This window comes from Rhodobacteraceae bacterium S2214 (genome assembly GCA_025141675.1).
Taxonomy (GTDB): Bacteria; Pseudomonadota; Alphaproteobacteria; order Rhodobacterales; family Rhodobacteraceae; genus Yoonia.
Map to the genome: position 1 here is coordinate 1,750,531 of CP081161.1, position 230,686 is coordinate 1,981,216.

Consider the following 230,686-nt stretch of genomic DNA (forward strand, 5'->3'; position numbering starts at 1 on the left):
CCGGTTTTGCCAATTATGCTGCGTTCTTTAACGAACCGCTATACTGGCGCACCTTTGCGCGGACGGCGATTATGTCGATCCTTGCGACGGTACTGACGCTGATCCTTGGTTTTCCGATTGCTTATTACATCGCAAAGCTGACCCGTGGCCGCACCAAAACCACGCTCTTTCTGATGTGCATGATCCCGTTCTGGGTGTCCGAGCTTGTCCGCACATTTGGCTGGATGATCCTGCTGCGCGAGACGGGTGTTTTCTCGAATCTGCTGCAATCGCTGGGCATCGTCGATGGACCGGTCGAAATGTTGTATAATGACGCGGCGATCATGGTGGGGCTGGTCTATACGTCGATCCTGTTCATGGTTGTGCCGCTTGTGACGACGCTTGATAGCCTCGACGACAGCTTGATCGAGGCGGGCTATGATCTGGGCGGTACAAGTACGTCGATCATGCGCGAGATCGTGATCCCGCACGCGATGCCGGGGATCGTGTCGGGTTGTATCGTTGTTTTCATGCTCTCGCTTGGCAATTACCTGACGCCGATCCTGTTGGGCGGAAAGGACAGCCTGTGGTTCACCGGCATGATCTACACGCAATTTATCACGCGGTTTAACTGGGAACTGGGGTCTGCATTTGGGTTCTTGTTGCTGGGCCTGTCATCGCTTGTGGTGTTCGCTGGGCTGAAACTGTCGCGGCAATCGCTGACTGATACGATGGGGCGCGCATGATCCCGACAGTCCCCCAACCCGCCTTTGCGAAATGGTGCTACCGCGCCTATGTCACCGCGTTCTTTATCTATCTGGCGCTGCCGCTAACGGTGGTCTGCGTCTTTGCCTTTAACAACAGCGTGTTTCCGTCGTTGCCATGGGAGGGTTTCACCCTTGCTTGGTTCTTCGGGACCGAGGCGCCGTTTATCGGCGTGTTCCATGAACGGGCGATTGTGCGTTCGATCGGCACATCGGCTTTCGTGGCGACGTGGGTGTCTGGGCTTGCGGTGTTCGTGGGCACCTGCAACGCATTCCTGTTTGTGCGCCATGATTTCCGTGGCAAAGCGTTTCTGTATGTGCTGATGCTGTTGCCGCTGATCATTCCGGGTGTGATCCTTGGCATTTCTATCCTTGTTTTTTCCAGTTCGATCGCGAATGCGCTTGAAGACGCGACAGGGCTGTGGTTCGACGGACTGCGTCCGGGTCTGCTCCTTGTGATCTTGGGTCAATTTTCGTTCATCACGACCTTTGCGACGCTCGTGATTTCGGCTCGTCTGCAGAAATTCGACCCCAGTTTGGAAGAGGCGGCACTGAACCTTGGTGCCAGCAAATGGGGCGCGATCCGACAGATTACGCTGCCGTTCCTATTGCCTGCGATTGTGGCCTCAGCGGTCGTGTCCGTATTGATGAGTTTCGAGAATTTCAACACAACATTGATGCTGGTGGGATCGGATTCACCGCTTACCATCGCTATGTTCGACAAGCTGAAACAGGGATCAACGCCGGTACTGAACGCGGTGTCGTTGCTGTTGATAATGGTGTCCGCTTTGCTTGGGGTGTTGTCGTTGTTGTTTCAGGGGCGCAAGGCGTAGGGCCGTTGTGAAAGAGTAGCACGGTTACGCGTGGGAGGCGAACCCTGCTAGTCCAACAATGAGCCCCAGTTCATTTTGGTGTACCCTTCGCGAAAAGCGAATGTTTCTAGATGGCTGTCGATTGCCCTGCGTGATCGTTCAAGACCTTCTTCGTTAGCTGCTGTCAAAACGACATCAAGCCGCTCGCGTGTTGCTGTCAGCGTTGCTGAACCAAACGGGAACTGTGCAGTGCCGGACGTTTCATCGAACTGTACTTCAATTTTGTGGGCGAAGTGTTTGCACAATTGTTGAAGGTATCGGCTTGCGTGTTCGGTCGGGAATTGTCCGCGGTCTGACATTTCGACTTGCATGTGATTTTATCCTGAGTATTTGTGTCGGAAATAATGCCTGACTGATTCACTCAATAATGTCTAGCCGCCGCCCGACGTTCTCTTACCTGAAAGGTTCACCATGAAAACGATGATCGTCGCGGCGGGTTTCGCCGCTATGCCTGTGCTGGCTCTGGCCCAAACCACCGAGATTGAAACCGCAGTTGGGGCGGTTACAGTTCCGGTGGCGCCCGAAACCGTAGTGACATTTGATCTTACTGCATTGGACACGCTGACAGCACTTAGTGTTGATGTAGCTGCCGTTCCGGTCATCGCGCCGCCGTCCTATCTTGCGGACGCGTTCGACGGTACGCCGACGGTGGGCACGTTGTTTGAACCTGATTTCGAAGCCTTGGCTGTCATGGCACCGGATTTTATCATCGCTGGTGGGCGGTCGCAGTCGCAGGTTGAACCCTTGTCCGCTATTGCACCGACCATCGACATGACCATCTCTGGCGACAATCTTTTGGCGGATGCGCAGGCGCGTGTCACGGCCTACGGCACGATGTTTGCGCAGCAAGACACGGCGACCGCGCTGCTGGACGACCTTGATGCCGCCATTGAGAACGCGCGCAACGTGACGGATGGGCAAGGCAATGCATTGATCGTCCTGACCAACGGCGGGAAGGTGTCCGCTTATGGCGACGATTCTCGATTTGGTTGGCTACATACCGCATTGGGATTGCCAGAAGCGTTCCCAGAGCTGAACGCCGAAACCCATGGCGAAGCGATTTCTTTTGAATTCATTGCGGAAGTAAACCCTGATTGGATTTTCGTTGTCGACCGTGGCGCGGCCATTGGCCAAGAGGGGGAGGCGGCAGCTGTGACGCTGGATAACCCGTTGGTTGCAGGTACGACGGCAGGTCAGAATGATCAGATTGTGTACCTCGATTCTGCGCGTCTGTACCTCGTGGGTGGTGGATACCAGTCCATGACGGGCACGATTGACGAAGTTGTCGCCGCGTTTTCCGCTGAGCCAAGCTAAGGCAGACCCGTGCAATACAGGCTCTATGCGGCCCTAACGCTCGCCCTTCTCGTGGGGGCGAGTTGTTTGATTGGGGTTGCTGATATCTTTGCGGGCGATCTTGATCGGCAAATGGTGATGCTGGTCAGTCGTTTGCCACGCACGTTCGCCGCACTTCTGGCTGGGGCCGGATTGGCGCTGGCGGGTGTGGTGGTACAGATGTCGGTGCAGAACAGGTTGGTAGAGCCCAGTTTGGTTGGCACACCAGAATCCGCAATGCTTGGCCTTCTTATCGTAACGCTGATCGCACCCGGTGCCGCGCTGATGATAAAAATGTCGGTCGCGGCTGCTACTGCATTAGTCGGCACGTTGGGATTTCTTTGGCTGGCCCGCCATGTGCCACGCCGTGATCCCGTGTTGTTGCCATTGGTCGGACTGATCTACGGCGGCATCATCGGTGCTGCGGTGTTGTGGTTGGCCTGGACGACAGACCTTGTGCAGTACATCGGTGTTTGGCAAAGCGGCGAGTTTTCGGGCGTGCTGCAGGGCAGGTATGAACTGCTTTGGATTGTCGCAGCGATAGCCGCGCTGGTCTGGTTCGCGGCGGATCGCATTACCATGCTCGGCCTTGGTGAAGACGCGGCGCGCAGCCTTGGGTTAGACTATCGCCAAACCTTATTGGCGGGGCTGATCCTTGTGTCGATCATCGTGGCCGTCGTCGTGGTCAGTGTCGGGTCTATCCCGTTTGTCGGATTGGTTGTGCCCAATATCGTGTCGCGCTGGCGGGGCGATAATCTGCGCCGGAACTTGCCGCTCGTGGCATGGTTGGGCGGTTGCATGGTGCTGGGTTGTGACATCATTGGTCGCGTGATCCGCTTCCCCTATGAGATTCCCGCTGGAACGGTTTTCGCTGTGATCGGCGCGGGCATTTTCCTGTGGCTGCTGCACGCGGCCCCGAGGCAATTCCATGGTTGAGCGGCGTCTGTTCTTCTTGATCGGCCTGCTGGTTGTGGCTTGCGGCCTGTTTCTATTCTGGAATTTGCGTTCGCCAATGGGGTTCATCCTGTCGTTGCGATTTACCAAAGTGGCTGCACTCTGCGTGGTTGGTGCCGCGATTGGCACAGCCACGGTATTGTTCCAAACCATCGCGTCCAATCGCATGCTCACCCCCGGCATTGTCGGTTTTGACGCGCTGTTTGTATTCATCCAACCGGCATTGGTCCTGACATTGGGCGGTGTCGGCTTCGCTGCCCTGCCACCCTTGGCGCAGTTCGGGATGGAAACGGCTATCCTTGTGATCGCGGCCGTTGCGCTGTTCAGCGTACTCTTGCGCAATGGCGCAGAGGACATACTGCGCCTCGTGTTGACGGGCGTCATCCTTGGCGTGTTGCTGCGTGGGTTGGCGGGATTGGCGCAACGCATGCTAGATCCATCCGAATTCACTATCGTTCAGCAAGCCACCTTCGCTACTTTTGGGGCGGTTGACGAAACCCAATTGGCGGTTGCTGCGGTGATCCTTGGGGCATCCCTATTTGGCGCGCTAAACATCGCACGCTATCTGGATGTGGTCGCGCTTGGGCGAAACGTGGCGTTGCCGCTAGGCGTTGATTATGACCGTGTCGTGTTCATGGCATTGAGCCTTGTGGCGTTGCTGGTGGCCACTTCAACCGCGCTTGTCGGGCCGATTACATTCTTGGGCTTGCTTGCGTCCAGTCTGGCCCATGCGGTCCTTCCGTCATGGCGTCACACGCAGCTTTTGCCCGCCGCCGCAGTGATTGGGGCGACCATCCTCGTCAGCGGACAATTCGTCTTTGAACGCCTGCTCGGGTTGCAATCCACATTGACAGTTGTGGTTGAATTTGTGGGCGGCGTTCTTTTCCTTTTCCTCGTTTTGCGCAGGTCTAAACCATGATCCACGTTGATAATTTAACGGTCACAATGAACGGAACCGACATCTTGAAGGATGTGTCGCTGAAGTTCGGGCAGGGTGGGATTACCGCCCTCATCGGTCCCAATGGTGCGGGGAAATCGACCTTGCTGACCGCGATTGCCGGACTGATTAAGACGACGCAGGGGCAGGTTAAGGTAGAAGGGTGCGACATGATCAACGCCCGGCCAGCCGAACGGGCCAGTCGCGTGGCGTTGCTTGCGCAGAACGAACAGGTCACCGCAAGGCTTAGTGTGCGTGAACTAGTGAGCTTCGGACGTTGGCCCCATCACCAAGGACGCCCCAAAGAAGAAGATCACCGCAAGATAGCCGACGCGATCGCGGCATTTGATTTGGGTGCCTTGGCAGACCGTCGATTGGATTCCCTGTCTGGCGGTCAACGCCAACGGGCTTTTATTGCAATGGCATGGGCGCAAGAAACGCCGTGGTTGCTGTTGGATGAACCATTATCCGCGCTTGATCCACGTCATGTGCGCGACATTATGGATCGCCTGCATGCGCTGACCAGACCCGGCCAAACCCAACGTAGCGTCATCATTGTGCTGCACGACCTTGGGGTCGCAGCACGCTATGCGGACAGGATTGTCGCCTTGAAAGACGGACGATTGGTTGTCACTGGCCCGCGCATCCTGACCATGACTGGTCCGATGTTGAGCGATCTATTCGAAACCGGTCTGGCAATGAAACAAGTCTCTGGTCATGACGTGGTGGTGCCAAGTTAAAGGCGAGGCGAGTTTAAAGGGTCTTTTGCAACTGATCATGCTTGCCACACTGCCGAAGCTCTGGCAGGCTTTGCATAGGCAGATAGCGATCTGCGGATCGGTCGTTCCTAGCGCCACAAAAATAATTATTGTAAATCCTAAGTTTTATTTCTACCGTCAGCCCACGCCCAATTGGGTATCGATACTTAGGGGCTGAAATAATAATATAAATCAAAGATTTACCCCATAAAGACGCGCGATTCCGAACAAGACGCGTCATACGACCGGATTTGCAGCCGGTTCCCAAACCAACAAAACTGCCTGCATAAAACTAACACGAACGGAGAGGTTACTATGAAAAAAACAACTGCCCTTTTGACGGTTGCGGCGCTGATGTCGTCCGCCGCTGTGGTCAATGCTGAAACACTTCGCTGGGCCCGTGCGGGCGACGCGCTGACGCTTGATCCGCATTCCCAAAACGAAGGCCCCAGCCACACAATGCGTCACCAGATGTATGAGCCGCTGATCATCCGCGACACTGCCGGGAACTTTGTTCCGACACTGGCGACTGACTGGGCACCAAGTGCTGACAACCCGAATGTGTGGGTGTTCAACCTGCGCGAAGGTGTGAAATTCCACGATGGTGCTGACTTCACAGCAGAAGACGTGGTCTTCAGCTTTGAGCGTGCAAAGCAGCCTAATTCTGACATGAAAGAACTGATTGGTTCGATCACCGCTGTTCGCGCTGTCAGCGATTATGTGGTTGAGATCGAAACAGACGGTCCAAACCCGATCCTGCCATCCAACCTGACCAACCTGTTCATGATGGACAAGGATTGGACAGAGGCAAATAACACAGTCAATGTTCAAGACTTTGAAGGCGGCGAGATCACTTTTGCTACGACAAACGTCAACGGCACCGGTGCGTATACACTTGTCAGCCGTGAGCCAGACGTGAAAACCGTGATGGCCCGCAACGAAGCCTATTGGGGTCGCGACGAATTCCCGCTGGAAGTCAGCGAAATTGTCTACACACCAATTCAGAACGCTGCGACTCGCGTAGCGGCTTTGTTGTCTGGTGAAATCGATTTCTTGCAGGATATGCCGGTTCAGGATTTGGCGCGCGTAGGCGATGCTGACGGTCTTGTTGTGAAGCAAGCCCCACAAAACCGCGTTATCTTCTTTGGTATGAACCAAGGCGCTGACGATATCGAAGCTGATGATGTTGATGGTGCTAACCCATTGGCTGACGTTCGCGTTCGTAAAGCGATGTCCATGGCGATCAACCGCGATGCGATTCAACAAGTTGTAATGCGTGGTCAGTCCGAACCAGCTGGCATGATTGCCCCGCCATTCGTGAACGGCTGGACTGCTGAAATGGACGGCGAAAGCGTCACTGACGTTGAAGGCGCCAAGGCGCTGATGGCTGAAGCTGGCTACGAAGATGGGTTCTCTATCCGTTTGGATTGCCCGAATGACCGTTACATCAACGATGAAGCGATCTGTCAGGCGGCTGTTGGCATGCTGGGTCAGATCGGTGTCACCGTGAACCTTGATGCAATCCCGAAGGCGCAGCACTTCCCGAAAATCACTGATGGTGCGACGGATTTCTACATGCTGGGTTGGGGTGTTCCAACTTATGATTCCGAGTACATCTTCAACTTCCTCGTGCACGGTCGTGAAGACGACATCGGGACATGGAACGGCACTGGCTACGACAACGATGAGCTGGACGAAACCATCAAGTCGCTTGCATCCAACACCGATCTTGACGCGCGTAACGCGGACATCGCCGGCATCTGGCGTGTGATTCAAGACGAGCAGCTTTACATCCCGATCCACCACCAGGTGCTGAACTGGGGTATGGCTGAAAACGTTGGCATCGAGGTCGATCCAGAGGATCAGCCACGCGTCAAATACTTCACCATGCAGTAAATTCGCATGACGGCGCGCCCGCTTTATGTGGGCGCGCCTTTTCGACTGGACAGGTGGGGCAGGCTGCCCCCGTCCAGTTTCCAATCCTTTCAAAACTTGTCCAGCGGCCCGTCGGGCTGCGCTGGCAAAGCAAGGCCTTCGCGATGCTGCCGTTTATCCTTAAACGCATATTCCAGTCCCTTTTGGTGTTGATCATCACCGGGGCAATTGCGTTTTCAATGTTCACCTTTGTGGGCGATCCCATTGACAACATGCTGGGTCAAGAACGCACGATGGAAGACATCGAACGTCTGCGCGCGCAGCTTGGTCTGGATCGACCGATCCCTGTGCAATACGTTAAATTCTTGGGTGAAGCCGTGCAGGGCAATTTTGGCGTCAGCTACCGGCAAGGCCGCGAAGTGTCTGAAATTATTATGGAACGCGCCCCCGCAACGCTGGAGTTGGCCGCACTTTCCGCCATTTTCGCCATCGTCGTAGGGATTGCACTGGGTGTGTTTACCGCGATCCGCCGCGACGGGTTTGTTGCGAACTTTATCATGTCCGCCTCGTTGATCGGGGTGTCCTTGCCGACGTTCCTGATCGGGATTTTGTTGATCTATCTGTTCTCTGTCGAACTGGGATGGTTGCCTAGCTTTGGCCGCGGCGAAGTCGTGCAGGTTGGCTGGTGGACCACGGGTTTCTTGACAGAATCCGGTTTGAAAGCCTTAATACTGCCGTCGATCACGCTGGGCCTTTACCAAATGACACTGATCATGCGGCTTGTCCGGTCTGAGATGCTTGAGGTCCTGCGCCAAGATTACATCCGGTTTGCCCGCGCCCGTGGGCTCAGCGAACGGGTCATCAATTTCCGCCATGCTTTGAAGAACACGATGGTACCGGTGATTACGGTGATCGGTCTTCAGCTTGGCGCGATTATCGCTTTTGCGATCATTACTGAAACCGTGTTTCAGTGGCCCGGTTTGGGCCTGTTGTTCATCAACGCAATTCAGTTTGTCGATATTCCGGTGATGGCCGCGTATCTGATGATGATTTCGGTGATGTTTGTCGTCATCAACCTTCTGGTGGATATCTTATATGCCTTCATTGATCCTCGTCTTAGGGTGGCCGCGAAATGACTGATCACCCGAATTCCACAACCGAGGTCGTGCCGTCACGCATGCGCCGCGCGCTTGATAGCGACTTGTTTTACGCTTTCAAACGGTCCCCTGTTGCGATGGTGTCTGCGGTGGTTGCCACTTTGCTGATCCTGTCGGCGGTGTTTGCGCCTCTGATCGCGCCGACCAACCCGTTTGATCCATCGTCATTGAACCTGATGAACGGGTTTACGCCACCCACGGCGCCGAATGCCTTCACCGGCGAGACGTTCTTGTTAGGCACCGACGATCAGGGCCGCGATGTATTTTCGACTATCCTGTACGGGATGCGGATTTCTCTTTTCGTGGGCTTTGCTGCTGTCTTGTTTGCCGTCGTGCTTGGCATCTTCTTGGGGCTGCTTGCTGGTTACTTTGGCGGCTGGGCTGACAGTTTCATCATGCGGGCAGCCGACGTGCAGCTGACGTTCCCGTCGATCTTGGTGGCGATGCTGATCTTCGGGATCGCTAAGGGGATTACACCCGTTGAAAACCGCGACCAGATGGCGATTTGGGTCCTGATCCTTGCGATTGGCTTGTCCGATTGGGTGCAGTTTGCCCGCGTTGTGCGCGGGGCCACGCTGGTCGAGAAAGGCAAAGACTACGTATCAGCTGCGCGGCTGATCGGTCGAAAGCCTTTTATCATCATGTTACGCCACATCCTGCCGAATATTTTGTCGCCCGTGTTGGTGATCGCCACGATTTCACTCGCGCTTGCAATCATCGCAGAAGCCACGCTGAGCTTCCTTGGCGTCGGCGCACCTGCCACACAGCCTTCTTTGGGCACGCTGATACGCGTCGGCCAAGGTTTCTTGTTCTCAGGCGAATGGTGGATCTTGTTCTTCCCGGCCTGCACTTTGCTTGCGCTGGCCCTTAGCGTGAACATGCTGGGCGACTGGCTGCGTGACGCTTTGAACCCGAGGTTAAAATGACCGAACCTGTCCTATCCATCCGTGACCTGACCGTCGAAATCCCGACCCGGCACGGCCTGTTCAAGCCTGTGCGCAACGTGACCTACGACATCCGGCCCGGTGAAATCCGTGGCGTGGTTGGCGAAAGCGGGGCGGGCAAATCGATGACCGGCAATGCCGTGATTGGCCTGCTAGATGACCCTGCGCGGATCGCGTCTGGCGAGATTTGGCTTAAGGGGCGTCGTATCGACAACCTGAGCGTCGAAGAACAACGCGCCATTCGGGGTCGTGAGATCGGGATGATCTTTCAGGATCCGCTGACGTCATTGAACCCGCTGTTTACCATTGGTGAACAACTGGTTGAGACGATCCAGTTACATCTCAAGGTATCCGCCAAAGAAGCCAAAGAACGTGCTTTGGCCTTGCTTGATCGTGTGTCGATCCCCGATCCCAAGACCCGTTTTGACCAGTACCCGCACCAGTTTTCCGGCGGTATGCGGCAACGTGTGGTGATTGCGCTGGCGCTTTGTTCAGAGCCGTCTGTGATCGTGGCTGACGAACCCACGACCGCGTTGGACGTGTCGATCCAAGCCCAGGTTCTTGATCTGATCAAGGAACTGGCCCGCGAGACCCAAGTTGGCGTGATCCTTGTGACCCACGACATGGGCGTGATCGCGGATACCACCGAACAAGTCACGGTGATGTACAACGGACAAGTGGTAGAGAACGGGTCAACCGATCAAGTTCTCAGCGCGCCGAAGCATGAATATACCAAGTCGCTGATTTCTGCTGTGCCGCGTCCGCAGGTCAAACTGCACCGTTTTCCGCAGGTCAGTTATGGTGGCCGTGAGACGACGTTCAAGATCGAAGACCTCGCGCGGAACTGGACCAAATCAGAACCGTCGAAATCCGGCAAGCTGCTTGAGGTCGAGGGGATCACGAAGAAATTCTTGGAAAAATCAGCGATCCTGCCGTCGTGGCGAACCTATTTTACGGCTGTGGACGAGGTATCGTTTGATATCAAAGACGGCGAGGTCTTCGGGCTTGTCGGCGAAAGCGGGTCTGGTAAATCCACCGTTGCGCGGATGATCGGCACGCTGCTTGATGTGGACGGAGGCCGTATCAAGTTCGACGGTGATGATGTGACGGCGATGACGCCTGCCGAAATTGCAGGGTATCGCCGCCAAATCCAGATGATCTTCCAAGACCCATTTTCCAGTCTTAATCCACGGATGAAGGTCGAAAGCATCGTGGCTGAACCGCTGGTGCATCACAAAATCCTGCCGCCTGACCAGATCAGCGGGCGGGTGCAGGAATTGCTGGATCGTGTTGGGCTGACCCGTGCGGCGGCGGCGAAATATCCGCACGAATTTTCGGGCGGGCAACGCCAACGGATTTCCATCGCGCGGGCCTTGGCCACGCAGCCACGGTTCCTGATCTGCGACGAACCAACCAGCGCGTTGGACGTGTCTATTCAGGCGCAAATTCTGAACATTCTGAAAGATTTGCAGGAACACCTTGGCCTGACCATGCTGTTTATCAGTCACGATCTACCGGTTGTCCGCCAAATGTGCGACCGCGTTGGCGTAATGAAACAAGGCCAATTGGTCGAAGTGCAAGATACTGAGACGCTGTTCGCCAACCCGCAGCAGGACTACACTAAGAAGCTACTAGAGCTGATGCCACGGCTCGCGCAGTTGTCGGGGTAGGCGATGATCGGGGGGGGGAGTATCGAACCGGCCAAGCTGGGGCAAATGATCCGGAAATGCCGGCAGCAACGCAAGCTGACGCTGAAGGAATTGTGCGACAAGGCAGGCATATCTGTGGGGTATCTGTCGCAGGTTGAACGCGGCAATGCGACGCCGTCGCTGGGCACGCTCGCGCAGATTTCACATGCGTTGGATCTGGGGCTTGATTACTTTGTCGCCCGCCCGAAACCGGGCGATGCTGTGTCTTATGCGGATAAGCGCCCGAAGTTTTCGATTTCGGATTCGGGCGTGACGTATGAGGCGTTAAGCTCCGAGTTTCCCGGTCACGAACTGTCTGCATATATCATGAACTGCCCACCCGGTTTTGTGTCTGAGACGTTCCAGCACGAGGGTGAGGAGTTCATTTATATCCTCAGCGGCTCTATCGAGAAAACACTGGACGGAGAGGCCTTTACCCTGCGCGAGGGTGACAGCCTGCATTACAACGGCATGACCCCGCACGCATGGAAAACGCTCGGCGACACGCCAGCCCGCATGATGTGGACGGGAACATTGGTCGTGCTGCAAGGACCGACAAAAAACTGGCTGCCCGGCCAAGATGGCTAGGGCGGTTATCGCAACTGGAGGGTCGTATGACTGACATCACGGACAACAGATTGGCACGGTTGCGCCAGCGAATGGCCGACACGAACACCGATTTGATCGCTATCGGTCCCAGCAGTCATATGCAGTGGTTATTGGGGCTGAACCCGCATGGCGATGAACGGCCTGTGATGGCTTTGGTGACGGCTGATAACGCTGGTGTCCTGATGCCGAAGCTGAACGCCGACGCCGCGCGCACCCAATGCGACAGCGTCCCGTTTTACGAATGGAGCGATACGGATGGCCCGCTGGATGCGCTGACCGCCTTACTAACTGAACTTGACGTTAAACGTCCGGGCCTCAGCGTTGTCCTTGATGAAATGATGCGGGCGGATTTCGCGTTCTTGCTACTGGATCAGCTTGACGCCCCAACCCGTAGGTTTACCCAAGACACGGTCGGTCTGTTGCGGGCGCAAAAGGATGCCGATGAGCACAAGCTGCTGCGCGACTGCGCCCGCCTGAACGACAGCGCATTTGAACTGGCCTTTGCGTCGCTGCGCACGGGTATGTCTGAAAACGACGTCAAAACGATCATCGTCGATCACTACCGCGCCCATGGGGCAGAGCCGGCGTTCTGTATCGTGGCTTTTGGCCCAAACAGCGCCTTCCCGCATCACCACACGGGTGCGGATGTGTTGCAGCCCGAGATGGCTGTGCTGATTGATGCGGGTTGCCGATTGAACGGTTATCCGTCCGATATGACGCGGTGTGCGTGGTACGGGGATACGCCTGAGCCTGAGTTCACACAGGTCGCGGGTATTGTGGAAGATGCGGTGCAGGCGGCGTTGTCTGCGGCCAAACCCGGTGTTGCGTGCAGCGCAATTGATGGGGCCGCGCGGGGTCTGATTGAAACTGCAGGCTATGGTTCTGCGTTTTCACATCGGACGGGGCACGGGTTAGGCGTTGATGTGCATGAACCGCCCTATATGACGGCGAGCAATGATCAGGCCCTGAACGCTGGAAACGTCTTTTCGATTGAACCGGGTATTTATTTGACGGACGCTTTCGGCATCAGGCTAGAGGACATCGTTCATCTTGGACCTGATGGGCCAGAAGTTCTGTCCGGTTTGTCCCGGAAGGTGTTACAGATCGCACCCCGCTAGGGGATCGTGACGTCACCGCGCTGGACGAAACCTATGATTTGCCCAAAAGGTCGATCACGCCGGTTTGTGCCATTGCGGAAGACAGTTCTTCACTGAAAACATCCCATATCTTGTTCAATCCCGCTTCGCCGGCTGCAGCGATTGCGAATTGCAGGGGCCGCCCGAAGAAAGTGAAATCGGCACCGGCGTTCATGGCTTTCAGAACGTCTTCACCAGAGCGTAAGCCACTGTCGTAAAACAAGGGGAATTCATTGCCGACTGCCGTGCGGATATGCGGCAGCCGATCTATTGGAGCAGGGGCGCTTTCTAGCTGACGTGATCCGTGGCTGGACACCTGAATGCCGTCAACGCCTGCGTTTTTTAGGGCAACGGCATCTTCGACATTCACAACGCCTTTGACGACCAAGTTTCCAGACCACATGTCGCGCAATCGCGAAAGGGTGTCCCAGTCGGCCTTCGCACGACTTTCGGTCCGGTCGAAAGCATAGCCGTCCATTTCAAAGTTCGCCATTTGCGGTTTCCCTGCGGCCAGTTGGCTGAATGACCAACGTGGGTGCAGCGCAAAATCGATGAATTGGCGTGGGCCGATCGAGAACGGCATCTTGAAACCGTGGCGCAATTCGCGTGGGCGACGCCCGACTTCGGGCACATCGACGGTTAAGACCAATGTTTCGTAGCCTGCAGCGCGCGCCCGTTCGACAAGCTTGAAGGTGCCTTGCCCGTCACCGCTAAAATACAGTTGGAACCACGCGTGCCCGTCGGCCGTTTCGATGATCTTTTCCAGTGGGGTTGATGCGACCGTCGATACCCCATGGGGCACCTGATAGCGCGCGGCGAGCCGTGCGAGCATCATATCCGCGCCCGGTCCGCTGAGATTACACATGCCCATTGGCGCGATGCCAAATGGGCGTTGCGCGGATTTCCCGAAAATGGATGTGCCGAGATTGCGCTGACTGACGTCCCGCAAAATGCGGGGTTCTAGCGTGATCGCATCCAAGGCAGCACGATTGCGCTTTGCCCCCACTTCCGCCCCGGCGGCCCCGTCGATATAGTCGAACACCATCCAAGGGAGCTTGCGTTTGGCCAGCCGCCGCGCATCGTTTGCAGAATGAATATGCGCGGCGGCGCTGAACATTAGGACGCCACTGCCTTCATAAAGCGGTCTTTGATGACGACAGGGTCCATGGTGATCACGGGCAGCTTGATATTGCCGCTGTCACATTTGCACACGATGATCGTCATCTCGTCGCTGTCGATTGCGTCTTGCAGCACTGGACCAAGGTCTTTGTCCTGCACTTCGACGACATTGTCGCAACCACATGCCCGCGCAACATCAGTCAAGTTCGTCTTTTGGCCTGCGTAGGTTGGCTGGTCGCCTGTTGATCCGTAAGACCCGTTGTCGATGATCAACAGCGTGTAGTTGCCCGTGGCGTTGTTCGCGATTGTGGGCAATGTGCCTAGGTTCGTCAGTACCGACCCGTCGCCATCAATAGAGATAACAGGTTTCGGTTGCGACAAGGCCAGACCAAAGCCGATAGAGGACGACAGGCCCATTGTGCCCAACATGTAAAAGTTGTTCGGCTGGTCGTCGATCATATGCAGTTCTTGGCTTGGCAGCCCGATGTTACAGACCACGAGGTGATCACGGATGATGGGCGCGATTTCTTTTAAGATTTCAGAACGGATCATTGGTCCCCGTAGCCTCCCCAGAAGTTGGCGTCGGTCAGGATCGCCACAGGTTTGTTGCACATGAAGGTATACTTCAGGATGTTGTCGAATTCTTCGACGTCCTTTTGCCAATGGAAGTGGTAAGTTGGGATGTTCATCTGCGCCAGCAACGCCTTTGTGTGCACCGCCATTTCCACCTGACACGCGACTGGTTCGCGCAATTCACCACGGTAGGAGATGATCATCGGCAAAGGCATCCGGTAGTATTGGATCAGCGTGGCCAGCGTGTTGATCGTCACACCAATCGCGGTGTTCTGCATAATGATCGCAGGACGTTTGCCCGCCATATGCGCACCGGCACACAGGCCCATGCCTTCGTCTTCTTTGTTGGATGGGATGTGGAAGATATCGTCGCGCTTTTCGACTTCATCAATCACACCAGCCAATTGTTTGCATGGCACGGTCGTGACAAATGACACGTCGTTCGCAACAAGATCGTCGCAGATCTTCTTGTCGATGTTCATGAGGTTGGAACCTTTCAGGCTTGAGTAGAAAAGAGATGTTTTTGTCAGAGCGGGTCAGATCAGTCCCATGGGCTGAGAACGATCTTAGGTGCTGCAACGCGACCCGCACGCAGATCCCGAAACGCTTGCGCACCGTCGGACAAAGGTCGGTGGTCCGTCCAGTCCAGTGGACCAAGACGTCCGTCGTAGATCGCGGCGGCTGTGTCCCTGAAATCTTGCGCTGTGTAGGTATACGTCCCGATAAACGTGATTTCCTGAAGCGTGGCCCGCCTGACGTCGAACCCCGGTGCATCATCGCCCAATCCAACATGAGCGATAACACCGCCGGGTTCCACAAAACTAGATGCGGTCGCGCGTGTGCCACCATAACCAACAGCGTCGACGACTAATGGGGCCGGACCGGATGCCTCTGCTACGGCAGTTTGGCCGCAATGATCGTTAAGGTAGGCGCGACGCGGATCATTTGGTTCGATGATCGTGACGTCCGGCATGTCCATCGCTTGCAACGCAAGTGCCGCAGCAAGCCCGATAGCGCCGCCGCCAATGACGATAGCGCGCCGATCCATCGATGGATGCAAGGCTTCGATCCCTAAACGTGCGGCGTGCCAACTGACCGCCAAGGGTTCAGCAAGTGCCGCTTTGGACAAGGCGATGTTGTCGGGCACTTCGACCAGATTTCGCATGGGCATGGCTATGAATTGTGCAAATGCGCCTTCGCGTGGCGGCATCGAAATGATTTCGCGTTTTGGACACAGGTTTTCGCGACCCGATTTGCAGGCGGGGCAAACCAGACAAGACACTAGCGGATTGACCGTCACGCGCATGCCGTCGTGATCACCACCCATAATCGTGCCTGCAGCTTCGTGGCCAAGGATCAGCGGGGCAGGGCGACGCGCGTCATGGCCAAGATAGGCGTGCATGTCGGACCCGCAGATGCCGACCGCCTCAACACGGATCAGCTGTTCGTCGGTTCCGGCGACTGCATCAGGGACGTCGCGAAAATTAAGGGTCTCAACCCCGTCATAAACCAAAGCTTTCATTTTGCGGTAAACCCTCCATCAACCATCAAGACTTGTCCTGTCACGTAAGACGATGCGTCCGAACACAAAAACAGGATCGGCCCATCGATGTCTTCAACACCGCCGTTGCGCCCCATGCAGGTCTGGGCCGCATTGCGCGCAGCGCGGTCTGGGTCGTCGAACACCGCTGCCGTCAATTCGGTCGGAAAGAACCCGGGACCAATCGCGTTGGCTGTAATGTTAAAGGGGGACCAGCTTTCCGCCATGGCGCGTGTAAGTTGCCCGATGGCTCCTTTGGTTGCGCCATATGCGATCCCGCCGGGGAACGCGCGGGTTGTCTGAAGGGACGCGAAGTTGACGATCCGCCCCCAGCGTTTTTCTTTCATCGCGGGCACCAGCGTCTGGCTGAGGAAGAATGGCGCGTTCAGATTAATCGCAATGGTTTTGTCCCAGCCGTCCGGCGTGACATCATCAGCCGCTTCACGGGTGTTCAGCCCCGCAGCATGAACAACAATGTCGGGCGACCCAAAGGGGGTTGCAATCGCAGCGGCCACATCCGCGATACCGTCCCGATCCGCAACATCCGCAATGACCGCCGCTGCCGGTGGCCCAATTTCATGGCAAAGATCGTCGAGCGCGTCGCCGCGGCGGGCGACGCCAACGACACGCGCGCCAGCCTCTGCCAAGACCAGTGCGGCGCGCCGCCCCAGACCGGAACTGGCCCCAGTCACACATGCGACTTTTCCGCTGAGGTCAAAGAGCGAATTGGGATCAATCATCGGCGCTCAAATCGAAGTTTTCGGTGGGGAAATACTTTGCCAGTCGTACGTCAGCGGCGCGGGCGTGGCCTTCCATACCTTCGAGCCGAGAAATCCGTGCTGTGGCGATGGCGACATCTTTGGATGCCTCTTGCGTGGCGCGCTGCCATGTGACGATTTTCATGTACTTATGCACCGAAAGCCCACCTGTATATCCGGCCGCACCGGACGTCGGTAAAACGTGGTTTGTGCCAGATGCCTTGTCACCGTACGAGACGGTGGTTTCTTCACCCAAGAACAGCGATCCGTAGCAGGTCAGATTATCAAGCCACCAGTCGAGATCTGATGCTTGGACCGTCAGGTGTTCGGGGGCGTATTCATCGCTGCACGCGGCCATATCGACGCGGTCTTTGCAGACGATAACTTCTGCATAGTCGCGCCAAGCGGCGAATGCATTTTCACGGTTCAATTCGGGTAGGTCTGCGATCAAATCAGGCACAATCGCCATGACTTTTTCCGCAAGAGCGCGGTCGTCGGTGACGAGCCATACGGGGCTATTGTAGCCGTGTTCCGCCTGCGACACCAAATCCGTGGCGACAATATGGGCGTCTGCATCTTTGTCGGCCAAGATCAGACTGTCAGTTGGGCCCGCGATCATATCGATCCCCACGCGCCCGAAAAGAATGCGTTTGGCTTCGGCAACGAACTGATTGCCCGGACCCACGATAATATTGGCTTTCGGCAGATCAAAAAGTCCGTAGGTCATGGCAGCCACGCCCTGTACACCACCCATCGCTAGGATTTTGTCAGCGCCGCAGATATGCGCCGCGTACACAATCGCAGGGGCCACGCCGACATCAGGGCGGGGAGGAGAGCATGCGGTGATATGCTTGCAACCGGCGACTTTTGCCGTGGTGACTGTCATGATTGCAGAGGCGATATGGCTGTAACGACCGCCCGGCACATAGCAGCCCGCGGCATCAACGGGGATCGCTTTTTGACCGGCGACATAACCCGGTGAAATTTCCATTTCGACGTCTGCGACTGTGCCTTTCTGAAGTTCGGCAAAGCGTTTGACGTTATCATGTGCAAATCGAATGTCTGCTTTCAGTTTCTCAGGAACCAACGCACATGCAGCATCGATGGCTTCTTGGCTCAACATGATGTCGCCGTCGTAGCGATCAAACTTTGTGGCGTATTCAAGCGCCTTCGCATCACCGCCGTTTTCGATATCGGACAGGATGCCAACGACAGTGTCATGCACATCTGACGCGCCGGAGGCAGACGTTAGCGACGCTTTTTTGAGGTATTCACGGGTCATGAGTTAGCGATCCTATTTGTGAATTTTGGGAAGAATGGTGTGAAGGCCGCAAGGGCGTGAGAAATGACGAAGCAAAGGGAGCAGACGATCGTGACGCCCCCAAAAGGATGGGGGACGGTGCGTGACGATGTTTGCGATCTACTATCCATGTTGCGATGTAAGCGCTTTCATCTGATTCATGCAAGCGCTTACATTGTCGTTGCATCCATGTTCAGTTTTTCGCAAACCATGTTATAGACCCGCTGAAATCAGGAAACGAACCGCCATGTCCACATCCCATTCCATTCCAACGCTTGATGATGTCGCGCGTGCGGCTGGCGTTTCGACGGCAACGGTGTCGCGGTGTTTGAATGCTGGGGATAAGGTTTCAAAGCCGACCCGTGATAAGGTCATGAAAGCCGTCGAGGCTTTGGGCTATACGCCCAATTTCAATGCGCGAGCGATGGCAGCGCGGCGCACCCATACGATTGGTGCTATCATCCCGACGATGGAAAACGCCATCTTTGCACGGGGGCTTCAGGCGTTTCAGGAAACGCTGCATGACCATGGTTACAATCTGCTTGTGTCGAGCAGCGCGTACCGACCGGAACTCGAGGCTGAACAAATCCGTGCGCTCGTTGCACGTGGTGCGGAAGGTCTGTTGCTGATCGGGTATGAACGCGAAAAGGCAGTTTACGACTACTTGGACCGGCGTGGTATCCCAACAATGCTTGCTTGGGCTTACAGATCAGACTTGTCGCGTTCGTCGGTCGGATTTGATAATCGCGCATCGATGCGGATGTTAGCGGACCGTGTGATTTCGATGGGTCATAAGCGTATTGCCGTGATTTCGGGGATCGCTGATGGCAACGATCGCGCCGCAGAGCGATTGACCGGTATTCGGGATAGTTGGGTGGCCAACGGATTTGATCTGGATGATTTGCCGATTGTTCAAACGCCGTACGACACTGACAACGGTGCCAACGCTTTTGAAGCCCTGATGAAGTCTGAAACGCCGCCGAGCGTTGTGATGTGTGGAAACGATGTACTTGCAGCAGGGGCGATGTTGCGGGCGCGGCAGTTGGGGTATTCCGTACCCGACGACGTTTCTATCACCGGATTTGACGACATCGAACTTGCCCAACATTTGTCCCCGACACTAACGACCGTGCATGTCCCGCATCGTGAAATGGGCGGGACAGCTGCGCGCGAACTGGTCAAACTGATCGACGGCAATGCCAACACTGTCCGACGTCAGCTGAACGTTTCCATTGTGATGCGGGAATCGCTGGCGGCCGTCTAGGTTCAGGGATGGAACAAGCGTCCAACAGCAAACGCCAACGCAGCCGCCGTGCCACCGATGAGGAATGTTTCAAGCCCTGACCGCCACCACGGTGCCAATGCCCATTGTGATTTGATTGCGCCGATCCCAAAGAAGGTGAAGGCAGACGCAATAATGGACCATACGAAAGGATCAGTGAGGCCAACCAGATAAGGAAGAAGCGGCAGCAACCCGGCCAATACAAACGCACCAAAAATGATGACTGCGGCCCGTAACGGGGCAGGGTCCGTCGGTGGCAGGCCGTATTCATCCGTCAACATCATGGCGATCCATTGATCCTTGTCGCGGCTTATCATGTCGACGGCTTGCGCCTTAACTTCGCCATGTAACCCTTTACGCCCGAGAATTTGGTCCAATTCGTCGCGTTCGCCTTGTGGGTTCAGCATGATGTGGCGCTCTTCAACTTTGCGCAGCCTTTCGCGATCATCAGCGACGGCCTTCGTGCCCGCGTAGTTGCCTGCCGCCATCGAAAAACCGTCTGCGACGACGTTCGCCATGCCAAGTGCAACAATGATCCCACCTGGTAGCCCCGCACCTTGCACGCCCGCAACAATTGCAAAAGTCGTGACAGTTCCGTCAATGCCGCCAAAAATTGCATCCCTAAGCCCGCCGCCGCCATTGCGGGCGTTTAAGCGGGCGGCAATTTCGGAATGCGAATGTCCATGCTCTAGCGTCATCGTGGTTCCTTTCCGTCATGTGCGCAGCCGTCACAGGCGAACCGCACTTGATGTCACTATGACATGATCTGACGAGGCGACGTTGATGCATGTCAACGCACGCCGACGATGACTGAGCCATACTGCTTGTATCAAATGAACATGGGGGAGATTGCGATGACGGAACAAACGCACAAAAATTCGAAGGATTTCAGCGGCGTTGCGACCGGCGGTATGTTTGGGGCAATGGACTGGATGGGGACAGGCGCGTTTTGGCACGCGATGCAAATGCATGCAGATTTCGTTTCATTTATCTCGGACCGTTTGGCCGAAGATCTGAAGACGCAAAATGCGTTGTTACGCTGCAAGACGATCGAAGACGCGCGCGATATTCAGGTCGCGTTCGTCCAGAAGGCCTATCAAGACTACACAGCGGAAGCGGGGCGATTGGCAAGCGCGGGTCTGTGTGGTCCTGTCCTAAGCGGGACAAAACATACGCCAGTCTAGTATCAACATGGAATAGGCCGGAAACCCTAGCAGGTTGGCCTGTTCCTTTTACGCTTATGCTTAAAGCAACTTATCGCTGCACCGTTTTCAAGTAGGCGAGAAGCGCCAACATGTCTGACGGCAGGGTCTCGGTTACGCCGTCATTGTTGACCGTGATCGGTTGGCCCATAGCGCCGTCGCCAAAGATGGGCATCGCGGCGGTGGGATCCGTGTGACGATCAAGACCTTGGATGACGCTCAGCACATAGTTCCGAGGAAAAACGCCATCGTTCGATGCCGCAAGGAATTGCAAACTTGGTGGTGGCGCACCTAGGCCAAGCGATGCCGGTCCTGCGCCTTCACCGTTCGCCCCGTGACAGATCGCGCATTGATTATCGAATAACTGCTTTCCACGGGCGCTATCCGCCGAAATGCTGTTCTGATCCGCAACACAAGCGGTAAGCGATAGCGCTGCAATCGTTGTGGTAACTGCTTTCATCATGGTCATGTCATTCGCCTTGTATTGTTCCTTGAAAACAGTCCGTTTGGCGCTGCTTTCTCCTATGATCGTAGGGTTGATGCGATGATGCAGCTTTGATTTACCTCAAGGTTCTGCTCAGACCGCAAGCATCTGCAGCGTATTGGAATTCTACGATTCACGACATGCGAGTGGATTTGCGGCATCTACAATTTTCATAGTAATGCCCGTGTGTTGCGATAGCACCTTCATGTGTTGAATTAAGGATAGAAAGATAGGCTTTAGCAGGCCGATCAAAAAATCGATAATTGCCAAGTGCCATTTCTTTGGTCATTTTGTCCGCAATGGAAACGCTTAGCTTCAGTCATGACTTCTTTCTGGTCATCATGTCCTGCCTCGTTGCAACTGCAGCGGCGTTCACGGGATTATCGTTGACGCGCAATCTGTCGCAGAAATCTTTGATCCAAAAGAAAGTGTCTGTGGCCTTAGCCGCTATCGCATTAGGCGGCGGCATTTGGTCGATGCATTTTGTCGCGATGTTGGGTCTGCAGTTACCTGTGTTGTTCTATTACGACGCAGCGATCACGCTGATTTCGGCATTGACCGCAATCCTGATCGTGGGTGCTGCATTAATCTTACTGCATTTCACCGACCGCACGCCTTTAGTGATTGGCTCAGCAGGCGCCGTCGTCGGCGTGGGCATTCTGGTCATGCATTACATCGGGATGGCGGGATTAGAATTGTGCCGCGCGATCTATACGCCCCTTGGAATCGCAGAATCGTCAATTGTCGCGATTGTTTTGTGCATCTTGGCGTTTCGGGTGGCTTACGGGCATCGGACGAACCGCAATATCTTTCTTGGAACGCTGTGTTTTGCTGTCGCGGTTGGGTCGGTACACTTTCTGGCAATGGCAGGGACCGAATTTGTAGCCGTTCCGCAAGTTGCTGAATTTGGCCCAAGCATGAGCAACGAAGTTTTGGCCCTTGGCGTCATCGTGTCCAGTTTTGTGATTTTTGGCGGCTTCTTGTGGGTCAGTACAACTTACCTCGTCGCCAGTCCTTTCGCCGAAGCCATCGATCTCGTCGATGATGCGGATATTCAGACACCTGTCGGACTACAAATTCCATGCGAACGGGACGGGGGCAAAATCTTTGTGGCACCTAGTGATGTCGTCTTTGTCCGCGCAGACGGGCATTACACGCAGATCTACACCGAACAGGATCGCCTGTTTTGCGTTTGGCCGATTACTGAGGCCACGAAGCGCCTGTTGCCCGCGGGCTTTATCCAGACACATCGCAGCTATTTGGTGAACCCGTCCAAGGTCGCCCGCTTCGAACGGTCCAAAGACAAGGGGCGGTGTCTGTTTGATACGGACACGATCCCGCCAGCGCCGGTGAGCCGATCCAAATTGAAAGCCACGCAAGACGCGCTGCTGGCGTAGGCCCGCGCCATTCGTGCGGAAATCGGCGCATTTCGTGCAATAAACCTGTTTTTCATGGGTTTTCACAAGCCAGCGTATACGGCCGCATGCTCACCTCACTGCAAGAAGAACATTTGCTTTTAGGGAGGAGAGCCGATGATTCCAGCGGCATTCGAATATTATCGACCCAAGGATATGGCCGGGGTATTGGCAATTCTTGAGGAACACGGGGACGATGCGCGCGTCATGGCAGGCGGACACAGCCTGATCCCGATGATGAAGTTGCGCATGGCTGACGTGCCACATCTGATCGACCTGCAAGACGTGGGCGGGTTGTCGGAAGTCACCATCACCGACGACAGCATCCGCATCGGTGCGATGATCACACAGACGGATATCATCAATCACGATGGCCTTAAGACGGCAGCACCGATCCTACAGGAAGCGGCGTTACAGATTGCCGATCCTCAGGTCCGCAACATGGGGACTGTTGGCGGCAACGTCGCGAACGGTGATCCGGGCAACGATATGCCGGGTCTGATGCAGTGCCTTGATGCCAGCTTTACCTTGATCGGCGCGGACGGTGAACGCGACGTACCTGCACGCGAATTTTACGAAGCGGCCTACATGACCGCACGCGATGACGAAGAAGTTCTGACAGCAGTGACGATCCCAATGCCGAAAGGTGGCTACGCCTACGAAAAGCAAAAACGCAAAATCGGTGATTATGCGACAGCCGCTGCCGCAGTGCAGATCGTCAAAGACGGCGACACTTGTACCGCTGCAAGTGTGGCGATGACGAACCTGAGTGATACGCCGATCTTCTCTGAGGCGGCAGGGGCAGCACTGGTTGGCACGACGGTGGACGATGCAGCGATCAAGGCCGCAATGGCCGCGATGTTGGACGACATTGATCCGACCGAAGACAACCGCGGTCCAATCGCATTCAAGAAACACGTGGCGGGCGTCATTTTGCGCCGTGCCATCGAACGCGCTTGGTCGCGGGCGTAAGGGGGCAGAACATGTCAGACAAAATGCACATCAAACTGAACGTGAATGGGAAGGCAGAGGAATTCCTCGCCGAACCACGCGAATTGTTGATCTACACGCTGCGCGAGCGGCTGAACATCACGGGGCCGCATATCGGCTGTGAGACGTCCCACTGCGGGGCTTGCACTGTCACGATCAACGGCAAGTCGGTGAAATCCTGCACGATGTTCGTCGCGCAGGCGGACGGCGCAGAGGTCACAACAATCGAAGGCATCGGTGGACCGGATGACCTGCATCCATTGCAGACCGCATTCAAAGAACACCACGGGCTACAGTGCGGTTACTGCACCCCGGGCATGATTACCCGTGCAACCAAGCTGTTAGAGGACATTCCTAATCCTACGGAAGAAGAAATCCGCTTTGGCATGGCTGGCAATCTTTGCCGCTGCACAGGCTACCAAAACATCGTGAAATCCATCCAAGCCGCCGCCGCTGAGATGAATGCAGCCAAGGAGGCCGCAGAATGAAAGACGAAGTCACACGCGACGAACGGGTCGCTAATCTGAAAGGCATGGGCTGTTCGCGCAAGCGCGTTGAAGACGCCCGTTTCACACAAGGAAAAGGCAACTACGTCGATGACGTGAAATTAGACGGAATGCTGTTTGGCGACTTTGTCCGGTCACCTTATGCTCACGCACGCATCAAGGGGGTCAACGCAGAAGAGGCGCTGAAAGTCCCAGGTGTTCTGGCTGTTTTGACAGCTGCTGATCTGGAACCGCTTGGTCTGCATTGGATGCCGACGCTTGCCGGTGACAAGCAAATGGTTCTGGCGGACGGCAAGGTGCTGTACCAAGGCCAAGAAGTCGCGTTTGTCGTGGCCGAAGATCGCTATGCCGCCGCTGACGGGATCGAACTTGTGGAAGTTGACTACGAAGAACTACCGGTTCTTGTGAACCCGTTCGAGGCGCTGAAATCTGACGTCGTTCTGCGTGAAGATCTGGTGGCCGAGGACGGGTCAATTCCTGACGGTGCACATGGTCCGCGCAAACACCACAACCATATTTTCACATGGGATGCGGGCGACAAAGAACCGACCGAACAAGTGATTTCCGAAGCCGACATCGTCGCCGAAGAATCCATGTATTACCACCGCACGCATCCATGCCCGTTGGAAACCTGCGGCTGTGTGGCATCGATGGACAAAGTGAACGGCAAGCTGACGCTGTGGGGCACGTTCCAAGCGCCGCACGCAATCCGGACGATTGTGTCGCTGATTTCAGGGATCGAGGAACACAACATCCGCGTGATTTCGCCTGATATCGGCGGGGGCTTTGGCAACAAGGTTGGCGCTTACCCGGGCTATGTGTGTTCGGTCGTGGCCTCCATCGTGACGGGCAAACCTGTCAAATGGATCGAAGACCGCATGGACAATCTAATGACCACCGCGTTTGCGCGTGATTATCACATGACAGGCAAGATTTCGGCCACCAAGGAAGGCAAGATCACAGGGCTGCATTGTCACGTAACGGCGGACCATGGCGGCTTTGACGCCTGCGCCGACCCGACGAAATTCCCTGCAGGTTTCATGAACATCTGTACGGGATCTTATGACATCCCGACCGCCTATCTAGAGGTAGACGGCGTCTACACAAACAAGGCACCGGGTGGGGTGAGCTACCGCTGCTCTTTCCGGGTCACCGAAGCTGTGTATTTCATCGAGCGGATGATCGAGGTTCTGGCCATCAAGTTGAACATGGATGCAGCTGAACTGCGCCGGATCAATTTTATTAAAAAGGAACAGTTCCCGTATACGGCCGCCCTTGGTTGGGAATACGATTCCGGCGATTACCACACGGCGTGGGATAAGGCGCTGAAGGCTGTTGATTACGAAGGTCTGCGGGCCGAACAGGCGCAGCGTGTCGAAGATTTCAAAGCGGGTAAGACCCGCAAACTGATGGGAATCGGTCTGTCGTTCTTCACTGAAATCGTCGGCGCAGGTCCGGTCAAGAACTGTGATATTCTCGGCCTTGGCATGTTTGATAGCTGCGAAATTCGCATCCATCCAACGGGATCCGCGATTGCACGGCTTGGGACGATTTCACAGGGGCAAGGACACGCAACAACGTTTGCGCAAATCCTTGCGTCCGAGATTGGTTTGCCAGCGGACAGCATCACGATTGAGGAAGGCGACACCGACACGGCACCTTACGGGCTTGGAACCTACGGGTCTCGGTCCACTCCTGTTGCGGGTGCTGCGACGGCTATGGCTGGTCGGAAAATCCGGGCGAAGGCCCAGATGATCGCGGCTTATCTGCTCGAAGTGCACGACAATGACGTGGAATTCGATGTGGATCGTTTCGTGGTTAAGGGTGCGCCTGAAAAGTTCAAGACGATGAAGGAAATCGCCTTTGCCGCCTACAATCAAGCGATCCCGGGGATTGAACCGGGGCTTGAGGCGGTCAGCTACTACGATCCACCGAACATGACCTATCCATTCGGCGCTTATGTCTGTGTGATGGACATCGATGTGGACACAGGTGTCCCTGAAATCCGCCGTTTCTATGCGCTTGATGACTGCGGCACGCGGATCAACCCGATGATTATCGAAGGGCAGGTTCATGGCGGATTGACAGAAGCACTTGCCGTCGCGTTGGGGCAGGAAATTGCTTACGACGATATGGGCAACTGTAAGACGGGTACGTTGATGGACTTCTTCCTGCCAACGGCCTGGGAGGTCCCCAATTACGAAACCGACTATACCGTGACCCCAAGCCCGCATCACCCGATTGGGGCCAAAGGCGTAGGTGAAAGCCCCCATGTGGGTGGTGTGCCGTGTTTCTCGAATGCTGTGCAGGATGCGTTCCGCCCGTTTGGCAACACGCACACGAACATGCCGCATGATCATTGGCGGATTTGGCAGACAGCCAACAAGCTTGGCTTGCACGACTAGGAAAGGGGGCGGGGTCGGCATCGCGTCGACCCTGCGCACGCTCATATGACTTGGACAGATTTACAAAACGCTCTTGGGCGACAGGGTTATGTTGCCTCTGATGACCTCGCCGTTGCGTTGCAATTGGCGTTGGCGTTGGGCAGGCCGTTGTTGTTGGAAGGTGCAGCTGGCGTCGGCAAAACCGAAGTTGCACGGACGTTAGCGGCTGTCAAAGACACGCAGCTTCTGCGGTTGCAATGCTACGAAGGTCTGGATGCTGCGCAGGCGATTTACGAATGGAACTACCAGCGGCAGTTGCTGACAATCCGCGCTGCTGCAGAGGATGGCGAGACAGGTAAAGCCGTTGAGGATCGAATATTCTCACGGGACTTTCTGTTGGAACGACCGTTGTTGGCGGCGATCACGCAGGATGTGCCACCTGTATTGCTCATTGATGAAATCGACCGGGCTGATGAAGAGTTCGAAGCCTATTTGCTAGAAATTCTGTCCGACTATCAGGTCTCAATCCCTGAATTGGGAACGATAACAGCAACTTCCAAGCCGATGGTGATCTTAACGTCCAACGGCACGCGCGATCTGTCGGACGCGTTGCGTCGTCGCTGTTTGTATACGTATGTTGACTACCCTGACCGCGAAACGGAGCTTGCGATCCTGAAGGCGCGCTGCCCCGATGTTGAGGACCAACTCGCACGCCAAGTGATCGGGTTTGTGCAAAAGCTGCGTGAAGAAGAATTGGACAAGACACCGGGCGTGGCGGAAATGCTCGACTTTGCTGCGGCCTTGATGGGGCTTGGCATTGCGGATTTGACGGATAATCCGGTGGTATTGCAATCGACGTTGACGACCTTGTTGAAGACGCAAAACGACCAAGCCCAGATCACGAAAGAAGTTGCAGGGCGTATCGCGGGACGCGCCGCATGACCCGTGTGACGCGCTTTGCTGGACGTGATCCGGGACCCGCGGCCCGGGTGTCGGGCTTTATTGCGCATTTGCGTGAAAACGGGCTGCGGTTGGGCGTGGCCGAAGCGGATTTGTCGCTGGCGGCGCTCACGCATGTGAATGCAGCGGCTCCGGAAGAAACGCGTCGCGCATTGCGGGCTGTTTGCACGGGTTGCAAGGATGAAGCGACACGCTTTGACGCGTTGTTTGACGCCTATTGGATGGACGCGGGGCGGGTGAAGCAGAAAGTTATCAAAACACCGACCGCGACAGCCAGTGACGATGTGCATTCATCGCGCGACGGGCAGGGCGAAGATGCAAGTACCAGCGGGACGGTCACTGCGCCGGATGACGGACAGGGTGATGCGAACAGCGACGGGACGGGAAAGCTGATCGCGACGGAACTGCGGAACATGTCCCGTAAGGACCTGCGTGATCTCGTGCGCCCAGAGGATATTGCAGAGGCCGAAGCAGTGGCGCGGCGGTTGGGTGCCGCACTTCGCGATAGACGGTCGCGTCGCAGGATCGCGGCCCGCAAAGGCGACCGCCTGCATTTCCGCAAAACCATCCGGCACAGTCTTGCGACGGGCGGCGAACCTGTGCGCCTGCTGCGCAAGAAACGCCCCGACCGGACCCGCAAGATCGTCGCGCTTTGCGATGTATCCGGATCAATGACGGTCTATGCGCAGGTCTTTCTCGCGTTTTTGTCGGGGTTGATGCGGGCGGATACGGCGGCTGATGCGTACCTGTTTCACACCCGTCTTGTGCGGATAACCGAAGCGTTGCGCGACAAAGACGCGATGCGCGCGATTGGACGGATGTCGTTGATGGCCGATGGCTTTGGTGGAGGATCAAAGATCGGACCGTCGCTGGGTCTTTTCGCGGATACCTATGCCAAAAGGTTCGTTGATGGCCGATCTGTCGTGCTGATCTTGTCGGATGGTTATGACACCTCTGCGCCTGAAATTATGGATGCAGCCTTGGCGAAAATCAAAAAGCGTGGATGCAGGGTTATCTGGCTCAACCCGTTGAAGGCATGGCGTGATTACGCGCCGGTGGCCGAAGGGATGGCAGCCGCGCTGCACCATCTGGACCTGTTCGCGCCTGCAAATACCTTGGCCGATCTCGCGGCACTGGAACAGGAGTTGACGAGAATATGACACCTGCCGAAATCCAATCTGTGGACCTTGCCGATGTCGCCCAAAAACTGCGGGCGAATGACGAACCTTTTGCGTTTGCGACGATCGTGCGGACGGCTGGCGCGACCGCTGCAAAGCCGGGCGCGAAGGCGTTGTTGGGTGCCGATGGGACAATCTTGCATGGTTGGCTGGGCGGCGGCTGTACGCGCGGCGCGGTGAAACGCGCCGCGGTGGATGCCCTGCAATCAGGCAAACCGCAGCTTGTGTCTGTAGCCCCCGAAGACCTGCTTGAAGAACGTGGTGTGGCGGCAGGTGACGAAGTCGACGGGACCAAGTTTGCGCGAAACGGCTGCCCGTCACGCGGCACTGTCGACATCTTTATTGAGCCGTGCCTGCCGATGCCGCAATTGGTTGTGCTGGGTGGTTCACCCGTGGCCGAGGCGTTGATCCGGATCGCGCCGCAGTTTCATTGGACACCAGCGGCCGAGATCGCGGATGGGTCGGGCACAGCGCGGCAGAAGGTCGTGGTCATTGCCACGCAGGGCCAAGGTGACATGAATGCGCTGACCGAAGCATTGCAGGCAGATGCGCAGCACGTGGCTTTTGTCGGCAGCAAACGCAAATTTGCGACATTGGCGGACAAGCTTGAGGCCGCAGGGTTCGACCGGTCAACGATTGACGCGGTCAAAGCCCCCGCCGGTCTGGATATCGGGGCCGTGACCCCTGAAGAAATCGCGCTGTCGATTTTGGCGGAGCTGGTCAGTGTACGGCGTAGGTCCGTCAAAGTTGATGCTGTTTAGCGGCAAACCGGAGGTTTTGAAATGAAGAGACTTTGGAAAAAGCTGATCCGTCTCCGTGCACGCGTGGCCCCGACACCAGAGCAGGTCGAACAGCTTGCTCAAATCAAATTCCCTTGTTGTTAGAATAGGATATAAACATGGAACTCGCCGATGAGATCGTCATCAACGCCCCAAAAGACCGCGTATATGCCGCGCTGAATGACCCAGAGATTCTGCAGCAATGCATTCCGGGCTGCGAAGAACTGATCATGCATTCCGACAATGAACTCGAAGCCAAAGTTGTGCTGAAAGTCGGCCCCGTAAAGGCGAAGTTCAGCGGCGATGTTGTGCTAGACACAACTGGCGCGCCTGATGCGTTTTCATTGACGGGCAAAGGCAACGGTGGTGCTGCGGGCCACGCAAAGGGCGGCGCGGATGTGACGCTGACGGCGGATGGTGATACCACAATTCTACGCTACGAAGCAAAGGCTGAAATCGGTGGAAAGCTTGCCCAATTAGGGAGCCGTCTGATCCAAAGCACTGCCAAGAAACTGGCCGCAAAGTTCTTTAAATCCTTTGCTGATGTGATGGATCAAGAACCCGTTGCCTAAAGCAATTTCATATATCGAACACCCCAGCGATGTGATCGCCCATGCCGCACACTTAACGGCACAGGGCAGGGCGTTTGCCCTAATCACATCGGTGGGGATCGAAGGTGGGGCGGCACGCGACGAAGGATCATTAGCACTTGTCGGCGAGACGGGCGCAATGGTTGGTTATCTGTCGAACGGCTGTATCGACAAAGATATCCAGTTCCAGGCGATAGAGGCGCTGCGTACGTCCGAAAAGAAACTGGTCCGGTATGGTAAGGGGTCGCAGTTTGCGGACCTGTCCCTGCCGTGCGGTGGCGCTTTGGATATCTTGATTGATCCGACGCCAGACATTGCCGCGCTTAGTGCGGCGCATCGCGATCTTGAAAACCGTCGCCCGACAATTTTGCGATCTACCTTGCCAGTCGTTGGGGCACCGACGCTGTCGTTTCGGTATGCACCGCAGTTTCGATTGGTGCTCGCTGGACGCGGCGCGGTTTTCCGCGCGATGGCTGAACTTGGTGTGGCTTCCGGTTTTCAGGTCCGGCTTATGTCTCCTGACGAAGAGGATCTGGATGACTTGGCGACAATCACTGGCGCAGGCGGGGTTCATTTGAAATCGACACAAGCTGCGGTGCGGACTGACTGGCTGGACCCATACGCGGCCTTTCTAACGCTGTTCCACGACCACGATTGGGAACCTGCGCTGTTGCAGGCCGCGTTGACGTCATCGGCCTGCTTCATTGGTAGCCTTGGCAGCAGAAGAACACATGAGGCGCGCATCGAACGACTTATTGCGATGGGCGTGACTGCTGCTGATGCGCACCGCGTTCAGGGGCCAATCGGGCTTGTGCCGTCACTACGCGAAGCGCCGTTGATTGCTGTTTCAGCGTTGGCGCAAATCGTGGCGCACAGGCCAGTCGCTATAGAGCGGTGTTTGCCATGCAACGACGACGCTAGTTTCGGATCTAGCCCTGACAGGGCCCCGCAAGTGGTCGCGCGGGCCGACAGTGTCGACGCTTAACAAAACAATGTGCTAAAAATAGGTAAGGGCACGATCCACGCCGGTACCTGCGTCAATCGTGCCCTTCCTCGTGGATCAAGAGGGTGTCGTCCCCGCTCTTGTTCCTATCAAACGTCGATCCCCCGTCCCTTGGTTATGACGTCTGCGTGTGAGTTGTTGTTCATTTCTTCCGGTCCCCGCTGCTTTTGACAGGGTAACGTAGGAGATACTATCAAACAGGTCCCTAGAAACCTTTGTGTCTGCGTCGATTCTAGGCCCTTGTTGATTTGATCGCTTTGGGGCGAATTCTCCGAAACTACTTATTGGCTCATGTCCTTAACATCGCAGATGGGCGGCGAATTTAAACACCGCGAATAGATAGTTTGCAGCGCGAAGGGATAGCTGGTTAACTTTAGGGTCAGCTGATTTGCGGTTTTTTATGCCTGAAGCCAAGGTTCCTTTACCGTCCCATGATCCGAAGGCTGCAATGAGGGGGGGGGGCAGTGAAATCGCCTGCGATGCGGAAACATTAAATGCTGCGAAGCAGTGCGATCGCATTCGAAACTGCGGTAATTTTAGGCGCAGGCGCTTTATCTGCATGATGGATTTGTGCACATTTTTTAGCCGATAAGTTTAACGTTGGTGAAATTTTCAGCAAACTACCGCGTATTGTCACCCGTTCACGCAGGATCATCTTCATTTTCGCGGAACCAATGGTGAAGGTCTCGATGTCCGAAAGGGCATTCAGTGCCACGCGAAGGTGCATCCTGGCAGATAACGACCTTCGCATGGCTGCAACAAAAGAGCTGCGGTCCCTGACTATCACTCTGATCCACCATTGCCTAGCGATGGAAGGCTCGAGCGTAGCGAAACAACTTGGGGGTTTATCCTTTGACTATTCGAAATACTCTGCTCACATCTATTTCCGTGCTGGGCCTTGCTGGTGCAGCTGCTGCTGAATGTGCAGATCCCATCAAGGTTGGCGTTCTGCACTCTTTGTCCGGCTCCATGGCGATTTCCGAGACAACACTGAAAGACGCGATGTTGATGCTGATCGACCAGCAAAACGCTGCAGGCGGTCTGTTGGGCTGTGAACTGGAAGCGGTTGTTGTTGATCCTGCATCCGATTGGCCGCTGTTTGCTGAAAAAGCACGCGAGCTGCTGACAGTGAACGAAGTTGACGTGATCTTCGGCAACTGGACATCTGTTTCCCGTAAATCGGTTCTTCCAGTCATCGAAGAACTGAACGGCCTGCTGTTCTACCCAGTTCAGTACGAAGGCGAAGAGTCTTCCAAAAACGTATTCTACACAGGCGCTGCGCCAAACCAGCAGGCGATCCCAGCGACCGACTATTTCCTCGAAGAGCTTGGTGTTGAGAAATTCGCGCTGTTGGGCACTGACTATGTGTATCCGCGTACAACAAACAACATCCTTGAATCTTACCTGATGGACAAAGGCATCGCTGCTGAGGATATCTTCGTAAACTACACACCTTTTGGTCAGTCTGACTGGGCCACGATCGTTGCTGACGTTGTCGCACTTGGCGAAGACGGTAAGCAGGTTGGCGTGATTTCCACCATCAACGGCGACGCGAACATCGGCTTCTACAAAGAACTGGCCGCTGCTGGTATCTCTGCAGACGATATCCCAGTTGTTGCGTTCTCTGTGGGTGAAGAAGAGCTATCCGGTTTGGACACATCTAACCTTGTTGGTCACTTGGCTGCATGGAACTACTTCCAGTCTGCAGAAAGCGACGCGAACGAAGAATTCATCGCGGCATGGAAAGCTTTTGCTGGCGAAGAGCGCGTAACAAACGACCCAATGGAAGCCCACTACATCGGTTTCAACATGTGGGTGAACGCGGTTGAAGCGGCAGAAACAACTGACGTGGATGCGGTTCGCACAGCCATGTACGGTCAAGAATTCCCGAACCTGACTGGCGGTACAGCGGTGATGTTGCCAAACCACCACCTCGCAAAACCAGTTCTGATTGGTGAAATCCAAGCAGACGGTCAGTTCGACATCATCTCCCAGACTACTGAAGTACCGGGCGATGCATGGACAGATTTCTTGCCAGCATCCGCTGTTCTGAAATCCGATTGGAAAGATCTGGAATGCGGCATGTACAACACTGAAACAGAGACCTGTGTTCAGCTGACATCCAACTACTAAGTTGACCAATGCAGGCGGGGACATCCCGCCTGCATTTTTCGTAATACCCCCCTGAATTTCCGAAAGTTGATCATGCGCAGTTTTCTGACCGCAGTCTTGATGTTCGTCTCTTTTGCTAGCGTCGCTACCGCGCAAGACCTTCAATCCATCCTCCAAACCCACGCCGAAGAAGTCGCCAAACCATCCCGTAATTCGGTGAGTGTCGTTTTGGATGATCTGGCCGCCAGCGGTCTGCCGCAGGTAACCGTGTTCCTTGAAAAGTGGGCTGAAAAGGAAGTTTGGCAGGGCCAAGATGGTCTGTTCTATTTCGGTGCTGAAGACGATGATGTTCTGACTTGGGCGTCCGTGGATACCGATGACACCGGTACCGCGCCCGCCGATAATTACAGCCAGATTAAACCAAACGGTGGCGTGCGTCGCTTGATCGGGACAGCACTTGTCCAGTTCCAACTGAGCGATCCTGATCTCGACCGCCGGACTGCAGCCGTCGCCTCCATCGCCCGCAGACCTGATGCCAGCCAATTGGCCCCGTTACTTGCGTCGATAGAAGGTGAAGCGGACGCGGTTTTGAAAGCACGCAAAGTCCAAGTCGCTAATTTCATGCAGGCCCGGTTTGCTGATGATACCGATGCGCGTATCGCCGCAATTGAAAGCCTGTCGAAAGACACAACAGTCGAAGCGCGTGCAGTCCTAAACCAGATTCTAAGCAGCAAGATGGGCGTTGCTGTCGAGGCACCCGACGTCAATGTTGCGACGATCATCGACCCGTTTGATGCACCCGAAGAGTCGTACGCCATTTTGGTCGAAGCGGGGTTGGCACCAGCTAAGCAAACGCCTGCAGAAATTCGCCAAACACTAGAGGCGAACATCACCGACGGCCGCGTGGGCGGTGTCCCACTAGCGCAATTGTCGGACCCCGCGTTGCGCGAAAGAGCTTATGCCGCGTTGTCGACGGCGGGTCTTGCCCCAACATTGATCACAGATCTGACCCGCGACGTCGCGCTGAATTCACATGTGTTTTACGAGGCCTATGACGAAGATGACGCTGCGATTACCGATGCTGCTCAGGCAGCGTTAGCTTCTGTAGAAACTCGCGTTGGCACTGCTCAAGTGGCCGACCTGACGTTGGACGCGCTGTCGTTGGCCTCGATCTTCTTTCTGGCCGCTATTGGCCTTGCGATTACGTTTGGCGTGATGGGCGTCATCAACATGGCCCACGGTGAATTCATCATGATGGGGGCCTATACAGGTTACGTCGTACAGTTGTTCATTCCGAATTACACGGTGTCGATCATCGTGGCGCTTCCTGTGGCTTTTGCTGTGACCTTCGCTGCAGGCGTGGCGATGGAACGGCTGGTGATCCGCTGGCTTTATGACCGTCCGTTGGAAACACTGCTGGCGACTTTCGGTATTTCAGTAGCGCTGCAACAGCTTGCTAAGAACATCTTCGGTACACAGGCGCGTCCGCTGACGTCGCCTGACTGGCTTGCTGGTGCTTGGGTCGTCAATGACGTGATCCAGATCAGCTACATTCGTATCGCGATCTTCGTGCTCGCGCTGATCTTCCTCGGGCTGATCCTGTATATCCTGAAACGCACGCGATTGGGCCTTGAAGTTCGTGCCGTGACGCAAAACCCCGGCATGGCAGCGTCGATGGGGATCAATCCCGCCAAGATCAACATGCTGACCTTTGGCTTGGGATCAGGCATCGCGGGTATCGCAGGTGTCGCCATCGGGCTTTATGCCAAGGTGACGTCAGAGATGGGTTCAGATTACATCGTGCAAAGCTTCATGACCGTGGTTGTCGGCGGTGTCGGCAATGTCTGGGGCACGCTGGCAGGGGCTGCGATGATCGGCTTTGGTCAGAAAGGCATTGAATGGTTCAACCCGTCCAACACGCTGGCCGCGCAAACCTACATGATCCTGTTTGTAATCCTTTTCATTCAATTTAGGCCGAAGGGTATCGTCGCCCTCAAAGGTCGGGCGGCAGGAGATTGATCATGGAAAAGTCTTTTATCGCACGCAACCCATCTGTCCTTTGGTTCCTTCTGGCGCTTGCGCTTTTCACGCTTGGCGTGACCGTCATGTCCGAAGCATTTGGGGCGTCGATCGTCTCGACATCGTTCCTGAAAACGCTCGGCAAAACGCTGTGCCTGTGTCTTGTCGCCATCGCGATGGACGTGGTTTGGGGATACTGCGGCATCCTAAGCCTTGGGCATTTCGCGTTTTTCGGCATTGGCGGTTACGCAATCGGCATGTGGCTGATGTATGAACGAACGCGCGATATCGTCGTGACATCGTTGGAGACAGGCGTGATTCCACCAACGCCGGATGAAATCACCGAAGCCGTCGGCACGCAAATCTTTGGTGTCGTGGGTAGTTCCGAATTCCCTGCGATCTGGGCGTTCTCGCATTCGCTGACGCTGCAATTGCTGGCGGTGGTTTTAGTGCCGGGTTTGTTGGCGCTGGTCTTTGGCTGGCTGGCCTTCCGCAGTCGCGTGACGGGCGTCTATCTGTCGATCCTGACGCAGGCGATGACATTAGCACTGTCGCTGTATTTCTTCCAGAACGACACGGGATTGCGCGGCAACAACGGGCTATCCGGTCTGCAGAACATTCCAGGATTGACCGAGGTATCGCAAGCGACGCTATCGCTGTGGTTCTTTTGGGCATCTGCGCTGGCGCTGGCATTGGGGTATGTTTTCTTTGCGTGGATCACATCAGGCAAGATCGGATCGGTCATTCACGCGATCCGCGACAATGAATCACGTGTGCGGTTCTTGGGCTATCACGTCGAAAGCTACAAACTGTTTGTCTTTACTGTCACCGCGATGGTCGCGGGCATTGCGGGGGCGCTGTACTACCCGCAGGCTGGCATCATTAACCCCGCAGAAATCGCACCAATTGCGTCGATTTATTTGGCGGTTTGGGTCGCGATCGGGGGCAGGGGGCGTCTGTACGGTGCGGTCATTGGGGCTGCGGTCGTGTCGCTGATGTCATCGTGGTTCACGGGGGGCAGCGCGCCGAACGTTAACCTTGGTTTCTACGAGATCAAATGGACCGACTGGTGGCTTGTCCTGCTGGGTGTGACTTTCGTCGCTGTCACATTGTTCTTCCCCAAAGGCATCGGCGGATTGTTTGATCTGCTGCCGTCCAAGAAAGGAGAAGCGCAATGAATACGCTTCTTGAGGTATCCGGTGTCAGCGTCAGTTTTGACGGGTTCAAGGCGATCAACAACTTGTCGATCCAGATTGCGGAACCAGAACTGCGTGCGGTGATTGGGCCAAATGGCGCGGGTAAAACGACGTTCATGGACATCGTGACGGGAAAGACCAAGCCCGACGAAGGACACGTCCTGTGGGGCGAAAAGTCTGTGTCGTTGGTCGGGATGAATGAAAGCGAAATCGCTGGCGAAGGTATTGGGCGTAAGTTCCAGAAGCCAACGGTATTCGAGGCGCAAACCGTGCGGCAGAACATTACGATGGCTCTGAAAAACCCGCGTGGACCGTTTGAGGTTTTATTCAAGCGCGGTGAAGATGCACGCGCGGAACGTGTGTTGGAAATCAGTGACGAGATTGGTTTGACCGACGCGCTGGACCGAACATCAGGCGACCTAAGCCATGGGCAAAAACAATGGCTCGAAATCGGCATGCTGCTCGCACAAGATCCACGCCTGCTGCTCGTTGACGAACCCGCCGCGGGCATGACACCGGCCGAACGCGAACATACAACGGATCTGTTGGTGCGGGCTGCAAAAACGCGTGCAGTTGTTGTTGTCGAGCACGACATGGAATTCGTGCGCCGCCTGAATTGCAAAGTCACGGTGCTGCATCAGGGATCGGTGCTTGCTGAAGGGTCATTGGACCACGTGACACAAAACCAAGACGTTATCGACGTCTATTTGGGACGCTAAGAATGTTAGAAATCAAAGGGCTGACCCTCAAATACGGGCAAAGCCAAATTCTGAATGGCATTGATCTGACCGCAAAAGTTGGCGAAGTGACCACCGTGATGGGTACCAATGGCGTCGGTAAAACGAGCCTTTTGCGTGCGATTGCAGGGCGGCATCCCTACGCGGACGGGACGATCACATTGGACGGTCAAGCGTTGGATCATCCTAGCGCTTATGACGCGGCACGCGCCGGTATCGCTTATGTCCCACAAGGTCGAGAGGTCTTTCCGATGATGACCGTTGGCGAGAATTTGCAGACGGGATTTGCGTGCTTGCCAAGCAGCGAGCACCAAGTGCCGGACCGTATTTACGAACTATTCCCAGTGCTGAGAGATATGATCGACAGACGCGGCGGTGATCTGTCTGGAGGTCAGCAGCAACAACTTGCGATTGCGCGTGCTTTGATTTCGAAACCACGCGTTTTGCTGTTGGACGAGCCGACCGAAGGCATTCAACCGAATATCATCCAGCAGATCGGGAATGTCATTAAGATCCTGTGCGAAGAAGGCGATATGGCGATCATTCTGGTCGAACAGTTCTTCGATTTTGCGCACGATCTCGGCGCGGAATTTCTCGTGCTGCAACGGGGCGAGGTGATCTTTAACAAACGCAAAGCGGCGTTGACCCGCGAAGAGCTGTATCAACAAGTTCTCGTTTAATACGAGAAGCCGCCAATCTGTGCCAGTAGGTCTGCGACGGCGGTCCCACCTTCATTCTTGCGGAGCGATGTGAAGACGAACGGCTTGCCCGATCGCATGCGTGTGGCATCCCGTTCCATCACATCGAGCGATGCACCGACGTGCGGCGCCAAATCGGTTTTGTTGATGACCAAAATGTCGGATTTGGTGATCGCGGGCCCACCTTTGCGCGGAATTTCTTCGCCGGCTGCGACATCAATAACGTAGACTGTCACGTCAGCCAGTTCTGGGCTGAAGGTCGCGGATAAGTTGTCACCACCGCTTTCAATGAGGACGATTTCAACGTTGTCATGACGTTTGCGCATTTCCGCGACTGCTGCCAGATTGATCGAAGCATCTTCGCGGATCGCGGTATGTGGGCAGCCGCCTGTTTCCACACCAATCACGCGGTCTTGCGGCAGGATTTGCATCCGCATCAGGGCTTCCGCGTCTTCCTGCGTATAGATATCGTTCGTGATGACACCGATCGACAACTGCGGGTGAAGCAGCTTGGCAAGTGTTGCCGTAAGAGTCGTTTTGCCAGCGCCAACCGGGCCGCCAATGCCGATCCGTAAAGGTCCGTTTCGAGACATATGTGAATTCCTTCTATGTGCGAAAAACACGTGAATATTGGGTTTCATGTCGCATTGTGGTGATATCGGACATGAACGTCGCGGCGTGCAAATCGTCTAACGTTGCGGTTTGTACGTCTTGGGCGACAGATAGGCAAAGCGGTTTCAGTTGTGTTTGCACACGTTGCCCGTCTGTCTGGCCTAAAGGAACAAGTCGCATTGCGGCAGCGGTCAAATTGCCCACAAATGCCTGCAGATACATCGCGGTCGTCAGTTGCGTGTCAAGCCCTAGCGCATGGGCTGTGCGCCCGACGGCAACCGGATATGTCAGCCCAGACAGCGGCACGTCAAACACGTCACGCACTGTGTCGCAAAACGCGGACCCTTGCAGGTCGGTTTCCATCAACCGTTCTTTTGATGCTGCAAAAGCGCGGGCGCTCGCGTCGACCGTACTCACGTGTGACGCGTCTGCGTGAAAAGCCGTGACAAGTAACACAGCATCGGCTCGCGCGCCGCCAAAGGTTAACAGTGCCGTCAGCCAATTATTCAAATCAGAAGTTGATGTAATCGTGCCTGTTTCAATGGCCGTTTCAAGCCCGTTTGAATAGGCAAACGCCCCAACTGGAAAGGATGGCGACAGCAGTTGCGACAACGTCAGGACGTCAGTGGTCATGCGCCGTATGCCCGTGTTCGTGGCTATGTGTGCGGCCATGTCCGTAGGCGCCGCCTTCGGGGGTGAAGGGTTCGACAACTTCAGTCACAACCGCCCCCAAATGTTCCAACATATGGCCAATGACTTTATCGCGCTGGATGAGCAGGCGGTCCGGTTCGATTTGGCAAGGGGTATGGCGATTGCCAACGTGCCACGCGAGCTGAACTAGATTATCGCCCGTGATCGCAAGCAGCGGTTCTGCGGCGGCCTTGATCGCGATGAATTTCCCGTCTTGAACACGCAAGCCATCGCCGTGGTTCAGCGATGTCGTTTGGGCCAAATCAATCAGGACAGATGCGCCAGTCTGTGTCTTGATGACTTTGCGCCGCAGAAAACGGTCGTCGTAGGTCAACACGCATTGATCAATGCTATCGGTCCAATCGCCAGCCGCGCTGACGTCGTTGCAGGTATAATCAGCCATCAGAACAAGAAATACCTTTGCGCCATTGGCAGTTCTGCCGCAGGTTCGCAGGTCAGCAATTCGCCGTCGGCGCGGACTTCGTAGGTTTCTGGGTTTACTTCGACCACGGGCAGGGCGTCGTTCAGGATCAGGTCCTTTTTTCCGATGCCGCGCGTGTTTTGCACCGCGACCGTCTGCTTAGAAAGGCCGAGCTTGTTGCCGATGTCGTTTGCTTGCGCCGCCTCGGACACGAAGACAACAGCCGAATTTTCGACCGACCGCCCATAAGCCCCGAACATGTGCCGTGAATAGACCGGTTGCGGCGTTGGGATCGACGCGTTTGGATCGCCCATCTGTGCAGACACGATGGAACCACCCATCAAAACCATCTCTGGTTTGACCCCAAAGAACGCCGGGTCCCACATCACCAGATCGGCGCGTTTGCCTTCGGCGATGCTGCCGATTTCGCGGGAAAGGCCGTGGGCAATGGCTGGGTTGATCGTGTATTTTGCGATGTAACGACGGACGCGATAATTGTCGTTGTCGCCCTCTTCTTCGGGCAGAGCGCCGCGTTGTTTCTTCATCTTATCAGCGGTTTGCCATGTGCGAATGATGACTTCTCCAACGCGGCCCATGGCTTGGGAATCCGATGCGATGATCGAAAACGCCCCCATATCGTGCAGGATGTCTTCTGCGGCAATGGTTTCTTTGCGGATGCGGCTTTCGGCGAAGGCTACGTCCTCGGGGATGGATTTGTCGAGGTGGTGGCAGACCATCAACATGTCGAGATGTTCTTCCAACGTGTTTACGGTGTAGGGCCGTGTCGGGTTAGTTGATGCTGGTAACACGTTGGCGTCGCCACAGATTTTGATGATGTCTGGGGCGTGACCGCCGCCTGCGCCTTCGGTGTGGAACGCGTGGATCGTCCGACCTTTCAAAGCTGCTACCGTGTCTTCCACAAAGCCGGATTCATTCAGCGTATCGGTGTGGATCATCACCTGTACGTCCATGTCATCCGCCACGGTCAGGCAACAGTCGATGGCGGCAGGGGTGGTGCCCCAATCTTCGTGCAGTTTCAGAGCACATGCGCCCGCGTTCACCATTTCTTCGAGGGCGGCAGGTTGGCTCGCGTTGCCTTTACCCGCAAAGGCGAGGTTCATCGGAAACGCATCCGCCGCCTGCATCATCCGTCCAATATGCCAAGGGCCGGGGGTGCATGTCGTGGCCAGCGTGCCATGCGCAGGGCCAGTGCCGCCGCCAAGCATTGTGGTCAGGCCCGAATGCAATGCGTCCTCGATCTGTTGCGGGCAGATGTAATGGATGTGGCTGTCGAAACCGCCAGCGGTCAGGATGCGGCCTTCGCCTGCAATTGCCTCTGTCCCAGGACCCACGATGATATCCACACCGGGTTGCGTGTCAGGGTTGCCTGCTTTGCCGATCTTGTAAATCCGACCATCACGCAGACCGACGTCCGCTTTGTAGATACCGGAATGGTCAACGATCAGCGCGTTGGTGATGACCGTATCAACGGCCCCATCGGCACGCGTGACTTGGGACTGGCCCATACCGTCGCGGATGACTTTACCGCCGCCGAATTTGACCTCTTCGCCGTAGAGGGCGGCATTGCCACCAGTTCCACCAGAGGTCGCGGCGCCTGCGCGTTCCGCAGTCAAATCGCGTTCGACTTCGATAATAAGATCCGTATCCGCTAGGCGTAGACGGTCGCCCGTTGTCGGGCCAAACATGGCGGCGTAATCGGCGCGTGAAATATGAGAAGGCATGGCTTACCCTTTCTTCAGGCCGCGTTTGCCAAGACGTTTGGCATTCGCGCGGGTTTTATTGCGGATTGGTTTGATCGCGGCTGCGGCGATTTCATCCAGCGTGCCGCCGTTCATTGCGACGCGTGTCGCATCGGTATTCGCCTTCGTCATTGCATAGACTTTTTCTGAAATCATCCTGCCGTCTTCTGCTGGAGTAACAGACCAGATGCCCCACATGCCCAGCATTCGCATCGCAATCACGGATTGGGCTTCGGCCATCATCATGCCAACTTCGATGGCGCTACCCATCAGTTTAGCAGGGTTTGGGGGGGATAGGTGATCGGCCATATTTACAAGTCCCCCATAACTTTTTGATTAAAACCAAAGATGCGGCGGGCACCCGATATCGCGACCAGATTGACTTCGCGGCGTTGGCCGGGTTCGAACCGCACGGCTGTGCCTGCGGCGATGTTCAGGCGCATGCCATGCGCTGCTTGGCGGTCGAAATCCAAAGCGCCGTTGGCCTCCGCAAAGTGGTAGTGGCTGCCCACCTGAATAGGCCGGTCGCCTGTGTTGGCGACCATCATCGTCGCTTCGTTCGCGCCTGCGTTCAGGGTCAGCGTGCCGTCTGCGGGAAACATTTCTCCGGGGATCATGGCTGTTCTCCTAGCGGATCGGGTTGTGGACGGTGACCAGTTTGGTCCCGTCGGGAAAGGTGGCTTCGACCTGCACGTCGTGGATCATTTCAGGGATGCCTTCCATGCATTGATCGCGGGTGATCACGTGCGCGCCGGCCTGCATCATATCGGCTACCGACCGACCATCACGCGCACCTTCAACTACCGCATCTGTGATCAGCGCAATCGCTTCGGGGTAGTTCAGTTTTACACCACGCGACAGGCGCTTACGGGCCACTTCCGCGGCCATCGCGATCAGCAGTTTGTCTTTTTCACGAGGGGTCAGTTTCATCGGCTAAAGCCTCCAGTTCTTGGGGACGGCGTCGTCGGTTAATCGGGTCATGATCGGTAAAAGCTGTTGGCGTAAGACAAAGCTGTCAGCGGCCAGCATGCGCACAACCAAGGTTGTTTCATTCAACATGCTGGCACCAGCCGTGTCGGATAACGCTGCGCGGATTGGATCGAGATGGTTTTCGGCAGCGGGGTGGCAAAACACGATGTTCGCCATTGCGCGGGCACCATTTGCCACGGCAGATTGCGCCAACGTCGCGGACATATCGCCAGACAGGGACACGCCATCCAAGTAGATCGGCACATCATCAAGGGTGATCCGTACGCGGTCGTTGAACAATCCACTTGTGACCGTTTCGCCAGAGGCTTCGCGGCCGAAGACCAGAGGTTCGACCATCAAGAATGTCGCGTCAGGCGCAAGCGTCACGTTAAGGCGGCGCTGTAATCGTGATCCGTCAAACAGGATCGTTTCTTGCGGCAACCAGTGCAGACGCGCGCCTTTTTCGACAGCGAGCGTTGTGTGCAATTGGCCAACGGTCTGGTCTGCGGCTTTGTAAATACGTTCAGCGGCTTGGGTCGTCAGCGCAAGGGTGGTGCCGTTCCCAGCGGTGGCATCAATGGTGTACTGATCGCCGCCCGCAATGCCGCCCGCTGTGTTCAGGATAACAGCCTCGACGCTATCATGCGGGGCGCGCGGGAAAATGACGCGAAAAGACCCTTGTTCGCGCAGATCAGCCAAACGTGTCGGGCTGTTTGCGTCCTTTGCCACGCGAATGGCAAGCGTGCCCCGCGCACGTTGTAGCGCAGGCGGCTTTGGCATCGGCACGCATTGGTTCATCGGGGCGGGTTCTCCTGTCGCTTGATGTTCATCGACCTGTTTTGGCAAAGGGGCAAGGTAAGGGTGGTCAAGTGCCTTCGTCTTGGGCGGCGCTGATCGGTGTGCATAAAAATTACGCGAGATTGTTCATAATGTGTGCGATATGAAAACTGTGAAATTGTGAACGATTAAGCGGCTTTTCTGGCTGCTTTGATGTGGCTGCCCCTTCAATTGCGCATCGACGTGATGGTATTGTGAAAGTCCAATTAGGAGAGGCAACATCAATGGGAAATCTGATTGCGCCCTTGCCTGATGGTCCTTTTCGGTTTGTTGCCCTCGATGTTGAAACCGCCTGTCGCGATAGCGCGAGCATTTGCCAAATCGGGATCGCCTGTGTGGACGGGCAGGGCAGTATTGCGACGTGGACAACTTACGTGAACCCAGAGCAGCGTTTCGAAAGCTTTAACATCGACTTACACGGGATTGGGCCTGATACGGTAAAAGACGCGCCGACTTTTCCTGAAGTCTGGGTGGATTTGCATCCATTTCTGTATCCCTATCATCTTGTTCAGCATAGCAATTTTGACAAATCCGCCATTGCAGCGGCTTGCCGTGTCTACCGGCTGCCGCCACCTGACTTAAGTTGGAGTGATAGCGTCAAAATCGCGCGCAGCGCATGGCCGGAATTTAAGGGGAATGGCGGGCATGGTTTGGGGCATTTGAAAACAGCCTTGGGTCTATCGTTTCAGCACCACGATGCAGGCGAAGATGCACGTGCAGCTGCCGAGGTTGTCCTGAAGGCAGAGGCGCAGCTAGGCCAAACCTTTGCCCAAATTGCGCAGACCAATCAAAAGGCGCAATTGTCGTGGCTGACGCAGCCGGAAAAATCACAAAATTGATCTGTCGCACTGGTGACTAGCGCCTGGGCTTGCTACATCTGGCATACTAGTAATTCATTTCGCCGTGCCTTCGCGGTTTCTTTCAATTCGAAAGCCAATGCGTTTGTCCGCCTCATCGTCTGCAGATCACATTCCGACTTACCGCGACGCGTTTGCAATGGCATGGCCGCTAGGGCTGAAGGCGTTGATGCTGCACGGGATTGTCGTGATCGACGCGTTTCTCGTGTCGCCGCTGGGGGAAGAAGCGCTGGCTGCGATGGGGCTTGCGAGCGCGATTGCAGGCCTTTTGATGGGTGTGATCTTTGCGTTTTCGAACGCGACGCAGATCAGGATTGCGCAAGCATTCGGGGCCGCTGGACCCGTTTCGCTGAAAACAAGTTTCTACTGCGGTTTGTTCATCAACATCGGGATGAGCTTGATTGGCCTGTCTTTGGTGATCTTGTTCGGGGATGACCTTATCGCCCGTTTCGCACACACGCCCGACATTGCCGTGGAGGCCGTGCGCTATTTGCACATCTTCCTGTTCGTCGTGCTTTTCGAAGCCGTGGGTCAATGCCTTGCTGGTCATTTCAACGGCTGCGGTAAAACCAAAGTCCCGTTTTATAGCTATCTGATCGCCGTTCCGATGAATATTGGACTGAGCTATGTTCTGATACATGGCCTTTACGGATTTCCCGAAATGGGCGTCGCAGGGGCGGCTGTCGGCAGTGCTGCATCCTCATTTGCACGCGTCGCTTACCTGGTTATCCGCGGGGTCACGGACGACTGGGATGTCTTTGCGGCAAAGGGCTGGTCGCGTGACAGTTTCTGGATCGCGTTGCGCAGGCACTGGGTCTTCGCGTTGCCTATCGCTGGAACGTTCGTCAGCATGTCTGTTGCGACGCAGGTTTGTGCGCTGATCTACGCGAAAATGACGGTCATCGAATTTGCGGCAATGACGCTGATTTTGCCGTGGGTGCACACCGCCGGGACTTTTGGCATGGCGTGGGCGCAGGCGACGGGCATCATCATGGCGCAACTTTTGGGGCGCAAACTGGCGCCCGAACGGCTTGATGTGTTTTTGCGCAGAGCATGGCGGGGCGCGTTTGTTTCGGCTGGCTTTGTATCGCTGTCGTATCTCATCGTGATCCTGAACGTAGACTGGATATACAGCGACCTTCAGGCGGAAACGACGCGTGCACTGATGATGTTTTTGCCAGTCTTGCTGATCCTGCCGTTCCCGAAAGGATCAAACGCAATCTGCGGCCAAACATTGCGTGCGGCAGGTGACACGGTGCGGGTGATGAACATCTTCAACATCGGTCAATGGTTGTTCAAAGTGCCATTAACGTTGTTGTTTGTGGTCTACCTTGACCTGTCGGTCGGGTGGGTATTTGCCTTGGTCCTGCTGGACGAAATCGTCAAATTCCCGATGTTTCACTTGCGGATATTCAGAGGCAACTGGAAAACTGCACAAGTTTTGGATGCTTAATCAATTGTCGAAATAGTCGGCGTTCGCTTCGGAAATTGCTTCGATTGTTGCATCTAGACGGGACAGATGCAGCATGCCTGCGGCGACCGCGCCTTCAGCGTCGTGGGTACTGATGCAATCTCTGATCGTTTGGTGATCTTCCAACAGCAGGGCCATACGATCTTCCTTTGACAGGCTCAGCATACACAGCCGGTCAACACTGGCCTTTTCCTGTTTGATGATCTCAAACGCGAAGTCGACTTTGGCGATCTCACACAGTGTTTGGTGGAATTCGTAGTCCAATTTGCCGAATTGTTCATAGTCGCGCGCATCGGTTGCTACCTTCTGCATCAGCAGATTTGCGTCCAGACGCGCGGCCCCCATCGCATCGCATTCAGCGGCTGCACGGCGCAGGACTTCGGATTCAATCGCCGCACGGACAAATCTGGATTTTGTGATTTCGCGGGATGAAAAGCGTTTCACCTCTGTCGCGCGCTGCGGGCGGATCAGAAGCAGGTCAAGATTCTCGAGCCGACTAAAGGCGTCGCGTACAGGCTGTCGCGAAACACCGAACCGTGCGGCAATCTCTGCTTCCGATATTTTGTCGCCAGGCAAAAGGTTTAGCGACGAAATTTCATCGTACAAATGATCGAAAACGACGTCGACGCTTGTACGGCGGTCCCTGTTGGGGGCTATGTTTGTCATGTGCAAGGTCTCCGAAGTTGCGGGTACATAATCTGCCGTGACGGAAATGACCAGTTCGACAGAATTGTTATCAGCGTGGCGCGGTCTTTATCGGTCGCCTGTGTGTCGGGGCACCTTACCTATGTCAGACGGTGGACCCTTTTGAACGCCTGCACCGTAAGGCTGGCAGGGGTCAGTTTCTAATGGCGTCGTCATCGTCCGATCAATCATGGTTATCCTCCCAGATACTTTTATCTAGACGCATTCTCGTCCATAAATCAATACTAGTATTCTAGTTTTGGAACTAGTATACCAGATACACCGAGGGCGAATCTATATCGCTCCGGGAGGAATTTTATAGGATCGCGCTGCGGCGCTAGGGGGGGTCCATGTCTGGCGTAAAGTTAGAGAGCATTGTCAAAGCCTATGGGGCCTTACAGGTCGTACACGGCATTGATCTTGAGGTTCAGGAAAAAGAATTCGTCGTTTTGGTGGGGCCATCGGGCTGCGGCAAATCAACGACGTTGCGCATGATCGCAGGTCTCGAGGAAATTTCCGGTGGTGAGTTGACGATTGACGGCAAGCTCGTGAACCGGATCGCCCCAAAGGACCGCGATGTGGCGATGGTTTTCCAGAACTATGCTTTGTATCCACATCTGAATGTCGCTGAGAATATCGCGTTTGGCCTGCGTATCCGTAAGGAAAGCAAGGAATCCATTGCGTCTTCGATTGATGAAGTCGCGGGTATTTTGGGGTTGAAAGACTATCTCGAACGGCGTCCGGCTGACTTGTCAGGTGGTCAACGTCAGCGGGTTGCAATGGGTCGTGCCATTGTACGGAACCCGAAGGTCTTTTTGTTCGATGAACCGTTGTCCAACCTCGACGCCAAGTTGCGTACGCAAATGCGCGCTGAAATTAAGCGCCTTCACAAGCGTTTGGGTGTCACCAGCATCTACGTGACCCACGACCAGGTCGAGGCGATGACCTTGGCTGACCGTATTGTGGTTATGAATGACGGCCGGATTGAACAAGTCGGGACACCGATGGAGCTGTTCCTGAACCCTGCGAACGCCTTTGTGGCCGGTTTCCTTGGCGCACCGCCAATGAACCAGTTGAAAGCAACAATTTCTGGCGGTGATACGGCACCGATCGCGGAATTTGGCGGCCAACAGTTTACGTTGCCACCTTTGCCGGGGCTGCAGAATGCGGTGGGTCGTAAGGTCATCGTGGGTATTCGTCCTGAATATGCGACGCCACAGGCCGGTCCGTCTGAAGGCAGCATTTCCTGTGATCTGGAACTGGTTGAAACGCTTGGCTCGGAAGCGTTGCTGCACACGACTGTCGGCGGCGAGCCGTTCGTGATCCGCACCGAAACCTTAGGGAAGATGGCGGAGCTGGAATCCGTGAACGCGTTCACGGCGGATCCAGAGTTGATCAAAGTATTCGACGCTGAAACAGGGGTGGCCTTGTCCGGTCAGTTGCGTGTCGCATGAGTGACGCCGACACACATACCCCCGTCCAACCTGCGGTCCTGACCCGCCGACCGCTCAGCGAGCGTGTGATTGATCACCTCAAGCGTGAATGGCAGATTTATCTGATGCTTGCGCCGACCGTGATCTGGCTTTTGCTGTTCCTGTACAAGCCGATGTATGGCCTTCAGATCGCGTTTAAAGACTATTCGATTTTCCGTGGTGTTGCGGCGAGCCCTTGGATCGGTTTCGAACATTTCGAGACGTTGTTCAGTAGTGAGCAGTTCTTGCGCGCTTTGAAGAACACCATCTACATTTCGATGATGAGCCTACTGATTGGCTTTCCTGTGCCGATCTTCTTGGCGTTGATGTTTAACGAAGTTCTTAATCAGACCTTCAAAAAGACATCACAAACAATCGTTTACCTGCCGCACTTCATCTCTTCTGTGATTATCGCAGGTATTGTGATTACGGCCTTTTCGCCATCGGCAGGTATCGTGAATACGATCCTTAGTTGGTTCGATATTGATCCGATTTACTTCCTGACCAAACCTGAATGGTTCCGACCGATCTTTATCGGGACGACGATCTGGCAAGAGGCTGGTTTCCAATCGATCGTCTTTATCGCTGCGATCTCTGGCGTGTCGCCCACGCTGTACGAAAGTGCTGTGGTGGATGGTGCGAGCCGCTGGCAGATGATGTGGAAGATCACCATTCCGTCCATCATGCCGACGATCATCATCATGTTGATCATCCGGATCGGGAACATGCTCGAGGTTAGCTTCGAGATGATTATCCTGCTCTATCAGCCTGCGACCTACGAGACTGCGGATGTTGTGAACACATACATCTACCGTCAGGGCCTACAGGGCGGTCAGTATGACTTTGCCGCCGCTGCGGGTCTGTTCAACGCCGTGATCGCCTTCGCATTGGTGATGACTGCCAACACCATCTCTAAGCGCTATTCGCGCACATCACTTTGGTAGGGGGCCGGGCACATGGCTAATATGAACCTATATTCCCGCAATGACCGGATCTTTGTGATCGTGAACATGGTGTTGCTGGCGATTTTCACCATCTCGACGCTGTATCCGTTTATCTACATCGCTTCGTTGTCGTTCAGTTCCGGTTTCGAGGCACGAGCAGGCAACGTTGTCCTGACACCCGTTGAGGCGACGATTGAGGCATACAAGTACATCCTCGCAGAGCCGATGTTTTGGATCAGCTACAAGAACACGTTCATCTACACCATCGGTGGGACGATCATGTCGCTGATGTTCTTGATCCCGGGCGCCTACGCCCTGTCACGGCCCCAGCTTTATGGTCGGCGGTTCTGGAACCTGCTCGTCGCATTTACGATGTGGTTTAACGCTGGTCTGATCCCGTTCTTCTTGAACATGCGTGATTTGGGGCTGCTGGACAGCTATTTCGGGATCATCATCGGTTTTGCTGTGAACGGCTTTAATCTGATCTTGCTACGGAACTTCTTTGAAGGCGTGCCGAGTTCGTTTGAAGAAGCTGCAAGGATGGACGGGGCGAATGACTTTCAGGTGCTGCGTAAGGTCTACATGCCCCTGGCAAAACCTGCGATTGCGACTGTGGCCTTGTTCTGCATCGTATCCCGCTGGAACGGCTTTTTCTGGGCCATGGTTCTTTTGCAGGACGATCAGAAAATCCCGCTACAGGTATTCCTGCGCCACACCATCGTGACGCTATCCGACGATCAGGAATTCACCGCCACTTTGGTTGACGCCAGCTATTCGGTCGAAACGGTATCAGCAGCGATCATCGTCTGCTCCATCATACCGGTCCTGATTATCTATCCATTCATCCAGAAGTACTTTGAAAAAGGTATCCTGCTGGGTGGTGTCAAAGAATAAGACGAAGAACGCATAAGGGAGGAAACTATGCAAAGACTGACACTTACGGCGGCATTGCTTGCCGGCACAACACTGAGCGGGGCGGCATTTGCTGACGGTCACTTGCGGATTGTGGAGGAACCGCTTGAACTGACCATCCAGATGAACCACGCACGTTACCCACGTTACGACAGCGACTGGCCTGTCGAAAAAGTAGCAAGCGAACTGACAGGGATTAGCCTTGTTGACGACACTGTGGGTGCGAACACACGGACGTCTGAAAACAACGGTAAAACCGAGGCGCTGAACCTGATGCTCGCATCCGGTGCGATCCCTGACATTGTAGGATCCAGCCGTCTGAAAGACTTCGTCAACCAGTACGGTCCAGAAGGCGCATTCCTGCCGCTGAACGATTTGATCGACGAACATGCGCCAAACCTGAAGGCGTTCTTCGCAGAGCGTCCTGAAATCGCATCCGCGATCTCTGCCGCTGATGGCAACATGTACTACATTCCATATCTGCCGGACGGCAAATACGGTCGTGCATATTTTATGCGGACAGATTGGTTGGACGCACTTGGCCTAGAAGCACCGGAAACGGTTGAAGAAGTCGAAGCTGTCCTGCGCGCCTTCAAGAACGACGATCCAAACGGCAACGGTCTGGCTGACGAAGTGCCTTACTTCGCGCGTCAGTGGCCAGAGCTGATCCGCCTCGTGACGCTGTGGGATGGACGGTCATCCGGTTCTGACACATACCACGATTTCTACGTCAACGACGGCATGATCGAGCACCCATATGCTGGTGAAGGCTACCGTGATGGTATTGCTGGTCTGGCCGGCTGGTACGCTGACGGACTGATCGACGCTGAAATCTTCACACGTGGGTCTTCTTCGCGTGAGTATCTGTTGTCTGAAAACCTTGGTGGCATGACGCACGATTGGTTCGCATCTACATCCGGCTACAACACATCGTTGCAGGAAAAAGTGCCCGGCTTTGAATTCAAGGCAATTGCACCACCTGCGTCCGTGTCTGGCGTGCGTATGGAAGAGCACCGTCGTATCCCGATCAAGCCAGATGGCTGGGCAATCGGTGGCACGAACGATCATCCTGTTGAAACCATCAAGTACTTTGATTTCTGGTTCACCGAAGAAGGCCGTCGTTTGGCTAACTTCGGGGTCGAAGGCGAACAGTACACCATGGTTGACGGTGAACCGACCTTCACTGAAGAATTCCTGACAAACGGCGAGCCGGTGAACAACCAGCTTTACCAAGTCGGGTCCCAGCTTCAGGCGCGTGGTTACTTCCAAGACTACAACTACGAAAAGCAGTGGTCGAACGAGTTCGCGCTCGAAGGTATCGCGCTGTACGACGAAGGTGACTACCTCGTAGACCAGTTCCTTGGTGTTGCATTCAACGCTGAAGAGCAGCGCGTCTATGACCGTCGTTGGCCGTCCATCCGTGACTACATGCTCGAGCGTCAGCAAGGTTGGATCCTTGGCAACGGCGACGTCATGGAAGACTGGGATGCTTACCAGCAGACACTGGAGGACATGGGTCTTCAGGAAGTTCTGGACGTCATGAACTCTGCTTACGCCCGCCAGTACGGCTAAGCCTTTTCAAAGCTAATCGGTGCGGCCCCGCGATGGCCGCACCATCTTATTCGCCTCTGACTTTGAGAGTACAAAAATGTCCGCCTCTGCTGCAAAACTGGACGAACCCAAAACGGGTCGTCTGACCATTCAATACGGCCCACAAGGTGGCGTCGCTGTCGCTGAGAACCCGCCGCGGTTCTCATGGCTGCCAGAGATCGAAGACGAAGCTACTTATGTGCTGCGCGTCTCGAAGGATACGAAGTACCCCGCGAAACATACCCATACATTTCCGCATATTGCGTTGAATTTCTTTACCCCTGACGTGGTTTTGCCTGCGGGCGATTACGTCTGGTCCTACGCAGTTTGTGACCCCGAAACGGGGAAGGCCAAATCGACATGGAGTTCGGACCGTGCCTTTTCCGTCGCCGAGGGATTGCCAGAGACGCCGCTCGCCTCCCGCGCAGTGCGTTACAATGATGCGCCGCGTTCTCATCCACGCATGTGGCTGACTGGTGATCGCTTGGCACAATTCCGCAAGGATGTTGCCGAAGATCCGGACCATTGCACATGGTCGCACTTTTATCAGGAATCTGTCCTGCCGTGGATGGACCGTGACATCATGCCTGAACCTGCGGGTTACCCGAACCACCAGCGTGTGGCACGTGTTTGGCGCCAGACCTACATCGACTGTCAGGAACTGCTTTACGCGATCCGGCATCTGGCTGTTGGTGGGCAGGTCACCGAAGACGCAGCCATGTTGGCCCGCGCCAAAGAATGGTTGCTGTCAGCCGCCGCATGGAACCCAGCAGGGACCACATCGCGCAGTTACACAGATGAATGGGCGTTCCGCGTGAATGTGGCGCTCGCGTGGGGCTATGACTGGCTTTACGACGAGATGGACGAAGATGAGCGTGAAACAGTGCGCGTGGCTTTGCTGGCACGGACCCGCGAGACTGCCGATCACCTCATCAAGCACGCTAACATTCAATTGTTCCCGTTCGATAGTCACGCCGTACGCGCGGTGTCTGCGGTGCTGATCCCGGCCTCTATAGCGTTGTTGGATCATTGCGAAGAAGCCGAAGGATGGTTGAACTATTCCGTCGAATTCCTGTTCACCGTCTATTCGCCTTGGGGCGACACCGATGGTGGTTGGGCGGAAGGGCCGCATTATTGGATGACCGGTATGGCGTATCTGATTGACGCGGCAAACCTGCTAAAAGGCTACTCCGGTATCAACCTTTATGACCGTCCGTTTTTCCAAAAGACGGGTGATTTTCCGCTCTATACAAAGTCACCAGACACACGCCGCGCGACATTTGGCGACGACAGTACCATGGGCGATCTGCCTGCGGTCAAGATCGGTTTTAACCTGCGTCAATATGCAGGTGTGACGGGCAACGGCGCGTATCAGTGGTACTACGACGAAATTAAGCGCACGAACCCCGGCACGGAAAAGATGTTCTACAACTGGGGTTGGTGGGACTTTAATTTTGACGAATTGGTCTATCAGACCGATTTCCCGATCATCGAAGCGGTGCCGCCCGCCGATGACGACCAGTTGCGCCATTTCGAAGGTATCGGTTGGGTAGCTATTCAGCGCCGGATGCAAAATCCTGATGAGCATATCCAGTTCGTGATGAAGTCATCGCCCTACGGCTCCATTAGCCACAGCCATGGCGACCAGAACGCGTTCTGTCTTGCTGGCTACGGCGAAGACCTTGCGATCCAGTCTGGCTATTACGTCGCATTCAATTCGACGATGCACCAGAACTGGCGGCGTCAAACGCATTCCAAGAACGCGATCCTGATCAACGGTAAGGGCCAGTACGCCGGCAAGGACAAAGTCCAGGCGATGCGGTCGAAGGGCCAGATTACGACGTGTGAGACAAATGACGATCACATCTACATTCAGGGTGATGCAACAGAGGCCTATCAGTCGCTGTCACCCGAAGTGACTTCGGTCAAACGCGACGTCTATTTCGTCAACGACAGCTATTTCGTGATGGTGGATAGCATTGATGCGTCAGAACCGGTCGAAATCGACTGGCTACTGCATGCGAATGCGCCAATGCATCTGGGCGATACCACATTCCGCTACACTGGCGAAAAGGCGGGTTTCTACGGTCAGTTCTTGTGGTCTGAGGCGGGCACACCTGAAATCACCCAAGAAACGGGTTTCCCGAATGTCGACCCGTCCGAAATCGAAGGCTTGCCGGTCAGCACATGTCTGCACGCCAAGTTCCCGAAAGCCATTCGTCACCGCATCGCGACCCTGCTTGTTCCATATTCCCTGAATGACCCCAAACGGGTGTTCAGCTTCTTGGATGACCAAGGCTACGACTGCGATCTTTATTTCACAGATGCCGACGACCGCAGTTTCAAAGTGGTCGTTCCAAAAACTTTCGATGTCGGCAGATAAGCCGGCGCGACGTAATAAGAAGGAAAATTACGCATGAAACTTCAAGGGAAAACAGTCATCGTCACAGGCGGTGGCCGCGATATCGGTCTGGCTTGCGTGAAAATGCTCGCAAAAGCAGGCGCGAATGTTGCGATCAACTACTTTTCATCCAGCAAAGGAGCGGATGAGGCTGTTGCCGAAATCACTGCTGCGGGCGGTAAAGCGTTTGCGCTGCAAGGCGATCTGTCTTCAGAGGCGGGCGTGAACGCGCTGGTCGAAAAGACCGTTGCAGAATTCGGCGGCGTAGACGTTCTGGTGAATAACACAGGCGGTCTGATCGCGCGCAAAACGATCCTTGATATGGAGGTTGCCCATTGGGATGCGGTCATGGACCTCAACCTGAAAAGCATCTTCTTGATGATCAAGGCGTGCTTGCCGCACATGTCCGAGAACAGCACCATTGTGAACCTTGCCAGCCAAGCTGGTCGTGATGGCGGTGGTCCGGGTTCCGTGGCTTACGCATCTTCGAAAGGTGCGGTGATGACGATGACGCGTGGTCTGGCCAAAGAACTGGGTCCAAAAACACGCGTCAACGCAATCTGCCCCGGCATGATCGACACCGACTTCCACAACATCCACACGCCGGACGCAGCACGTCGCGGTCTGGAAGCATCCGCACCTGTGCGTCGTCAGGGTGTGCCGGATGATATCGCGAACTTGGTTCTGTTCCTCGCGTGTGACGACAGCGCGTTCATGACGGGCACCAACATCGACATCAACGGTGGCATGTTGTTCAGCTAATGGCGACGCCAGCAAATGTGATCATCCGCCCTGAAGTCCAATCGGACTTTGGGGCGGTTGCGTTTTTGCATACCGAAGCATTTGGGGCCGATGAACCGATCGTCAATCTTGTATCGGCCTTGCGTTCGCTGAAAGGGGCGCTGCCAACGCTTTCGATAGTCGCAGAAACCGAAGGCCGTATTGTCGGACATGTCTTGTTGTCGCACACATGGTTGGACGCGGATGCGCAAATGGTCGATGTCTATACGTTGTCGCCGCTGGGCATTTTGCCTGAACACCAAGGCCATGGAATTGGAAAAGCACTTGTCGCTGCTGGTATTCAAGCAGCGCGGGGCGCAGGGGCAGGGATGGTCTTTTTGGAAGGTAACCCCAAATATTATAGCGGCTCTGGATTTGTCGCGGCCGGTGATTTGGGCTTTCGGCGGCCGTCGCTACGCATTCCTGAAAAAGCGTTTCAAGTCTATTTGATTGAAGACACAGCCAAGCATCGCGGCACCGTCATCATGCGCGATGCGTTCTGGCAGTTGGACTGTGTGGGGTTACGTAAGTAGCCGCAGAGCTTATAGAAAATCATCGCGTCGTGGCGTGAAGCAATCGACCAGACGGCCCGGTTCAAGGCAGACGCAGCCATGCACAGCATTTGACGGTATGACAAAACTGTCGCCGGGACCTACTTCGGTTTCAGCGCCGTCTACAGAAAACCGAAACCGACCGCTTTCAACAAACGTCGATTGAACATGCGGATGGTTGTGCAACGCTCCCTCGGCACCTTTTGCACCAAAGCCGAAGGCGACAACCATCAAATCAGGATGATCCGCCAGCACTTGCCGTGTCACATTTTCGCCTGCTTCGATTACCGGAAAATCAGTCATTTGGCGCTTCCTTGCTTTGGTCGATTCAACGTATTTTCAGTTTGAAATACTAGAATACTACGCGGAAGAACGGAAGCGTTTGTGATCAAGAACCTACAAGAAATTGCTGCCGGTGTGGTTGGATCACATGTTGAGGAACAGAAGGCAAACATTCAGCTTATCGCCGTCGCTGCAAGGTCGCAGCCTTTCGTTAGCCGAATGCCAGCAGCCCTACGCCCACCCAGAAAACGATGCTGAAGCATAACATAAACCTCCACAGTAAAGCAGATTGAGGGTGCAAATCGTCTGATCGTTGCACTGCAACTGTGTGGTTATTCACGCAACGCCAGTTCGGATTGTGCGGTTCGGTCGTGTGCGCATCTAGTGGTGATCGATTGCGGGATAGGTCCATAGCTGCTCTCCTTGCCAGCAGACCATACCTCAAAAAAGTTAACGAATTCCTATCTTTGGGCGTGCAGCGTTGCGGCCATAATCCCGCGTAGTTCTGCCAACCCTCGCATCCGACCGATCAACGGGTAACCCGGCATGCTGTCCTTTGTCAGGTCGTCCAGAATGTCTTGGCCATGATCGGGACGCATCGGAATTTCATGATCGGCTCGACCTGCCTCTCGACGTTTGGCTTCCTCCGCCACAAGCGCTTGGATCACCGCGACCATATCTGTGTCGCCTTCGAGGTGGGCGGCTTCGTGGAAACTTGTACGCTTGCCGTCACTGGGCTTTTCGCGCGTCGTATTGCGTAGGTGGACAAAATGGATGCGATGTCCAAGCGCGCGGATAAAAGCCGGGCCGTCAAAATTCGGATCAACACCCAGCGATCCTGTGCAGAACGTGATCCCGTTGGCGGCAACATCAACGTCCTGGATTAGTTTGGCGTAGTCCGCTTGTGTCGACATGATCCGCGGTAGGCCAAGCAGAGGGAAGGGCGGATCGTCAGGATGACAGCACAGACGAATACCAAGGTCTTGGGCGACGGGGGCCACTTCGGCAAGAAAGTCGATCATGTTGCTGTAAAGCTTGGCCGCATCAATTTGTGCATAGGTCGCAAGGTTGTCGCGAACTTGTTGTAAGGTCCATGTGTCGTTGGCACCGGGCAGACCAGCAATGATGTTGTGTTGCAGCTGTAACGCCCCATCGGCACCAAGTTCGGAAAACCGTTGGGCCGCCTGCGAAAGGATTTCCGCGCTATAGTCGTCCGCCGCTGTCGCGCGTTTCAAGATATGAAGGTCGAAGGCGACGAAATCGATCAGGTTGAACGACATAGCATTGCCACCATGATCCATCCGGCGACGCAGATCGGTCCGTGTCCAGTCAAGGATCGGCATAAAATTGTAACACACGACCGATATGCCGCAGGCCGCGATGTTACGCAGGCTTTCGATGTAGTTGGCAATATGGCTGGTGTAGTCGGGACCCTTTGTCTTGATCGTTTCGGAAACAGGCAGGCTTTCCACGACATCCCAAGCTAGCCCCGATGCAGTCCCGTCGGGGAATGTGCTGATCTGGGCTTGTCGTGTTTTGATTTCATCCTGCGGCCACACCTTGCCGGGCGCGATGTGGTGCAGGGCCGAAACGACCCCCTGCACACCGCATTGCCGCATATCAGCAGTTGTGATCGTGTCGTGTGGTCCGAACCAGCGCCAAGTTTGTTTCATGTCTTACGAGTCTTTCGAGGGGTGCCAACCCGCATAAAGCGGGTGGTCTTCGGTCAAAGGGAGGGTGACAACAGTTCCGGTCCGCGCGGCGTGGTAAATCGCAGCAACCAGTTCAATCGATTGGCGGCCGTCGGCTAGGGTGACCGCTTCGGCTGGCTGTTGTTTGAGGTCAGCTGCGATGGCTGAAAGAAAACCTGTAAATCCTTGCGGCACATCACCCACGCTATTGATGACGTCATCAACGGCAGATTGAAGTTCTGGATCGCGTGCGGTGAAGGTCCACGTATCGGTTGCAGGCGCGTAAGGGGCTGTGCCACTGGTGATCGTGACTCCCGAGAAGGTCAACTTGAGCCGTGTGGTATCATCAGCCGCCCCAAGGGTGATTGACGACGTGACTAAAGCGCCATTCACCATTTGCATTGAGATCGATGCACAATCCTCTGTTTCTATTGGGTTTGCGCGCGTCGCGGTAAATGCAGAAAGGCTTTGAACTGGCCCAATCAGTGCTGTGATTAGATCGTGGTTATGGATCGCATGGCCTAAAACTGCGCCGCCGTTTTCGCCTGCCCATGTCCCACGCCAATCGATTGCATAATAATCGGCACGGCGGCACCAATGGGTCTCAATGGATGCGGCATAAGGCGTGCCCAGAAGACCAGCATCACGCAACGATTGGACCTGCGACATCGCGCGTCCGTAGCGATACTGAAAGACCGGATAAACGTTCTTATTCAAAGCATTGGATGTGGATGTTAAACTATCTGCATCCGCAAGGGATGACACCAACGGCTTTTCGCAAATCGCATGTTTACCAGCCTTCAGGACCTGCATTGTGACCGGAAAATGCAGGTGTGGCGGCAAACAGACATCCACGAGATCGATACGGGGATCAGCGAGTACTAAGTCGAGTTTATCGGTGATCGTTATCGGATCTTCGCCCACCACTTCTGATGCGCGCGCGCGATCAAGATCGCAAAGTGTTTTGACCTCGAATAGGTCCGGCAAGGCGCGATAGCCGTCAAGGTGCTCGCGACCGATCCCTGCGCCAAGAATTGCGACCGTGATCATTTAGCCTCCTCGGCCAGCATCTGCGCTTTGATCGCAAGTTCCATCGCTTTGAAGGTATGCGCTTGCGGAACCGCCGTGTCTGTACGGTTCCGGATATCATCGGACAGGCGCGCGAAATAGGGACGCCCCGCAACGCTGCAATCAATCTTTTCACAGCGGTCGCCGTTGACCAAATACAGGTGATCGCCTGTTTCATCGCGGGCGACGTCCACGTATTTGCGCAGCTCGATATACCCTTCGGTGCCAAGAATGGTCAGCCGCCCGTCGCCCCATGTCGGCAAAGCATCGGGTGTATACCAGTCGACCCTAATGAACCCATGCGCGTCGCCTGCTTGAAGGACGATTTCGCCATAGTCTTCAAGTTCGGGATGGTCAGGGTTCGCATAATTGGCGGTATAGGCGCGCTTAATTTCTGCGTTGGCTTGGCCCGTCAGAAACAGAAACTGATCGATCTGGTGCGAACCGATATCGCACAGGATGCCGCCGTACCGGTCTCGTTGCCAAAACCAGTCAGGTCGCGTTGCTGCATTCAGGCGATGTGGTCCCAGACCGGTCGTCTGGATTACTTTGCCGATAGCTCCGGCAGCGACCAGTTCAGCGGCGCGGGTCATGGAGGCGACTTCAAAACGTTCGGAAAAATTCACCGACCAAATCCGACCGGTCGCTTTTTGGGCTGTCTTGATCGCGTCGAGTTGGTCCAACGTTGTGCATCCCGGTTTGTCGGTCATAACGTCTTTGCCCGCCCGCATGGCACGCACAGCAAATGCGGCCCGATCAGCAGGCACGCAAGAGATCAGGATCAAATCAATTGACGGATCAGCTAACAGCGTCTCTACATCCGTTACCCGCGGCACGTCCGGAAATCGTTTGATAAAACCGTCTAGCGGGGGCGGGGACCCTGCGGTCCACCATCCGACGAATTCTGCACCGACCTCGATCATGCTTTCTGACATGCCAAAAATATGACGATGATCGATTCCAATTGCGGCAAAATTCAATGGTTTCGTCATCTACGGACCTTTCTGAACGCGAACCGACCGCTTTTCGTGTGACGACTGGACGATCGCATCGATCAAATAGTGGACCTGAAGGCTGGCGCGACCGCTGGCTATCGGGGCAGTGCCGTCACGAACGGCCTGTGCAAAAACAGAGATAATCGCCTGATGCCATGCGAAGGTGAAGGCCATCGGGTCAGCGCCACCGCCCGTGTCGGCCTTTTCGCCAGTGACCTCCGTCGTCCCGTCGCGCCATTGCACGGTCACTTGTCCGCCTGTCAGCGTCGCGGACGCATGTGCGCAGTGCAGGGTGATAGACTCGGGCTGCCCTGGAAAACTGGCCGTGCTGGCAACGAGCGATCCGACGGCGCCAGACGCCAGATCAAGGCCCGCTGTCACATAATCCTCAGCTTCCATGTCATGTGATGCGGTAGTTCTGATGGTCGCTTGGACGTTTTCAATTGGGCCGATCAAAGAAAGGGCAAGGTCCAAGGTGTGGATCGCTTGAGACATCAATACGCCACCACCGTCACGGGCGTACGTTCCGCGTCCGGGTTCATCGTAATAGGATTGATCCCGCCACCACGGCACGGATATTTCCACGACGGCGATGTCGCCCATCGCGCCGTCACGCAGGCGTTTTGCCAGATCAGCCGTGCTTTCCCGTACTCTGTGCTGAAAAACGATGCCAAGCGGAACGGATGCGTCTTCGCAGATTTGTACGATGGTTGTGGCTGTTTCGGTATCAACGGCCACGGGTTTTTCCATCAAGATCGGCTTACCGGCATTTGCGCATGCGGTAACCAGATCAAGACGGGCATTGGGCGGTGTGCAGATAATGACGAAATCGACGTCCGGGTCCGAAGCGATGTCAGGCACTGTGTCGTAGACCTTGAGCGGGCCTTCCAGAACCGGTGTCATTTCCCGCGCAAAAGCGACCGCTTTTTCAGTGTTGCGTGCGTAGATACCGTGCAAGGTCACATCCGGAGCAGCCGCAATGGCGCGTACGTGCGTTTCGGCAACCATCCCCAAACCGATCAGCACTGCGTTCATCATTGCGTCTTGCTCCATTCGTTCGCCTGTTACGAAACGTAACGGAAGCGGGCGGCCATTGTAAAGCGCCGGTATACCGGTATACCACATAGCATGTCTGATGATGATCCTTCCGCTCCGCCTGCCTTGACGGCGCTGACACCCGCGTGTGTTGATCCCGCTTTGGCGGCGGGTCCGCAGGTATTCGCGATTCTCAAAGATGCGATCCTGTCGATGCGGCTGGTCCCCGGTCAGGCCTTGTCGGAACCCGAAATCGGAACTCAGCTGGGTGCCAGCAGAACGCCTGTCCGCGAAGCGCTTGCGCAACTGCGCGCCTTGCATTTGGTAAAAACGCGGCCAAGCCGCGGTAGCTTTGTCACCAAGCTAAACGCAGCAAAGCTGCAAGAGGCACAATTTCTAAGAGAGGCGCTTGAGGTTGCCAATGTCACCCGCATCGTTGAATTTGGTATGTCTGCTGATGTGCGGGCGGCGATTGCTGAAAACCTTGCAGGGCAGGCGGCGGCGATTGTGGATGGCGACTATCTTGGGTTTCACCATCTCGACGATGCTTTTCACGGGTTGATTGCAGACGGCACGGGTTTCCCGCGTGCAGCGCAGGTTTTGCATGATGAGAAGGCGCAGCTAGATCGTTTGCGGGTGATTTCTTTGAATGATCCTGAACGGTTAAGCACCCTCCATGCAGAGCATACTGGATTATTTGATGCGATGATTGCGCAAGACAAAGCACTGGCGACAGAAATTGCACGAAATCACACAAGGGCAGTTCTGGCGTTGTTGCAGGATGTCGCAGAACAGAACGCAGCGTTTTTCGATCCATCTTGAGCAAGCACGGCAAGGCCAACGCTGCATGGCTTTTCTTTCAAAGCGGTATGGGCTAACCCGAACCCGAACTCGGCCCGGAAGGGCTGCGATTGGGATATGTCACATGAGTGTAGACAAAGTCAGAGACGCCGCGCGTTTGTCCGTCGCCCCGATGATGGATTGGACGGACAAGCATTGCCGTTATTTGCACCGGTTGATGTCAAAGCAGACCCTTCTTTATACCGAAATGGTGACGGCACCTGCGATTGTTCATGGTGATCGTGATCGGCTGCTAGGCTTTCATGCTGCTGAACATCCAGTGGCGCTGCAGCTTGGTGGGTCTGATCCTGCGCAATTGGCGCAGGCGACCGCTATTGCCGCGGAATACGGCTATGACGAAGTTAATTTGAACTGCGGTTGCCCGTCTGACAGGGTGCAATCCGGTTCATTTGGCGCGATCCTGATGGAAAGTCCTGACGTCGTTGCAGCCTGTGTGAAAGCAATGCAGGACGCGTCCGATTTGCCGGTGACCGTCAAGTGCCGGATCGGAGTGGACGATAAAGATCCGGCGACGGTTTTGCCTGACTTTTTGGCGCGGGTCAGTGCTGCTGGTGTCGATCGTTTTACAATTCACGCGCGCAAGGCATGGCTGCAAGGGTTGTCCCCGAAAGAAAACCGCGATGTGCCGCCACTTGATTACGAATTGGTACATGAAATGAAAGGGTTGTTCCCGCATCTTCATCTGTCCATCAATGGTGGAATTACCAATTTGGACGCAGCACTTGGCTTTCTGGATGCGGGGCTGGACGGCGTGATGATTGGGCGGTCCGCGTATCATACGCCGTCTGACGTGCTGTTAGACGCAGATCGTCTTATTTACGGTGCAGACGCCGCGAAGTCCGCCGAAGACGTCGTGCTCGAAATGGTGCCGTATATCACGGATCACATCGCGCAGGGTGGTCGCCTGAACCAAGTCACACGTCATATGCTTGGCATGTTCCAAGCCCGCCCTGGCGCACGTATGTGGCGGCGCTATCTGTCCGAGAACGCGCACCGCGACGGGGCTGATGCGCAGGTCCTGCTTGATGCTTTGTCCTTTATTACGAAAGAAGCCGCATAATGCCTGAACTCTCACTTTTGTTGCCGATGGTCGGTTTGATTTTGATCATTGGTGCCTTTGCCGGTGTTTTGGCGGGCCTGTTGGGGGTTGGGGGCGGCATCGTGTTGGTCCCTGCGTTTTTCTACGCATTTAGTGCCCTTGGTTACGACAGCCCGCAGCTGATGCAATTGTGTTTAGGAACATCGCTTGCGACCATCATCGTGACGTCGGTCCGGTCTGGGTTGGCGCATCACAAAAAAGGTGCCGTGGACCTGCAAATCCTAAAGGGCTGGCTGCCCGGTATCGTGATCGGCGCGGTCATCGGGGTGAGCATCGCGACATCACTGCGGTCTGGTGCCTTGCAAGCCATCTTCGGTGTGCTCGCGATTATTGTCGGGGCCTATATGGCCTTTGGACGCGCATCATGGCGTTTAGGTCCGGAGATGCCTGTGGGGCCAGCTCGTGCAGTGCTTTCGCCGCTGCTGGGGTTTTTGTCGGTGCTTATGGGGATCGGTGGCGGGTCGTTTGGCGTCCCCGTGATGTCACTCTATGGCGTCGCTATTCACCGCGCCGTGGCCACGGCCGCAGGATTTGGTGTGATCATCGCCGTGCCGTCCGTGATCGGGTTTTTGCTCGCGGATATGTCGGATGTTCCAACGCCGCCGTTGACGATCGGGGCAGTTAATCTTGTGGCTTTCGCGCTTGTGATTGCGATGACGTTGATCACTGCGCCTTGGGGGGCTGCATTGGCGCATAAGATGGATCCTAAACCACTCAAGAAAGTCTTTGGCGTGTTTTTGATCCTCGTGGCGCTGAACATGTTGCGTAAAGCACTGATTGGCTAAACGGTCCGGGTTTTGCGAAATTTTGGCCCTGCGGTTATTTCCGTTGGGCCAAATATGCCGTGTAGGACTTTTCAGGTTCATCCACAAAAAGGCTCGGTAGAATACGCATGTGCGTGATCTGATCAACGCGGAGATCATCGAAGCCCTTGGTCGTTTCGCACCAGACAACGCAGGTCCAAAGCCGCCCCCAATAATCCAGTTGGAGCGGCCTGACGGTTCTATGGTGCCCACCTATAGATAGCAGCAGTTTTTGGCGGGTCCGAATGGCCTGCCTGATTTGCGGCAAATGCTGGAACCCTTTCGCGGCATCCGCAAAAGGGTAGATCGCAAAACTATAGGGGGCAGGGCTGCGTGACCGATCCTCTGGCATGACCGCGTCCAGTTTTTGGGTCAATGTGTTCGCTGCCGTGGCAAGCTCTGCATCATTCCCGCCGCCGACAGCCATCAATCCCATATGCAACGCCTCTAATTCGGTCATGGTCAGGTTCAGCGGGGGCAGTGTGATGGCAGCCGTCACATGATAGCCCACGCCACGTTCACCTTCGATTGGCACACCGGACGCGGCGAGCGTTTCCATGTCGCGATAAATCGTCCGCAGACTGACATCGACGGCGGCAGCAAGATCGCCAGCACGGTGAAGCGCTCCATCTCTGAGGATTTGAACAAGTGCCATCAGGCGGTCGGCGCGTCGCATCTTTGATTCCTTATCAACCTGTCCATTTTGACAAAAAGCTGACAACTGACAAGTATTTGTCACAAATAACATCATGCCCTTGCAAAAAAGGGGTTTTATCTTGTATTTTCCCACTTCCATCGCGGCACTTTGCCCCCTATCTGTCAATCAATGACAGATTTATGCGGGTCGAACGGCCTGCTCTAAGGAGAACATCATGCTTAATAACATCGGTATCCCCGGCATCCTTCTGATCGCCGTTGTTGTCTTGGTCCTGTTTGGCCGTGGCAAAGTATCCAGCCTGATGGGCGAAGTGGGCAAAGGCATCACTGCGTTCAAAAAGGGCGTGAACGACGCGGACAAAGAAGTCACAGACGAAATGGCAAACGCCAAAGACGTGACACCTGCTGAAGAGCAAGACAAAGTCTAAGTCGCCCATATCTGATCCCTATAAGGTAATCGCACATGTTTGGCCTCGGCTGGAGTGAAATGATGGTGGTGGGCATTGTTGCCCTCATCGTGATCGGTCCTAAGGACCTGCCGCAACTGTTCCGCACAATGGGAGAGTTTACAGGCAAGGCCAAAGGCATGGCGCGCGAGTTCTCGAAAGCGATGAATGATGCGGCCAATGATGCCGGTGTGAACGATATCTCTAAGGGGCTGAAAGCCGCTGCAAACCCCAAGGCATTTGGTGTCGACAAACTGAAAGAAGCGTCAGGCATCACTGCGGCGACCGCAGCCTTGTCGCCTGAACGGGCGGCGGCCAAAGAAAAGATGGACGCAGGTATGGCGCAGGCCGCAGAGGCCCGCAAAGAACGCGAGGCTGCGAAAGCAGCCGAAGCTGAAACGGCCGCACCTGAGGTCGGCCAAACCAAAGCACCGACCGCGCCAAAAGAGGGCGAAGCATGAGCACCCAAGACGAGATGGACGGCAGCGCCGCGCCGTTAATCGAACACCTGACCGAGCTGCGGCAGCGTCTTATCTATTCGGTTGGCGCGTTTTTGGTCGCCATGGTGTTGTGCTTTTCGTTTGGCAGCATGTTGCTCGACTTTTTGCTTGGGCCGATTGAGAAAACGATGCGGTCCTTGGGCAACGAAAATCCTGTGATGCAATACACTGCGCCGCAGGAATACTTTTTCACGTTGATCCGCATTTCGGTTGTGGGCGGTCTAACGCTATCGTTCCCTGTGATCGCGTATCAGCTGTGGCGTTTTGTGGCGCCCGGTCTCTACAAGAACGAAAAGAACGCGTTCTTGCCATTTATCATCTCAAGTCCCGTACTTTTTTTGATCGGCGCGGCCTTCGCCCATTATGTGGTCGTACCGCTTGCCATGGCGTTTTTCCTCGGGTTTGCTGACCTTCCATCGTTCGTTTCTGCGATCATGGCAGATGCTGTTGCGCCTCCTGCGAACGGCGCGTTGTTACTGCCTGGCTCTGGCGGGACAAGCGCAATGCCAGCCTTCGCAGCACCGCCAAGCGACGGTGGCGTTGACATTGTCTTCAACGGCAAAGTCAACGAAACTCTTGATATCACGCTGAAAATGATCGTGGCCTTTGGGGTTTGTTTCCAGCTTCCGGTTCTTTTGACCCTAATGGGTACGGCTGGTCTTGCGTCATCGCGCGGCCTGCGCAACGTCCGCAAATACGCGATTGTTGGTATTCTTGTAGTTGCGGCGTTGGTCACGCCACCGGACGTCACCACCCAGCTGATCTTGTTTGTGGTGGTCTTCGGGCTGTACGAAATCTCGATCCATTTGGTGGCAGGCGTCGAACGACGCAAAGACAAAGCGGCGCGTGCTGAAGGCATTATCGGCGAAGATGAAAGCTTGTTCGACGACATCGAGGATGACGAAGAAGATGCAGATTTAGCCGACGCTGCGGACGAGCCAAAGCCATGAACGACGACGTGATGTTGCGGATCGCGGAGGCGCTTGAACGGCTCGCCCCCGCGCCGCTGCCTGCACCCGATCTGAGCGCCGCAAGCGCCTATGTTTGGCAAACCGACCCGGACCAATTGGTGCCCGTAGAAAAGGTCAACCGCGTTGATTTGGATCTTTTGATCGGGGTGGACCGGTCACGGGACACGCTGCTGGCCAACACGATCCAGTTTGCCAAAGGTATGCCTGCCAACAACGCGTTGCTTTGGGGCGCACGGGGCATGGGAAAATCCAGCCTTGTCAAAGCAATCCATGGAGCGGTGATCAAAGATTACCCCGACCTCCGGATTGTTGAGGTCCAGCGCGAGGACATGGAAAGCATCGGTCGCTGTCTTGATATGCTGCGCGATCGGCCGCAACGCTTCTTGATGTTCTGCGATGATCTATCGTTCAGCCATGACGACGCGCACTACAAATCGTTGAAGGCGGTCCTTGATGGTGGCATCGCGGGCAGGCCGGACAATGTTGTGCTCTATGCGACGTCCAACAGACGTCACTTAATGCCGCGCGATATGATTGAAAACGAACGCTCAACTGCGATCACGCCGGGGGAAGCCGTGGAAGAGAAAGTGTCTCTTTCCGACCGTTTTGGTCTGTGGCTCGGGTTTCATCCTTGCGACCAAGATCAATATCTGTCGATGATCCGTGGATACTGCGACGCACATGGTGTGACAATTGACGACGATACATTGCGCGCAGAGGCTATTGAATGGCAGGCGACACGCGGATCACGGTCGGGCCGTGTGGCTTGGCAGTATTTCCTTGATCTCGCAGGTAGAAAGGGCGTCACGCTGGGTTAACAGCGCAACGCCCTATTTCTTTTGGTCTTAAATATCCTCGCCGGAGGCATCCCGTCCGATCAACGGGCACCTCGGCGGGATACTGACGAAAACTCAGAAAAAGTCGGCCGGATCAACGGATTGCAATCCGCGCCGTACTTCGAAGTGCAGGAAGCTTGGATCGCCTGCTGCGACTTTGGCGATGGCTTGACCGCGCGAAACACTATCGCCTTTTTCAACGGTCAGATCTGCGAGATTGGTGTAGACGGTCAGCAGATTGCCCGCGTGTTTGATCACAACAATCGCAACGCCGGACGTGTCCGTGGTCACAGCGGCAACAGACCCTGCATCGGCTGCCTTCACGCTTGTCCCTGCTGGCACACCGATGTCGATCCCTTCGTTACGACCTGCGGCATAGGCGCGGATGATTGTGCCTGCGACCGGACGAACAAGCTGAGCATTGCTGCTTGCCGCTGGTGCGGGGGCAGGTGCCGCCGCCGGTGCAGGCGCGGGCGTTGCCGTCGGTGTGCCTAGGTTCGGTGCTTCCGGCGCGGGTGCAGCAACGGATGGGGCTTCATCTGGCAGCGGCGCAGACGCGCTTGGCGGTACGGGTGTTTGGCTACCCGTGCCCGGTGTAGTGACTGGCGCATCTGCCACGGATTGTGGACGGCTTGGCGTGCTACTTTGCGGGATCAACAGGAATTGCCCTTCGCGGATCGCCAAGTCGGGCCCAAGCGAATTCCATTCAGCGATGCTTGCGACGGGAATGTTGAACTGCCGTGCAATGGTAAATGCGGTGTCCCCGCGACCGACTTGGTAGCGGACAGGTTCTGCTCCGGATTGGCGGGCCGGGGCAGCTTGCGGTGTCGCCTGTGTTGCTGGCGCAGCTGCATCGGCACGGTCAAGTGCGGTCGTCGCAACCGCTGCAACATCAAGCGGTTGGATCGGGCCGGTCGTTGCTGCACCTGTTGCAGGTGACGGTTCGGTGACACGGGAAGGTAGTGCAATAACTTCGTCGCGGCGCAGCGTGGCATCTGCATCAATGCCGTTGAACGTTGCCAAAGTTACTGCATTCAGACCCAAGCGCCCCGCAATCGTACGGATTGTGTCATCTTGTTTGGCCAAAACGACTTGGTAATTGGGGTAAGAAATAACGCCGCGATCATCGGGGGCAGGGCGTGGCGCAATATTCGCAACCGCTTCAGAGGTGTCGAACCCGTCACCCAAGTCCCGTAGGTCAAAGTCGAACCCTTCAAATGGGTTTTCCGCGCAGCCAGCCAATGCGGCAAGGGCTGCGGTGGTCATCAGGATGCGTCGCACCCCATTGCGCCTGTTGGCGGTCATATCTCTGCTCCTCATGCGGGCGCCCCGTTTGCCGGGGTTCTGCCCTGTCTCGCCTTTTGCGTTAATCTTGGCCGAGCCCTTCGAGCAGGGGCACAAAACGAACGGTACGTAATTCTTCATAGTCCAATCCGTCTTCGGTCTTTGTGACACGGATTAGGCTTTGCACGGTATCGGACTGGCCGACCGGCAACACCATGATACCCCCAATCCGCAATTGCGCCAAGAGGGTGCTGGGTGGGTCTTCTGCAGCTGCGGTCAGCAATATGCGATCAAAGGGGGCCTGTTCGGGTAACCCGTGGCTGCCGTCTGCGACGATTGCGGTAATATTGCTGATGTCTTGAGCGTCAAATTGGGACTTTGCTTCGGTCACAAGTCGTTTGAAACGGTCAATTGTGTAAACACGACGGGCCAATTTCGCGAGGATTGCGGCCTGATAGCCGGACCCTGTCCCGATTTCCAAAACTTTATGGCGAGGTTGCACGTTTAGCGCTTGGGTCATCAAGCCGACGATAGACGGCTGGCTAATCGTTTGGCCGCAGGCAATGGGCAGCGGCATATCTTCGTACGCCCGTTCTTTGAACAAGCCCTTCAGAAAGGCGGCGCGGTCGACCTGTTCCATGACGGTCAATACACGTGCGTCGGTCACGCCCTTGGATCGTAACGCGAAAAGAAACTGCATTTTGATGTCAGGGTCGATCATCAATCCAACTGACCCTTTAGCTGATCCAGAACGTCGTAGGCTGTCAGATCAACCCGCATCGGCGTGATCGAAATGTAGCCTTCGAGATTGGCGCGCACATCAGTGCCCTCAGCCGTCATTTCGCGCTGGCTACCACCTTTGATCCACGCGTAGCGGCGGCCGGACGGTGACGTTTGGGGTTCGACTGAAAAGCGGGCATTGGGGCGATAGCCTTGGGCGACGACTTTGTGGCCCTTTACTTCAGCGGCGGGCACTGGTGGGAAATTCAGGTTATATAGCAGGCGGTAGTCGGCATTGTCCCAGACGCCCTGAGCGATCAGTTTCTTGATCAGGGGGGCGCCGTGTTGTGCTGCGGCTTCGAATGGATCATCGAGATGGGCGTTATCTGGACCGTAATATTGCGACAGCGCAATTGCGTTGTAGCCTTGCAAAGCCGCTTCCATGCAGGCGCCAATGGTGCCGGAGTACAGCGTGTTTTCACCCGCGTTATTGCCGCGATTGACGCCAGACAAGATCAAGTCCGGTTTTGCCGATTTCATAATTTCATACAGGCCAACCAGCACGCAGTCCGCAGGCGCACCTTCGACCGCGAAGCGGCGCGGCGCGATTTCTGTGATCATGGTCGGGCGGGTGTAATTGATGCAATGGCCGACGCCGGACTGTTCCAGCGCGGGGGCAACGACCCAGACCTCGCCGTTGGGACCAGCAACTTCTGTTGCAATGGCTTCCAAGACTCTCAGTCCCGGGGCGTTAATGCCATCGTCATTTGTGATTAAAATACGCATCTGCGCCCCTTTGTTGTTTTGTTCGTAAGCGAGGTTTTCGCAGTGGACAAGAAGGGGATAGCGTCATTTTTGCAATGTTGCGGCTGAGACTCAGACGGTGGGTGTTATTTTGGGATGGATTGGGTGCCGTCGATTTTCAGATTGGCGAAATCTTGTGGGGCGTCCGAGGTCAGGTATGCGGCTTCGGCAGCTTGCCAGTCTCGCCAAAGTGGGGCCGCATCGGCACCGTCGCGCGCTAGGCCGCGTTGCAGGCAGATGTCAGACGGGGTGTCGACAAAGATGGCGAATGACAGAAATTTTCGGAAAGCGATCCGTGCGCTGCTCACACCTTCAAGGATGACGAAAGGTTGTATCGGGACGCTATGCCATTCCGCCAGACGGTTCGTTGACCAATCGAAGCGTTGGTATCGGGCGGCGGTATTAGCATGAAGCGGTTGCAGCACTTGCTGGATCAGCCTGTCGTGCCAATTCAGCGGGTCGTCCCAGCTCGCAAACTCATCGGTATGGATCACTTGCGCATCAAGACGCGTTGCCAAGCGTTCGGATAAAGTTGTTTTGCCCGCGCCACCGCAGCCATCAATCGCGATGATTGCGGTTGTCATGTTGTCTGGTGCCGAATGTGCTTTGACGCTACCAACAATGTCGGTCAGCGTCGGGTTTGTCATGACAGGATTTCACCCAAGAGACGTTTTGCTTCGCTTGCCGGGCTGGCCAACGTGGATCTGTCTTCGCCCGGGTGGAACCGCGCCCGTGTCGCTGTTGGCATGGCTGCGGGCGATAAAATTTTGACGACCGGGCCGGTTTTGGCACTTTCAGCCTGCCAACTGCGCGCCAACGCGACCTGTGCGCCCTTCGTTGCACCATAAGCGCCAAAGAACGCATTGCCAGCTTTGGGATCGTCAAAGAACAGCGCACGTCCTTCAGTCCCAAGCAATGGGCTGATGTACCCGATCAGGCGGGCCGTTGCGGTGATGTTGGTCAAAACCGATTTATCGAAATCTTTGGGGCCGATATGGCCAGCAGGCGCAAGAGGGGCGGCATGAACGGCTGTGTGTACCCAAAGGTCCAGTTTACCCCAGCGGTCATAGATCGAGCGGCACAACTGCTGCATCGCGGCCTCAACAGTGATGTCCATTGGGGCCAGTGTCGATACCCCCCCCGCTGCTTGGATACGGTCATCCAATTCTTCCAGCGCACCAGTTGTCTTACCAACGGCCACAACATGATGGGTAGCAGCCAATTCTTCGGCAAGCGCTGCGCCAAGCCCACGAGAGGCCCCAGTGATCAATGCAATCTTTGTCATAACGCACCATGTGACGCGTCAACCTCAAACGGTCAAGGGGCCGACAAGGTTAGCGGCAGTGTTTCCCGCAAAACAAGTTGAACTTTGGATATATCGACAAGGATATCCGCGGCTAACGCGGTTGAATGGTTGTGCGTGGGAAACCGGTAGTTTCGCACTTCCTTCGGTTTCTCGCCGGTGAGATGAAACCGCTGCACTTCATCTACGAATTTTGCAGCACCAGCTGTGTTACCACCTTCAAAAGCGATGGTTTGGCCGCCGTCCATAATGATGGACCAGCGATAGCTGACTTGGTGACTATCGTTGCTTTCCATGCGTCCCATCACACCTCCTGAATTCTGGATGCTTTGTGGATCGCATGGAAAAGTTTAGGAAACGTTTCGCTGGCCTATTCGGCGGCCTGCTTCGCTTTAAAGCCTTGTTCGATCATGTCAGAGGGGGCGATCGGGTATTCGCCGGAAAAACATGCGTCGCAATAGGCAGGCGACGCTGCATTGCGGCCATCTTTTTCGCCAACTGCGCGGTACAGCCCATCCAGCGAGATGAATTTCAAACTATCAACGCCCAGATGCACCCGCATTTCTTCTTCGGACATAGTCGCGGCCAGCAGTTTTTCGCGTTCTGGCGTATCGACGCCGTAGAAGCACGGCCAAGCTGTAGGCGGGGACGCGATGCGGAAGTGGACTTCGGCAGCACCAGCATCCAGCACCATTTCCTTGATCTTGCGGCTGGTCGTGCCGCGTACAACACTGTCATCAACCAAGATCACGCGTTTGCCTTTGATCAGCGCCTTATTGACATTGAGCTTCAACAGAACACCCATGTTGCGGATCTGTTCAGTCGGCTCGATAAACGTCCGACCCATGTAGTTGTTACGGATAATCCCCATGGCAAACGGGATACCGGATTCCAAGGAATAGCCAATCGCAGCCGGGGTCCCGGAATCCGGAACCGGGCAAACCAGATCGGCTACAACGGGGTTTTCCTTGGCTAGTTCACGACCAATGTTTTCGCGTGTCTCATATACGGACCGACCGCCAAGTTGGCTATCAGGACGGCTGAAATACACATGTTCAAAGATACAGAAGCGCGATTTCGCGCGGCGGAACGGGAAATGGCTTTCGACGCCTTTGTCCGAAATCACGACCATTTCGCCAGCTTCGATTTCACGAATGAATTCCGCGCCAATGATATCAAGCGCACAGGTCTCGGAAGACAGAACCCAACCATCGCCGACCTTGCCCAGAACCAACGGACGCACGCCTAACGGATCGCGGCAGCCGATCAGTTTTGTGCGGGTCATCGCGACGACGGAAAAGGCGCCTTCGACTTTGCGTAGCGCTTCTTCCATCCGGTCGGGAATGGTTTTGCCCATGGAGCGGGCCATCAGGTGGATGATGCATTCGGAATCAGATGACGACTGGAAAATTGATCCGCGTTCCGTCAACTCTTTGCGCAAGGACATCGCATTGGTGATGTTCCCGTTATGGGCAATCGCAGCCCCACCCATCGAAAATTCGCCAAAGAACGGCTGAACGTCACGAATTTCTGTACGCTGACCTTTGTTGCCTGCGGTGGAGTAACGCACGTGACCGATCCCAATCGGACCGGGCAGGCGTTCGATCATCTCGGCAGAAGTAAAGTTATCGCGGACCAGACCCATACGGCGGGCTTGGTGAAAACCTGTTTCAGGGTGGTGGGTGACGATGCCGCCCGCTTCTTGACCGCGGTGCTGCAAGGCGTGAAGACCAAGCGCTACAAAGTTGGCGGCGTTGCTGACACCGACGACGCCAAAGACGCCGCATTCCTCCTTGAGCTTATCATCGTCAAAAGGGTGGGCAGGGGGCATCTGATGGGACAAGGTGAGCTTTCCATATCCAGTGGCTGCGTTTAGGGGCGTCTTAATCATTTGGGACGACAGAGTCACGCCCATAGATCGGGCATCCCACGAATGAAAAGGTGCGCCGCAGCGCACCTTTGTTTGTCTTACTCGGTTGTCAGCGTCTCGGCGGGCTCTGTTGCGCCGCAATCGCCGACCAACTGCTCGTATTGGGTGGTGATCCAGCCAAGTGCTGCTTCAGGATCACGTTCGCCGATCGTGCCGGTGAACTGCGAGAAGATCACAGCAGAACGGCTGTTTTCGATCATTTCGATTTTCTGCGTAGAAAGAACTGTTTGGTACACGAAGAACGCAACAGCCACGAGCAAGATGCCGCGCGCCACGCCAAAGACAAAACCAAGACCTTGATCCAAACCACCAAGGGCGGATCGTTGGATGATGCTAGAGAACAGCGGTGTGAAGATCGACACGACGACGAGGGCCACAGCGAATACGGCTGCGAAAGAAGCAATGATCGACAATTCACAGCTATCGCCGATAAAGTCGCCAACGACCGGAATTTGACGGATCAGCGGTTGCACCTGATCGGCAAAGATAAAGGCCAAAATCGTGGCCCCAATCCATCCCGCGATGGCCATTGCTTCGCGGACAAAGCCACGGCTGTAGGCCAGTAGGGCGGAAAGCACGATGATGATCGCGACGACGCCGTCGATGATTGTAAAGTCCATGTCGTTCCTCTTGCCCGACGCCTAGGATCTTGCGCCGAATACCTCTTCAACAAAACCAGCCAAATCTTGCGGTTGCCGCAAAGTTAGACCGGACGCCGCGACCTGTTTGGTCTGTTGCGGTGTGATTGCGGAGGTAAAACCAAGTTTTGCCGCTTCTTTCAATCTATTTTCCGTCTGAACGACAGGACGTAACGCACCGGACAGACTGATTTCGCCAAAAACCACCGATTCTTTTGGCAATGCAGCGTCTTCTCGCGCCGAAACGAGCGCGGCTGCCACGGCGAGGTCCGCGGCTGGCTCTGAAATGCGCAAACCCCCTGCTACGTTAAGATAAACGTCCAATCCGGTGAAGGGGACTCCACAGCGTGATTCGAGCACCGCGAGGATCATTGCAAGCCGTCCACTGTCCCATCCGACGACAGATCGGCGGGGTTGGCTGTGTGGCGAAGGGGCCACAAGGGCTTGGATCTCGCAAAGCATCGGACGGGTGCCTTCAATGCCGCCAAACACAACTGATCCGGGTGCAGGGGTGCGTTCTGACAGGAAAAGGGCCGAGGGATTCTTAACCTCCGCAAGCCCTTTGCCGGTCATTTCAAACACGCCAATCTCATCAGCAGGGCCAAAGCGGTTCTTCACGGATCGCAAAATCCGGAACTGGTGGCCGCGCTCGCCTTCGAAATACAGCACTGTATCGACCATATGCTCAACGACACGCGGGCCGGCAATTGCACCTTCTTTAGTGACGTGTCCGACCATCACGATGGCAACGTCATGGGTCTTTGCAAATGTCGTCAGTTCGTGGGCACAGGTGCGGACCTGCGACACGGATCCGGGGGCACTGTCCACGTGGTCGGCCCACATGGTCTGGATCGAATCGATAATCGCGAAATCGGGCTTTTCGGCCTCAAGGGTGGTGAGAATGTCGCGCAGGTTTGTCTCGGAGGCGAGCGCCACGGGACTTTCATGCAGCCCCAAACGACGGGCGCGCATCTGGACTTGGGCCGCGGATTCTTCGCCTGAGATGTAAACGACCTTTAGCCCGTTGCGGGCAAAGCGGGCGGCGGCCTGCAATAGCAACGTTGATTTCCCGATGCCGGGATCGCCGCCGACCAAAAGGGCGGACGCCTTCACCAAGCCGCCGCCAAGCACACGGTCCAATTCGCCGACGCCTGACATGGTGCGGGGCGGGGCTTCGCCGACAGTTGCAAGATCGGTTAGCGGGATCGGTTTACCGCGTCGCGCCGCTAAGGATTTTTTGCCGGGTCCGGCCGCAAGCGGCTTTTCCTCGACAATCGAATTCCAGGCCTGACAGGCGTCGCATTGGCCCGACCATTTCGTGCTGGAGGCGCCACATTCATTGCAGGTGTAATTTAACGATTTAGCCATGTTTCCGTTTTGTCCCATTTTGACATGGGCCGCAATGCAAATGCGCAAACGCGAATTTGCCGAAAAATCGGGGTCAATCTGTAGGGGCGGATTTTGTGGAGAACATCGAGATAAGCAACGACACGACGATGCAGGCCGTGAATAGATAGAGGCCCCATGCGGTTTCCACTTTGCCGATGCCAACGCCTTTCGCAAGCACAATGTACAACGCAATCAAGAAGATATCGGCCATCGCCAATTTGCCCATATAGCTCAGCACTGGCAGCGTTTTCGCCTTGAGCAGATCAAAATGAACTAACGCGAGGCCTATTGTCTTCAGGTACGGCGCGAAAAGCGCGAAGACCGTGACGACCAATGCCAGAAATACATCTGACTTCCAAAGGCTCTGCAGACCGGAAATGACGGAAATTTCGGATAGTCCAAACAACGGTAGCAGGCCTGCGCGCATCAATGGCGCAAACCACGCGATGGGAAACAAAACCAATAGGCTTAGGTTTGTAATCTTCAGGGCCGTCTGCATGTACGCACTCACCTTTTATGTCGCTTGATCATAGATGGTGATGCGTTCCGCCTTTGTGCAAGGGTGGGTTATTCAGCGGCTGGCTTTTGTGCTAAAATCAGCACGTTGCTGTCAACGTCCTTGGTCAGATCCGGCATGGTGAGGTCTTCCATGAATTCATCACCGTCGTCATGTTCCAGCGAATATCCCAAAGCAGGCAGGGCCTTTTGCAGCTTTTCGTCAAGCTGGGCCAATTGCGACGCAACGATGCTTTCTTCAAGTTCAACCTGTTGCGCCCATTTGCGGATTTCGGTGCAGGCATGCAGCGCTTCAACGATACGTTCCTGCTGTTTTTCCGCTTCTTCCTGTCGCTGAACCAAGAACGCCTTGGCACGCGCAACTTTTTCATCTGAATAAACATCTGCCAGATGGCGCGATTGCTGGCTCATTTGGGCGGCAACTTCCATCACTGATGGCTCCAGTTGCTCCATATCCGGGTGGTCGCGCAGGTAGGCCAACCGTTCGCGGATGGCATCAAATTCAGATGACAGTGTAAAAACGCCAGACCGGTCGGCCGTATGCACTTCGTGATAGGCTTTGGCCACATCGTGCATCGAAATCTGGAATTTGCGGTGGCTATTTTCAAGCGCCATGATCCGCGTGTTGGTCGGTAGATAAAAAGCCATTGACCCGACAAGCACGGTCAGAATGATTTGTAGGTACATGCCTGCTTCGGGGATTGTGGTTTCGCCAAATGTCAAAGGCATCGTCAGCCAAGTCGACTGCTCAAACGCACACATGATGGTGTAAAAGGCCAACGCCAATGCGATAGCAGCAACCAGAAACAATGAAAGCGCGTGGCACATGCGCGCCAAATTGCGCAGAAACAAAAACAAGGTGCATTCCCCCAAATGCTTAGAATGTTCTTAAGATAGGCGAAGACTCGCCAACTGCCAAAGGGGAATTGGGGACAGGAAGCGACTGTTACTCTTTCAGGTGCGTTCAGGGCGCAAAATGATCCGATATTGTTTCCGAATTGCGATTAATTTGCGCTCTTGGTTCGGGCGTGTCGTGTTTTGTCTTTGATGGCATGTCAGTGCGGATCGCCCACATTCTAAGGGGAAATGGTTAACAAGCGGTAAGATCGCGCCGTTGCGAAATGCGAAACAATGACGTTCACGTCAGGGTTGTTGCGCAAAGTGTCACAATTGCCTTCTTTTTGACAGATTGACCGGAGCAGTCGCTGATTCCGAACGAATCGCAGTTACCAGCGCGCCTTGATCGGCCCTTCTGTCGACCCAGCAATGAACTGTTTCAGGTGGGGATCATCAGCATCACCCATCGCCGTTTTCGGTCCAGTCCAGCGGATGACCCCGTCGTGCAGCATCGCGACGTGATCCGCGATCGTATCAACCGACGTCATGTCGTGGGTGATCGTGACGGCAGTGACACCAAGGTCCGTCACAACATTGCGGATCAGATCATTGATCACGCCTGCCATAATCGGGTCGAGCCCCGTTGTCGGTTCGTCGAAGAAAATCACTTCCGGATCAGCCGCAATCGCACGGGCCAGCCCCACACGTTTTTGCATGCCGCCCGACAGTTCAGACGGGTAGCGGTCAGCGATATCTGCGGTCAGCCCGACCTGCGCAAGTTTTGCAATCGCAATATCACGGGCCTGCGCCTTACGTGGACCGCGCAGCAGGCGGAACGCCACGTTTTGCCAAACGGGCAGGCTGTCGAACAACGCGCCACCTTGGAACAACATGCCGAACCGATCCAGAAAGCCAGCTTGGGTTTTCGGCGTCATCGCAGCACCGTCAATCGTGATCTGACCCGCATCCGGCGTCAGGAGCCCAAGAATGCATTTGATAAGCACAGACTTACCAGACCCAGACCCGCCGATGATGACCATACTTTCGCCGCGCCCGACCGACAGGTCCACGCCGCGCAGTACGTGATTGCCTTCAAAGGTCTTATGAACGCCGGAAAGGGTAATCATGTGCTGAAAAACGCTTCTGTGAGGAAGAAGTTGGCAGCAAGTATCAAAACTGACGCTGCAACCACCGCGCCTTTTGTTGCGCGCCCCACGCCCATCGCACCGCGGTCGGATGTCATCCCGTAGTAGCAGCCAACAAGAGCTGCGATGAAACCGAAGACCGCGCCTTTGACCAATGAAGACGCGATGTCCAAAGCTTCGAGAAAATCGACTGTGTTTTGAATGTAGCTGGCCGCATTAAAACCCAACCGTTGTGTGGCGACCAGATAGCCGCCGAAAATCCCGATGGTATCCCCGACTGCAACCAGAAGCGGCATCATCAACGTTGCAGCTAACACGCGGGGCAGGGTCAGGTACTTGATCGGGTGCGTGGACAGTGTGACCAATGCGTCGATCTGTTCAGTCACTTTCATCGTGGCGATTTCAGCGGCAATGGACGACGTGACGCGTGCTGCGATCATGAGGCCAACCAACACAGGCCCCAGTTCCCGGACCATGCCGATGGCCACGATCTGGGGAACAACAGCCTCTGCCGAGAAACGCGCACCGCCAGAATAGATTTGCAATGCCAATGCGCCGCCGGTGAAAAACGCGGTCAAGCCGACAACAGGCAGTGAAAAGTAACCGATCTGGATAAGCGCCTGTCCAAAGGCGCCCCCATAAAACGGCGGCCGTACAAGGTGGCTGATCGTTTGACCGGTGAAAATCGTAAACCGACCAAGGGCCGCAAGTGCGCCCAGCATTGCCGCACCTATCGCGGCCAGAAACATCATCCTGTGACGGATTGGCGGCTGTAGCGGTTACCAAGCGATGTCAGGATTTCATAACCAATCGTGCCTGCACGGTCGGCCAATTGATCTACCGATTGTTTTGGCCCAAGAATTGTCAGCGCCTCTGGATCAAAGCCAAGATCGGTGACGTCTACAGTCAGCAAATCCATCGACACGCGCCCGATCAGCGGGCAGGGGTGGTCGTCGTACCAAAGCGTGGCGCGGTCTGACATCGCGCGGATCAATCCGTCTGCGTAGCCAGCGGATACAGTCGCGATGCGCGACGGACGCGCGGCCTGCCACGAATTGCCGTAGCCTGCGACTTCGCCCGCGTCCAAGGCGCGGACCTGAATAACGGGCAGATCAAGTCGCGCGACCGCGCGGGCATCCTTAAACGGCGCGCCGCCGTACAGGCCGATCCCCGGACGGCAAATGTCGAAGTGGTAATCCGCACCCAAAAGCATCCCGCCCGTCGCAGAAAGCGACCGCGGCGTTGTGATTCCGTCGGTCATTTTATGGAAGATATCCAATTGATACGGGTTCATCGGGTGATCGGGATCATCGGCGCAGGCTAGATGGCTCATCACCATGGACGGACGTTGTGCCAGCACAACTTCGGCAACAGCGGCCCATTCGTCCCATTCCATCCCGAGACGGTTCATGCCGGTGTCAAGTTGGATACCAAACCCGTGGCCGGGCAGATGTTCCAGATGACGCGACACCTGATCCACAGAATTCAACATTGGCGTCAGGTTTAGATCACGGATCAAAGCGGTATCGCCGTCCATGTGGCCAGAGAATACGCTGATTTCAACGTCCGGTCCCAATGCCTGACGGACAGCTGCACCTTCTTCAGCAATAGCCACAAAAAAGCGACGCGCACCCACATCGGCCAAAGCTTTTGCAACGCGTGCCGCACCTAATCCATAGCCGTCTGCCTTAACGACAGCCCCCGTTTCCACGGTGGTTTTTGCGTCAAGGGCACGCCAGTTGGCGGCCACGGCGGAAAGGTCGATTGATAAGTGTCCAGTGCTCATGCGACCCCTTTTGTCACTCCGGGGGCGGAGGTCAAGAAAAAGCTGTCAGTTCGCGGTATCATCGGCGATTTCAGGTAGAAAATCATAGGTGCGAAGTTCAGCTTGGGTCAGCAAATAGATTTCGTCGGGCGGCGTCACGAGGGCGTGCTGCATCACCAGCGGATCGATTCCCATTTTGTCGAGGTATGTCATGACGTCGCCCTGACCGCGCTGAATGTCCTCAACTGCGAGAAAAGCGGGCAGAGCGATGTTTTCGCCAAAGAAATGTTGGTGAACGCCCACCCACGCACCTTCGGGAATATCGCGGGTAGTGCCTGCTGCCAGAATATAAGGGCATGCGGACAGACAGACATCGGCGTCGGACATGGCGGTCTCGGATTCCATGTCGCGGATCGTTTGGCCTATGACCAACGCATCGGTGACCGATCCGCCGGGACTGTTCAGGAAGACCACTTCTGGTGCGCCTTCACGGTCGATAAAATCACCAAACCGCGCCGCATCGCCCGGCTGAATTTGTCCGGTCATCGTCACCACATCGCGGCCTTCCCACTGTACGCTGTCGAACAATAACCGCGATGGCATGTCGCCGGTATTGGGCAATGGGCGCGAATTGGGGGATGCTTCGCGGGCAGGGACCTGCGCAGGATTGAACCTGCGCGTTTGATCACCGGGGCGCAGCGGTTCGGTTAATTGCGGGGCGTCCGACGGCGACATCGCCTGCGGCAGCACCCGTACTAAATCGGAGCCAAACAGCATCACCGCAAAGCCAAGCTGGATGAAAAGGACCAGCTTCAGCAGCGTTCCCGGGCCGCGTTTCGTCGATTTGGTCATTCCGCTGGCTTTGTCATTGGGACGGGCTGCGGGGCAGGGATAGGATGTGGTTCTGCGTTAGGTTCAGGGGCTTTGACGCTGGTGTGACCTTCAACCTCTTTCAGTGCAATCATCGCGGCGCGCAGGTCAGCGAGCGTCATCATATCTTCCGTCGTTGATCCGTCACGGCCCGCACGAATTGCGGCTTGGGTCACGGTCATGATCAACACGAGAACGGCGGGCAACAGATCGATTGCAATCGCACCTGCCCAGCTCGGGATGAAGTTCGCGGCGTATTTGATTACCGCGTCAGCAGTGGAAATCGGTGTGTAAACGGTATCGGACGGCGGCGTCATGCCATTCACAGCTTCGGCGGCAAGGCGCAAAGTCTCTGCCCGTTGACCCAACACGGTTAACACGGAATCGATCGTTGCGGCTTGATCTTGGCGTGTGGCGTCGGACGTCGATCGCAATTGCGGGGTCACGACAGAGGCCGACAAATCTTGCGCCGCGCGCACAACAAGCGGGGCAACGGATAGCTGGCGCAGTTGCGTAATGATGTTCGCAAGGCGTACGGCTTCTTCGGAAAACAAGACAGAGCGGGGTTCAACCGGTCCCGCCTCAACAGTTAACGCACGCATTCGCGACAGGATGGCGTTGCCTTCAGCGAATGCCGCATCGACGAAGGGTTGTTGTGACGCGATTTGTGTCTCCAACCCTGCAAGTTCATCTGACTTTTGCTGCAACAACCGGAACACAGCGCCTTGGCCTGCGATACCTGACAAATTCCCCGTGGCTTCCTGTTCGCTCAGGTCGTCAAACCCTTGCCGGACCCGCGCGACATCACGTTGCAGGCCTTGACCCGAAACGGCGATGGTATTGGCGCGTTCCAACGCGGCCTGATAATCCTGAACTGTCGTCGCAAGGTGCTGTTCAACGGCGGCAGCCCCGGCCAACGCTGCGGCATTTAACCATGAGGACATCGCGATAATCGCAAGCGATCCCAAACACATCGACAGGAATAATCCGATCCGGGCACCCATCGTACGGACGGCTGGCAACAGGCGCATCAGGTAGGACCAGAACACGAAAATCGCGACCGACACAGCGACGGAATAGGCCATTGCCGCGATAAAACTGAGCGCGCCATTATCATCCAGAAGCGATGAAACACCGAGGTACGTGTAGATGCCAGATGCGACGGCCAGCACGCCAAGCGCCGTCCCTGTGATCCCATCAAGCCACGTCAAATGGCCTTCCAATTCGCGGGCATGTCGTAACGCGTGGGCCTGCGAGCGGCTCAGGTTCGCGGGATCAGTGTCTTTGACCATGATGGTCCCCCTCTGGTTTCGTCAAAAGATAGGGGGCAGTGGGCGAAAAAACAAATCACGAGGCAGTTGCGTTTACTTTTTCCGCCGATTTGGCATAGTCAGATCATGACACAACCACGCCCCCACGGCGCGCCAACGTTGCGCGCACCGACGTTCAACGATCTGACCGAAAGCCTGCGATCAGGTCTGAAAGACTTTAGCACCGCACCTGGCCTTGGTATGTTTTTCGCGAGTTTCTTTGTGTTGGCTGGATTGTTAATGGCAGGGATCACGGTTCTCACGGGGACGACATATTGGTTAATTCTGGCCGTTATGGGGTACCCGTTAGTGGGTAGTTTGGCGGCGCTCGGCTTTTACGAGACCAGCAAACGTCTTCAAGATGATGACGACGTTACATTTGCCGCGATAACGCGGTCCGTTTGGTCGCAACGCGGCGGGCAGCTGCCTTGGTTGGCAGCGATCATCGTGGTGGTTTTTCTGTTCTGGTTCTTTCTTGGGCACATGATATTCGCGCTTTTCCTTGGCCTGTCACCAATGACAAACGTGCTGTCCACTTTGGATGTGTTCCTAAGCCCGAACGGATTGATGATGCTAGGTTTCGGGACCGCCGTAGGCAGTGTTTTTGCGATGATCGTTTTTGCGATGTCAGTGCTCGGCATGCCGATGCTGCTTGATCGTGACGTCGATTTCGTGACAGCGATCATCACTTCGATCGGCGCAGTTGTCGGCAAACCGCAGGTCTATTTGATCTGGGGCATCAGCGTGGCTGTGATTACTTTGATCACGATGTTGCCGTTCTTCTTGGGACTGTTTGTGGCAATGCCGATATTGGGACACGCGAGTTGGCATCTGTACCAACGCGTGACCACGGCAGAACCCGCCGCAGTGCAAAATCCAGCTTAGGTTCGAAAAGTACAAGTGCTAGGCGACGAATTAGGGGTGGTTGTCGTTTGAGATCGCAAATGTGCAACTTCAAGCGGCGTCACGTCAGAACTCTTCGGACTGGTTTGGGTTCTGCCATGGCTGAACAAGGTTACCAAAGCGCGTGAATTGCCCTTCGAATGACAACTCGACCGTACCAATCGGACCGTGCCGTTGCTTGCCGATTACGACCTCGGCCTTGCCGTGCAGGTTTTCCATGCGTTCCTGCCAGTGGGCCATCTTTTCCATTTCGTGATCGCCCGGCTTTTCGCGTTCGACATAGTATTCTTCGCGGTACACGAACATCACGACGTCGGCGTCTTGCTCAATCGAGCCCGATTCACGCAAATCCGACAGCTGCGGGCGTTTATCTTCGCGGTTTTCCACCTGACGCGACAGCTGGGACAGCGCGATCACCGGAATCTGCAATTCCTTCGCAATCGCTTTCATCCCCATTGTGATCTCGGAAATTTCGTTCACACGGTTTTCGGATCGACCCGTGCCGCGCACAAGCTGAAGATAGTCGATGATCAACAAATCAAGACCGTGCGTCCGTTTCAAACGGCGGGCACGGGCGGCTAACTGGGAGATCGGCAGGGCAGGCGTGTCATCGATGAACAGCGGGCAGGACTCGAGCTGCTTTGCGGCCTCAACAAACCGCCGGAATTCAGCTTCCGTCATGTCACCACGGCGAATTTGTTCTGACGGCACCTCTGCCGCCTCGGACAGAATACGCGCGGCGAGCTGGTCTGCCGACATCTCGAGCGAATAGAATCCCACGACACCGCCGTTGACAGCCCCTTCGGACCCGTCATGCAGAATGCCCTTTTTGTAGGCCTTCGCGACGTTGTAGGCGATGTTCGTGGCCAGCGATGTTTTCCCCATCGATGGGCGACCGGCGAGGATCAAAAGGTCGGATTTGTGCAAACCGCCCAGCTTTTTATCCATGTCGATCAAACCGGTAGAGACACCGGACAAATCGCCATCGCGCTGATAGGCGGTGTTCGCGATGTTCACAGCTTCGGTCACGGCTTTCAGGAAACTTTGGAAACCGCTTTCAGACGTGCCTTGTTCAGCCAAACGGTAAAGTTCCTGTTCCGCCTCAACAATCTGTTCGCGCGGTTCGCTTTTCACGTCGACCTTCGCGGCCTTTTCAGCGATTGCTTGGCCGACGGTGATCAATTCGCGGCGGACTGAAAGATCGTAAATCATTTGGGCGTAGTCAGCGGCGGCGAATGCAGAGATCGCTGCACCAGCCAGACGGGCCAGATAGGCTGGGCCGCCAAGTTCTTGTAGGCCTGCATCGTCTTCAAGAAAGGTCTTCAACGTCACAGGTGACGCGAGCGCGTTCTTGGCGATCCGCGATGCGGCGACTTCAAAGATGCGGGCATGCACAGGATCGTAGAAATGATCGGGCCCAAGGATGGACGCCACACGGTCGAACACATCGTTGTTGGTCAGAATAGCACCCAGAAGCTGTTGTTCCGCTTCAATAGAATGTGGCATCTGATTGGCCGTTTCCACGTCCTCTCCGGTTGCGTTGAATGTCGCAATCTCGTTCATTTTTCACCCCTATGTGGTCCCGCGCTTTATCTACCGTGGCTGATTGTTCAGCGCCATCTGGAAATGATGGGGGATAAGTACGGGACAACGCTGTGCGTAACTCGCCATCCTGAAATAGTATACCACAGCTTGTGGTCGCGTGTCAGCAACTCACAATACTGGGGGAATCTATAGCCGAAGGAATCGGCACAACAAGCGTTTCACCCACAGGCGTGGGGATAACTTTTCTTGCGTCCTAGCCCCGCGATGCCGACCAAACGTCTGGATCATGCAGGTATGCGTTCACTTCTGACAAGGTCGCGGCGTCAAAGGCATTGCGCCGTTTGGCTTCGGCGAGAACATCCCACCATGTGCACAGATGGATCAGTTGCACACCGTGATCGCCCAGCGTTTTTTCAACACCGTCAAAGATGCCGTAATAGAAGATCACCGCTGTTGCTGAGCAGGTCGCACCGGTGTCACGGATTGCGTCGACAAACGACAGTTTTGATCCGCCGTCGGTGGTCAGGTCTTCGACCAACAACACGCGCTGGCCTTCGGTCATCACACCTTCGATGCGGGCGTTGCGCCCGTAACCTTTTGGTTTTTTGCGGACATATGTCATCGGCAGCGCCATACGTTCGGCTACAAGTGCGGAAAACGGGATGCCCGCAGTTTCGCCACCTGCGATATTGTCGAACTGTTCGAAACCAGCCTCACGCATCACTGTAATGGTCAGAAAATCCATCAACGTCGCACGAATGCGCGGAAAAGAGATCAGCTTGCGGCAATCCACATAGGTCGGCGCCTGTTTGCCCGATGCGTGGGTAAACGGTTCTTTCGCGTTGAAATCAATGGCACCAATTTCAATCAACATCCCGGCCGTTAAACGCGCGATTTCTTCTTTGGGCGGGTAGGAGGTCGGGATCATGTGGGTCTCATCTTTTTTTGATCAAAATACCTCCGCCGGAGGCATCGGTTTTTAGAAAGGTCGGGGTTAGGCGGAAACCTTCCAATGCAGCGGGAAACCGGGATTGAACACGGTCACGGGGCCGTCGTCCGTTGCGATATGGGTCGGGTAGCTGACAGGTTCACCCTTGGTCAGCGTGATCGTCGCCTCGTTCGCAGGCAGGCCGTAAAAGGCCGGACCGTTCAACGACGTGAATGCCTCAAGTTTGTCCAAAGCGCCTGCCGCTTCAAACACTTCTGCTAAGCAGGACATAGTGTTCGGCGCGGTGAAAATCCCTGCGCAGCCGCATTCTTGCAGCTTGTTCGGGTCCGTATGCGGTGCGCTATCGGTGCCAAGGAAGAACCGCTTGTCGCCGGATACGGCGGCCTGCACCAATGCGACGCGATGCGTTTCACGTTTGGCCACTGGTAGACAATAGAAGTGCGGCTTGATCCCGCCTGCCAGAATATGGTTCCGGTTAATGATCAGGTGATGCGTGGTGATCGTTGCAGCAAGGTTTTTATTATTGTCGCGCACATAATCAACCGCATCTTGCGTTGTGACGTGTTCCATCACGACCTTAAGATCTGGATTCTTCTTGCGGATCGGCTTGAGCACCTTGTCGATAAACACCGCTTCGCGATCAAAGATATCGATGTTGTGGCTCGTGACCTCGCCATGCACACACAGCGGCATCCCGATTTCGGCCATCTTGGCCAACACAGGCCGGACTTTGTCGAAATCCGACACACCGGATGCCGAATTCGTTGTCGCACCCGCCGGATACAGCTTGACCGCGCGGGCGGTGCCGTCCGCATAAGCGGCTGCAACATCTTCGGGGTCTGTATCTTCTGTCAGATAAAGCGTCATCAGTGGATCGAACGTCATGCCGGCGGGCAGGGCGGCCATAATACGCGTGCGGTAGGCGCGGGCCTGATCCGCTGTCACGACTGGCGGCACAAGGTTCGGCATAATGATCGCACGACCAAAATGGCGGGCCGTTTCAGGCAGCACCGCTTGCAACATTGCGCCGTCACGCAGGTGAAGATGCCAGTCATCCGGACGCCGGATTGTGAGTTCGGTAATCGCTTTATCTTTCATGCAGTCCGGTTACACCGAAAGGGCAAAGATCACAATGTTGGTTGAAAGGAACGGCCCGCACAGCTTACGCTTACTCTGGGACAATAAAGGGGACGAATAATGCTTGGATTTTTGATCGCTGCTGCCGCTGGTTTCTTGGTACCGCAGCTAGAGCCGGTTGTCGGTAAGCCAGTTGTCGCAAAACTACGCAAAGTCGTACCAATCGATGCGCTCGAACATCGGGCGATCACCGTGCTGATTTGCTTGATCATCGCGGCGTTTGTGGCGTCCATTTTTGACAGCGGCAATGCAATCGGACTGACCGTTGGGTTTAGCCTTGGCTATTTTGGCACGCGAATCTTTGATGCGGCACAGGGCAAAAAGATCGAAAAGTGATTGCTATTGGCAGCAGTTGGCTGCCTCTATGTGGTCAATTGTGCCAAAACTATGGCATCTGTTGCCGGATCAGAGATTGCCCATGCGCGCCGCTGTGGGGCTCGAACGTAGCCGTTCACAGGCCCCGCGTCGCGATGTTCCGTCGTACTGTGAGGCCGCACCTTCAACGACGTATCGTGCGCGTAATCCTTTATTCTATACGAAATTGCTTTGTTTTGGCCTGTTCTTTGCCTAGGATTGGGATGGTGAACGAACTATTTATACGATGGAAATCGATTCAATTGATTGTTTCCGTATTGGCAAAGAACTGTTCTGCGGCTCGCGCCGGGTTGGCAAGGATGTGGCGATTGTGTGACGGTGATGGTGGCTCAAGTGAAAGGGCAAAGATGTTGAATACAGTCAGATACGCGGTGGGGGCCGCGTTGATGGTGGTAGCCGGGGTAAATAGTGTTAACGCTGCCTGTCTAAACGAAGAAGACATGCGTCGTGGGATCATTGTTACTTTCGAAAACCAATCATCCGTTGCAATGCGCAGGACGCGAGCAGGGCTTGTTGAAGTCACGGAAACCTATGCGTCAGAAGATCTGACTATTAAGTTCACCGGACAACACGGGCTTTACTTCACCGAAGAGGTCACGCTTGTCGCGGCCCGTCCGGAAAGCTCCTCGCGCCTTGAAATCGTGTTTGACGAAGCATCTGCGGCGCTGCCTGCACCGGAAGTGGGGACTTTCTGGTCAGGCAGCACCACAAACATTTTTCCCGATGGGGACCAACGGTCTGAACTTTATGACGTGTTCTTTTTGGACGCGCCCGTAACGCGGATTTCCGGGTGCGATTATGAAACGATCCACGCGGTTGTTGAATACCGCTGGCCTACGGATGAATACGGCGTGTCGCTGCTTTACGCATATCTGCCTGCGCTCGACACGGCATACATCCTGTCCAGTAGTTCTTCAGTGGCGGAAACAGGTGTAAACATCCCCGTAGCGATTGAACCTGCCACTTTCTAAGTGGCTATATTTGGAAACACTGATGGGAAGGCGGCACTTTAGGGGCCGCCTTTGTCATTTCGGGGCTATTCGGCCGCTTTGATCTTAACAGGGCGGTAAGGATGATACCCTTGTTCTTTCAGGATCTCGAGTTGTTCATCGAAAAAGCGGGTGTGGCCCGTTCTGATCGCGTGCGCGCAGACGTTGACGGCCAAATCCAGACGATCCCGTTTCATGGTTTGGTTGAACAGGTTGCGCAGGTAAGGGGCATAAGACCGGCGTGCGCGTAGCAATTTGCCAAAGCTTTGCGGCGTCAGTGTGCCATCCATTGCGCCAACCACGAGATCATCAAGAATTTCGATTCCCTCGAGCGAACGGGACAACCGCCCGCCCAACCCATGGCACCGCAAAGGCGTCATGCTGGGTTTTGTGTAGAGCGCGGCATGCACGGCATCCATCAGCTGATGGGGGTCAAACGCGATATAGGCTTGTTCTGCGGCATCAATCATATCCGGCCCGTAGCCATAGCGGCTCGAGAAATCCTTGATCCGTTGATCGCGGTAGCGTTGATCAAACCCGGCAATGCGCGGGTCAAGCGTCGCCTGTGGGCGCAGCGCGAGAACGCGGCAACCGGGCGCTGCAACGCTATAAGCTGTCGCTGCATAACCACCTGAATCCGCGCCATAAAACAGCACTTCGTCAAAGTCCTCAAAGAACCCGTCGTCGATCAACCGGTCAAAATAACCGTAGATGCGTTTTTCGCGGTACCAGCTTTCGGATTGGGCATAGATTCCAAGATGCGACCAACCTTCTTCGCGGACAAAGGTGAACCCGAAAGGTTCGTTTTCCTTGCTGGTGTCCTGAATCGTATCTGCATTTTCGAAGGTGACTAGCAGCTTGGGACCTGCATCAATGAAGGCAGCCGCATGCTTTTCAAGTCGTTCGAAATACCCAAGGTCCTCTGCAACTTCTTCAAGTTGGACAAACCATGCATCTCCTTCCAAGCCTGACAGGCCGGAATCGATGTCAATTCGGTTATCTTTGTTCATGGTTGTCTCCAGCAGCGGGTGATCCGTTATTGCGCGTTAATGTGGCGAAAATGGGCGGGTCATAAGCCAGTTTTGCGGTGTTTCGGGATCAAAAGAAAGCTTGAAGTCCCGTTTGTGCGCGCCCGAGGATCAAGGCGTGCACATCATGGGTTCCTTCGTAGGTGTTCACGGTCTCCAGGTTGACCATATGACGCATAATCTGGAACTCATCGGAAATGCCGTTGCCGCCATGCATGTCACGCGACATTCGCGCGATGTCCAAGGCCTTACCGCAGTTGTTGCGTTTCATCAGGCTGATCATCTCTGGTGCGGCCTTGCCTGCATCCATCAGGCGTCCGACCTGCAACGCACCTTGTAAACCCAGTGAAATTTCGGTCTGCATATCGGCGAGTTTCTTCTGGAACAGCTGTGTCTGGGCAAGTGGTTTGTTGAACTGTTTGCGATCAAGTCCGTATTGACGCGCGGCGTGCCAGCAAAACTCTGCCGCACCCATCACGCCCCATGAAATGCCGTAGCGCGCCCGATTGAGACAACCAAACGGCCCTTTCAATCCTTGCACACCGGGTAGCAGCGCATCTTCGGATACGACCACGTCTTTCATCACGATCTCGCCGGTGATCGACGCGCGCAAGGACAGCTTGCCGCCGATTTTCGGGGCTGACAGACCTTCCATTCCCTTTTCCAGAACAAAGCCGCGGATTTTGCCGCCGTGGGCCTCTGACTTGGCCCAAACGACAAACACATCTGCGATCGGCGCGTTGGAAATCCACATTTTAGATCCGTTCAACACGTAGCCATCGTCTGTCTTCTTCGCCGTCGTTTTCATCCCTGCAGGGTCTGATCCCGCATCAGGTTCGGTCAGGCCGAAACAGCCGATCAATGTACCAGCGGCCAAGCCGGGTAGATATTTCTGACGCTGTTCTTCGGACCCGTAGGCCTGAATAGGGTACATGACCAAGGATGATTGCACAGACATCATGGACCGATAGCCGCTGTCCACCCGTTCGATTTCACGCGCGATGAGACCATAGGTCACGTAATTCGCACCCAGCCCGCCATATTCTTCAGGAATCGTAGCCCCCAAAAGGCCCGCATCGCCCATTTGCTTGAAAATACCGGGGTCAGTTTTTTCGTCGCGGTAGGCAGCTGTCACTTTCGGCTGTAATACATCTTGCGCAAAGGTCCGCGCGGCGTCGCGCAGCATGCGTTCTTCTTCGGTTAACTGGTCCTCAAGACGTAGGGCATCTTCCCAATCGAATGCATTCAGGTCGGGGCCAAAGCCCGACTTGTGATCTGTTGCTGCATCTTTCATGGAAGCCTCCTCAAGCAATTTGCGCAAAACCTACGCTTGCGAGCTGTACATGACAATGGGCTGTGATCATGGGGCCGAGTTCAGTTAAAGTCGGTCGAGACATTCCGCTATTCAGGACGCCCAGAATGACGCAACTTGCGACCCCTCGCACCAGAATTGCGCTTGTGACGCCAACGGATGCGTGGGCGCTGCACCAGTATTATACACGCAACCATGCACATCTGTCGCCATGGGAACCGCACAGGCCGACGGGGTATCACAGCCACGACGCTTGGCAGAAACGGGCAGCAGATCAGGCTGCGCAAAACGCGTCTGGGCAGTCCTATCATTTCGCAGTGCGCTATCATGGGGCGGATGGCGTCGCTGCTGTTTGCAACTTCACCAATATCACGAAGCGTGCTTTTCAAGCGTGCCACTTGGGCTATTCGATCGATCTGGCCTATCAAGGCCAAGGCATCCTGCGCGAAGCTCTCGTCGAAATCATCCCGTTTGTGTTTGCGCATGCTGGCCTCAACCGGATCATGGCGAATTATATGCCGCGTAATGAACGCAGCGGGCGTCTTCTGGCAAGGTTGGGCTTCGAGAAAGAAGGATACGCCAAACGCTACCTAAAGATCGCAGGTGAATGGGAAGATCACATCCTGACATCACGGATCATCGATCACGCGGTAGAGGCATAGTTGCTGACTACGACTAAGGGGTCACTTGACGACAGCCGCACAGGGTGCAGTTCTATGCACCAGCGGGGAGACCACCATGACCTTTGAAACCATCGACGCAGTCCAAGCCGAACTCGGCCAGACCGGTTATGTCTGTGATCGACCATTGGCAACGGTGGTGTTTCTGGCGCAACGGCTGGGGCGGCCCCTGTTTTTGGAGGGCGAAGCTGGCACAGGCAAAACGGAAATCGCCAAAGCTATCGCCGCCAGTTTGGGGAAACGTCTGATCCGGCTGCAGTGCTACGAAGGGCTCGATGCATCTTCAGCAGTCTACGAATGGAATTTTGCAGCGCAGATGATCGCAATACGGGCAGGCGAGAGCAAAAAAGACCTGTTTTCCGACGACTACCTGATTGCGCGTCCTTTGTTGGAGGCAATGATGCCACAAGACGGCGGCGCACCCGTCTTGCTGATCGACGAAATTGACCGGACCGACGCACCCTTTGAAGCTTTCCTGCTCGAAGCGCTGTCCGATTTCCAAGTCACAATCCCCGAACGCGGCACAATCAAAGCAGCAGAACCGCCCATCGTGATCCTGACCTCTAACCGAACGCGCGAAGTCCACGACGCGCTGAAACGGCGGTGTCTATATCACTGGGTCGGGTACCCCGATTTTGATCGTGAAATGGAGATACTGCAATCGCGTGCTCCGGAAGCTACCAAGCAATTGTCCGAAGAAGTCGTGGCATTCGTCCAACGCCTGCGCGCTGAAGACCTGTTTAAGAAGCCGGGTGTCGCCGAAACCATCGACTGGGCAAAATGCCTGCTGGCGCTCGACGTGCTGACGCTGTCTCCCGAAGTTATCGCAGACACCCTTGGCGCCGTTCTAAAATACCAGGACGACATCCAACGGCTGCAAGGTTCAGAGGCCAAGAAAATCCTCGACGACGCACGCGCAAGCATACCGGCATGATTCCCTTGCTTTGGTCTCAAACATCCTACGGGGGTCTGGGGGCGTGAAGCCCCCAGCGATTGCGCCATGAAACTCCCCCCATTATCTTTGCCTGACGATCCCAAACTCGCGGAAAACATCACGCATTTTGGCCGTGCTTTACGGCGGGCGGGTCTGAACATCGGGCCGGGCCGGATCACCGATGCGATCCTCGCGGTGTCCGCTGCGGGCTTTACCAGCAAGGTCGATTTCTACTGGACGCTGCACGCCTGTTTCGTCTCCAAACCCGAGGACCGCGCGGTGTTTGCACAGATTTTCAGGCTTTACTGGCGCGATCCGCAATTCATGGAACATATGATGGCGTTTCTCACACCTGCGGTGCGCGGTGTGCAAGAAGAACGACAGGCCGTGGCGGCAGAACGGCGGGCTGCACAGGCTTTATTAGACCAGCAAGATCCGGAATTGCCCGACGGCACAACCAACGAGGACGAGGTCGAAGTCGATATCGACGCGAGCCAGACAACGTCGGGCGAAGAACACCTGAAGACGCTCGACTTTGAACAGATGAGCATCGCTGAAATGGCCCGCGCCAAACGCATCCTCGCGACCATGCGCCTGCCTGTTCCTCCGATTCTCAGCCGCCGGACGCAAGCCTTGCCAGGTCGGATGCCTGACTGGCGCGGGACGATGCGCGGTGCCATGCGCACAGGCGGCGAAATCAACCAGTTCCGCACAAAGCGTCCGCGCATCCGCTTTCCCAATCTCGTAGTGCTTTGCGACATCTCGGGGTCAATGTCGCAATATTCGCGGGCGGTGCTTCATTTTGTCCATGCCGTTGCTAACAAACAGGGACAGGGCTGGGCGCATGTCCACGCCTTCACTTTCGGCACACAGTTAACCAATATAACTCGCCACATGCGGACTCGTGACGTGGATGCAGCGCTTGCGGCAGCCGGCGCACAAGCGCAGGACTGGGAAGGCGGGACGCGTATCGCGGCCTGTCTGGACCGGTTTAATCGCGACTGGTCGCGGCGAGTCATGGGGCAGGGTGCCGTTGTGCTGCTGATCACTGATGGGCTGGATCGTGACGGCGATGCAGATTTGGGAAAAGTCATGGAGCGTTTGTCGTTGACTGCCAAACAGGTCATCTGGCTCAACCCGCTGTTGCGCTATGACGGTTTTGCGCCGAAAGCACGTGGTATCGCCCAGATGCTACCTCACGTGGACACGTTTCGGGCTGGTCACAACATTGCATCGTTGGAAGGGGTGGCGCATGCTTTGATGCAGCCGCACGATGGGGGCGATAAACTACGGTTCATGTCCTTGATTGATCAGACCCCGCGCCCAGATGAGACGAAGTTGGGCTGGTCGCTGGCCCATACCCGTAACAAGAAAGATCACCATGGCTGAAACGCAGTACACCAAACTGGCCCTCGACTGGCATCGGGCAGGGCGCAAAGTGGCGATCGCAACTGTCGTTGAAACTTGGGGGTCTGCGCCGCGGCCTGTGGGCAGTCTGCTTGTCATCGACGGAGACGGAGCAATGGAAGGGTCCGTATCCGGCGGATGCGTCGAAGGGGCGGTGATCGTCGAGGCGTTAGAAGCGTTGGAAGATGGGAAGCCGCGCCTTTTAGAGTATGGAGTCAGCGACGATGAAGCCTTTGCCGTTGGACTTGCTTGCGGCGGGCGTATCCGCATTCTTGTGGAACCTGTCGGCGGGGCAATGCCCGTTTCAATTCTTGAAGAATTGGCTGCGGCGGCAGAGGCCAAGCAGCCGATTGCCTATGTGGTTGATCTGGAAAACGATATGCGGCGCACGACGGACGCGTCGGAATTCTCCAACCGGTTCAGGTCTGACAAATCGGGCATTGAGGACGATGGGCGTACCTTCGTCGGTATCCATAACCCACCTTTGCGGATGATCATCGTTGGTGCCGTTCATATCGCGCAGCACCTTGTGTCAATGGCTCATGCCTGCGGTTATGCGCCCACGATCATTGACCCACGCGGAGCCTTTGGGTCCGAAGACCGCTTTCCGGGGGAGGTTATTCTTGGCGATTGGCCGGATGAAGCATTGGCTGCGCTGCAACCCGACGCGCGGACGGCCGTTGTGACCCTGACCCATGACCCTAAACTTGATGACCCAGCGATCATTGGAACGCTGAAATCCGATGCGTTTTATTTGGGCTGTCTTGGCTCCACGCGGACACATGCCAAACGGGTCACACGGCTGGAAGAAGCGGGATTTGATGCGGCCGCAATTGCGCGGATACATGCACCAGTCGGCTTGAACATCGGGGGGAAATCGCCTGCGGAAATCGCCGTCAGTATTATGGCGCAGGTCACCGACGTGTTGCGCCGCGCATGAAATTTGGTCCAGTTCCATTGCAGGACGCAGCGGGCGCAATCTTAGCCCACTCGGCGGAGCTGCCAAATGGGCGCCTGCGCAAGGGCAAGGTGTTAACAGCTGATGACATCGCTCTGCTCGCAGCGACAGGCGCGCAAAACGTTGTCGTCGCACAGCTTGAAGTCGGGGATTTGCACGAAGATGTGGCGGCTCAGCGATTGGCCGAAGCATTCGTGCCAGCGCCAGGCTTACGTTTAACGACTGCGACAACAGGACGGGTCAATGTGATCGCGACGATGCCCGGCATCTTTCGGTGCGACGTTGAATCAATTGAAAAAGTCAACGCAATCAACCCGATGATCACGATCGCCACCCAGCCGCAAAACCAACGTGTTGTCGCAGGCGACATGGTGGCAACGATCAAGATCATCAGCTACGCAGTGGCCGAACTGGACATTACGCGGGCCGTGGACGTTGCGACGCCGCTTGCATTGCTCAATGCGCAACACACCGACATCACTTTGATCGAAACGCAGATCGGATCGGGCGCACCAAATCCTAAAGGACGGGCAGCCATGGCGACGCGCCTTGATCGGTTGGGCGCATCTCTGACGCGGCGGATTGTCGTGGATCATACGGAGGCTGCGTTGGCTGCAGCTATTTCCACCGCATCCGGCACGATGATTATGATCCTCACAGGCTCTGCGACCTCCGATGCTTATGATGTGGCGCCGCAAGCGGTGCGGATCGCAGGCGGGCAAGTCACGCGGTTTGGCATGCCAGTTGATCCGGGAAACCTGCTGTTTGTGGGCGAGATCGGGGAAAAACCAGTTATCGGTTTGCCGGGCTGCGCACGGTCGCTGGCATTGAACGGGGCGGATTGGGTTGTCGAACGGACGATCTGTGGCATGCATTTATCAGATCATGACATCGCTGGAATGGGCGTTGGCGGGCTACTCAAGGAAAGCCCCGCGCGGCATCACCCAAGGGGTAAGCCAAAAGAATAACCCCGCACCTTGCAGCGCGGGGTTTTCGATTTCTCTAGCATGATCGCTCGTAGCAGCGCTTACTTCGGAAGCGGTCCGATCAGCATAACCATTTGGCGACCTTCCCAAGCGTTTGCTTGCAAACGATGTCCCAAGTGGCAGATGTTTGGCACAAACATCGAGAACGTCTGTGCCAAGCAGTGCTTACTTCGGAAGCGGTCCGATCAGCATAACCATTTGGCGACCTTCCATTTTCGGGAAGTTTTCCACGCGGCCTGCTTCTTTGGTGTCTTCAGCAACACGTTCCAGCAACTGACGGCCCAGATCTTGGTGCGCCATTTCACGTCCGCGATACCGCAGGGTGACTTTTACTTTGTCGCCGTTCTCGAGGAACTTGAAGACATTGCGCATCTTGACGTTGTAGTCGTTCGTATCCGTGTTCGGACGGAACTTAACTTCTTTGATCTCGATGATCTTCTGCTTCTTACGAGCCTCAGCTTCTTTTTTCTGAGTCTCGTATTTGAACTTACCAAAGTCCATGATCTTGCAGACTGGCGGATTCGCGTTTGGCGAGATTTCTACCAGATCAAGGCCGGCATCAGCGGCCATGCCCATTGCGCGATCTGGCGTAACAACACCAACGTTTTCGCCGTCCGCCCCGATCAGGCGGATTTCTGAGGCCCGGATCCGTTCATTGATACGGGGGCCAGTGTCGCGCTGTGGTGGCGCGTTATGGGGTCTGCGTCCTATGGTCTTTATCCTTTGGTCGTTAATCTTATGACTGGGTGCAACTTAATGTGCATAAGGTGCAGCTTCAACCCGCAAAAATTGGGCGATGTGGACGAAATTCCCCGTATGCGTAGACTTTTACTTATCTGTAACATCTGACATACGACGACCGAGTCTCAATCGTGAGACAAGTACTTTGTTGTGGAGAGGGAACACCCAATGAGAGCGACAATCATTATCATCGTGGCCGCAGTGCTCGGCTTTTTTGGATACCAGATGGGCGTGAACGGGAATAACCCGTCGCAAGCATTGGGCCTAAGCCCGTCATCTGCTGAAGTTGCAGCGCAAGAAGCTGCTGTTGCGGCGGAAGAAGCTGCAGCCGCTGCTGCAAAAGCTGCCGAAGAAGAAGCGGCTGCAGCCGCTGCCGAAGCAGAAGCCGCCGCACTGGCCGCTGAAGAAGAAGCTGCGAAAATGGCTGAAGAAGAAGCCGCACGCGTTGCAGCCGAAGCTGAAGAAGCAGCCGCCGCCGCTGCTGCCGCCGAAGAAGCCGCAGCCGAAGAAGCAGCCACTGCCGCTGAAGAAGCTGAAGCTGCTGCCGCCGAAGCAGAAGCCGCCCTTGAGGCAGAAGCTGAAGCCGTAGCTGAAGAAGCTGCTGCCGCTGCTGCGGAAGCAGAAGAAGCCGCCGCCGCTGAAGCTGCAGCGCTGGAAGCAGAAGCCGAAGCCGTTGCTGCCGAAGCAGAAGCTACCGCCGAAGCTGCTGCCGCTGAAGCAGAGGCTGCTGCCGAAGAAGCCGCCGCTGAAGTAGAAGCCGCAGCCGAAGAAGCTGCTGCCGCAACAGAAGAAGCTGTCGCCGACGTTGCTGCAGAAGTCGACGCTGCGACTGAAGACGCTGCCGCTGCAGTTGAAGACGCTGCTAATGCGACAGAAGAAGCTGTAACTGAAGGCGCAGCCGACGCTGCTGCCGAAGTGGAAGGTGCTGCAGAAGCCGTTGAAGAGGCCGCAACAGAAGAAGTTGCGACCGAAGAAGCACCAGAAGTGACTGCAGAAGATGCAGAAGTCACAACTGCCGAAGAAGCCCCAGCGGCAGACGCGACTGTTGAAGCTGACGCAGAAGTATCCATGACTGATCTGCTGACTGTCGACGGATTCGATTTCGACAAAGTTCAAGAAATGCTGGACGGTTCTGAACTGGGTGCGCTGCAGAAAACAGCCCTGACAACCGGCCTGAACGCTGTGAAAGACAACCCAGAGCTTCTGGAAGGTGTTTTGTCACAAATCAAGGACGCCCTCGGCATCCCAGCTGCGCAGTAAGCAGCGAAACACACAGACAAAAAGGGCCGCGTCAGCAATGACGCGGCCCTTTCTTTATTCTGCGTAGTGTTGGCGGTTCAGCCGACGAAGGCTTTTTCGATCACAAACTCACCCGGCTCGGAGTTCGCGCCTTCATTCAGGCCTGCTTTTTCCATCAACCCCTTGATATCCAAGTTAAAAGCCAATGACCCACACACCATCGCGCGGTCCACAGCTGGATCAAGCGGCGGGATGCCAAGATCAGTGAACAATTCGCCGTTTTCGATCAACGTCGTGATCCGGCCCATCTTCGGGCTCTCTTCGCGGGTCGTCGTGGGGTAATACTTGATCTTCGCGAGGTTCTCTTCGCCCAGCAGTTCGATCATCATTTCGTCTTGCTTGAGGTTTTCGATCAATTCGCGACCGTAAGTCAGTTCCTCAACATCACGGCAGGTGTGGGTCATGATGATTTCATCATAGTTTTCATACGTCTCTGGCTCGCGCAGCAGGGACGCAAACGGTGCAAAACCTGTGCCAGTCGCGAAGAAATACAAACGTTTCCCGGGCAGCAGCGCATCGTGAACCAATGTGCCCACTGGTTTTGGTTTCAGAATGATCTGATCGCCAACTTTGATGTGCTGCAGCTTTGATGTCAGCGGGCCTTCCGGCACTTTGATCGAATAGAATTCCAGTTCTTCATCCCATGACGGGGACGCAATGGAATAGGCCCGCAACAACGGACGCTGTTTGCCGGTTTTTGGATCAGGATCGCCCATCAGGCCGATCATCACGAACTCACCAGACCGAAAGCGCAAAGACGCGGGACGGGTCACGCGGAAGGCGAAAAGGCGGTCAGTGTAATGTTTCACGGATGTCACCGTCTGCGCATCGGGCAGGGCGGGAACGGCTTTGGCGGTTGTTTCGGTCACAGGTGTTTGCTCTGTCATAACTCAATTGGCGGCCTTGATAAGACCGCCCTCCGTATTCATCATTGATCTGTATCAGTAAAGGGCTGGATTAGCCGCGCATGCGGGCTTGGTAATCGTGGGCTTTCCAGTCGGCACGGGCCAACCATTGGTCCTCGGGCTGGCGTGCGGCGAGATCGGCAGGGATTTCGACTTCGTCAAAACCGGATCGGCGGGCCATGGCATATTGATCGGCCAGAACATGGCCGCGAGCCCGCAGGCGACCCTTGAAACCCAAGCGACGCAGTTGCGCAGCCAGCGTAAACCCGCGCCCGTCTGTCGGCGCAGGGAAGTCGATGCGGATCATCGCGGCATTAGTCAGGCCGTTCAGCGCAGTCGAGGCTGTATCAGACGGCAAATCGATCCCTTGCGGGCAGTCGTTTGCAGGCGTGGTGTCCAGATCGCGGAACCCGCAATCCCAATCATCGGCGACAAAACCGGTGTCCACGACAATTACTGTCTTTTCTTCTGACATCATTCGTTCCTCTGGGCGCTTGGCCCGTCTTTCATCTGTCCATAACAATTCATTTTTGGGACCAAGTCCTAGAAATGAATGCCGCATTCCGTTTTCTCGGTGCCTTCCCAACGCCCTGCACGGGGATCGTCGTCCACGCCGACAGCGTGGGTACAAGGCTGACAGCCGATTGATGGGTATCCTTTGGCGACAAGCGGGTGACGCGGCAGATCGTGATCGTCCATATAAGCGGCGATCTCTTTTCGGCCCCAGCTTGCAAGCGGGTTGACCTTGATCCGTGTCGATCCGGCTTCTTTTTCGAAAACGGGCAGTGCAGCGCGCGTGCCGCTTTGGTAACGTTTGCGGCCCGTGATCCAAGACCCATAAGGTTTCAGAGCACGTTCAAGCGGTTCTTTCTTGCGCAAGGTGCAGCAGGCATCAACATCAGCCTGATGCAGCAGACCTTCACTGTCACGTTCGAGCAATGCGGCGCGGGACGGTGTGATCACGTGCACATTGGTCAAACCAAGATGGGCTGCGACCTCTTTCTGGTAAACCAAGGTTTCGTTGAACAGCATCTCGGTCTCGATAAAGATCACTGGCGTCGCAGGATCAATTTCGGCAACCATGTGCAACAAAACAACGCTTTCCGCGCCGAACGAACTGACCAAGGCCGTGTCGCCCATGCGGACGTCGTCCAAAACATGTTTCAAGATCGTCTGCGGCGTGCTTTTCGCATGCAGCAGGTTTTGACGTTCTGCGATTTCCTTAAGCGGCATTTTGTGCGGCCTTTTCTGGGTACAGGATGTCTTTGAATGGCTGTGCGCCAAGGCGGCGGTAGGCTTGGATGAAGGTCTCGTCGGCGTCGCGGCGGATATCCATGTAACCCAAGACGAGACGTTCAATCGCGGGCACAATGTCGTCCGCGCTAAAGCCGGGGCCCGCGCGTTCGCCAATTGCAGCGTCTTCGGTGCCGTCGCCACCCAACGTGATCTGGTAGTTCTCAACACCCGCACGGTCGAGACCGAGGATGCCTATGTGACCCACGTGGTGATGACCACAAGCGTTGATGCAACCCGAGATTTTCAATTTCAGCGGACCAACTTCATGCTCCAACTTCAACTCGTCAAACCGTGTCGCGATCTCTTGCGCGATCGGGATCGAACGGGCCGTTGCCAACGCACAATAGTCCATACCGGGGCAGGCGATGATATCGCTGATCAGGCCGATGTTGGCGGTGGCCAACTGGCCTTCGCGCAATGCGTTGTAGATTTCCGGCAGGTCCGACTTGTGGACGAAAGGCAGGATCACGTTCTGTTCGTGCGAAATGCGCAATTCATCGTGGCCATATTTTTCCGCCAGTTCCGCCATTAACCGCATCTGATCGGCTGATGCATCGCCCGGAGTAGCACCGTGCGCTTTCAGCGAAATTGACACAATCGCGTAGTCAGGGTTTTTGTGTGCCGCAAGGTTGGTGTCAGCCCAAGACCGGAACGCAGGGTTCGCAGCCTTATATGCGTCAAACGCATCGGTGCCAGCAGCTTTGAAAGTAGGGGCCGCAAAGTGTGCCTCAATCTCGCGTAGCATCACCTGATCCACACCGCTGAATGTCGGGCGGATATCGGCAAAGCGATCTTCGACAAGGCGCGAGATTTCTTCGATCCCGTGCTCATGCACCGTGATCTTGATCCGCGCTTTGTATTTGTTGTCGCGACGGCCCAGTAGGTTCCAGACAGAGACAACGGCTTCCACATATGGAAGCAAATCCGCCTCTGGCAGGAAGTCACGCAAGACTTTCCCGATCATCGGTGTCCGACCCAAACCGCCTCCCACGAAAATACGGTACCCGCGCTGGCCGTCTTGCTCAACAACTTGCACAGCCACATCGTGGGCACGCAAAACAGCACGGTCATTCTCGGCGCCAGATACCGCAATCTTAAATTTGCGGGGTAGGGCTTGGAATTCAGGGTGATCTGTTGACCATTGGCGCAGCAATTCCGCAACTGGACGCGGATCCGCGATTTCGTCACCAGCAGCCCCAGCAAAATGGTCAGCGGTCACGTTCCGGATCGTGTTGCCCGATGTCTGGATTGCGTGCATTTCCACGTCGGCCAGTTTTTCAAGGATCGTCGGCACATCAGCCAATTTTGGCCAGTTGTACTGGATGTTCTGACGCGTGGTGAAGTGGCCATAGCCCTTATCAAACGTCTCAGCGATATAGGCCAACTGACGCATCTGACCGCCATTCAGCGTGCCATATGGAATAGCGACGCGCAGCATGTAGGCGTGCAATTGCAGGTACAGACCATTCATCAAGCGGTAAGGCTTGAATTCGTCCTCAGTCAAAGACCCATCAATCCGGCGCTCTACTTGGCCTTTAAACTGGGCAACACGTTCACGGACAAAGGCTTCGTCGAAATCATTGTACTTATACATGGGTTTACACCTCTGCCTGTTTGCCGTGGAAATAGTTGGATGGACCGCGTGTACGGAACGCTTCGCGGAAGTGCACAGGCTCTGGCCCGTTTTCGCCTTGCTTGGCATCAGCCAGATAGGCTCCGGTGACTTGGTCGCGCTGCGCTTGCGCTTCGATCAGGCGCAGGTCAGCGTGGGCTTCGTCTTCAAGGAATTCAGCTTCGGAAATATCGCCTGTCCATGTGCTGTCAGCGGTGAACCACACTGCATCGCCTGACATCAGGTGATTGGTTGTGATGACCTTCGGGGTAAATTGACGGGCCATTATGCGAACTCCTCAAGGGGTAAAGTGTCTGCGGCGTCCATCGCCGCGCGCGGGGCAAGCCCGTAGAAAGTGATTGCCGGACCGCGCAAGTTGGCCCGTGTCAGGGTGGGTTCAAGATCGGACAAAGTGGTCGCGATGATCTGTTGATCCGTGCGGCTGACGTTCTCGATGATCGTGACAGGCGTCGCTGGATCGGCACCATGCATGAGCAGGCGACCTTGGATGAAGCGCGCGGATTTCTTGCCCATATAGATCGCAGCAACTTCGCCGTTCTGCGCCAGCGCACGCCAATCGTGGTCGGCGTAGCCCTTGGTGTCGTGGCCGGTGATGAAACGGACAGACGAGTTGCGATCACGCTTTGTCAGGCTCTGGCCGATATTCGCCACAGCAGCAGAGGCGGCAGTGATACCCGGCACAATGCGCCAGCTGATCCCAGCGGCATCACAGGCGTCGATTTCTTCGTCGAGACGGCCAAATACAGTCGGGTCACCCGCCTTCAGGCGGACAACGTGGTGGCCCTTCACGGCGTGTTCCACGATCAGCGCGTCAATATCGCCTTGCGCCATAGCAGGACCAAAACCGGTTTTGCCCGCATCAATGATGACAGCTTCGCGACGGGCGAGTTCCAGAATTTCAGGCGTCACAAGACGGTCGTGGATCACGACGTCTGCCTTGTCCAAGGCGTTCCGTGCTTTCAGCGTCAGCAATTCCGGATCACCGGGGCCTGCGCCGACCAGATCAACGTGACCGGCTTTCTCGGTGGTCATGATGTGTTTATCAAGCAGGGATTCCAATGTCGGGATAACTGCCGATTGGCCATCAGCTTCAACAGCCTTTGGACCAGCGTTGAAGTAGAAGTCAGACCAGAACGTGCGGCGCTTGGCGCCCATTGGCAGAACCTCTACCGCAGAGCGGAAGGTTTTTCCGATACGGGCAAGCACGCCAAGGGACGCGGGAAGCTGTGCCTCGATATCGGCCTTGACCTTGCGGGCAACGACAGGAGCCGCGCCTTCGGTGCCGATGGCCACAACAACCGGATCACGGTCCACAATGGCAGGCGTGATGAACTGGCTGTCAGCAAGATTGTCGACGATGTTCACCTTCGCGCCGTCAGCGTGGGCAATGGACGCGACGCGGGCGTCTTCTGCGTCGTCCTCGTTCGCTGCATAAAACAACACCGCGCACATCGCGTCGCCAGGTTCGACCGCGCGATTGACTAGTGTCAGCTTCCCCTCAGCTGCCCAACCCTGAATTTCAGGAGATGCATCTTCGGCGAAGACTGACACATGCGCGGTGGTCTTCATAATCAAACGCAGTTTCGCCATAGCAGAATCGCCACCGCCCGACAGGACAATGCGGCGACCGGCGACGGCCATGAAGACTGGAAAATGATCCATGATGGAACCTCGTGTGTTTCTTGGGTTCTTTATAGAACATTATTCTGGATGTTGCCTATATGAACGGGTAAGTAAGGACGTATGTTCTGCTTGCGGGCGGATCTGGGCAACATTTTCTGCAATACGAAGGAATTCGGGATGAACGTGCGGTTAGACGAGGTAGATCGGAAAATTCTCAAGGCGATGCAGCGTGATGCCTCACAAAGTCTTGATGATATTGCCCGAGAAGTGGGGTCTTCAAAGACGCCTGTGTGGAACCGGATCAAGAAAATGCGAGAAGGAGGAATCATAGGCCAACAGACTGTTTTATTGGACGCAGAGGCGCTTGGGTTCGAGGCATGTTTCTTCGTTTTGATACGAACATCAGAACATGAAGCCGAATGGCAGCAGAAATTTCTCGCGGCCCTGCAAGCCCGTCCGGAAGTGCAAGAAGCGCACCGTTTGGCCGGTGACATCGATTACATTCTGAAGGTGCGGGTGCAAAATGCGCGGGCCTACGACGAATTCTATCAAGCGCTAATTTCGGAAGTGCGGGTTTTCAACGTTACAGCGCTTTTGTCGATGGAAGAGATCAAATCGACGGTCGCACTGCCGTTGTGACGGAGTTTGACCTAAAAGTGCGCTACCGCGCATTTTTGATTTGAGCAGGTTCAGAGGCGCCGTATCCCGCAGGCGGCGCTGGTTTAGGTCGTGACTCGCAGCGCTGTCAGTCCATGGAAATGGTAGACATTGCCATACTGTGGCGGTGCCGCGATAGCGAGGCTGGGACAGCGGTCGAACAAGGCCCCCAGCGCGATTTTTAGTTCCAGTCGCGCAAGTGGTGCTCCGACACAGAAATGGATACCGCCGCCGAAGCTGGTGTTTTGCTTGATGGGCCGCGTAGCATCAAACACATCCGGATCGGGATAGGCCAGCGGGTCGCGGTTGGCGGCCGCTAGCATGCAGCCGATCTGATCGCCGCGTTTGAAGTCATGCCCGCCAAGCGAAACGTCTTCGTAAACGTGTCGTGTAAACATGTGCAGAGGCGGATCAAAGCGCAGGATTTCTTCGACACAGCCGTCGGTGATATCGCGGTGGCCCGTTTCCAGCAGCGTTTTTGTGCCGTTGCCGATAGTATGTACGGTTGCTTCGTGGCCAGCATTCAATAGCAGGATGCACGTCGTGATCAGTTCGTCTTCGTTCAGTTTTTCGCCCGTGTCGCTGGCCGCAATCAGGGTTGATATCAGATCATCAGCCGGTGCCTTCCGTTTGGCTGCGATCACGTCCTGCAGATAGGCGGTGAAATCGAGGGCAGCTCTGCTTGCATCGTCTTCGATCTGGCGCGTCCGACCCGCTTGATACATCGCAACCATCGCGTTGGACCAGACCAAAAGCTGATCTGCGTCTTCTTCGGGCACGCCCAAAAGGCGTGCGATGATGATCACGGGCAGGGGTTTGGCGAAAGCATCCAACAAATCAAACGGACCTTCAGGAAACTGATCAATCAGGTGATGCGATAACGCTTCAATCTCTGGTCCAAGGGCCGCAATGCGCCGAGACGTAAAGGCCCGCAATACCTGTCCACGCAGGCGTGTGTGTACGGGCGGTTCGAGTTCCAGCATCGAATGTGCTTCGATCGCATAAAACGGTTTCATGTGATCAGGCACAGGTTGCACCAATTCTGCGGGCTGTTCACGCCCCATCCGTTTGTCGCGCAAAGCCAAGCGCACGGTGTCATACGACATCGCACAGGCCATGCCATATGTGTCCCACCAGACGATCTCGTCCGTATCACGGACCTGTTTGTAAGTCGGGTATGGATTTTGGACGAATTGAGGGTCAGTCGGGGATTGATCGAAGCGTTTCATGGACACTCTGTGCGCGGTTTTTTCTGGCGGTGCAATGCAGAACTCTTGATTTGTGCGACCTTCTGCCGCACCTTTGAGTTGAAACATTCTGATAAACATTTCCAACGGGATGCTGCGAAGGCAATTGCTCCTTCCTGTGTCCCCTCATACGTTGACAAACTAGCTGGGGAACGGGATGGCGCAAAAGCCATTGAATAAGCAAAATATTAATATCGACATAGATGCTTACGAAGACGCTGACGTTGCGTTTCGATTAGCAAACGAACGATTTGAACCGGGATTGGTCCAAGATTTGGCGCGCGAAGTTGTGCGGCGGTTGGCGTTTCGGTTGTCTGACACCGAAACCGTATCGGCAATGCCGGATCATGCCGAAATTGAGCGGTTCTGTGAGGCACTTCTATCCAGAAACGAACGGGCGTCTGACCAGATTATCCTAAGCGCAAGGGCTGATGGGGTTCCGCTCGAGGTTGTTTATTTGGGGTATATCGCGGGTGCTAGTCGCCGCTTGGGACAAATGTGGGAAGCTGATGAGGCGTCGTTTGCCGAGGTCGGTCTTGGGACAGGGCGCCTGTACCGCATTATCCGTGGGCTGAGACATGCGATTGGTCCTGTCATCCTTGAAGGGCGAACACGGGCGTCTGCCTTGTTTGCGCTGCCACCGGGCGAGACACATACGCTAGGGATCGAAATTGCTGCAGATATGTTTCGCAGAGATGGCGGGCATGTCGATGTATGCATTGGGCAGTCCCATGACGAGATTATGACGCTTTCTGATCAACGTCATTACAGCGTCATCGTCCTTGCCGCGAATTCGGACCGTGTGGTCGCACCATTGCTGCAGTTGGCAGTTGCTTTGCGTATCTCGCAGCCGCTGACACCTTTTGCATTGGCCGGTAATCTGGTCATTCAGAACCCAGAAATCCAAAAGTTGGTGGGTGCTGAATTGGTGCTCGAAGACATCAAAACTGCAATCCCAACGCTGCAAGAGATCATCAAGTCTGATAACTGACCCTTCCTATTTCGGCGTGTCCTTCCTATCAGGTTGGTATGTTTGGTCCGATTTTATCCCGCAGTATTCTTATGCTCGCCTTTATGGCGATGACTGCAATCGTGTGCGGCGGCGTTTGGTCATTCGGTTATGGGGCAGCGGTTGATCAGCTTGAAAAGCGGGGCAGGGCCGATTTGGCCCTTGCCGCATCGCGACTAACTGGTGAATTGCAGCGGTTTCGCAGTCTTGCTGTCCTGACTGCGGACCGCCCCGAAATTATGGCAATCTTACAGGGGACCAGCAGCCCGCAGGTCAGCGGGCTTTTACGCGAAATGGCTGACAAAACTGGATCGCTTGATATCCTGATTGTCGGGGCCGCGGGCGAGGAAATTCTGTCCTCTTCCGAAACCGTTGGCGTAGATCACGCGCAGCGCCCTTATTTCGAACGGGCGATGGACGGCGCACTTGGAGTCTACCACTTTGTCGATCCACGCTACGACCGCCGTGTCTTTTACTTCGCCGCACCGGTTTTTGCGGATGCTGGACCAGTTATGGGTGTCGTGATTGTCGCGGTTGATGTGGGCGTTGTGGAAACCGCATGGCGCGGCGATGAATTGGCCGTTTTTTTTACGGATGAACTGGGCGTTGTCTTTATTTCGAACCGATCAGAACTGGTTTATCGGACAAAGGAATCCGATATCCGCATGGTCGGCCAAAGTGCTGAATATCCGACAGGGCTGATCACTCCATTCGTACGACATAATGAAAAACAATTCCGGTCGTTTGAGGTCTGGGAAATAGACGGCGGCCGGTATTTACCTGAACAAGCGCTGCATCTGACCTTGCCAATGCCTGTGATTGATCTTGTCGGCGAGGCATTGCCTGATCTCGCACCCGCCCGCCAACTGGCTTACCTGCAAACGATCGCAGCGGCGGCGATCATGCTGGCCTTTGGTGCTGTGTTGTTTTGGGTGACTGAACGACGCCGCACCTTGGCCTTCGCAAACGCGGATCTCGAACGGCGGGTTGCCAAACGCACCGCCGAATTAGAAGCGGTCAATGCGGATCTACAACGCACGCAAGCGGAACTTGTTCAGGCGGAAAAACTGTCAGCGCTTGGGCAAATGTCAGCAGGCATCAGTCATGAGCTGAACCAACCGTTGATGGCGATCCAATCCTTTGCAGAAAACGGCACAGCATTGATGCAGCAAGGCAGACATGACGTTGCAGATCAAAATCTCGGGCGTATTTCTGACCTTGCGAGACGTATGGCGCGGATCATCCGCAATTTGCGGTCCTTTGCGCGCAACGAAAACGAACCTCTGGTCGATGTTGATCTGGGCGCGGTCGTGCACGAAACGCTTGACATGTTGGCTGCCCGTTTTGCCACAGAAAACGTTGTCGTTAACTGGACACCGCCCGCCAAGCCCGTCCATGTGCGTGGCGGTGAAGTCCGGTTGCAACAGGTTGTTCTCAATCTGATGACCAACGCCGCAGATGCGATGGACGGACTATCGCACCGGCAATTGGATGTGACCGTGACGCAAGCAGACAAAACAATCCTTAGTATCCGCGATACAGGACCAGGTATCGCCGAGCCAGACCGCATTTTCGATCCGTTCTATTCAACCAAATCCATCGGGGCGGCTGAAGGTATGGGGTTGGGGCTTTCGATTTCTTACGGGCTTGTGCAAAGTTTCGGAGGCGATATCCAAGGCCGCAACCACCCCGATGGCGGGGCGGAGTTTTCAGTGATGCTACAACCGGTAGAAACGACATGACCCGCAAAGTGCTGATCGTTGATGATGATAAAGAAGTGCGCGATGCCTTGGGGCAAACGCTTGATATTGCCGGATTGCATCCGATCTTGGCATCAGCGTTTATCGCGGCAAAGGACCATATCACGCCGCAATTCGAAGGCGTGATCATCTCGGATATGATGATGCCGGGGCGCGATGGTTTCCACCTATTGGACTATGTGCAGCAGGTTGATGCAGACTTGCCAGTCATCTTACTGACGGGACAGGGCGATGTGCCGACTGCGGTCAAAGCGCTGGATGCGGGGGCCTATGCGTTTTTAGAAAAGCCATGCGGGCCGCGCGATCTGATGGCGGTTGTCGAAAAAGCGCTGACGGCACGCGACGAGATCATCAAAGGCCGTGAAATGATGCGGGATGTGCAGCAGGGTGACGCGGCATCTCGGATGCTGATCGGTACGTCGGAACTGGCTAAAGCCATGCGCAACCGGGTGCGGGCGGTGGCAAAATCGCGGGCCGAGGTCGTCGTCACCGGCGAACCGGGGGCGGGCACCTCAAAGGTCGCGGAAGTTATTCATCTTTTGTCCGCAGCGGCACGCGATCCATTCGTGAAACGGGCAGGGGCGGCTCTATCGGTGGACGCATTGGAACAAGCGATCACCGCAGCGGACACTGGCACCTTGTTCATCGATGAAGTGGGCAGTTTGCCGATGGCAAGCCAGTTCTATCTCGCAGAACAGCTGGATAGCGGGATCAAAGCGCGGGTTATCGCAGGCAGCACGCACGATCTGGACGGAGAAGTCGGCGCAGGGCGTTTTCACGGCGATCTTTTCTATCGGCTGGATCTAATGCGTTTGCGGATACCGCCCATTCGGGAACGGTCCGAAGACATCCCAATTTTGTTTCGCCACTTTGTCGGGCAGGCCTGTGAACAGGCAAATTTGCCGATGCCAAATATCACCGCCGATGTGACCGGACGGCTGATGGAGCACGATTGGTCGGGCAATGCGCGGGCGTTGATGAATGCAGCGATGCGTTTTGCGATGGGTCTAAGTGAAGTTGAGCCAAGCGAGACACTCGGGCTGAATGCGCAGATCGCCCAGATCGAGAAATCGCTGATCGTGGATGCTTTGCGGCGGTGCAACGGACAGGCGACGGAAACGGCGAAATTGCTGCAACTGCCGCGTAAGACGTTTTACGATAAGCTATCCAAGCATGGACTGCGGGCAGAAGATTTTCGCCGCATGTAGTGTGTGGATTTCCACACAGTTAACGCTCACGGCTGTGTGAGATTCGGGACAAACGGTTATACCCATGCGTGCGCTGCGTGCGTATCGCCCTGTAAAAGCACATTTTTCGATCACTTGACGAAAAAGTTGTTGGGGGCGGCAAAACACTGTCTGATCTGCGCAAGGTTGTCGTGTGACGACGACCAAAAGGTTCCATGGGAGGAAAACCAATGAAATTCACGAAACTCGCAAGCCTGATTGCAGCCGCTTCTGTTGCGGCCTCTGCTGCATATGCTGAAGGCGGTCCTGCGGGCTGTGACGACGGCGAAGTTGTGATCAAGTTTAGCCACGTTACCAACACTGACCGTCACCCAAAAGGGATCGCGGCATCCTTGTTGATGGAACGGGTCAATGCTGAAATGGACGGTTCCATGTGTATGGAAGTGTTCCCATCGTCGTCTTTGTACAACGATGACCAAGTTCTGGAAGCGATGCTGCAAGGCGACGTGCAGATGGCGGCACCGTCCCTGTCCAAGTTCGAAGCCTTCACAAAGCAGTTCCGCATCTTCGATCTACCATTCATGTTCACAAACATCGAAGCTGTCGACGCATTCCAAGTGTCTGAAACGGGCCAAGCGATGAAAGATTCCATGCAGCGCCGCGGCCTGCAAGGTCTTGAATTCTGGCACAACGGCATGAAGCAGTTCTCTGCAAACGTGCCGCTTGAAGCGCCAACAGACGCAGACGGCTTGAAATTCCGCGTGCAGACATCCGACGTGCTTGTGGCACAGATGGAAGCACTGGGTGCGTCCCCACAGCCAATGGCGTTTTCCGAAGTTTACGGTGCGCTGCAAACTGGCGTTGTGGACGGTCAGGAGAACACATGGTCCAACATCTACGGCCAGAAGTTCTTTGAAGTCCAAGACGGTGTGACTGAAACGAACCACGGTATCATCGATTATCTTGTTGTGACATCTGTTGATTTCCTCGACAGCCTTGAGGATGCGCAGCGCGATCAACTGACGACAATCCTGCGCGAAGTAACTGAACTGCGTAATGGCGAAGCCTTTGCTGTGAACGAAGAAAGCAAAAACGCGATCGTTGAAGCAGGTGGCGTGGTGCGACAGTTGTCCGCAGAACAGCGTGCGGCTTGGGTTGCAGCAATGAAGCCTGTTTGGGAGCAGTTCGTTGGTGATGTTGGTCAAGAAAACATCGATGCAGCACAGGCGATCAACGAAAGCCTGTAAGGTGATGCCTCGTATGGTATGATGAGGTGACGCGCGCGGCCTTGCCGCGACGCCCCACCCACCATCCCATACAGCCATTTGGGCGACCCGTGCCACTTGATGCGGGTCGCCTTTTTTAAACATGCGACAGGGGGGGACAAAACCATGTCAGCATCCAAGCCAGAGCCAACAGGCTTTGCAAAAATAATTGATACCTTCGAAGAGAACTTTATCGCCGCATTGCTAGGTTTGATGACGCTTGTCACATTCGCGAATGTTGTGTTGCGGTATGGCTTCGGGGACAGCCTGCTATGGGGGTTGGAAACCGTTCTGATCCTGTTTGCGTGGCTCGTTTTGTTCGGGATTTCCTACGGGTTCAAAAAGACGGCGCATTTGGGCGTGGACGCGGTTTTGAACATCGTGGCTAAACCGACCCGCAAAATCCTGGTGATGATTTCAGCGCTGTGTTGCATCGCCTATGGTGGCCTGATGATGAAGGGCGCATGGGATTATTGGGCGCCGTTCGGTGGCATGTACAAGACCGAAGGCCGCGTGATCCCGACTGGGTTCGACGAAAAGACCCGTGATCAGGCGTGGTACGAAACCGAACAGGTGCCGATCCCATTTGCGAAGACCTATCTCGAGAACACCTTCAACATGGGTGAGGAATACGAAAAGCTACCGCGGTTCATCCCTTACGTGATGCTGCCGATTGGTGTGGCATTGATGCTGTTCCGTATTCTCCAAGCCACCCGCAGGATTTGGCGTGATCAGGACGAAAGCTTGATCGTCAGCCATGAAGCCGAAGAAGCCGTCGAAGAAGCGGCCCACTTGAACAGGGACGCCTAAGTCATGGACGTTATTCTACTTTTCACGATGATTATCGGGATGCTGCTGATTGGTGTTCCGATCGCTGTATCGCTTGGTCTATCGTCTATCATCTTCCTTTTGGCGTTCTCTGATACGTCTTTGGCATCCGTCGCTCAGTCGCTGTATCAAGCGATGGCGGGGCACTATACTTTGCTTGCGATCCCGTTCTTCATTCTGGCCTCGACGTTTATGTCGACGGGCGGTGTGGCGAAACGGATCATCCGCTTTGCGATTGCCTGTGTGGGACACCTGCAGGGTGGTCTCGCCATCGCGGGTGTTCTGGCCTGTATGATGTTTGCTGCCTTGTCCGGCTCATCGCCTGCGACTGTTGTAGCTATCGGGTCCATCGTGATCGCAGCGATGCGGCAGGTGGGTTACACCAAGGAGTTCGCGGCAGGCGTGATCTGCAATGCGGGTACATTAGGCATCCTGATCCCGCCATCTATTGTGATGGTTGTCTATGCGTCGGCCACGGATGTCTCTGTGGGTCGCATGTTCTTGGCCGGTGTTATTCCGGGTATCCTCGCTGGTACCATGCTGATGGTGGCGATCTATGTGATTGCCCGCATCAAGAACATGCCAAAGGGTGAATGGAAGGGCTGGACCGAGATTTTTGCAAGCCTGAAGGACGCGCTTTGGGGGTTGCTTTTGATCGTGATTATCATGGGCGGTATCTACGGCCACCCTTGGGTTGATTTCAGCGAAGGCCTGCATTGGAAACCGGGGGCCTTTACGCCGACCGAAGCTGCTGCTGTCGCCGCTGTCTATGCGTTCATCGTTGCGACTTTTATCTACCGCGACATGGGACCACTGGCGACGCCAGAAGGCGAAAAGCCGATTTCACTGTTCCGCAAACCTTGGGCTTTGGTCACCGCATGGGTGCACGCTGATACGCGCAAAACCCTATTTGAGGGCGGCAAGTTGACCATCACGCTGATGTTCATCATTGCGAATGCGTTGATCCTAAAGCACGTGCTGACGGACGAGCAGATCCCGCAACATATCGCAGCTGCAATGCTGGATGCGGGTCTCAGCTGGTGGATGTTCCTGATTGTGGTCAACGTGATCCTGTTGATCGGTGGTCAGTTCATGGAGCCATCAGGTTTGATCGTGATCGTAGCACCGTTGGTGTTTCCGATTGCTATCGAGCTGGGCATTGATCCGATCCATTTGGGCATCATCATGGTGGTGAATATGGAAATCGGGATGATCACGCCGCCTGTTGGTCTGAACCTTTTCGTGACATCCGGTGTGGCTGGTATGCCTATGATGGCCGTGGTGCGCGCGGCACTGCCGTTCTTGGCTGTGTTGTTCGTGTTCCTGATTATGGTCACCTACATTCCGGCGATTTCGACCTATTTGCCGACAACCTTTATGGGACCGGAGATCGTGATCAGGTAAAAGGTGCGCTTCCGCGCATTTCTGATCTGAACAAGAATAAAGGCGACGCTTCATCTGGAGCGTCGCCTTTTGGTTTTGATGCAGTGCCGCCTCCGGCGGGGATATTTTTGACCAAAAGAATTGGATGTTTCGTGTCGTATCAGGCGTTTTCGAGCGCCGTAATGATGGGAGAGAAATCCGCGGCTTTGAGGCTTGCCCCGCCGACAAGTGCCCCGTCGACATCGGGAACTGCGAAGATATCGGCTGCGTTGCTGCCTTTGACCGACCCGCCGTAAAGTACACTGAATTGGTCACCGTCGTTGAAACGCGCTGTCAGCCGCGTCCGGATATGGGCGTGCACTTCTGCGATTTGGTCCAGCGTCGGTACTTTGCCGGTGCCGATGGCCCAAACGGGTTCGTATGCGATCACGGTGTTTGCGGCCGTCGCTGTGTCAGGGATGGACCCCGCGAGTTGGGTATCAAGGACCGCGAGGGTCGTGCCGTCTTCGCGTTCACCTAACGTTTCACCGATACAGATAACGGCGGTCAGCTTTGCGTCGTAGGCAGCCTGTGATTTCGCCGCAATTTGTGCATCTGTTTCGCTGTGATCGGTCCGCCGTTCGGAATGGCCTGTAATAACATATGTGGCGCCAGCTGCTGCCAGCATATCAGCGCTGATATCGCCTGTGTGCGCGCCTTTGGCGTTAGCATGGCAATCTTGGCCACCGATGGCGACCTTGTGGCCTGCGACAGTATTTGCTGCTTGTGCGATCAATGTGCTGGGCGGGCAGATCAGAACGTCCACTGTTGGTACAGCATGGCTCTGCGTCAGCGCCGTCAATTCCGCCAGTTCTGCTGGCGTCCCGTTCATTTTCCAGTTTCCAGCAGCAAGTTTACGGCGCATTGATCTCTCCTTGGTGTGTGTTGCGGCTGTGGTATCAACCTTGCAGCCTGATGCAAAGTCTATCATGACGGGCACCAACGACAGGAGACCCCAAGATGATCCCACGTATTGATGCCGCAGCGCTGATCGATCCGACCCACCCGGATCATGCGGAAGCGCGCAAGCAGGCCGTGTCCGGGGCTGCCGACATTGGTTTTTTGACCATCTATAATACGCCAATCAGTGCAGACACCGTACGGGATGTGATTGAGACGTACCGCGCGTTTTTCCACCTGCCCGCCGCGGACAAGGCGGCCTATGATATGGCCAAGACAGGATCAAACCGTGGATGGGGCGCGCCGGGGTCTGAGCAGGTCGATCCTGATGCAAATCCTGATTATAAACAGGTGTTTGACTGTGGTTTGCCCGTGGCCGAGCGCGAACCGTTGGGTGCGTTGAAACTGCCCGCCTATGCGCCGAATGTCTGGCCTGACAAACCGGATAGCTTTGCCGACACATTGCGGGCCTATTACCGTGAAACGGTGACCTTTGCGCTGGATCTGCTTTGTGCGATTGCCGATGCGGTTGGCGAGGATGGGGCTTATTTTCGCGATAAGTTCACGCATCCGATGGCACTTTTGCGCGGGAATTTCTACCCCGAACGCCCCGAGTGGGCGACAGACAAGGATTTCGGGATCGCCACGCATACCGATTACGGTTGTTTGACCTTGTTGGCCACTGATGGATCGCCGGGGTTGGAAGTGCGCAAGCGTGGCGGCGGCTGGATACCTGTGTCTGCCCCTCCGGGGGAGTTTGTGATCAACTTTGGCGAGATGCTTGAGATGTGGACAGAGCGCCGGATCGTCGCGACCCCGCACCGTGTCATCGGGACCGAAGCGGAACGGATTTCTGTGCCTTTGTTCCTTAATCCGAACCATGATGCAGATGTGGCGCCACAAGGCAGCGAGCCCATCAAGGCGGTGGATCATTTACAGAAGCGGTTTAACGAGACCTACGTTCACCTGAAGGGCGCGGTTAAGCCAAAGCCATAAGCGCCGTGCGTGCGGCGGCGCATGCTGCGTCAGGATCATCCAATAGATCTTCCGGCACTGCGTAGTAGGGCATGTTGTGAAATTGGTCGGTTTGGCTGTCGAACAGGCCGATAGGGTCTTTGGTTTTCAGGTAAAGCCGTCCATCGCTGGATTGCAAGGCAAAGACCGTACCGTCGTGATACAAACACATGCCGCCGAACATTTTGCGGGTGGTCAGCGCACCAAGATCAGCAAACAGATCAACGGCGAATGCGATATCGCCGTCGCTCAGGCTCATGCGGCGTCGATAGTGTCGCTGAATTTGATGCTTTCGCCACAGCCGCAGGCGTCCACGACGTTGGGGTTGCGGAACTTGAATCCTGCTTCAAGCAGCGACACCTCGTAGTCGATTTCAGTGCCGAACAGGAACATCTGCGCCATTGGTGCAATCATCACACGTGCGCCGTCTTGTTCGACAACTTCGTCCAACGGGTCGACTTCTGACACATATTCCATCGTGTATTCCATGCCTGCACAGCCGCCTTTTTTGACGCCAATACGCAAACCCTGTGACCCGTCCTTGGTCATCAGTTTCGAGATCTGTGCTGCGGCTTTGTCAGTGATGGATACGGCTTGCTTGCCGGGAATGCCAAACATGGGGTGTCTCCTGCGTTATCCCCAAAATAGGCGGGGTGAGGGGCCAACACAAGGTGCGGCCCCCGACCAAATGATCACAATGATGCGTTAAAGACCCATGCAGTTCGCATAATAGGTCGTCGTGGCTGGCCAATCAGAGAACATACCAGCGATTCCAACGTCTTGCGCCAGAACATCCAAGACCGCGAAATAATCGCCATCTTGGCTGATTTGATCCGTAACCGTTTGATGGTACCAGCCACCACCGCTGCCCAACGGACCAGAACGTTCCAACGTCCACGTCACAATTTCCAGTTCCGCATCTTTCGCAGCAGTTGCTAGCGCGGACGGGACCATTGCACCGTTCTCAACCGTCAAGAGCATCCACAGCGGTGGAGCGATGTAATTGACGCCCATGGCTTTCAATTCGGCCATCGAGTTTGGCCATGTGGACGGGTCTTGTGGTGAATATCCTTCGATATCGTATTCATCCATCAAGTATACCGCTTGCGCGCCGAATTCCGGTTCGTTTTCAATCCAGTACAACACGTCTTCAAGGTTGAAAGACTGGGCCCAAACATCAGAAGCAGGAATGCCTGCATCCTTGTATTCGTTGATAAGTGCTTGCGCGTAATCCTGTTGTGAAAAGCCGTTGTGTGGCATCTCTACAGACGGGGATTTCAGTTCCGGTGTGAACTTAGCACCAAGATCGCGGAACAGGGCGATGCTTTCGGCGTGTGTCATGAGAGTAGCGTTGTTGGCGTAAAGATCGGTGCGCCAGTCTGCAGTACCGCCGATATAGTCTTTGGCAGAGGTCGCAGCGCTATCTGCGGCATCCATTTTCGGGCGTAGCGTTTGGAATTCTGCAAGGGTCAGATCGGATGTCCGACATTCCGCAGTCGCAGATGCGTCGCCTTGGGCTGGGCTAAAAGGCGTGGTGCATTTTTGGCCAAGCTCGGTCGCCACGATATTTGTTGTTGTGTGCAAATCGTTTTGGGCATGACGGCAAACCAGCTGGTGGTCGGCTGTGAAAGTTACGTCACATTCCAAGATGCCGGCGCCCATTTGCGCGGCTGCCACGTTCGATTCGACCGTGTGTTCAGGGAACATCAACGGTGCACCACGGTGGCCGATTGAGAAATCGGTGCGGGTGGGCGTTTGATCTGCACAGGACAGCAGTTTGTCTTTGAGTGCGCCGTCAGCCATCTGGCTGATCAAATAAGCGGGACGGGGGCCGTATGTCAGGCCAGCGTTTGTATCAGCGATTGCCGATGACCCAAGAAGTGCTGCAGCAAGCAGTGTGGGTGTCGTCAGTTTCATGTCTTCTTCCCTATGCAAAGATGGGCACGGGGTAGAAGCGTTATGTGACGGTTATCGGATGGTTTCGTTAACGTTTCGTGACAGGCCGGTTACATAAACCCAAGCTCAAGCCGCGCTTCGTCAGACATCATGTCCATGCCCCACTGCGGCTCGAACGTCATTTCCACATCAACGTGTTTCACGCCGGGCAATGGTTCGATTGCATCCGCGACCCATCCCGGCATTTCACCCGCTACAGGGCAACCCGGTGCAGTCAGTGTCATGATCACGTTAACCGCGTTATCTTCTGCGATATCGATCGTGTAAATCAGACCCAGATCGTAAATGTTCACTGGAATTTCGGGATCAAACACCGACTTACAGGCCATGACGATGTCATCATACAACGGGTGATCCGTGCTTGATGGCGCGATCAGTGGCGCGCCTTCCATCGGTGTGCTTGCATCTGTCATGAGCTTGGTCCTGCCTAATCCTGACCAATCATATAGGGTTAGGGGCAGGGGGCGTAAAGGGGGCGGTCGCGGCATTCTTTTGCAATGATTTAGTCGCACGCGAGGTATGACAATGCCTGTTAAAAACTTGCGTTTTACATCAAAAAGCATGCTCGAATCGGCGATCCGTGCTGAATCCTGTCAAGATGCTCTTTTGAGTCTGGGACCGAAAAATGCATGTTTTAAGGGGTTTTTACCAAGTTGACGTAGCGTAGGGGGAAAGCAGTGCATGGCTTCCCTTTTTCAGGACCAACACATTTCGTGCACCTTTAGGACACACAGTAAACCTAAAGGAGACAACGCATGTACAACGCATCACACGCTACGATGAATTCTCAGTTTCCACTTATCCAACAGGACATGATTGCACGTCTGTCTGCCGAAGCGGACGAACGGTTGGCACAACGACTGCCGAAAGCTGCGCCACGTAAATCAAACTGGCTGACCTTTTCGTTGTCGAAGACGGTTCTGCAAATGGGATGGCCCTTCACGTCCTGATTGACAGATGGCTATCCGTAAGATGGACCCGCACCGAAAGTGCCAATGCGGGTCCCGTTGTGTCAGGGCGTCTTACCGCCGTTACGTTAGTTCATTCGTTACGTTCGTCATCATTGCATCAGAATGATGACCAGTCCTGCTGCGCAGGCAAGCAATTCGAATGGTGGGCAAATCGTGGTTAGCCGCACTTGTGTTAATCTACGTGTCATACTCTCGCCTTTTCGTTTGAACACTGGTGACCAGTGAAGGTCCCGCGCTTCTTGTTTTGCTAGTCCCTCAAACTTGAATCCCATTTGTGTTCAAAGTGCGGCACGATGCCCGATGTTCGGGGTATCTTTAGAGAGCCAGCATATACGTTTGTATTTGCTGACCAATTATCCGCCGATCTGCGGACACCTACTTCGCGTCGCCGAGACGTCTTGGCATTTTTGTAAATTTGGATCATGTGGGGCGCATGACTGATCGTTTTTCATTTTCGCTGAACCACACTGATGGTCGCGCCCGTACGGGTGTGATTTCAACGCCGCGTGGTGACATCCGCACACCAGCCTTTATGCCAGTGGGCACTGCCGCCACTGTGAAGGCGATGATGCCCGAAAGTGTGGCCGCGACCGGCGCGGACATCCTGTTGGGCAATACGTACCATTTGATGCTGCGTCCAACTGCAGAACGGATCGACCGCCTTGGTGGCCTTCACAAGTTCATGAATTGGGACAAGCCGATCCTGACGGATAGTGGCGGTTTTCAGGTGATGAGCCTCGCCGATCTACGCAAGATGTCCGAGAAGGGCGTTCAGTTTCAGTCCCATATCGACGGGTCCAAACATTTCTTGTCGCCTGAGCGGTCAATGGAAATTCAGAAGCTTCTCGGTTCTGATATCGTCATGTGTTTTGACGAATGCCCCGCGCTACCTGCCGACCGGACAAGGCTCAACGAGTCCATGCAAATGTCAATGCGGTGGGCGCAGCGATCCCGCGATGCCTTTGGGGATCGGCCAGGACATGCGTTGTTTGGTATCCAGCAGGGTGGTCTTGAAGAAGACTTGCGCGAAGAAAGCGCGCAAGCGCTGACTGACATCGGGTTTGACGGCTATGCTGTGGGCGGTCTAGCTGTGGGCGAAGGCCAAGAGGCCATGTTCGACTGTCTTGATTTCGCGCCGGAACAGCTGCCTGTCGATAAGCCCCGCTATTTGATGGGCGTCGGCAAGCCCGACGATATCGTTGGGGCCGTGAAACGCGGGATCGATATGATGGATTGTGTGCTGCCGTCACGGTCAGGGCGCACGGGCCAAGTGTTTACGCGCAATGGCGTGGTCAATATCAAGAACGCGCGGCACGCAGATGATCCGCGTCCGCTGGATGAAGCCTGCACATGCCCCGCCTGTACGAAATATTCGCGTGCCTATCTGCATCATGTGTTCCGGTCGCAAGAAATGATCTCGGGCATGCTGCTGACGTGGCATAACCTGCATTACTTCCAAGAGATCATGCAGGGCATGCGCGACGCGATTGCGGCGGGAACCTTTGCGGCATGGGAGGCTGATTTCCACGCAGGCCGTGCGCAGGGCGACATCGAACCACTGTAAGGCTGATTACAGATTGGGCGGGGGGGTCTCGTAACGTGCCCGCTGTTATGTTAAGCGGCGTTAGTCCGCTGTGCCTTGGCCTTTTCAGTCTTGGGTTCCACACTGGTTTCAACTGCCTCAACTGGCTTACCCAACGTACGAATACTCTGCACATTCTCGGTCGATGCGAGTTCATCCGTAAGATTCGCTTTCTTGGGATCGCGAAAACGCCAAGCGCGGTGACAATCGCTCATGCGCGCGAAACTGTCCAACTCGTCGCCCAGCACGTCGTCGAAATACCGCAGCAGTGCGACGCGGATCGGCAAACCGCTGACCTGCATATCTGAAAGGATTGTTGTTCTTTCGGGACCTGCTTTTGCGAATGTGTAGGACATGATGATCTCTTCACCCTCGATATGGCTGTCGCGTTCCAGCAGGTACGACGCATTAAAGTGCGGGTTCAGCGTGAGATATGTCAGTGTGGCATATTCGATCTGGTTCCGGTCCCCTTCGAAGGTCAGATACAGCGTGTTGTCGTCGTCTGAATCAGCGCGCGCTGACATCATTGTACCCGTCCAATGCGCAGCTGCATGGCCTTGTCCGGGAACCACTTTTGCCCATGTCGTGCGGCGGTCGAAAGGGGCGTGAAAACGTTTTTGACTGCGCAGGCCTATCCGTACAGGCAGGCGGTCCAGAAACGACGTGTAAAAGATCGCATAGGTCAAAACGGTTGCCGCGATGAACATCGGGACCATCAAAACCGGAGGCATCATCGCTGCGGCATAAAACCCGACAGCGCCACATTCGACGCTTTGACGGAGATCTTTGGCAGCGACGATGACGATGACCGCAACCACCATCACACAAAGTGCCATAACGCCGATCATCACAACACCGGGCCATAACCAAAGCGAGGCAAGCTGGGTAAACAGCACGGCAAAGGCAATACGGCGGCGCTGACGCATAAGGTTATGAAGCATAAATTTAGGAAGCCTATGAAAAGGGTTGGACCGACTAACCTACAAAATGGGAACAACTTTTTCGGCGTAAGACGCTGAAACGTTTGGTTCTGGGCGCAAAAGTGACAATTTTAAGAAACAATCCATAATACCCGCGTAGTACGCAAAGAAATGCACGCCCTAACCCCATGATTGCGGGGTGTGCCTCGCTTATTTGGACGCGCTAGGATTTGTTTGCGCGATGGCTTGCTCCTTCCTGCGCAAAGGGTCAAAATACAACGGAATGAGAAAGCAGCACTGGTTGAATACGGGGCCCTAAGACCCCAGATGTAGGAACCAGACAGGAAACAGGGCGTGCAGCCGCGATGCGGGGCCGATCTGTTTGCCGCAAAGTAAGGAAAAAGAAATGCAAGAACCGTTGAGTTCATCATACCCCGTATTGCCGTTGCGCGACATTGTTGTGTTCCCACACATGATCGTGCCGCTGTTCGTGGGCCGTGAAAAGTCAGTCCGCGCGCTTGAAGAAGTGATGCAGGACGACAAGCAAATTCTGCTATCTAGCCAGATCGATCCCGGTGAGGACGATCCAGCGCAGGACGGCATCTATAAGGCCGGTGTTCTGGCCAATGTATTGCAATTGTTGAAGCTGCCCGATGGCACCGTGAAGGTGCTTGTCGAAGGACGCGGCCGTGTGCGGATTACTGGGTTCTTGGATAACCCCGATTTCTTCGAAGCGTCAGCCGAATATCTGACCGAAATGCCGGGCAACGAAGACGAGACAGAGGCGTTGATCCGTTCTGTCGCGACTGAATTCGAACGCTATGCGAAGGTTAAGAAGAACATTCCCGAAGAAGCCATGGCTGCTGTTGGTGAAACAACCGAACCTGCGAAATTAGCAGACCTCGTGGCAGGCCATCTTGGCATCGAAGTTGCTCAAAAGCAGGAGCTTTTGGAAACGCTGTCCGTGTCTGAACGGCTGGAAAAAGTTTACGGCCTGATGCAGGGTGAAATGTCCGTGTTGTCGGTCGAGAAAAAGATCAAGACACGCGTCAAGTCCCAGATGGAACGGACGCAGCGCGAATACTATTTGAATGAGCAGATGAAGGCCATTCAGAAGGAACTTGGCGACGGTGAAGAAGGCCAGAACGAGGTCGAAGAACTTGAGACCAAGATCGCTGAAACCAAGCTGTCCAAAGAAGCCCGTGAAAAGGTCGACGCAGAGCTGAAAAAACTCAAGAACATGTCGCCGATGTCCGCGGAAGCCACAGTTGTGCGCAACTACATGGATTGGATTTTGGGTGTGCCGTGGGGCGTGAAGTCCCGCACGAAAAAGGATCTGGGTGGTGCGCAGAAGGTGCTCGACGCTGACCACTTTGGCCTTGAAAAGGTTAAGGAGCGGATCGTCGAATATCTGGCCGTACAGCAGCGTTCGAAGAAGCTGAAAGGCCCGATCATGTGCCTTGTCGGCCCTCCGGGTGTTGGTAAGACGTCGCTCGGTAAATCTGTAGCGAAGGCGACAGGTCGCGAATTTATCCGCATTTCCCTTGGTGGTGTGCGTGATGAATCTGAAATCCGTGGCCACCGTCGGACCTACATTGGGTCGATGCCGGGTAAGATCATTCAGGCGCTAAAGAAGGCGAAAACTACGAACCCGCTGATCTTGCTCGATGAAATCGACAAGATGGGTCAGGATTTCCGTGGTGACCCCGCGTCCGCGATGCTCGAGGTGCTCGATCCGGAACAGAACAGCACATTCGTCGATCACTACCTTGAGGTGGAATATGATCTGTCGAACGTAATGTTCCTGACAACTGCGAACTCGTACAACATGCCGGGTCCTTTGCTGGACCGGATGGAGATTATTTCGCTGTCGGGCTACACCGAAGACGAAAAGCGCGAGATTTCTCGTCAGCATTTGCTGCCGAAGGTTTTGAAAAACCACGGGTTGAAGGACAAGGAATTCGCAATCGATGACGCGGCCTTGACCGAAATGATCCGGCGTTACACCCGCGAAGCAGGTGTGCGGAACCTTGAACGTGAACTCGCGAAGATCGCACGGAAAGCGGTGACCAAGATCGTCAAGAAGGAAGTCGAGGCCGTAGAGGTCAACGCCGAAAATCTGGACGATTATCTTGGCGTGCCGAAGCACCGTTATGGTCTGGCCGAAACCGAAGATCAGGTTGGTGTCGTGACCGGTCTGGCTTGGACGTCTGTCGGCGGTGAACTGCTGTCGATTGAGGCGCTGAACCTGCCGGGCAAAGGTCGCATGAAAACAACGGGTAAGCTCGGTGATGTGATGAAAGAATCCATCGATGCCGCGTCATCCTACGTGCGGTCCATCAGCCCTGAAATCGGTGTGAAGCCGCCAAAGTTCGACAAGATCGACATCCACGTGCACGTCCCCGACGGGGCGACACCAAAGGATGGTCCATCTGCGGGCTTGGCCATGGTCACGTCTATCGTGTCCGTTCTGACTGATATTCCGGTGCGCCGCGATATTGCGATGACAGGCGAGGTATCGTTGCGTGGCAACGCGATGCCGATTGGTGGTTTGAAAGAAAAACTGCTGGCAGCGCTGCGCGGCGGGATCAAAACGGTTCTGATCCCCGAAGATAACGCAAAAGATTTACCGGACATTCCGGACAACGTGAAAGAGGGCCTCGAGATCATCGTCGTCAAACACGTATCTGAAGTGTTGGAACACGCGTTGGTCCGTAAACCAGAAGCGATTGAATGGGATGCAGAGGCTGAAGAAGCCGCCGCTGCGGCCAAAGCTCTCGCCGCTGGTGGTGCGGGTGCGGGTGCGATCGCCCATTAAGCGCTGTCAAAGCCACAAATTTGAAAAAGGGCGCAGCATTGGTTGCGCCCTTTTGCTTTTCCCCGTTGCGGCACTGATCCGACGGGGTAGGGTAGGGTAAAGAGAAAAAGAGGGCCCGATGGCTGATAATGACACCCCCGACACGAACACCGTCAAATTGAAACCCGGCAAACCCACCGCAAAAGCAAAGCTTGCTCCGGTCAGCACAGGGCCCAAGCCCGTCGTCGTGTCTGTGCCGCAGGCGGTGCCTGTATCGACACCGAAATCCGCGCCAGCCAGCGCGCCCAAAGCTGTCGTCAGTGATGATGGTCCAGTTAAAAAGGGACCGATTTTGGATGCTGTCGTCGAAAAAAGCGGCATCAAACGGTCCGATGCGAAACTGGTTGTCGAAGCCCTGTTTGAAGTCATGGCCGACAAGCTGATCAACGCCGAAGACATGCAACTGCCGCCTTTGGGCAAGTTGAAAATCGTAAAGACGAAGGACGTTGGCAAGGGCGCTAAGGCGATCACACTGAAATTGCGCACGCCAAATACCTCAGAGTGAACTTTGTGGGTTGCGCCCGCGCGAATCCGGCTTTAAATCCACCGCTATCGGGTGATTAGCTCAGTTGGTAGAGCGCTTCCTTTACACGGAAGATGTCGGGAGTTCGAGCCTCTCATCACCCACCAGATTTTCCAAAGGCGTACCAAGTTGGTGCGCCTTTTCTGTATCAACTGCGAGGCGCACCATGTCCCATCCAGAGCTTTATATCCTGCGACATGGTGAAACCGAATGGAACGCCGAAAACCGTATGCAGGGTGAATTGAATTCCCCATTGACGCAAAAGGGCGAAATGGACGCCGCACGACAGGGTGAAATTTTGCAGACCCTTGATCTGACCGGATTTGCATTTCTATGCAGTCCGCAAGGCCGTGCATTCCAAACCGCAGGGATTGCCCTTGGCAGAATCGCGACTGATGTACGCACGGATGATCGCCTGCGCGAGATTGGTGTCGGTGATTGGTCGGGTTTGCTGCGGGACGAGTTGCCGATGCCTGAAGGAAAAGATCCGTTCATGGCGCAGTATGAAATCGCACCAAATGGTGAAGGATTCGAACGGCTTGAAACCCGTTGCCGCGCATTTCTTGCTGATCTGCAGGGCCCAAGCGTCCTGATTACGCACGGAATCACCAGCCGGATGATGCGGTCTATCGTGGCGGGCGAAGGTGCCGTTTCCGTGCCGACGATTCATGGCGGGCAGGGCTGTGTCTATCATTTGAAAGACGGCGTGCAAAAACTGCTTGAGTAACCCGAACCGATAGCCTAAACGACGCCACACGGGTGATTAGCTCAGTTGGTAGAGCGCTTCCTTTACACGGAAGATGTCGGGAGTTCGAGCCTCTCATCACCCACCACTTCACATCCCGCTAACCCTATGCAATCGTCGCGTATGAGACGTGTAAAATGGCTTTCTGCTGTCCTTGTTTGTCTGGGCGCGGCCCTTTGGTTGGCCAACACGAATGCATTTGTCAGCTTGCCTGCGGATCAGCAGCTAAAGCTGATTGCCCACAGAGGCATTCATCAGATCTACGCAGGCAATGATCGTAACGCCGATACCTGTACCGCCAATCCTGTCATGCCAATGACGCATCCCTTCATTGCCAATACGATTGCGTCGATTGATGCATCGTTTGACGCGGGTGCAGACGTGGTAGAGGTTGACGTGCACTTGACCACCGACGGCCAATTTGCGGTTTTTCATGACTGGACACTGGACTGTCAAACCAACGGCACTGGTGTGACGCATAAGCAGGACATGGCGTACCTGCGCGGTCTCGATCTAGGCTATGGATATACAAGCGACGGTGAAACCTATCCCTTGCGCGGGACTGCAGTGGGGCGGATGCCGACACTGACAGAGGTTTTTGAAACGGTCCCCGACGGTCGGTTTCTCGTTAATTTCAAAAGCAACCGACGCGAAGACGGTGACGTGTTGGTTGATCGGTTTTACCAGACTCAAGCACCGATTTGGGGCGTATACGGTGGCGGTCCGCCGACTAGTAGTGCGATGAACAGGTCCGTTTGGACAGGGTTCAGCCGACAAAGCCTTAAGGCCTGCCTGTTCAAATACGCGTTGACCGGTTGGACGGGCAGGGCGCCTGCGGTTTGCGCCAATATGGCGGTCGCTGTGCCGATGGATTACGCGCCGTATCTCTGGGGCTGGCCGCATAAGTTCACTCGCCGCATGCATGCTGTTGGGACAGAGGTGATCTTGTGGGGACCCTACGACGGGTCAGGTTTCTCCAGTGGGGTCGATAACTTGGAAACTCTCGCGCGGGTGCCTGCGCAGTTTGACGGGTATATCTGGACCAACCGGGTCGAAGTGATCGGTCCAGCGCTGCGTTAATCTTTTTCTTATTGGGATTCGGACATCGCGGCCATGACGGCTGCTGTGAACCCCGTCTCGCTCATCGCGGCGAGCTGTGCGTCGGGTAGGCCGCATTCTTCGTTGATTGCCAAGGATTCGTCTTCCGTCATGCCCTGTGGGATCAGGGCCATAGGGTCTACCGAGTCTGCAAATTCGGTCATGGTCATCCCTTGAGAATCGGCGATGACAGTCTCGATGTCGTCCAGCATGGTTGAAAACGTATCTGGCCCCGCGACATCCGCGAATTTGTCTTGCACGCACGCAGCGGAAGTTTTTAGCGCGGGGGTCCATTCCAGCAAGGCAAGCGCGTCGCGCACAGGTGTGCCATCGCCTCCGCCTTGTTCGATCTCAAGGGCCATCATTTCACCCATCAAAACATTCATGTCGACCATAACTGACGCAAAACGGTCGAGTTGGTCGTCAGCTGTCGCAGCCATCGGCAAAAGGCACAGGGCAGATGTGATCAGTAAATTGCGCATAATCGTCCTAATATGTTGATGTTTTCCAATCCGAATGACTCTGCACAAGTTTTGCGGGATGGCTACAATTAATCAGGCCTAGTTTGCTTTGATAGCCTATGGGGGTCGTACGGCGCGGACCCGTTAACATCGGGCATCCAAAAGAAAATGCATTTTCTTTGCACTTCTTGCCTGTGCGTTCTTGACGCCCCCAAACACCCGGCATAGAAGCCCCACAACGTCGCAAGATGTTGAGAGATGCGCGGTTGTAGCTCAGCTGGTTAGAGTACCGGCCTGTCACGCCGGGGGTCGCGGGTTCGAGCCCCGTCAACCGCGCCATCCTCTCTCTTTTTCCAGAAATATGACAAGATTTCACATCAGCATGAGAACGCTGTCACGTAGCAGACGTGCGCGATTTGCGTCCTTATGTTCGATTCCAACAGATCAATTAAGGAATCGCAGATGTCACTGTCCCGCCGCCAATTCATGACCCTGTCCGTCTCACTGCCGATGGTGAGCATGGTCGCAACTCAAGCCATCGCGCGGACGCCAGCCATATATGCTGAAGATGGCATCGCAATCGATGGCACAGACCCCGTTGCGTATTTTACCGACGGTGAACCCGTTGCTGGATCTCCTGATCATCAAGTGATGTGGCAGGGGGCCACGTGGCAGTTTTCATCCGCCGCAAACCGTGCCGCGTTTGAGGCTGATCCATACGCCTATGCCCCACAATACGGCGGCTACTGCGCCTACGCCGTATCGCAGGGCTACACAGCGTCCACGACGCCCGCTGCTTGGTCAATTGTAGACGGGAAGCTGTACCTGAATTATTCGCGCCGAATCCGTCGTAAATGGGAACGTGATCCGGCTGGATACATCGCTGCGGGGGATGCAAATTGGCCCGAAGTCCTTTCGGCTTAGGTCATCGTTCAGCCTTCGAACAAAAAAGTGCAAAAACCGCGCGATTTGGCGTTGACGGGTGTGACACTTCCTTCTATCCCACCCCTCACGCGCGGTTGTAGCTCAGCTGGTTAGAGTACCGGCCTGTCACGCCGGGGGTCGCGGGTTCGAGCCCCGTCAACCGCGCCACTTTCCACCATATGTTTGATCGACTTCGTTCAGTGCAATTGAATGAAGTGTTAGTCAGATCATAGATACACGTCGATCATCTGCTGTGATGTGTCATAACCCGCTTCTTCCAAGGCAGGTTGTAGCAAAGACCACACCGTTTCGGCATCATCCGTCTCTGCAAACGCTTCAACCGCATCAGCGATCAACGCGACGATCCCTGTGTCAACAGACCCTTTGGATTGTGATCCACCTTGGCCGCCCTCAGGCGGTGGGGGAGGCGGTGGACGGTCGCCGCCCTTGATGCCAGCTTGGTTGGCAAGGTCTTTTGCATCAATCCCGTTGTCGCTCAGCAGTGATTCCAGTCCGGACCCCGGCCTGATCCCAATTTCTTTGATCTGCGTGACGATCTTTTTGGCATCAGATTCGGTCAATTTGGATGAATCGTAGTCGGCCAAAAACGTTGTCAGCTTTTCGGCCTGCTGGCTGGTGATGGAGGTGGGTTGTGTCGATTGGGCCGCGTATCCAGCAGCCATGTTGGCTTGTAGCATGACGTTGCTCCCTTCGTACCTGTGCACAAGTGTGGCGCATGCAGGGAAGTATCGGGAGCAACGTTAATAAATCTTCAAGATTCGGATGTTAATCTTGAATTGTCAGTACATTAGGCTGCCATGGCCTTTATTGACCATCTAGCCGCGCGATTGCCGCAGACAGGATCGTGTCGTCACCGGCTTGGGCCGCAGACACGTCTACGGGTACGTCGACATCCGGTGGCACGCCAACCCGTTCAAAACCGGCACCATCCATCGCGAGATAGATTTGGTGGGAAAAGCCCAGTTCCCAACCGTTGGGCAGTTCGATGCTCATGATATCTGACAACCCGCCAGAGGTCGGTTCACCCATCACCGTGACATTCGGCAGTTCGCGCATCGCCATCGTGAAAATCTCTGCGGCAGAGCCTGTGTAGGGTGTTGTTAGCACTACGACGGGTTGATCGAACGTCGGTTGCTGCGGTTCCAAGATGGCCGTGTGCAGCGCAGTAAATCCTGTTTCGGTTCGCGTTGTTTTGGTCAAAACCGGCAGTGGTTCGTCGGTGAAGAACCCCGCGTAGGCCAGTGAAATGTCATCCGACCCACCTGGGTTATACCGAACGTCAAGAATGATGCCTTTGGCGTCCGCGAGGTAGTCGAGCACCTGCTGGAATGATGCCGCAGCAACCGTCGCCGCGGATTGGCCAAGTCCCGTTTCGGGGTCCATGTGCTCGATGTAAACATAGCCGATTTCTGGCGTGGCCCAGCCAACACGCAAACCCGTATCGCTTGGTGCGGACAGATCGCTCACGGCGGCCAGCGTGGTATCCCGCACCACATGCCGGACGTCGTGCCAGTCTGGGCGGACGGATGGCGACCAGATGCTGTCGCCGGTCGCGATGAACGTATGGCCGTCGTCCAAACCTGTCAGGGCCTCTTGCAAGACCGCCATGAGCGCGGCGTCGTCCATCTGGCTGCCCGGTTCCGGCCGCAAGGCACGGCGGGCGCCCCAATCGACTCCGTGGGTGTCGAAATGGGAATAATGCGTGTTCATCGCCTCCCACATCACGTCAAAAACCGCAGTTGGCGTGTTGGGCAGGGGAGCATCGCAGCTGTCGGGCAGGGCCGCAACGGGATCGGCAGTAATCGGGTTAAGCGTACCTTCAGCGGCCAGCACCAGCTGTGCGTCTTCGCGATACAAAGTGACCCCTTCAAGGAAATCGACGATCCACATGTGTGCAGGGATTGTCTGGTCTTTCGTGCAGTGGATATCGCTGACCTCGTAGACGTCGATGGTCAGCGCACCAACATCCAACATCAACCCGTAGCCGTCTGTTTTCCATACACCGCGCAGGTCTTGGGATGGGGCATGTTTGACCCAACTGATACCAAGTACGGCGACCGCCAAAATGGCGATCCCCGCGATCCATCCTAAGATGCGTTTCATTCTTTAGTCCTTTGAAAGTGAATGCAGAATACGCGCCCAGCTACGGATACCTTTGTGAAAGCTGGACAGGTCATACTTTTCATTAGGACTATGGATGGCGTCGTCGTCTTTGCCGAAGCCAATCAGCATCGCATCCATATCCAACACAGTCTTGAAATGTCCGGCGATCGGGATCGACCCGCCGCACCCAACGTAGGCTGCTGCATTTGGCCATTCGTCAGACAAAGCATTTGCAGCTTTTGCAAACGCAGGGTTTTCGGTGGACATTTGGCCTGCTGCTGACGCGCCGTGTCCGTGGAATTCCACCTCGCAATCGACGGGAATCATATCGCGGACCATTTTGCGAAAATTCTCGCGGATCTTGTGCGGGTCTTGGGTGCCTACAAGACGGAAGCTGATCTTCGCGCTCGCTTTGGATGGCAGCACAGTTTTAAAACCATCACCGGTGTAGCCTGAAATCATCCCGTTCACTTCGCAAGTGGGGCGCGACCAAATCATTTCCAAAGGACGACGGCCTTTTTCGCCAGCGGGTTCTGACAGTCCGACTTCGCCCAGAAATTCCTTTTCGTCGAATTTCAGATCATCCCAGCTTGCCGCCAATTCGTTCGACAGCTCAGGCACGCCGTCGTAGAAGTCAGGTACCGTGACTGCGCCGTTTTCGTCGTGCAGTGCTGCGATGACCTTTGCCAAAACGCGGGCAGGGTTCATAGCCAATCCACCGTACATGCCGGAATGCAGATCAAGGCTGGGGCCCGTGATCGTGATCTCTTCGCCCAGCAGTCCGCGCAGCTGCGTGATGATGGCGGGCGTACTGTCGCCGTAAAGGCCCGTGTCGCAGATCAGTGCGACATCGGCGGTCAGTTCTTCCGCGTTGTCTTTCATGAAAGGCACCAGCGACGGGGACCCTGATTCTTCTTCTCCCTCAAAGAAGATCGAGATTTTGCCGGGCAGCGTGCCATGGACCTTTTTCCAAGCGCGACACGCTTCGACAAAAGTCATCAGCTGGCCTTTGTCGTCGGATGAACCGCGACCACGAATGACCTTACCCTTGGCGGTATCTTCGACTTGTGGATCAAATGGGTCGTTGTCCCATAGGTCAATCGGATCAACGGGTTGCACGTCGTAGTGGCCGTAAAACAGGACGTGTGTCCCATCGTCGCCGGTGTGACCCATCACCATCGGATGGCCGGGTGTCGCACGTTTGGATGCGTCAAAACCGATGCTGGCCAGATCATCGACTAGCCAGTCGGCAGCGGCATCACATTGGTCTTTGTACGCCGGATCGGTCGAGATCGACTGGATGCGCAGCAAGTCCAACAGACGGGCAGTGGCCGCATCAAGGTCGGCATCAATCTGGGCAAGGACGGGATCAAGGGTCATGAGTGAACGCTTTCTGTGTCTGGCTGAGTTTGCCTGCATAGGACGTCAAAATCTCAGGTCATGCAAACAGATCGAGTTAACCTATCGCTTATAAACCGATGCTAAATGTATCACGCCATCCTCGCAGTTTTGTGACAACGTGTTGGCTATGCACAAACGGGCGGCATGGCTAGTGTGCGACAGAACGACGCTCAGAGGTGGGCGATGAATACCTAAAGGGAGAGAATTTGATGAAATCGGGAATGATTATTGCGACGGCGGCTGTTGTTGCACTTTTTGGCGGCGCACACAGTGCTGCGGCTGACAGCCATGCGGACGCGTGTACCTTTGATAAGGACGTTTTCGATTTTGACGAAGCAGACGTCGCAGCACTGTATGCCTGCGTGTCCGATGACCTGGAAGCAGGCTATGGCGCCGAAGATCATGAAGTTGGCGGTGTTTACCGCACATGGGGCAACGCGGCGACTGGACCTGCACTGCCGGGCGTCCACGGCGAACGTTTCCTGAACACATTCGTGAACGAAGTGGGCTTTGATACCTACGTGACCTACGGCTACGGCGAAGACTTCGTAATGCCGGTCGGGACTGTCATTGCCAAGGAATCCTACAAGCTGCGCAACGACGGCACACCACGTCTGGGGCCGCTTTTGATCATGACAAAAGTCGAGCCTGGCTCAGAAGCTGAAGAATTCGGCAACTGGATCTATTCAGGCGTTCAGCCAAACGGCAAAACAATGGGCGTCAAGCAATCCTTCTGCCACGATTGCCACGCGGCCTACGCGGATCAGGATTCATTGGGCTATCCGCTGGAAGACGTCCGGCTTGGCGCTGAATAATCCACGGCGGATTTCACGATAAGCAATACAATACCCCGATCTCGCGCTTGCTGGGTCGGGGTATTTATTTCAAAGCCTGCCAAGGAATTGATCTAGATCATGTCTTTGGATTCGGCCCTGTGTGATCTTGATCAAATAGGGGGCGTCAAATTGTAGCGCGTCAAAGCATGTTGATGCGCGGTCTTGTGCCCTATATGAGACCTAGAAAGGTTCTAGACTGATGCGCTATCAGTGACTTGGACCGCTGTTAAGACGAAGGAATACCCGGTGGATTATAACGCACAACTTGATGCAGCGATCACCCGTCTTCACGACGAAGGACGCTACCGGACGTTTATCAACATCGAACGCACACGCGGTCAGTTCCCCCACGCGGTTTGGAACAAAGAAGACGGGACCACAGCGCCCGTCACCGTTTGGTGCGGCAATGACTATCTCGGCATGGGCCAGCATCCGGTTGTGATGGCTGCGATGCATGAAGCTATCGAGGCCACAGGCGCCGGCTCTGGCGGGACACGTAACATTTCAGGAACAACTGTTTATCACAAGCAGCTTGAGGCCGAACTGGCTGATCTACACGCCAAAGAAGAAGCGCTGCTTTTCACATCGGCCTACATCGCAAATGATGCGACATTGTCCACGCTGCCAAAGCTGTTCCCCGGATTGATCATCTATTCCGACGCGTTAAACCACGCATCCATGATCGAAGGTGTACGCCGCAATGGCGGCGCCAAGCGGATCTTCCGTCACAACGATGTGGCGCACCTGCGCGAATTGCTCGAAGCAGATGACAGTAACGCGCCAAAGCTGATCGCGTTCGAATCGATTTATTCGATGGACGGTGATTTTGGCCCAATCGAAGAGATTTGCGATTTGGCCGATGAATTTGGTGCATTGACTTACATCGACGAAGTGCACGCCGTTGGCATGTACGGGCCACGTGGGGCAGGGGTTGCGGAACGCGACGGCCTAATGGGGCGCATCGACATCATCAACGGCACACTGGCGAAGGCTTATGGCGTTATGGGCGGCTACATTGCCGCATCCGCTCGTATGTGTGATGCGATCCGGTCCTATGCGCCTGGCTTTATCTTCACAACATCACTGCCGCCCGCGATTGCCGCTGGTGCAGCCGCTTCTGTGGCGCATTTGAAGACGGATCAGGATTTGCGTGATCAGCAGCAAACACAAGCTGCGATTCTCAAGTACCGTCTCAAGGGAATGGGGCTGCCGATCATCGATCACGGGTCACATATCGTGCCGCTGATTGTGGGAGATCCGGTTCACACGAAGGTTTTGTCAGATCGTTTGCTGTCTGACCATGGAATCTATGTGCAGCCGATCAACTTTCCAACCGTACCGCGCGGAACCGAACGTTTGCGGTTCACACCGTCGCCTGTACACGGTCCTGGCGAAATGGATGCGCTTGTTTCCGGATTGGATACACTGTGGAGCCACTGTGCGCTGAATCGTGCCGAAATGGCGGGCTAAGCCGCAAATTTGACTCTTTCCGCATGTGCAAACATCTTCATGTTGTGGTAGGACAGTGCTGCTACTGCTAGGATTCGGGACAGGTTTCGGCAGTACATGGGGACACAAGCGGGCTACGGTATACTATGATCGTCAAGGGATTCAGACGCAATCGCGTTCAGCAAGAAGCTGAATCGACGGGATTTGATGCATTTGATTTGCGTCTAGGGGACCTGATGCGTGGCGAACGTGCGACCATGGGCAAAAGCCTGTTGGACGTGCAACGTGAACTTAAAATTAAAGCGGCTTACATCGCAGCGATCGAAAATGCAGACCCGACTGCATTTGATACGCCGGGTTTTATTGCGGGCTATGTGCGGTCTTACGCACGTTACCTGAACATGGATCCTGATTGGGCGTTTGATACGTTTTGTGGCGAAAGCGGTTTTGCAACGGCACACGGCATGTCTGCGGAAGCATCGGCCGCCAAGCCATCAACACTTCAGAAAACACCAGCCAAAGGCAACGATATTTTCTCGTCATCCGCGACACCTTTTGTGCCGGAAGGCGATGCAATGTTCAGCCGGATCGAACCGGGCGCAATTGGTTCCGTTCTTGTGCTTGTCGCGCTGATTGGTGGCATCGGTTACGGCGGCTGGACCGTCTTGCAAGAAGTCCAGCGCGTACAGTTCGCACCCGTTGAACAGACGCCGACGGTGGTGTCCGACATTGATCCGCTGGCAGGCGGCGCGAATATCGCCCCGGAAGTCGAAGATGTTGCATCCTTCCAAGCCCCGTCTGTCGAAGCACTGGATCGCCTTTACCGTCCTGCCGCTCTTGATGTGCCGGTACTGGTGTCGCGCGACGGACCTATAGCATCATTAAACCCGGGTTCATTCGGCGCGTTGGCGCCTGAAACCACTTTGGAACAAGCCGTTGCCGAAGCTGCCGCATTCCAAGAACCGTCCAGTGTGCAGGTTCTTGAAACGCCTGCGCCTGCGGTGCAGATGGTCGCCGTACGCCCTGCGTGGGTGCGCGTGAAGGCGGCTGACGGCACAACGATCTACGAAGCCACGATGCAGGCTGGTGACACCTTCACGGTACCACAAACCGAAAACCCGGCGACTTTGCGGGTTGGTGCATCTGGTGCGATCTATTTCGCGATCAACGGCACTCACTACGGGCCTGCTGGTCCACGTGGTCAGGTGACGTCGAACCTTGCAATGTCGGTTGATAATCTGACGGCTAGCTACTCAGTCGCGGATATCACAGCTGACAGCGATTTGGCAGAAGTCGTCCGCGTCGCCGAAGTGGCCCCTGCGGCACAATAACCTGCGGCTTACCCGTTGCCGTAAGGCGGCGGCAAGCATAGGTTAAGGCCAGTCGCGTAATTCAAAGGCCATACTCCTATGTCGCTGAATCATATCCGTCCTTGGCGTAACATTTACCGGCGTGAAAGCCGTCAGATCATGGTGGGCAATGTGCCCGTTGGGGGCGGTGCGCCGATCTCTGTCCAGACGATGACCAACACGCTGACAACAGACGTGAAGGCAACGATCGAACAGATCAATGCAGCGGCAGAAGCGGGGGCCGACATTGTACGTGTGTCCGTGCCGGACGAAGCGTCCAGCAAGGCGCTAAAGTTGATCGTGCCAGAGGTGTCAGTGCCTCTCGTGGCGGATATCCATTTCCATTACAAACGCGGTATTGAAGCGGCAGAAGCAGGGGCGGCCTGTCTGCGTATCAACCCAGGCAATATTGGCGACGAAAAGCGCGTCAAGGAAGTCATCAAAGCGGCCCGCGACCACAATTGTTCAATCCGGATCGGGGTGAACGCCGGATCGCTGGAAAAGCATTTACTGGATAAATATGGCGAACCTACGCCTGACGCGATGGTTGAATCCGGTCTCGATCACATCAAGATCTTGCAAGACAACGATTTCCACGAATTCAAAATCAGCTGTAAGGCCTCTGACGTCTTCATGGCGGCTGCTGCCTACCAACAGCTTGCCGAAGCCACTGATGCACCGATCCACCTTGGGATCACCGAAGCCGGCGGTTTAATCAGTGGCACAGTCAAATCCGCCATCGGCATGGGCAACCTGCTGTGGATGGGGATCGGGGATACGATCCGTGTGTCGCTGTCCGCTGATCCGGTTGAAGAAGTCAAAATGGGCTTCGAGATTCTGAAATCCTTGGGGTTGCGCCACCGCGGCGTGAACATCATTTCGTGTCCGTCATGTGCCCGCCAAGGGTTTGATGTGATCAAAACGGTCGAAACGCTTGAACAACGGCTTGAGCATATCAAAACGCCCATGTCGCTTAGCATTATCGGGTGTGTTGTGAACGGACCGGGTGAGGCACTGATGACCGACGTGGGATTCACAGGCGGCGGTGCGGGTCACGGCATGGTCTATCTGGCGGGCAAGCAAAGCCACAAACAAGACAACGACAGTATGGTCGACCACATCGTCGAACAGGTCGAAAAGAAAGCCGCCGAACTCGACGCGCTTGCAGCAAAAAAAGAAGCGGCAGAGTAATTCTCCACCGCCTCATTCTTTCAGTTCTAAATATCCCCGCCGGAGGCATCTGAAAAATGCCCCCTGCGCAGGTTTTTGCGTTTAGCCGTACCAGCCGCCCATCTTTGCGGAAATACCATCAGCAAGCATTTCGGCAAATGCCATCGGGTCCTGTGTGCCATTGTCCCGACCGCGATAGTGGTACGGGTAAACGTTCGCGGGTTTGAATTCGTTCACGGCATCAGCTGCGGCTTCTGCGCTCATCGTGAATGGCAAGTTCATGCAAACAAACGCGATGTCGATGTCTTCCAATGCGCGCATTTCCGGGATGTCTTCGGTGTCACCGGAAATATAGACGCGGGATCCATCTACGGTCAGAACGTAGCCGTTGTCGCGGCCTTTAGGGTGAAAGTTCAAACGATCTTCTGTCGTGTTATAGGCAGGGATCGCTTCAATCGCGATATCGCCGAATGTCGTGTCATCGCCGTTTGCCATCTGCATCGCTTTGGCTTGCATGTCTTCTGGCAACATGTCGAATACGGCCGGGTTCGTGACCAGTGCTGTGTTTTCCGCAACGATGCCATTGAGCGTATCAAGGTTGAAGTGATCGCCGTGCTCATGCGTGATCAGTACAAGATCGGCAGTCGGGAAACCTTCGTAGTTGGACGCATCACCCACAGGGTCGACGTAGATCACCGCAGTTGGCGTCTTCATCACGAATGATGCGTGGTCCACAGGGGTAATCTCGATCCCGCCGTTGGCGGTCGGAAAGCTGTCCGCGCCGTGCCCATCTGCATGTGCTGCGAACGGCAGGACAGTCAGCGTGCTGGCTGCTGCTGTGTGAATTAGAAACTGACGGCGGTTTTGGGACAGGCGCTGCATGGTAATCTCCTGGTTGTGCATATTCTTTATACGCTACACCTAGGGCGTTCCGTCGCAGCGGCCAGATGATTTATCGAGAAGGCCGAATTAACCGTCGCGGGACCGCAGTTGGGCGACGATCTGTTCCATCTGCGCCAATGGCACGTAGCCACGCAACATTTGGTCTTCGAACACGAACGACGGCGTGCCTGTGATTGCCAAGGCGTCTGCCAGCGCGCGGTTTTCTGCAATCACAGCGTTGACTTCGGGGCCGTTCATCATGTCCGCCAATGCGTCGTGATCATATCCAAACGCGTCCGAAATCCGCGCAAGGTTCGCGTCCGTGATATTACCTTGGTATTCCATCAGCGTGTTGTGGATGTCGTAATAGGCGTCATCGCCCACGACCTGTTGTACGGCCAATGCGTAACGGGATGCCAAAACAGACTGTTCCCCTAGGATCGGCAGTTCCTTGATCACATAGCGGATATTCGTATCGCCATCGATCAAAGCCGCGACCTCGGGGTGGGCGCGTTTGCAGTAACCGCACCGATAATCAAGGAACTCAACGACTGTGAAATCGCCGTCCGGATTGCCCCCGACGAAAGATGTATCGCTGCTGAACAATGCGTCGGCATTTTGTGCCACGAGGTTCACGTCGTTCGCCCGTGCGTCCGCCGCCTGACGATCTTCGAGAACGCCGATGGCTTCCATCAACACTTCAGGGTTTTCCAGCAGATATGCACGCACTTCGGCCCGGAACGCTGTGCGTTCTTCTGGTGTCATGTCTTGTGCGACAACAGGTGTGGCAAGAGCTGCCATCACGGCGAGAGGGGCGAAACGAAGCATAATCTGTTTTCCTATACAGGGTCGTCACCTGAAAACCATATCGCGCCCTGCGTGCCAAGTGCCATTGACGCCGCATGGCGCTTGCGTGCAAAACTCTGCCAAAATCATAAAGGGCAGCAGATGCGTCATTCAACCCGTGGTATGGTCGATCCGTTTATTGTGATGGATGTGATGGAGGCCGCACGTCAGGCCGAAGCCGCAGGGCGTCACATCATCCACATGGAGGTCGGCCAGCCTGGAACGGGTGCGCCCGCAGAAGCACGTGCGCGACTGGCGGCCGATCTGGATGACCCGCTTGGTTACACCGTGGGGCTGGGCCTGCCGGAATTGCGCGCACGGATCGCCCAACACTACCGCGACTGGTATGACGTTGATCTTGATCCGAACCGTGTCGTCATCACGTCTGGGGCGTCGGGTGCTTTCCTTTTGGCCTTTAGTGCGTTGTTTGATAACGCTGAACGGGTGGGGCTGGGCACACCGTGTTATCCATCCTACAGGCAAATTCTAAAGGCTGTTGGCCTAACGCCTGTTGATATTGAAACGACGCTTGCGGATCGGTTCCAACCACAGCCATCTGCAGTTGTTGATCAAGATCTGGCTGGGTTGATCGTGGCATCCCCCGCGAACCCGACTGGTACGATGCTGGACAAAGGTGAACTTGCGGCTTTGGCCAAAGCCTGCACCGAAAACGGGGCGGCGTTGATATCAGACGAGATTTACCACGGGCTTGGCTACGACCGTCGCGCTGTCTCTGCGCTAGAGGTCACCAACGACGCTTACGTGATCAATTCGTTTTCCAAGTATTTCTCGATGACAGGTTGGCGCGTCGGCTGGATGATTGTGCCTGAAGATCACGTGCGGATCGTGGAACGACTGGCGCAAAATATGTTTATCTGCGCACCGCACGCAGCCCAACGTTTAGCATTGTATTCAATGGATTGTGGTGCAGAGCTTACGCAGAATATCGACGTCTACACCGCAAACCGACAGCTGATGATTGATGGCCTGACGGCTGCTGGGTTCACCAAATTCGCACCACCTGACGGGGCGTTTTACGTCTACGTCGATGTGTCGGATTACACTGATGACGCGCTCGGTTTTGCGGGCGAGATTTTGGATCAGGCTGGGGTTGCCGTCACGCCGGGGCTCGATTTTGACCCCAAACGCGGGCACCACTGGCTACGGTTTTCCTATGCACGGGGCACGGCAGACATCACCGAAGGTCTCGCACGGTTGTCCGCGTTTATGAAAGGGCGTGCAGCATGATCCGTGTCGTGGCGGCGCTGTTGATGACGGCGGGATCCGCGTTTGCGCAAGATTTCAGTGGCTTGGCGCGCATAGATCATGTCGACAGTGCGATCACGGACACCCGCCAAGGCATGGCCGTTGATTTACAATTGTCGCAGGTCGTACCTTACCGCGTGTTCACGCTGGATGAACCGCGTCGTCTGGTTGTCGATTTTCGCGAAATTGATTGGACGGGGACAGATAAGGCCCAGCTTGATCAGTCCGACATTGCTAGCGCCATCCGCTTTGGTGCATTTCAGGCGGGTTGGTCGCGGCTGGTCGTTGATCTATCAGAACCGGTTGTGCTCAAAGCGGCAGAAATGACTGTAAATCAATTGGATAACACCGCCAAGCTCACGTTAGTTTTGCGTGATGCAGACCCAGTCGAATTTGCTGCGACCTCTGGCGCACCTGTCAGTGCGGCGTGGGATATCGCCACCGCACAGCCCAGTTTGCCAGCGCCAACGCCAGAAGACGGCCCACTGACAGTGGTGCTGGATCCGGGGCACGGCGGTGTCGATCCCGGCGCAATTCAGGGCGGCGTTGTCGAAGCAAATCTGATGCTGAAACTTGCCATCGAAGTGGCAGAAGCGTTGAACAGAACAGGCCAAGTGCGGGCCATCTTGACCCGTGAAGCCGACATCTTTGTTCCATTAGAGGGGCGGATGACTATTGCTCGCGCTGCGAAGGCGGACCTGTTTATTTCGTTGCACGCCGATGCGTTGGAAGTGGACGAAGCCCGCGGTGCTTCGATCTACACACTCAACGCTGAAGGGTCGGACCGCGCCGCCGCCCGTATGGCAGAAAGGCACGAACGGGGCGATTTGCTGGCGGGCGTCGATTTGTCAGAACAAGACGACCGCGTCGCGACTGTTTTGATGGACCTTGCTCGGGCCGAAACCGAACCGCAAAGCCAACGCTTTGCAGAACAGGCGGTGGCAGCGCTGCGCGACGCAGGTGCTCGTCTCAATTCAAAGCCGCGTCGCGAAGGGCGGTTGGCCGTTCTAAACGCACCTGATTTTGCGTCCGTTTTGATCGAAGTCGGGTTTTTGTCTAACGCAAACGACCGCGCGATGCTGTCCACGACATCGGGCCGCGCGCCTGTCGTGGACGGGATTGTCGCAGGTGTACTGTCCTGGGCCCGCGAAGAGGCCGCGCGCGCACCGCTGGTGCGCCAGTAAAACGTGATCATCGGGGCGCAAAAATAGGCGAATTCCGGCAGGTTTCCCCGTAATCGGCTTTTGACCATCACCGCAACAGCGCGTATACCAGCGGCCAACAAATCCAAAAGGATTACGGGCTTGCTGCGGTTTATCTTATCTTTCTTCGGGGGTATCTTTACGACCCTCACGTTTGGTCTTGCGATCTGTGCGCTGGGGCTGGGCGGTGTGTTCTATGCCTACGGGCGTGATCTGCCGTCTTATGACGTGCTGTCACAATACGCGCCTAAAACGATCAGCCGAATCTATTCGGGTGAAGGTAAGATCATTGATGAATTCGCGACCGAACGGCGCTTGTTCACGCCAATTGAAGAAATTCCTGACATCGTAAAGCAGGCGTTCATCTCTGCGGAAGATAAGAATTTCTACGAACACCCGGGCTATGATCCGCGCGGTATGGCGTCCGCGTTCGTGGATGCAGTCAAATCACGCGGTGAAGACCTGCGTGGTGCGTCTACGATTACACAGCAGGTCGCCAAGAACTTCCTTTTGGACGGATCGCGGCGCGGTCTGGACGGGATTTCACGGAAGATCAAAGAAATCATTCTGGCACCTCGACTGGAAGAAACGCTTGGCAAAGATGGCGTTTTGGAACTGTACCTGAACGAAATCGACCTCGGTGTCCGGTCCTTTGGTGTGACGGCCGCCGCGCAAAGTTATTTCAACAAATCGCTGTCTGAACTGAACCCGGCAGAGGCCGCATTCCTCGCCGTGCACCCAAAAGCGCCGTACAGCTATCACCCAGTGCGTAACCGCGAAGCCGCGCTTGATCGCCGCGCGTTTATTCTGCGCGAGATGCACGAAAATGGCTACATTACCGATGAAGAATGGGAAGTCGCGAAGGCTGACCCATTGCTGACAGTGCAGGGCGGGGATTTCCCGTCGCACTTCGATGAACGCCCGCCACGCGATTACTTTACAGACGAAATCCGTCGCCAACTGTCTGCTAACTTTGGTGAAGAAGAGTTCTTCAACGGCGGTCTGTCGATCCGTGCCACCATCGACGAAGAATTGCAAAAGGTCGCTGCAGAATCGCTGCAAATTTCGCTCGAGGACTTTGATCGCGGTCTTGGGATCTGGCGCGGCACAGGTGAATCCATTCCGGCAGAGGCTTTGGTCGATGAAGCATCGTGGCGCGACGCATTGTCCGACGTCCGTGTTGCCCGCGATATCGAACTTGAAAACGAATGGTTTCCAGCCGTCGTGCTGGGGGTCGAAGACCAGCAACTGCGCGTAGGTATCGAAGGCATTGTTGAAACCGCCGCCGAACCACAGGTCGTCCCCCGCGAAGACATCCAGTGGATGCGCGGTAATTTCTTCGACAATTTTGAAATCGGTGACGTGGTCCACGTACGCCGCATGACCCAAGACAGCGACGGTGCATTTATCCGTTGGACGCTGCGCCAAGTGCCAGAAGTGCAGGGCGGGTTTATGGCGATGGACGTGAACACAGGCCGCGTGCTGGCGATGCAGGGCGGGTTCTCTTATCAGAACTCGGTCTTTAACCGCGCCACGCAGGCCCGTCGTCAGCCGGGGTCATCCTTCAAACCTTTTGTTTATGCAGCTGCCCTCGATTCCGGTTATTCGCCCGCGACGATCGTGGTCGATAGCCCGATCGAAATTAACACGCCGCAAGGTGTCTGGCGTCCGCAGAACTCTTCCAACCAGTTCTATGGCCCGACGCCTTTGCGCACGGGGATCGAACAGTCGCGGAACCTGATGACCATTCGTCTCGCGCAAGAGGTCGGGATGGGGACAATTGCGGAATATGCCGAACGTTTCGGCGTTTACGACAATATGAACCGCGTTCTGGCGGCGTCATTGGGGTCGGATGAAACCACTGTGTTCAAGATGGTCGCAGCCTACGCGATGTTTGCGAATGGCGGCGAACGTGTGGAACCAACATTGGTCGACCGTGTGCAAGACCGTTACGGCGCGACGGTGTATCGTCACGACCAGCGGAACTGCGTCAACTGCACGGGCTATGAACTCGGCGCAGGTGAAGCGCCACGTATCGTGTCCAACCGCGAACGCGTGATGAACGAAATCACGGCGTACCAGCTGACCTCCATGATGCAGGGCGTTGTAGATCGCGGGACAGCCAAGCGGACGGTGAACCAATCCGTGCCAATCGCGGGTAAGACAGGGACCACCAACGACACCAAAGACGTTTGGTTCGTGGGCTTCTCATCCAACATCGTGGCCGGTTGCTACATTGGATATGACACGCCACGCACAATGCGCGGTGCGTCCGGTGGCGGGACATGTGGTCCGGTCTTCAACCGCTTCATGACCAAAGCCGTTGAACGTTTCGGCGGCGGCGCGTTCCGTGCGCCTGAAGATTGTCAATTCATCCGGATCGACCGGTTTTCTGGTGCGCGTTTGCCAGATGGTGCGACAGGCGACAACGTGATCGCAGAATGTTTCCGTCCGGGCGAAGAACCTGTCTTCGGGATCACATTTGACGGTGGTTTTGGCGTATCAGCCAACCTGCCGCTGTTTGAAGAAGTGCCGCGCGCGGCTCGTCAGGTCACCACGTCCACTGGTGGCACTGCGACTGTGGGGCCAAAGGCGTCCTTTGGGTCACTGTCCTCTGGCGGTTTGTACTAGCACGATTGCCCGTCGCGATGCGGCGGGCTATCACCTTTTGAAATCACATTATATTTGCGGAAACGATCCATGCGCGCTGAGACACAAAATACGATTGCGGCCATTGAAAAGTCATTGGCTTTGCTCGCACAGCGGCTCGATTACGAAACAGCGCCGCACCGCTTGGAAGAATTCAACGCGCGCGTTGAAGACCCGAACCTGTGGGATGATGCGACAGCGGCCCAAAAGCTGATGCGCGATCGTCAGAACCTTGTGGACGGGATCGACAACTACGAAAAGCTGAAACAGGAACTGACCGACACGGTTGACCTGATCGAACTCGGCGAAATGGAAGACGACGCCGAAGTAGTTGCCGAAGCCGAGGCATCGCTGAGCGAACTGGCTGAACTTGCGGCCAAGAAAGAGCTCGAGGCCTTGCTTGACGGCGAAGCGGACGGCAACGACACGTTCCTCGAAATTAACTCCGGTGCGGGCGGGACCGAATCCTGTGATTGGGCGTCGATGCTGGCGCGGATGTATGTCCGTTGGGCCGAACGCAAAGGGTACAAGGTCGAACTGCAGTCCACGACACCGGGCGAAGAGGCGGGAATCAAATCCGCGTCCTACAAGATCAGCGGCCAGAACGCTTATGGTTGGTTGAAGTCGGAAAGCGGCGTGCACCGGCTCGTGCGGATTTCGCCGTTTGATAGCGCGGCCAAGCGGCACACGTCTTTTACATCTGTGAAGGTGTATCCGGTTGTCGATGACAACATCGAAATCGAGGTGAATCCAGCGGACATTCGTTTGGATACCTACCGGTCTTCCGGTGCTGGTGGTCAGCACGTCAACACCACCGATTCCGCGGTGCGAATTACGCACCACCCAACAGGGATCGTGGTTACGTCATCTGAAAAATCCCAACACCAAAACCGCGATATCGCGATGAAAGCGCTCAAGTCGCGATTGTATCAGATCGAACTTGATAAACGTTCTGCGTTAGTTAATGAAGTTCACGAGAATGCTGGCGATGCCGGTTGGGGCAACCAAATCCGATCTTATGTTTTGCAGCCATACCAAATGGTGAAAGATCTCCGGACACGGTTTGAAACATCCGATACCCAAGGCGTTCTTGATGGTGATCTTGATGGCCTGATGGCCGCAACGCTCGCCATGGACGTATCAGGAATGAGCCGCGCCGATGCGACGGCTGAGGATTGATGTAACTGAGTTAACGAGGAAGACGGATACATGAAATTTACATCGCTTTTTGCAATCGCTGCGGCGTCAACTTTGGCCGCATGTGGCGGATCGGGGGGCGGTGGTGCCGTTACGCCCGTTCCGGTTCCAGTGCCCGCTGTCGAATTTGAAGCTGGCGTCGTCACAACCAATGCAGACGGGTCGTTTACGATCGCCCAAGGCGGCGAAACGATCAATTTGCCCGCATCGCGTTTCACGTCCAATGGCCAACTTGCATGGCAAATGGGCTTTAACGGCGGCGTAGACAACGCGAACAGCTTTATCACTGACGACGTGACTGCCATCGGCGGCGTGTCTGGCGGGGCAGGCGGTACTGCATTTTCTGGTATTACTGGAACTCTTGGTGACGCCCCTGCAGGTGACGCTACATTCGACGGTCGGTTTGCCGTGAGCGAAACGTCGGGCGCAGGACGCAGCGGCCCGATTAGCTTGGTCTTTGACTTGTCCGGCAACACGCTGGAAAGCGCCGCTGGCGCAGCACTTGTTGTTGACGGCGATGTTGCTTCAAACGGTCAGGTAACCGGTTCGGTGACATACGGTAGCGAAACTGCTGAATTCGAAGGCGGCTTCTACGGCGATGATGCTGTTGCTGGCGCATTCAATAACGACGCCATCGGTGGTGTCTTTTACGGCACAAACTAAACGCGATCCATTGGCGCAGCACACTCATGCGTTGCGCCAATGGGCCAAATCTTGATGCTGACGTGTAAACGATGCCCTCGCAAAGAGGGGCAATCCAAGCGCGAGGCAGCAAGATGATCAGGTTCCCTATCCCACTTCTATTGACGACTTTGGCATTGAGCGCCTGTGGCGACGGGTCTAACCCGTTCAACTTCACGACTGACGTACCGGACGATGTGGCAACCTACGTCGATCCAGGCGCGGTAAACCAAGACGTCGACGGTGCCGTTTCAATTGAGCAAACCACCGGGACAATCGACATCCCCGAATTGACGTTGACGGATACTGAAATCTCAGCGTTTTCTGACGATGAAACCAGCGGGAACGCAGTGCAAAGCGCGGATATGCTTGCGATTGGTGGGATCCGCAATGGCGTGGGGTTTGCAGGTATCACCGGTACAACCGCAACAACGGCCCCCGAGAGTAACGCGACATTTACCGGCAATTACGCCGTGACAAACGCAAGCGGCACCTCAACTGGCCCGCTTGAAGTGATTTACACCTTCGGCAACAATACATTGATCAGCGTTGACGGCGACGTCAGTGTCGCAGCGATTGCCAATGGAACCACACTGACAGGCAGCGTGACCTACGCAGGCGAAAGCGGTGCGTTGTCCGGCGGGTTCTATCCGGAAGGCCAGCTTGCCGCGGCATTCAATGGCGAAACGATGGGTGGTGTGATCTTCGCTGCGCAGTAACGGCTCGTCACATAACCACTCAAGCAACAAAAAAGGCGCCACCAGAAATGGGGCGCCTTTGTCGTGTGAGCTGCGTAAACGGCTTACTTGTTTTCTGGCATCTTTGCTTTTGGCGCTGTGCCTGCAGTGGACAATGGATCGTCCTGACGCTGCACAGAACCTTCAAAGTGGGCACCAGACTCTATAGCGATTGTCTTGTGGATGATGTCACCCTCAACACGCGCTGTCGCTGTCAGGCGGACCTTCAGGCCACGCACACGGCCAACAACGCGGCCGTTGACCACAACGTCATCAGCAACGACTTCGCCCTTAACAGTCGCGCCTTCGCCAACTGTCAGCAGGTGGGCGCGGATGTCGCCGTCTACCTGACCTTCAATATTGATATCGCCGGTTGTTTTGATGTTGCCGGTGATCAAAAGATCAGCGGACAGCGTGGACGCTGGCGGCTTCGCTTTTGGTGCGGCAGCTTTGTAATCAGCAGAGCCAGTGGATGCAGCAGGCTTTGCTGTGGCAGTGTCTGTAGCGGGCTTGTCGCCGGCGGCAGGTGCAGGTTCGTTGATTTTGCTTTTAGAAAACATCTTGTCCAGCTCTTATGTAAATCATCGGGTTAACAGGTGATCCGCCAACGCGAACCTCGTAATGCAAGTGCGGTCCGGTAGACCGTCCGGAGTTCCCCATATCACCAATCCGCTCGCCGCGCGAGACCCTTTGTCCAACTGACACGCGCATGCGGTTCAGGTGGGCATAACGGGTCTCGATACCGAACTCGTGTTGGATCTTAATCAAGCGACCATAACCGGACGACCAACCCGCAGATGTGACAACGCCGTCAGCGGTTGCATAAATAGGCGTACCAACAGGACCTGCGAAATCAGTACCAGCATGCAGGCGTCCCCAACGCTGACCAAAACCGGATGTCAGGCGGTAGTTCGCTTTCACAGGAATATCGAATGGGGCGCGTTCGGCTGCGATACGGTACAGGTTGATCCGGTCGAGTTTGCCAAGAATGCCGTTCGCGCGTTCTGCATCTGGATCAGGTGCACCGCCACGGGTTGAGAATGACAGCGGCATCAGCGGGCCACCTTGTCCAGAATATCCGCGGCGGACTTGGGCAAGCAGGTTGTCAGGGTTCATGCCAGCGGCGCGGAACATGTCATCCAGCGGTTCAACTGAGACGAGCATGGCTTCTTCCAACTGGCGGAAGATTTCGTCGTTCTTGTCCTGCAGCAGGCGCAGTTCCAGTTCAATTTCTGAAGCGCGATCAATCGCGAATTTGGCATCCTCGGCGATCAGGTCGCGTTCGGCTGATGTTTCGGCCAGCGCAGAGGCCAGCAATTCAACCGTGCCGTTTGCTTCTTCGCTGATGGCGTCAACAGCAGCAGGGTCGGTGCCGTCAGCGGCAAGTGTGGCCAGCTGATCGCGTGCATCTTCACGTTCGCGCATTGTGCTACGCAGCGTGGCTTGAACAACCTCAAGACCGGTTTCCAATTCGCGGCGTTTATCTTCGGTGGCCAGCAATTCAGACTGCATGATCGAAATCTGCTCGAGCGCTGAACTAAACCGTTCCTGTGCCGCCATTGCTTCGTCAGCGCGGGCGTCGCGTTCGGCGGACAGGGCGTTCAGGCGGTGTTCGTAGACCATCTGGTCACGCTGGGCCTGCGCCCGAAAGTTACCGGATCCAATGCTATCCATCAGCAAAATCGCGGTGGCGATGATCGTCCACGCGACAACAACAATGCTGCCGGCCCAAGCGACCAATTGTGTTTCAGGCATCAGACGAATGAAGCGAGTTTCTGAATCCGAGCGCAAAAAGAGGCGCTTTTCCGGAAAGTAATTCTCAAGCCAATGGTGAATGCGGTTCGTAAGCCGTGATCGCACGTGATGCCCTCTTGTCCCAATTCCCTACACGGCAGGCTCCCACACCCGTTGGTCCGCGTGCGATTGTGTTAGGGAATAGGTCGGCATCCCGCAACAACTTTGGCAGATAAGCAGGCGAAAACACGACATTTTCGGCGTTTTTGCGCGGGTTTCTGCCGATCTGCCGTTAAGTCGGTCGTCCGTCCTTGGTTAACGGCCAGTAGAAATCCGGTGGAATACCCGCTTCGGCGCGTTTTTCTTCGTTGAACGGAGGGCGCAGATCACTGTGAAAATACTTGCGGACGAGGGCGTGAAAGAAGGGCGTTGGATCTTCTTCTTGGCGCCCACAAAGGTAGTGGAACCACTTCGATCCGTATGCCACGTGATGGACTTCCTCGGCATAGATTGTCTCAAGGGCGGCCACCGCATCGTGGGCTTTTGCCTGCTTGAAAATCTTGATCATGCCTGGGGTCACGTCTAACCCACGCGCCTCTAGCACCATCGGCACAACAGCCAAGCGCCCGTAAAGATCGCCCTTTGTATCTTCAGCTGCACGCCACATGCCCGCGTGCGCAGGCAGAGCACCGTAGTGCGATCCTTCCGCTTCAAGACAGTCGCACATCAGATTGAAATGTTTAGATTCCTCATCTGCGGCTTGGACCCAATCGTCGTAGAATCCAATCGGCATTTTCACGTCCGTAAATCGTGCAATGATGTCCCAATGCAGGTCAACGGCGTTCAGCTCAATGTGGGCCACGGCGTGCAACAATGCGATGCGGCCCTCGGGTGTGCCGGGCTTGCGGTGTGGCACATCGCGTGGGTTCAGCAGTTCTGGCGCGGCGGGACGTGCAGGCATATCCGGCGGGTTGGCATGACCAATTTCGGGTACTTCGCCCGCCGCACGCGTATCGCGCCATGCTTGCGCAAACTCGCGTGATATCGCGGTTTTTTCGCGCCCGTCAGCCGTCGTTAAGACGGTTACGGCCATCTGTGCCAGTGGCAGCATTGCGTTGTCCTTCAATTCTTTTGGCACCAAACATCCCCGCCGGAGGCCTGAATTTTCGTAGAAAATTCGAATCCTTACAGCGCGCGGACTGATTCAAGCACGGCGTCCACGTGACCCGGCACTTTCACTTTGCGCCAGATCTGCGCAATCTTGCCGTCACCGTCAATCAGGTAGGTCGCGCGTTCGATCCCCATGTATTTTTTGCCGTACATGTTTTTCTCGACCCACACACCGTAATCTTCGCATACAGTGCCGTCTTCGTCAGACAGCAGCGGAATGCCCAGTTCGTATTTGGCGCGGAATTTTTCGTGTTTGGCGACGCTGTCCTTCGAGACACCCCAAACAACGGCACCTGCTTCTGCGAAAGCGGCAGCCTGTTCGGTAAACCCAATCGCTTCTTTTGTGCATCCGGGTGTGTCGTCTTTGGGGTAAAAGTAGACCACGACCTTCATGCCCTTGGTCTCGGACAAATCGACCATACCACCGCCGTCACGTGGGAGATTGATTGCGGGGGCCGGATCGCCAACAGTCAGATTTGTCATTGTTTATCCTTCGGTCTGTGCATTTAAGGTTTTGTTTTAGGGCAAGGCGCGCAAAGATAAAGCCCGGGACACAAAATGCGGCGCTTTTTCTTGGGTTCTTTCCAAGATCGCCGTAATGGGCAATGATGAACGACGAACCACAGCTAGACGCGGTCGAAGAACCGGCGACGCGGGCAAAGCCGCGGCGCAGCGCGTGGCGTCATTGGACGCTTCATAGTGTCAAGCTCGCTGCCGTTTTGTTGCTGACGCCGCTTGTGATTGCGATGATCGTGGCCATAGCCATTCTGGATCGTGACATTACCGCACCTTCGTGGATCAAATCGCGCGTAGAGGCGACAGCAGGTGACTTTCTCAGCGGTGGCGCGCTCAGCTTTGGCGAAGTGACCGTCAATCTGGGCCGCGACCTGCATCCGCGTGTCACATTGCGCGATACCACATTGACCGATGCGGCAGGCACCACAGTGGCGCGCATTCCGGTCGTGCGTGGCTTGATGTCACCACGCGGTCTTGTGCTGCAAGGCGAAGCGTTGATGCAGGACGTTCAGTTGAGCGGTGCACAGATTAATTTACGCCGAAACGCAGATGGCACTGTCGCACTCGCATTTCAGACGGGCGGGCAGGACGTGGGGCAGGCGGGCAGCTTTGCCGAATTGCTGGATCAGGTGGATCAGGCTTTTGAACAGCCTGCTCTTGCCGCGCTCGAAACGATCCGCGCAGACGGATTGATCGTCAATTACCAAGATGCGCGGGCGGCCAAGGCGTGGACAGTGGATGGCGGCCAGATCAATCTGGACCTGCGCGACGACCAAACCGACTTGCGCGGCGCGTTTTCGGTATTGTCGGGCGGAGCAGGTGTCACCGATCTAGCACTTACATATAATAGCCCACGTGGCAGCCGGGCGGCTGAGTTTGGTGTGAACATTACAGACGCTTTTGCATCTGACATTGCCGCGCAATCAGCGGCACTAAGCTGGATGACCGATATCAACGCCCCGATTTCGCTGACGCTGCGGACCGTTATGGATGAAGCAGGCGCACTTGGACCATTGAATGCCACGTTGGCCTTGGGACAGGGTGCGTTGCAGCCCAATGCGGCCACAGAACCGATCCGGTTCGACGCAGCCAAGGCGTATCTCAACTTTGATCCAGCCACACAGACGATCAGTTTTGATCAGATTGAGGTGAGCAGTGATTGGGGCAATCTACGCGCAAATGGTCAGGCGTTTCTGAAGGACATCGAAGATGGTCTTCCGCAATCGCTTGTTGGGCAATTCAGCTTTGCCGATACATTGTTGAACCCGCCGGGGCTGTATGAAAACGGCTTGAAACTGCCCAACACGCAAGTCGATATGCGCCTGAATCTCAGTCCCTTTGCAATCGATCTTGGTCAGGTCTTTGTGCAAACCGAAACCGTCAACATCCTCAGTAAAGGCCGGTTTGCGGCGACGGATGCAGGGTGGGACGTAGCTGTAGACGCAGGCATTGATCAGTTTGATCAAGCGGCGTTGTTACAGCTTTGGCCCGCGCAATCGCTCGGGAAAGTGCGCGGGTGGCTCGAACGTCAAGTTCCCTTGGCCGACTATTCCGATCTGCATTTCGCCTTTCGGAAACGTCCGGGCGCCGCCGCGCAAGTTGCAGGAAACTACGCATTTGAAAACGCGGAAATCTGGTTCCTGAATTCGATGCCACCCATTGTTGGTGCCGCGGGTCTGGGCACATTTACAGCCGACACGTTCACGACAACCTTAGACGCTGGCCATGTGGCAGCCCCTGTTGGCGGTAGGTTAGATGCGACGGGATCGGTCCTGCATATGCCTGATCTAAAACAAGATCCGCGCCCTGCAGAACATGACATTCGCCTCAACGGATCAATGACCGCAGTGATGTCGATGATGGACTTGCCGCCGCTCGGCTTTACGACACGTGCGAAACTGCCCGTTGATGTCGCCGACGGCCGCGTGAACGCACGGATCAATCTGCGTCATCCGATGCGGCGCGGGAATACACCTGCTGATTTCGATGTTGAAGTGACGGCTGAACTGCGCGGCATCAATTCAAACCGGCTGATCCCCAATCGTCGTCTATCGGCTGATCGCCTTTCACTGTTCGCGGATCAAACGAGGCTTGAAATTTCGGGTGCCGCGACTGTTGACGGGATCGGGATGAATGGATCTTGGGTCCAGCGCTTCGATGGAACGGGCAGTAGGCTGCAAGCTGGGCTGACTTTGTCGGAAAACGCAATGCGTGCGTTCAATGTGTCGCTCCCACCGGGATCGGTGGCTGGCACGGCGCCTGCGCGGATCGACCTGCGCATACCATCGGGTCAGGCACCGCAATATACCATCTCATCTGATCTACGCGGCATGCGCGTGGCGATCCCTGCGGTGGGATGGGCAAAAGCGCAGCAAACACCGGGAGATTTGCGGGTAACTGGTCGCTTGGGGGATGCGCCACAGGTCGATGAAATCGCAATCTCCGGAGGCGGGTTAACCGCTCGCGGCGACGTCACATTCAAGGGCGACGGGTCCTTGGACCGTGCACGTTTTTCACAGGTGCAGGTCGGAAATTGGCTGAACGCACCGATCACGCTGCGAGGACGCGGCGAAGGCCGTCCAGTTGGTGTCGAAATCAAAGGTGGGGCAATCGATCTGCGCCGCGCCAACTTTGGCCCAAGTTCGGGCGGGGCGACGGGACCGATCTCAATCGCGCTCGACAGGTTGCAAGTGACGCAAGGGATTGCGCTGAACCGATTTGCCGGTGAGTTCACCAGCTCCGGCGGCTTTGCAGGCCAGTTCACGGCAAGGATCAACGATGCAGCCAACATTCAAGGAACGGTTGCCCCGCGCAACGGGCGGTCTGCGGTGCGCTTGCTCAGCGACGATGCGGGCGGTGTGGCGCGTGCGACGGGTCTTTTGCGGGGGGCACGAGGCGGCACGCTTGATCTGACGCTGCTACCGACGGGCGGGGATGGGACGTTCGATGGGGCCTTGGCGATCCGTAGTCTGCGCATCCAAGATGCCCCCGCGATAGCCGCGCTTCTTGATGCTATCAGCGTTGTTGGCCTGTTGCAGCAATTGGACGGGCAGGGCATCGCCTTTGACGAAGTAGACGCGCGGTTCCGCCTGACCCCACAGCAAGTCATCCTGACACAATCAAGCGCGGTGGGGCCGGGGCTTGGCATTTCGCTGGATGGGATTTACACGCTCGCCAGCAAACAAATGGACTTTCAGGGCGTGATTTCACCGCTCTACATCATCAACGCGATTGGGTCGATTTTCACACGCCGTGGGGAAGGTCTGATCGGGTTCAACTTTAACATCGGCGGCACAGCAGACGCACCGAGCGTCAGCGTCAATCCACTGTCCGCACTGACACCCGGCATGTTCCGCGAAATCTTTCGCCGTGCCCCGCCACAGGTTCCACAATGAAGCTTTCCGATTTCGACTTTTCGCTGCCTGACGACCGGATCGCGGTGCGGCCCGCAAAGCCGCGCACAGCCGCCAAACTGTTGTTGGCGCAAGGGGATCAGATCACAGACAAACACGTGTTCGATCTGCCTAGTATCCTGCGCCCCGGCGACCGTCTGATCCTGAACGACACAAAGGTTATTCCCGCACGCCTATCCGGCTTACGTTGGCGCGATACGGCGCAAGGACGGATGTCAGCGAAGATCGAAGTCACGCTGCTGGACCCGCAACCGGATGGCGCATGGGCCGCCTTGATCAAGCCGTTGAAAAAAGTGAAAGACGGCGAAGAAATCATCTTTTCCGACGATCTGTCAGCGACCATGATCAGCCGCGCGGACGGGCAGGGACTTTTGCAATTCAACCTCGCTGGCGACGATTTTGATGCCGCTTTGAATGCGGTTGGAGCAATGCCATTGCCACCTTATATCGCGGCAAAACGGCCAGCAGATGAAGCTGACAAAACCGACTATCAAACGGCGTGGGCGGAAAATACGGGCGCGGTCGCAGCCCCCACCGCGTCCCTACATTTCGATGACAAGCTGCTGAAAACGCTGGCCGATATGGGCGTTGAATTCACCAAAGTCACGTTACACGTCGGCGCAGGCACCTTTTTGCCCGTGAAAGTGGACGATATTGCCGACCACAAGATGCACGCCGAACGGGGTGACGTTACAGCACAAGCGGCGGCAGAAGTGAACGCAACCAAAGCCGCAGGCGGGCGCATCATTCCCGTCGGCACCACAGCGCTACGCCTGATCGAAAGTGCAACGAAGGACGGCCAGTTGCACGCATGGTCGGGGGCCACCGACATCTTCATCACACCGGGGTTCCAGTTCCAACTGACCGACGGGTTGATGACAAATTTCCACCTGCCGAAATCAACATTGATGATGCTGGTTTCGGCATTGATGGGTGTGGATCAGATCAAAGCGATCTACAGCCACGCGCTTAATCACGACTACCGGTTCTTCTCCTACGGGGATTCATCGGTTTTGCTGCCCAAGGGCTGATGCGCGACGCAGTGGAACCTACTTTAGTCCAATGACCAATTAAATCCGGTCGCTTGTTCTGAAACGGTCCAAAGCTTGCTCATCACTGCTTTGTCGTAGGCATGCGGTTCCAACGTGCCCTTGCCAACGGGTCCGACCCATTCCATGCGGCCCGTCGGTCCATAAAGGGCGCGTTGTTCAAGGCCATCTTGGGTCGCGCACATGACTTCGGGGTAGGCCCCTTTTTCGGCAGATTGCACCAGTGGGGACATTGCCATCAGCCGGAAAACCGCCCGCATGACAAGGCTTCCGCTGGTCGAGATCAGCGACGTTGCAGATGACCCGGGGTGGCAGACGAAAACGTCCACTGCTTTATGCGCGGCCTTGATCCGGTCCTGCAATTCGTAGGCAAACATCATCTGCGCAAGCTTGCTTTGGCTGTAAACGGGGTTCGGGCTATAGTTTTTGTCCCAGTTCATGTCGTCGAACTGGATGGTTTTAATCCCCATGTTGTAGCCAAGGCTGGCGACAACCACGATCCGGCCTTGCGATTGTTCAATCCGGTCAAACAGCAGGCCGCAAAGCACAAAATGTCCATAGTGGTTTGTCCCCAATTGGCTTTCGAACCCGTCCACGGTCAGCTTTTGGGTCGGAACCTGTGCAATCGCGGCGTTACAGATCAACGCGTCAATCTGCGGAGCGATATTGAGCAGTTTTGCAGCAGCGCTACGGACGCTTGCCTGCACTGCCAAATCCATTTGAACAAAACCGACATCGGCATTCGCCCCAAATTCCTGCTTCAGATCATCGATTGCCTTCATGGACTTTTCAGCGCTGCGGTTCAGCATCACGACCTTCGCGCCCTTAGACAGAAAAATCCGTGCGGCTTGAAATCCGGTTCCGGCGTTCGCACCGGTGATGACGTAGGTCTTGCCAGTCAGTGACCCCAGCTTTTCCGGTGTCCAGCCTTGCGGGCCAAATTGCGTGTCAGTCATATCAAATTCCTCGTGCTGTCGCGAAGCAGCGTCGCGCTTGGTGTTCCTTTGCTGTGATTGTAGATAAGTGTCGGTGTCGTACGTAAATAGTCCGTATCATCTCGAATACTTGCCTAATTGTCTCAAGTCATTGCGTATGAGCGCGGCCACTTGCTAAGGTGGCGTCATGAAACAAGACCAGATCAAAGATATCATCAACAATCAGATGACGACGGATGGATTGATTGAAAGCGGCATTGCCGGGGTAAAACTGTTCCGCGTGTCGGACCCTGTGCCATGCGTTCCTGCGGTTTACGAACCCAGCATTGTGATCATTGCATCCGGCGCGAAAGAAGCGGTGCTGGACGGCCATCGCTACGTCTATGACCGCCTACAATACATGGTTTGCCCCATGTCGATGCCGGTCGAAGCAGGGACGCCTCAGGCGTCGCCTGACGATCCTTTGGTGGGCGTCTACATATCGCTTGATCCACGCATCATGGGGGAGCTTGCACGCGAAATGGAAGACGCCGGTCGCGGTTTGATGCCTTCGCGACAGGTCCCGGTTTCACAAGGGATCAGGCTGGCGCAGTGGGATGAAGCATTCGCCGATGCGTTAATGCGGCTTCTGGCGCTCGTGGGAAACGAAACAGATCAGGCGGTGCTGGGTCAATCGCGGCTGCGCGAATTGCTTTATGCGGTTTTGAAAGGCGAAGCAGGGTATTTCGCGCGACAGGCTTTTGGCGTCGGCAACGCAATTGCGCGATCTATTTCGCACGTTTCTACACACCTCAACGAACCCATTTCGATTGACGACATGGCCGCGCGTGCGGGTATGAGCCGCGCCGTTTTCCACCGCAAATTCAAGAATGCGACGACAATGTCTCCGATCCAGTTTGTAAAATCGATGCGCTTGAATAATGCGGCTATGAAGATTGCGGGTGGCATGACGGTGAATGAAGCAGCCCTTGATGTCGGTTATGTCAGTCCATCGCAATTTAGCCGCGAATTCAAACGCTTGTATGGGCAATCACCGCGGCAATGGGGGGATGCACAACACCCCGCGTTGACCCTAAACTAGGCGAAATTACGAGCGCGCTAAACTGAAACTCTATATGCAACCTCTGCATGAAAAGGGGAACTTTATGCTGCGTTAGCAAAATGTCGCTAATGGTGTCGTTTTCAGACTAGACCCACCGGAGTCTCGGGCGTAGGCGCGGCGGTAAGCCGACCCGTAAGGAGATCAACATGGTACAGGTGTTTTTTGCGTCTTGGGCATTGTTCCTAGGCATGTTTATGTTGATGATCGGCAACGGCCTGCAAGGGACGCTGTTGGGTCTGCGCGGGGAAGTTGAAGGTTTTTCAACGCTCGAAATTTCGATCGTCATGTCGGCCTATTTCTTGGGCTTTCTCGGCGGGTCACGGTTCACCCCTAAGATGATCGGTAAGGTCGGGCATGTTCGTGTCTTTGCGGCGCTCGCATCCACAATCTCGGCTGTTCTGATCGCATATCCCGTCTTGACGGAACCTTGGGCATGGATATTGGGCCGGACCGTGATCGGTTTCTGTTTTTGCGGCGTGTATATCACCGCCGAAAGCTGGCTGAACGATTCATCCGATAACGAAAACCGTGGCCAAGCGCTGTCGATCTATATGATCGTTCAAATGGCAGGCATCGTTTCGGCGCAATACCTTGTGACCTTGGGCGATATCAGCGGCTACGTCCTCTTTATCGTGGCCTCAATGCTCGTTTCACTGGCGTTTGCACCAATTCTACTGAGCGCGGGGCGTATCCCGGAGTTCGGCACAGCCAAACCAATGAGCATCAAGCAGTTGATCAAGACTTCGCCCCTAGGCAGCGTCGGGATGTTCCTGTTGGGCGGGGTGTTTGCGGCCCAGTTCGGTATGTCAGCTGTCTACGGTCAACGGGTGGGGCTGACGGTTGGGCAAATCTCGGTCTTCATATCCGCGATTTATATCTCCGCGCTCGTTTTCCAATATCCCATCGGTTGGCTATCGGACCGGATTGATCGTCGAATCCTGATTGTGGGTCTTGGCGCATTCGGGGCAGGTGGCTGTCTTGTGGCCTATGGCGCGGGTGCGGTCGTGGAAGACAGCTTTATCGCGATCGTAATCGGTGGCGTGATCATGGGGGGGACATCCAACCCGCTTTATGCACTGCTGATCGCCTACACCAATGACTACCTCGAAAAAGAAGACATGGCTGGTGCTTCTGGTGGATTGCTGTTCGTCAACGGCGTTGGGGCTGTGTCGGGCCCGTTGATTTTGGGTTGGATGATGGATCAGGTTGGGCCCGGTGGGTACTGGATGTTCCTTTTGGTCCTGATGGCGGGCATCGCTCTCTACGCCTTGTTCCGGATGACCCAGCGTGAACGTGATATCGAATATGACAACGTACCATACGCGCCGATTTCTGCGGCAGGTACTGCTGTGATCGCCGAGGTCGCACAAGAGGTCTACATCGAAGCGGAAGAAGAAGTCATTGCCGAAGCGGAAGCAGAAGCAGATGATGAAGCAAACGCTGATCAGGAGACTTCAGATGACACAGATCGCGACACCAATTGATGTCCGGACCTATTGGCTTGAAACGTTAAAGCCAAAGGATTGGTATATCGCCAATGATACCGTCGACGCGGACATTACCCAGCGGTTTCAAGAAACGTGGTGTCTCGCGCGTGATGGAGGTTGTCAGAGCTGGCTAGACACGCCGGATGACCTGCTCAGTTACCTGATCCTCTGCGACCAATTTCCGCGCAATATGTTTCGTGGCAGCGGGGACGCTTTTGCGACGGATGCGGCCAGTCGGGATGCAACACGTCTGGCGCTATCGCGGGGCTGGGATATGAAAATCACCGAACCCGCACGGCAATTCATTTACATGCCACTGATGCATTCCGAAGACCTTGGCGATCATGACCTCGCGATTGAACTGTTTGCGACGCGGATGCCTGAAACCGGTGCAAACAACCACGATCACTGCTTAGCCCATCGCAATATCATCGCGGAATTCGGGCGGTTCCCATATCGTAACGCGGCCTTAGGACGCGAAACCACCTCGGCTGAACAGGCATTTCTTGATGCGGGCGGCTACGGTTTTGCGCTGCGTCAGGTTCAGGGCGCAGCGGCAAAATAATTCGAATTTGAACCAATGCAGAAACATTAAGAAGATATTTTCTTCCCTCGGTGATGGTGTGTCAAACGAGCAGGGAAGTACGAATGAAACAGGATCCGATTGCGAAAAAAGATTCGCATGTGAAAGTCGACCAAAAGAAAACCAAAGCGCACGCATCAGAACCAAGCACGGCCCGCTTGATCATGGATGCGCTTGAACAATGCGTCATTTATTGGTCTGCGACGGGTATCTGCGAACTTCACAACCGACGTACTTTCGAGGTTCTCGAACTTGAACCCAAGCACATCGGTGAAGGCACGCCGCTCGAAGAATTTCTGACGATGGGGCGGGATCGTGGGGAGTTTTCAACAGCAAAGCTCCGCGAACTTCTGGATATGTTTCAGCTGACGCGGCCATTCCAATATGACTGTCAGATGCCATCGGGGCGGGTGGTCGCAGCCAAAGTGCGCCCAATGCGCGGTGGGGGGCATGTTGTAACGCTAAGCGATGTGACCGAAGCACGCCGCGCAGTTGCCGCCTTGAACGTCGCAAAAGCGGAAGCGGAAAAAGCAGAACGCAAGGCATCTGAGGTTTTAGAAGACGAACGTGCGCGGCAACGCGAAGCGTCATTGCTGGCCCAGATGGATGAATGGTTGCAGTCATGTAAGTCGCTGAAAGAATTGTTCGATATCGTCACGACCTTCATGTGCAAGGTTTTACCTGGCACCCGCGGTCAGTTGTTCATTTATTCCAATTCACGTGATGTTTTGGAAGTCGCCTGCGCATGGAATTGCGGATCGGACCAAGACAATGTCGCGCCGGACAGCTGCTGGGCCTTGCGACGTGGCCGGTCGTATACTTACGACCCCGAAGAGCTTTGTTTTGTGTGTGATCATGTGAAGGACGCACATAGTAAGGAAAAAAAGGCGGGAATTTATCTGTGCGTGCCGATTGTGGCGCATGGGGACACCGTCGGACTGCTGCACCTCGAATTTGTGGATGAAAGCCGTAACCCCGGCGTCATTGATGCCCCTGCATTTATCACCCGATGTGGCGAACATATTTCCATGGCGATTGCCAATGTGAAATTGCGCGACGAATTACAAGATCAGTCGACACGCGACTCGCTCACGGGGCTGTATAACAGGCGCTACTTTATGAACGCGCTTAGCCGCGAACTGGCGCAAACTGCGTCACGCCAAGGAAATTTTGCCCTGTTGTCGGTCGATGCGGATAAGTTCAAAAATTTTAACGACGAACATGGCCATGATGCAGGCGACGTCGTGCTGGAAGCGATTGCTGAAAAGATGCTTGCACTGGATGCGGACGGGGCAGTCGTTTGCCGTGTTGGCGGGGAAGAGTTTTCGATCCTCTTGCCAGCAACGGACCGGACCCGCGCCAGCGAAATTGCCGAAGAACTGCGTGCATCCATCGCTGAAATGCGTGTCAAATACGTCGGTGGACCATTACCTAAAGTGACGATTTCTGCCGGCATCGCAATTTATCCAACGCACGGCACGCAAGCAAAAGAACTGATAAAGGCTGCAGATACAGCGCTCTACGCTGCAAAAAAGGATGGCAGGGACAAGTGGAAAATCGCCGAAGGTGACGGCATGATCGAGTTTTGACGCAATGCGATAGCTGCTATGACGTCAGGTCACTAGAGGTCCCCGAGAAATTAGTTTAACGTCAAACTAATTTCACTCTGGAGGAGATTCCAATGGCCGCACAGACGTTTGACTTGATTGTAATTGGTGCAGGACCGGGCGGTTATGTTGCCGCGATCCGGGGCGCACAGCTTGGCATGAAAGTCGCCATCGTTGAGCGTGAAAACCTCGGGGGCATCTGCCTCAACTGGGGCTGTATCCCGACGAAGGCCATGTTGCGGTCCTCGGAAGTCTTCCATCTGATGCATCGCGCTAAGGAATTCGGCCTGAAGGCGACGGGCGTCGATTACGATCTGGATGCTGTGGTCAAACGGTCGCGGAAGGTGGCGGGGCAGTTGTCCGGCGGCGTTGCGCACCTGATGAAGAAGAACAAGGTGACTGTCTTTATGGGCGAAGCAACCGTGCCCGCGAAAGGCAAAGTGTCCGTCAAAACCGATAAAGGCACTGAAGACCTCACCGCGAAGAACATCGTGTTGGCGACTGGCGCTCGCGCCCGCGAATTGCCCGGCCTTGAAGCGGACGGTGATTTGGTCTGGACATACCGCCACGCGTTAACGCCGCCACGCATGCCGAAAAAGCTACTCGTGATCGGGTCCGGTGCGATCGGGATTGAATTCGCCAGCTTCTATAACACGCTTGGCACCGACACGACCGTGGTCGAAGTGATGGACCGCGTACTGCCCGTCGAAGACGCTGAAATCTCGGCCTTCGCGAAAAAGCAATTCGTCAAACAAGGCATGAAAATCATGGAGAAATCCATGGTCAAACAGCTTGATCGCGGCAAAGGCAAGGTCACCGCGCATATCGAAGCCAACGGAAAAGTCGAAAAGATCGAATTCGACACAGTCATCTCTGCGGTTGGGATCGTCGGTAACGTTGAAAACCTTGGTCTCGAAGAACTGGGCGTCAAAATTGACCGCACCCATGTCGTTACAGACGAATTCTGCCGGACTGGTGTTGAAGGGCTTTATGCCATCGGCGATATCGCTGGCGCGCCATGGTTGGCGCACAAGGCATCCCACGAAGGTGTCATGGTCGCCGACCTGATCGCTGGCAAGCACGCACATCCGGTCAAGCCAGAATCCATTGCGGGCTGCACCTATTGCCATCCGCAGGTCGCATCTGTCGGGTACACCGAAGCCAAGGCGAAAGAGCTGGGCTTTGATGTAAAAGTCGGGCGTTTCCCATTCATTGGCAACGGCAAAGCGATCGCTTTGGGCGAACCAGAAGGCATGATCAAAACCGTCTTTGACGCGAAGACTGGCGAACTTTTGGGCGCGCACATGGTTGGCGCTGAAGTGACGGAACTGATCCAAGGCTATGTCGTTGGACGCCAGTTGGAAACAACCGAGGAAGACCTGATGAACACCGTCTTCCCACATCCAACGCTGTCAGAAATGATGCACGAAAGCGTTCTAGACGCCTACGACCGCGTCATTCACATGTAGGTTTCACGGCTCAAAACTGTCTAAATGAAAGGCCCCGCAAACACGCGTTTGCAGGGCCTTTTTGTTATCTATTTGTGCGGTCGGTCAAATTCCTCGATGCTAGTCCACTCAAAGGGCAGGCGTTTTGCGGTCCCTGTTCAAACGGATCGCACCCTTAGAACTTAATCTTGCGCTAGTGTGACGAGCCCAAAGATCTCATCAGAACCACCATCGGGATCCCCAATGTTTCCAGACACTTCGGCCACAGCGATTTCGCCATTCGTGCCGCCAAAGGCGCCATCAATCAGCGCGTTGAAGCTGTATGTTTCGTCTTCAAGCGACACATCTCCGAACAGTGTGCCGTCAAATGTCACGCCGTCACCTCCATCGCGGATCGTCGTGTCCACCGGCACGCTCCCGATCACGGTCAGCGTATCTCCATCTTCGGATACACCCGCGATATTGCTATAGGTGCCGTCAAACGTCAGTGCGTCAAAGTTGGCAACCAAGGCCAAATCGCCCGCTAGGTACGTTTCTTGGTCTTCAACTTGAAAGCCCAATGTGCCGGTGTAATCTGCGCTGCCGGTCGGCAGTGTTGAGGTTACATCGTAGTCTTCGTTAAATTCTTCAAATTCGTTCACCAGATCCGATACAAGAGACGGAAGGTCAGCAAGGTCTTCGTCTTTTGGCAACTCAATATCGTCAAGCACACCGGAAGAAATCTGGAATTCGTCTGCAATGTCTTCGATCGCTTCGTCGACAGTCGTGCCCCCACAGGCTGCAAGTGCAAAAAGGGCTGCGCCTGCTGATATTGTAGAGAATTTATTCATAATACTTCATCCTTAATGGTCATTTCGGCACAAATAGCCGATGAGAACGCGACGACCGCCGTAATCCGGCATGATAATGGGTCAGTGAGCGTATGAGCTTAATTACACTCGAAAAGCTGCTCGAATCGCATCTTTAGCTTACAAAAAATTTGGTGCCTGTCATCTTTGATGTGAAAAAAAGTAAGAGGCGACACCGTGTTAGTGCGCGCCTCTCGTTTTCGTAAAGCCAAAGTTGACTGTATCGACCGTCTATTCGATACGAAGTGGAATTGACGCGATTACCTTGCGATCTTGGCCGATGAAGTACTTGATCAAGTAATCACCCGGTGCGTCCGGCGTTGCGACTGCCACAGGGTTTCCGCTGTTAGTGTAGGCATAGGTTTCCCATTGTCCGCCGCCAGTCGCATCGGCTTTTCCGATCCCGATGTAGTCGTCAGAATAATCAGGACCATCCCAACCCACGATGATTTCGGACGCTGCCGCGGCAGTGCCTTCGGCAATCAACTGGGCTTTTACATCCGTGATTGTGATCGGCGTTGATGCCAGCATTGTCCGGTCCTGTTGCGCAAAATAGCGAATGACGTAGTCACCAGCTTCTGCTGGCACCAAAAGCATCGCGGGGTTGCCGTCGTGGGTGTAGGCATAGTTTTCCCACTGGCCAGCACCCGTCGCGTCGGCTTTACCGATCCCGATATAATCGTCCTCATAGTCAGGGCCTTGCCATTGGACCGCTATCGTCGATCCCATCGGTGCATCAGACGGGGCGGTCACATCAGCTTCGATCTTAGTCAGGGTGATGTTTGTGCTGGCGAGGATTGTGCGATCTTGGCTCAAAAAGTAGCTGATCACATAATCACCGGGTTCCGCAGGGGCCAACAAAGTGCCGCTACTATTCGCACGCACGTAGGTGTAGTTTTCCCATTGGCTTGCACCCGTGGCACCGACTTTGCCAATCCCGATGTAGTCGTCATCGTAGCCCGGTCCGCTCCATGAAACCGAAAGGGTGGATCCCGCAATTGCTTCGGCCGGTGCGGTGACAGATGCGCCCGCTGCCGTGACGGTGATGGGGGTGGACACAAGCGGCACTCGATCTTGATTGACGAAATAGGTGATTACATAGTCACCCGGTTCCGATGGAATAGTCACGGTCGCGGGATCGCCGTCGCGGGTATAAGCATAGTTTTCCCAAGCACTTGCACCCGTCGCGTCGACTTTGCCGATACCAATATAATCATCGTCGTAGTCGGGTCCGGTCCACATAACCTGAATGTCCGATCCGGCGATTGCCTCGGCTGGGGCTGATACGCTGGCGACAACATCCGTGACCGTGATCGGCGTCGTGGCAATAATGGTGCGGTCTTGACTAATGAAGTAGCTGATTTCGTAGTCGCCAGGTGTCGGCGGAACACGCAAAGTCGCAGGTTCGCCGTCACGGGTGTAGGCATAGTTTTCCCAGGCACTTGCGCCATCCGCGCCGACCCTTCCAATTCCGATGTAGTCGTCGTCGTAGTCTGGCCCGACCCATCCCACAGGGATATCTGATCCTGCGATCGCATCTGTGGGGGCTGTCACTGTGACCTCAATTGGTGTCAGTGTGATTGGCATGATGCCCAAGACGTCGCGCGTGCCGCCTTGGAAATACGCGATTTGATAATCACCAGCAGCAGGCGGCATCAGCAGCGACACCGGATTTCCGTCGCGGGTGTAGGCGTAGTTTTGCCACGCGGCTGCCCCGTCTGCACCGACCTTACCGATGCCGATGTAATCGTCTTCACCGTCTGGACCGTCCCAACCGACCATGATTGTAGACCCCAGCGGGGCCATTTCAGGGCCCGTCAGTTGTGCTTTTTCAATAGGGACCGGGAACACCACAGTGGTCGTCTGGGCGTCGGACACCAGATCAACCATCTCCACAACTTCGGTTTCGTTCTGAACCCAATAGGCGGACACTTTGTATTTTCCACCAACAAGATCAGTGACATAAGGATTGCCCGGTTCGCTTTCAAATGCGCCATCAACGCTCCACAAAATCTGATCGTCGATCAGAGGCCCATTTTCGTCCCCCAGACGCGCTTCCATCGTCAGCAAGGTCACAATCGGTTCCGGTTCTTGCACGACCGCGGTCAACGCCGCACCAAGTTCCAATGCATTTTCAGCCGTCAGAAAATCACCACCGGTCTCTGCCGCGATGCATTGCATTTGGGCCAACGCGTCAGGGTCTGACCCCACATCGAAACCGACCACGTGGGCCGTGAAATCAATACCTGCTTCTTCCAGCAGGCGGGCGGCGGCGCATGGGTCAGGGTTACAGGTCTCGACGCCGTCAGACACGAGGATCACAGTCGCGCTGTCTTCGGTATAGCGCAGCGCTTCAGCTGCCGCGATAATCGCGTCGGTCATGGGCGTTTTGCCCAGCGGTTTGATCCCGCGCACGGCGTCCACAATCGCAGGACCGGTGCCAGCGGCAGGGGCAACGACCGTTTCAATGTCAGTGCAATCACCACGGGCGCGGTGGCCATAGACTGTTAGACCAAGACCCTGATCCGACGGGATCGTGCCGATTAATTCGGCAACAACATCTTGGGCGATTGTGATTTTGGCGGTGCCGTCAATCTGGCCCCACATCGAACCGGAGCCGTCCATCACGAGAATAGTATTCGGGTTGTCTTGGGCCGTAGCGGTGCCTGTCAGCAGCAAACCACAGGCGAGAGGTGCGAAAATGCGCATCGTTTGTCTCCTAAAAATGGTTAAGCCTATCCAAACACGGCGAAGCGAGTCGTTTCCAGTGTTGAATCGCCTCGGTCGGGAAACCCTGACCCTGTTAAGTTTTCAGAAGGGTGCGTTATTTTCTTCCTAATGTTCCGCAAATGTTCTAAATGTGGGCTGGCGAAAACGATCAACGTGACTATGTAGTAGGGCTGCGGACCTTAGGGTGCCATAATTGGGGGCGTGCCGAGATGGCTGAGCTAAAGAATATTGAAGTACGCGGCGCACGCGAACACAATCTCAAAAGCATCGACGTGGACATTCCGCGCGATCAGCTGGTGGTGATCACGGGGCTTTCCGGCTCTGGTAAATCATCTCTGGCCTTCGATACGATCTATGCCGAAGGGCAGCGTCGTTACGTTGAATCGCTGTCGGCTTACGCCCGCCAATTCCTTGATATGATGGAAAAACCGGACGTCGATCACATCTCTGGCTTGTCGCCTGCGATTTCGATTGAACAGAAAACGACGTCCAAAAACCCGCGTTCAACCGTCGGGACAATCACGGAAATTTACGACTACCTGCGCCTGTTGTACGCACGGGCAGGGACGCCGTATTCCCCTGCGACCGGCCTGCCGATTGAAGCGCAGCAAGTGCAGGACATGGTCGACCGCGTCATGGCGCTGCCGGAAGGCACGCGTGGCTATTTATTGGCACCGATCATTCGGGACCGCAAAGGCGAATACCGCAAAGAATTTCTCGAATTGCGCAAGCAGGGTTTCCAGCGGGTTAAAGTCGACGGCGAATTTTACGAACTCGACGAACCACCAACCCTCGACAAGAAATTCCGCCATGACATCGACGTGGTCGTTGACCGGATCGTTGTGCGCGAAGGTTTGGAAACACGGCTGGCGGATTCATTCCGCACCGCTCTGGACTTGGCCGACGGCATTACTGTGCTGGAAACGGCCCCAACCGAAGGCGACGCGGAGCGGTTCACATTCTCTGAAAACTTCGCCTGTCCTGTGTCTGGTTTCACGATCCCCGAAATTGAACCACGGCTGTTTTCATTCAACGCGCCTTTTGGTGCATGCCCATCCTGTGACGGACTGGGTGTCGAATTGTTCTTCGACGAAGGACTGGTAGTCCCGGACGTCACTTTGAAAATTGCGGACGGCGCTTTGGCCCCTTGGCGAAAAGGCAAAAGCCCTTACTTCCTACAAACCATCGAAGCCTTAGCAAAGCATTACGGTTTTAATAAAAACGCGCGTTGGAAAGACTTGGATCCTAAGGTCCAAGAGGTATTCCTGCGCGGATCAGGCAAAGAAGAAATCCAGTTCCGCTACGACGAAGGCGGACGGGTTTACAGCGTCAAACGTGTGTTTGAAGGGGTGATCCCGAACATGCAGCGACGTTATCGCGAAACAGACAGCAACTGGATTCGTGAAGAATTCGAACAATATCAAAACAATAGACCCTGCGGTACATGCGGCGGATACCGTCTGCGCGAAGAAGCATTGGCCGTGCGCATCGGCGACGAACACGTCGGTAAAGTCGTGCAATTGTCGATCAAAGAAGCGTACGATTGGTGCCAATCGGTCCCAGAAAAGCTGACTGCGCAAAAGAACGAAATCGCAAAGGCGATCCTGAAAGAAATCCGCGAACGGCTTGGGTTCTTGAACAACGTCGGCCTTGATTACCTGTCGCTGTCGCGCAATTCCGGCACGTTGTCGGGCGGGGAAAGCCAACGGATCAGACTAGCATCGCAAATCGGATCGGGTCTGACAGGCGTGCTTTACGTGCTTGATGAACCGTCGATTGGTCTGCACCAGCGCGACAATGACCGCTTGCTGACAACGCTGAAAAACCTGCGTGATCAAGGCAATACCGTGATCGTCGTCGAACACGATGAAGAAGCGATCCGTGAAGCTGATTACGTGTTTGACATCGGTCCTGGGGCGGGTGTGCACGGCGGTCAGGTTGTGTCCGAAGGCGTGCCAGCGGCCATCATGGCGGACCCGAAATCTATTACGGGTCAATACCTTACAGGTGCGCGAGAGATCGCAGTGCCGAAAAAACGGCGTAAGGGCAACGGCAAGAAGCTGACCGTCGTGAAGGCGACTGGTAACAACCTGCAAAACGTCACGGCAGACTTCCCCTTGGGACAATTCGTCTGCGTGACTGGCGTGTCCGGTGGTGGGAAATCGACGCTGACGATCGAAACACTGTTTAAGAACGCCGCGCAAAAACTGAATGGCGCGCGCAAAGCGCCTGCACCCTGCGAGACGATCAAAGGGTTCGAACACCTGGATAAGGTGATCGACATCGACCAACGGCCAATCGGGCGGACGCCACGGTCCAACCCTGCAACTTACACGGGTGCTTTCACGCCGATCCGCGACTGGTTCGCTGGCCTACCTGAATCGAAAGCACGGGGCTACAAACCGGGCCGTTTTTCCTTCAATGTCAAAGGCGGGCGCTGCGAAGCTTGCCAAGGTGATGGTGTCATTAAGATCGAAATGCACTTCCTGCCCGACGTCTATGTGGAATGCGAAACCTGCAAAGGGGCCCGCTACAACCGCGAAACGCTGGAGATCAAATTCAAGGGCAAAAGCATCGCTGATGTGCTTGATATGACAGTAGAAGATGCGCAAACCTTCTTCACGGCCGTCCCGTCCATTCGCGAAAAAATGGATGCGTTGATGCGGGTTGGTCTTGGCTATATCAAGGTCGGCCAACAGGCGACAACGCTATCTGGTGGTGAGGCGCAACGCGTTAAGTTGTCAAAAGAACTGGCGCGGCGATCAACGGGCCGCACGCTCTATATCTTAGACGAACCGACAACGGGTCTGCATTTCGAAGACGTCCGTAAGCTACTCGAGGTGCTGCACGAACTTGTGGATCAAGGTAACTCTGTGGTTGTAATCGAACATAACCTCGACGTCGTGAAGACTGCTGATCACATCATCGACATCGGGCCAGAAGGCGGTGACGGCGGCGGTCGGATTGTGGCAAAAGGAACGCCAGAGAAGGTCGCGAAAGTCGAAGAAAGCCATACGGGTCGCTACCTCAAGGACATGTTGGCGCCGAAACCGAAAACGGTGGCCGCCGAATAGGACACGACGAATGATCAAATATGCAGCCCTTGTCATCGCAGTCGCGACACCGCTTCATGCGCAGGAGAAAACGTTCGATTTCAAAGGGATCACAAACATCGAAGTCCGTAACGGGATTACGGTGAATGTGACGCAAGGCGACGAAATCAGTATCACAGGCAGCGCGGCTTCGGGCGACGTTGAACAGTTTCACCTTCGGAAGTTCGGGCCGTGGCTGGCCGTGAACCGGCATACGCGCTGGTTCATTTTTCCGTACGGGCGTCAGGATGATCTCGTGTTGAACGTCACGCTGCCGGATGTGCGCGCGCTAAAGGCATATGACGACTCCCAGATCAACGCGGGAACCTTCAGCGGCGAACGGATCCGTGCCGAGGCATTGGAAGGTGGGACGGTTACTCTAGGTGGATTTAACTATACGGAAACAAGCCTTTACGCGACCGAGAACGGTACAATCCAGATCAACGGCGTCTGCGAAACGCTAGAGGCAGAAGCGATCATTGGCGCAACCATCGACGCATCCGCGTTGGATTGCGCAATCGGCACGGTTGATGCGCAATCGAAGGCCGTTATCAGCATTCCGGACACATTAGAAATCGTCGCGGCGCTGCCCGAAACAGAGTAGGGCGCGCCGCTTAGACCAAAGTTAACCCGCGTTACGCCCGCGGTCAGCAAAACGCGGCAGCATCGCGGAAAAGTCGCGACCAGCGCCGTCTTCGTCTTCAACAAACCGCTGATACAGCGCCATTGCGGCTTCACCCATCGGCGTATCCGCGTCTGCGGCTTCGGCGGCCATCTGCGACAAACGCAAATCTTTCAGCATCAAATCGGCAGCAAAACCCGGTGTGTAATCGTTGTCAGCAGGGCTTTGAGGGCCAACACCGGGGGCAGGGCAGTAGGCGTTCATGCTCCATGAATAGCCGGACGATGTGCTGACGACGTCAAACATCGCTTGCCGATCAAGGCCAAGTTTATCAGCTAGCACAAAGGCTTCACAGGTTGCGATCATCGTGACGCCAAGGATCATGTTGTTGCAAATTTTCGCGGCCTGACCGTTGCCGGCAGGGCCGCAATGCACGGCTTTCTGACCCATGATTTCGAACAACGGCGACACGGTTGCAAAGCCCGCTTCGGTTCCGCCCGCCATAAACGTCAGCGTCCCGCCAGCAGCGCCGCCAATTCCGCCAGACACTGGCGCGTCGACTGCGGTTAGGCCAGCGGTTTCGGCCATTTCTGCGACGGCACGCGCGCTGGCGACGTCAACAGTTGAACAATCCAGATGCACGGCACCTGCCTTCATCGCCGGATGAATATCTGCGGCCACGGCACGCAAAATATCACCGTTTGGCAGCATCGTTATCACCACATCTGCGCCTTCGACGGCAGCCGCAGCAGTGCCCGCCATGGTCAAACCGTCCGGCTTCGCCATTGTGTCGAAACCCACCACATCGTGGCCAGCCGAGGCGAGGTTAGCGGCCATTGGCGCGCCCATGTTACCCAGTCCGATAAATCCGATTTTCATTCTTTAATCCTCCCAGATCAATGCGTTGTCGCCCAAGGGGGCTGTCATGCGTGCGATATCCGCTGCCGGTACGCTGGTGACGTTACTATGTTGCCAAACAGGCGCCCTGTCGCGATCAATGATCGCGGCCCGGATACCTTCGATAAAATCACCGTATTGCGCGGACCGGAACGTATAGCGAAATTCGTGGTCCAATGCTGTTTCGATGGTTGGTGCGTCACGAACCGCGCGGATCATCCGAAGCGTGACCTGCAACGCGAGCGGTGCATTTCGGTCCATCTTCTTCGCGGCGGCTAGAATGACGTCATCCGTGCTGGATGATACGGTAGTAAAAACACCGTCTTGGCCAAACACACCGTCGATAATAGGCTGCGCTTTTTGTAACGAGCCACTTGGCAAACCCTGCGCAATGTCCGCAATTTTTGCCACGTCACCTGTCTCGCAGAGTTGTACTTTTAGAACATCCCATTGGTCTTCCGGCACAAATACGTCGGCAAAACCTACATAAATCGCATCTGCGGCATCCATGCGGGTGCCTGTCAGCCCAAGGTATTCGCCGATATGTCCTGGGGCTGTAGCAAGGATCAACGACCCGCCGACGTCGGGCACAAGTCCAATCGTGACTTCGGGCATCGCGACCTGCGATGTCTCTCCGACGATGCGGTGTGAACCGTGGCATCCAACGCCAACGCCACCACCCATCGTGAAGCCTTGAAGGAAGCTAACAACAGGTTTGGCATAATGGAAAATCTTGCGGTTCAGCCGGTATTCATCGCGCCAAAACCGTTGTCCGTAGGAGAAGTCGCCAGCCTTACCAGTGGCGTACATCTCGGCGATATCACCGCCGGAACAAAAGGCTTTGTCGCCTGCAGCGTCGATGACGACGATCTGTATGGCATCGTCATCGCGCCACGCGTCCAAAGCCGCTTCGATCCCCAACACCATGTCCCAAGTCAGTGCATTCAGTGCCTTGGGACGGTTCAGCGTGATCCGCCCCGCAACGCCATCAATGCGAACAATCAGATCGCTCATTTCGTCAGCACATGGCGGGCGGTCAGTACGCGCATGATCTCGTTTGTGCCTTCCAGAATTTGATGGACGCGCAGGTCACGCACGATTTTCTCGATGCCATAGTCAGCCAAATAGCCATAGCCGCCGTGCAATTGTAGACATTGATCCGCGACGCGGCTGCCAACTTCGGTGACGTGCTTTTTCGCCATCGCGCAAAACGCTGACGCATCCGGCGTTTTGTTGTCCAATTTCCACGCAGCTTGGCGCAGGAAAACACGAGCGGCTTGCATCTCGATTTCCATATCCGCGAGCCGGAATTGTAGCCCTTGGAACTGGTTGATGGATTTGCCGAATGCCTTGCGTTCGCCCATATACGCGACCGTTTGGTCAAGAGCTGATTGCGCAGCACCCAATGAACAGGCGGCAATGTTTAACCGTCCGCCGTCCAAGCCCATCATCGCATATGTGAAACCTTTTCCGGTTTCACCAAGCAGATCACCCTTGGTAATGTTGCAATTGTCCAACTGGACTTGGCGGGTCGGCTGTGACCGCCAGCCCATTTTGTCTTCAAGACCGCCAAACGAAAGCCCCTCAGCGCCCTCGGGCACATAGAACGCGCTGATGCCCTTCGGACCATCATCGCCGGTACGGGCCATCACGATGTAGCCATCCGAATAACCGCCGCCTGATATGAATGCCTTGGTCCCCGTCAGGGCATATCCATTGCCGGTTTCAACGGCCTTTGTTTTCAGTGCCGCCGCGTCCGACCCTGATCCCGGCTCGGTTAGGCAATAGGACAGGACGGTCTCCATCGTCAGGGCGCGTGGCAGCAGGTCTGCCTTCATCGCGTCTGATCCGAAGTTGTCGATCATCCGTGCGCACATGTTGTGAATGGACAGGAACGCGGCGGCAGAGGCGCAGGATTGTGAAAGTGCTTCGAAAACCAACGTGGCATCCAAGCGCGACAGACCCGAACCGCCGCTGTCCTCGGACACGTACAATCCGCCAAAGCCAAGCTCTGCGATTGCGGTCCATAGCTCTTTGGGGATCGTGCCGTCTGCTTCCCACTGGCGGGCAAAAGGCGCGATATGCTCTGCGCCAAAGGCCTGCGCCATGTCAAAAATAGCGGTTTGTTCTTCGGTTAAAGCAAAGTCCATATGCATCCCTCCCAGAATTGAACAAGTGTTCAATACCTAAAGTGACGCGAAGCCCGCGCGTTGTCAAAATGAAAAAGCGCGGAGCCAAATTTTTTGCGTTGAAGACTAGTTCGTGATCGTAATTGACCCACGCATATTGCCGTGCGGACGGCAGCGGTAGTTGAACGATCCGGCAGCACCAAAGGTCAGCGCGGCGGATTGGCCTGTGGACAGCAGCCCCGTGTCAAAGGCGTTATTCGCGGATTCCCATGCGCTGTGGGCTGCACGATCTTCGTTCACCCACGTCACGGTGTCGCCCGCTTTGATCGTCAGGTTCGCTGGCGAAAAGGCCATGTTTTTGATTGTGACAACGTGGTTTGTCGCAGCTTGTGCCATCTTTGCAGCCACAGGAACGGCAGCGGCGGTCGCAGCAAGACGAAGTACATTACGGCGTGTAAAAAGTGTCATGAGTTATATCCTCTGTTGAACGTATAAGGGCAGCCACGGAAAGGCTGCCCTAAAAGTTTCACAAAAGATAAAGAAAAATTATTCGCGGACTTATTCCATGACAGGAATAGAGAATTCGCCGCCTTCTTTGATCCCCGACGGCCAACGCGATGTGACGGTCTTGGTGCGTGTGTAGAACTTGAACGCGTCTGGGCCGTGCTGGTTCAGGTCACCAAAGACGGATTTCTTCCAGCCACCGAACGTGTGGTAGGCCAATGGCACGGGGATTGGCACGTTGATGCCGACCATGCCGATGTTGATCCGGTTGGCAAAGTCGCGGGCCGTGTCGCCGTCCCGCGTAAAGATCGCGGTGCCGTTGCCGTATTCATGGTCAATGGCCATGTCGATGGCTTCTTCGTAGGTTTGTGCGCGCACACATGACAGAACCGGACCAAAGATTTCCTTCTTATAGATGTCCATATCTGTCGTGACGCGGTCAAACAGATGTGGCCCAACAAAGAACCCGTCTTCGTAGCCTTGCAGGTTAAAGTTCCGGCCATCCACGACCAGCTCTGCGCCTTGTGCCACACCGGATTCGACCAACCCAAGGATGTTGGCTTTGGCCGCAGCAGTCACAACAGGACCGTAGTCCACGTCAGTGCCTGCTGTGTATGGGCCGACTTTCAGTTTTTCGATCCGTGGGACCAGCTTTTCGATCAGCTTATCGGCTGTTTCTTCGCCCACTGGGACCGCAACCGAAATCGCCATGCAACGTTCACCAGCCGCACCGTAGCCCGCACCGATCAGCGCATCAGCCGCTTGGTCCATGTCCGCATCCGGCATGATGATCATGTGGTTTTTCGCACCACCGAAACACTGTACGCGCTTGCCGTTGGAACAGCCACGACCGTAGATGTATTCGGCAATCGGGGTGGAGCCGACAAAACCGATCGACTGGATCACGTCGTGATCAAGGATGGCGTCAACGGCTTCTTTGTCACCATTCACGACCTGCATGATACCTTTTGGAAGACCAGCTTCTTCAAGCAGTTCAGCCAGCATCAATGGCACGGATGGATCGCGTTCGGATGGCTTCAGGATAAAGGCGTTGCCGCACACGATCGCAGGCGCACACATCCAAAGTGGGATCATCGCGGGAAAGTTGAACGGCGTAATGCCAGCCGTCACACCAAGCGGCTGTTTCATGGAATACATATCAATCCCAGGGCCCGCGCTGTCGGTGTAATCACCTTTCAGCATTTCAGGGGCACCGATGCAGTATTCAACAACCTCAAGGCCGCGCTGCACGTCGCCTGCGGCGTCTGGCAATGTCTTGCCGTGCTCGCGGGACAGGGCTTCGGCCAGTTTGTCCATGTTGTCGTTCAGAAGGGACACGAATTTCATCATCACACGTGCGCGACGCTGCGGGTTCGTGGCGGCCCATGCAGGCTGCGCCGCTTGGGCGACTTCAACAGCGCGTGCCAGCTCTTCCGGGCTAGCCAGCGGCACTTTCGCCTGAACTTCGCCTGTGGCTGGGTTGAATACGTCAGCGAAACGGCCGGACGTGCCTTTGACATGTTCGCCGCCGATGTAGTGGGTCAATTCTTGCATGGAAATCTCCTCCTGATTTCTTGCAGTCTAGCCTTGCGGAAATGCATGTAAAAGCGTCAATATGCCAAAATCATTTTGCAAAAATGTATGGGTGTATGGTGCAGAACTGGGATGATCTAAGGGTATTCTTGGCAGTCGCGCGGGCGGCGGGCCTGTCAGGCGCAGCGCCTGTTTTAAAGATGGATCCGGCAACCGTTGGACGGCGTGTCGCGCGATTGGAATTGGCTGTGGGCGCACCCTTGTTTGTGAAATCGCCGCAAGGTTATGCGCTGACAGACCTTGGTCAGCGGATGCGTGACAGAGCCACAGAAGCGGAAGAAGCGTTAGCCTTAGCGCTGGATGAAGGGCAGGGCGGGACGCGCGGCCTGACAGGGCAGATCAGGATAGGATCGCCAGATGGTGTTGCGAATTACGTGCTGCCGCAGGTCGTCGCCAAGATACAAGCGGAGAACCCCGGTCTAGAGGTGCAGATACTCGCCTTGCCGCGCGTCGTGAACCTATCGCAACGCGAGGCCGATATGGCCGTCACGGTCAGCCCGCCCGCCGCACAGCGTCTGACGGTTGAACCGATCACCGATTACAAACTGCATCTCGCCCAGCGGGCCGACGCAGCACAGATCTCGGAATTGTCCGATCTGACGGGACGGCGGATCGTTGGGTACATTCCGGATATGATTTTCGACAAGGAACTCGACTACTTAGGTGAAATAGGCACGCGGTCTGTGGCGATGGCGTCGAATTCCGTTGCGGTCCAAGTACAGATGTTGCGCCACGGTGGTGTCGGTTTCGTCCATGATTTTGCGCTTCATGCGGCCCCCGAACTGCGGCGGGTCCTGACGGATCAGGTCAGTTTGCGCCGCACGCTGTATCTGGTCCGCCACCGATCTGACCGCCAATCAGAGCGCCTGTCGCGCTTTGCAGAAGCCCTGAGTGCGGGCATGTCAGCCGAAGTAACCCGCCTAGAGGCGGCTGTAGACTTGACAGGATAGCCGCATGTGCGCGACGCTAAACTTACGGAATACAAGCGGAGGGCGAAATCATGTTGGTCAGTAAGATATTGGAAACAAAGCCGGAAGGCGGCGTGATATCGGTGAAACCTGATGTGACCGTCGGTGATGCTGCCAAAGTTCTGTCTCAAAAGAAGATTGGTACGCTGGTTGTGTCTTCTGATGGTGCTGCCCTCGATGGTATCTTGTCAGAACGCGACATCGTGCGTGCCTTGGGCGCAAACGGAACCGGCTGTTTGACGGAAAACGTCAGTGAATTGATGACCGCCAAGATCATCACATGTTCGCCTACAGACCAAGCCGATACCGTTCTCGGCAAGATGACCGAAGGACGGTTCCGGCACATGCCTGTCATGGATGGTAACAAGATGATCGGGTTGATCTCGATCGGCGACGTTGTCAAAGCGCGTCTCGCGGAACTGTCGATGGAGAAGGACGCGCTGCAGGGCATGATCATGGGTCACTAGAAGACCTGTCGTTTGATCTGTGTTTTTCGGTTGCAATCCACCGCGCAATAATGTTGCGTGCGGCCAAGACTTACGAAAGGTTTCGCCATGCGCACTGGTCTCTATCCCGGCACGTTTGATCCGGTCACTCATGGCCATACCGACATTATCCGCAGGGCGTGTACGCTTGTTGACCGTTTGGTCATCGGTGTTGCAATCAACCGCGATAAAGGCCCGCTTTTTACGCTGGAAGAACGCGTGGCGATGGTCGAAGCGGAATGTGTTCCGCTTGGTCAAAACGTGGGTTGCGAAATCGTGGTGCATCCGTTTGAAAACCTGTTGATCGATTGCGCCCGCGATGTGGGTGCGTCAGTCATCGTGCGCGGTCTGCGGGCCGTGGCTGATTTTGAATACGAATATCAGATGGTCGGCATGAACCGCGCCATGGATCATTCAATCGAGACGGTGTTCTTGATGGCAGATGCCAAGAACCAAGCGATTGCGTCCAAACTGGTCAAGGAAATCGCTCGCCTTGGCGGGGATGTGACCAAGTTTGTACCACCTGCGGTCAAAGACCAATTGCTGGCAAAACTGGGCAAATAGGCTTTCCTGACGGGGAACGCGTGTAAACTGTTTGGTTAATGTCGGCGGTTGACCCAATCGCTGCATATCTTGTTCAAGTTCGAATCTTGAATGAATGCACCAATTTCCTGGAATAACGCCCGCACAATTGGCCCGTCAGCGGGTTGATGGTGCGAATAATCATTAGAATTTGGGAATTCCGACGCCGTTGTATGCGTCTGGTTTCGTTATTTTTGGCGTAAAATGATCGACAAATACCGATTTGATCAGTGCCGAACTAACCTTTTGGATATTTCCTGCACCATTGCAGACAAAACTATACAGATTTTGGTCTGACGTGGCGTCACAAATTGCTCCATGGTTAATGCAACAACGAAACTGGAGGAAATAACATGCTACTCGCAATGAAAGCTCGCGCAGGCCGTATTATCGCACTAGAGGCACTCGCAAAGTCCCGGGCCGAAGGCACAGCACGCGCCGCCGCTAAGACCGCAACCTTTAGAAGCGTTCGTCCACTGCTTCTGCAGAAACGCATCAACAACGTCGTCGCTTTCAATGACAGAAGCACAGAACGTCGTCGTCCAATGCCAATGAAAACCGTCTCATACGCTTAAGTCCGCGCAAGATTGCCGAAACTTTCGGCAATCGTACAGACGTCCCAGTCCCACGCACAATAGAAACACGAAAGCCGCCCCTCGTAAGGCGCGGCTGGTGTTCATTCAAGGCCATGTGGGCCCGCAGGTTTACCCGTAGATCGCTTTGCTTGCGATTTTCGCGGCGTCTTCGCGGAACAGACCAAGGTCCATCGCTGTTTGGGCAGACATGCTTTCCAACTCGTATTTGGTCTTTGCATATGTCGCGCGTTTTTGAAGTGTGTCGCGGACGAAGTTCAGTACAGTCATAGCGTTCTCCTTCAGATTATCGCTTTGTAACGTCAGGCTTTTCTCCTGCCTGCCCTGAATATGGGTCGTGCTGCACCGCAGCACAACTGACCGTTAGCGATAACCGAATTGCGCAAAACGCATGGCTTACGTCACAAAATATAAGGGCCGCCCTGATAACAGGACGGCCCTTTCATTTGTGCTGAAGGCTTAGGCCTTACAGAAATTTGCCCATCGCAACGGCTGTATCGCTCATCCGGTTGGAGAAGCCCCATTCGTTGTCGTACCACGTCAGGATACGCACCATGTTGCCGTCCAGAACCTTTGTTTGGTCAAGGTGGAAGATGGAAGACCGTGGGTCGTGGTTAAAGTCGGTGCTGACGTTTGGTAGATCAGTGTAACCCAGAATGCCTTTCAGCGGGCCAGCGTCTGCAGCTGCAATGATCGCATTGTTCACTTCTTCCACGGTTGTCGCGCGGGACGCTTCAAAAGTCAGGTCAACAACAGACACGTTTGGTGTTGGAACGCGGATCGCAACACCGTCAAGGATGCCGTTCAGTTCTGGCAGAACCAGACCAACCGCTTTTGCTGCACCAGTGGATGTCGGGATCATGGACAGGGCTGCTGCGCGTGCGCGGTACAGATCCTTGTGCATTGTGTCCAAGGTCGGCTGGTCGCCGGTGTAGCTGTGGATCGTTGTCATGAAACCTTTGGTGATCCCGACAGCGTCGTTCAGAACCTTGGCAACAGGGGACAGGCAGTTTGTTGTGCAAGATGCGTTGGACACAACAATGTCGTCTGCAGTCAATGCGCCGTCGTTCACGCCGAACACGATAGTTTTGTCCGCGTCTTTGCCTGGTGCAGAGATCAGCACGCGCTTGGACCCGTTATCAAGGTGCGCTTGGCAGGCTTCTTTGGATGTGAAGATACCTGTGCATTCCAGAACCACGTCAACGTCAGACCATGGCAGGTCCGCTGGGTTGCGGATCGCTGTGACTTTCATCGGGCCGCGGCCCACGTCGATAGAGTCTTCTGTGGTGGTCACAGTTGCAGGGAACTTGCCGTGCACAGAATCGAACCGCAGCAGGTGCGCGTTTGTTTCAACAGGACCAAGGTCGTTGATTGCAATAACTTCGATGTCTGTGCGACCGGATTCAATGATGGCCCGCAATACGTTCCGTCCGATACGTCCGAAACCGTTAATCGCTACTTTGACTGCCATGGGGAGGTTCTCCAAAGATGTGAATGCGGGCATGCCCGCTGTTGGCGCTAACATTGCGATTTATGCCGAAAGGTCAACCGCAGATTAGGTTTCGTGATGGCCTGCAGGCCCAAATTCACAGGGCGCGCGGATTTAAGACCTCAGATGACGGCCGTTTGGCTTACCACATGTGAATGTACCGCTTCTGCCAGATAAGATGGGTATCAGTTTCTGCGGGCAGTCAGCTTAACGCCAAAACGCCATGAATTTCACTGCGCCCACGATCTTGCGCAGAACAACAGTCATGGCATCCAAATGGAATACAAAATGATCCAGTAGAAAGAAACCGACGATAAAGATCGCAAGCCCGATGGCAATTTGATTGGTCATGCGTGTGACCTTACCCTCATGATCTTAATTTGTGGATAGGGCTTCGATTGCAATCACGGTCGTTGGGGCACCAACACCATTGACGATCCCTGTTGCGTCACCAGTTCCAGCCGTCAAGCCTTGGATCGGTGATGCTTTGAAACTACCTGTCAAATCACCTGTGACGAACATCGTTGTGGTGTCGCCCGTCAATGTGCCGCTGACAGACATCTCGACAGAGTTCTGACGGCTGCCACGGATAGAACCGCGCGAAATCCCAAGATCACCGTTAAGCGTTTCGACCGGTTCAAGGTTCCCATCTAGCAATACAAACTGGCCGTTTTCTGCCGTCAGCGTGTTTTCCAAGAAATCGACCGAAATAGTAGTTTCGGCGCTTGCCGAATAGTTCACTGCAGGCACGCCAGACGTGGACGCGACGATAACGCCTTCGAATGTACCCGATCCAGAGGTGGGGACAGCGGTCCATGCGGAATTGCTGCGGCTTCCAATCGATGCGTCCTCGAGGATCGCGAGCTGGTCAGCAAGATCGCCAAAGGCCGGATCAAGATTGCTCAGATCATTCCCGCTGTCTGCGACGCTGTCGACTGCAGTGGGTGTTTGCGAACCGCGCGTATATTCTTCGAATTCAGCACGGGTGACGGATTCACCGTTAATTTCAAAGGTGCTGGTCTCCGAAGAACAAGCGGAAATGGCAAGAACAGAAAGAATAGCAAAATAGCGCATGGTCACATCCAAAATAATTTGGATGCGCCATTTCATGTAACTACGGCGCATTAATGGCAATTTTTTTGAAAATGCCGAATTGTGGCTTAGTGCATCCGACCCATGGCCGCCGCGACATCGGCCATCCGTGCTGAGAAGCCCCATTCATTATCGTACCACGCCAACACCCGTACGGTTTTGCCACCGACGACTTTGGTCTGGTCTGGCGCAAAAATGCAGCTTTGTGTGGTGTGGTTAAAGTCGATGCTGACTTTGGCTTCGTCGTCGTAGGACATGACCATGCCCATGTAGCCACCAGCCGCTTCAGCCATAATCGCGTTAACGTCTTCGACGCTGACGGATTTGCCCGCTTCAAACGTCAGATCAACCGCCGAGACGTTCGGGGTAGGGACCCGCATGGCCGTGCCGTCGAGTTTGCCTTCCAGTTCCGGCAAGACTTCGCTCAGCGCTTTGGCGGCACCCGTGGATGTGGGGATCATCGCCATGGCTGCGGCACGGGCGCGGTATAGATCAGAATGACGGCGGTCCAGTGTTGGCTGATCGCCTGTGTAGCTGTGGATCGTGGTCATGATACCGCGTTCGATCCCGATTTCGTCGTTCAGTACCTTGGCAAGCGGGGCAAGGCAGTTCGTGGTGCAAGATCCGTTCGATACCATGCGGTCATTGGCAAGCAATTGGCGGTGGTTCACACCGTAGACCACGGTGCGTTCGACGTTTTTGGCAGGGGCAGAAATCAGGACCTTCTTTGCGCCTTGACGCAAATGAACGTCTGCCTTCTGTCCGTCGTTGAATTTGCCGGTGCATTCCAGAACGACATCGCAGCCGGACCAATCAAGGGTTTCCGGATCGTAGGACGACATCACATCAATAGGGCCGCGACCCAGATCAATTGTTTGATCTTTGACTTTGACTGGGCTGCCAAAACGGCCATGCACACTGTCGTATTTCAGAAGGTGGGCGTTTGTCTCAATCGGGCCAGTCGCGTTGATGCGGACGACCTGAACGTCGTTGCGTGCGGCCTCTGTGATGTGTGCCAAAGTGCAGCGCCCGATGCGCCCAAATCCGTTGATACCAATCGTGACAGTCATGACCCAAACCTTTCCAAAAGTTGGGTCTGCTATAACTTGTATGCAGATGTTCACAAAGATCAAAGTCGTGATAAATCAGTATGTTAACGGTAACGGTTGGCGCTATCATTGGCCATGTAGGGACGTTAACGCTAACGGATTGCGCTATCGTAACGCGGTGCGCCGCGAATCGTGCGAGTTGGTTAAACGCCGCTGCGTTGGGTCAGGGTCGCAACCGTATACCGTTGGCGGACCTGATTTTCGTTGCGGGGCACAAAGCCCGGATCTCGGATCACACAGCCAAGGCCGCAGACCTGAGACGTATCGCGATTGGCGTTTGAGACCCGCCAAACTCGGCCACCCGGTGTCGATACGTAGCCATCGACGCCAAGTTGGAAGTCGGACAACAGATCAGTCGTTGACGGCACTTCGTTATCGTACTGCGGCCCATAAGCGCCGTGCGTGTGGTAGGATGCGACGATGTTATCACGCCGTTGTGGCACCGGCATGTTGCAGCTCGCAAAGCTGCCACGCCGTGGTGCAGTCGCCTGCAATTGACCTGCGCTATCACGGAAGAAAAAGCCGCAGAATTCGCGACGTTCTCGGATTGATTGAGTCTGGATGCTGTTCAGGAAGGACCGCGCAAAATTATCAATGCTAGCCTGTTCTGCAGGCGGTGGCGCAAAAGACGTTGGTTGCGGCTGAATCGCTTTGGGGATGATAGCTGGTCGTTTGCTGATCGTTTCGACAGGGGCCGCACATGCACTGACGGTCACAAGTGCAAGAAGCGCGATTGTCAGACGATGCATAAAGTGACCTTAACTATCTGTGGGGACAGACGGGCAGGGATGTCCTGCCCGTCTGTATATAAAGATTTAAAGCAGGTCTTTGACCGCTTTGGCGACATCCGCTGCCGTGATGCCGAACTTTTCGAACAAAGTTTCCGCAGGTGCAGAGGCTCCGAAGCCAGTCATACCAACAAATGCGGCTTTCTTGTGGTTGCCGCGTTCGCCAAGCAACCATTGATCCCAGCCTTGCTGCACGCCAGCCTCAACCGCGACCCGAACCGGACCCGCTGGTAGTACGCGCTTGCGGTAGCTTTCGTCTTGCTGCGCGAACAGTTCCATACACGGCATGGACACAACGCGTGCGCCGATACCTTCAGCTTCGAGCAGGTCTTTTGCGGCCAATGCCACTTCGACTTCAGACCCGGACGCCATGATGATAGCTTTACGCTTGTTCTCAGCCTCTGCCAGAACGTAGCCGCCTTGCGCAGACAGGTTCTTTGTCTTGTGCGAAGTACGGACTGTCGGCAGGTTCTGACGGGACAGGCACAGAACGTGTGGTGTGCTTTGTGATGTCAGCGCCATTTCCCACGCTTCAGCCGTTTCCACCGTATCCGCAGGACGGAAAACGTTGGTGTTCGGCGTCGCACGCATCATAGCGAGGTGTTCAACCGGCTGGTGGGTAGGGCCATCTTCGCCCAGACCAATTGAATCGTGTGTCATGACGTATGTCACAGGCACGCCCATCAGGGCGGACAGACGCATGGACCCACGCGCGTAGTCGGTGAAGCACATGAATGTGCCGCCGTATGGTTTTGCGCCACCGTGCAGCGCCATGCCGTTCATCGCAGCCGCCATGCCGTGTTCACGCACACCGTAGTAAACGTAACGGCCTTTGCGATCAGTCGGGTGGAAAACGCCCATGTCGGCTGTTTTGGTGTTGTTAGACCCTGTCAGGTCAGCAGAACCACCAATGGTTTCCGGCATGATCGCGTTGATCACTTCCAATGTCTTCTCAGACGACTTCCGCGTTGCCATCTTTGGCGCACCTTCTGTCGTTTGCTTTTTGAAGGCACGGATCACCGCGGACAGCTTGGCTGGCGCTTCACCAGCGTACTGGCGTTTGAATTCCGCCTGCTTTGTGCCGGACAGTTTGTCGAAGCGGACTTGCCAGTCGGTGTGCGCCGCTTGACCGCGTGTCGCCATGTCTTCCCAGCCTTTTTTGATGTCCGCAGGGACTTCAAACGGGCCGGTTGTCCAACCATATGCGGCTTTCGCGTCAGCCATCTGCTGCGCGTCAGTCAAAGCGCCGTGGCCTTTGGATGTATCTTGTGCGGCGTGACCCAGCGCGATGTGGGTTTTGCAGGCGATCATGGACGGGCGCGGATCTTTCTTCGCTTCGATAATCGCAGCATCAATCGCCTTTGGATCATGACCGTCAATTTCCAGCACATGCCAACCTGACGCCGCAAAACGCTGTGGCTGGTTGGTTTTGTCTGCAATATCAACAGTGCCATCGATGGTGATGTTGTTATTGTCCCAGAACACGATCAGGTGGGAAAGTTCTTGCATACCGGCAAGAGACAGCGCTTCCTGAGATACGCCTTCCATCAGGCAACCATCGCCCGCAATCACGTAAGTGAAGTGGTTGACGATGTTCTTGCCCCACGTGGCACGCTGGATTTCTTCGGCGATTGCGAAACCGACGGAATTGGCGATGCCCTGACCCAATGGACCTGTTGTGGTCTCAATGCCGCGTGCATGGCCGTATTCAGGGTGGCCAGCAGTCTTTGCGCCCCACTGACGGAAATCCTTGATTTCCTGAAGCGTGATGTCTTCGTAGCCAGTCAGGTACATCAGCGAATACAGCAACATGGATCCGTGACCCGCAGACAGGATAAACCGGTCACGGTCCGCCCAGTCAGGTGCTTTGGGGTCAAAGTTCAGGTGGTTTTGGTACAAAACCGTTGCAACATCAGCCATGCCAATCGGCATGCCAGAGTGGCCAGAGTTCGCGGCGGCAACTGCATCGAGTGTCAGCGCGCGAATGGCGGCTGCTTTCATCCAGTGGTCAGGGTTTGCTTCACGCAGGGCTGCAATATCCAAGGGAAAGGTCCTATCGGGCTAAATTTGGCGTTGGAGGTGTCATATCAGGGCGGTGCCTAAGATCAAGCACGCAACATAAGTGTTTGGCATGGTTGGACTACGTCATCATGTTGCGCATTTGCGGGTGCGCTGTTGTTGGCTTAGGCTTTGCTTAATGTTCCGCGATTCGCGGGTTTGATGGTACGAGAGGACGACGCATGACAGACGTCACGCAGTTAGAGCAGCGGATTTCCGTCGCAATGGACCGGATTGAACGCGGTTTAGGGGCGATGGCCGAACAGGCACCGGCGGATGACGCACCCGGCGCAGACGCAGGCGCGCTTGAAACCCAATTGGAAGAAGAACGCTTCGCCAACGCCCAGCTCGAAGAGCGGGTGAAAGCGCTGAAAGACCGTCAAGATACGAAGATCAAAGAACTTGAAACGCGAGTTTCCGCTCAGCGTGACCAGATGGCTGCATTGGATACGGAACTGCAACGTCTGCGGGCTTCCAGCGCGGATATGCGCGAAGTGAACGCACAGTTGCGTGCCGCCGCTAGCGAAGGCGTCGCCGAACCAGAATTGATCAATCGTGCAATGATGGCCGAAGTCGAAGCGCTATCAGCGCAGCGCGCGTCGGAATCAGCCGAAGTTGATGCGATCCTGAAAGAACTCAAACCCCTGATCGAGGAGGCCTGATATGCCACATGTCGAGATTGCCATTGGTGGGCGGACGTTTGAAGTGGCTTGTCAGGAAGGCGAAGAACATTTCTTGCAGTCGGCCGCAGCAATGCTGAACGAAGAAGCATCCCACATGTCCGCGCAAATCGGTCGGATGCCGGAAGCAAAGATGCTGCTGATGTCGGGCCTGATGTTGGCGGACAAAACCGCAGGACTGGAAGAAAAGGTCAAAGAAGCGGAAACGCGAATGGCGCAGCTGCAAGCGCGGATTGATACGCTGGAAGGCCGGCCCACACAGACCGAACGTGTCGAAGTGCCCGTGATCCCAGCCGAAGTCAGTGACGCAATGGCGCAGATCGCGGCACGGGCAGAAGCATTGGCTGCAGAGGTCGAACGGCGCGCGGGTTAATCTGGCTTCGTCAGTAAGCTGCGCATCGCAATGCCAGCATCCACCATCGCACGCAGGTGGCCGGGCTGACCGGGTGCCGTTTCCGCACGTACTGACAATACATCACCGTCTAAAACAACGGATGTTTGCGCACTGCGGGGCAGGGCGTCGCGCAATGTCGCAAGCGGTTTGGACGTGTAGATGTCTTGCGCGACGGCCACACTGGCGTCGTTGGTTAGCAAGATACCTTGCGCTTCACCGATGGTTGTTCTGTCCAATTCAACGCCTTCGGGCAGATCGCCCAGACGTTTTAAGGCTTGGGTCATGGTACCCTTCACCATTGACGCACCCATACCGTCTGGCGTTTTTTTCATGATATCAGCGACATGGGGCGCAAGTGGTGGGGCTACGACAACGGCGCCGCTTTGGGTCACGGTATCACGCCAGTTGATCACGGCATCGCCGCTGCGTTTGCGGCCGTAAGTGACATGCAGCGCCCAATTTTCCTTCGGATCGGACAACATGATCTGAGCACCTTTCCCGATGCTGGCAGGCAATTCTTGCTGCGCCCAGCCTTGTTCCGCGACAATTGCGTCAAGCGTTGAGCTGCTTTTGCGCCGCGTCAGAAGCCAACGCAAAAAGAAAAGCTGCCCAATAAGGACCGCAATGACAACGAAAAGAAACTGGGGGCTGTTCATGGGAATATGTCTCGTGGAAATCTGGGGCTAAATGCGTTCAGTTTACGCATCACCTAACACATGTCACGACCGCAAATACAAAAAGCCGCACCTCGGGAGGCACGGCTTTCCGTTTGGTTCTTTAACGGTGTTTAGGCGTTTGCTTCGCGAATTTTATCTGCAGCGTCCTTGTCGAAGGTCACAGCGTTTTCAGCAAACAACGTGTCCAATTCACCTGAAAGGGTCATCTCGGTGACGATATCACAGCCGCCAACGAATTCACCTTTGACGTAAAGCTGTGGAACAGTCGGCCATTCGGAATAATCTTTGATGCCCTGACGCATGTCTTCATCGGCGAGCACGTTCACATCGGCAAAATCAACGCCCATAAAGTTCAGAACACCAGCAACGCGGGACGAAAACCCGCATTGGGGCATGGATTTTGTGCCCTTCATGAATAGGACAACGTCGTTGGATGTGACGGTTTCTTTAATTTGGTCTGCGATTGTCATGTGCCGTCTCTTTCGTTGAGTGCGTTATTCTATCGACGCCTTGCGCCCGTGAGTTTAAATGTCGCGCCCATATTTGTCGCGGTTGTGCCCAAATTTTTTACGCATGGCTTTGACGCCAAATCTGCCCACTACCGAGTTAAGGCTGGCATTTGGATTTGGTTGCCGTCCTCCAACCGCATTTCTCGATCCGCCCGTCATGGCTCCAAGAGCTGAATTTTTGGCCTGAGCTTCTTTGACAACATCCATGTCGATTGCTTCCATGCCCAACTCTGGTTTTGGTTCATCAGGAAGAATCGCTCCCGGTTGGTTTCCAGACAAAGGTCTATATTTCCTTGGACGCGATCCAAGTACATAGGCCAATCCAGCGCCTCCTAAGATAATCAAAAGAAACCAGAGCTTCCAAGTCATGCAGGGGCTTTCGTGGTCAACGCAAGTGCGTGGAGTTCGCCGTTGCTGCCGTCCATTTTGCCTTTAAGCGCTGCGTAAACGGCCCGTTGTTGTTGCACACGGTTTTTGCCACGAAAACTTTCGTCGATGACTTCGGCCGCGAAATGCGCCCCGTCGTCGCCTTGCACCGTGATTTTGGCTTCAGGAAAGCTGTCGCGGATCAGGGTTTCGATGTCGTGGGCGGTGATCATGGTGCGTCCTTTTGGGCTGTTGTGCCTAACGTATGAAGTGTTCCGCCGGTCGGCAAGGGCAGGTGCCTCCGGCGGGGATATTTATGACCAAAAGAAACGGGGCGTTACGCCACAGCCGCGGCAAACGCGCTGCGGAATGTTTCGGTCAACGCGGCCAATGGTGCGGATGCCGTGCCAAACGTCACGTCTGTCCCAGACGCCGTGCCGATCTGCGTAAGCGGGATGTCGGCTGTTTTCGCCGCTGCCGCCAATGCGGTTGCTTGTGCCGGAGTACACGCAATCAGGTAACGCGCTTGGTCTTCCCCGAACAGCGTTGCCGTGTCCGAAAGCGTCACGGTGATGCCAACGCCTGCCGCTTCTGCCAACTCAAATGCTGCCAGCGCCAGCCCGCCGTCGGACAGGTCTGTGCAACACGGGATGTTGGCGTGGTTTGCGCGAATAAAGTCGCCGTGCAGTTTTTCTTCTGCCAGATCAACCGCAGGTGCATCGCCTTCAACGCGGCCAAAAGCTTCGGCTAACAGTGCGGATTGCCCAAGATGGCCTGATGTCGTGCCGAGCATCAACAAAACGTCGCCGTCCTGCATGGTGCCTGTAATCGCAAGGTCAGGTGTCGCGATCAAACCAACGGCGCCGATTGTCGGCGTTGGCAAAATGCCTGCGCCGTCGGTTTCGTTGTAAAGCGATACATTGCCGGACACGATGGGCATGTCGAGCGCAGAAACCGCTTCGCCGATACCTTTGATGGCCCCAACGAATTGGCCCATGATTTCAGGCTTTTCAGGGTTGCCGAAGTTCATGTTGTCGGTCGTCGCAAGCGGCGTCGCGCCCACAGATGTCAGGTTCCGGTACGCTTCTGCCACCGCTTGTTTACCGCCCTCAACAGGGTTCGCCTTGACGTAGCGCGGGGTCACGTCGGACGTGAATGCGATGGATTTTGGCGTGCCGTGCACGCGGACGATGCCGGACCCTGCACCTGGTGTGCGGGATGTATCGCCCATGACCTGCTGGTCGTACTGTTCATAAACCCACTGCTTGCCCGCGTAGTTCGGGCTGGAAATCAGCGCTGTCAGGCCTTCGATAGGGTCAATCGTCAATGCTTCATTGAAAGGCGTCGCCGCAGGCGTTTCCACCCAAGGGCGGTCGTATTCTGGGGCAGAGCCAGACAGGGTGGCCAGCGGCAGGTCGGCTTTAACTTCACCGTTATGCAAGATCAGGAACCGGTCTTCGGCGATGGTTTCACCGACGATAGCGAAATCCAGATCCCATTTGGTGAACACAGCACGGGCTTCGGCTTCAAGTTCCGGTTTCAGAACCATCAGCATGCGTTCTTGCGATTCCGACAGCATCATTTCGTAGGCAGTCATGTTTTCTTCACGCTGCGGTACGTCTTCGAGGTTCAGCTTGACGCCAAGGCCCCCTTTGTCGCCCATTTCCACAGCAGAACATGTCAGGCCAGCGGCCCCCATGTCCTGGATCGAAATCACAGCGCCAGTCGCCATCAATTCAAGCGTGGCTTCCATCAGGCGTTTTTCAGTGAACGGGTCACCAACCTGTACGGTCGGGCGCTTTTCTTCGATCGTGTCGTCGAATTCGGCGGATGCCATCGTCGCGCCGCCAACACCGTCGCGACCTGTTTTCGCACCAAGGTACACAACAGGCATGCCAACACCGGATGCAGCGGAATAGAAAATCTTGTCAGTATCCGCGAGGCCAGCAGCAAACGCGTTCACAAGGCAGTTGCCATTATAAGACGGATCAAACCGGACTTCGCCGCCAACTGCAGGTACGCCAAAGCAGTTCCCGTAGCCACCAACGCCTGCCACGACGCCGTTGACCAACGTGCGTGTTTTAGGGTGATCAGGCATCCCGAAGGACAGGGAGTTCATCGCCGCAATCGGACGTGCACCCATCGTGAACACATCACGTAGAATACCACCGACGCCGGTCGCAGCACCTTGGTAGGGTTCAATGTAAGACGGGTGGTTGTGGCTTTCCATTTTGAAGACCACACATTGGCCGTCGCCGATGTCGACAATGCCAGCGTTTTCGCCCGGTCCGCAGATCACTTGTGGACCTTCGGTTGGTAGGGTTCGCAGCCATTTCTTGGAAGACTTGTATGAACAATGCTCATTCCACATTGCCGAAAAAATACCGAGTTCAGTGAAGGTCGGTTCGCGGCCGATGATTTCAAGAATACGGTCAAATTCGCTAGGCGACAGCCCGTGTGATGCGATCAATTCGGATGTGATGGCTGGTTCGGTCATGTGGCAGTCCCCTGAGCTTTCGCGGCCTTTTAGACTGGCTTTGCTGGGGGGGGAAGTGCGAGAGGCGCTGTGCGCTGTGTTTTTGGTCAAAAACCTGTATCAGTGGATCGTTTTTGTGCAGGCGATGCGGCATTACTGCGCTTTGGGCAAAAAAAATGCCGGGCGCAAGGCCCGGCAAGTCCAACAGGGAGGTGAAGGAGACGAGCGCAAGAGCATCGTCGCCTTCGACACTTGACTTAGGAGCGGTATCTTCACCGTTCAAGAAAATAATGCATACACAATCGCATGTCCGCTATGCGTCAGATGCATAGCTTTGTGCGCGAGCTGCCCATTTTTTGGCTTAACAAATTGCGATTCAAGCACTTTTGGACAAATTGTGCTTTCTGTTAATCCGTTATTCGGCTTTTACCGCATCCCGAATTTTCCGCCTGTGATCCATGATTTCGTCCTGAACGAAGTCCCGAAATGCGCTGATCCGCTTGGATTGGCGCAATTCTTCGGGGTAGGCGAGGAAAACCGGGACTTCACCCGACTCAAGTTCAGGCAGGACGCGGATCAGGTCAGGAAAGTCTTCGACAAGGTAATCCGGCAGAACCCCAATCCCAAGGTTGTTAATCACACCTTGTAGTACACCGAAGTAGTTGTTCACGGTGAACAGGCTCGGGACATCATAGCTCATCAGGTGTTGAACGAGTGTAGACCCAGCGCTGACCTGTGCGGATGACAGGGACTGGCAAATCAAGCGGTGGTTGCCGATTTCCTCGATGTCCGTCACCGCACCATGTTGATCAAGGTATGTCTGGGACGCGTAAAGGCGCATCCGCACGGACATCAATCGTTTGCGGATCAGATCGGCCTGTGACGGCTCTTTCATGCGGATGGCAACGTCGGCTTCGCGCATAGGCAAGTCCAACACCCGTTCTTCGAGCATCAGGTCGATTTTAAGGTCCGGATATTGTTCGTAAAGTTTCGGCAGACGCGGCGCCAACCAAAGCGTGCCGAAGCCTGTTGTTGTCGTCACGCGCAATTCGCCGAACACTTCTTCTTCGGAATCGCGAATGCGCGCGGATGCCGCTTCCAGACGTTTGTTCATGGATTTGGTCGCGTCAAACAACAACTCACCCTGTTCGGTAAGAATCAGTCCGCGTGCGTGACGGTGAAAAAGGGTGGTGTTCAGGCTCTCTTCAAGCGCGCGCACCTGCCGCGATACCGCAGACTGCGACAAATGCAGTGTATCACCCGCATGTGTAAGTGACCCAGCGTCAGCCACTGCGTGAAATATTCTTAGCTTGTCCCAGTCCATATCTTCTTCCTGCGGCTGCGCGCCCGTGCTTGTTTGTATTATCCTTACGCTAACACGTTCTTAAGGTGCAATTGCGCATTACGGGGAACTTTTTGCTTTGTAGGTCAGAAAGTATGACCTATTGTGGGGGTGTTATCCTATCGGGGAGGTGCAGATGACACAGGGCCGCATTACACTCAATGATCGTTACGATTTAACCAAGCGTCAGGTGCTGCTGAATGGCACACAGGCCCTTGTTCGCTTGATGCTGATGCAAAAAGCGCGTGACAAAGATGCTGGGCTGAATACAGCCGGATATGTCACTGGCTACCGCGGATCACCTCTGGGTGCTGTAGACATGCAGATGACCCGCGCCAGCAAAGTCTTGGGCGAGGCGGATGTGAAATTCCAACTCGGCCTGAACGAAGATCTGGCCGCAACTGCCCTTTGGGGTTCACAGCAGGCCGAACTGCGCGGTGAAGGCAAATTCGACGGTGTATTTGGTCTCTGGTACGGCAAAGGCCCTGGTGTTGACCGGTCTGGCGATGTGATGCGCCACGCCAATATGGCCGGATCATCGCCGCATGGCGGTGTGATCATGGCGATGGGCGATGACCACACGGGCGAAAGTTCGACAACATTGCACCAAAGCGATTGGGCGATGCTGGACGCATATATGCCGATTGTCAGCCCTGCGGGTGTGCAGGAAATTCTTGATTACGGTGTCTACGCATGGGGGCTCAGCCGGTTTGCGGGTGTATGGGTCGGCTTGAAAACGATGAAAGACACGATCGAGGTCACATCTGTTGTCGATGGTGATCCGGACCGCGTGAAGCTCGTCGAACCTGAATTTGATATGCCTGACGGTGGCTTGAACATCCGTCTAGTCGATACCCCGCAATTGCAAGAAGCGCGGATGATCGACCACAAACGGTTCGCAGCCGAAGCGTACAGCCGCGCCAACAAAATGGATCAACGCAAGCTTGGCAAAGCAGGGGCCAAAATCGGCTTTGTCGCCGCCGGTAAGAACTATCTCGATCTGGTTCACGCGCTGAACTTGTTGGGCGTGGATGAAGCTGAAGCCGAACGTCTCGGCATCACCGTCTATAAAGTCGGGCAGGTTTGGCCGCTGGACATGCAAAGTTTCCACGACTTTGCCGAAGGTCTCGATCTGATTGTTGTTGTCGAAGAAAAACGCAAACTGATCGAAGTGCAGGTCAAAGAAGCGATCTTTGACGACCGCCAAGGCCGCCGCGTCTACGGCTGGCACAAAGGCGATGAACATTCCGAAGGTCGCCGTGAAGAGGTGTTCCCAACAAAGGCCGATCTGAACCCGATCTGGATTGCCGAAAAGATTGGCGGCATTCTGGTCGAAGAGGGCTGCGGGTCTTCCGCCGTGACTGGGGGTCTCGCGAAACTTGCCGAAGCCCGCAAAGCCGACAACCAGCCCGAAATCGCGGCGCGTTTGCCGTATTTCTGCTCGGGCTGTCCGCATAATTCATCCACCAAAGTACCGGACGGATCGCGCGCCTACGCGGGCATTGGCTGTCACTACATGGTGCAGTGGATGGACCGCGACACCGTTGGGTTCACCCAGATGGGCGGCGAAGGCGCGAATTGGGTCGGCGAGGCCCCGTTCTCGACCACGGATCATGTGTTCCAGAACCTTGGTGACGGGACATACAACCATTCGGGCGTGCAGGCGATCCGCTTTGCACTGATGGCGAACACCAATATCACCTACAAAATCCTCTATAACGACGCGGTCGCGATGACCGGCGGGCAAGGCAATGACGGTGGGCTTACGGCTGATCAGATTTGCCGCGAACTGGTCGCTATGGGCGTGCGCAATGTCGAAGTGGTCTACGACGAAAAGGAAGACGTGGACTTCGCGTATTTCCCGAAAGGCCTGACGATTTCCGAACGGTCCGAATTGCCCGCCGTGCAAGATCGGCTGCGGCAGGTGAAGGGCGTGTCGGCGATTGTCTACATCCAGACATGTGCTGCTGAAAAACGGCGGCGGCGCAAGCGGGGCACATTCCCTGATCCGGACAAACGGGTGTTCATTAACACGGACGTTTGCGAAGGCTGCGGCGATTGCGGTGTGCAATCGAACTGCGTGTCGATCGTGCCCGTGGAAACCGAACTGGGCCGCAAACGGGCGATTGATCAGTCGTCCTGTAACAAAGACTTTTCCTGCGTGAACGGCTTCTGTCCGTCCTTTGTGACGGTCGAAGGGGCGGTCGTGAAAAAGGCGGCAACGGCAAGCGTTGATTTGCCAGACATGCCTGACCCTGCGCTGCCCGAGATTGATGGCACGCATAATGTCGTCATCACAGGCGTCGGCGGCACAGGCGTCGTGACCATCGGCGCTGTCATGGCGATGGCGGCCCATCTGGACGGCAAAGGTGCTGGCATGATGGAAATGGCTGGTCTCGCGCAAAAGGGCGGTGCGGTGCATATCCATTGTCGTTTGGCTGAAAACCCCGATGACATCGCTGCAATCCGCGTGGCCATTGGTGAAGCACATACGCTGATCGGCGGTGATCTGGTGGTGTCGGCAGGTGCCAAAACGCTGGGCTTGATGAAGCAGGGCCAGACCGTGGGCGTCGTCAACAGCCACGAAATTATCACGGGCGATTTCACACGTGACACTGGCTTCAAACTGCCGACGGATCAGCTGAAACTGTCGCTAGAGGCGCGGTTGCAGGATCGTTTGGCGCTGTTTGATGCCTCTGACCTGGCGAAGGCCTTGATGGGCGACAGTATCTTCTCGAACATGATGATCTTCGGCGCGGTCTGGCAGATGGGCGGTATTCCGTTGTCCGGCGACGCGATCCGCGAAGCGATCACGCTGAACGGGGCCGCGGTTGAACGCAACCTGCATGCATTCGAATTGGGCCGTTGGGCGTATTTGTATCCTGATCAGGCAGAACGGGTTTTGTCGCCAGCGGTTGTCGAAAAGCCCAAAACGCTGGATGAAAAAGTCGCATTCCGTGCGGATCATTTGGTCGCCTATCAAGGCAAACGGCTGTCTAAGCGGTATCGCGCTTTAGTCGACGGAATAACCGATCCTGACATGAAGGCAGCGGTGGCTGAAGGCTATCATAAGCTGTTGTCATACAAGGACGAATACGAAGTCGCGCGATTGCTGCAAGATAGCCACGCGAAAGCGGCGGAAGCGTTTGATGGTGACGTGAAATTGACCTACCACCTTGCCCCGCCGATGCTGACAAAAACCGGTGCAGACGGGCGACCCGTCAAAAAGCAATACGGGGCGCGGATGGCGAAGATGTTCCCGCTTCTCGCCAAAATGAAGGGGCTGCGCGGTACGTGGTTCGACCCATTCGGGCGGACCGATGAACGGCGGATGGAACGGGCGCTGATCAAGGAATATGAGGCCGACATGGCTGATGTTCTTCGGACGATGCGCCCCGATACCAAAGCTGATGCGGTTGCTCTGGCGCGGTTGCCGCTCGATATTCGCGGCTTTGGTCCAGTGAAAGAAGCCAACGCACGCAAAGCCGCCAAAACTCGCGAAGTTTTGCTCGCGAACCTGTGTGCAACACCTGCGGCCGTGGCAGCAGAGTAGACGCAAAAGGACTTGTCATCGCGGTGTTACGATTTATCGGTAGCACCGCGTAAACGAAGAGGTCCTGTGATGTCAAAACATCAAATCGCGCGCGATATTTCCTATGCGAGTTCGGCCAAAGGACGGGCTGGCAAAGTTCTTATCAGGACCATGGAAAATGCATCTGGTAGGTTGCGGCTGATCCGGCGCGCGCGCGGATATGATCACGACGTCGCACGGGGCGCTGATTTTTGGCATGTGATTACAAATCGTTACGGCCTGACGCTTGATATCATCGGCGGGTCCCTCGAGAATATCCCGCGCGATAGGCCCGTGATTGTTGTGGCCAACCATCCTTACGGCATTCTTGACGGACTGATGCTCGGCCGCATCCTGTCTGATCGGCGACAGGGTGATTTCCGCGTTTTGGCGCACCGGATTTTTCGCCGGTCTGCGGACTTGGAAAAGGTGATCCTGCCTGTGTCTTTTGATGAGACAAAAGAGGCCGCTAAACAGAACATGCAAACCCGTAAAGATGCGCTTGATTATCTGGCGCAAGGCGGTGCTATCGGCATTTTCCCGGGGGGCACCGTTTCGACTTCAGCAAAACCTTTCGGCCGCCCCATGGACCCGACGTGGCGCAATTTCACGGCCAAGATGATTGCAAAATCGGATGCGGTTGTGGTGCCGATTTATTTCGAAGGACACAACAGCCGGTTGTTCCAATTAGCCAGCCATATCCACAATACGCTGCGCATGGGGCTGCTGATCCGCGAATTCCGTAACAAAATCAACGCACCTGTGCGTGTCGTCATTGGCGAACCGATTCCGCGACATGAAATCGACGCCCGCAAAAAAGACCCCAACGGCATGATGGATTTCTTGCGTCAGGCCACGTATGCTCTGTCCAGGGACCCGGTCGATCCAACCAGACTGGGCCATGAATTTGAGGCAAAGTATAAGGGGCGGTCAAATGGCAGTCGGGATATTCGATAGTGGTGTAGGGGGCTTAACGGTTCTGGATGCGGTGCAAGAACGCCTTCCGGACGTGCCGTTCGTGTATTTCGGTGATCACGCCCATGCGCCCTACGGTGTGCGCACCGATGACGATATCTACAACCTGACGACACAAGCGGTCGAACGGCTATGGGATGCTGGCTGCGATCTGGTGATTTTGGCCTGTAACACGGCGTCTGCGGCGGCTTTGCGCCGGATGCAGGAAAGCTGGATTCCGAAAGAAAAGCGCGTCTTGGGCGTTTTCGTACCTTTGATCGAAGCCCTAACAGAACGCCAATGGGGCGATAATTCGCCGCCGCGCGAAGTAGATGTCAAACACGTGGCCTTGTTCGCGACCCCTGCAACGGTACGCAGCCGCGCGTTCCAGCGGGAGCTCGCGTTCCGTGCGATTGGTGTGGATGTCGAAGCGCAGGCCTGTGGTGGTGTCGTAGACGCAATCGAAGACGGCGATCTGATCTTGGCGGACGCATTGGTGCGCAGCCATGTTGATGCACTGACCCGTAAGATGCCGAAACCGGATGCCGCGATTTTGGGCTGCACTCATTATCCGTTGATGGCCGAGACATTTCAGGATGCATTGGGCGAAAACGTCAAAGTGTTCAGCCAAGCGAACCTCGTCGCGGAAAGCCTTGCAGACTACCTTGGGCGACGTCCAGAGATGATCGGGGCGGGAACAGATAGCCTGTTTTTAACGACTGGTGATCCTAAGCGTGTGTCGCGCAATGCAACACAATTTCTGCGCAAAGAAATTACGTTTACAGCAGCTTACCCGTAGACAACGACAGCCAATTACCAAATTCACGCCGCAGTCGTGCCCGAATTGGACGTTAACAAATCGTTAATGGACCAATAATGGATTCGATAAATGCGTTTATTACGATTTTGCATGGCTGCGTTTCTGGGCACGGCTTCTTTAGGCCAAGCTGCAACCTTAAATGAATCCGATATCGCGGGCGGCTTTGGATCCTCGTTCAATTCCCCAACAGTTATTGGAAGTGACGTGACGACAGTCACTGGCACGGTGTCTGCAGCGGATTTTGATTTTCTGCACTTCACGAGTCTCAGTGCGGGCGCGCAGACGTTGACGTTTAACTTCAACCTCGCAGACCCGAACGGGTTGTCTGGCTTTCAGAATGGTGGCGGGAGCGTTCGCATCAAAGAAACTGCCCCAGGCTGGGCGTATGATGGTAATCCGCTCAATCCGGCAGGCGGCAACGATTTTGATTTGTCCTTTGATCCGTTCAATGTCGCCGGCGCTGTCGTGTCACAAACCTTGTCTTATTCTCTTGGGGCTGGATACGCAGGCGGTGACCTGTACGTCAGCATCTTGCCGACATTCGCAAGCCAAGCGTTTTCCTTTGGCGTAATCGTACCGGGCAATTCGGCGTCAGTTGATCCGTCACCAGTTCCGGTGCCTGCCGCTGGTTTGTTGCTGATCGGCGCGTTGGGTGGCATGGCTGCGTTACGACGTCGCAAGACAGCCCCACTTCTGGCCTGATCGCGGCTGCGTGACTTGCATCTGCCGTGTGTCCACGCCACATAACGTAGGACCACAGCAATAGGGCAGGCCGGTGACACAAGATCAAGTTACACAAAAAATCGCGATCCTCGGGGCGTCTGGCTACACTGGGGCCGAACTCGTCCGTATCATCGCGACGCATCCGTCGTTCGAGATTGTAGCCCTATCTGCAGAGCGCAAAGCCGGTCAGGCGATGGCCGACGTGTTCCCACATTTGCGTCACATGAATTTGCCGCCCTTGGTGAAACTGGATGAGATCGATTTTGCGGGCATAGACCTCGTGTTCGCGGCACTGCCACACGGGCTGTCCCAGGCACTGGTACGGGACCTGCCCGAGCATGTGAAAGTTGTTGATCTCGGCGCCGATTTCCGGCTGCGCGATCCGGCTGACTACGAAAAATGGTATGGTGCCCCGCATGTGGCCGTTGAGCTGCAAAAGACCGCCGTTTACGGACTGACCGAATTTTACCGCGAGCAGATAAAAGGTGCGCGCCTTGTCGCGGGCACCGGCTGTAACGCGGCCACTGTACAATTCGCGCTGCGCCCGTTGATTGCCGCTGGTGTGATTGATCTGGACGACATCATTTGCGATCTCAAAAACGGGATTTCGGGTGCGGGCCGTGCGTCCAAGGAAAACATGTTGTTCACTGAACGGGCTACCGACGTGCAGGGCTACGCCCACGGCGGGAAACACCGTCATCTCGGCGAGTTCGATCAGGAATTCACCGAAATTGCAGGCCGCAAAGTCGAAATTCAGTTTACGCCGCATCTTGTCCCACTCAGCCGCGGTATCCTTGCCACTTGTTATGTGAAGGGTGACGGGCAGGCAGTGCACGACGCGCTTGCTGCCGCCTATAAGGATGAACCGTTCGTCGTGGTGCTGCCGTTTGGCCAGCAACCGGGGACGGGGCACGTGATGGGATCGAACTATTGCCATATTGGCGTCAGCCAAGACCGGATTTCAGGGCGCGTGCTCGTGACCTCTGTTCTTGATAACCTGTGTAAAGGGTCGTCTGGGCAGGCTGTTCAGAACGCGAACCTGATGCTGGGTCTTGATGAAACTGCGGGCCTGACAATGGCACCGGTGTTCCCATGAGCGGATTGAAAAGTCTCAAGAAAACCCGCCGCATTCAGGTCATCGGATTGGCCGGTGTTTGTGTGGCGGCGATCCTTGTGATCCTCGCGATGTTGCCAGAAGAATCGTTCCAGTTCTTCCGCTCCCCATCAGAAGTCGCAGAATCGCCTCCGCCGCCGAATGAACTGTTCCGCATCGGTGGATTGATCGTGGAAGGGTCAATTGAAAGCGATGTGGGCGAAACCGTGCGCTTCGACGTGACAGATGGCGGTGCTGTCATTCCGGTCGTGTATACGGGTATTTTGCCTGATCTGTTCGGCGACGGACAAGGCATGGTAGGCCAAGGGCGCTACGTGAACGGTACGTTCGAAGCTGTTGAAATCCTTGCAAGACATGACGAAACCTACATGCCTAAGGAAGTCATCGACGCCCTGAAAGAACAGGGGCAATACGTGGCACCGGACGCTGGTGACGTAACCAATTAACCAATTGCGCTGACCTTTGCCGTAAGCAGGCAGAGGACAGCACACATGCAAACCATCCAAGACATCGCCCGAGACATCGTCGCCCGCGAAGGCGGCTATGTGAACGACCCTGACGATCCGGGCGGGGCCACGAACTTTGGCGTCACGATCCATACGATGCGGCGCTTGGGGCTGGACTTAGACGGCGACGGTGACGTGGACGCAGGCGATGTCCGGCGTCTGACCCGTGAACAAGCCGAAGCGATTTTCGTAGAACACTACTTCACGCGGCCCCGCATCGACGCCTTGCCGGTCGTCCTGCAGGCCAGCGTGTTTGATATGTATGTAAACGCGGGATCGCACGCTGTGAAGGTTTTACAGCGACTTTTCAATGAGATGCGGATCACTGTTACAGTCGATGGCGTCATCGGTCCGCAAACCATCGCGGCTGCCAACCGCGCGGCCGCCGCAGCGCCTGATCATATCGCAGATGCCTACGGGATCGCCCGCCGCAATTACTACTACGCCCTCGCGGACAGTCGCGTCGCCAGCCGGAAATATGCCCGACGCCGCGATGGTGGCAAAGGCGGCTGGATCACCCGCGCCGAAGAATTCATCGCCGAACGGTTTCACCTGACAGCGGCGCAACATGCACAAAGGATCGCATCATGGGGCTAATTACAGATTTCATGGGTATGCTTTTTGGCAATCATCGCAATGTCTTGGCCGAAACGGCTGAGGTGTTTCGGGAAAACAGCGAAAACGCAGGCGCGCGTGCAGCGGACGTCCAAACCGCAGTCCTGCGTCAGTTCGCGGCCGAATTCTCCGGCAATCGCAAGGGATGGTTCGACCGCTTCATTGACGGGTTGAACCGTCTACCGCGCCCATTGATGGCCTTTGGCACCTTGGCGTTGGTCGCCGCATCGATGGTCGATCCAATTTGGTTTGCCGCACGGATGCAAGGTCTTGCACTGGTGCCAGAGCCGCTGTGGTGGCTGATGGGCGCCATTGTCAGTTTCTATTTTGGGGCACGGCATCAGGCCAAGGGGCAAGAATTTCAGCAATCCATTGCGGACACGATGGCACGCACCGGACAGGTGACCGCAAATATTCAGGCGCTCACAGCTGATGCACCAACAGCGCCACCTTCGACCCAAGCAAAACCGCTGACATTCACCACGGAAAACGCAGCGCTTCAGGAATGGCAGGCACAAAATGGATCATGATTGGATCGCAAAGGTGGACCTGCGATTGAACGCCTTGGAAACGCGCGGTGCCGTGAACGAAGTGCACCGCGACAATGTCGCGGATCGGCTTGGTTATATTGAAGATACGCTCAAATGGCTGGTGCGGCTTGTGATCGGCGGGTTGCTGATGTCGGCAGTCGCCTTTGTATTGCAAGGCGGGCTGAACTTGTAACCCGCAGAAATGTGACAATCCGTCCGCAAGATGTGCCTGTCCTAGAATGAGGGGCGGTGCTATATCGGGCGTATGATAAATGAACTCGCCCATTTCGCCCTCATCCTCGCTTTTGTTGTCGCGATTGCGCAGACAGTTATTCCATTGGTCGGAGCCCATAAAGGCTGGCGCGGGTGGATGGCCATGGCGCAACCCGCAGCGACCTCACAGTTCATCTTGGTCGGCTTTGCCTTCGCCGCCCTGACGTGGGCATTTGTCACATCCGATTTTTCGCTGCGCGTGGTGGCGACAAATTCGCATAGCCTGAAACCCATGCTCTATAAAATCAGCGGCGTTTGGGGCAACCACGAAGGGTCGATGCTGCTCTGGCTGTTGATCCTGACGCTGTTCGGCGGCTGTGCCGCTTGGTTTGACGGCGGTCTGCCCGAAACTCTGCGTGCCCGCGTGTTGGCGGTGCAATCGGCGGTATCCGTCGCGTTTTACGCTTTCATCCTGTTCACATCGAACCCGTTTGACCGGCTGGCTTTACCGCCGTTTGACGGCCAGGACCTAAACCCGCTCTTGCAAGACCCAGGTCTCGCGTTTCATCCGCCATTTCTGTACCTCGGCTACGTGGGCCTCAGCATGGCGTTTTCGTTCGCCGTCGCCGCCCTGATCGAAGGCCGCGTGGACGCCGCATGGGGTCGTTGGGTACGCCCTTGGACATTGGCCGCGTGGATGTTCCTGACTGTGGGCATCGCACTTGGGTCATGGTGGGCGTATTATGAACTTGGCTGGGGCGGTTTCTGGTTCTGGGATCCGGTTGAAAATGCGTCCTTCATGCCATGGCTGATTGCAGCCGCCTTGCTGCATTCCGCGATCGTTGTTGAAAAACGTGAAGCGTTGAAAAGCTGGACGATCCTGTTGGCTATCCTCGCATTCGGCTTCTCTCTGCTCGGCACTTTCATCGTGCGGTCCGGCCTTCTGACGTCCGTACATGCCTTCGCAAATGATCCAGAACGCGGCGTCTTCATCCTCGCGATCCTCGCGTTTTTCGTAGGCGGGTCACTCACGCTTTATGCGGCCCGCGCACGGGTACTGGCTGCAAACGGCGTGTTTGGCACGGTCAGCCGCGAAAGCGCGCTTGTCCTGAATAACATCCTGCTGGCCGTGTCCTGTTTTGTCGTCTTCATCGGCACCATCTGGCCTTTAGTGGCCGAAATGGTTTGGGGACGTACCCTGTCCGTTGGCCCGCCGTTTTTCGACGCAGCCTTTTCACCGTTCATGGTCGCGCTGGCCTTGGTTTTGCCGCTGGGATCATTGCTGGCATGGAAACGTGGCACGCTGACACGCGCGAAAAAGCCGCTCTGGGGCTGGGCATTGCTCGCGATTTCACTCGGGGCCTTGGCATATGCGCTGCAAAGCGGGCGGTCCGCACTTGGACCAGTCGGCGTAGCGCTTGGCGTCTGGGTCGTGGGCGGCGCGCTGCTTGATCTGTGGCTGCGCGGCGGGCGTGAAAACCTTGCAGGCCGTTGGCGCCGGATCAAACGTCTGCCGCGCGCGGATTGGGGCAAATCGGTCGCGCATATCGGCGTCGGTGTCACAACCTTTGGTGTGGCCGCGATCCTTGCTTGGGAAACCGAAGATATCCGCGTGGCGGACCTTGGCGATAGCTACGACGTCGGGGCCTACACATTCACCTTGCAGGACGTAATTCGCGCAGAAGGGCCGAACTACGTGACCACAATGGCCGAAGTGGGCGTTGCAAAGAACGGGCGTGACATCACCGTGATGTACCCCGAAAAACGGTTCTATCCTGTCGCGCAAATGCCAACGACCGAAGCGGCGATCCGCAACGGCATCTTACGCGATCTCTACGTCGTGATTGGCGAACCGCAGGCAAACGGCGGCTACGCGATGCGTATCTATATCAAACCCTTCGCAAACTGGATCTGGGGCGGCTGCATGCTGATGGCTTTGGGCGCACTGATCTCCTTGACCGACCGCAGGCTGCGCGTCGGAGCAGGTGCGGCAAAGCCGAAACGGACAGCGGCGGTACCAGCAGAATGAAACGTCTGATCCTCACCCTGACTTTGCTCGCATCTCCGTTGTGGGCCGTGGAACCATCGGAAATGCTTGACGATCCGGTGTTGGAAAACCGTGCCCGCGATCTGTCCGCAGGGCTGCGCTGTCCGATCTGCCAGAACGAAAGCATCGACGAATCCAACGCGGCCCTGTCGAAAGAACTGCGGATCATCGTGCGGGAACGCCTCGTCGCGGGCGACAGCGATCAGGACATTTTGGACTACCTCGTGGCCCGCTACGGTGAATATGTGCTGCTGACGCCAACGGTCTCCGGCGCGAACTGGATCTTATGGCTGGCCGCACCCGGCTTGTTCCTTGCGGCGCTCGGGATCGGGTGGTCTACCATCCGACGTAAGCCTGAAACGCCCAACGGCACGCTCACCGACGAAGAACAGACCGCATTAGACAAGATTTTGCGGTCGTAACGTTCGGTTCCTCTTTTCTAGACTGACGGGTTCACTAGATTACACCCAAAGCGGCTGATCTGGTCAGCGGCAGTCAAGGAATGTGAACATGGAATATCGGGCAATCAAACTTTGGATCAGAAACGACGTGGCGGTGATTACGCTGCGCCGGCCTGAGGTCATGAACGCGTTGAACACACAGATGCGCGCCGAAATCACGCACGCAGTCAAAGCCGCCGAAGCCGAAGCGCGGGTGCTGGTGATGACGGGGCAGGGGAAATCCTTCTGCTCCGGTCAGGATTTGGGCGACGGCGGCAATGCGGCAGCACTCGATCTGGAACGGACGTTGCGGGACGAATACGTGCCGATGCTGAGGGCCATCGTTGACTGCAAAATCCCGACAATTGCGGCGGTGAACGGCCCAGCAGCGGGTGCAGGTGCGAACCTCGCTTTGGCGTTCGACGTGGTGATTGCAAGCGATGCGGCCTATTTCGTACAGGCCTTCACACGCATCGGCCTGATCCCTGATGCGGGCGGCACGCACTTCCTGCCGCGCCAGATCGGGACCGCGCGTGCGATGGGCGCTGCGTTGTTCGCGGACAAAATCAGTGCGGAACAGGCGGCCGATTGGGGCATGATCTATGAATGCGTCGCGGCCGATGAATTTGAAACGCATTGGCAGGCACGGGCGGCCAAACTGGCTGCAGGGCCGACAGTGGCTTATTCCCACGTGAAGACGGCACTGCGCGAATCCAGCGGGAATACATTCGAACAGCAACTTGCACTCGAAGCTAAGTTGCAGGGCAAATGCGGCCAAACACGCGACTTCCAAGAAGGCGTCGTATCCTTCCTGCAAAAACGGCCCCCGGTGTACGAGGGCCGCTAAAGGTTCTTACATCATGAAGGCGTCGGTTTCGCCGCCGCCGCCACCACCACCGTCGGTGCCGATGCCATTGACTGTGACCTCAAGGGTCGCAGTCGAACCGCCCTCGAGAGTGTAGACAAAGTTCGTTACAGCGGATTCGCCGTCATTCAGCGCGGCAAAAGTGTTGGTGCCATCGACGCTGTCAGCAGAGAAATTGATCGCGCCGTCGGCTGTGATTTGCAACATTCCGCCATTGTCACCTGCGATGATCGTCGGTGTGCTTTGCGTGCTCATCGGATCGATGGTTGTACCGTTCATGCTGACCACAGACCCGGTGTAGGGATCGTCGCAATCGCCAAGATCATTGGCAAGGATCGACGCTTCTCCAGAATCGAGGAAATCGAACGTGTCGCCACGGCCAAACCCGGCAGTTTCCAAGACGGTCATGGTATCGTCGACGGCTGCTTCTGTTGGCTCGGTTGGGCCTTCTGGCACTTCTGGGGCTGTGCCACCTAGTTTCAGTGAATCTTCCCGTGCGCCGTCTTCTGTACCAACGGACGTCAGGCGCGCGCCAAAGTCCTGAAGGTTGAAATCAGCCAAGGACAGATCCACCGTGTCGTGTGACAGTGTGAATGACGTGCTACGGATATCGTCAGTGCTCATACCCTGTGTGCCGAACTGAACGCCACCGTCGAACTTGCCGTAGTCCTTGACGACTTCGCCGTTCATGTTTGTGAAGTTGTCAACTTTCGTCACGCCGTCAACTTTGAATGCCGTTCCTGTGACGTCGTCACCTGTCACGCTCAGGCCACCTGTGAGGCTATCGTCGAACAGGTCAAAGTAAATTGCGTTCAGGTCGCCAATTTCACCAGTGTCGTCGAGCACTTGCAAATCGAACTGTAAATTGCCGTCAACTTCGGTAATTGTGATGCTGACATTGACCTGACCTTCAAGGGTGAAGCTCATTGACGTTGCTGGGGCTGTACATCCGCTCATGTGTATCCATCTTTCAAAAATTTTCTTGTAGCGCATCGGTAAAAGCGGATTGCGACCGAAAGTTGTCCGCAATCGCCTGAAACTACGGCAAAACTGATTTTGATCGGGTTAAGATGTGGGCCGGTCAAGCGCGAAATAAACGCTGTCAGACCATAACCCGTTGATACAATAGGTGTTTGGCGCACGGTGGGTTTCGTGAAACCCAAGCGCAATCAATAATCCGGTCGAAGCGGTATTGTTCGGATCAACATCCGCAAAAACACGTGTCAGCGAAGTCGCGTTCCAGATGTGAGGCAAAATCGCGCGCATAGCTTCTTGCACGATTCCGCGCCGCCAATAGTCCGGATGCAGGATAAACCCAACTTCGCCCTCGCCGTGACCGCCTGCGGTGCCCACGACTGTGCCATCCATTTCAATCACGAAATAGAGCAACGGATCGGTTGCGGCCATCATCCGGTCCAGATTTTCTTGGGTCCGCTCGGGGCTGTCATGGGGTGGGGTCGACCAATACTGCATCGCCCGCGGATCGCGAAAAATCGCGTGGAGATCCAGCAGATCATCTTGGCGCGCGGAGCGTAGAATAAGGCGTTCAGTGGTCAGCATGTGAAAAGGGCCGCCCGAAGGCGACCCCAAAGTCTTAGCGCTTGTCTGGTGCGACATAATCGCGGGCAGTCTCACCCTTGTACAACTGACGCGGACGACCAATTTTCAGCTGTGGATCGTCCAGCTGTTCTTTCCACTGGGAAATCCAGCCAACAGTCCGGGCCATCGCGAAGATCGGCGTGAACATGGATGTTGGGAAACCCATCGCTTCCAAAATGATGCCGGAATAGAAATCGACGTTCGGGAACAGTTTCTTTTCGGCGAAATACGGATCAGCCAGCGCCTGCTTTTCAAGCTCCATCGCGACCTGCAACAGTGGGTTGTCTTCAACACCCAGCAGTTCGAGCACTTCGTCGGCGCTTTCCTTCATCACGGTCGCCCGTGGGTCGAAGTTTTTGTAAACGCGGTGGCCAAAGCCCATCAGGCGATAGCTGTCGTTCTTGTCTTTCGCACGTGCGATGAATTCAGGAATACGGTCAACAGAACCGATTTCCTTGAGCATTTCCAAACACGCCTGGTTCGCACCACCATGGGCAGGGCCCCACAGACACGCAATACCAGCAGCGATACAAGCAAACGGGTTCGCGCCAGAAGACGATGCCAAACGCACAGTAGACGTAGACGCGTTCTGTTCGTGATCTGCGTGCAGTGTAAAGATACGGTCCATCGCTTTGGCAAGCACCGGATCAACCTTGTAGTCTTCCGCAGGTACAGAGAAACACATGTTCAGGAAGTTGGACGCGTAATCCAGATCGTTGCGCGGGTACACGAACGGCTGACCGATGGAATACTTGTAAGCCATCGCAGCAATTGTTGGCATCTTCGCGATCAGGCGGATCGACGCAACTTCACGCTGGTGTTCGTCGTTAATGTCCGTGCTGTCATGGTAGAATGCAGACATCGCGCCCACAACACCAACCATAGTGGCCATTGGGTGCGCATCACGGCGGAAACCACGGAAGAAGTTATGCATCTGCTCGTGGATCATCGTGTGATTGGTCACAAGCTTTTCGAACTTCTCAAGCGTTTCGGCATCCGGCAGATCGCCGTACAGCAGTGCGTAGCACACTTCGAGATAATGCGACTGACCAGCCAACTGGTCGATCGGATAACCACGGTGCAGCAATTCGCCTTTGTCACCATCGATGAACGTAATCGTGCTGTCACAGGCCGCAGTCGACGTAAAACCTGGGTCATATGTGAAAACACCCGCTTGCGCGTACAGCTTGCGGATGTCGATAACGTCAGGACCAGCAGTCGGGGAGTGGATCGGCAGTTCGTAGCTCTGCCCATCAATCGTGAGCGTCGCGGTCTTAGGTGTGTCGGTCATTTTATTCCCCTTCTGAAGCGCAATCCATTCTGGCCTGCGCGGCGTGGTCGCGTTGTTCATGTCTCCCGTAACGATGAAACGTAACGAAAAGGTTTCAGGCTGTGGCGTCTTGCAGACGCGCCAACGTTTCATCCTTGCCAAGAACAAGCATCATATCAAACACGCTTGGAGTCGCGGTTCGCCCTGCAAGCACCGCACGTAACGGGGCTGCCAGCTTGCCGAGTTTCGTCTCATTGGCCTCTGCCACGGAAGAAACGACACCCTCCAAGGCGTCTCGGGACCACGTAGCATTTTGCAACTGCGGCGTCAATTCTCTCAGTATACCTTTGTGTACATCATCAAGTGATTTCGCTGATTTCTCGTCCGGTACGATGGGACGTGAAGTCAGGACAAAGTGTGCCTTATCAAGGACATCTGGCAATTTCTTCGCGCGTTCTTTCAGGCAATACAACGCGGCGTTTAACCCTTCACGTTGCTGTGCTGTCAGTGCCGTGGCGTCAGTTGCCGCTAGGAATGCCTCAATTTCGTGCAGCAGTGCAGCATCGTCTGCGACTGCAATGTGCTGACCGCAAATGTTGTCCAGTTTTTTGAAATCAAAACGCGATGGCGACTTGCCGATTCCGTCCAGATCAAACCACTCTTTTGCCTGCGCATCGCTGAAAAATTCGTCGTCGCCGTGGCTCCAGCCCAGTCGCGCCAGATAATTCCGCATGCCAGCCGCCGGATAACCCATCGCCTGATATTCAGCGGCACCAGTCGCGCCGTGGCGTTTCGACAATTTCTTGCCGTCCGGTCCGAAGATCAGCGGGATGTGCGCGAGCGTCGGTTTATCCCAGCCCATCGCGTCATAAATCATGTTCTGGCGGAATGCGTTCGCAAGATGGTCATCGCCACGGATCACATGGGTCACGCCCATATCGTGATCGTCCACAACAACGGCCAGCATATAAACAGGCGTACCGTCAGACCGTAGAATGATCATATCGTCGAGTTGGTCATTCGACCACGTCACATCGCCTTGCACTTCGTCGTGCAAAGTCGTGGACCCGTCGCGCGGGGCCTTCACACGAACCGCATAGGGCAGGTCGGGGTGATCGGCCTCTGCCACATTGCGCCAAGGCGACCGGAACAGCGTCGAGGTCTTGTTCGCACGGGCATCTTCGCGGAACGCTTCAATCTCGTCTTGGGTAGCAAAACATTTGAACGCTGTGCCGTCGGCCAGCATCTGCTGGGCCACTTCAACATGGCGATCCGCGCGCGCGGCTTGCGACACCGGCTCACCATCCCAATCAAGCCCAAGCCACGTCAGACCATCCAAAATTGCTTTGGTATTCTCGTCCGTTGACCGCGCTTTGTCCGTGTCTTCGATCCGCAGCACAAATTTGCCGCCGCGACCACGGGCATAAAGCCAGTTGAACAAAGCGGTGCGGGCGCCACCAATGTGCAATGCACCGGTGGGCGACGGAGCGAAACGTGTGACGACGGGTGTATCAGACATCGGATTTTAACCTTTCGTTCACCATGATTGGACATGGTGTGGATCAGACCTGCGGAATACGCAGCAAACCGGCGGAGGACAAGTGCGCCCGCTTGCGAATATCAGTGACTTGTTGACTGGCGCATTGCTTGCGCAGCGGGGCCATTTGATTGGCTGGGTGCCGCTTTGCTTGGCCTGCGGGATCGGTTGGTATTTCGCGATCCGGTTTGAACCGTCTTGGCCGTTTGTGATGACCGTTTTAGCCACGGCACTGCTGTGCACGGGTTGTGCACGCATTGTGCACGTGGGTCACAGGCCGATTTTGCTGGCATTGGCGCTGATCGGGGCAGGGGTCGGCGTGGCAAAATGGCGAACCGAAGCCGTCGCCGAACCGGTCCTGTCGTTCCGCTACTACGGGCCAATCGAAGGCCGCGTCGTGGGGATCGACAGGTCGGCCAGCGATGCGCTGCGGCTAACCTTGGATCAGGTATTTCTCAACCGCCTCTCGCCAGACCGAACACCCGAACGGGTGCGCATTTCCATTCACGGGGCCATGCCCGCCGTACCTGTCAGACCGGGGCAGATATTAGCGACCACAGGGCATCTGTCACCGCCTTCGGGTCCCGCGGAGCCGGGTGGTTTTGATTTCCAACGGCACGCATGGTTCGCGCAACTTGGGGCGGTCGGATACACCCGTAACCCCTTGATCCGATTGGCTCCTGCGGAAAAGGGCGGCTTTGGATTGCGCGTGTTCGAGGCGCGTATGGCGGTATCGCGCGGGGTGCAGAATACGCTGCAGGGCGAAGCGGGGGCATTCGCAGCCGCCATCATGAGCGGCGACCGATCAGGCATGTCGCAAGAGACGTTGGCGAACCTAAGGGCATCCAATCTGGCGCATCTTCTGGCGATCTCTGGTCTGCATATGGGCCTGCTCACAGGCTTTGTGTTTGCCGTGCTGCGTCTCATTCTCGTGATGATCCCGCGCGTTGGATTGTTGTGGCCAGTCAAGAAGATAGCCGCATTTGGTGCGCTGATGGCGGCGGCAGGATATCTGGCATTGTCCGGCGGAAATGTCGCGACAGAACGCGCGTTTACGATGGTCTCAGTCATGTTGATCGCCGTGATGTTGGGACGGCCAGCATTGACGATGCGGGCCGTCGCAATCGCCGCGATCATCATCTTGGTGTTGCAGCCCGAAGCGCTCACCGGTCCCGGTTTTCAAATGTCCTTCGCGGCCACAACAGCGCTTGTTTTCGTGTTCCGGAAACTGCGGCATGTGAACTGGCAACATTGGCCCAAATGGAGCAGGGGCGTCGTTTCAGTCGTCATCTCGTCCTTTGTTGCAGGGGTAGCTACAGCGCCTTTCGCCGCCGCGCACTTCAATCAAATCGCCCATTACGGCCTGATCGCAAACCTGCTGAGCGTTCCGTTGATGGGCGCGTTGATCATGCCAGCCGCTGTCTTGGCAGCTTGTCTTGCACCGTTTGGGTTCGCTTGGGTTGGCCTCGCGATTATGGGCGTCGGTCTGAAATGGATATTATGGGTAGCCAGCGTCGTGTCGGCGCAGGACGGCGCGGTGGGTCATGTCGTGGCACCGCAGTGGTGTGTCCTTCCGGTGCTCGCGGGCGGTTTGCTGTGGCTGATCCTATGGCAGGGCCGTTTGAAATATGTAGGCGTCGCGGTCGCTTTGGTTGCCTTCGGGTTTTGGTCACAAGCGACGCGCCCGGCAATTTTGATCGCTGATAGCGGTGGGATGATCGGGCGTATGACCGACGCTGGCCGTGCATTAAGCAAGCCGCGCGGGGATGGTTTTGTGACAGGTGTTTGGCTTGAAAATGACGGCGCACCCGTCGCGCAAGATATCGCAGCCACGCGCGACGGGATCACACGCCGCGTGCGACATTTTTCGACAAAACTTGGCGACTGGAAAGTCGTGCAAGTGTCTGGAAAGACGGCACTTGCTGCGGTTCAAGGGTGTGACGGAGCGGATATCCTGATCAGCAACCAGAGCGAAGTTGGCCCACGCCCTTGTGCGGTTTTTGATATCGGGCGCTTGCGCGAAACGGGATCATTGGGTCTGTCACTTACCGAGGATGGCGATCTGTCTATTACATCAGCCCATGCCGTGACAGGCGACCGCCCTTGGACAGCAAAAAGCGACGGGGATACCGCCGCTTTATCGTTTATTTTGCAACGCGATCGCCCGCAGTTTGCGCAAGCCGATCAGTAGGTGCGGATCAAACCCACCAGACGACCTTGCACCTTCACCTGATCATCGCGGAATACACGCGTTTCATAAGCGGGGTTCGCAGCTTCCAAAGCGATGGCGCCGTTAGACCGACGAAACTTCTTCAGCGTCGCTTCCTGATCTTCGACCAACGCAACAACGATATCGCCGTTATCAGCAGTCGTCGTTTCGCGAATGATCACAACATCGCCGCTATTGATTCCGGCTTCGATCATGGAATCGCCTTTGACCTCAAGGGCGTAGTGTTCGCCTTTGCCAAGCATCGAATGGGGAACAGCAACGTTATGGGACGCATGCGCAATGGCTTCAATTGGCACACCAGCCGCAATCTGACCCATCATAGGCAAACTAACAGACCCGTCCGCCTCAACCGGCATCGCAGCCGGTGGCGTTTGATCGGGTTTGCCGCCTTCAACAACGCGAGGTGTGAATCCTGCACTTTTCTTTTCGAGTTTTTGGGACAGGGCGTCCGGCATCTTCACGATCTCCAGCGCACGCGCACGATGTGCCAAGCGACGAATGAACCCTCGTTCTTCAAGTGCAGTGATCAACCGGTGAATCCCCGATTTAGATCGCAGATCCAACGCTTCCTTCATTTCATCAAACGATGGCGGTACCCCATCGCGCTGCACGCGGACGTGGATGAATTCGAGCAGGTCGAGTTGTTTCTTCGTAAGCATCGCCGGTTTCCCATTGTTGTCGGTCATGTTGCTGACCTGTTTGGGATATGTTCTATCGATGTTCTTGTTTTGTGTCAACTTGCAACGTTAAAGTTGTATTGCCTTTACGGATGTTCCAGCCTTCAAGGCCGGTTGATTGATCGGACGGATCAGCAATGCGTTTGCGTCCGACAGAACAGTCAAAAGGGCACTGTCTTGACGGGAATGTGCGGTGATCATGCGTCCATCTTCGGTTTCGGTGATCCGCGCGCGCATGTAATGTTCGCGGGGGCCGTTGCGGGTCAGGTCGGCGGCGAGGGTGGCTGTCACAACCTGCGGCAACACCTCCGTCAGTCCCGCCATCCGCCGCAACATGGGCAGTAAAAACAGGTGGCCACAGACCATTGCCGAAACCGGATTGCCCGGTAGCCCAAGGAAAGGCTTATCGCGCATTGTACCTGACATCAGCGGTTTACCGGGACGCATGGCAATTTTATAGAACGCACGATCAAGGCCGAAATCCTGCGCCACTTCGCCCACCAGATCGTGGTCGCCGACAGACGCGCCGCCAATCGTCACGATCAAATCAGCCGAGATCGCGGTGGTGAATGTATTGCGCAGTGCGTCTTTGGTATCAGCGGTGATTGGTAGGATATCAGCGGTGCCGCCGTTTGCCTCGATCAGTGCTTTGAGGCCAAAGATATTGGACGCGATGATCTGGTCCGGACGCGGATCACCACCGGGCATGACCAGTTCGTCGCCAGTGGCGATTAGCGCGACATGTGGGCGGCGCGCGACATTGACGGTGGCGACATTCATCGCCGCCAGCAGGGCAATGTCAGATGCCGTCAGGCGGCGAGGCGCCGTGAGTTCGAATGCGTCAGGGAAGTCAGACCCGATAGGGCGCACATAATCCGATGTATCAAGTGCATCGTTCAATGTGATGATATCGCCGTCACGGCTGACATCTTCTTGGATCACGACGCGGCTTGTGCCGTTGGGCATAGGGGCGCCGGTGAAGATCCGCAAAGCTTCACCCGCTTGCACGATCCCGTCCCACGCATGACCAGCCGCTGCTTCGCCGATAACGCGAAAAGTTGCATTCGGCGCGACGGCGTCAGCGGCAACGGCATAGCCATCCATTGCGGAGGCTGCAAACGGGGGCTGCGGGCGCGTGGATTCCGCGGTGCGGATCAAGGTGCGACCAGCGGCCTGGGCCAATGGGACCGTTTCAGCGCCCAGCGTGGCCAGAGGGGCAAGACAGAGATCTTGGGCTTCGGCGACGGTGATCATTCCGCTTCGAACCGCCCTGATTTGCCACCGTCTTTGAGCGTCACGCGGACTCCACCAATTTCCATGTCTTTCTGCACCGCTTTGACCATGTCGTAGACGGTAAGTGCGGCGGTGGAGGCGGCGGTGAGCGCTTCCATTTCGACACCGGTTTGGCCGGAGGTTTTGACGGTCGCTGTGATCTGCACACCGGGGAGTGTGTCGTCGGATGTAAGATCAACGGTCACTTTGGTGATCGGCAAGGGATGGCACAGTGGGATCAGGTCGGATGTTTTCTTGGCCGCCATAATCCCAGCAAGCCGCGCGATGCCCAGTACGTCACCTTTTTTGGCGGTCCCTTGTTTAATGAGATCAAGGGTTTGTGGCGTCATCTTGATCCAACTTTGCGCCGTTGCGATCCGGTCGGTGACGGGTTTATCCGACACATCAACCATGTGCGCTTGTCCATCGGCGTCAAAGTGGCTGAGTTCCGGCATTTAGCGTCCTGACATCAAGGGGTTAGCAAGCAGAGTGCGTGTGGCTGCAGTGACGTCTTCCTGCCGCATCAGGCTTTCGCCGATCAGGAATGTCCGCGCGCCGTAACGGGCCAAGTCAGCCAGATCGTCAGGGCCTGTCAGGCCGCTTTCCGCAACAATCTGACGGTCGGCGGGGACCAGTTTGGACAGGGTCCGCGTGGTATCGAGCGTGGTGTCGAATGTCTTTAGATTGCGGTTATTGATGCCCATCAGCGGCGATTTCAACGCAGTCGCGCGTTCGAGTTCGTCTTGGTCATGCACTTCGATCAGCACATCCATGCCCCAACCAAATGCTGCATCTTCGAGTTCTTGCGCTTGGCTGTCGGACACGCTGGCCATGATGATCAGGATGCAATCGGCGTTCAATGCGCGGGCTTCGGCGACCTGATAGGTGTCGTACATGAAATCTTTACGCAAAGCGGGCAGGTTGGTCGCCGCGCGTGCCGCTACGAGGTACTCATCGGCACCTTGAAAGGACGGGCCGTCGGTCAAGACGGACAGGCAAGTAGCACCGCCGTCTTCGTAAGCTTTAGCAAGCTCTGCGGGGTGGAAATCAGCGCGGATCAATCCTTTGGACGGGCTGGCCTTTTTGACCTCCGCAATCAGGCCGTATCCTTCGCGGGTTGCCTGCGCCAATTTGTCGGCGAAACCGCGTGTCGGGCTTGCGTCGCGGGCTTTTGCTTCGATTTCCGCAAGTGGCACCGCTGCTTTGCAGGCCGCGACGTGCTCGAGTTTGTAGGCTTTGATCTTGTCGAGGATCGTTTCGGTCATTGCGGGTCCGCCCAGTTTATCGGTGTGTTCCCTTGTTCAATAAGCCACTGGTTCACTGTTGAAAATGGCCGCGAGCCGAAAAAGCCGCGATGCACCGACAAAGGTGACGGATGCGCCGAGCTGTGGATCAGGTGTGGGCCCGTGATGTGTTTGGCGTAGCTCTTTGCTGGACCACCCCAAAGAACGAAGGCGCGGGGTTTGTCGGTCAAATGCTGTAGGACTTGAACGACAAGTTTTGACCAGCCAATTTTGGCGTGCGCTTTTGCCTGACCGGGGGGGACGGTAAGTGCTGTGTTTAAAAGCAGAACACCCTGTGTTGCCCAATCATCAAGCGAAGTTTTGGTGCGTGATTGATGAAGATCGGTCTCTATCTCTTTGAAGATATTACCCAAACTATCAAGCCTGCCGCCAAAACCATCCGGAATTGAGAAAGCCAAACCATCCGCTTTGCCAAGCGTATGATATGGATCTTGGCCGACGATCACGACTTTCGTGGCGTCAGGCTGCGTGTCTTCGAGCGCCTTAAAGGTCAGTCGCGGGGACGGCAGGAACGCCTGTTCTGCAAGGCGTTCGCTGATGTCGGGTAGATCATCGGTGAAAAACGGCAGATCTGCCCATGCCCCAAGTCGGCTGGTGTCAAACATTACGCGGCAGATGTGACACGCGCCAAAGACTCGACAGCCGTTTTTGCCTTGCCGCTGTCGATGCTTTCACGTGCCATTTCAACGCCTTGCTTCAGGTCATCGGCAGTGCCCGCCACGACACAGGCCGCAGCCGCGTTCAGCAGAACCGCATCGCGATAGGCGTTTTCGGCACCGTCGAGTAAGGCGCGGAACGCAACCGCATTGTCCGCTGGCGTTCCGCCAAGAATGTCTTTGAACGGATGTGCAGGCAGGCCTGCGTCCTCTGGGTGGATTTCCAGCGATGAAATTTTACCGTCCGATGTCAAAGCCGCGACCGCCGTTGGGCCGCAGATGGTGATTTCGTCAGTGCCGTCTGATCCATGGACAAGCCATGCGGCCTCTGACCCAAGTTCTTTGAGCGTCTCGGCCATTGGAAAGATCAAATCGGGGGCAAATGCACCGGTCAACTGGCGTTTGACCCCAGCGGGATTTGTGAGCGGCCCCAAGATGTTAAAGATCGTTTTGCATCCAAGTTCTTGGCGTGTCGGCATCACATGCTTGACGGCTGGATGGTGCATTGGGGCCATCATGAAACCGATGTTGGCTTCTTTCAAACCAGCCTCGACCACGTCTGGGCCGACCATGATTTTGATACCCATCTCGGTCAGGATATCGCCAGCGCCAGATAGGGACGACAGGTTCTTGTTGCCGTGTTTCGCGACCGGAAGGCCTGTACCAGCCACAACAAAAGCGGTCGCCGTTGAGATGTTCAGCGTTTTCATCCCGTCGCCGCCAGTCCCGACGATATCGATCGCGTTCGCAGGCGCCTGAACCGCATTGCACCGCGCGCGCATGACGGCAGCGGCTGCCGCATATTCTGACACGGATTCGCCGCGTGCCCGCATCGCCATCAATAATCCGCCGATTTGGGCGTCGGTTGCTGCACCATCGAACAACAATGAGAACGCCATGTCCGCTTGGGTGCGTGAGAGTGGACCTTCGCTGGCTGCAAAGATCAGGGGCTTCATCGCATCGCTCATGCCGGAACCTTCATGTTTTTCAAAAAGTTATTGAGCATTGCATGCCCGTGTTCAGACGCAATCGATTCGGGGTGAAATTGAACGCCGTGGATCGGCAGCGTCTTGTGCTGCATGCCCATGATTGTACCGTCTTCCAGCTCTGCTGTGATTTCGAGGCAATCTGGCAGCGTTTCCCGTTCGACGATCAGGGAATGATACCGCGTGGCTTCAAACGGAGTTGGGAGACCCGCGAATAGGCCTTTGCCTGTGTGGTGCATCGTACCCATCTTGCCGTGGACGATATCGTGGCAGCGCACGACCTTGCCACCAAAGGCTTCGCCAATCGTTTGGTGTCCAAGGCAAACGCCCAAAAGCGGCGTCTTGGTCTCGGCCGCTGCTGCTGTCATAGCAAGGCAAATGCCGGCTTGGGCCGGATCACATGGACCGGGAGAAAGCAAAATTGCCTCTGGTTTCATCGCCATGGCATCTTGGACATCTATCGCGTCGTTTCGTTTCACGACGACGTCCGCGCCAAGTTCACCAAGGTAGTGCACCAGATTATAGGTGAAACTGTCATAATTATCGATCAAGAGCAGCATTGTCGGCGGCTTTCTAGGAATTTGGGGCTACCGTCCAAGCATGAGGTGACGGTATAGTCCCGATATAAATGGGCTGATACGTGGGGCGCCGTCAAGGCGAAGCGTGTTGGACGACTAGGGCAGGTGGGAGAACGCGTCGTGCGCGGATTTTTAAGTGGTGGACTTTGGGGTCTTGTATTTGGCGGTATCACTGCCGCTGGTGCGTCGCTTGTCGGCGAACAACCGGCACGGAATGATCCGCCTGCTGAACCGCAGATCGCGGCACCTGATGCGTTAAATGAAACGGCAGCACCGCAGGTCGCACCTGAAACGCAAAGCAATTCAGAGACGGCGACTGCAGCCGTTGCACCTTCGCCGCTTGTGGCACCAGAGACTGAATCGCCAGACGCTGACAGTGATGATCTGACAGACCTGTCTGAAACTGCGCCTGCTGCATTGCCAGAAACTATTGATGTCACAGACCAGATTGCAGCACCTGCTGAAACATCATCGGCGGACGTGACTGTCGCTGGTGAAGCGCCTGTCTTGCCGAACCCGCAATCTATCGTGCCATTGGTGCCTGCAACCGAAGCACCGATTGATGTGGATACGAACCCGGCGGCACCATTGCCCGGCGAAGCGCCAGAAATTGCCGATGCTGCCCCCGTCGCAGAAGATGCGCCGACGGTGATTTCCGACAGCCCGACTGTGGCCGTTGTTGATGATGCCGAGATCGCTGTTCCTGATCAACCAGCGTCTTTGGAGGCACCTGAACAGGGCGATACGGCCGCTATTGCGGGAACTGAAGCACCAGATGACGGAGTGCCGACGGACGATCCCGTTGCTGAAAATGCCCCCGCAACTGAAAGCGTGGAAGAAGAACCTGTCGTTGTGGCCATCGTAGATGACGCTACAGCGTCAAGTCTGCCGACAAGCACTGCGGGCGTGCGTGTGAACCGCCTGACGGGGGGTGCAGAAGACCAGCCCGCAGTCGCGGAAGACGAACCTGTCGCTGAAGAAGAATTCCCCGAAGGAACGCCTGCTTTGGTTCGTTTTGCTGCGGATCACGCTGATACTGGGGGCCGCCCTGAGGTGTCTGTTGTCTTGATGGACGATGGCAGCTTTGGTGGTGCGGTGTCTGCCGTTGCGAACGTTTCTTTTCCGGTCACTGTGATGCTGAACCCGTCGGTTCCAAATGCGACCGACCGCATGCAAGCCTACCGCGCTGCTGGCATCGAAGTCGGTATTTTGGCGGCATTGCCAGCGTCCGCCACGGCGTCGGATGTTGCGATCTTCTTTGAAGCCGCGTTTTCAACGCTGCCTGAAACGGTCGCTGTGCTTGATGCAGGTGAGGCTGGATTGCAAGCCGATCAGGACGTCACCACACAGGCGATTTCGGCGCTGACGGAAGATGGACGAGGTTTGGTCACAGTGTCACGCGGTCTGAATTCAGCCTTGCGCGCCGCTGAAGAACAAGGCGTGCCAACAGGTATCATTTACCGCAACCTCGATGCTGAAGGCCAAGACGCCCGTGTCATCCGTCGTTTCTTGGATCAGGCCGCATTCCGTGCTCGTCAAGAAAGCGGTGTGGTTTTGCTTGGCCAGATCCGTGGTGAAACGATTTCTGCGTTGATCCAGTGGGGGGCTGCAAACCGTGCAAGCCAAGTCGCCATGGTGCCGATTTCACAGGTTTTGCTGGACGAGGAATAAGCGCAAGCGTTTTCGCCAGTTGGTCGTGCGGGATGCCTCCGGCGGAGGTATTTAGGACCAAAAGAAATTGGGCGCTGCGCATCACATTGCGCGGCGCCTTTTGTTTAGCTGTTGCCTGAGCCCGTGAACATCGCCGCGTCTGCTGCCGCTTTGCGGATCGCGTTCGATTTGTGGACGGTTTCCATATATTCGGCCTCTGGGTCGCTGTCGTAGACCACGCCGCCGCCGGCTTGGATGTACAGCTTTTCGTCCTGTAGGACCGCAGTGCGCAGCGCGATACACATGTCCATGTCGCCATTTGCGCTGAAATATCCACAACCGCCGCCGTAGACGCCGCGCTTTTCAGGTTCGAGTTCATCGATGATTTCCATGGCGCGAACCTTGGGCGCGCCGGATACTGTGCCCGCAGGCATGCCTGCAAAGAAAGCCGACAGTGCGTCTTGGTCATCGGCGAGTTCACCGACCACGTTGGATACGATGTGCATCACGTGGCTGTAGTATTCGACTGTGAATTTCTCGGTCGGTCGCACCGTGCCGATTTTGGATACTTTGCCGGTATCGTTCCGGCCGAGATCGAGCAGCATCAGATGCTCTGCCAGCTCTTTTTTGTCGGCCATCAGATCGGCTTCGTTTGCTTTGTCCTGCTCGGCTGTGGCACCGCGCGGACGCGTGCCTGCGATTGGGCGGATTGTGACCTGTTTGCCAAGCACCTGCACAAGAATTTCGGGCGAGGCCCCGATCACCTGATAACCACCAAAGTTGAAGTAGAACATGTACGGCGACGGGTTTGTGCGGCGTAACGACCTATAAAGCGAAAACGGCGGTTCGCGGAAGTCTTGTGTCCAGCGTTGGGACGGCACGACCTGAAAGATATCACCTGCGCGGATGTATTCCTTCGCCTTCTCAACGGCTTCAAGATAGGCGTCGTGGCTGAAATTGGATTGTTCTGGGGCAATGGGATCAGGATTTGCCAATTGGCGGCTATCCACAGGGGCAGGGCGTTCAAGCGCGCGGGTTGCGTCCATCACGCGTTCTGCTGCTTGCGCGTAGGCGGCTTTAGCGGATAGCCCGGTGTCTGTCCAAGCAGGAGCCACGAGGATCACGTCGCCCTTCACACCATCCAGCACGGCCACAACGGACGGACGGATCATAACGGCATCAGGCAAGCCGATAGGATCGGGATTGACGTCAGGCAGATGTTCGATCAGCCGGATCATGTCGTAGCCCAAGAAGCCAAACAGGCCAGCCGCAGCACCGGGCAAATCAGCGGGCAAATCAATTCGGCTTTCGGCAATGATGCCACGAAGTGCTGTCAAAGGATCGTCGGCGCAATCAGTGAATGCGGCTTCGTCAAACCGTGCGGTGCGGTTCAGGCGACTTGATGTGCCGCGACATTCCCAGATCAGATCAGGATTCATACCAATGATGGAATAACGGCCACGGACTTCGCCGCCTGTGACGCTTTCCAACATGAACGCGTTTTTGCCCGCGCCATTCAGTTTCAGCATCAACGACACAGGCGTGTCTAAATCTGCAGCGAGCCGTGTGTAGACGACCTGATTCTTGTCGGCCTCATAGCCAGATGCAAAGTCGGTGTAGTCGGGAAGCAAGGCCATGATCGTCCTATCGGGTCTTAAACGGGTGGCCCTGAGGCCTTATTGGAATGATGTGTGAACAGCCGTGACGGCGGCAGGATTGATCGCAACATCTGTGTCACGCTGGATTTCAGCGTTGAAGACTTCAAAGATGTCTTGCGCGATGCCAGCAGATGCCGAATTGGCAAACACGTCGCGATCAGCGGTCAGCGTTTCATCGTCAGCGGCGGGCACAGATTGCGTTTCCAACCGGACGATGGCGACAAATGTGCCTGCGTCGATTGTTGTCACTTCACCTGTTTCCATTTCGAACACACGTTGGATAAAGCCCGGTGGTGTGCCTTCGACAAAGCTACGGCGCGTCAGGTTTTCTTCGGTTGTAGCAACCAATGCGACGGTTTCGAAACCTGCTGTGGCAGTGAGTTCAGCGGCGACGGCTTCTGCTTCTTCGACAACGGCCTGTTGGGTACGGGCGACTTGCCATGCTTCTGCTGCCGCGTCTTTGACGTCGGCAAGCGGGCGCAGGGCAGGCGGCGTGATCCCGTCTAGACGCAGCGTGAAGATACCGCCGTCTTCGAGTTCGAACAGGTCGGGGAAGTCGCCTTCAGCGACGGTCGCTGCGGCATTCCGGAACGAATCGTATGCTGCGATGTCGTCGCGATTTTCTGTGGACCAGTCGATGGTTGCAATGCGCAGGTCGGTTTGGTCTGCGAGATCTTCGAGACGTGCACCACCTGCCAGCAGGTCGTTGATGCCTTCGCGAGAATCGTCAATCACACGGCGGGCACGGGATGCGGCCAGTTCTGCACGTAGTTCTGGTTCTGCTTCTTCAAAGGTTGTTTCGTCAGCGGCCAACACCGCATTCATCCGGAACAGGGCAGGGCCAAAGTCTGTTTCAAAGGGTCCCACGATATCGCCGGGGTTTGCCGCAAATACGGCTTCGCCTGCGGCACCCAGATCATTTTCATCAACGTCGCCCATGTCAACGTCAGTCAGGGCCAAGCCACGTTCGGCCACGAGGTCTTCAAAAGTAGTTTCTTCTGCAGTGATCGCAGCAATGGCAGCGTCTGCTTCGGTTTGGTCAAGATAGACCAGACGTTCGACAAGACGGCGTTCCGGACGCACATATTGGGCGATCCGGTCGTCGTACAACTGGCGCACAGCTGTCGCATCAACAGTCACGTCGTCTTGGATCATATCCGGTGTCAGCCATGCGTAAGTGATGGCGCGGGTTTCGGGCGCCGTAAACTGATCAGGGTTTTCTTCGTAAAACGACTGAATGTCAGCATCTGTTGGGCCGGGAACGGGCTGCGTAAGATCGTCAGCCGTCAGGGTCGCCCATGTGATTGAACGTTGTTCGCCGATATAACGGGCGAGGGTGTCAGCATAAGCCTGTGGTGCCTCAACACCGTCCACGATTGCGCCTTGCAACAATGTGCGCGCGGCTTCTTCACGGATGCTGGTTTCGAATTCGGCTTCGGTCATGCCATTGCGTTGCAGGCTGCTGCGGTACGCTTCGCGATCAAAACCACCGTCCAGACCACGGAAGCCGGGGACGCGCAGGACTTCTTCACGAACACGTTCGTCACCGACGGACAGGCCCAATTTAGCCGCTTCGTTATCGAGTGTCCGTTCCGCAATCACGCCGTTCAGGACCTGTTGATCGAGGCCAATTGCTTGGGCTTGGACAAAGCTGACAGGGGTGCCGACTTGTGCTTCAAAAGCCCGAATTTGTTCGTTCAGGGCACGCTGGTACTGGACCACTGGAATGGACTTGTCGCCCACGGTGCCGATGCTACGGATTGTGCCGGACAGACCGCCTGCGCCAAAGCCCAAAAGGCCTATCAGCAAGAGGACAACGATCACCCATGCGGCGGATTGTTTTGCTTTACTTTTGGCCATTGGATCGGTCCCTCAAACTTGGTTGACGATGAATAAGACGCAGCCCACCGGTCTGCAAGGTCACAGGGTCAGGTTTTCGAGCCGATCGAACAAAACTGCGATACCTGCGCGGTCGATATTGGCAAAAGCGATCCGCAATTGCTGTGCGCCGCCCGCGTCATCATCGGGCATGAACATCGTGCCGGGCAGCGTGAGGATGCCAGCGTCTTGCACCAGTTTCTGGGCAAGGACGTCAGACGCCATATCAAAGGGGTGCTGCATGTAGGCGAAATAGGCGCCACAACCGAGCAGTTTCCACCCTTTGGCGGCAATCCGCGGGAAGTTCTCTTCGATCGCAGCACGGCGGTCGAGGATTTCAAGCCGTTCACCTGCAAGCCAGTCGTCCAGATTGTGCATCCCCCATAGGGCTGCACGTTGGCCTAACTGGTTCGGGCAGATCGTGACGGTATCGAGGAACTTTTCAGCCTCGGCGAGCAGGGAAGTGCTTGCAACCATTGCGCCGACACGGTGGCCTGTCAGGCGGTAAGCCTTTGAAAACGAATACAGTTGGATCAGCGTATCGTCCCACTGCGGATCAACGAACAGATCATGTGGCGCACCAGTCCGGCTGTCAAAATCGCGGTAGGTTTCGTCAACGATCAGCTTGATGCCACGGCGGCGCGCGAGATCACGGAAGGCAGATAAGGTCGCGGTAGGGTATTCAACGCCTGCGGGATTATTCGGGCTGACCAGCGCAATCGCGCGGGTTTTGTCGGTGACCAGTGCGTCGGCGGCATCTGCATCCGGGATCATCCCGTCACCAACCGTCAACGGGACGGTTTGCACGCCGGCCATGTCCAGCCACATGCGATGATTAAAGTAATACGGGACGGGGATGATGACCTCGTCGCCTTCAGTACAGATTGCGGAAATTGTGGCCGCAAAGGCTTGGTTACAGCCAGATGTAATCGCGACCTGATCTGGACGGACTTCGCCACCATATGCCGCCGTCCAACGCGTAGCGATTTCGGCGCGGAGGTCTGGCAGGCCCAAAACAGGCCCATAAAGGTGGGTTTCTGCGTCGTCGCGGATCATATCGGCCATCGCATCGCGCATAGGCGCAGGTGGCGGATCTACGGGGGCAGCTTGGCTTACGTTCAAAAGGGGGCGGTCTGCCGGATGGATCACGCCGTCGAGCCAACGTCGGGCTTCCATCACCGGTGGTGAAAACGTGGCGTTGGTGCGCGAAATGCTCATGGTTTGATCCAAATGTGCGGCTGCGCCGCGTTACTTATTTAAATTGCCCGAAGAACCGAGAGCCGAAGTCAGACGAAAGCCAGATTGGTGTCCGTTCAACCGTCGATCAAGTAACTCTCGGTTTGCAAAGGGCGAACGCTTAGTCCTGGCCGCGATATGGTTCGACGTATTGCAGCGCCATATCCCATGGGAAGAAGATCCATGTGTCTTGGCTGACACCTGTGATGAACGTGTCGACCTGCGGTTCACCTTCGGGTTTGGCGTAGACGGTCGCAAAATGCGCTTTGGGATACAGCGTGCGGACGAGCTCAAGCGTTTTGCCGCTATCGACCAGATCATCGACAATCAGAATCCCGGTGCCGTCGCCCATCATTTCGTCGTCCGGTGATTTCAACACCTTTGCTTCGCGGCGCTGGTCAGCTGCGCCACCACCTGAATGATACGAGACCACAGAGATGGTATCGACCGTCCGAATATCCAGTTCGCGTGCGACAATCATCGCAGGGGCCATGCCGCCGCGTGTGATGGCCACAACTGCTTTCCATGCCCCGTCGTCTGGCCCTTTGCCGTCAAGCCGCCATGCAAGTGCTCGGCTATCGCGGTGGATTTGGTCCCAGCTGATGTGGAATCCTTTTTCGTGAGGCAGGCGGTCGGTCATGTGTCTTCCTTTGGGTGGTCATTTGGGGTGGCGGCGCAGGGCGCGCCGCCGAAACAGTTTATTCTTTTGTTATATCAGGCGCGTCGACGGCTTTCATACCGACAACGTGGTAACCTGCGTCTACGTGCAGAACTTCACCCGTCGTGCCGGAGCCGAGGTCGGACAGCAGGTAGAGCGCGGATTTGCCCACGTCTTCGATTGTCACGGTGCGGCGCAACGGTGAATTATATTCGTTCCATTTCAGGATGTAGCGGAAATCGCCGATCCCGGATGCGGCCAGCGTCTTGATCGGACCTGCAGAAATTGCGTTCACGCGAATTCCGTCTTTGCCGAGGTCTTCAGCCAGATAACGCACGGATGCTTCGAGCGCTGCTTTGCACAAGCCCATGACATTGTAGTGCGGCATCACACGTTCTGCGCCGTAGTAGGACAGTGTCAGGCAGGACCCGCCTTCGTTCATCATCTTTTCTGCGCGCTGCACAACGGCGGTGAACGAGTAAACAGAGATGTCCATGGATGTCAGGAAGTTCTGACGGCTGGTGTCCACATAGCGGCCACGCAGTTCGCCTTTGTCAGAAAAGCCGATGGCGTGAACGACAAAGTCCAACTTGCCCCACTTCTTTTCGAGTTCAGCGAACAGAGCGTCGATCGATGCTTCATCATTGACGTCACACGGCAGGACGATGTCGGATCCCGTTTGTGCGGCAAGTGGGCTGACACGTTTTAGAAGCGCGTCACCTTGATAAGAGAACGCCAGTTCGGCACCTGCGTCGGCACAGGCCTTCGCGATGCCCCAAGCAATCGACTTGTCGTTTGCCAAGCCCATTATCAGGCCGCGTTTGCCCTTCATCAATTCAGACTTCATGTGGCTGCCCCTTATTTATTTGTGCCATGTCTCCTGTGGTTTAGGCGATGCGGAGGAGCGCAGCAAGTTAAAGCACATTGTCAGATGGGTGCGAACGCCCTAACTCATTACATAGGACCTGATACGAAGGACGGGACGTATGGCAGATAGGGACGGAATTTTCGCGGGGGACGATCCGTTTGTGATCGCACAGCGCTGGCTCGATGATGCTACTGAAACCGAAGTGAACGATCCGAATGCTATTGCTTTGGCAACGGTTGATTCGGATGGATTACCCAACGTCAGGATGGTCCTTTTGAAAGAAATCACCGCCGACGCTTTTGTTTTTTATACGAATTATGAAGGTCAAAAGGGGCAAGAGATCGAAGCATCGGGCAAAGCCGCCTTTGTCCTGCATTCAAAATCGCAACGCCGCCAAGTACGCGTTCGCGGCTTGGTTGAACGCGAAGATGCTGCTATTTCGGATGCATATTACGCGTCCAGATCGCTTCAGAGCCGTTTGGGGGCTTGGGCGTCTGCGCAATCCCGCCCTCTGGCATCGCGCGGTCGATTGATGGCTGAGGTTGCAAAAATCACGGCCCAAAAAGGGACGAACCCAGCGCGGCCTCCGCATTGGGGGGGCTATCGGATCACGCCGCTTGAGATAGAGTTTTGGGCAGATGGGGCCTATAGATTGCATGATCGCTTTAAGTGGACACGTCCCGCGCGAGACCAACAGTGGGAAATACAGCGCTTGAACCCATGAATTTCACGAAGCGTGAACGGTAAACGCTTGTCAGGCGGTTTGTTTTCTGATCGTTTAATGTATACCTAATCTAATCAGCGGCCGAATGTCGCTCGGCGCGAAGAGTAATACAAATGTCATCGACCACTCCGACCCACACTATCAAAGGCCATGTGAAGTGGTTCGACCCTACCAAGGGTTTTGGCTTTATCGTGCCCGAAGACGGCGGCAAGGACGTGCTGTTGCACGCAAACGTGCTGCGCAACTTTGGGCAAGGCTCTGTCGCGGATGGTGCCGAAATTGAAATCGAAGTGCAGGAAACAGATCGTGGCCTGCAAGCCGTTAGCGTTGTTGATATCGCCGTCGTCGTAGATTCGATTCCCCCGCTACGGGATATGGAAGAACTATCGCCCGAAGATATCGCGAAAGTCACGATTGAACCTGCACGGGTGAAATGGTTCGACAAAGCCAAAGGATTTGGGTTTGCAAATGTCTTCCGCGACCCTGAAGATGTCTTTGTCCATATAGATGTGCTGCGTCGCTCTGGTTTGGCCAATTTGCAGGCCGGTGAAGCGATTGGTGTGCGTCTTTTCAATGGTGAACGTGGGCGGATGGCGATTGATGTGGTGACGTGGGACAACGTGAGTTGATAAAAAGATGTGCGGCAGCGTTGCTGCTGGTGTGCTTTGGGGCAGGGGCTGCGTCTGCGGCTTGTTCTGAAGACGTGGTGCGGGTCGTTGGCGATTTTGGTCAGGCAAACTTCAAAGTTGATGTTGCCGATGATGATCAGGAACGCGCGCAAGGATTGATGTTTGTTGAAAGCATGCCAACGCTTGGGGGCATGCTTTTTGTTTATGATCAGCCCGGTCATGCGACTTTCTGGATGCGAAACACACTGATTCCGTTGGATATGTTGTTTATCACGCCCGCAGGCGTGGTGTCCCATATCCACGAGAATGCGATTCCTGGCGATGAGACTACGATCGACGGCGGTAAAGGGATTCTTGCCGTGCTGGAGATCAATGGCGGCTTGTCATCACGGTTGGGAATTACAGAAGGGGCTATGATTCAGCACCCGTCTTTTGGCGCGGATTCCGTGTTACCTTGCCCAAAATAAAAAATCTTCATTTTGTAGAATTTAGGGGTTTTCAATCCCGATCGTACCCTCTAAATCAAGCCTCAGTCGGGGCATAGCGCAGCCTGGTAGCGCATCTGTTTTGGGAACAGAGGGTCGGGAGTTCGAATCTCTCTGCCCCGACCACTTCACAAAATTTGTGACAAACGAGCCGGTCGCCTTCATGGCGGGCCGGCTGTTTTGTTTGTTGCGCCGTGGCGAATCTGCACAGCTACCAAATGTTGTGTGAGTAGGGTGCCGAACCGATTCTCACGGAATCGCCTGACAGCGGCGTTAAAGCAAAAGATGAGCCCTCGGGGCTAAGTCAGCCAGTTCATTAAACTTCTTCGGTTCGTCTTTTCCACAGGTCCGGTTAACCTTCTGTGGAGAACTCTGAGGATGAATCGGGGAAGTGTTTCCCGCCCTTTTTCAAACTCAGTCGTCAACTGCTTTAATCTACATATAGTGGTAAAAAATCCGTTGACCCCCAAGGGGGCGATGCGCCAGATTGTGCGAGTTGCTAACGACCACACAATATGTGGTGTTGGGGATGGGGAACGGGCAGAAGCTCATACAATTTGTGGACTTACAGGCTGAAAACTTAGGTTTTCGTCACTGGAATCGGTCGGCCCATCGCCAAGGCACGCAGACATGCGGATCCGTTGTTTGGATTCGGGACTAGGGACAGGCCGCAACGACGGCGCACATTACGGGGCAGACGCGATGAGAATCGAACGCAATTTCACCAAAGCCGGCCAAGACGCATATGATGCTGTGGCATTTAACACGACGACGTCCGAAATTCGGAACCCGGACGGCACAATCGTTTTCAAGTTGGACAATTGCGAGATTCCTGACGGCTGGTCCCAAGTCGCGTCAGACGTCATCGCCCAGAAATACTTCCGCAAGGCTGGCGTTCCTTCAGAAATGAAGAAGGTCAAAGAAAAGGGTGTTCCAGAATTTCTATGGCGCTCTGTCCCGACTAAAGATGCGACATTTGGCGGTGAAACATCGGCCAAACAAGTTTTTGACCGTCTTGCAGGCGCATGGGCGTATTGGGGCTGGAAGGGCGGCTACTTTACGAATGAAGAAGATGCCCGCGCTTATTTTGACGAAATGCGCTACATGTTGGCGACACAGCGTGCCGCACCAAATAGCCCGCAGTGGTTCAACACAGGCCTGCACTGGGCTTACGGTATCGACGGTCCGGCCCAAGGCCACCACTATGTCGACTACAAGACCGGCAAACTGACAAAATCAACATCTTCTTACGAACACCCGCAGCCGCATGCCTGCTTCATTCAGTCCGTTGCTGATGATTTGGTAAACGACGGCGGCATCATGGACCTGTGGGTCCGCGAAGCGCGCCTGTTCAAATACGGCTCTGGCACAGGCACCAACTTTTCCTCGCTGCGTGGCGAAGGGGAGGCCCTGTCCGGTGGTGGTAAATCGTCCGGCCTGATGGGTTTCTTGAAAATCGGTGACCGTGCAGCTGGTGCGATCAAGTCCGGTGGGACAACGCGCCGTGCCGCCAAGATGGTCATCGTCGATGCGGATCACCCAGATATCGAAGATTTCATCAACTGGAAGGTCATCGAAGAGCAGAAAGTTGCGTCCATCGTTGCTGGTTCCAAGATGCACGAAAAGTTCCTGAACGCGATCTTCAAAGCGATCAAAGACTGGGACGGCAAAGAAGCGGATGCCTACGATCCGAAGGTGAACTCCAGCTTGCAAACTGCTGTTCGCGAAGCGAAAAAGGTTGCGATCCCTGAGACGTATATCAAACGCGTTTTGGATTATGCAAAGCAGGGTCACACGTCGATTGAATTCCCGACCTATGACACCGACTGGGATTCAGAGGCCTATTCTTCTGTGTCTGGTCAAAACTCTAACAACTCTATCCGTGTCACAGATGCGTTCCTGAAAGCTGTCGAAAATGACGACGACTGGGACCTGATCAACCGCCGTGACGGTGAAGTGCAGCGCACAATCCGCGCACGTGATTTGTGGGAACAAGTTGGTCACGCCGCATGGGCCTGTGCCGATCCGGGCATCCAGTACCACGACACCGTGAACGCGTGGCACACATGCCCAGAAGACGGTGCAATCCGTGGATCAAACCCGTGTTCCGAATACATGTTCCTCGATGATACGGCATGTAACCTCGCGTCTATGAACCTGCTGACATTCTACAAGAATGGCGAGTTCCAAGTCGAAGACTACATGCACGCCACACGTCTCTGGACTGTGACGTTGGAAATTTCCGTGATGATGGCGCAGTTCCCGTCGAAGGAAATCGCGCAGCGCTCTTACGATTTCCGCACGTTGGGTCTGGGCTATGCGAACATCGGCGGTTTGCTGATGAACATGGGCTACGGTTATGACAGTGACGAAGGCCGTTCTATGGGGGCCGCGTTGACAGCGATCATGACGGGCGTGTCTTATGCGACATCCGCTGAAATGGCGGGCGAGCAGGGGCCATTCCCGGGTTATGCGAAGAACGCAGAGCACATGCTCAAAGTCATCCGCAACCACCGCAACGCCGCATACGGCAATACAGACGGCTACGAAAAGCTGGACGTGAAACCTGTGCCTTTGGACCAAGCGAACTGCCCTGATCAGCGCTTGATCAAACTGGCTGAAGGCGCATGGGATGAAGCGTTGAAGCTGGGCGAAAAGCACGGTTACCGCAACGCGCAGGTATCTGTGATTGCGCCAACTGGTACGATCGGTCTGGTGATGGATTGTGACACAACCGGTATCGAGCCTGACTTTGCGCTCGTGAAGTTCAAAAAGCTGGCTGGCGGTGGTTACTTCAAAATCATCAACCAATCTGTGCCTGCGGCGTTGGATACACTCGGCTATGGCTCTGCCCAGATTGAAGAGATCATTGCGTACGCAGTTGGTCACGGTTCCATCGGCCAAGCCCCTGCAATCAACCACACATCCTTGATCGGTCACGGTTTTGGCCAAGCCGAGATCGACAAAGTGGAAGGCGCGCTGAAAGCCGCGTTCGACATCCGCTTTGTGTTTAACCAGTGGACCTTGGGCGAAGAGTTCTGCACCAAAACGCTTGGCATCCCAGCCGAGAAGCTGAACGATCCGACCTTCGATCTGCTGCGCCACTTGGGCTACACAAAAGCCGAAATTGACGCAGCAAACGATCACGTCTGCGGGACAATGACGCTGGAAGGCGCGCCGTTCCTCGAGGAAAAGCACCTCAACGTGTTTGATTGTGCGAACCCATGCGGCAAGAAGGGCAAGCGTTACCTGTCCGTCGACAGCCACATCCACATGATGGCCGCGGCGCAATCGTTTATCTCCGGTGCGATTTCCAAGACGATCAACATGCCAAACGACGCGACCATCGAGGACTGCCAGAAAGCCTACGAACTGTCTTGGTCCTTGGGTGTGAAGGCGAACGCATTGTACCGTGACGGATCAAAGCTGTCCCAGCCATTGGCCGCTGCCTTGGTCGAAGACGATGATGAGGCGATGGAAACGTTGGAAAGCGGGTCCATGCACGAAAAGGCCGCTGTTCTCGCCGAGAAGATCGTCGAAAAGGTGATCATCAAGGAAGTTTACAAAGAGCAAGAGCGCACCAAAATGCCTGAACGCCGTAAAGGCTACACACAGAAAGCCATCGTTGGTGGTCACAAGGTGTACCTGCGGACAGGCGAATACGAGGGCGGCAAGCTTGGTGAAATCTTCATCGACATGCACAAAGAGGGTGCCGGTTTCCGCGCCATGATGAACAACTTCGCCATCGCGGTGTCTGTTGGTCTGCAGTACGGTGTGCCGCTGGAAGAATTCGTCGACGCGTTCACATTCACCAAGTTCGAACCGGCTGGCATGGTTCAGGGCAACGACAGCATCAAGAATGCGACGTCGATCCTTGACTACATCTTCCGCGAACTGGCTGTGTCCTATCTTGACCGGACCGATCTGGCCCACGTCAAACCGGAAGGCGCGTCTTTCGATGATATCGGTCGCGGCGAGCAGGAAGGTGTGTCCAACGTCACAGCGCCATCCGATGCCGCAGCGTCCAAGTCATTGGAAGTGTTGAAACAGATCTCGTCTACCGGTTACCTGCGCAAGCGGATGCCACAAGAGCTGATCGTGCTGAACGGCGGCGGCGGTGAGACTGCAAAAGCCCCGGGGGGCGAAGGTGATCTAGCGGTCGAGACTGTTGTGACGGAAACATCAACCGTGGCCGTCGCCACCAGCATGGACGCCCGTAGCAAGGCAAAAATGCAGGGGTACGAAGGCGAAGCTTGCGGCGAATGCGGCAACTATACTCTGGTGCGCAACGGGACATGTATGAAGTGCAACACCTGTGGCGGTACGTCTGGGTGTAGCTAAAACTATCGGCGCCGAATCTTTGCGAAGATTCGGCGCTTTTCGAGACCCGGGGTGGGTGCGCTCACCCCCGGCGCGGATCGGGCCGCAGGCAAAAAACATTGAGCGGTATAATCACGAGCCCGATAAGCGAAACTAACGGGGTCCCTGCGGGGGCCCCTTTTTTACGGCCGCCGTCCGAAGGAGAGGGGTGTGATTTCTGCGTCAGCCCTTGTGGCGCGACTTTTTGTCTGCGACATCCAAGACCATGAGATTAAAGAACACGGTCACTCTCCATCCAGACGAGACTACGGCGTCGTTTGTTTCCCGGTTAGCAATCGCCAATGGGGTTTCAACAATTGCGGATGTCTTGATGGACGCTGAGCTGACCATGGCCGGGTTCTTGAAGGGGGACCCGAAGGTCTTCAGAAAGATCTCTGATCTTTCCGGTGTCGCGATTTGCGACCCGACGAGACAGCCATGCGTGCCAACTGGAATGTCTCGCTACTAACTCCTTGGTCATGACTTTGGAAAGCAACATCTCTTGCGGGGCGAAAGCCGGGTTTGCCCAGCGTGCCTTCTTAGCGATACCGACATGCGGCTCACGTCTGGTGCGATGACGAAAACCTATATTCGGACGCTATGGGTGATTTCGTCGGCGCGGGTCTGTCCGGTTCACAAGCTTGCTTTAATCCCACCGCCAGAAGATTCTTCCAAACATGAATTTGTAGATGCCTGGCTGCCTTGGATGTTTGAAGTGGTGGAGGGTGAACTCGACCAGAAGATTATTTGGGGTGGTCTGTACGATGACCACGTCGTTCGCCGGCTTAACGGCGACCATCCCGAAGGATGGGCAAACAGCTTCCCCATCGGGGCATTGGGCGCGATTTGCGAGGTGTTGGGGGGCTCTGTCATCCACGGGAAGACCGCCACTTTGGGCCGGCTCTCGCAAGAAGAACTAGCGATCGCAACATCTGCCGGGTCTGCTATGTTGAATGCTGGCCCCTCCGAAGTACGTTCTTATTTCGAACGCTTAAGAACGCACCCGGGAAAGCCACAAGACAGGCCGCAAGCGCGCTATGGCCGGATTTACGATTGGCTGAAACGGGGGACAGAGAGCGGCCCTGAGTTTGAGCCTCTAAAAGATCTGTTGCGGCATCATATTCTGGAAAATTGGCCATTTGGGGGCCGGAGAACAGGCGCTGGACCACACTTTGACTGAGCGACGCCTCCATTCTATCCGGACGGCGGCAACGGCCAATGATCTGCACCCGAAACGATTGCGCCGCATCTTGGCTGACGCGGGCATCATACAGAACAGCAATCTGGCTGACTTTGAGATCATCTTTGACGCAGCGAAGGCGCGTGAGATCCTTGAGCAGGCAAGTGGTTCAGTTGCGTTTACTGCGGCACAAAAGAGATTGGGTTTGACCCGTGGCCAAATAGAAACGCTGATTAAGCCCGAGATTCCGATCCCGGGTGAGGGGGGCAATCTCGCGCGCCCAAGGTTCACTGAGGCGACAATCGTATCGTGGCTGGAGATGTTTGAATCATTTCCTGAATCTGAGAAGTGGGAGACGTTGACCACCATCGCCGATGCGGTTCGAAAGCACGGGGCATCCACTGATCGTATTTTGAAGCTCATCCTGGAAGGCCGCGCTAAGAAAGTCTTCCGGCTGAAAGGACAGAGTAACTTTTCCGCGATCCTGATCGACAAATGAGAAGTAGCTATGCTTTTTCGATGCGACGAGGATACCGAAAGCGCAGTATTGAGTTACGGCACAAAGGGCGGAAACCGGAAATTCGCTGCAACAAAACTAACTAAAGCGGAAGGGTGAAAAGCGGTCATTCGCAAAGGTTTCGAAAGGAAAAGTGATCCGACCAAATAGCGCTCGGGTGAAGAGCGCAGCGCAAATTTGTTTTCTTCCAAGGTCGGTCGTTTCGTATCTAAATCCGAACGGGTAGGCATGGGAGGTAACACCGTCTGTTCTATATACACTATCTATACAACTTTCTTTTGAGATAGGCCCTTCGAACGCTTCGTTAATGGGGAGCCTAAATCAGCACCAAATGGCGCCACATTGATTGCGTCAAAGCAGTCACCAGGACTCTCGCAACATGGAAAACACCTCTGACAGCATCGGGCCGTCTTTTCGACGATCCAAGGCGACGAAACAAAGACAAGCCGGCACCGAGACCGCGTTACAAACTGCAAGGCCAAAGGATTGCTTTTGATGCAGCGCAATGGAGTCGCGGCACAGGCTCAGGCCGATGCCCGACCGCACCATCTCTAACATCGAGGCCTCTTGGTCGACACGGGCCACGACACCCAGACGATCAGCCGGATTCGTGTAAACCTTTGAAAGCAAGCGATAGTGAACGGATTTTTCGGGGGTCCCAATCCAAGGGAGTTTTGCCAATTCCGACCAATCGGCGTTCTCAATCTTGTTTTGCCAGCCAACCGGACCAATCACGCGGTAAGTGAAATCAGCCAATTTAATCGCATGTATCGGATCTTCGCTGTCTTGCCCCAGTTGGTCGAGGTCATCAGGCCCACACAGATAGAACCCTGCATCAATCTGGCCGCGCTTGAGCCATGTCATAACATCGCCGCTGACCCCGTGGGTCAGTTCGGTTTCGATATCAGGATGTTCGGCGCGCAGACGTGCCAACACCCGACCGAGCCGGATGAACTCGGGGTCAACGATCGTCCCGATCCGAAGCTTGCCACTGATGCGGCCAGATCGTTGGCGGGCACTGCGCTGAAACTCTTGCATCGCGTTTAGAACCTGTTCGGCCTTCGCCAGAACCGCCGCCCCGTCATGGCTAATCTGTAACCCTGTAGAGGTCCGGTTGAACAAGGCGATCCCGGTCTCTTCGCCAAGCCGTTTCAATTGATGGCTGATGGCTGGCTGTGTCAGGTTCAACACCTCGGCCGCGCGGGACACGCTGCCTTCACGGGCGACGGTCACGAAAGCCAAGATGCTGTTAATATTTGAAAACCGATCCATATAAAAATTACTAATATTGGTCTGTGGTATTTGTCATTAGGTTTTTACGGTCATGTCGCCCAAAGGTCTTGAAAGGCGCGTTCAGGGAGGGGGCGTTTTTCGATAGCCGCAGTTTGCTTACGCAGCAAAACGCTAAAGCGTCGATCACTCACTCCAGGTTAGCCGCGACAGCAAAGCTAAATGGATGGGGGACAACATGTCCGGTGAATTTGACTATATCGTGATCGGTGGTGGGTCTGCCGGCTGCTTGATGGCCAACCGTCTAAGTGCTGATCCCGCGAACAAGGTCCTGTTGCTGGAGGCGGGTAAGCCGGACAACTACCATTGGATCCACATTCCCGTCGGCTACCTTTATTGCATCGGCAACCCGCGTGCCGATTGGATGTATAAGACCCAAGCCGCTAAGGGCCTGAATGGGCGCAGCCTGCTATATCCGCGCGGTAAAACACTGGGTGGCTGTTCGTCGATCAACGGCATGATCTACATGCGCGGGCAAGCGCGGGATTATGACAAGTGGGCCAAGCTGACGGGCGAAGAGGCTTGGAATTGGGACAACTCTCTATCCGATTTCAAATCGCATGAAGACCACTACAAGCTCGACGATGGTGCCGATCCGAAGACAGGCGACAATAGCCGTTTCTCGGATATGCACGGCACGGGCGGAGAGTGGCGGGTTGAAAAGCAGCGCCTCAATTGGGCGGTTTTGGACAGTTTCTCTGATGCGGCCGAGCAGACCGGCGTTCAGAAAACCGATGATTTCAACGGCGGCGACAACGCAGGCGTCGGGTATTTCGACGTCAACCAACGATCCGGCTGGCGTTGGAACACGTCCAAGGCGTTCCTACGCCCTGCCAAGCGGCGCAAGAACTTGACGATCTGGACCGAAGCGCAGGTTGAAAAGCTGACGTTCAAAAAGGCAGATGGCGCGACGCGTTGTGTCGGGGCCATAGTGCATCGCGCCGGATCGCCGGTGTCTTTGACCGCTCGTAAAGAGGTTGTCTTATCCGCTGGTGCCGTGAACTCGCCGCAAATTCTGCAACTGTCCGGCGTTGGCCCTGCGGCCCTGTTGAAAGAGCACGGAATTGATGTGGTGCTGGATCAGCCCTTCGTTGGGGAAAACCTGCAGGACCACCTCCAAATTCGTGCGGTGTTCAAGGTGAAGGGCACCAAGACCATGAACACGCTGGCCAATTCCATGGTCGGCAAGGCGAAAATCGGTCTGGAATATCTGTTCAAACGCTCTGGCCCGATGAGCATGTCACCCAGCCAGTTGGGGGCCTTCACGCGCTCTGACCCAAGCCGCCCCCATGCCAACCTCGAATACCACGTGCAGCCCCTGAGCCTTGAGGCGTTCGGTGACGATCTACACGATTTCCCAGCGATGACCGTCAGCGTGTGCAACCTGAACCCGACCAGCCGCGGGACGGTACGGATCGCGTCGGGGAATTTTCGCGACGCACCAGAGATTTCGCCGAACTATCTGGACACCGAGGACGACCGCAAAGTCGCCGCCGACAGCCTGCGCCAGGTCCGCGAAATCATGGCCCAACCTGCGATGCAGCCCTATGCGCCCGAGGAATACAAGCCCGGTGTTCAGTATCAAAGCGACGAAGAACTCGCACGGCTTGCCGGTGACATCGCCAGCACGATTTTCCACCCAGTTGGCACGGTTAAAATGGGCAGCGTCGATGATGAGACGGCAGTTTTGGATCCGCACCTGCGCGTCAAAGGCATCGACGGTCTGCGCGTGGTGGATGCCTCGGTGATGCCGGAGATTGTCAGCGGCAACACCAATTCCCCGACCATCATGATCGCCGAGAAAGCCGCCGGCTGGATTCTCTCCGGCCAATAGGCCGCCCCCTAAACTCGTTTCCTATCTGAGGTTGCCCCATGCGTAATTCGTTTTCCAACTTGCCCCTTACCGGCGTCAAGGTTGTTGATTTTGGCCAGTATATCGCAGGCCCCGCCGTCGCAATGTTGCTGGGTGATCTGGGTGCCACGATCGTGCACATCGACCCGCCGGACGGCTCCATGTGGGACAGTCCTGCCAATGCGACGCTGAACCGCAACAAGGTTATCGTGAACCTTGATTTGAAAACCGACGACGGGTTGGAGAAGGCCCGTGCGCTCTGCGCCGAGGCTGACATTATCGTCGAAAACTTCCGCCCCGGGAAAATGGCCAAGCTCGGGTTCGATTTCGCCACAATGCGGGAAGAGCGCCCCGAGTTGATCACCATTTCCGTGCCTGGTTTTGCCTCTAATGATGAGGAGCGGCGCGAGCTGCGCGCCTATGAAAGCATCGTGTCTGCCAGTTCGGGTGTATTCACCGATATGGGGTTGAACCGTGTTTTGATGGGGCTGAACCCGTCGTTCTCTCCGCTGCCTTTGGCTTCGGCCTATGCTTCGCAGATCGCTGCCTCTGCCACGGTTCTGGCGCTGCAATCGCGTCAGGTCACGGGGCTTGGCGACCAGATCGAAGTGCCGCTCGCGGCTGCTGTTATGGAAGGGCTGTGCTACAATTCGATCCACGTTGGCCAAATGCCGGAACGCTACCTGACACAGCGCGAGACAGAGATCGAACGCCGCCGCGTCGAAGGTCTGCCGATGAATGTCAGCTACGAAGACCTGCAAGAACTGATGGACCCGTTCTTTCGCAGCTACATGTGCAAAGACGGCCGCGGGTTCTATGTTGTCTGCCCGAGCCACAAGAACCACGCCCGCCGCTGTCTTGAGGTGCTGGGCATTTACGACGAACTCGTCGAAGAGGGTCTGACGTCTGAGGAAGACACCTATAAGCCGTGGTCGCAGTGGGAGAGCCGGACGTCGTTGGGCGTGTACCCTATGCCCAAGGATTGGGCGGACAAGATTTCTGCGCGGATGAAAGAGGTCTTTATGACCCGCACCTCGCACGAGTGGAAAAAGATGTTTGGCCGTGGGCTGATCCCCGGTGCGCCGCAACGTTGGTTGCAAGAATGGGTGCATGATGAATACGCCGAGACCTCTGGCCTGATGATCGATGTTTGGGATCCAGTTTACGGCGAGATGACCCAGCCCGGCCCTGTGGTCTGGATGGAAGAAAGCGGCGAAGAAGCGCTTCAACCGGCACCGCGCCGTTGGGTAGACTTCGACGAAGCGCTGAAGATTCTCAAAAAGCACCGGACGGAAATCCCTGATGAGTCCGAGGCCGTGGATCAAGAGGCATGGCTGACGGGGGTGAAAATCCTCGACCTTTGCAACGTGATCGCGGGGCCGCATTCGGCCAGTTATCTGGCGCGTTTCGGGGCCGAGGTGATCAAACTAGAACCCGCCGATCCGATGTATGACAGTTGGAATACGGTGATTTATGGCATGTCGCAGATGCGCGGCAAACGCTCGATCCTTGCGGACATCACATCGCGCCACGGGCGGCAGGTGTTCGAGGATCTGGTGAAATCTGTTGATGTGATCGTCTGGAACGCGCCGGACAACCAGATCAGGAAGGTCGGGCTTGATCCCGAAAACCTGCGCAAGCTCAACCCCGATGCGCTATTCTGTAAGCTGGATTGTTTCAGCGGCGTGCGGCGCGGGGCGCGGACGGATTACATCGGCTATGACGATCTGGTGCAGGCCACCACGGGCATCATGTTACGCTTTGGTGGCGGAATGGA

General features: G+C 55.6%; 222 protein-coding genes, 5 tRNA genes and 1 pseudogene (2 of these 228 running past the window's edge). 120 read left to right on the top strand and 108 right to left on the bottom strand.

Translation table 11 applies throughout. The features are described from left to right. Together K3729_08755 and K3729_08760 are read left to right on the top strand one after the other, a co-directional pair. Positions 1-725, top strand: partial view of an ABC transporter permease gene (locus K3729_08755; GenBank protein ID UWR00834.1) — the 3' portion only. The gene continues 142 nt to the left of window position 1, outside the view; the window shows 725 of its 867 coding nt (coding positions 143-867); its start codon lies off the left edge, out of view; the stop codon is at positions 723-725. Beyond that, entirely contained in the window at positions 722-1,576 is an 855-nt protein-coding gene (locus K3729_08760; protein ID UWR00835.1) for an ABC transporter permease, read from the top strand. The genes K3729_08755 and K3729_08760 overlap by 4 nt, the downstream gene beginning before the upstream one ends. Before the next feature lie 47 nt (positions 1,577-1,623). Here K3729_08760 and K3729_08765 read toward each other — a convergent pair whose 3' ends face one another. Then, complete coding sequence (locus K3729_08765) at positions 1,624-1,926, bottom strand: DUF2218 domain-containing protein (GenBank protein UWR00836.1); 303 nt, start codon at positions 1,924-1,926, stop codon at positions 1,624-1,626. Between the two features lie 100 nt (positions 1,927-2,026). Between K3729_08765 and K3729_08770 the strand changes: the two genes are divergently transcribed. From K3729_08770 to K3729_08815, 10 genes are all read left to right on the top strand, one after another. Next, positions 2,027-2,929 (top strand): siderophore ABC transporter substrate-binding protein, encoded by a 903-nt coding sequence (locus K3729_08770; protein UWR00837.1) that lies wholly within the window; start codon positions 2,027-2,029, stop codon positions 2,927-2,929. A gap of 9 nt (positions 2,930-2,938) precedes the next feature. Next, positions 2,939-3,883 (top strand): iron chelate uptake ABC transporter family permease subunit, encoded by a 945-nt coding sequence (locus tag K3729_08775; GenBank protein UWR00838.1) that lies wholly within the window; start codon positions 2,939-2,941, stop codon positions 3,881-3,883. Continuing rightward, complete coding sequence (locus tag K3729_08780; GenBank protein ID UWR00839.1) at positions 3,876-4,820, top strand: iron chelate uptake ABC transporter family permease subunit; 945 nt, start codon at positions 3,876-3,878, stop codon at positions 4,818-4,820. Before K3729_08775 ends, K3729_08780 begins: the two co-directional genes overlap by 8 nt. Continuing rightward, positions 4,817-5,578, top strand: coding sequence for an ATP-binding cassette domain-containing protein (locus K3729_08785; protein ID UWR00840.1), 762 nt, complete (start codon positions 4,817-4,819; stop codon positions 5,576-5,578). Before K3729_08780 ends, K3729_08785 begins: the two co-directional genes overlap by 4 nt. 333 nt (positions 5,579-5,911) lie before the next feature. Further along, positions 5,912-7,492: an ABC transporter substrate-binding protein gene (locus tag K3729_08790; protein UWR00841.1), complete on the top strand. Its 1,581-nt coding sequence runs from the start codon at positions 5,912-5,914 to the stop codon at positions 7,490-7,492. 143 nt (positions 7,493-7,635) lie between these two features. Then, on the top strand, positions 7,636-8,607 hold the full coding sequence (locus tag K3729_08795; GenBank protein ID UWR00842.1) for an ABC transporter permease: 972 nt from the start codon (positions 7,636-7,638) through the stop codon (positions 8,605-8,607). After that, positions 8,604-9,554 (top strand): ABC transporter permease, encoded by a 951-nt coding sequence (locus K3729_08800; GenBank protein ID UWR00843.1) that lies wholly within the window; start codon positions 8,604-8,606, stop codon positions 9,552-9,554. Before K3729_08795 ends, K3729_08800 begins: the two co-directional genes overlap by 4 nt. Then, positions 9,551-11,242, top strand: coding sequence for an ABC transporter ATP-binding protein (locus tag K3729_08805; protein UWR00844.1), 1,692 nt, complete (start codon positions 9,551-9,553; stop codon positions 11,240-11,242). Before K3729_08800 ends, K3729_08805 begins: the two co-directional genes overlap by 4 nt. Positions 11,243-11,245: 3 nt before the next feature. Continuing rightward, positions 11,246-11,848, top strand: a complete 603-nt coding sequence (locus K3729_08810; GenBank protein UWR00845.1) for an XRE family transcriptional regulator — start codon at positions 11,246-11,248, stop codon at positions 11,846-11,848. Between the two features lie 26 nt (positions 11,849-11,874). Then, positions 11,875-12,987, top strand: a complete 1,113-nt coding sequence (locus K3729_08815) for a Xaa-Pro peptidase family protein (protein UWR00846.1) — start codon at positions 11,875-11,877, stop codon at positions 12,985-12,987. 31 nt (positions 12,988-13,018) lie between these two features. Here K3729_08815 and K3729_08820 read toward each other — a convergent pair whose 3' ends face one another. Genes K3729_08820 through hisD form a run of 6 tightly spaced genes read right to left on the bottom strand, consistent with a single transcriptional unit; the run spans position 13,019 to position 18,277 of the window. Continuing rightward, positions 13,019-14,122 (bottom strand): alpha-hydroxy-acid oxidizing protein, encoded by a 1,104-nt coding sequence (locus K3729_08820; GenBank protein UWR00847.1) that lies wholly within the window; start codon positions 14,120-14,122, stop codon positions 13,019-13,021. Continuing rightward, positions 14,122-14,676, bottom strand: a complete 555-nt coding sequence (gene comE, locus K3729_08825) for a sulfopyruvate decarboxylase subunit beta (protein ID UWR00848.1) — start codon at positions 14,674-14,676, stop codon at positions 14,122-14,124. Before comE ends, K3729_08820 begins: the two co-directional genes overlap by 1 nt. Further along, the gene (comD, locus tag K3729_08830; protein ID UWR00849.1) at positions 14,673-15,179 is read right to left on the bottom strand and encodes a sulfopyruvate decarboxylase subunit alpha; all 507 of its coding nucleotides are present in this window, start codon (positions 15,177-15,179) and stop codon (positions 14,673-14,675) included. The genes comE and comD overlap by 4 nt, the downstream gene beginning before the upstream one ends. Positions 15,180-15,238: 59 nt before the next feature. Further along, on the bottom strand, positions 15,239-16,219 hold the full coding sequence (locus K3729_08835) for an alcohol dehydrogenase catalytic domain-containing protein (protein ID UWR00850.1): 981 nt from the start codon (positions 16,217-16,219) through the stop codon (positions 15,239-15,241). Beyond that, positions 16,216-16,977, bottom strand: a complete 762-nt coding sequence (locus K3729_08840) for an SDR family oxidoreductase (protein ID UWR00851.1) — start codon at positions 16,975-16,977, stop codon at positions 16,216-16,218. Before K3729_08840 ends, K3729_08835 begins: the two co-directional genes overlap by 4 nt. Next, entirely contained in the window at positions 16,970-18,277 is a 1,308-nt protein-coding gene (hisD, locus tag K3729_08845) for a histidinol dehydrogenase (protein ID UWR00852.1), read from the bottom strand. The genes K3729_08840 and hisD overlap by 8 nt, the downstream gene beginning before the upstream one ends. Positions 18,278-18,542: 265 nt before the next feature. On the opposite strand from hisD, the gene K3729_08850 reads away from it, so the two are divergent. Beyond that, positions 18,543-19,559, top strand: a complete 1,017-nt coding sequence (locus K3729_08850) for a LacI family DNA-binding transcriptional regulator (GenBank protein ID UWR00853.1) — start codon at positions 18,543-18,545, stop codon at positions 19,557-19,559. Between the two features lie 2 nt (positions 19,560-19,561). On the opposite strand, the gene K3729_08855 is transcribed toward K3729_08850, so the two are convergent. Further along, positions 19,562-20,275, bottom strand: coding sequence for a VIT1/CCC1 transporter family protein (locus K3729_08855; protein ID UWR00854.1), 714 nt, complete (start codon positions 20,273-20,275; stop codon positions 19,562-19,564). Positions 20,276-20,431: 156 nt separating this feature from the next. On the opposite strand from K3729_08855, the gene K3729_08860 reads away from it, so the two are divergent. After that, a complete protein-coding gene (locus tag K3729_08860) occupies positions 20,432-20,761 on the top strand; it encodes a phasin family protein (GenBank protein UWR00855.1) in 330 nt (109 codons plus the stop codon). Positions 20,762-20,831: 70 nt separating this feature from the next. Here K3729_08860 and K3729_08865 read toward each other — a convergent pair whose 3' ends face one another. After that, a complete protein-coding gene (locus K3729_08865) occupies positions 20,832-21,248 on the bottom strand; it encodes a cytochrome c (GenBank protein UWR00856.1) in 417 nt (138 codons plus the stop codon). Between the two features lie 314 nt (positions 21,249-21,562). Between K3729_08865 and K3729_08870 the strand changes: the two genes are divergently transcribed. The 9 genes from K3729_08870 to K3729_08910 all read left to right on the top strand — a co-directional run bounded on the left by K3729_08870 (position 21,563) and on the right by K3729_08910 (position 31,050). Beyond that, on the top strand, positions 21,563-22,660 hold the full coding sequence (locus K3729_08870) for a LytTR family transcriptional regulator DNA-binding domain-containing protein (protein ID UWR00997.1): 1,098 nt from the start codon (positions 21,563-21,565) through the stop codon (positions 22,658-22,660). Between the two features lie 135 nt (positions 22,661-22,795). After that, a complete protein-coding gene (locus K3729_08875; GenBank protein ID UWR00857.1) occupies positions 22,796-23,650 on the top strand; it encodes a xanthine dehydrogenase family protein subunit M in 855 nt (284 codons plus the stop codon). 11 nt (positions 23,651-23,661) lie between these two features. After that, the gene (locus K3729_08880; protein ID UWR00858.1) at positions 23,662-24,156 is read left to right on the top strand and encodes a (2Fe-2S)-binding protein; all 495 of its coding nucleotides are present in this window, start codon (positions 23,662-23,664) and stop codon (positions 24,154-24,156) included. Continuing rightward, on the top strand, positions 24,153-26,579 hold the full coding sequence (locus tag K3729_08885; protein UWR00859.1) for a carbon-monoxide dehydrogenase large subunit: 2,427 nt from the start codon (positions 24,153-24,155) through the stop codon (positions 26,577-26,579). Before K3729_08880 ends, K3729_08885 begins: the two co-directional genes overlap by 4 nt. A 45-nt stretch (positions 26,580-26,624) precedes the next feature. Beyond that, complete coding sequence (locus tag K3729_08890; GenBank protein UWR00860.1) at positions 26,625-27,500, top strand: MoxR family ATPase; 876 nt, start codon at positions 26,625-26,627, stop codon at positions 27,498-27,500. Then, complete coding sequence (locus tag K3729_08895; GenBank protein ID UWR00861.1) at positions 27,497-28,678, top strand: VWA domain-containing protein; 1,182 nt, start codon at positions 27,497-27,499, stop codon at positions 28,676-28,678. The genes K3729_08890 and K3729_08895 overlap by 4 nt, the downstream gene beginning before the upstream one ends. Then, positions 28,675-29,457, top strand: a complete 783-nt coding sequence (locus tag K3729_08900; GenBank protein UWR00862.1) for an XdhC family protein — start codon at positions 28,675-28,677, stop codon at positions 29,455-29,457. The genes K3729_08895 and K3729_08900 overlap by 4 nt, the downstream gene beginning before the upstream one ends. Positions 29,458-29,594: 137 nt before the next feature. Next, on the top strand, positions 29,595-30,047 hold the full coding sequence (locus tag K3729_08905) for a carbon monoxide dehydrogenase subunit G (GenBank protein ID UWR00863.1): 453 nt from the start codon (positions 29,595-29,597) through the stop codon (positions 30,045-30,047). Further along, a complete protein-coding gene (locus tag K3729_08910; GenBank protein ID UWR00864.1) occupies positions 30,040-31,050 on the top strand; it encodes an XdhC family protein in 1,011 nt (336 codons plus the stop codon). Before K3729_08905 ends, K3729_08910 begins: the two co-directional genes overlap by 8 nt. Before the next feature lie 508 nt (positions 31,051-31,558). On the opposite strand, the gene K3729_08915 is transcribed toward K3729_08910, so the two are convergent. Further along, positions 31,559-31,783, bottom strand: coding sequence for a hypothetical protein (locus tag K3729_08915; GenBank protein ID UWR00865.1), 225 nt, complete (start codon positions 31,781-31,783; stop codon positions 31,559-31,561). A gap of 137 nt (positions 31,784-31,920) precedes the next feature. Between K3729_08915 and urtA the strand changes: the two genes are divergently transcribed. The 5 genes from urtA (at position 31,921) to urtE (ending at position 37,812) form a co-directional block, all read left to right on the top strand. After that, on the top strand, positions 31,921-33,201 hold the full coding sequence (gene urtA, locus K3729_08920; GenBank protein ID UWR00866.1) for an urea ABC transporter substrate-binding protein: 1,281 nt from the start codon (positions 31,921-31,923) through the stop codon (positions 33,199-33,201). 72 nt (positions 33,202-33,273) lie between these two features. Continuing rightward, complete coding sequence (gene urtB / locus K3729_08925; protein UWR00867.1) at positions 33,274-35,199, top strand: urea ABC transporter permease subunit UrtB; 1,926 nt, start codon at positions 33,274-33,276, stop codon at positions 35,197-35,199. 2 nt (positions 35,200-35,201) lie between these two features. Further along, positions 35,202-36,377: an urea ABC transporter permease subunit UrtC gene (urtC, locus tag K3729_08930; protein ID UWR00868.1), complete on the top strand. Its 1,176-nt coding sequence runs from the start codon at positions 35,202-35,204 to the stop codon at positions 36,375-36,377. Continuing rightward, a complete protein-coding gene (gene urtD / locus K3729_08935; protein ID UWR00869.1) occupies positions 36,374-37,114 on the top strand; it encodes an urea ABC transporter ATP-binding protein UrtD in 741 nt (246 codons plus the stop codon). Before urtC ends, urtD begins: the two co-directional genes overlap by 4 nt. A gap of 2 nt (positions 37,115-37,116) precedes the next feature. Beyond that, entirely contained in the window at positions 37,117-37,812 is a 696-nt protein-coding gene (gene urtE, locus K3729_08940) for an urea ABC transporter ATP-binding subunit UrtE (GenBank protein ID UWR00870.1), read from the top strand. Here the strand turns inward: urtE and ureG are convergent. The 8 genes from ureG to K3729_08980 are packed head-to-tail and all read right to left on the bottom strand — an operon-like array spanning position 37,809 to position 43,062. Further along, the gene (gene ureG, locus K3729_08945; GenBank protein ID UWR00871.1) at positions 37,809-38,423 is read right to left on the bottom strand and encodes an urease accessory protein UreG; all 615 of its coding nucleotides are present in this window, start codon (positions 38,421-38,423) and stop codon (positions 37,809-37,811) included. The genes urtE and ureG overlap by 4 nt on opposite strands. A 13-nt stretch (positions 38,424-38,436) precedes the next feature. Further along, positions 38,437-39,075 carry an urease accessory protein UreF gene (locus K3729_08950; protein ID UWR00872.1) on the bottom strand — a complete coding sequence of 213 codons (639 nt, stop codon included), beginning with the start codon at positions 39,073-39,075 and terminating at the stop codon, positions 38,437-38,439. Then, entirely contained in the window at positions 39,065-39,535 is a 471-nt protein-coding gene (locus K3729_08955) for an urease accessory protein UreE (GenBank protein UWR00873.1), read from the bottom strand. The genes K3729_08950 and K3729_08955 overlap by 11 nt, the downstream gene beginning before the upstream one ends. After that, a complete protein-coding gene (gene ureC / locus K3729_08960) occupies positions 39,535-41,295 on the bottom strand; it encodes an urease subunit alpha (GenBank protein UWR00874.1) in 1,761 nt (586 codons plus the stop codon). Before ureC ends, K3729_08955 begins: the two co-directional genes overlap by 1 nt. A 3-nt stretch (positions 41,296-41,298) precedes the next feature. Continuing rightward, complete coding sequence (locus tag K3729_08965) at positions 41,299-41,583, bottom strand: antifreeze protein (protein ID UWR00998.1); 285 nt, start codon at positions 41,581-41,583, stop codon at positions 41,299-41,301. Positions 41,584-41,624: 41 nt separating this feature from the next. Next, the gene (locus K3729_08970; GenBank protein UWR00875.1) at positions 41,625-41,930 is read right to left on the bottom strand and encodes an urease subunit beta; all 306 of its coding nucleotides are present in this window, start codon (positions 41,928-41,930) and stop codon (positions 41,625-41,627) included. Between the two features lie 10 nt (positions 41,931-41,940). Next, positions 41,941-42,243 (bottom strand): urease subunit gamma, encoded by a 303-nt coding sequence (locus K3729_08975; GenBank protein ID UWR00876.1) that lies wholly within the window; start codon positions 42,241-42,243, stop codon positions 41,941-41,943. A gap of 3 nt (positions 42,244-42,246) precedes the next feature. Continuing rightward, positions 42,247-43,062, bottom strand: a complete 816-nt coding sequence (locus K3729_08980; GenBank protein ID UWR00999.1) for an urease accessory protein UreD — start codon at positions 43,060-43,062, stop codon at positions 42,247-42,249. Between the two features lie 281 nt (positions 43,063-43,343). Here K3729_08980 and K3729_08985 point away from each other — a divergent pair, with 281 nt between their 5' ends. Together K3729_08985 and K3729_08990 are read left to right on the top strand one after the other, a co-directional pair. Further along, positions 43,344-43,958 (top strand): 3'-5' exonuclease, encoded by a 615-nt coding sequence (locus tag K3729_08985; protein ID UWR00877.1) that lies wholly within the window; start codon positions 43,344-43,346, stop codon positions 43,956-43,958. Between the two features lie 97 nt (positions 43,959-44,055). Next, a complete protein-coding gene (locus K3729_08990) occupies positions 44,056-45,429 on the top strand; it encodes a polysaccharide biosynthesis C-terminal domain-containing protein (protein UWR00878.1) in 1,374 nt (457 codons plus the stop codon). On the opposite strand, the gene K3729_08995 is transcribed toward K3729_08990, so the two are convergent. Continuing rightward, entirely contained in the window at positions 45,430-46,113 is a 684-nt protein-coding gene (locus K3729_08995; protein ID UWR00879.1) for a GntR family transcriptional regulator, read from the bottom strand. It abuts the gene before it with no gap. Positions 46,114-46,481: 368 nt separating this feature from the next. Here K3729_08995 and ugpC point away from each other — a divergent pair, with 368 nt between their 5' ends. The 7 genes from ugpC (at position 46,482) to K3729_09030 (ending at position 54,763) form a co-directional block, all read left to right on the top strand. Next, positions 46,482-47,585, top strand: coding sequence for a sn-glycerol-3-phosphate ABC transporter ATP-binding protein UgpC (gene ugpC, locus K3729_09000; GenBank protein UWQ97634.1), 1,104 nt, complete (start codon positions 46,482-46,484; stop codon positions 47,583-47,585). Continuing rightward, on the top strand, positions 47,582-48,547 hold the full coding sequence (locus K3729_09005) for an ABC transporter permease subunit (protein UWQ97635.1): 966 nt from the start codon (positions 47,582-47,584) through the stop codon (positions 48,545-48,547). The genes ugpC and K3729_09005 overlap by 4 nt, the downstream gene beginning before the upstream one ends. Before the next feature lie 12 nt (positions 48,548-48,559). Then, positions 48,560-49,441: a carbohydrate ABC transporter permease gene (locus K3729_09010; protein UWQ97636.1), complete on the top strand. Its 882-nt coding sequence runs from the start codon at positions 48,560-48,562 to the stop codon at positions 49,439-49,441. A 27-nt stretch (positions 49,442-49,468) separates the two neighbouring features. Continuing rightward, positions 49,469-51,031, top strand: a complete 1,563-nt coding sequence (locus K3729_09015) for an extracellular solute-binding protein (protein UWQ97637.1) — start codon at positions 49,469-49,471, stop codon at positions 51,029-51,031. A gap of 76 nt (positions 51,032-51,107) precedes the next feature. After that, entirely contained in the window at positions 51,108-53,432 is a 2,325-nt protein-coding gene (locus K3729_09020; protein UWQ97638.1) for a DUF4962 domain-containing protein, read from the top strand. Positions 53,433-53,465: 33 nt separating this feature from the next. Continuing rightward, positions 53,466-54,212 carry a 3-oxoacyl-ACP reductase FabG gene (locus K3729_09025; protein UWQ97639.1) on the top strand — a complete coding sequence of 249 codons (747 nt, stop codon included), beginning with the start codon at positions 53,466-53,468 and terminating at the stop codon, positions 54,210-54,212. Next, positions 54,212-54,763: an N-acetyltransferase gene (locus K3729_09030; GenBank protein UWQ97640.1), complete on the top strand. Its 552-nt coding sequence runs from the start codon at positions 54,212-54,214 to the stop codon at positions 54,761-54,763. The genes K3729_09025 and K3729_09030 overlap by 1 nt, the downstream gene beginning before the upstream one ends. A 9-nt stretch (positions 54,764-54,772) precedes the next feature. Here the strand turns inward: K3729_09030 and K3729_09035 are convergent, their stop codons facing one another. From K3729_09035 to K3729_09055, 5 genes are all read right to left on the bottom strand, one after another. After that, the gene (locus K3729_09035; protein ID UWQ97641.1) at positions 54,773-55,084 is read right to left on the bottom strand and encodes a cupin domain-containing protein; all 312 of its coding nucleotides are present in this window, start codon (positions 55,082-55,084) and stop codon (positions 54,773-54,775) included. Between the two features lie 440 nt (positions 55,085-55,524). Further along, positions 55,525-56,736 carry a mannonate dehydratase gene (uxuA, locus tag K3729_09040; protein ID UWQ97642.1) on the bottom strand — a complete coding sequence of 404 codons (1,212 nt, stop codon included), beginning with the start codon at positions 56,734-56,736 and terminating at the stop codon, positions 55,525-55,527. Between the two features lie 3 nt (positions 56,737-56,739). Continuing rightward, entirely contained in the window at positions 56,740-57,804 is a 1,065-nt protein-coding gene (locus K3729_09045) for a Gfo/Idh/MocA family oxidoreductase (GenBank protein UWQ97643.1), read from the bottom strand. Then, positions 57,801-58,814 (bottom strand): Gfo/Idh/MocA family oxidoreductase, encoded by a 1,014-nt coding sequence (locus K3729_09050; GenBank protein UWQ97644.1) that lies wholly within the window; start codon positions 58,812-58,814, stop codon positions 57,801-57,803. Before K3729_09050 ends, K3729_09045 begins: the two co-directional genes overlap by 4 nt. Beyond that, positions 58,815-59,855: a Gfo/Idh/MocA family oxidoreductase gene (locus K3729_09055; protein ID UWR01000.1), complete on the bottom strand. Its 1,041-nt coding sequence runs from the start codon at positions 59,853-59,855 to the stop codon at positions 58,815-58,817. Between the two features lie 90 nt (positions 59,856-59,945). Here K3729_09055 and K3729_09060 point away from each other — a divergent pair, with 90 nt between their 5' ends. From K3729_09060 to K3729_09070, 3 genes are all read left to right on the top strand, one after another. Further along, positions 59,946-60,674 (top strand): GntR family transcriptional regulator, encoded by a 729-nt coding sequence (locus tag K3729_09060; GenBank protein ID UWQ97645.1) that lies wholly within the window; start codon positions 59,946-59,948, stop codon positions 60,672-60,674. A 103-nt stretch (positions 60,675-60,777) separates the two neighbouring features. Further along, entirely contained in the window at positions 60,778-61,773 is a 996-nt protein-coding gene (gene dusA / locus K3729_09065; protein UWQ97646.1) for a tRNA dihydrouridine(20/20a) synthase DusA, read from the top strand. Next, positions 61,773-62,597, top strand: coding sequence for a sulfite exporter TauE/SafE family protein (locus K3729_09070; protein UWQ97647.1), 825 nt, complete (start codon positions 61,773-61,775; stop codon positions 62,595-62,597). Before dusA ends, K3729_09070 begins: the two co-directional genes overlap by 1 nt. 34 nt (positions 62,598-62,631) lie before the next feature. Here K3729_09070 and K3729_09075 read toward each other — a convergent pair whose 3' ends face one another. Beyond that, entirely contained in the window at positions 62,632-63,291 is a 660-nt protein-coding gene (locus K3729_09075; protein UWQ97648.1) for an HTH domain-containing protein, read from the bottom strand. 196 nt (positions 63,292-63,487) lie between these two features. Between K3729_09075 and tatA the strand changes: the two genes are divergently transcribed. Genes tatA through K3729_09095 form a run of 4 tightly spaced genes read left to right on the top strand, consistent with a single transcriptional unit; the run spans position 63,488 to position 66,007 of the window. Beyond that, entirely contained in the window at positions 63,488-63,700 is a 213-nt protein-coding gene (tatA, locus tag K3729_09080) for a twin-arginine translocase TatA/TatE family subunit (GenBank protein ID UWQ97649.1), read from the top strand. Positions 63,701-63,735: 35 nt separating this feature from the next. Continuing rightward, positions 63,736-64,179, top strand: coding sequence for a Sec-independent protein translocase protein TatB (tatB, locus tag K3729_09085; protein UWQ97650.1), 444 nt, complete (start codon positions 63,736-63,738; stop codon positions 64,177-64,179). Beyond that, the gene (gene tatC / locus K3729_09090) at positions 64,176-65,168 is read left to right on the top strand and encodes a twin-arginine translocase subunit TatC (GenBank protein UWQ97651.1); all 993 of its coding nucleotides are present in this window, start codon (positions 64,176-64,178) and stop codon (positions 65,166-65,168) included. The genes tatB and tatC overlap by 4 nt, the downstream gene beginning before the upstream one ends. Then, positions 65,165-66,007: an ATP-binding protein gene (locus K3729_09095; GenBank protein ID UWQ97652.1), complete on the top strand. Its 843-nt coding sequence runs from the start codon at positions 65,165-65,167 to the stop codon at positions 66,005-66,007. The genes tatC and K3729_09095 overlap by 4 nt, the downstream gene beginning before the upstream one ends. A gap of 93 nt (positions 66,008-66,100) precedes the next feature. Here K3729_09095 and K3729_09100 read toward each other — a convergent pair whose 3' ends face one another. The 16 genes and pseudogenes from K3729_09100 to K3729_09175 form a co-directional block, all read right to left on the bottom strand. Then, the gene (locus K3729_09100) at positions 66,101-67,330 is read right to left on the bottom strand and encodes a peptidoglycan DD-metalloendopeptidase family protein (protein UWQ97653.1); all 1,230 of its coding nucleotides are present in this window, start codon (positions 67,328-67,330) and stop codon (positions 66,101-66,103) included. Between the two features lie 61 nt (positions 67,331-67,391). Continuing rightward, the gene (locus K3729_09105) at positions 67,392-68,030 is read right to left on the bottom strand and encodes a protein-L-isoaspartate(D-aspartate) O-methyltransferase (protein UWQ97654.1); all 639 of its coding nucleotides are present in this window, start codon (positions 68,028-68,030) and stop codon (positions 67,392-67,394) included. After that, the gene (gene surE, locus K3729_09110) at positions 68,030-68,815 is read right to left on the bottom strand and encodes a 5'/3'-nucleotidase SurE (GenBank protein UWQ97655.1); all 786 of its coding nucleotides are present in this window, start codon (positions 68,813-68,815) and stop codon (positions 68,030-68,032) included. Before surE ends, K3729_09105 begins: the two co-directional genes overlap by 1 nt. 104 nt (positions 68,816-68,919) lie before the next feature. After that, positions 68,920-69,480: a hypothetical protein gene (locus K3729_09115; protein ID UWQ97656.1), complete on the bottom strand. Its 561-nt coding sequence runs from the start codon at positions 69,478-69,480 to the stop codon at positions 68,920-68,922. Then, a complete protein-coding gene (locus K3729_09120; protein UWQ97657.1) occupies positions 69,477-70,118 on the bottom strand; it encodes an SDR family oxidoreductase in 642 nt (213 codons plus the stop codon). Before K3729_09120 ends, K3729_09115 begins: the two co-directional genes overlap by 4 nt. A gap of 32 nt (positions 70,119-70,150) precedes the next feature. Next, the gene (locus tag K3729_09125) at positions 70,151-70,441 is read right to left on the bottom strand and encodes a hypothetical protein (GenBank protein ID UWQ97658.1); all 291 of its coding nucleotides are present in this window, start codon (positions 70,439-70,441) and stop codon (positions 70,151-70,153) included. A 65-nt stretch (positions 70,442-70,506) separates the two neighbouring features. After that, positions 70,507-71,967, bottom strand: a complete 1,461-nt coding sequence (gene purF / locus K3729_09130) for an amidophosphoribosyltransferase (protein ID UWR01001.1) — start codon at positions 71,965-71,967, stop codon at positions 70,507-70,509. Between the two features lie 137 nt (positions 71,968-72,104). Then, positions 72,105-72,686 carry a CvpA family protein gene (locus K3729_09135; protein ID UWQ97659.1) on the bottom strand — a complete coding sequence of 194 codons (582 nt, stop codon included), beginning with the start codon at positions 72,684-72,686 and terminating at the stop codon, positions 72,105-72,107. A gap of 21 nt (positions 72,687-72,707) precedes the next feature. Further along, positions 72,708-74,072, bottom strand: a complete 1,365-nt coding sequence (gene radA / locus K3729_09140) for a DNA repair protein RadA (GenBank protein UWQ97660.1) — start codon at positions 74,070-74,072, stop codon at positions 72,708-72,710. A 73-nt stretch (positions 74,073-74,145) separates the two neighbouring features. After that, positions 74,146-74,592, bottom strand: coding sequence for a paraquat-inducible protein A (locus K3729_09145; protein ID UWQ97661.1), 447 nt, complete (start codon positions 74,590-74,592; stop codon positions 74,146-74,148). 176 nt (positions 74,593-74,768) lie between these two features. Continuing rightward, a pseudogene (locus tag K3729_09150) lies at positions 74,769-75,437 on the bottom strand (DNA repair protein). Positions 75,438-75,835: 398 nt separating this feature from the next. Further along, positions 75,836-76,573, bottom strand: coding sequence for an ATP-binding cassette domain-containing protein (locus tag K3729_09155; GenBank protein ID UWQ97662.1), 738 nt, complete (start codon positions 76,571-76,573; stop codon positions 75,836-75,838). Next, the gene (locus tag K3729_09160; GenBank protein UWQ97663.1) at positions 76,570-77,343 is read right to left on the bottom strand and encodes an ABC transporter permease; all 774 of its coding nucleotides are present in this window, start codon (positions 77,341-77,343) and stop codon (positions 76,570-76,572) included. Before K3729_09160 ends, K3729_09155 begins: the two co-directional genes overlap by 4 nt. Beyond that, positions 77,340-78,377, bottom strand: a complete 1,038-nt coding sequence (alr, locus tag K3729_09165; GenBank protein UWQ97664.1) for an alanine racemase — start codon at positions 78,375-78,377, stop codon at positions 77,340-77,342. Before alr ends, K3729_09160 begins: the two co-directional genes overlap by 4 nt. Positions 78,378-78,422: 45 nt before the next feature. Further along, positions 78,423-79,208, bottom strand: a complete 786-nt coding sequence (locus tag K3729_09170) for an ATP-dependent Clp protease proteolytic subunit (protein ID UWQ97665.1) — start codon at positions 79,206-79,208, stop codon at positions 78,423-78,425. Next, positions 79,205-80,518, bottom strand: coding sequence for a hypothetical protein (locus K3729_09175; GenBank protein ID UWQ97666.1), 1,314 nt, complete (start codon positions 80,516-80,518; stop codon positions 79,205-79,207). The genes K3729_09170 and K3729_09175 overlap by 4 nt, the downstream gene beginning before the upstream one ends. A 105-nt stretch (positions 80,519-80,623) precedes the next feature. Between K3729_09175 and K3729_09180 the strand changes: the two genes are divergently transcribed. Continuing rightward, positions 80,624-81,421, top strand: coding sequence for a DUF2189 domain-containing protein (locus K3729_09180; protein UWQ97667.1), 798 nt, complete (start codon positions 80,624-80,626; stop codon positions 81,419-81,421). A gap of 84 nt (positions 81,422-81,505) precedes the next feature. On the opposite strand, the gene K3729_09185 is transcribed toward K3729_09180, so the two are convergent. The 3 genes from K3729_09185 to pyrC all read right to left on the bottom strand — a co-directional run bounded on the left by K3729_09185 (position 81,506) and on the right by pyrC (position 85,031). Continuing rightward, complete coding sequence (locus K3729_09185; GenBank protein UWQ97668.1) at positions 81,506-83,002, bottom strand: replicative DNA helicase; 1,497 nt, start codon at positions 83,000-83,002, stop codon at positions 81,506-81,508. Between the two features lie 235 nt (positions 83,003-83,237). Further along, positions 83,238-83,912 carry an orotate phosphoribosyltransferase gene (locus tag K3729_09190; GenBank protein ID UWQ97669.1) on the bottom strand — a complete coding sequence of 225 codons (675 nt, stop codon included), beginning with the start codon at positions 83,910-83,912 and terminating at the stop codon, positions 83,238-83,240. 66 nt (positions 83,913-83,978) lie between these two features. After that, the gene (gene pyrC, locus K3729_09195) at positions 83,979-85,031 is read right to left on the bottom strand and encodes a dihydroorotase (protein UWQ97670.1); all 1,053 of its coding nucleotides are present in this window, start codon (positions 85,029-85,031) and stop codon (positions 83,979-83,981) included. 99 nt (positions 85,032-85,130) lie between these two features. Here pyrC and K3729_09200 point away from each other — a divergent pair, with 99 nt between their 5' ends. Together K3729_09200 and K3729_09205 are read left to right on the top strand one after the other, a co-directional pair. Further along, positions 85,131-85,406, top strand: a complete 276-nt coding sequence (locus K3729_09200; protein ID UWQ97671.1) for a hypothetical protein — start codon at positions 85,131-85,133, stop codon at positions 85,404-85,406. A gap of 386 nt (positions 85,407-85,792) precedes the next feature. Further along, positions 85,793-86,416, top strand: a complete 624-nt coding sequence (locus K3729_09205; GenBank protein ID UWQ97672.1) for a hypothetical protein — start codon at positions 85,793-85,795, stop codon at positions 86,414-86,416. A gap of 65 nt (positions 86,417-86,481) precedes the next feature. Here the strand turns inward: K3729_09205 and K3729_09210 are convergent, their stop codons facing one another. Continuing rightward, the gene (locus tag K3729_09210; GenBank protein ID UWQ97673.1) at positions 86,482-87,444 is read right to left on the bottom strand and encodes a phosphoadenosine phosphosulfate reductase; all 963 of its coding nucleotides are present in this window, start codon (positions 87,442-87,444) and stop codon (positions 86,482-86,484) included. Positions 87,445-87,532: 88 nt separating this feature from the next. After that, on the bottom strand, positions 87,533-88,756 hold the full coding sequence (locus K3729_09215) for an acyl-CoA dehydrogenase (GenBank protein ID UWQ97674.1): 1,224 nt from the start codon (positions 88,754-88,756) through the stop codon (positions 87,533-87,535). Between the two features lie 125 nt (positions 88,757-88,881). Between K3729_09215 and K3729_09220 the strand changes: the two genes are divergently transcribed. From K3729_09220 to K3729_09240, 5 genes are all read left to right on the top strand, one after another. Beyond that, entirely contained in the window at positions 88,882-89,436 is a 555-nt protein-coding gene (locus K3729_09220; protein UWQ97675.1) for a GNAT family N-acetyltransferase, read from the top strand. 76 nt (positions 89,437-89,512) lie between these two features. Continuing rightward, complete coding sequence (locus K3729_09225) at positions 89,513-90,388, top strand: MoxR family ATPase (GenBank protein ID UWQ97676.1); 876 nt, start codon at positions 89,513-89,515, stop codon at positions 90,386-90,388. Positions 90,389-90,454: 66 nt separating this feature from the next. Further along, on the top strand, positions 90,455-91,777 hold the full coding sequence (locus K3729_09230) for a VWA domain-containing protein (protein UWQ97677.1): 1,323 nt from the start codon (positions 90,455-90,457) through the stop codon (positions 91,775-91,777). Then, positions 91,770-92,735: an XdhC family protein gene (locus tag K3729_09235; protein ID UWQ97678.1), complete on the top strand. Its 966-nt coding sequence runs from the start codon at positions 91,770-91,772 to the stop codon at positions 92,733-92,735. The genes K3729_09230 and K3729_09235 overlap by 8 nt, the downstream gene beginning before the upstream one ends. Continuing rightward, on the top strand, positions 92,732-93,721 hold the full coding sequence (locus K3729_09240) for a molybdopterin-binding protein (protein ID UWQ97679.1): 990 nt from the start codon (positions 92,732-92,734) through the stop codon (positions 93,719-93,721). Before K3729_09235 ends, K3729_09240 begins: the two co-directional genes overlap by 4 nt. Positions 93,722-93,904: 183 nt before the next feature. Here the strand turns inward: K3729_09240 and infC are convergent, their stop codons facing one another. After that, positions 93,905-94,450 (bottom strand): translation initiation factor IF-3, encoded by a 546-nt coding sequence (gene infC / locus K3729_09245; protein UWR01002.1) that lies wholly within the window; start codon positions 94,448-94,450, stop codon positions 93,905-93,907. 198 nt (positions 94,451-94,648) lie between these two features. Between infC and K3729_09250 the strand changes: the two genes are divergently transcribed. Next, positions 94,649-95,740: a hypothetical protein gene (locus K3729_09250; protein UWQ97680.1), complete on the top strand. Its 1,092-nt coding sequence runs from the start codon at positions 94,649-94,651 to the stop codon at positions 95,738-95,740. Between the two features lie 77 nt (positions 95,741-95,817). On the opposite strand, the gene K3729_09255 is transcribed toward K3729_09250, so the two are convergent. The 6 genes from K3729_09255 to cysG all read right to left on the bottom strand — a co-directional run bounded on the left by K3729_09255 (position 95,818) and on the right by cysG (position 101,275). Beyond that, positions 95,818-96,666: a ferredoxin--NADP reductase gene (locus tag K3729_09255; GenBank protein ID UWQ97681.1), complete on the bottom strand. Its 849-nt coding sequence runs from the start codon at positions 96,664-96,666 to the stop codon at positions 95,818-95,820. A gap of 70 nt (positions 96,667-96,736) precedes the next feature. After that, the gene (locus K3729_09260) at positions 96,737-97,162 is read right to left on the bottom strand and encodes a DUF934 domain-containing protein (protein UWQ97682.1); all 426 of its coding nucleotides are present in this window, start codon (positions 97,160-97,162) and stop codon (positions 96,737-96,739) included. Between the two features lie 65 nt (positions 97,163-97,227). Further along, complete coding sequence (locus tag K3729_09265; GenBank protein UWQ97683.1) at positions 97,228-97,917, bottom strand: phosphoadenylyl-sulfate reductase; 690 nt, start codon at positions 97,915-97,917, stop codon at positions 97,228-97,230. Continuing rightward, positions 97,907-99,574, bottom strand: a complete 1,668-nt coding sequence (locus K3729_09270) for a nitrite/sulfite reductase (GenBank protein ID UWQ97684.1) — start codon at positions 99,572-99,574, stop codon at positions 97,907-97,909. The genes K3729_09265 and K3729_09270 overlap by 11 nt, the downstream gene beginning before the upstream one ends. Before the next feature lie 4 nt (positions 99,575-99,578). Beyond that, positions 99,579-99,878: a DUF2849 domain-containing protein gene (locus K3729_09275; protein UWQ97685.1), complete on the bottom strand. Its 300-nt coding sequence runs from the start codon at positions 99,876-99,878 to the stop codon at positions 99,579-99,581. Further along, the gene (gene cysG, locus K3729_09280; GenBank protein UWQ97686.1) at positions 99,878-101,275 is read right to left on the bottom strand and encodes a siroheme synthase CysG; all 1,398 of its coding nucleotides are present in this window, start codon (positions 101,273-101,275) and stop codon (positions 99,878-99,880) included. The genes K3729_09275 and cysG overlap by 1 nt, the downstream gene beginning before the upstream one ends. 138 nt (positions 101,276-101,413) lie before the next feature. Between cysG and K3729_09285 the strand changes: the two genes are divergently transcribed. Continuing rightward, positions 101,414-101,875, top strand: a complete 462-nt coding sequence (locus tag K3729_09285) for an Lrp/AsnC family transcriptional regulator (GenBank protein ID UWQ97687.1) — start codon at positions 101,414-101,416, stop codon at positions 101,873-101,875. Positions 101,876-101,958: 83 nt separating this feature from the next. On the opposite strand, the gene K3729_09290 is transcribed toward K3729_09285, so the two are convergent. Then, positions 101,959-103,122: a cytochrome P450 gene (locus K3729_09290; GenBank protein UWQ97688.1), complete on the bottom strand. Its 1,164-nt coding sequence runs from the start codon at positions 103,120-103,122 to the stop codon at positions 101,959-101,961. A gap of 175 nt (positions 103,123-103,297) precedes the next feature. Here K3729_09290 and K3729_09295 point away from each other — a divergent pair, with 175 nt between their 5' ends. The 6 genes from K3729_09295 (at position 103,298) to K3729_09320 (ending at position 110,593) form a co-directional block, all read left to right on the top strand. Beyond that, positions 103,298-104,131 (top strand): cobalamin-binding protein, encoded by an 834-nt coding sequence (locus tag K3729_09295; GenBank protein ID UWQ97689.1) that lies wholly within the window; start codon positions 103,298-103,300, stop codon positions 104,129-104,131. A gap of 38 nt (positions 104,132-104,169) precedes the next feature. Continuing rightward, positions 104,170-105,891 carry a sensor histidine kinase gene (locus K3729_09300; GenBank protein UWQ97690.1) on the top strand — a complete coding sequence of 574 codons (1,722 nt, stop codon included), beginning with the start codon at positions 104,170-104,172 and terminating at the stop codon, positions 105,889-105,891. Beyond that, positions 105,888-107,117, top strand: a complete 1,230-nt coding sequence (locus tag K3729_09305; GenBank protein UWQ97691.1) for a sigma-54 dependent transcriptional regulator — start codon at positions 105,888-105,890, stop codon at positions 107,115-107,117. The genes K3729_09300 and K3729_09305 overlap by 4 nt, the downstream gene beginning before the upstream one ends. Positions 107,118-107,326: 209 nt before the next feature. After that, positions 107,327-108,343 (top strand): DctP family TRAP transporter solute-binding subunit, encoded by a 1,017-nt coding sequence (locus K3729_09310; protein ID UWQ97692.1) that lies wholly within the window; start codon positions 107,327-107,329, stop codon positions 108,341-108,343. 144 nt (positions 108,344-108,487) lie between these two features. Then, positions 108,488-109,171 (top strand): TRAP transporter small permease, encoded by a 684-nt coding sequence (locus K3729_09315; GenBank protein ID UWQ97693.1) that lies wholly within the window; start codon positions 108,488-108,490, stop codon positions 109,169-109,171. Positions 109,172-109,174: 3 nt separating this feature from the next. Beyond that, complete coding sequence (locus tag K3729_09320) at positions 109,175-110,593, top strand: TRAP transporter large permease (protein ID UWQ97694.1); 1,419 nt, start codon at positions 109,175-109,177, stop codon at positions 110,591-110,593. Positions 110,594-110,732: 139 nt separating this feature from the next. Here the strand turns inward: K3729_09320 and tpiA are convergent, their stop codons facing one another. After that, the gene (gene tpiA / locus K3729_09325) at positions 110,733-111,476 is read right to left on the bottom strand and encodes a triose-phosphate isomerase (protein UWQ97695.1); all 744 of its coding nucleotides are present in this window, start codon (positions 111,474-111,476) and stop codon (positions 110,733-110,735) included. 95 nt (positions 111,477-111,571) lie between these two features. On the opposite strand from tpiA, the gene K3729_09330 reads away from it, so the two are divergent. Beyond that, the gene (locus tag K3729_09330; protein UWQ97696.1) at positions 111,572-112,507 is read left to right on the top strand and encodes an isopenicillin N synthase family oxygenase; all 936 of its coding nucleotides are present in this window, start codon (positions 111,572-111,574) and stop codon (positions 112,505-112,507) included. Here the strand turns inward: K3729_09330 and K3729_09335 are convergent. The 4 genes from K3729_09335 to K3729_09350 form a co-directional block, all read right to left on the bottom strand. After that, positions 112,491-112,784, bottom strand: coding sequence for a TfoX/Sxy family protein (locus tag K3729_09335; protein ID UWQ97697.1), 294 nt, complete (start codon positions 112,782-112,784; stop codon positions 112,491-112,493). The two genes, K3729_09330 and K3729_09335, sit on opposite strands and share 17 nt — an antisense overlap. Continuing rightward, positions 112,781-113,143, bottom strand: coding sequence for an iron-sulfur cluster assembly accessory protein (locus tag K3729_09340; protein UWQ97698.1), 363 nt, complete (start codon positions 113,141-113,143; stop codon positions 112,781-112,783). Before K3729_09340 ends, K3729_09335 begins: the two co-directional genes overlap by 4 nt. Before the next feature lie 87 nt (positions 113,144-113,230). Further along, complete coding sequence (locus K3729_09345) at positions 113,231-114,442, bottom strand: glycerophosphodiester phosphodiesterase (GenBank protein ID UWQ97699.1); 1,212 nt, start codon at positions 114,440-114,442, stop codon at positions 113,231-113,233. An 89-nt stretch (positions 114,443-114,531) separates the two neighbouring features. Next, on the bottom strand, positions 114,532-114,894 hold the full coding sequence (locus K3729_09350; protein UWQ97700.1) for an SUF system Fe-S cluster assembly protein: 363 nt from the start codon (positions 114,892-114,894) through the stop codon (positions 114,532-114,534). 342 nt (positions 114,895-115,236) lie between these two features. Here K3729_09350 and K3729_09355 point away from each other — a divergent pair, with 342 nt between their 5' ends. Together K3729_09355 and tgt are read left to right on the top strand one after the other, a co-directional pair. Beyond that, positions 115,237-115,431: a hypothetical protein gene (locus K3729_09355; protein ID UWQ97701.1), complete on the top strand. Its 195-nt coding sequence runs from the start codon at positions 115,237-115,239 to the stop codon at positions 115,429-115,431. A gap of 454 nt (positions 115,432-115,885) precedes the next feature. Further along, positions 115,886-117,016 (top strand): tRNA guanosine(34) transglycosylase Tgt, encoded by a 1,131-nt coding sequence (gene tgt / locus K3729_09360; protein ID UWQ97702.1) that lies wholly within the window; start codon positions 115,886-115,888, stop codon positions 117,014-117,016. Between the two features lie 50 nt (positions 117,017-117,066). On the opposite strand, the gene K3729_09365 is transcribed toward tgt, so the two are convergent. Next, positions 117,067-117,975, bottom strand: coding sequence for a hypothetical protein (locus tag K3729_09365; protein ID UWQ97703.1), 909 nt, complete (start codon positions 117,973-117,975; stop codon positions 117,067-117,069). 385 nt (positions 117,976-118,360) lie between these two features. Between K3729_09365 and lon the strand changes: the two genes are divergently transcribed. The 6 genes from lon (at position 118,361) to K3729_09395 (ending at position 123,159) form a co-directional block, all read left to right on the top strand. Next, positions 118,361-120,772, top strand: a complete 2,412-nt coding sequence (lon, locus tag K3729_09370; protein ID UWQ97704.1) for an endopeptidase La — start codon at positions 118,361-118,363, stop codon at positions 120,770-120,772. A gap of 118 nt (positions 120,773-120,890) precedes the next feature. Continuing rightward, positions 120,891-121,316, top strand: coding sequence for an HU family DNA-binding protein (locus K3729_09375; GenBank protein ID UWQ97705.1), 426 nt, complete (start codon positions 120,891-120,893; stop codon positions 121,314-121,316). Between the two features lie 49 nt (positions 121,317-121,365). Further along, a tRNA-Val gene (locus tag K3729_09380) sits at positions 121,366-121,441 on the top strand. Between the two features lie 59 nt (positions 121,442-121,500). Beyond that, positions 121,501-122,061: a histidine phosphatase family protein gene (locus K3729_09385; GenBank protein ID UWQ97706.1), complete on the top strand. Its 561-nt coding sequence runs from the start codon at positions 121,501-121,503 to the stop codon at positions 122,059-122,061. 30 nt (positions 122,062-122,091) lie between these two features. Continuing rightward, positions 122,092-122,167 (top strand) — tRNA-Val (locus tag K3729_09390). A 35-nt stretch (positions 122,168-122,202) separates the two neighbouring features. Next, a complete protein-coding gene (locus K3729_09395) occupies positions 122,203-123,159 on the top strand; it encodes a hypothetical protein (protein ID UWQ97707.1) in 957 nt (318 codons plus the stop codon). Between the two features lie 8 nt (positions 123,160-123,167). On the opposite strand, the gene K3729_09400 is transcribed toward K3729_09395, so the two are convergent. Then, positions 123,168-123,659 carry a hypothetical protein gene (locus tag K3729_09400; GenBank protein ID UWQ97708.1) on the bottom strand — a complete coding sequence of 164 codons (492 nt, stop codon included), beginning with the start codon at positions 123,657-123,659 and terminating at the stop codon, positions 123,168-123,170. 241 nt (positions 123,660-123,900) lie between these two features. Between K3729_09400 and K3729_09405 the strand changes: the two genes are divergently transcribed. The 3 genes from K3729_09405 to K3729_09415 all read left to right on the top strand — a co-directional run bounded on the left by K3729_09405 (position 123,901) and on the right by K3729_09415 (position 124,730). Beyond that, positions 123,901-123,977, top strand: a tRNA-Asp gene (locus K3729_09405). A gap of 123 nt (positions 123,978-124,100) precedes the next feature. Continuing rightward, positions 124,101-124,562, top strand: a complete 462-nt coding sequence (locus tag K3729_09410) for a YHS domain protein (GenBank protein UWQ97709.1) — start codon at positions 124,101-124,103, stop codon at positions 124,560-124,562. Between the two features lie 91 nt (positions 124,563-124,653). Further along, positions 124,654-124,730, top strand: a tRNA-Asp gene (locus tag K3729_09415). A 59-nt stretch (positions 124,731-124,789) separates the two neighbouring features. Here the strand turns inward: K3729_09415 and K3729_09420 are convergent. The 3 genes from K3729_09420 to K3729_09430 all read right to left on the bottom strand — a co-directional run bounded on the left by K3729_09420 (position 124,790) and on the right by K3729_09430 (position 128,066). After that, complete coding sequence (locus K3729_09420) at positions 124,790-125,260, bottom strand: hypothetical protein (protein UWQ97710.1); 471 nt, start codon at positions 125,258-125,260, stop codon at positions 124,790-124,792. A gap of 127 nt (positions 125,261-125,387) precedes the next feature. Next, on the bottom strand, positions 125,388-126,686 hold the full coding sequence (locus K3729_09425) for a S41 family peptidase (GenBank protein ID UWQ97711.1): 1,299 nt from the start codon (positions 126,684-126,686) through the stop codon (positions 125,388-125,390). A gap of 3 nt (positions 126,687-126,689) precedes the next feature. Beyond that, the gene (locus K3729_09430) at positions 126,690-128,066 is read right to left on the bottom strand and encodes a M20/M25/M40 family metallo-hydrolase (GenBank protein UWQ97712.1); all 1,377 of its coding nucleotides are present in this window, start codon (positions 128,064-128,066) and stop codon (positions 126,690-126,692) included. A gap of 230 nt (positions 128,067-128,296) precedes the next feature. Here K3729_09430 and K3729_09435 point away from each other — a divergent pair, with 230 nt between their 5' ends. The 4 genes from K3729_09435 (at position 128,297) to ispG (ending at position 132,912) form a co-directional block, all read left to right on the top strand. Beyond that, positions 128,297-128,902 carry a recombinase gene (locus tag K3729_09435; protein UWQ97713.1) on the top strand — a complete coding sequence of 202 codons (606 nt, stop codon included), beginning with the start codon at positions 128,297-128,299 and terminating at the stop codon, positions 128,900-128,902. 267 nt (positions 128,903-129,169) lie between these two features. After that, positions 129,170-130,393 (top strand): 5-aminolevulinate synthase, encoded by a 1,224-nt coding sequence (gene hemA, locus K3729_09440; GenBank protein ID UWQ97714.1) that lies wholly within the window; start codon positions 129,170-129,172, stop codon positions 130,391-130,393. A gap of 125 nt (positions 130,394-130,518) precedes the next feature. Then, on the top strand, positions 130,519-131,703 hold the full coding sequence (locus K3729_09445; GenBank protein UWQ97715.1) for a DUF4115 domain-containing protein: 1,185 nt from the start codon (positions 130,519-130,521) through the stop codon (positions 131,701-131,703). Between the two features lie 78 nt (positions 131,704-131,781). After that, positions 131,782-132,912: a flavodoxin-dependent (E)-4-hydroxy-3-methylbut-2-enyl-diphosphate synthase gene (gene ispG, locus K3729_09450; GenBank protein ID UWQ97716.1), complete on the top strand. Its 1,131-nt coding sequence runs from the start codon at positions 131,782-131,784 to the stop codon at positions 132,910-132,912. Between the two features lie 81 nt (positions 132,913-132,993). Here ispG and K3729_09455 read toward each other — a convergent pair whose 3' ends face one another. Together K3729_09455 and K3729_09460 are read right to left on the bottom strand one after the other, a co-directional pair. After that, entirely contained in the window at positions 132,994-133,764 is a 771-nt protein-coding gene (locus K3729_09455; GenBank protein ID UWR01003.1) for an MBL fold metallo-hydrolase, read from the bottom strand. A gap of 96 nt (positions 133,765-133,860) precedes the next feature. Continuing rightward, positions 133,861-134,601 (bottom strand): DsbA family protein, encoded by a 741-nt coding sequence (locus tag K3729_09460; protein UWQ97717.1) that lies wholly within the window; start codon positions 134,599-134,601, stop codon positions 133,861-133,863. A 120-nt stretch (positions 134,602-134,721) separates the two neighbouring features. Here K3729_09460 and K3729_09465 point away from each other — a divergent pair, with 120 nt between their 5' ends. From K3729_09465 to K3729_09490, 6 genes are all read left to right on the top strand, one after another. Beyond that, on the top strand, positions 134,722-135,867 hold the full coding sequence (locus K3729_09465; GenBank protein ID UWQ97718.1) for an aminotransferase class I/II-fold pyridoxal phosphate-dependent enzyme: 1,146 nt from the start codon (positions 134,722-134,724) through the stop codon (positions 135,865-135,867). Beyond that, the gene (locus tag K3729_09470) at positions 135,864-137,069 is read left to right on the top strand and encodes an N-acetylmuramoyl-L-alanine amidase (GenBank protein UWQ97719.1); all 1,206 of its coding nucleotides are present in this window, start codon (positions 135,864-135,866) and stop codon (positions 137,067-137,069) included. The genes K3729_09465 and K3729_09470 overlap by 4 nt, the downstream gene beginning before the upstream one ends. A gap of 120 nt (positions 137,070-137,189) precedes the next feature. Continuing rightward, positions 137,190-139,718 carry a PBP1A family penicillin-binding protein gene (locus K3729_09475; GenBank protein UWQ97720.1) on the top strand — a complete coding sequence of 843 codons (2,529 nt, stop codon included), beginning with the start codon at positions 137,190-137,192 and terminating at the stop codon, positions 139,716-139,718. Positions 139,719-139,787: 69 nt separating this feature from the next. Next, positions 139,788-140,915 carry a peptide chain release factor 2 gene (prfB, locus tag K3729_09480; protein ID UWQ97721.1) on the top strand — a complete coding sequence of 376 codons (1,128 nt, stop codon included), beginning with the start codon at positions 139,788-139,790 and terminating at the stop codon, positions 140,913-140,915. 30 nt (positions 140,916-140,945) lie between these two features. Next, complete coding sequence (locus tag K3729_09485) at positions 140,946-141,596, top strand: hypothetical protein (GenBank protein UWQ97722.1); 651 nt, start codon at positions 140,946-140,948, stop codon at positions 141,594-141,596. Positions 141,597-141,709: 113 nt separating this feature from the next. After that, a complete protein-coding gene (locus tag K3729_09490) occupies positions 141,710-142,333 on the top strand; it encodes a hypothetical protein (protein UWQ97723.1) in 624 nt (207 codons plus the stop codon). Between the two features lie 83 nt (positions 142,334-142,416). Here K3729_09490 and K3729_09495 read toward each other — a convergent pair whose 3' ends face one another. The 4 genes from K3729_09495 to bcp all read right to left on the bottom strand — a co-directional run bounded on the left by K3729_09495 (position 142,417) and on the right by bcp (position 145,738). Further along, the gene (locus K3729_09495) at positions 142,417-142,911 is read right to left on the bottom strand and encodes a polymer-forming cytoskeletal protein (GenBank protein UWQ97724.1); all 495 of its coding nucleotides are present in this window, start codon (positions 142,909-142,911) and stop codon (positions 142,417-142,419) included. Beyond that, positions 142,901-144,211, bottom strand: coding sequence for a peptidoglycan DD-metalloendopeptidase family protein (locus K3729_09500; protein UWQ97725.1), 1,311 nt, complete (start codon positions 144,209-144,211; stop codon positions 142,901-142,903). Before K3729_09500 ends, K3729_09495 begins: the two co-directional genes overlap by 11 nt. Positions 144,212-144,377: 166 nt before the next feature. Further along, entirely contained in the window at positions 144,378-145,196 is an 819-nt protein-coding gene (locus tag K3729_09505) for a ferritin-like domain-containing protein (GenBank protein ID UWQ97726.1), read from the bottom strand. Positions 145,197-145,270: 74 nt separating this feature from the next. Continuing rightward, positions 145,271-145,738 (bottom strand): thioredoxin-dependent thiol peroxidase, encoded by a 468-nt coding sequence (gene bcp / locus K3729_09510; protein ID UWQ97727.1) that lies wholly within the window; start codon positions 145,736-145,738, stop codon positions 145,271-145,273. Positions 145,739-145,860: 122 nt separating this feature from the next. Between bcp and K3729_09515 the strand changes: the two genes are divergently transcribed. Next, positions 145,861-149,166, top strand: a complete 3,306-nt coding sequence (locus K3729_09515) for a DUF3971 domain-containing protein (protein ID UWQ97728.1) — start codon at positions 145,861-145,863, stop codon at positions 149,164-149,166. Further along, entirely contained in the window at positions 149,163-150,215 is a 1,053-nt protein-coding gene (gene queA, locus K3729_09520; GenBank protein UWQ97729.1) for a tRNA preQ1(34) S-adenosylmethionine ribosyltransferase-isomerase QueA, read from the top strand. The genes K3729_09515 and queA overlap by 4 nt, the downstream gene beginning before the upstream one ends. Positions 150,216-150,238: 23 nt before the next feature. Here queA and K3729_09525 read toward each other — a convergent pair whose 3' ends face one another. Next, positions 150,239-151,189 (bottom strand): SDR family oxidoreductase, encoded by a 951-nt coding sequence (locus K3729_09525; GenBank protein UWQ97730.1) that lies wholly within the window; start codon positions 151,187-151,189, stop codon positions 150,239-150,241. A 166-nt stretch (positions 151,190-151,355) separates the two neighbouring features. Here K3729_09525 and K3729_09530 point away from each other — a divergent pair, with 166 nt between their 5' ends. The 5 genes from K3729_09530 (at position 151,356) to lpdA (ending at position 157,416) form a co-directional block, all read left to right on the top strand. Then, positions 151,356-152,249, top strand: coding sequence for an AraC family transcriptional regulator (locus K3729_09530; protein ID UWQ97731.1), 894 nt, complete (start codon positions 151,356-151,358; stop codon positions 152,247-152,249). 167 nt (positions 152,250-152,416) lie between these two features. After that, positions 152,417-153,754 carry an MFS transporter gene (locus K3729_09535; protein ID UWQ97732.1) on the top strand — a complete coding sequence of 446 codons (1,338 nt, stop codon included), beginning with the start codon at positions 152,417-152,419 and terminating at the stop codon, positions 153,752-153,754. Continuing rightward, positions 153,738-154,322 carry a DUF924 domain-containing protein gene (locus K3729_09540; GenBank protein ID UWR01004.1) on the top strand — a complete coding sequence of 195 codons (585 nt, stop codon included), beginning with the start codon at positions 153,738-153,740 and terminating at the stop codon, positions 154,320-154,322. The genes K3729_09535 and K3729_09540 overlap by 17 nt, the downstream gene beginning before the upstream one ends. Before the next feature lie 83 nt (positions 154,323-154,405). Further along, positions 154,406-155,929 carry a diguanylate cyclase gene (locus K3729_09545; GenBank protein UWQ97733.1) on the top strand — a complete coding sequence of 508 codons (1,524 nt, stop codon included), beginning with the start codon at positions 154,406-154,408 and terminating at the stop codon, positions 155,927-155,929. Positions 155,930-156,021: 92 nt separating this feature from the next. Further along, positions 156,022-157,416: a dihydrolipoyl dehydrogenase gene (gene lpdA / locus K3729_09550; protein UWQ97734.1), complete on the top strand. Its 1,395-nt coding sequence runs from the start codon at positions 156,022-156,024 to the stop codon at positions 157,414-157,416. 161 nt (positions 157,417-157,577) lie between these two features. Here the strand turns inward: lpdA and K3729_09555 are convergent, their stop codons facing one another. Together K3729_09555 and K3729_09560 are read right to left on the bottom strand one after the other, a co-directional pair. Further along, entirely contained in the window at positions 157,578-158,225 is a 648-nt protein-coding gene (locus tag K3729_09555) for a hypothetical protein (GenBank protein UWQ97735.1), read from the bottom strand. 249 nt (positions 158,226-158,474) lie between these two features. Next, positions 158,475-160,952 (bottom strand): VWA domain-containing protein, encoded by a 2,478-nt coding sequence (locus tag K3729_09560; protein ID UWQ97736.1) that lies wholly within the window; start codon positions 160,950-160,952, stop codon positions 158,475-158,477. Positions 160,953-161,182: 230 nt separating this feature from the next. On the opposite strand from K3729_09560, the gene uvrA reads away from it, so the two are divergent. Both uvrA and K3729_09570 read left to right on the top strand, forming a co-directional pair. Beyond that, entirely contained in the window at positions 161,183-164,047 is a 2,865-nt protein-coding gene (gene uvrA, locus K3729_09565) for an excinuclease ABC subunit UvrA (GenBank protein UWQ97737.1), read from the top strand. Positions 164,048-164,057: 10 nt separating this feature from the next. Continuing rightward, entirely contained in the window at positions 164,058-164,669 is a 612-nt protein-coding gene (locus K3729_09570; protein UWQ97738.1) for a DUF2807 domain-containing protein, read from the top strand. A gap of 21 nt (positions 164,670-164,690) precedes the next feature. Here K3729_09570 and mmsB read toward each other — a convergent pair whose 3' ends face one another. The 5 genes from mmsB to K3729_09595 form a co-directional block, all read right to left on the bottom strand. Further along, positions 164,691-165,566 (bottom strand): 3-hydroxyisobutyrate dehydrogenase, encoded by an 876-nt coding sequence (gene mmsB, locus K3729_09575; protein ID UWQ97739.1) that lies wholly within the window; start codon positions 165,564-165,566, stop codon positions 164,691-164,693. 3 nt (positions 165,567-165,569) lie between these two features. Then, complete coding sequence (locus tag K3729_09580) at positions 165,570-166,598, bottom strand: enoyl-CoA hydratase/isomerase family protein (protein UWQ97740.1); 1,029 nt, start codon at positions 166,596-166,598, stop codon at positions 165,570-165,572. After that, entirely contained in the window at positions 166,595-167,734 is a 1,140-nt protein-coding gene (locus K3729_09585) for an acyl-CoA dehydrogenase family protein (GenBank protein UWQ97741.1), read from the bottom strand. Before K3729_09585 ends, K3729_09580 begins: the two co-directional genes overlap by 4 nt. A gap of 105 nt (positions 167,735-167,839) precedes the next feature. Beyond that, positions 167,840-168,181, bottom strand: a complete 342-nt coding sequence (locus K3729_09590; protein ID UWQ97742.1) for a cupredoxin family copper-binding protein — start codon at positions 168,179-168,181, stop codon at positions 167,840-167,842. Positions 168,182-168,271: 90 nt separating this feature from the next. Then, entirely contained in the window at positions 168,272-169,771 is a 1,500-nt protein-coding gene (locus K3729_09595; GenBank protein UWQ97743.1) for a CoA-acylating methylmalonate-semialdehyde dehydrogenase, read from the bottom strand. Positions 169,772-169,866: 95 nt separating this feature from the next. Here K3729_09595 and K3729_09600 point away from each other — a divergent pair, with 95 nt between their 5' ends. The 3 genes from K3729_09600 (at position 169,867) to coaD (ending at position 171,827) form a co-directional block, all read left to right on the top strand. After that, positions 169,867-170,760: a LysR family transcriptional regulator gene (locus K3729_09600; GenBank protein UWQ97744.1), complete on the top strand. Its 894-nt coding sequence runs from the start codon at positions 169,867-169,869 to the stop codon at positions 170,758-170,760. 50 nt (positions 170,761-170,810) lie between these two features. Further along, a complete protein-coding gene (locus K3729_09605) occupies positions 170,811-171,245 on the top strand; it encodes a CBS domain-containing protein (protein UWQ97745.1) in 435 nt (144 codons plus the stop codon). An 87-nt stretch (positions 171,246-171,332) separates the two neighbouring features. After that, the gene (coaD, locus tag K3729_09610; GenBank protein UWQ97746.1) at positions 171,333-171,827 is read left to right on the top strand and encodes a pantetheine-phosphate adenylyltransferase; all 495 of its coding nucleotides are present in this window, start codon (positions 171,333-171,335) and stop codon (positions 171,825-171,827) included. 722 nt (positions 171,828-172,549) lie between these two features. Here the strand turns inward: coaD and K3729_09615 are convergent. The 7 genes from K3729_09615 to tkt all read right to left on the bottom strand — a co-directional run bounded on the left by K3729_09615 (position 172,550) and on the right by tkt (position 178,959). Continuing rightward, positions 172,550-172,708 (bottom strand): hypothetical protein, encoded by a 159-nt coding sequence (locus K3729_09615; protein ID UWQ97747.1) that lies wholly within the window; start codon positions 172,706-172,708, stop codon positions 172,550-172,552. 196 nt (positions 172,709-172,904) lie between these two features. After that, complete coding sequence (gene gap / locus K3729_09620) at positions 172,905-173,909, bottom strand: type I glyceraldehyde-3-phosphate dehydrogenase (GenBank protein ID UWQ97748.1); 1,005 nt, start codon at positions 173,907-173,909, stop codon at positions 172,905-172,907. A gap of 225 nt (positions 173,910-174,134) precedes the next feature. Beyond that, positions 174,135-174,278, bottom strand: coding sequence for a hypothetical protein (locus tag K3729_09625; protein UWQ97749.1), 144 nt, complete (start codon positions 174,276-174,278; stop codon positions 174,135-174,137). A 24-nt stretch (positions 174,279-174,302) separates the two neighbouring features. Then, entirely contained in the window at positions 174,303-175,001 is a 699-nt protein-coding gene (locus K3729_09630) for a hypothetical protein (GenBank protein UWQ97750.1), read from the bottom strand. Between the two features lie 86 nt (positions 175,002-175,087). Continuing rightward, on the bottom strand, positions 175,088-176,089 hold the full coding sequence (gene gap, locus K3729_09635) for a type I glyceraldehyde-3-phosphate dehydrogenase (GenBank protein ID UWQ97751.1): 1,002 nt from the start codon (positions 176,087-176,089) through the stop codon (positions 175,088-175,090). Between the two features lie 182 nt (positions 176,090-176,271). Next, the gene (locus tag K3729_09640; protein UWQ97752.1) at positions 176,272-176,877 is read right to left on the bottom strand and encodes a DUF4329 domain-containing protein; all 606 of its coding nucleotides are present in this window, start codon (positions 176,875-176,877) and stop codon (positions 176,272-176,274) included. Positions 176,878-176,943: 66 nt separating this feature from the next. Further along, positions 176,944-178,959: a transketolase gene (gene tkt, locus K3729_09645; protein UWQ97753.1), complete on the bottom strand. Its 2,016-nt coding sequence runs from the start codon at positions 178,957-178,959 to the stop codon at positions 176,944-176,946. Positions 178,960-179,156: 197 nt separating this feature from the next. On the opposite strand from tkt, the gene K3729_09650 reads away from it, so the two are divergent. Further along, the gene (locus tag K3729_09650) at positions 179,157-179,636 is read left to right on the top strand and encodes a hypothetical protein (protein UWQ97754.1); all 480 of its coding nucleotides are present in this window, start codon (positions 179,157-179,159) and stop codon (positions 179,634-179,636) included. Between the two features lies 1 nt (position 179,637). Further along, entirely contained in the window at positions 179,638-180,027 is a 390-nt protein-coding gene (locus K3729_09655; GenBank protein UWQ97755.1) for a cell division protein ZapA, read from the top strand. Here the strand turns inward: K3729_09655 and K3729_09660 are convergent. The 5 genes from K3729_09660 to purL form a co-directional block, all read right to left on the bottom strand. Beyond that, positions 180,024-180,704, bottom strand: coding sequence for a hypothetical protein (locus tag K3729_09660; protein UWQ97756.1), 681 nt, complete (start codon positions 180,702-180,704; stop codon positions 180,024-180,026). The two genes, K3729_09655 and K3729_09660, sit on opposite strands and share 4 nt — an antisense overlap. A gap of 131 nt (positions 180,705-180,835) precedes the next feature. After that, positions 180,836-181,195 (bottom strand): Grx4 family monothiol glutaredoxin, encoded by a 360-nt coding sequence (gene grxD, locus K3729_09665; protein ID UWQ97757.1) that lies wholly within the window; start codon positions 181,193-181,195, stop codon positions 180,836-180,838. A 54-nt stretch (positions 181,196-181,249) separates the two neighbouring features. Then, positions 181,250-181,603, bottom strand: coding sequence for a hypothetical protein (locus tag K3729_09670; protein ID UWQ97758.1), 354 nt, complete (start codon positions 181,601-181,603; stop codon positions 181,250-181,252). Next, on the bottom strand, positions 181,600-181,833 hold the full coding sequence (locus K3729_09675) for a BolA/IbaG family iron-sulfur metabolism protein (protein ID UWQ97759.1): 234 nt from the start codon (positions 181,831-181,833) through the stop codon (positions 181,600-181,602). The genes K3729_09670 and K3729_09675 overlap by 4 nt, the downstream gene beginning before the upstream one ends. Before the next feature lie 104 nt (positions 181,834-181,937). Continuing rightward, on the bottom strand, positions 181,938-184,097 hold the full coding sequence (gene purL, locus K3729_09680) for a phosphoribosylformylglycinamidine synthase subunit PurL (GenBank protein UWQ97760.1): 2,160 nt from the start codon (positions 184,095-184,097) through the stop codon (positions 181,938-181,940). Here purL and K3729_09685 point away from each other — a divergent pair. Beyond that, on the top strand, positions 184,081-184,332 hold the full coding sequence (locus tag K3729_09685) for a hypothetical protein (GenBank protein UWQ97761.1): 252 nt from the start codon (positions 184,081-184,083) through the stop codon (positions 184,330-184,332). The two genes, purL and K3729_09685, sit on opposite strands and share 17 nt — an antisense overlap. 159 nt (positions 184,333-184,491) lie before the next feature. On the opposite strand, the gene K3729_09690 is transcribed toward K3729_09685, so the two are convergent. Next, on the bottom strand, positions 184,492-185,400 hold the full coding sequence (locus tag K3729_09690) for a LysR family transcriptional regulator (GenBank protein ID UWQ97762.1): 909 nt from the start codon (positions 185,398-185,400) through the stop codon (positions 184,492-184,494). Between the two features lie 154 nt (positions 185,401-185,554). Here K3729_09690 and K3729_09695 point away from each other — a divergent pair, with 154 nt between their 5' ends. The 12 genes from K3729_09695 to K3729_09750 all read left to right on the top strand — a co-directional run bounded on the left by K3729_09695 (position 185,555) and on the right by K3729_09750 (position 197,798). Further along, positions 185,555-188,971, top strand: a complete 3,417-nt coding sequence (locus K3729_09695; protein ID UWQ97763.1) for an indolepyruvate ferredoxin oxidoreductase family protein — start codon at positions 185,555-185,557, stop codon at positions 188,969-188,971. Positions 188,972-189,040: 69 nt separating this feature from the next. After that, positions 189,041-189,946 carry a lysophospholipid acyltransferase family protein gene (locus K3729_09700; GenBank protein ID UWQ97764.1) on the top strand — a complete coding sequence of 302 codons (906 nt, stop codon included), beginning with the start codon at positions 189,041-189,043 and terminating at the stop codon, positions 189,944-189,946. Next, positions 189,924-190,742 carry a glutamate racemase gene (gene murI, locus K3729_09705; protein UWQ97765.1) on the top strand — a complete coding sequence of 273 codons (819 nt, stop codon included), beginning with the start codon at positions 189,924-189,926 and terminating at the stop codon, positions 190,740-190,742. The genes K3729_09700 and murI overlap by 23 nt, the downstream gene beginning before the upstream one ends. 90 nt (positions 190,743-190,832) lie before the next feature. Further along, positions 190,833-191,465, top strand: coding sequence for a VPLPA-CTERM sorting domain-containing protein (locus K3729_09710; protein UWQ97766.1), 633 nt, complete (start codon positions 190,833-190,835; stop codon positions 191,463-191,465). Between the two features lie 73 nt (positions 191,466-191,538). Continuing rightward, complete coding sequence (gene argC / locus K3729_09715) at positions 191,539-192,582, top strand: N-acetyl-gamma-glutamyl-phosphate reductase (GenBank protein UWQ97767.1); 1,044 nt, start codon at positions 191,539-191,541, stop codon at positions 192,580-192,582. After that, positions 192,579-193,046: a cytochrome c maturation protein CcmE gene (ccmE, locus tag K3729_09720; GenBank protein UWQ97768.1), complete on the top strand. Its 468-nt coding sequence runs from the start codon at positions 192,579-192,581 to the stop codon at positions 193,044-193,046. Before argC ends, ccmE begins: the two co-directional genes overlap by 4 nt. A 45-nt stretch (positions 193,047-193,091) precedes the next feature. Continuing rightward, complete coding sequence (locus K3729_09725; GenBank protein UWQ97769.1) at positions 193,092-193,703, top strand: peptidoglycan-binding protein; 612 nt, start codon at positions 193,092-193,094, stop codon at positions 193,701-193,703. Beyond that, positions 193,694-194,251 (top strand): holin family protein, encoded by a 558-nt coding sequence (locus K3729_09730; GenBank protein ID UWQ97770.1) that lies wholly within the window; start codon positions 193,694-193,696, stop codon positions 194,249-194,251. The genes K3729_09725 and K3729_09730 overlap by 10 nt, the downstream gene beginning before the upstream one ends. Further along, a complete protein-coding gene (locus tag K3729_09735) occupies positions 194,241-194,444 on the top strand; it encodes a hemolysin XhlA family protein (protein ID UWQ97771.1) in 204 nt (67 codons plus the stop codon). Before K3729_09730 ends, K3729_09735 begins: the two co-directional genes overlap by 11 nt. A gap of 72 nt (positions 194,445-194,516) precedes the next feature. Then, the gene (locus K3729_09740) at positions 194,517-196,493 is read left to right on the top strand and encodes a heme lyase CcmF/NrfE family subunit (protein UWQ97772.1); all 1,977 of its coding nucleotides are present in this window, start codon (positions 194,517-194,519) and stop codon (positions 196,491-196,493) included. Then, entirely contained in the window at positions 196,490-196,933 is a 444-nt protein-coding gene (locus K3729_09745; GenBank protein ID UWQ97773.1) for a cytochrome c-type biogenesis protein CcmH, read from the top strand. The genes K3729_09740 and K3729_09745 overlap by 4 nt, the downstream gene beginning before the upstream one ends. An 88-nt stretch (positions 196,934-197,021) precedes the next feature. Then, on the top strand, positions 197,022-197,798 hold the full coding sequence (locus tag K3729_09750) for an enoyl-CoA hydratase/isomerase family protein (GenBank protein UWQ97774.1): 777 nt from the start codon (positions 197,022-197,024) through the stop codon (positions 197,796-197,798). A 6-nt stretch (positions 197,799-197,804) separates the two neighbouring features. On the opposite strand, the gene K3729_09755 is transcribed toward K3729_09750, so the two are convergent. The 4 genes from K3729_09755 to gltX form a co-directional block, all read right to left on the bottom strand. Beyond that, positions 197,805-198,773 carry a VCBS domain-containing protein gene (locus tag K3729_09755; GenBank protein UWQ97775.1) on the bottom strand — a complete coding sequence of 323 codons (969 nt, stop codon included), beginning with the start codon at positions 198,771-198,773 and terminating at the stop codon, positions 197,805-197,807. Between the two features lie 108 nt (positions 198,774-198,881). After that, positions 198,882-199,376, bottom strand: coding sequence for a GNAT family N-acetyltransferase (locus K3729_09760; protein ID UWQ97776.1), 495 nt, complete (start codon positions 199,374-199,376; stop codon positions 198,882-198,884). Between the two features lie 34 nt (positions 199,377-199,410). Then, positions 199,411-200,706, bottom strand: a complete 1,296-nt coding sequence (gltA, locus tag K3729_09765; GenBank protein ID UWQ97777.1) for a citrate (Si)-synthase — start codon at positions 200,704-200,706, stop codon at positions 199,411-199,413. Between the two features lie 94 nt (positions 200,707-200,800). Next, positions 200,801-202,204, bottom strand: coding sequence for a glutamate--tRNA ligase (gene gltX, locus K3729_09770; GenBank protein ID UWQ97778.1), 1,404 nt, complete (start codon positions 202,202-202,204; stop codon positions 200,801-200,803). Between the two features lie 109 nt (positions 202,205-202,313). Here gltX and K3729_09775 point away from each other — a divergent pair, with 109 nt between their 5' ends. Beyond that, positions 202,314-204,413 (top strand): ComEC family competence protein, encoded by a 2,100-nt coding sequence (locus tag K3729_09775; GenBank protein ID UWR01005.1) that lies wholly within the window; start codon positions 202,314-202,316, stop codon positions 204,411-204,413. On the opposite strand, the gene lexA is transcribed toward K3729_09775, so the two are convergent. The 7 genes from lexA to K3729_09810 all read right to left on the bottom strand — a co-directional run bounded on the left by lexA (position 204,407) and on the right by K3729_09810 (position 209,907). Continuing rightward, positions 204,407-205,111 (bottom strand): transcriptional repressor LexA, encoded by a 705-nt coding sequence (gene lexA / locus K3729_09780; GenBank protein UWR01006.1) that lies wholly within the window; start codon positions 205,109-205,111, stop codon positions 204,407-204,409. The genes K3729_09775 and lexA overlap by 7 nt on opposite strands. Positions 205,112-205,198: 87 nt before the next feature. Beyond that, complete coding sequence (locus K3729_09785; GenBank protein UWQ97779.1) at positions 205,199-206,383, bottom strand: molybdopterin molybdotransferase MoeA; 1,185 nt, start codon at positions 206,381-206,383, stop codon at positions 205,199-205,201. Next, positions 206,380-206,856, bottom strand: a complete 477-nt coding sequence (gene moaC / locus K3729_09790; protein ID UWQ97780.1) for a cyclic pyranopterin monophosphate synthase MoaC — start codon at positions 206,854-206,856, stop codon at positions 206,380-206,382. Before moaC ends, K3729_09785 begins: the two co-directional genes overlap by 4 nt. Beyond that, on the bottom strand, positions 206,857-207,666 hold the full coding sequence (gene trpC, locus K3729_09795) for an indole-3-glycerol phosphate synthase TrpC (GenBank protein ID UWQ97781.1): 810 nt from the start codon (positions 207,664-207,666) through the stop codon (positions 206,857-206,859). Further along, the gene (locus K3729_09800; GenBank protein ID UWQ97782.1) at positions 207,663-208,310 is read right to left on the bottom strand and encodes a uracil-DNA glycosylase; all 648 of its coding nucleotides are present in this window, start codon (positions 208,308-208,310) and stop codon (positions 207,663-207,665) included. Before K3729_09800 ends, trpC begins: the two co-directional genes overlap by 4 nt. Continuing rightward, positions 208,310-209,329 carry an anthranilate phosphoribosyltransferase gene (gene trpD, locus K3729_09805; GenBank protein UWQ97783.1) on the bottom strand — a complete coding sequence of 340 codons (1,020 nt, stop codon included), beginning with the start codon at positions 209,327-209,329 and terminating at the stop codon, positions 208,310-208,312. The genes K3729_09800 and trpD overlap by 1 nt, the downstream gene beginning before the upstream one ends. Continuing rightward, positions 209,326-209,907: an aminodeoxychorismate/anthranilate synthase component II gene (locus K3729_09810; GenBank protein ID UWQ97784.1), complete on the bottom strand. Its 582-nt coding sequence runs from the start codon at positions 209,905-209,907 to the stop codon at positions 209,326-209,328. The genes trpD and K3729_09810 overlap by 4 nt, the downstream gene beginning before the upstream one ends. Before the next feature lie 138 nt (positions 209,908-210,045). On the opposite strand from K3729_09810, the gene K3729_09815 reads away from it, so the two are divergent. Next, on the top strand, positions 210,046-211,596 hold the full coding sequence (locus tag K3729_09815) for a divergent polysaccharide deacetylase family protein (GenBank protein UWQ97785.1): 1,551 nt from the start codon (positions 210,046-210,048) through the stop codon (positions 211,594-211,596). 104 nt (positions 211,597-211,700) lie between these two features. Here the strand turns inward: K3729_09815 and trpE are convergent, their stop codons facing one another. The 5 genes from trpE to fabI form a co-directional block, all read right to left on the bottom strand. After that, positions 211,701-213,212 (bottom strand): anthranilate synthase component I, encoded by a 1,512-nt coding sequence (gene trpE, locus K3729_09820; GenBank protein UWQ97786.1) that lies wholly within the window; start codon positions 213,210-213,212, stop codon positions 211,701-211,703. 39 nt (positions 213,213-213,251) lie between these two features. Then, the gene (locus tag K3729_09825; GenBank protein ID UWQ97787.1) at positions 213,252-215,093 is read right to left on the bottom strand and encodes a SurA N-terminal domain-containing protein; all 1,842 of its coding nucleotides are present in this window, start codon (positions 215,091-215,093) and stop codon (positions 213,252-213,254) included. Between the two features lie 60 nt (positions 215,094-215,153). Next, positions 215,154-216,329: an aminotransferase gene (locus tag K3729_09830; GenBank protein ID UWQ97788.1), complete on the bottom strand. Its 1,176-nt coding sequence runs from the start codon at positions 216,327-216,329 to the stop codon at positions 215,154-215,156. 139 nt (positions 216,330-216,468) lie between these two features. Beyond that, complete coding sequence (gpt, locus tag K3729_09835) at positions 216,469-216,987, bottom strand: xanthine phosphoribosyltransferase (GenBank protein UWQ97789.1); 519 nt, start codon at positions 216,985-216,987, stop codon at positions 216,469-216,471. Positions 216,988-217,045: 58 nt separating this feature from the next. Further along, positions 217,046-217,852 carry an enoyl-ACP reductase FabI gene (gene fabI / locus K3729_09840; GenBank protein UWQ97790.1) on the bottom strand — a complete coding sequence of 269 codons (807 nt, stop codon included), beginning with the start codon at positions 217,850-217,852 and terminating at the stop codon, positions 217,046-217,048. Positions 217,853-217,991: 139 nt separating this feature from the next. Between fabI and pdxH the strand changes: the two genes are divergently transcribed. From pdxH to K3729_09875, 7 genes are all read left to right on the top strand, one after another. Then, complete coding sequence (gene pdxH, locus K3729_09845; protein ID UWQ97791.1) at positions 217,992-218,597, top strand: pyridoxamine 5'-phosphate oxidase; 606 nt, start codon at positions 217,992-217,994, stop codon at positions 218,595-218,597. A gap of 113 nt (positions 218,598-218,710) precedes the next feature. Then, entirely contained in the window at positions 218,711-219,226 is a 516-nt protein-coding gene (locus tag K3729_09850) for a cold shock domain-containing protein (protein ID UWQ97792.1), read from the top strand. Between the two features lie 77 nt (positions 219,227-219,303). Then, the gene (locus K3729_09855; GenBank protein UWQ97793.1) at positions 219,304-219,693 is read left to right on the top strand and encodes a DUF192 domain-containing protein; all 390 of its coding nucleotides are present in this window, start codon (positions 219,304-219,306) and stop codon (positions 219,691-219,693) included. Between the two features lie 67 nt (positions 219,694-219,760). Beyond that, positions 219,761-219,837, top strand: a tRNA-Pro gene (locus tag K3729_09860). A 576-nt stretch (positions 219,838-220,413) separates the two neighbouring features. After that, a complete protein-coding gene (locus K3729_09865) occupies positions 220,414-224,052 on the top strand; it encodes a vitamin B12-dependent ribonucleotide reductase (GenBank protein UWR01007.1) in 3,639 nt (1,212 codons plus the stop codon). A 520-nt stretch (positions 224,053-224,572) separates the two neighbouring features. Continuing rightward, entirely contained in the window at positions 224,573-225,250 is a 678-nt protein-coding gene (locus K3729_09870) for a TniQ family protein (GenBank protein ID UWQ97794.1), read from the top strand. Beyond that, on the top strand, positions 225,243-225,749 hold the full coding sequence (locus K3729_09875; GenBank protein ID UWQ97795.1) for a hypothetical protein: 507 nt from the start codon (positions 225,243-225,245) through the stop codon (positions 225,747-225,749). The genes K3729_09870 and K3729_09875 overlap by 8 nt, the downstream gene beginning before the upstream one ends. Before the next feature lie 378 nt (positions 225,750-226,127). Here the strand turns inward: K3729_09875 and K3729_09880 are convergent, their stop codons facing one another. Then, positions 226,128-227,039, bottom strand: coding sequence for a LysR family transcriptional regulator (locus K3729_09880; GenBank protein ID UWQ97796.1), 912 nt, complete (start codon positions 227,037-227,039; stop codon positions 226,128-226,130). 184 nt (positions 227,040-227,223) lie between these two features. Between K3729_09880 and K3729_09885 the strand changes: the two genes are divergently transcribed. Together K3729_09885 and K3729_09890 are read left to right on the top strand one after the other, a co-directional pair. Continuing rightward, positions 227,224-228,891, top strand: coding sequence for a GMC family oxidoreductase N-terminal domain-containing protein (locus tag K3729_09885; GenBank protein ID UWQ97797.1), 1,668 nt, complete (start codon positions 227,224-227,226; stop codon positions 228,889-228,891). A gap of 38 nt (positions 228,892-228,929) precedes the next feature. Then, positions 228,930-230,686, top strand: the 5' portion of a protein-coding gene (locus K3729_09890) for a CoA transferase (GenBank protein UWQ97798.1). It continues 751 nt past the right edge of the window; only the first 1,757 of its 2,508 coding nucleotides appear in the window; the start codon lies at positions 228,930-228,932; the stop codon falls past the right edge of the window.

Coding starts and splice junctions, on each gene's coding strand:
- K3729_08760 (UWR00835.1), top strand. CDS start 722: ATGATCCCGACAGTCCCCCAACCCGCCTTTGCGAAATGGTGCTACCGC.
- K3729_08765 (UWR00836.1), bottom strand. CDS start 1,926: ATGCAAGTCGAAATGTCAGACCGCGGACAATTCCCGACCGAACACGCA.
- K3729_08770 (UWR00837.1), top strand. CDS start 2,027: ATGAAAACGATGATCGTCGCGGCGGGTTTCGCCGCTATGCCTGTGCTG.
- K3729_08780 (UWR00839.1), top strand. CDS start 3,876: ATGGTTGAGCGGCGTCTGTTCTTCTTGATCGGCCTGCTGGTTGTGGCT.
- K3729_08785 (UWR00840.1), top strand. CDS start 4,817: ATGATCCACGTTGATAATTTAACGGTCACAATGAACGGAACCGACATC.
- K3729_08790 (UWR00841.1), top strand. CDS start 5,912: ATGAAAAAAACAACTGCCCTTTTGACGGTTGCGGCGCTGATGTCGTCC.
- K3729_08795 (UWR00842.1), top strand. CDS start 7,636: ATGCTGCCGTTTATCCTTAAACGCATATTCCAGTCCCTTTTGGTGTTG.
- K3729_08800 (UWR00843.1), top strand. CDS start 8,604: ATGACTGATCACCCGAATTCCACAACCGAGGTCGTGCCGTCACGCATG.
- K3729_08805 (UWR00844.1), top strand. CDS start 9,551: ATGACCGAACCTGTCCTATCCATCCGTGACCTGACCGTCGAAATCCCG.
- K3729_08810 (UWR00845.1), top strand. CDS start 11,246: ATGATCGGGGGGGGGAGTATCGAACCGGCCAAGCTGGGGCAAATGATC.
- K3729_08815 (UWR00846.1), top strand. CDS start 11,875: ATGACTGACATCACGGACAACAGATTGGCACGGTTGCGCCAGCGAATG.
- K3729_08820 (UWR00847.1), bottom strand. CDS start 14,122: ATGTTCAGCGCCGCCGCGCATATTCATTCTGCAAACGATGCGCGGCGG.
- comE (UWR00848.1), bottom strand. CDS start 14,676: ATGATCCGTTCTGAAATCTTAAAAGAAATCGCGCCCATCATCCGTGAT.
- comD (UWR00849.1), bottom strand. CDS start 15,179: ATGAACATCGACAAGAAGATCTGCGACGATCTTGTTGCGAACGACGTG.
- K3729_08835 (UWR00850.1), bottom strand. CDS start 16,219: ATGAAAGCTTTGGTTTATGACGGGGTTGAGACCCTTAATTTTCGCGAC.
- K3729_08840 (UWR00851.1), bottom strand. CDS start 16,977: ATGATTGATCCCAATTCGCTCTTTGACCTCAGCGGAAAAGTCGCATGT.
- hisD (UWR00852.1), bottom strand. CDS start 18,277: ATGACCCGTGAATACCTCAAAAAAGCGTCGCTAACGTCTGCCTCCGGC.
- K3729_08850 (UWR00853.1), top strand. CDS start 18,543: ATGTCCACATCCCATTCCATTCCAACGCTTGATGATGTCGCGCGTGCG.
- K3729_08855 (UWR00854.1), bottom strand. CDS start 20,275: ATGACGCTAGAGCATGGACATTCGCATTCCGAAATTGCCGCCCGCTTA.
- K3729_08860 (UWR00855.1), top strand. CDS start 20,432: ATGACGGAACAAACGCACAAAAATTCGAAGGATTTCAGCGGCGTTGCG.
- K3729_08865 (UWR00856.1), bottom strand. CDS start 21,248: ATGACCATGATGAAAGCAGTTACCACAACGATTGCAGCGCTATCGCTT.
- K3729_08870 (UWR00997.1), top strand. CDS start 21,563: ATGGAAACGCTTAGCTTCAGTCATGACTTCTTTCTGGTCATCATGTCC.
- K3729_08875 (UWR00857.1), top strand. CDS start 22,796: ATGATTCCAGCGGCATTCGAATATTATCGACCCAAGGATATGGCCGGG.
- K3729_08880 (UWR00858.1), top strand. CDS start 23,662: ATGTCAGACAAAATGCACATCAAACTGAACGTGAATGGGAAGGCAGAG.
- K3729_08885 (UWR00859.1), top strand. CDS start 24,153: ATGAAAGACGAAGTCACACGCGACGAACGGGTCGCTAATCTGAAAGGC.
- K3729_08890 (UWR00860.1), top strand. CDS start 26,625: ATGACTTGGACAGATTTACAAAACGCTCTTGGGCGACAGGGTTATGTT.
- K3729_08895 (UWR00861.1), top strand. CDS start 27,497: ATGACCCGTGTGACGCGCTTTGCTGGACGTGATCCGGGACCCGCGGCC.
- K3729_08900 (UWR00862.1), top strand. CDS start 28,675: ATGACACCTGCCGAAATCCAATCTGTGGACCTTGCCGATGTCGCCCAA.
- K3729_08905 (UWR00863.1), top strand. CDS start 29,595: ATGGAACTCGCCGATGAGATCGTCATCAACGCCCCAAAAGACCGCGTA.
- urtB (UWR00867.1), top strand. CDS start 33,274: ATGCGCAGTTTTCTGACCGCAGTCTTGATGTTCGTCTCTTTTGCTAGC.
- urtC (UWR00868.1), top strand. CDS start 35,202: ATGGAAAAGTCTTTTATCGCACGCAACCCATCTGTCCTTTGGTTCCTT.
- urtD (UWR00869.1), top strand. CDS start 36,374: ATGAATACGCTTCTTGAGGTATCCGGTGTCAGCGTCAGTTTTGACGGG.
- urtE (UWR00870.1), top strand. CDS start 37,117: ATGTTAGAAATCAAAGGGCTGACCCTCAAATACGGGCAAAGCCAAATT.
- ureG (UWR00871.1), bottom strand. CDS start 38,423: ATGTCTCGAAACGGACCTTTACGGATCGGCATTGGCGGCCCGGTTGGC.
- K3729_08950 (UWR00872.1), bottom strand. CDS start 39,075: ATGACCACTGACGTCCTGACGTTGTCGCAACTGCTGTCGCCATCCTTT.
- K3729_08955 (UWR00873.1), bottom strand. CDS start 39,535: ATGGCTGATTATACCTGCAACGACGTCAGCGCGGCTGGCGATTGGACC.
- ureC (UWR00874.1), bottom strand. CDS start 41,295: ATGCCTTCTCATATTTCACGCGCCGATTACGCCGCCATGTTTGGCCCG.
- K3729_08965 (UWR00998.1), bottom strand. CDS start 41,583: ATGGGTAGCGCCATCGAAGTTGGCATGATGATGGCCGAAGCCCAATCC.
- K3729_08970 (UWR00875.1), bottom strand. CDS start 41,930: ATGATCCCCGGAGAAATGTTTCCCGCAGACGGCACGCTGACCCTGAAC.
- K3729_08975 (UWR00876.1), bottom strand. CDS start 42,243: ATGAAACTGACCCCTCGTGAAAAAGACAAACTGCTGATCGCGATGGCC.
- K3729_08980 (UWR00999.1), bottom strand. CDS start 43,062: ATGCCAAAGCCGCCTGCGCTACAACGTGCGCGGGGCACGCTTGCCATT.
- K3729_08985 (UWR00877.1), top strand. CDS start 43,344: ATGGGAAATCTGATTGCGCCCTTGCCTGATGGTCCTTTTCGGTTTGTT.
- K3729_08990 (UWR00878.1), top strand. CDS start 44,056: ATGCGTTTGTCCGCCTCATCGTCTGCAGATCACATTCCGACTTACCGC.
- K3729_08995 (UWR00879.1), bottom strand. CDS start 46,113: ATGACAAACATAGCCCCCAACAGGGACCGCCGTACAAGCGTCGACGTC.
- ugpC (UWQ97634.1), top strand. CDS start 46,482: ATGTCTGGCGTAAAGTTAGAGAGCATTGTCAAAGCCTATGGGGCCTTA.
- K3729_09005 (UWQ97635.1), top strand. CDS start 47,582: ATGAGTGACGCCGACACACATACCCCCGTCCAACCTGCGGTCCTGACC.
- K3729_09010 (UWQ97636.1), top strand. CDS start 48,560: ATGGCTAATATGAACCTATATTCCCGCAATGACCGGATCTTTGTGATC.
- K3729_09015 (UWQ97637.1), top strand. CDS start 49,469: ATGCAAAGACTGACACTTACGGCGGCATTGCTTGCCGGCACAACACTG.
- K3729_09020 (UWQ97638.1), top strand. CDS start 51,108: ATGTCCGCCTCTGCTGCAAAACTGGACGAACCCAAAACGGGTCGTCTG.
- K3729_09025 (UWQ97639.1), top strand. CDS start 53,466: ATGAAACTTCAAGGGAAAACAGTCATCGTCACAGGCGGTGGCCGCGAT.
- K3729_09030 (UWQ97640.1), top strand. CDS start 54,212: ATGGCGACGCCAGCAAATGTGATCATCCGCCCTGAAGTCCAATCGGAC.
- K3729_09035 (UWQ97641.1), bottom strand. CDS start 55,084: ATGACTGATTTTCCGGTAATCGAAGCAGGCGAAAATGTGACACGGCAA.
- uxuA (UWQ97642.1), bottom strand. CDS start 56,736: ATGAAACAAACTTGGCGCTGGTTCGGACCACACGACACGATCACAACT.
- K3729_09045 (UWQ97643.1), bottom strand. CDS start 57,804: ATGATCACGGTCGCAATTCTTGGCGCAGGGATCGGTCGCGAGCACCTT.
- K3729_09050 (UWQ97644.1), bottom strand. CDS start 58,814: ATGACGAAACCATTGAATTTTGCCGCAATTGGAATCGATCATCGTCAT.
- K3729_09055 (UWR01000.1), bottom strand. CDS start 59,855: ATGATGAACGCAGTGCTGATCGGTTTGGGGATGGTTGCCGAAACGCAC.
- K3729_09060 (UWQ97645.1), top strand. CDS start 59,946: ATGTCTGATGATGATCCTTCCGCTCCGCCTGCCTTGACGGCGCTGACA.
- dusA (UWQ97646.1), top strand. CDS start 60,778: ATGAGTGTAGACAAAGTCAGAGACGCCGCGCGTTTGTCCGTCGCCCCG.
- K3729_09070 (UWQ97647.1), top strand. CDS start 61,773: ATGCCTGAACTCTCACTTTTGTTGCCGATGGTCGGTTTGATTTTGATC.
- K3729_09075 (UWQ97648.1), bottom strand. CDS start 63,291: ATGCGACGCGCCGACCGCCTGATGGCACTTGTTCAAATCCTCAGAGAT.
- tatA (UWQ97649.1), top strand. CDS start 63,488: ATGCTTAATAACATCGGTATCCCCGGCATCCTTCTGATCGCCGTTGTT.
- tatB (UWQ97650.1), top strand. CDS start 63,736: ATGTTTGGCCTCGGCTGGAGTGAAATGATGGTGGTGGGCATTGTTGCC.
- tatC (UWQ97651.1), top strand. CDS start 64,176: ATGAGCACCCAAGACGAGATGGACGGCAGCGCCGCGCCGTTAATCGAA.
- K3729_09095 (UWQ97652.1), top strand. CDS start 65,165: ATGAACGACGACGTGATGTTGCGGATCGCGGAGGCGCTTGAACGGCTC.
- K3729_09100 (UWQ97653.1), bottom strand. CDS start 67,330: ATGACCGCCAACAGGCGCAATGGGGTGCGACGCATCCTGATGACCACC.
- K3729_09105 (UWQ97654.1), bottom strand. CDS start 68,030: ATGATCGACCCTGACATCAAAATGCAGTTTCTTTTCGCGTTACGATCC.
- surE (UWQ97655.1), bottom strand. CDS start 68,815: ATGCGTATTTTAATCACAAATGACGATGGCATTAACGCCCCGGGACTG.
- K3729_09115 (UWQ97656.1), bottom strand. CDS start 69,480: ATGACAAACCCGACGCTGACCGACATTGTTGGTAGCGTCAAAGCACAT.
- K3729_09120 (UWQ97657.1), bottom strand. CDS start 70,118: ATGACAAAGATTGCATTGATCACTGGGGCCTCTCGTGGGCTTGGCGCA.
- K3729_09125 (UWQ97658.1), bottom strand. CDS start 70,441: ATGGGACGCATGGAAAGCAACGATAGTCACCAAGTCAGCTATCGCTGG.
- purF (UWR01001.1), bottom strand. CDS start 71,967: ATGCCCCCTGCCCACCCTTTTGACGATGATAAGCTCAAGGAGGAATGC.
- K3729_09135 (UWQ97659.1), bottom strand. CDS start 72,686: ATGGACTTTACAATCATCGACGGCGTCGTCGCGATCATCATCGTGCTT.
- radA (UWQ97660.1), bottom strand. CDS start 74,072: ATGGCTAAATCGTTAAATTACACCTGCAATGAATGTGGCGCCTCCAGC.
- K3729_09145 (UWQ97661.1), bottom strand. CDS start 74,592: ATGCAGACGGCCCTGAAGATTACAAACCTAAGCCTATTGGTTTTGTTT.
- K3729_09155 (UWQ97662.1), bottom strand. CDS start 76,573: ATGATTACCCTTTCCGGCGTTCATAAGACCTTTGAAGGCAATCACGTA.
- K3729_09160 (UWQ97663.1), bottom strand. CDS start 77,343: ATGATGTTTCTGGCCGCGATAGGTGCGGCAATGCTGGGCGCACTTGCG.
- alr (UWQ97664.1), bottom strand. CDS start 78,377: ATGAGCACTGGACACTTATCAATCGACCTTTCCGCCGTGGCCGCCAAC.
- K3729_09170 (UWQ97665.1), bottom strand. CDS start 79,208: ATGACCAAATCGACGAAACGCGGCCCGGGAACGCTGCTGAAGCTGGTC.
- K3729_09175 (UWQ97666.1), bottom strand. CDS start 80,518: ATGGTCAAAGACACTGATCCCGCGAACCTGAGCCGCTCGCAGGCCCAC.
- K3729_09180 (UWQ97667.1), top strand. CDS start 80,624: ATGACACAACCACGCCCCCACGGCGCGCCAACGTTGCGCGCACCGACG.
- K3729_09185 (UWQ97668.1), bottom strand. CDS start 83,002: ATGAACGAGATTGCGACATTCAACGCAACCGGAGAGGACGTGGAAACG.
- K3729_09190 (UWQ97669.1), bottom strand. CDS start 83,912: ATGATCCCGACCTCCTACCCGCCCAAAGAAGAAATCGCGCGTTTAACG.
- pyrC (UWQ97670.1), bottom strand. CDS start 85,031: ATGAAAGATAAAGCGATTACCGAACTCACAATCCGGCGTCCGGATGAC.
- K3729_09200 (UWQ97671.1), top strand. CDS start 85,131: ATGCTTGGATTTTTGATCGCTGCTGCCGCTGGTTTCTTGGTACCGCAG.
- K3729_09205 (UWQ97672.1), top strand. CDS start 85,793: ATGTTGAATACAGTCAGATACGCGGTGGGGGCCGCGTTGATGGTGGTA.
- K3729_09210 (UWQ97673.1), bottom strand. CDS start 87,444: ATGAACAAAGATAACCGAATTGACATCGATTCCGGCCTGTCAGGCTTG.
- K3729_09215 (UWQ97674.1), bottom strand. CDS start 88,756: ATGAAAGATGCAGCAACAGATCACAAGTCGGGCTTTGGCCCCGACCTG.
- K3729_09220 (UWQ97675.1), top strand. CDS start 88,882: ATGACGCAACTTGCGACCCCTCGCACCAGAATTGCGCTTGTGACGCCA.
- K3729_09225 (UWQ97676.1), top strand. CDS start 89,513: ATGACCTTTGAAACCATCGACGCAGTCCAAGCCGAACTCGGCCAGACC.
- K3729_09230 (UWQ97677.1), top strand. CDS start 90,455: ATGAAACTCCCCCCATTATCTTTGCCTGACGATCCCAAACTCGCGGAA.
- K3729_09235 (UWQ97678.1), top strand. CDS start 91,770: ATGGCTGAAACGCAGTACACCAAACTGGCCCTCGACTGGCATCGGGCA.
- K3729_09240 (UWQ97679.1), top strand. CDS start 92,732: ATGAAATTTGGTCCAGTTCCATTGCAGGACGCAGCGGGCGCAATCTTA.
- K3729_09250 (UWQ97680.1), top strand. CDS start 94,649: ATGAGAGCGACAATCATTATCATCGTGGCCGCAGTGCTCGGCTTTTTT.
- K3729_09255 (UWQ97681.1), bottom strand. CDS start 96,666: ATGACAGAGCAAACACCTGTGACCGAAACAACCGCCAAAGCCGTTCCC.
- K3729_09260 (UWQ97682.1), bottom strand. CDS start 97,162: ATGATGTCAGAAGAAAAGACAGTAATTGTCGTGGACACCGGTTTTGTC.
- K3729_09265 (UWQ97683.1), bottom strand. CDS start 97,917: ATGCCGCTTAAGGAAATCGCAGAACGTCAAAACCTGCTGCATGCGAAA.
- K3729_09270 (UWQ97684.1), bottom strand. CDS start 99,574: ATGTATAAGTACAATGATTTCGACGAAGCCTTTGTCCGTGAACGTGTT.
- K3729_09275 (UWQ97685.1), bottom strand. CDS start 99,878: ATGGCCCGTCAATTTACCCCGAAGGTCATCACAACCAATCACCTGATG.
- cysG (UWQ97686.1), bottom strand. CDS start 101,275: ATGGATCATTTTCCAGTCTTCATGGCCGTCGCCGGTCGCCGCATTGTC.
- K3729_09285 (UWQ97687.1), top strand. CDS start 101,414: ATGAACGTGCGGTTAGACGAGGTAGATCGGAAAATTCTCAAGGCGATG.
- K3729_09290 (UWQ97688.1), bottom strand. CDS start 103,122: ATGAAACGCTTCGATCAATCCCCGACTGACCCTCAATTCGTCCAAAAT.
- K3729_09295 (UWQ97689.1), top strand. CDS start 103,298: ATGGCGCAAAAGCCATTGAATAAGCAAAATATTAATATCGACATAGAT.
- K3729_09300 (UWQ97690.1), top strand. CDS start 104,170: ATGTTTGGTCCGATTTTATCCCGCAGTATTCTTATGCTCGCCTTTATG.
- K3729_09305 (UWQ97691.1), top strand. CDS start 105,888: ATGACCCGCAAAGTGCTGATCGTTGATGATGATAAAGAAGTGCGCGAT.
- K3729_09310 (UWQ97692.1), top strand. CDS start 107,327: ATGAAATTCACGAAACTCGCAAGCCTGATTGCAGCCGCTTCTGTTGCG.
- K3729_09315 (UWQ97693.1), top strand. CDS start 108,488: ATGTCAGCATCCAAGCCAGAGCCAACAGGCTTTGCAAAAATAATTGAT.
- K3729_09320 (UWQ97694.1), top strand. CDS start 109,175: ATGGACGTTATTCTACTTTTCACGATGATTATCGGGATGCTGCTGATT.
- tpiA (UWQ97695.1), bottom strand. CDS start 111,476: ATGCGCCGTAAACTTGCTGCTGGAAACTGGAAAATGAACGGGACGCCA.
- K3729_09330 (UWQ97696.1), top strand. CDS start 111,572: ATGATCCCACGTATTGATGCCGCAGCGCTGATCGATCCGACCCACCCG.
- K3729_09335 (UWQ97697.1), bottom strand. CDS start 112,784: ATGAGCCTGAGCGACGGCGATATCGCATTCGCCGTTGATCTGTTTGCT.
- K3729_09340 (UWQ97698.1), bottom strand. CDS start 113,143: ATGTTTGGCATTCCCGGCAAGCAAGCCGTATCCATCACTGACAAAGCC.
- K3729_09345 (UWQ97699.1), bottom strand. CDS start 114,442: ATGAAACTGACGACACCCACACTGCTTGCTGCAGCACTTCTTGGGTCA.
- K3729_09350 (UWQ97700.1), bottom strand. CDS start 114,894: ATGACAGATGCAAGCACACCGATGGAAGGCGCGCCACTGATCGCGCCA.
- K3729_09355 (UWQ97701.1), top strand. CDS start 115,237: ATGTACAACGCATCACACGCTACGATGAATTCTCAGTTTCCACTTATC.
- tgt (UWQ97702.1), top strand. CDS start 115,886: ATGACTGATCGTTTTTCATTTTCGCTGAACCACACTGATGGTCGCGCC.
- K3729_09365 (UWQ97703.1), bottom strand. CDS start 117,975: ATGCTTCATAACCTTATGCGTCAGCGCCGCCGTATTGCCTTTGCCGTG.
- lon (UWQ97704.1), top strand. CDS start 118,361: ATGCAAGAACCGTTGAGTTCATCATACCCCGTATTGCCGTTGCGCGAC.
- K3729_09375 (UWQ97705.1), top strand. CDS start 120,891: ATGGCTGATAATGACACCCCCGACACGAACACCGTCAAATTGAAACCC.
- K3729_09385 (UWQ97706.1), top strand. CDS start 121,501: ATGTCCCATCCAGAGCTTTATATCCTGCGACATGGTGAAACCGAATGG.
- K3729_09395 (UWQ97707.1), top strand. CDS start 122,203: ATGAGACGTGTAAAATGGCTTTCTGCTGTCCTTGTTTGTCTGGGCGCG.
- K3729_09400 (UWQ97708.1), bottom strand. CDS start 123,659: ATGCGCAATTTACTGATCACATCTGCCCTGTGCCTTTTGCCGATGGCT.
- K3729_09410 (UWQ97709.1), top strand. CDS start 124,101: ATGTCACTGTCCCGCCGCCAATTCATGACCCTGTCCGTCTCACTGCCG.
- K3729_09420 (UWQ97710.1), bottom strand. CDS start 125,260: ATGCTACAAGCCAACATGGCTGCTGGATACGCGGCCCAATCGACACAA.
- K3729_09425 (UWQ97711.1), bottom strand. CDS start 126,686: ATGAAACGCATCTTAGGATGGATCGCGGGGATCGCCATTTTGGCGGTC.
- K3729_09430 (UWQ97712.1), bottom strand. CDS start 128,066: ATGACCCTTGATCCCGTCCTTGCCCAGATTGATGCCGACCTTGATGCG.
- K3729_09435 (UWQ97713.1), top strand. CDS start 128,297: ATGAAATCGGGAATGATTATTGCGACGGCGGCTGTTGTTGCACTTTTT.
- K3729_09445 (UWQ97715.1), top strand. CDS start 130,519: ATGATCGTCAAGGGATTCAGACGCAATCGCGTTCAGCAAGAAGCTGAA.
- ispG (UWQ97716.1), top strand. CDS start 131,782: ATGTCGCTGAATCATATCCGTCCTTGGCGTAACATTTACCGGCGTGAA.
- K3729_09460 (UWQ97717.1), bottom strand. CDS start 134,601: ATGCTTCGTTTCGCCCCTCTCGCCGTGATGGCAGCTCTTGCCACACCT.
- K3729_09465 (UWQ97718.1), top strand. CDS start 134,722: ATGCGTCATTCAACCCGTGGTATGGTCGATCCGTTTATTGTGATGGAT.
- K3729_09470 (UWQ97719.1), top strand. CDS start 135,864: ATGATCCGTGTCGTGGCGGCGCTGTTGATGACGGCGGGATCCGCGTTT.
- prfB (UWQ97721.1), top strand. CDS start 139,788: ATGCGCGCTGAGACACAAAATACGATTGCGGCCATTGAAAAGTCATTG.
- K3729_09485 (UWQ97722.1), top strand. CDS start 140,946: ATGAAATTTACATCGCTTTTTGCAATCGCTGCGGCGTCAACTTTGGCC.
- K3729_09490 (UWQ97723.1), top strand. CDS start 141,710: ATGATCAGGTTCCCTATCCCACTTCTATTGACGACTTTGGCATTGAGC.
- K3729_09495 (UWQ97724.1), bottom strand. CDS start 142,911: ATGTTTTCTAAAAGCAAAATCAACGAACCTGCACCTGCCGCCGGCGAC.
- K3729_09505 (UWQ97726.1), bottom strand. CDS start 145,196: ATGCTGCCACTGGCACAGATGGCCGTAACCGTCTTAACGACGGCTGAC.
- bcp (UWQ97727.1), bottom strand. CDS start 145,738: ATGACAAATCTGACTGTTGGCGATCCGGCCCCCGCAATCAATCTCCCA.
- K3729_09515 (UWQ97728.1), top strand. CDS start 145,861: ATGATGAACGACGAACCACAGCTAGACGCGGTCGAAGAACCGGCGACG.
- queA (UWQ97729.1), top strand. CDS start 149,163: ATGAAGCTTTCCGATTTCGACTTTTCGCTGCCTGACGACCGGATCGCG.
- K3729_09525 (UWQ97730.1), bottom strand. CDS start 151,189: ATGACTGACACGCAATTTGGCCCGCAAGGCTGGACACCGGAAAAGCTG.
- K3729_09530 (UWQ97731.1), top strand. CDS start 151,356: ATGAAACAAGACCAGATCAAAGATATCATCAACAATCAGATGACGACG.
- K3729_09535 (UWQ97732.1), top strand. CDS start 152,417: ATGGTACAGGTGTTTTTTGCGTCTTGGGCATTGTTCCTAGGCATGTTT.
- K3729_09545 (UWQ97733.1), top strand. CDS start 154,406: ATGAAACAGGATCCGATTGCGAAAAAAGATTCGCATGTGAAAGTCGAC.
- lpdA (UWQ97734.1), top strand. CDS start 156,022: ATGGCCGCACAGACGTTTGACTTGATTGTAATTGGTGCAGGACCGGGC.
- K3729_09555 (UWQ97735.1), bottom strand. CDS start 158,225: ATGAATAAATTCTCTACAATATCAGCAGGCGCAGCCCTTTTTGCACTT.
- K3729_09560 (UWQ97736.1), bottom strand. CDS start 160,952: ATGCGCATTTTCGCACCTCTCGCCTGTGGTTTGCTGCTGACAGGCACC.
- uvrA (UWQ97737.1), top strand. CDS start 161,183: ATGGCTGAGCTAAAGAATATTGAAGTACGCGGCGCACGCGAACACAAT.
- K3729_09570 (UWQ97738.1), top strand. CDS start 164,058: ATGATCAAATATGCAGCCCTTGTCATCGCAGTCGCGACACCGCTTCAT.
- mmsB (UWQ97739.1), bottom strand. CDS start 165,566: ATGAAAATCGGATTTATCGGACTGGGTAACATGGGCGCGCCAATGGCC.
- K3729_09580 (UWQ97740.1), bottom strand. CDS start 166,598: ATGAGCGATCTGATTGTTCGCATTGATGGCGTTGCGGGGCGGATCACG.
- K3729_09585 (UWQ97741.1), bottom strand. CDS start 167,734: ATGGACTTTGCTTTAACCGAAGAACAAACCGCTATTTTTGACATGGCG.
- K3729_09590 (UWQ97742.1), bottom strand. CDS start 168,181: ATGACACTTTTTACACGCCGTAATGTACTTCGTCTTGCTGCGACCGCC.
- K3729_09595 (UWQ97743.1), bottom strand. CDS start 169,771: ATGCAAGAATTGACCCACTACATCGGCGGCGAACATGTCAAAGGCACG.
- K3729_09600 (UWQ97744.1), top strand. CDS start 169,867: ATGGTGCAGAACTGGGATGATCTAAGGGTATTCTTGGCAGTCGCGCGG.
- K3729_09605 (UWQ97745.1), top strand. CDS start 170,811: ATGTTGGTCAGTAAGATATTGGAAACAAAGCCGGAAGGCGGCGTGATA.
- coaD (UWQ97746.1), top strand. CDS start 171,333: ATGCGCACTGGTCTCTATCCCGGCACGTTTGATCCGGTCACTCATGGC.
- K3729_09615 (UWQ97747.1), bottom strand. CDS start 172,708: ATGACTGTACTGAACTTCGTCCGCGACACACTTCAAAAACGCGCGACA.
- gap (UWQ97748.1), bottom strand. CDS start 173,909: ATGGCAGTCAAAGTAGCGATTAACGGTTTCGGACGTATCGGACGGAAC.
- K3729_09625 (UWQ97749.1), bottom strand. CDS start 174,278: ATGACCAATCAAATTGCCATCGGGCTTGCGATCTTTATCGTCGGTTTC.
- K3729_09630 (UWQ97750.1), bottom strand. CDS start 175,001: ATGCGCTATTTTGCTATTCTTTCTGTTCTTGCCATTTCCGCTTGTTCT.
- gap (UWQ97751.1), bottom strand. CDS start 176,089: ATGACTGTCACGATTGGTATCAACGGATTTGGGCGCATCGGGCGCTGC.
- K3729_09640 (UWQ97752.1), bottom strand. CDS start 176,877: ATGCATCGTCTGACAATCGCGCTTCTTGCACTTGTGACCGTCAGTGCA.
- K3729_09650 (UWQ97754.1), top strand. CDS start 179,157: ATGACAGACGTCACGCAGTTAGAGCAGCGGATTTCCGTCGCAATGGAC.
- K3729_09655 (UWQ97755.1), top strand. CDS start 179,638: ATGCCACATGTCGAGATTGCCATTGGTGGGCGGACGTTTGAAGTGGCT.
- K3729_09660 (UWQ97756.1), bottom strand. CDS start 180,704: ATGAACAGCCCCCAGTTTCTTTTCGTTGTCATTGCGGTCCTTATTGGG.
- grxD (UWQ97757.1), bottom strand. CDS start 181,195: ATGACAATCGCAGACCAAATTAAAGAAACCGTCACATCCAACGACGTT.
- K3729_09670 (UWQ97758.1), bottom strand. CDS start 181,603: ATGACTTGGAAGCTCTGGTTTCTTTTGATTATCTTAGGAGGCGCTGGA.
- K3729_09675 (UWQ97759.1), bottom strand. CDS start 181,833: ATGATCACCGCCCACGACATCGAAACCCTGATCCGCGACAGCTTTCCT.
- K3729_09685 (UWQ97761.1), top strand. CDS start 184,081: ATGGCTGGTTCGGTCATGTGGCAGTCCCCTGAGCTTTCGCGGCCTTTT.
- purL (UWQ97760.1), bottom strand. CDS start 184,097: ATGACCGAACCAGCCATCACATCCGAATTGATCGCATCACACGGGCTG.
- K3729_09690 (UWQ97762.1), bottom strand. CDS start 185,400: ATGGACTGGGACAAGCTAAGAATATTTCACGCAGTGGCTGACGCTGGG.
- K3729_09695 (UWQ97763.1), top strand. CDS start 185,555: ATGACACAGGGCCGCATTACACTCAATGATCGTTACGATTTAACCAAG.
- K3729_09700 (UWQ97764.1), top strand. CDS start 189,041: ATGTCAAAACATCAAATCGCGCGCGATATTTCCTATGCGAGTTCGGCC.
- murI (UWQ97765.1), top strand. CDS start 189,924: ATGGCAGTCGGGATATTCGATAGTGGTGTAGGGGGCTTAACGGTTCTG.
- K3729_09710 (UWQ97766.1), top strand. CDS start 190,833: ATGCGTTTATTACGATTTTGCATGGCTGCGTTTCTGGGCACGGCTTCT.
- ccmE (UWQ97768.1), top strand. CDS start 192,579: ATGAGCGGATTGAAAAGTCTCAAGAAAACCCGCCGCATTCAGGTCATC.
- K3729_09725 (UWQ97769.1), top strand. CDS start 193,092: ATGCAAACCATCCAAGACATCGCCCGAGACATCGTCGCCCGCGAAGGC.
- K3729_09730 (UWQ97770.1), top strand. CDS start 193,694: ATGGGGCTAATTACAGATTTCATGGGTATGCTTTTTGGCAATCATCGC.
- K3729_09735 (UWQ97771.1), top strand. CDS start 194,241: ATGGATCATGATTGGATCGCAAAGGTGGACCTGCGATTGAACGCCTTG.
- K3729_09740 (UWQ97772.1), top strand. CDS start 194,517: ATGATAAATGAACTCGCCCATTTCGCCCTCATCCTCGCTTTTGTTGTC.
- K3729_09745 (UWQ97773.1), top strand. CDS start 196,490: ATGAAACGTCTGATCCTCACCCTGACTTTGCTCGCATCTCCGTTGTGG.
- K3729_09750 (UWQ97774.1), top strand. CDS start 197,022: ATGGAATATCGGGCAATCAAACTTTGGATCAGAAACGACGTGGCGGTG.
- K3729_09755 (UWQ97775.1), bottom strand. CDS start 198,773: ATGAGCGGATGTACAGCCCCAGCAACGTCAATGAGCTTCACCCTTGAA.
- K3729_09760 (UWQ97776.1), bottom strand. CDS start 199,376: ATGCTGACCACTGAACGCCTTATTCTACGCTCCGCGCGCCAAGATGAT.
- gltA (UWQ97777.1), bottom strand. CDS start 200,706: ATGACCGACACACCTAAGACCGCGACGCTCACGATTGATGGGCAGAGC.
- gltX (UWQ97778.1), bottom strand. CDS start 202,204: ATGTCTGATACACCCGTCGTCACACGTTTCGCTCCGTCGCCCACCGGT.
- lexA (UWR01006.1), bottom strand. CDS start 205,111: ATGCTTACGAAGAAACAACTCGACCTGCTCGAATTCATCCACGTCCGC.
- K3729_09785 (UWQ97779.1), bottom strand. CDS start 206,383: ATGATCACCGTCGCCGAAGCCCAAGATCTCTGTCTTGCCCCTCTGGCC.
- moaC (UWQ97780.1), bottom strand. CDS start 206,856: ATGCCGGAACTCAGCCACTTTGACGCCGATGGACAAGCGCACATGGTT.
- trpC (UWQ97781.1), bottom strand. CDS start 207,666: ATGACCGAAACGATCCTCGACAAGATCAAAGCCTACAAACTCGAGCAC.
- K3729_09800 (UWQ97782.1), bottom strand. CDS start 208,310: ATGTTTGACACCAGCCGACTTGGGGCATGGGCAGATCTGCCGTTTTTC.
- trpD (UWQ97783.1), bottom strand. CDS start 209,329: ATGAGCGATGCGATGAAGCCCCTGATCTTTGCAGCCAGCGAAGGTCCA.
- K3729_09810 (UWQ97784.1), bottom strand. CDS start 209,907: ATGCTGCTCTTGATCGATAATTATGACAGTTTCACCTATAATCTGGTG.
- trpE (UWQ97786.1), bottom strand. CDS start 213,212: ATGGCCTTGCTTCCCGACTACACCGACTTTGCATCTGGCTATGAGGCC.
- K3729_09825 (UWQ97787.1), bottom strand. CDS start 215,093: ATGGCCAAAAGTAAAGCAAAACAATCCGCCGCATGGGTGATCGTTGTC.
- K3729_09830 (UWQ97788.1), bottom strand. CDS start 216,329: ATGAGCATTTCGCGCACCAACGCCACGTTTTCACCACCGGTGATGGAA.
- gpt (UWQ97789.1), bottom strand. CDS start 216,987: ATGACCGACCGCCTGCCTCACGAAAAAGGATTCCACATCAGCTGGGAC.
- fabI (UWQ97790.1), bottom strand. CDS start 217,852: ATGAAGTCTGAATTGATGAAGGGCAAACGCGGCCTGATAATGGGCTTG.
- pdxH (UWQ97791.1), top strand. CDS start 217,992: ATGGCAGATAGGGACGGAATTTTCGCGGGGGACGATCCGTTTGTGATC.
- K3729_09850 (UWQ97792.1), top strand. CDS start 218,711: ATGTCATCGACCACTCCGACCCACACTATCAAAGGCCATGTGAAGTGG.
- K3729_09865 (UWR01007.1), top strand. CDS start 220,414: ATGAGAATCGAACGCAATTTCACCAAAGCCGGCCAAGACGCATATGAT.
- K3729_09880 (UWQ97796.1), bottom strand. CDS start 227,039: ATGGATCGGTTTTCAAATATTAACAGCATCTTGGCTTTCGTGACCGTC.
- K3729_09885 (UWQ97797.1), top strand. CDS start 227,224: ATGGGGGACAACATGTCCGGTGAATTTGACTATATCGTGATCGGTGGT.